The organism is Rossellomorea sp. GCM10028870 (assembly GCF_042666755.1).
Classification (GTDB): Bacteria; Bacillota; Bacilli; order Bacillales; family Bacillaceae_B; genus Rossellomorea.
The window spans coordinates 1628078-1858763 of the sequence record NZ_JBHTGN010000001.1; the positions used below are offsets into that span (position 1 = coordinate 1628078).

The 230686-nt window shown below is 40.0% G+C and carries 236 protein-coding genes, 1 tRNA gene, 5 riboswitches and 1 other annotated feature (2 of these 243 cut by a window edge); of the genes, 71 read left to right on the forward strand and 166 right to left on the reverse strand.

Features of this window, described 5'->3' with window-relative positions; translation table 11 throughout:
- The 3 genes from ACFQWC_RS08385 to glsA form a co-directional block, all read right to left on the reverse strand.
- Positions 1 to 950, reverse strand: partial view of an FtsW/RodA/SpoVE family cell cycle protein gene (locus tag ACFQWC_RS08385; RefSeq protein ID WP_299740588.1) — the 5' portion only. Its footprint begins 268 nt before the window's first position; only the first 950 of its 1218 coding nucleotides appear in the window; the start codon lies at positions 948 to 950; its stop codon lies off the left edge, out of view.
- A gap of 113 nt (positions 951 to 1063) precedes the next feature.
- Positions 1064 to 1345, reverse strand: a complete 282-nt coding sequence (locus ACFQWC_RS08390) for an Fpa/YlaN family protein (RefSeq protein ID WP_113968349.1) — start codon at positions 1343 to 1345, stop codon at positions 1064 to 1066.
- Positions 1346 to 1574: 229 nt separating this feature from the next.
- The gene (gene glsA / locus ACFQWC_RS08395; protein ID WP_377107265.1) at positions 1575 to 2501 is read right to left on the reverse strand and encodes a glutaminase A; all 927 of its coding nucleotides are present in this window, start codon (positions 2499 to 2501) and stop codon (positions 1575 to 1577) included.
- Between the two features lie 136 nt (positions 2502 to 2637).
- On the opposite strand from glsA, the gene ACFQWC_RS08400 reads away from it, so the two are divergent.
- Positions 2638 to 3135, forward strand: a complete 498-nt coding sequence (locus ACFQWC_RS08400; protein ID WP_299740587.1) for a peptidyl-prolyl cis-trans isomerase — start codon at positions 2638 to 2640, stop codon at positions 3133 to 3135.
- A gap of 122 nt (positions 3136 to 3257) precedes the next feature.
- Here ACFQWC_RS08400 and ACFQWC_RS08405 read toward each other — a convergent pair whose 3' ends face one another.
- Positions 3258 to 4586, reverse strand: a complete 1329-nt coding sequence (locus ACFQWC_RS08405) for a PhoH family protein (protein WP_299740586.1) — start codon at positions 4584 to 4586, stop codon at positions 3258 to 3260.
- Between the two features lie 178 nt (positions 4587 to 4764).
- On the opposite strand from ACFQWC_RS08405, the gene ACFQWC_RS08410 reads away from it, so the two are divergent.
- Positions 4765 to 5367 (forward strand): YhcN/YlaJ family sporulation lipoprotein, encoded by a 603-nt coding sequence (locus tag ACFQWC_RS08410; protein ID WP_044337528.1) that lies wholly within the window; start codon positions 4765 to 4767, stop codon positions 5365 to 5367.
- 54 nt (positions 5368 to 5421) lie between these two features.
- Here ACFQWC_RS08410 and ACFQWC_RS08415 read toward each other — a convergent pair whose 3' ends face one another.
- Positions 5422 to 5877, reverse strand: a complete 456-nt coding sequence (locus ACFQWC_RS08415; RefSeq protein WP_299740585.1) for a pyridoxamine 5'-phosphate oxidase family protein — start codon at positions 5875 to 5877, stop codon at positions 5422 to 5424.
- A gap of 186 nt (positions 5878 to 6063) precedes the next feature.
- Between ACFQWC_RS08415 and ACFQWC_RS08420 the strand changes: the two genes are divergently transcribed.
- Positions 6064 to 6264, forward strand: a complete 201-nt coding sequence (locus ACFQWC_RS08420; protein ID WP_299740584.1) for a YlaI family protein — start codon at positions 6064 to 6066, stop codon at positions 6262 to 6264.
- The gene (locus ACFQWC_RS08425; protein ID WP_299740583.1) at positions 6254 to 6697 is read left to right on the forward strand and encodes a hypothetical protein; all 444 of its coding nucleotides are present in this window, start codon (positions 6254 to 6256) and stop codon (positions 6695 to 6697) included. Before ACFQWC_RS08420 ends, ACFQWC_RS08425 begins: the two co-directional genes overlap by 11 nt.
- Positions 6698 to 6754: 57 nt before the next feature.
- Here ACFQWC_RS08425 and ACFQWC_RS08430 read toward each other — a convergent pair whose 3' ends face one another.
- The gene (locus tag ACFQWC_RS08430) at positions 6755 to 7063 is read right to left on the reverse strand and encodes a YlaH-like family protein (RefSeq protein WP_044337532.1); all 309 of its coding nucleotides are present in this window, start codon (positions 7061 to 7063) and stop codon (positions 6755 to 6757) included.
- 23 nt (positions 7064 to 7086) lie between these two features.
- Positions 7087 to 8925, reverse strand: coding sequence for a translational GTPase TypA (typA, locus tag ACFQWC_RS08435; RefSeq protein WP_299740582.1), 1839 nt, complete (start codon positions 8923 to 8925; stop codon positions 7087 to 7089).
- A 290-nt stretch (positions 8926 to 9215) separates the two neighbouring features.
- On the opposite strand from typA, the gene ACFQWC_RS08440 reads away from it, so the two are divergent.
- Positions 9216 to 9401 (forward strand): YlaF family protein, encoded by a 186-nt coding sequence (locus ACFQWC_RS08440; protein ID WP_299741285.1) that lies wholly within the window; start codon positions 9216 to 9218, stop codon positions 9399 to 9401.
- Positions 9402 to 9445: 44 nt separating this feature from the next.
- Here ACFQWC_RS08440 and ACFQWC_RS08445 read toward each other — a convergent pair whose 3' ends face one another.
- Entirely contained in the window at positions 9446 to 10243 is a 798-nt protein-coding gene (locus tag ACFQWC_RS08445; protein WP_299740581.1) for an inositol monophosphatase family protein, read from the reverse strand.
- 310 nt (positions 10244 to 10553) lie between these two features.
- On the reverse strand, positions 10554 to 10748 hold the full coding sequence (locus ACFQWC_RS08450) for a hypothetical protein (RefSeq protein ID WP_299740580.1): 195 nt from the start codon (positions 10746 to 10748) through the stop codon (positions 10554 to 10556).
- A gap of 180 nt (positions 10749 to 10928) precedes the next feature.
- Between ACFQWC_RS08450 and ACFQWC_RS08455 the strand changes: the two genes are divergently transcribed.
- The gene (locus tag ACFQWC_RS08455) at positions 10929 to 11549 is read left to right on the forward strand and encodes a YktB family protein (protein WP_299740579.1); all 621 of its coding nucleotides are present in this window, start codon (positions 10929 to 10931) and stop codon (positions 11547 to 11549) included.
- A gap of 60 nt (positions 11550 to 11609) precedes the next feature.
- On the opposite strand, the gene ACFQWC_RS08460 is transcribed toward ACFQWC_RS08455, so the two are convergent.
- Complete coding sequence (locus tag ACFQWC_RS08460) at positions 11610 to 11882, reverse strand: UPF0223 family protein (RefSeq protein WP_299740578.1); 273 nt, start codon at positions 11880 to 11882, stop codon at positions 11610 to 11612.
- 34 nt (positions 11883 to 11916) lie between these two features.
- Entirely contained in the window at positions 11917 to 12873 is a 957-nt protein-coding gene (locus tag ACFQWC_RS08465; RefSeq protein ID WP_299740577.1) for an NAD(P)H-dependent flavin oxidoreductase, read from the reverse strand.
- A gap of 123 nt (positions 12874 to 12996) precedes the next feature.
- On the opposite strand from ACFQWC_RS08465, the gene ACFQWC_RS08470 reads away from it, so the two are divergent.
- Positions 12997 to 13143 (forward strand): hypothetical protein, encoded by a 147-nt coding sequence (locus tag ACFQWC_RS08470; protein ID WP_299740576.1) that lies wholly within the window; start codon positions 12997 to 12999, stop codon positions 13141 to 13143.
- Positions 13144 to 13370: 227 nt separating this feature from the next.
- Entirely contained in the window at positions 13371 to 14840 is a 1470-nt protein-coding gene (locus ACFQWC_RS08475) for an aminotransferase class I/II-fold pyridoxal phosphate-dependent enzyme (RefSeq protein ID WP_299740575.1), read from the forward strand.
- A gap of 95 nt (positions 14841 to 14935) precedes the next feature.
- On the opposite strand, the gene ACFQWC_RS08480 is transcribed toward ACFQWC_RS08475, so the two are convergent.
- The 3 genes from ACFQWC_RS08480 to ACFQWC_RS08490 form a co-directional block, all read right to left on the reverse strand.
- Entirely contained in the window at positions 14936 to 15055 is a 120-nt protein-coding gene (locus tag ACFQWC_RS08480) for a GapA-binding peptide SR1P (RefSeq protein WP_169216148.1), read from the reverse strand.
- A gap of 275 nt (positions 15056 to 15330) precedes the next feature.
- Complete coding sequence (locus tag ACFQWC_RS08485) at positions 15331 to 16170, reverse strand: polysaccharide deacetylase family protein (RefSeq protein ID WP_299740574.1); 840 nt, start codon at positions 16168 to 16170, stop codon at positions 15331 to 15333.
- A gap of 65 nt (positions 16171 to 16235) precedes the next feature.
- Positions 16236 to 16484, reverse strand: coding sequence for a hypothetical protein (locus ACFQWC_RS08490; protein ID WP_044337541.1), 249 nt, complete (start codon positions 16482 to 16484; stop codon positions 16236 to 16238).
- A 301-nt stretch (positions 16485 to 16785) separates the two neighbouring features.
- Between ACFQWC_RS08490 and ACFQWC_RS08495 the strand changes: the two genes are divergently transcribed.
- Complete coding sequence (locus tag ACFQWC_RS08495) at positions 16786 to 17181, forward strand: hypothetical protein (RefSeq protein ID WP_299740573.1); 396 nt, start codon at positions 16786 to 16788, stop codon at positions 17179 to 17181.
- Between the two features lie 105 nt (positions 17182 to 17286).
- Here the strand turns inward: ACFQWC_RS08495 and lpdA are convergent, their stop codons facing one another.
- The 5 genes from lpdA to ACFQWC_RS08520 form a co-directional block, all read right to left on the reverse strand.
- Positions 17287 to 18696, reverse strand: a complete 1410-nt coding sequence (gene lpdA / locus ACFQWC_RS08500; RefSeq protein ID WP_299740571.1) for a dihydrolipoyl dehydrogenase — start codon at positions 18694 to 18696, stop codon at positions 17287 to 17289.
- Between the two features lie 4 nt (positions 18697 to 18700).
- Positions 18701 to 20047 (reverse strand): dihydrolipoamide acetyltransferase family protein, encoded by a 1347-nt coding sequence (locus ACFQWC_RS08505; RefSeq protein WP_299740569.1) that lies wholly within the window; start codon positions 20045 to 20047, stop codon positions 18701 to 18703.
- A gap of 157 nt (positions 20048 to 20204) precedes the next feature.
- Complete coding sequence (locus ACFQWC_RS08510; RefSeq protein ID WP_044337544.1) at positions 20205 to 21182, reverse strand: alpha-ketoacid dehydrogenase subunit beta; 978 nt, start codon at positions 21180 to 21182, stop codon at positions 20205 to 20207.
- 3 nt (positions 21183 to 21185) lie between these two features.
- Positions 21186 to 22301 (reverse strand): pyruvate dehydrogenase (acetyl-transferring) E1 component subunit alpha, encoded by a 1116-nt coding sequence (gene pdhA / locus ACFQWC_RS08515; protein WP_044337545.1) that lies wholly within the window; start codon positions 22299 to 22301, stop codon positions 21186 to 21188.
- Between the two features lie 515 nt (positions 22302 to 22816).
- Positions 22817 to 23476, reverse strand: coding sequence for a YkyA family protein (locus ACFQWC_RS08520; protein ID WP_299740564.1), 660 nt, complete (start codon positions 23474 to 23476; stop codon positions 22817 to 22819).
- Positions 23477 to 23810: 334 nt separating this feature from the next.
- On the opposite strand from ACFQWC_RS08520, the gene def reads away from it, so the two are divergent.
- A complete protein-coding gene (gene def, locus ACFQWC_RS08525) occupies positions 23811 to 24365 on the forward strand; it encodes a peptide deformylase (protein ID WP_299740562.1) in 555 nt (184 codons plus the stop codon).
- Positions 24366 to 24406: 41 nt separating this feature from the next.
- Here def and ACFQWC_RS08530 read toward each other — a convergent pair whose 3' ends face one another.
- On the reverse strand, positions 24407 to 25177 hold the full coding sequence (locus ACFQWC_RS08530; protein WP_299740560.1) for a Cof-type HAD-IIB family hydrolase: 771 nt from the start codon (positions 25175 to 25177) through the stop codon (positions 24407 to 24409).
- A gap of 954 nt (positions 25178 to 26131) precedes the next feature.
- On the opposite strand from ACFQWC_RS08530, the gene ACFQWC_RS08535 reads away from it, so the two are divergent.
- Together ACFQWC_RS08535 and rnjA are read left to right on the forward strand one after the other, a co-directional pair.
- Positions 26132 to 26338 (forward strand): DNA-dependent RNA polymerase subunit epsilon, encoded by a 207-nt coding sequence (locus ACFQWC_RS08535; protein ID WP_044337548.1) that lies wholly within the window; start codon positions 26132 to 26134, stop codon positions 26336 to 26338.
- 3 nt (positions 26339 to 26341) lie between these two features.
- Complete coding sequence (rnjA, locus tag ACFQWC_RS08540; protein WP_299740557.1) at positions 26342 to 28009, forward strand: ribonuclease J1; 1668 nt, start codon at positions 26342 to 26344, stop codon at positions 28007 to 28009.
- Positions 28010 to 28110: 101 nt separating this feature from the next.
- Here the strand turns inward: rnjA and ACFQWC_RS08545 are convergent, their stop codons facing one another.
- The 7 genes from ACFQWC_RS08545 to ACFQWC_RS08575 all read right to left on the reverse strand — a co-directional run bounded on the left by ACFQWC_RS08545 (position 28111) and on the right by ACFQWC_RS08575 (position 36553).
- Entirely contained in the window at positions 28111 to 28767 is a 657-nt protein-coding gene (locus ACFQWC_RS08545) for a potassium channel family protein (RefSeq protein WP_299741284.1), read from the reverse strand.
- A gap of 123 nt (positions 28768 to 28890) precedes the next feature.
- Positions 28891 to 29904 (reverse strand): cytochrome d ubiquinol oxidase subunit II, encoded by a 1014-nt coding sequence (locus ACFQWC_RS08550; RefSeq protein WP_299740555.1) that lies wholly within the window; start codon positions 29902 to 29904, stop codon positions 28891 to 28893.
- 71 nt (positions 29905 to 29975) lie between these two features.
- On the reverse strand, positions 29976 to 31313 hold the full coding sequence (locus ACFQWC_RS08555; RefSeq protein WP_299740553.1) for a cytochrome ubiquinol oxidase subunit I: 1338 nt from the start codon (positions 31311 to 31313) through the stop codon (positions 29976 to 29978).
- Positions 31314 to 31630: 317 nt separating this feature from the next.
- Entirely contained in the window at positions 31631 to 33391 is a 1761-nt protein-coding gene (locus tag ACFQWC_RS08560) for an ABC transporter ATP-binding protein (RefSeq protein WP_299741283.1), read from the reverse strand.
- 73 nt (positions 33392 to 33464) lie between these two features.
- On the reverse strand, positions 33465 to 35219 hold the full coding sequence (locus tag ACFQWC_RS08565) for an ABC transporter ATP-binding protein (protein WP_299740551.1): 1755 nt from the start codon (positions 35217 to 35219) through the stop codon (positions 33465 to 33467).
- A gap of 205 nt (positions 35220 to 35424) precedes the next feature.
- The gene (locus ACFQWC_RS08570) at positions 35425 to 35880 is read right to left on the reverse strand and encodes a TlpA family protein disulfide reductase (protein WP_299740549.1); all 456 of its coding nucleotides are present in this window, start codon (positions 35878 to 35880) and stop codon (positions 35425 to 35427) included.
- A gap of 130 nt (positions 35881 to 36010) precedes the next feature.
- Positions 36011 to 36553: a peroxiredoxin gene (locus ACFQWC_RS08575; protein ID WP_044337555.1), complete on the reverse strand. Its 543-nt coding sequence runs from the start codon at positions 36551 to 36553 to the stop codon at positions 36011 to 36013.
- Positions 36554 to 36910: 357 nt separating this feature from the next.
- On the opposite strand from ACFQWC_RS08575, the gene ACFQWC_RS08580 reads away from it, so the two are divergent.
- The gene (locus ACFQWC_RS08580; RefSeq protein ID WP_299740546.1) at positions 36911 to 37777 is read left to right on the forward strand and encodes a mechanosensitive ion channel family protein; all 867 of its coding nucleotides are present in this window, start codon (positions 36911 to 36913) and stop codon (positions 37775 to 37777) included.
- Between the two features lie 35 nt (positions 37778 to 37812).
- Here the strand turns inward: ACFQWC_RS08580 and ACFQWC_RS08585 are convergent, their stop codons facing one another.
- The 11 genes from ACFQWC_RS08585 to ACFQWC_RS08635 form a co-directional block, all read right to left on the reverse strand.
- Positions 37813 to 40584 (reverse strand): VWA domain-containing protein, encoded by a 2772-nt coding sequence (locus tag ACFQWC_RS08585; RefSeq protein WP_377106879.1) that lies wholly within the window; start codon positions 40582 to 40584, stop codon positions 37813 to 37815.
- Positions 40568 to 42331: a vWA domain-containing protein gene (locus ACFQWC_RS08590; RefSeq protein WP_377106882.1), complete on the reverse strand. Its 1764-nt coding sequence runs from the start codon at positions 42329 to 42331 to the stop codon at positions 40568 to 40570. The genes ACFQWC_RS08585 and ACFQWC_RS08590 overlap by 17 nt, the downstream gene beginning before the upstream one ends.
- A 6-nt stretch (positions 42332 to 42337) precedes the next feature.
- A complete protein-coding gene (locus tag ACFQWC_RS08595; RefSeq protein ID WP_341357841.1) occupies positions 42338 to 43219 on the reverse strand; it encodes a DUF58 domain-containing protein in 882 nt (293 codons plus the stop codon).
- A complete protein-coding gene (locus tag ACFQWC_RS08600; RefSeq protein WP_299740540.1) occupies positions 43216 to 44217 on the reverse strand; it encodes an AAA family ATPase in 1002 nt (333 codons plus the stop codon). The genes ACFQWC_RS08595 and ACFQWC_RS08600 overlap by 4 nt, the downstream gene beginning before the upstream one ends.
- Positions 44214 to 45707 carry a hypothetical protein gene (locus tag ACFQWC_RS08605; protein ID WP_299740538.1) on the reverse strand — a complete coding sequence of 498 codons (1494 nt, stop codon included), beginning with the start codon at positions 45705 to 45707 and terminating at the stop codon, positions 44214 to 44216. The genes ACFQWC_RS08600 and ACFQWC_RS08605 overlap by 4 nt, the downstream gene beginning before the upstream one ends.
- A gap of 11 nt (positions 45708 to 45718) precedes the next feature.
- Positions 45719 to 46564 (reverse strand): ABC transporter permease, encoded by an 846-nt coding sequence (locus ACFQWC_RS08610; protein ID WP_377106884.1) that lies wholly within the window; start codon positions 46562 to 46564, stop codon positions 45719 to 45721.
- The gene (locus tag ACFQWC_RS08615) at positions 46561 to 47496 is read right to left on the reverse strand and encodes an ABC transporter ATP-binding protein (RefSeq protein WP_299740534.1); all 936 of its coding nucleotides are present in this window, start codon (positions 47494 to 47496) and stop codon (positions 46561 to 46563) included. Before ACFQWC_RS08615 ends, ACFQWC_RS08610 begins: the two co-directional genes overlap by 4 nt.
- Positions 47493 to 49895, reverse strand: a complete 2403-nt coding sequence (locus tag ACFQWC_RS08620; RefSeq protein ID WP_377106886.1) for a hypothetical protein — start codon at positions 49893 to 49895, stop codon at positions 47493 to 47495. Before ACFQWC_RS08620 ends, ACFQWC_RS08615 begins: the two co-directional genes overlap by 4 nt.
- A gap of 225 nt (positions 49896 to 50120) precedes the next feature.
- Positions 50121 to 51239, reverse strand: a complete 1119-nt coding sequence (locus ACFQWC_RS08625) for an N-acetyldiaminopimelate deacetylase (protein WP_299740530.1) — start codon at positions 51237 to 51239, stop codon at positions 50121 to 50123.
- 114 nt (positions 51240 to 51353) lie between these two features.
- Positions 51354 to 52064, reverse strand: a complete 711-nt coding sequence (dapD, locus tag ACFQWC_RS08630; protein ID WP_299740528.1) for a 2,3,4,5-tetrahydropyridine-2,6-dicarboxylate N-acetyltransferase — start codon at positions 52062 to 52064, stop codon at positions 51354 to 51356.
- Positions 52065 to 52160: 96 nt separating this feature from the next.
- Complete coding sequence (locus ACFQWC_RS08635) at positions 52161 to 53039, reverse strand: transcriptional regulator CcpC (RefSeq protein WP_299740526.1); 879 nt, start codon at positions 53037 to 53039, stop codon at positions 52161 to 52163.
- A gap of 109 nt (positions 53040 to 53148) precedes the next feature.
- Between ACFQWC_RS08635 and ACFQWC_RS08640 the strand changes: the two genes are divergently transcribed.
- Complete coding sequence (locus ACFQWC_RS08640) at positions 53149 to 53874, forward strand: sulfite exporter TauE/SafE family protein (protein ID WP_299740525.1); 726 nt, start codon at positions 53149 to 53151, stop codon at positions 53872 to 53874.
- Here ACFQWC_RS08640 and ACFQWC_RS08645 read toward each other — a convergent pair.
- The 3 genes from ACFQWC_RS08645 to ACFQWC_RS08655 form a co-directional block, all read right to left on the reverse strand.
- Complete coding sequence (locus tag ACFQWC_RS08645; protein ID WP_299740524.1) at positions 53863 to 55356, reverse strand: MDR family MFS transporter; 1494 nt, start codon at positions 55354 to 55356, stop codon at positions 53863 to 53865. The two genes, ACFQWC_RS08640 and ACFQWC_RS08645, sit on opposite strands and share 12 nt — an antisense overlap.
- Positions 55357 to 55978: 622 nt before the next feature.
- Positions 55979 to 56419, reverse strand: coding sequence for a cyclic-di-AMP-binding protein CbpB (gene cbpB / locus ACFQWC_RS08650; RefSeq protein WP_299740523.1), 441 nt, complete (start codon positions 56417 to 56419; stop codon positions 55979 to 55981).
- 157 nt (positions 56420 to 56576) lie between these two features.
- The gene (locus ACFQWC_RS08655) at positions 56577 to 56822 is read right to left on the reverse strand and encodes a YkuJ family protein (protein WP_044337569.1); all 246 of its coding nucleotides are present in this window, start codon (positions 56820 to 56822) and stop codon (positions 56577 to 56579) included.
- Between the two features lie 154 nt (positions 56823 to 56976).
- Here ACFQWC_RS08655 and ACFQWC_RS08660 point away from each other — a divergent pair, with 154 nt between their 5' ends.
- Complete coding sequence (locus ACFQWC_RS08660) at positions 56977 to 57933, forward strand: MBL fold metallo-hydrolase (protein WP_377106891.1); 957 nt, start codon at positions 56977 to 56979, stop codon at positions 57931 to 57933.
- Positions 57930 to 58163 carry a glutaredoxin domain-containing protein gene (locus ACFQWC_RS08665; RefSeq protein WP_377106893.1) on the forward strand — a complete coding sequence of 78 codons (234 nt, stop codon included), beginning with the start codon at positions 57930 to 57932 and terminating at the stop codon, positions 58161 to 58163. Before ACFQWC_RS08660 ends, ACFQWC_RS08665 begins: the two co-directional genes overlap by 4 nt.
- Before the next feature lie 60 nt (positions 58164 to 58223).
- Here the strand turns inward: ACFQWC_RS08665 and ACFQWC_RS08670 are convergent, their stop codons facing one another.
- The 6 genes from ACFQWC_RS08670 to ACFQWC_RS08695 form a co-directional block, all read right to left on the reverse strand.
- On the reverse strand, positions 58224 to 58724 hold the full coding sequence (locus ACFQWC_RS08670; protein ID WP_341357839.1) for a DUF3993 domain-containing protein: 501 nt from the start codon (positions 58722 to 58724) through the stop codon (positions 58224 to 58226).
- A 211-nt stretch (positions 58725 to 58935) separates the two neighbouring features.
- Positions 58936 to 59175 (reverse strand): hypothetical protein, encoded by a 240-nt coding sequence (locus ACFQWC_RS08675; protein ID WP_377106895.1) that lies wholly within the window; start codon positions 59173 to 59175, stop codon positions 58936 to 58938.
- Between the two features lie 164 nt (positions 59176 to 59339).
- A complete protein-coding gene (locus ACFQWC_RS08680; RefSeq protein WP_299740512.1) occupies positions 59340 to 60563 on the reverse strand; it encodes an EAL domain-containing protein in 1224 nt (407 codons plus the stop codon).
- A 147-nt stretch (positions 60564 to 60710) separates the two neighbouring features.
- Positions 60711 to 61478 (reverse strand): 2,4-dienoyl-CoA reductase, encoded by a 768-nt coding sequence (fadH, locus tag ACFQWC_RS08685; protein WP_377106897.1) that lies wholly within the window; start codon positions 61476 to 61478, stop codon positions 60711 to 60713.
- A 136-nt stretch (positions 61479 to 61614) separates the two neighbouring features.
- Positions 61615 to 61833 carry a hypothetical protein gene (locus tag ACFQWC_RS08690; RefSeq protein WP_299740509.1) on the reverse strand — a complete coding sequence of 73 codons (219 nt, stop codon included), beginning with the start codon at positions 61831 to 61833 and terminating at the stop codon, positions 61615 to 61617.
- Between the two features lie 209 nt (positions 61834 to 62042).
- Positions 62043 to 64136, reverse strand: a complete 2094-nt coding sequence (locus tag ACFQWC_RS08695; RefSeq protein WP_299740507.1) for a sensor domain-containing protein — start codon at positions 64134 to 64136, stop codon at positions 62043 to 62045.
- Positions 64137 to 64374: 238 nt separating this feature from the next.
- Here ACFQWC_RS08695 and ACFQWC_RS08700 point away from each other — a divergent pair, with 238 nt between their 5' ends.
- Positions 64375 to 64662, forward strand: a complete 288-nt coding sequence (locus tag ACFQWC_RS08700; RefSeq protein ID WP_299740505.1) for a hypothetical protein — start codon at positions 64375 to 64377, stop codon at positions 64660 to 64662.
- Between the two features lie 250 nt (positions 64663 to 64912).
- Positions 64913 to 65380, forward strand: coding sequence for a YkyB family protein (locus ACFQWC_RS08705; protein WP_377106900.1), 468 nt, complete (start codon positions 64913 to 64915; stop codon positions 65378 to 65380).
- 99 nt (positions 65381 to 65479) lie between these two features.
- Here ACFQWC_RS08705 and ACFQWC_RS08710 read toward each other — a convergent pair whose 3' ends face one another.
- Positions 65480 to 66382, reverse strand: a complete 903-nt coding sequence (locus ACFQWC_RS08710; RefSeq protein WP_377106902.1) for a chemotaxis protein — start codon at positions 66380 to 66382, stop codon at positions 65480 to 65482.
- 200 nt (positions 66383 to 66582) lie between these two features.
- On the opposite strand from ACFQWC_RS08710, the gene ACFQWC_RS08715 reads away from it, so the two are divergent.
- Positions 66583 to 66783: a hypothetical protein gene (locus tag ACFQWC_RS08715; RefSeq protein WP_299740501.1), complete on the forward strand. Its 201-nt coding sequence runs from the start codon at positions 66583 to 66585 to the stop codon at positions 66781 to 66783.
- A gap of 44 nt (positions 66784 to 66827) precedes the next feature.
- On the opposite strand, the gene queE is transcribed toward ACFQWC_RS08715, so the two are convergent.
- From queE to corA, 4 genes are all read right to left on the reverse strand, one after another.
- Positions 66828 to 67553 (reverse strand): 7-carboxy-7-deazaguanine synthase QueE, encoded by a 726-nt coding sequence (gene queE / locus ACFQWC_RS08720; protein WP_377107267.1) that lies wholly within the window; start codon positions 67551 to 67553, stop codon positions 66828 to 66830.
- Entirely contained in the window at positions 67547 to 67981 is a 435-nt protein-coding gene (locus ACFQWC_RS08725; protein ID WP_377106905.1) for a 6-carboxytetrahydropterin synthase, read from the reverse strand. The genes queE and ACFQWC_RS08725 overlap by 7 nt, the downstream gene beginning before the upstream one ends.
- Positions 67982 to 67983: 2 nt before the next feature.
- Positions 67984 to 68643 (reverse strand): 7-cyano-7-deazaguanine synthase QueC, encoded by a 660-nt coding sequence (gene queC, locus ACFQWC_RS08730; RefSeq protein ID WP_299740497.1) that lies wholly within the window; start codon positions 68641 to 68643, stop codon positions 67984 to 67986.
- Positions 68644 to 68767: 124 nt separating this feature from the next.
- A riboswitch (PreQ1 riboswitch) is annotated at positions 68768 to 68812 on the reverse strand.
- 187 nt (positions 68813 to 68999) lie between these two features.
- On the reverse strand, positions 69000 to 69995 hold the full coding sequence (gene corA, locus ACFQWC_RS08735) for a magnesium/cobalt transporter CorA (RefSeq protein ID WP_341357837.1): 996 nt from the start codon (positions 69993 to 69995) through the stop codon (positions 69000 to 69002).
- Between the two features lie 137 nt (positions 69996 to 70132).
- On the opposite strand from corA, the gene ACFQWC_RS08740 reads away from it, so the two are divergent.
- On the forward strand, positions 70133 to 71284 hold the full coding sequence (locus ACFQWC_RS08740) for an aminotransferase A (RefSeq protein WP_299740493.1): 1152 nt from the start codon (positions 70133 to 70135) through the stop codon (positions 71282 to 71284).
- Between the two features lie 45 nt (positions 71285 to 71329).
- On the opposite strand, the gene ACFQWC_RS08745 is transcribed toward ACFQWC_RS08740, so the two are convergent.
- Positions 71330 to 71506, reverse strand: a complete 177-nt coding sequence (locus tag ACFQWC_RS08745; protein WP_299740491.1) for a hypothetical protein — start codon at positions 71504 to 71506, stop codon at positions 71330 to 71332.
- A gap of 354 nt (positions 71507 to 71860) precedes the next feature.
- On the opposite strand from ACFQWC_RS08745, the gene ACFQWC_RS08750 reads away from it, so the two are divergent.
- Positions 71861 to 72535: a GNAT family N-acetyltransferase gene (locus ACFQWC_RS08750; RefSeq protein WP_299740489.1), complete on the forward strand. Its 675-nt coding sequence runs from the start codon at positions 71861 to 71863 to the stop codon at positions 72533 to 72535.
- A 165-nt stretch (positions 72536 to 72700) separates the two neighbouring features.
- Here the strand turns inward: ACFQWC_RS08750 and ptsP are convergent, their stop codons facing one another.
- From ptsP to ACFQWC_RS08810, 12 genes are all read right to left on the reverse strand, one after another.
- Positions 72701 to 74422 carry a phosphoenolpyruvate--protein phosphotransferase gene (ptsP, locus tag ACFQWC_RS08755; RefSeq protein WP_377106909.1) on the reverse strand — a complete coding sequence of 574 codons (1722 nt, stop codon included), beginning with the start codon at positions 74420 to 74422 and terminating at the stop codon, positions 72701 to 72703.
- The gene (locus tag ACFQWC_RS08760; protein ID WP_299740485.1) at positions 74422 to 74688 is read right to left on the reverse strand and encodes a phosphocarrier protein HPr; all 267 of its coding nucleotides are present in this window, start codon (positions 74686 to 74688) and stop codon (positions 74422 to 74424) included. Before ACFQWC_RS08760 ends, ptsP begins: the two co-directional genes overlap by 1 nt.
- A 314-nt stretch (positions 74689 to 75002) precedes the next feature.
- Complete coding sequence (locus ACFQWC_RS08765) at positions 75003 to 75266, reverse strand: hypothetical protein (protein WP_299740483.1); 264 nt, start codon at positions 75264 to 75266, stop codon at positions 75003 to 75005.
- 81 nt (positions 75267 to 75347) lie between these two features.
- On the reverse strand, positions 75348 to 76130 hold the full coding sequence (locus ACFQWC_RS08770) for an ABC transporter permease (protein ID WP_299740481.1): 783 nt from the start codon (positions 76128 to 76130) through the stop codon (positions 75348 to 75350).
- Positions 76131 to 76148: 18 nt separating this feature from the next.
- On the reverse strand, positions 76149 to 76763 hold the full coding sequence (locus tag ACFQWC_RS08775; RefSeq protein ID WP_299740479.1) for an ABC transporter ATP-binding protein: 615 nt from the start codon (positions 76761 to 76763) through the stop codon (positions 76149 to 76151).
- A 94-nt stretch (positions 76764 to 76857) separates the two neighbouring features.
- Complete coding sequence (locus ACFQWC_RS08780) at positions 76858 to 78120, reverse strand: hypothetical protein (protein ID WP_377106912.1); 1263 nt, start codon at positions 78118 to 78120, stop codon at positions 76858 to 76860.
- Positions 78090 to 79280, reverse strand: coding sequence for a DUF58 domain-containing protein (locus ACFQWC_RS08785; protein WP_377106914.1), 1191 nt, complete (start codon positions 79278 to 79280; stop codon positions 78090 to 78092). Before ACFQWC_RS08785 ends, ACFQWC_RS08780 begins: the two co-directional genes overlap by 31 nt.
- Complete coding sequence (locus ACFQWC_RS08790; protein ID WP_341357830.1) at positions 79277 to 80218, reverse strand: AAA family ATPase; 942 nt, start codon at positions 80216 to 80218, stop codon at positions 79277 to 79279. The genes ACFQWC_RS08785 and ACFQWC_RS08790 overlap by 4 nt, the downstream gene beginning before the upstream one ends.
- A 411-nt stretch (positions 80219 to 80629) precedes the next feature.
- On the reverse strand, positions 80630 to 81376 hold the full coding sequence (locus ACFQWC_RS08795) for an SDR family NAD(P)-dependent oxidoreductase (protein ID WP_341357829.1): 747 nt from the start codon (positions 81374 to 81376) through the stop codon (positions 80630 to 80632).
- A 153-nt stretch (positions 81377 to 81529) separates the two neighbouring features.
- Complete coding sequence (locus tag ACFQWC_RS08800; protein WP_377106917.1) at positions 81530 to 81715, reverse strand: aspartyl-phosphate phosphatase Spo0E family protein; 186 nt, start codon at positions 81713 to 81715, stop codon at positions 81530 to 81532.
- Positions 81716 to 81816: 101 nt separating this feature from the next.
- On the reverse strand, positions 81817 to 82407 hold the full coding sequence (locus tag ACFQWC_RS08805; RefSeq protein ID WP_299740467.1) for a cell wall hydrolase: 591 nt from the start codon (positions 82405 to 82407) through the stop codon (positions 81817 to 81819).
- Positions 82408 to 82583: 176 nt separating this feature from the next.
- Positions 82584 to 82778 carry a hypothetical protein gene (locus ACFQWC_RS08810; protein ID WP_299740465.1) on the reverse strand — a complete coding sequence of 65 codons (195 nt, stop codon included), beginning with the start codon at positions 82776 to 82778 and terminating at the stop codon, positions 82584 to 82586.
- Between the two features lie 164 nt (positions 82779 to 82942).
- Here ACFQWC_RS08810 and ACFQWC_RS08815 point away from each other — a divergent pair, with 164 nt between their 5' ends.
- Both ACFQWC_RS08815 and ACFQWC_RS08820 read left to right on the forward strand, forming a co-directional pair.
- The gene (locus tag ACFQWC_RS08815) at positions 82943 to 83122 is read left to right on the forward strand and encodes a YkvS family protein (RefSeq protein WP_044337597.1); all 180 of its coding nucleotides are present in this window, start codon (positions 82943 to 82945) and stop codon (positions 83120 to 83122) included.
- Between the two features lie 132 nt (positions 83123 to 83254).
- Positions 83255 to 84640, forward strand: coding sequence for a DUF2254 domain-containing protein (locus ACFQWC_RS08820; protein ID WP_341357828.1), 1386 nt, complete (start codon positions 83255 to 83257; stop codon positions 84638 to 84640).
- Positions 84641 to 84684: 44 nt separating this feature from the next.
- Here ACFQWC_RS08820 and ACFQWC_RS08825 read toward each other — a convergent pair whose 3' ends face one another.
- The 10 genes from ACFQWC_RS08825 to ACFQWC_RS08870 form a co-directional block, all read right to left on the reverse strand.
- On the reverse strand, positions 84685 to 84804 hold the full coding sequence (locus ACFQWC_RS08825; protein WP_220154054.1) for a DUF6254 family protein: 120 nt from the start codon (positions 84802 to 84804) through the stop codon (positions 84685 to 84687).
- A gap of 72 nt (positions 84805 to 84876) precedes the next feature.
- Positions 84877 to 85908 (reverse strand): YkvI family membrane protein, encoded by a 1032-nt coding sequence (locus tag ACFQWC_RS08830; RefSeq protein WP_299740455.1) that lies wholly within the window; start codon positions 85906 to 85908, stop codon positions 84877 to 84879.
- 143 nt (positions 85909 to 86051) lie between these two features.
- Entirely contained in the window at positions 86052 to 87746 is a 1695-nt protein-coding gene (locus tag ACFQWC_RS08835; protein WP_299740453.1) for a M3 family oligoendopeptidase, read from the reverse strand.
- A 180-nt stretch (positions 87747 to 87926) separates the two neighbouring features.
- Positions 87927 to 88385, reverse strand: a complete 459-nt coding sequence (locus ACFQWC_RS08840) for a MarR family winged helix-turn-helix transcriptional regulator (RefSeq protein WP_299741280.1) — start codon at positions 88383 to 88385, stop codon at positions 87927 to 87929.
- 231 nt (positions 88386 to 88616) lie between these two features.
- On the reverse strand, positions 88617 to 88862 hold the full coding sequence (locus ACFQWC_RS08845; RefSeq protein WP_299740451.1) for an aspartyl-phosphate phosphatase Spo0E family protein: 246 nt from the start codon (positions 88860 to 88862) through the stop codon (positions 88617 to 88619).
- Between the two features lie 212 nt (positions 88863 to 89074).
- Complete coding sequence (locus ACFQWC_RS08850; protein WP_377106922.1) at positions 89075 to 89587, reverse strand: 1,2-dihydroxy-3-keto-5-methylthiopentene dioxygenase; 513 nt, start codon at positions 89585 to 89587, stop codon at positions 89075 to 89077.
- Complete coding sequence (locus ACFQWC_RS08855) at positions 89584 to 90231, reverse strand: methylthioribulose 1-phosphate dehydratase (protein ID WP_299740447.1); 648 nt, start codon at positions 90229 to 90231, stop codon at positions 89584 to 89586. The genes ACFQWC_RS08850 and ACFQWC_RS08855 overlap by 4 nt, the downstream gene beginning before the upstream one ends.
- The gene (locus ACFQWC_RS08860) at positions 90228 to 90890 is read right to left on the reverse strand and encodes a 2-hydroxy-3-keto-5-methylthiopentenyl-1-phosphate phosphatase (RefSeq protein WP_377106924.1); all 663 of its coding nucleotides are present in this window, start codon (positions 90888 to 90890) and stop codon (positions 90228 to 90230) included. The genes ACFQWC_RS08855 and ACFQWC_RS08860 overlap by 4 nt, the downstream gene beginning before the upstream one ends.
- Positions 90890 to 92104: a 2,3-diketo-5-methylthiopentyl-1-phosphate enolase gene (locus tag ACFQWC_RS08865; protein WP_377106926.1), complete on the reverse strand. Its 1215-nt coding sequence runs from the start codon at positions 92102 to 92104 to the stop codon at positions 90890 to 90892. The genes ACFQWC_RS08860 and ACFQWC_RS08865 overlap by 1 nt, the downstream gene beginning before the upstream one ends.
- A gap of 113 nt (positions 92105 to 92217) precedes the next feature.
- Positions 92218 to 92320: riboswitch (SAM riboswitch) on the reverse strand.
- A 50-nt stretch (positions 92321 to 92370) separates the two neighbouring features.
- Positions 92371 to 93555 carry a pyridoxal phosphate-dependent aminotransferase gene (locus ACFQWC_RS08870; protein ID WP_299740441.1) on the reverse strand — a complete coding sequence of 395 codons (1185 nt, stop codon included), beginning with the start codon at positions 93553 to 93555 and terminating at the stop codon, positions 92371 to 92373.
- A gap of 121 nt (positions 93556 to 93676) precedes the next feature.
- On the opposite strand from ACFQWC_RS08870, the gene ACFQWC_RS08875 reads away from it, so the two are divergent.
- The 3 genes from ACFQWC_RS08875 (at position 93677) to mtnA (ending at position 97082) form a co-directional block, all read left to right on the forward strand.
- Positions 93677 to 94459 (forward strand): carbon-nitrogen family hydrolase, encoded by a 783-nt coding sequence (locus ACFQWC_RS08875; RefSeq protein WP_299740439.1) that lies wholly within the window; start codon positions 93677 to 93679, stop codon positions 94457 to 94459.
- Positions 94460 to 94562: 103 nt separating this feature from the next.
- Positions 94563 to 94719: riboswitch (SAM riboswitch) on the forward strand.
- Between the two features lie 116 nt (positions 94720 to 94835).
- Entirely contained in the window at positions 94836 to 96017 is a 1182-nt protein-coding gene (gene mtnK, locus ACFQWC_RS08880) for an S-methyl-5-thioribose kinase (protein WP_299740437.1), read from the forward strand.
- Between the two features lie 18 nt (positions 96018 to 96035).
- Positions 96036 to 97082, forward strand: a complete 1047-nt coding sequence (gene mtnA, locus ACFQWC_RS08885; RefSeq protein WP_299740435.1) for an S-methyl-5-thioribose-1-phosphate isomerase — start codon at positions 96036 to 96038, stop codon at positions 97080 to 97082.
- A gap of 50 nt (positions 97083 to 97132) precedes the next feature.
- On the opposite strand, the gene ACFQWC_RS08890 is transcribed toward mtnA, so the two are convergent.
- From ACFQWC_RS08890 to ACFQWC_RS08900, 3 genes are all read right to left on the reverse strand, one after another.
- Positions 97133 to 97729 carry a DUF2087 domain-containing protein gene (locus ACFQWC_RS08890; RefSeq protein WP_341357826.1) on the reverse strand — a complete coding sequence of 199 codons (597 nt, stop codon included), beginning with the start codon at positions 97727 to 97729 and terminating at the stop codon, positions 97133 to 97135.
- Positions 97730 to 98371: 642 nt separating this feature from the next.
- Positions 98372 to 98833: a methylated-DNA--[protein]-cysteine S-methyltransferase gene (locus tag ACFQWC_RS08895; RefSeq protein WP_299740431.1), complete on the reverse strand. Its 462-nt coding sequence runs from the start codon at positions 98831 to 98833 to the stop codon at positions 98372 to 98374.
- A gap of 14 nt (positions 98834 to 98847) precedes the next feature.
- A complete protein-coding gene (locus ACFQWC_RS08900) occupies positions 98848 to 101001 on the reverse strand; it encodes a PAS domain S-box protein (protein ID WP_341357825.1) in 2154 nt (717 codons plus the stop codon).
- A gap of 171 nt (positions 101002 to 101172) precedes the next feature.
- On the opposite strand from ACFQWC_RS08900, the gene ACFQWC_RS08905 reads away from it, so the two are divergent.
- Both ACFQWC_RS08905 and ACFQWC_RS08910 read left to right on the forward strand, forming a co-directional pair.
- The gene (locus ACFQWC_RS08905) at positions 101173 to 102198 is read left to right on the forward strand and encodes an acyltransferase family protein (protein WP_299740427.1); all 1026 of its coding nucleotides are present in this window, start codon (positions 101173 to 101175) and stop codon (positions 102196 to 102198) included.
- Between the two features lie 337 nt (positions 102199 to 102535).
- Complete coding sequence (locus ACFQWC_RS08910) at positions 102536 to 104266, forward strand: B12-binding domain-containing radical SAM protein (protein ID WP_299740425.1); 1731 nt, start codon at positions 102536 to 102538, stop codon at positions 104264 to 104266.
- A gap of 26 nt (positions 104267 to 104292) precedes the next feature.
- Here the strand turns inward: ACFQWC_RS08910 and ACFQWC_RS08915 are convergent, their stop codons facing one another.
- Together ACFQWC_RS08915 and ACFQWC_RS08920 are read right to left on the reverse strand one after the other, a co-directional pair.
- The gene (locus tag ACFQWC_RS08915; RefSeq protein ID WP_258549568.1) at positions 104293 to 104418 is read right to left on the reverse strand and encodes a hypothetical protein; all 126 of its coding nucleotides are present in this window, start codon (positions 104416 to 104418) and stop codon (positions 104293 to 104295) included.
- Positions 104418 to 104576, reverse strand: coding sequence for a hypothetical protein (locus ACFQWC_RS08920; RefSeq protein WP_299740421.1), 159 nt, complete (start codon positions 104574 to 104576; stop codon positions 104418 to 104420). The genes ACFQWC_RS08915 and ACFQWC_RS08920 overlap by 1 nt, the downstream gene beginning before the upstream one ends.
- Positions 104577 to 104731: 155 nt before the next feature.
- Here ACFQWC_RS08920 and ACFQWC_RS08925 point away from each other — a divergent pair, with 155 nt between their 5' ends.
- On the forward strand, positions 104732 to 105256 hold the full coding sequence (locus ACFQWC_RS08925; protein ID WP_299740419.1) for a hypothetical protein: 525 nt from the start codon (positions 104732 to 104734) through the stop codon (positions 105254 to 105256).
- 32 nt (positions 105257 to 105288) lie between these two features.
- On the opposite strand, the gene ACFQWC_RS08930 is transcribed toward ACFQWC_RS08925, so the two are convergent.
- Complete coding sequence (locus ACFQWC_RS08930) at positions 105289 to 106641, reverse strand: TrkH family potassium uptake protein (RefSeq protein WP_299740417.1); 1353 nt, start codon at positions 106639 to 106641, stop codon at positions 105289 to 105291.
- Between the two features lie 264 nt (positions 106642 to 106905).
- Here ACFQWC_RS08930 and ACFQWC_RS08935 point away from each other — a divergent pair, with 264 nt between their 5' ends.
- Positions 106906 to 107106 (forward strand): alpha/beta-type small acid-soluble spore protein, encoded by a 201-nt coding sequence (locus ACFQWC_RS08935; protein WP_044337619.1) that lies wholly within the window; start codon positions 106906 to 106908, stop codon positions 107104 to 107106.
- A gap of 80 nt (positions 107107 to 107186) precedes the next feature.
- Here the strand turns inward: ACFQWC_RS08935 and ACFQWC_RS08940 are convergent, their stop codons facing one another.
- The 7 genes from ACFQWC_RS08940 to ACFQWC_RS08970 all read right to left on the reverse strand — a co-directional run bounded on the left by ACFQWC_RS08940 (position 107187) and on the right by ACFQWC_RS08970 (position 116606).
- Positions 107187 to 108266: an anti-sigma-I factor RsgI family protein gene (locus tag ACFQWC_RS08940; protein WP_299740414.1), complete on the reverse strand. Its 1080-nt coding sequence runs from the start codon at positions 108264 to 108266 to the stop codon at positions 107187 to 107189.
- Entirely contained in the window at positions 108263 to 109018 is a 756-nt protein-coding gene (sigI, locus tag ACFQWC_RS08945) for an RNA polymerase sigma factor SigI (RefSeq protein ID WP_299740413.1), read from the reverse strand. The genes ACFQWC_RS08940 and sigI overlap by 4 nt, the downstream gene beginning before the upstream one ends.
- A 200-nt stretch (positions 109019 to 109218) precedes the next feature.
- Entirely contained in the window at positions 109219 to 110391 is a 1173-nt protein-coding gene (locus ACFQWC_RS08950; RefSeq protein WP_299740411.1) for a hypothetical protein, read from the reverse strand.
- Positions 110392 to 110598: 207 nt separating this feature from the next.
- A complete protein-coding gene (locus ACFQWC_RS08955) occupies positions 110599 to 111390 on the reverse strand; it encodes a TerC family protein (protein WP_341357823.1) in 792 nt (263 codons plus the stop codon).
- A 98-nt stretch (positions 111391 to 111488) separates the two neighbouring features.
- Positions 111489 to 111586: riboswitch (yybP-ykoY riboswitch) on the reverse strand.
- Between the two features lie 63 nt (positions 111587 to 111649).
- On the reverse strand, positions 111650 to 112111 hold the full coding sequence (locus ACFQWC_RS08960) for a hypothetical protein (RefSeq protein WP_299740407.1): 462 nt from the start codon (positions 112109 to 112111) through the stop codon (positions 111650 to 111652).
- 185 nt (positions 112112 to 112296) lie between these two features.
- Positions 112297 to 113385: an SDR family oxidoreductase gene (locus ACFQWC_RS08965; RefSeq protein WP_299740405.1), complete on the reverse strand. Its 1089-nt coding sequence runs from the start codon at positions 113383 to 113385 to the stop codon at positions 112297 to 112299.
- 131 nt (positions 113386 to 113516) lie between these two features.
- Positions 113517 to 116606: an efflux RND transporter permease subunit gene (locus ACFQWC_RS08970; protein ID WP_377106934.1), complete on the reverse strand. Its 3090-nt coding sequence runs from the start codon at positions 116604 to 116606 to the stop codon at positions 113517 to 113519.
- Between the two features lie 193 nt (positions 116607 to 116799).
- On the opposite strand from ACFQWC_RS08970, the gene ACFQWC_RS08975 reads away from it, so the two are divergent.
- Positions 116800 to 117672 carry a hypothetical protein gene (locus ACFQWC_RS08975; RefSeq protein WP_299740401.1) on the forward strand — a complete coding sequence of 291 codons (873 nt, stop codon included), beginning with the start codon at positions 116800 to 116802 and terminating at the stop codon, positions 117670 to 117672.
- Between the two features lie 66 nt (positions 117673 to 117738).
- Here ACFQWC_RS08975 and nhaC read toward each other — a convergent pair whose 3' ends face one another.
- From nhaC to ACFQWC_RS08995, 4 genes are all read right to left on the reverse strand, one after another.
- Positions 117739 to 119145, reverse strand: a complete 1407-nt coding sequence (gene nhaC, locus ACFQWC_RS08980) for a Na+/H+ antiporter NhaC (protein ID WP_299740399.1) — start codon at positions 119143 to 119145, stop codon at positions 117739 to 117741.
- Positions 119146 to 119657: 512 nt separating this feature from the next.
- Positions 119658 to 120686 carry an EAL domain-containing protein gene (locus tag ACFQWC_RS08985; protein ID WP_299740397.1) on the reverse strand — a complete coding sequence of 343 codons (1029 nt, stop codon included), beginning with the start codon at positions 120684 to 120686 and terminating at the stop codon, positions 119658 to 119660.
- Between the two features lie 210 nt (positions 120687 to 120896).
- Complete coding sequence (locus tag ACFQWC_RS08990; RefSeq protein ID WP_299740395.1) at positions 120897 to 122465, reverse strand: peptide chain release factor 3; 1569 nt, start codon at positions 122463 to 122465, stop codon at positions 120897 to 120899.
- A gap of 151 nt (positions 122466 to 122616) precedes the next feature.
- Positions 122617 to 122850 (reverse strand): YueH family protein, encoded by a 234-nt coding sequence (locus ACFQWC_RS08995; RefSeq protein ID WP_299740393.1) that lies wholly within the window; start codon positions 122848 to 122850, stop codon positions 122617 to 122619.
- Between the two features lie 172 nt (positions 122851 to 123022).
- Between ACFQWC_RS08995 and ACFQWC_RS09000 the strand changes: the two genes are divergently transcribed.
- The gene (locus tag ACFQWC_RS09000; protein ID WP_299740391.1) at positions 123023 to 124240 is read left to right on the forward strand and encodes a NupC/NupG family nucleoside CNT transporter; all 1218 of its coding nucleotides are present in this window, start codon (positions 123023 to 123025) and stop codon (positions 124238 to 124240) included.
- Between the two features lie 52 nt (positions 124241 to 124292).
- Here the strand turns inward: ACFQWC_RS09000 and ACFQWC_RS09005 are convergent, their stop codons facing one another.
- The 4 genes from ACFQWC_RS09005 to ACFQWC_RS09020 form a co-directional block, all read right to left on the reverse strand.
- Positions 124293 to 125345: a GGDEF domain-containing protein gene (locus tag ACFQWC_RS09005; RefSeq protein WP_299740389.1), complete on the reverse strand. Its 1053-nt coding sequence runs from the start codon at positions 125343 to 125345 to the stop codon at positions 124293 to 124295.
- Positions 125346 to 125466: 121 nt separating this feature from the next.
- Positions 125467 to 126942, reverse strand: coding sequence for a UDP-N-acetylmuramoyl-L-alanyl-D-glutamate--2,6-diaminopimelate ligase (locus tag ACFQWC_RS09010; protein ID WP_299740388.1), 1476 nt, complete (start codon positions 126940 to 126942; stop codon positions 125467 to 125469).
- Positions 126943 to 127127: 185 nt separating this feature from the next.
- Positions 127128 to 128183, reverse strand: coding sequence for a M42 family metallopeptidase (locus ACFQWC_RS09015; RefSeq protein ID WP_299740386.1), 1056 nt, complete (start codon positions 128181 to 128183; stop codon positions 127128 to 127130).
- A gap of 57 nt (positions 128184 to 128240) precedes the next feature.
- Positions 128241 to 128483, reverse strand: a complete 243-nt coding sequence (locus tag ACFQWC_RS09020; protein WP_299740383.1) for a hypothetical protein — start codon at positions 128481 to 128483, stop codon at positions 128241 to 128243.
- A 128-nt stretch (positions 128484 to 128611) separates the two neighbouring features.
- On the opposite strand from ACFQWC_RS09020, the gene ACFQWC_RS09025 reads away from it, so the two are divergent.
- On the forward strand, positions 128612 to 130006 hold the full coding sequence (locus tag ACFQWC_RS09025) for a peptide MFS transporter (protein ID WP_377107269.1): 1395 nt from the start codon (positions 128612 to 128614) through the stop codon (positions 130004 to 130006).
- Between the two features lie 39 nt (positions 130007 to 130045).
- Here ACFQWC_RS09025 and ACFQWC_RS09030 read toward each other — a convergent pair whose 3' ends face one another.
- Positions 130046 to 130858, reverse strand: a complete 813-nt coding sequence (locus tag ACFQWC_RS09030; RefSeq protein ID WP_299740380.1) for a YihY/virulence factor BrkB family protein — start codon at positions 130856 to 130858, stop codon at positions 130046 to 130048.
- Between the two features lie 169 nt (positions 130859 to 131027).
- The gene (locus tag ACFQWC_RS09035) at positions 131028 to 131582 is read right to left on the reverse strand and encodes a GNAT family N-acetyltransferase (RefSeq protein ID WP_299740378.1); all 555 of its coding nucleotides are present in this window, start codon (positions 131580 to 131582) and stop codon (positions 131028 to 131030) included.
- 249 nt (positions 131583 to 131831) lie between these two features.
- On the opposite strand from ACFQWC_RS09035, the gene kynA reads away from it, so the two are divergent.
- The 3 genes from kynA to ACFQWC_RS09050 all read left to right on the forward strand — a co-directional run bounded on the left by kynA (position 131832) and on the right by ACFQWC_RS09050 (position 133636).
- The gene (gene kynA / locus ACFQWC_RS09040; RefSeq protein WP_377106940.1) at positions 131832 to 132671 is read left to right on the forward strand and encodes a tryptophan 2,3-dioxygenase; all 840 of its coding nucleotides are present in this window, start codon (positions 131832 to 131834) and stop codon (positions 132669 to 132671) included.
- A gap of 215 nt (positions 132672 to 132886) precedes the next feature.
- A complete protein-coding gene (locus tag ACFQWC_RS09045; RefSeq protein WP_034763568.1) occupies positions 132887 to 133087 on the forward strand; it encodes a cold-shock protein in 201 nt (66 codons plus the stop codon).
- A gap of 105 nt (positions 133088 to 133192) precedes the next feature.
- A complete protein-coding gene (locus ACFQWC_RS09050) occupies positions 133193 to 133636 on the forward strand; it encodes an SACOL1771 family peroxiredoxin (RefSeq protein ID WP_377106943.1) in 444 nt (147 codons plus the stop codon).
- A gap of 52 nt (positions 133637 to 133688) precedes the next feature.
- On the opposite strand, the gene ACFQWC_RS09055 is transcribed toward ACFQWC_RS09050, so the two are convergent.
- Positions 133689 to 134018, reverse strand: a complete 330-nt coding sequence (locus ACFQWC_RS09055) for a DUF3243 domain-containing protein (RefSeq protein ID WP_299740369.1) — start codon at positions 134016 to 134018, stop codon at positions 133689 to 133691.
- A 171-nt stretch (positions 134019 to 134189) separates the two neighbouring features.
- Between ACFQWC_RS09055 and ACFQWC_RS09060 the strand changes: the two genes are divergently transcribed.
- Positions 134190 to 135656, forward strand: coding sequence for an aldehyde dehydrogenase family protein (locus ACFQWC_RS09060; protein WP_341357815.1), 1467 nt, complete (start codon positions 134190 to 134192; stop codon positions 135654 to 135656).
- A gap of 37 nt (positions 135657 to 135693) precedes the next feature.
- Here the strand turns inward: ACFQWC_RS09060 and ACFQWC_RS09065 are convergent, their stop codons facing one another.
- Positions 135694 to 136731 (reverse strand): ribonucleotide-diphosphate reductase subunit beta, encoded by a 1038-nt coding sequence (locus ACFQWC_RS09065; protein ID WP_299740365.1) that lies wholly within the window; start codon positions 136729 to 136731, stop codon positions 135694 to 135696.
- Between the two features lie 19 nt (positions 136732 to 136750).
- Positions 136751 to 138997, reverse strand: a complete 2247-nt coding sequence (locus tag ACFQWC_RS09070) for a ribonucleoside-diphosphate reductase subunit alpha (RefSeq protein WP_299740363.1) — start codon at positions 138995 to 138997, stop codon at positions 136751 to 136753.
- 146 nt (positions 138998 to 139143) lie between these two features.
- Positions 139144 to 139324: riboswitch (cobalamin riboswitch) on the reverse strand.
- 668 nt (positions 139325 to 139992) lie between these two features.
- On the opposite strand from ACFQWC_RS09070, the gene ACFQWC_RS09075 reads away from it, so the two are divergent.
- Positions 139993 to 140769: a SurA N-terminal domain-containing protein gene (locus ACFQWC_RS09075; RefSeq protein ID WP_299740361.1), complete on the forward strand. Its 777-nt coding sequence runs from the start codon at positions 139993 to 139995 to the stop codon at positions 140767 to 140769.
- 126 nt (positions 140770 to 140895) lie between these two features.
- Positions 140896 to 141072, forward strand: a complete 177-nt coding sequence (locus ACFQWC_RS09080; RefSeq protein ID WP_181778144.1) for a hypothetical protein — start codon at positions 140896 to 140898, stop codon at positions 141070 to 141072.
- A gap of 44 nt (positions 141073 to 141116) precedes the next feature.
- Here the strand turns inward: ACFQWC_RS09080 and gndA are convergent, their stop codons facing one another.
- Positions 141117 to 142529 carry an NADP-dependent phosphogluconate dehydrogenase gene (gene gndA, locus ACFQWC_RS09085; RefSeq protein WP_299740358.1) on the reverse strand — a complete coding sequence of 471 codons (1413 nt, stop codon included), beginning with the start codon at positions 142527 to 142529 and terminating at the stop codon, positions 141117 to 141119.
- A 162-nt stretch (positions 142530 to 142691) separates the two neighbouring features.
- On the opposite strand from gndA, the gene ACFQWC_RS09090 reads away from it, so the two are divergent.
- Positions 142692 to 143552, forward strand: coding sequence for a MurR/RpiR family transcriptional regulator (locus ACFQWC_RS09090; RefSeq protein WP_299740356.1), 861 nt, complete (start codon positions 142692 to 142694; stop codon positions 143550 to 143552).
- 46 nt (positions 143553 to 143598) lie between these two features.
- On the opposite strand, the gene ACFQWC_RS09095 is transcribed toward ACFQWC_RS09090, so the two are convergent.
- From ACFQWC_RS09095 to ACFQWC_RS09110, 4 genes are all read right to left on the reverse strand, one after another.
- Positions 143599 to 143889, reverse strand: coding sequence for a nucleotide pyrophosphohydrolase (locus ACFQWC_RS09095; protein WP_299740355.1), 291 nt, complete (start codon positions 143887 to 143889; stop codon positions 143599 to 143601).
- A 95-nt stretch (positions 143890 to 143984) separates the two neighbouring features.
- Entirely contained in the window at positions 143985 to 145139 is a 1155-nt protein-coding gene (locus ACFQWC_RS09100) for a thiolase family protein (RefSeq protein ID WP_299740353.1), read from the reverse strand.
- A gap of 14 nt (positions 145140 to 145153) precedes the next feature.
- Complete coding sequence (locus ACFQWC_RS09105; RefSeq protein WP_299740351.1) at positions 145154 to 146299, reverse strand: acyl-CoA dehydrogenase family protein; 1146 nt, start codon at positions 146297 to 146299, stop codon at positions 145154 to 145156.
- A 114-nt stretch (positions 146300 to 146413) separates the two neighbouring features.
- Positions 146414 to 147181: a 3-hydroxyacyl-CoA dehydrogenase gene (locus tag ACFQWC_RS09110; RefSeq protein WP_299740349.1), complete on the reverse strand. Its 768-nt coding sequence runs from the start codon at positions 147179 to 147181 to the stop codon at positions 146414 to 146416.
- Positions 147182 to 147364: 183 nt separating this feature from the next.
- On the opposite strand from ACFQWC_RS09110, the gene ACFQWC_RS09115 reads away from it, so the two are divergent.
- Entirely contained in the window at positions 147365 to 147490 is a 126-nt protein-coding gene (locus ACFQWC_RS09115) for a hypothetical protein (RefSeq protein ID WP_299740347.1), read from the forward strand.
- A 162-nt stretch (positions 147491 to 147652) separates the two neighbouring features.
- Here ACFQWC_RS09115 and ACFQWC_RS09120 read toward each other — a convergent pair whose 3' ends face one another.
- Positions 147653 to 147853 (reverse strand): cold-shock protein, encoded by a 201-nt coding sequence (locus ACFQWC_RS09120; protein ID WP_034763533.1) that lies wholly within the window; start codon positions 147851 to 147853, stop codon positions 147653 to 147655.
- Between the two features lie 341 nt (positions 147854 to 148194).
- Between ACFQWC_RS09120 and ACFQWC_RS09125 the strand changes: the two genes are divergently transcribed.
- Positions 148195 to 148368: a hypothetical protein gene (locus ACFQWC_RS09125; protein WP_187443334.1), complete on the forward strand. Its 174-nt coding sequence runs from the start codon at positions 148195 to 148197 to the stop codon at positions 148366 to 148368.
- A 230-nt stretch (positions 148369 to 148598) separates the two neighbouring features.
- Here ACFQWC_RS09125 and ACFQWC_RS09130 read toward each other — a convergent pair.
- The 5 genes from ACFQWC_RS09130 to ACFQWC_RS09150 all read right to left on the reverse strand — a co-directional run bounded on the left by ACFQWC_RS09130 (position 148599) and on the right by ACFQWC_RS09150 (position 153571).
- Positions 148599 to 148670 (reverse strand) — tRNA-Val (locus ACFQWC_RS09130).
- Between the two features lie 428 nt (positions 148671 to 149098).
- A complete protein-coding gene (locus tag ACFQWC_RS09135; protein ID WP_299740343.1) occupies positions 149099 to 151084 on the reverse strand; it encodes a TRAP transporter permease in 1986 nt (661 codons plus the stop codon).
- On the reverse strand, positions 151071 to 151589 hold the full coding sequence (locus ACFQWC_RS09140) for a DUF1850 domain-containing protein (protein WP_299740341.1): 519 nt from the start codon (positions 151587 to 151589) through the stop codon (positions 151071 to 151073). The genes ACFQWC_RS09135 and ACFQWC_RS09140 overlap by 14 nt, the downstream gene beginning before the upstream one ends.
- A 120-nt stretch (positions 151590 to 151709) precedes the next feature.
- A complete protein-coding gene (locus tag ACFQWC_RS09145) occupies positions 151710 to 152702 on the reverse strand; it encodes a TAXI family TRAP transporter solute-binding subunit (RefSeq protein WP_299740339.1) in 993 nt (330 codons plus the stop codon).
- A 314-nt stretch (positions 152703 to 153016) separates the two neighbouring features.
- Positions 153017 to 153571 carry a phosphatidylglycerophosphatase A family protein gene (locus ACFQWC_RS09150; RefSeq protein ID WP_377106952.1) on the reverse strand — a complete coding sequence of 185 codons (555 nt, stop codon included), beginning with the start codon at positions 153569 to 153571 and terminating at the stop codon, positions 153017 to 153019.
- A 151-nt stretch (positions 153572 to 153722) separates the two neighbouring features.
- Between ACFQWC_RS09150 and ACFQWC_RS09155 the strand changes: the two genes are divergently transcribed.
- The 4 genes from ACFQWC_RS09155 to ACFQWC_RS09170 all read left to right on the forward strand — a co-directional run bounded on the left by ACFQWC_RS09155 (position 153723) and on the right by ACFQWC_RS09170 (position 156370).
- Entirely contained in the window at positions 153723 to 154448 is a 726-nt protein-coding gene (locus ACFQWC_RS09155) for an alpha/beta hydrolase (protein WP_299740335.1), read from the forward strand.
- A gap of 172 nt (positions 154449 to 154620) precedes the next feature.
- Positions 154621 to 155139: a YjcG family protein gene (locus tag ACFQWC_RS09160; RefSeq protein ID WP_299740333.1), complete on the forward strand. Its 519-nt coding sequence runs from the start codon at positions 154621 to 154623 to the stop codon at positions 155137 to 155139.
- Positions 155140 to 155142: 3 nt separating this feature from the next.
- The gene (locus ACFQWC_RS09165) at positions 155143 to 155565 is read left to right on the forward strand and encodes a GNAT family N-acetyltransferase (protein WP_299740331.1); all 423 of its coding nucleotides are present in this window, start codon (positions 155143 to 155145) and stop codon (positions 155563 to 155565) included.
- 130 nt (positions 155566 to 155695) lie between these two features.
- On the forward strand, positions 155696 to 156370 hold the full coding sequence (locus ACFQWC_RS09170; protein ID WP_341357811.1) for a DUF421 domain-containing protein: 675 nt from the start codon (positions 155696 to 155698) through the stop codon (positions 156368 to 156370).
- Here the strand turns inward: ACFQWC_RS09170 and ACFQWC_RS09175 are convergent.
- The 10 genes from ACFQWC_RS09175 to ACFQWC_RS09220 form a co-directional block, all read right to left on the reverse strand.
- Positions 156367 to 157263, reverse strand: coding sequence for an MBL fold metallo-hydrolase (locus ACFQWC_RS09175; protein WP_299740327.1), 897 nt, complete (start codon positions 157261 to 157263; stop codon positions 156367 to 156369). The genes ACFQWC_RS09170 and ACFQWC_RS09175 overlap by 4 nt on opposite strands.
- A gap of 115 nt (positions 157264 to 157378) precedes the next feature.
- Entirely contained in the window at positions 157379 to 157657 is a 279-nt protein-coding gene (locus tag ACFQWC_RS09180; RefSeq protein ID WP_299740325.1) for a hypothetical protein, read from the reverse strand.
- A 217-nt stretch (positions 157658 to 157874) separates the two neighbouring features.
- The gene (gene spoVIF / locus ACFQWC_RS09185) at positions 157875 to 158135 is read right to left on the reverse strand and encodes a sporulation-specific transcription regulator SpoVIF (protein ID WP_113970022.1); all 261 of its coding nucleotides are present in this window, start codon (positions 158133 to 158135) and stop codon (positions 157875 to 157877) included.
- Between the two features lie 403 nt (positions 158136 to 158538).
- Positions 158539 to 158655: a YjcZ family sporulation protein gene (locus ACFQWC_RS09190; protein WP_082051146.1), complete on the reverse strand. Its 117-nt coding sequence runs from the start codon at positions 158653 to 158655 to the stop codon at positions 158539 to 158541.
- Positions 158656 to 158735: 80 nt separating this feature from the next.
- Positions 158736 to 159428, reverse strand: coding sequence for a DUF421 domain-containing protein (locus ACFQWC_RS09195; protein ID WP_299740322.1), 693 nt, complete (start codon positions 159426 to 159428; stop codon positions 158736 to 158738).
- A 15-nt stretch (positions 159429 to 159443) separates the two neighbouring features.
- Complete coding sequence (spoVAE, locus tag ACFQWC_RS09200) at positions 159444 to 159800, reverse strand: stage V sporulation protein AE (RefSeq protein WP_044337663.1); 357 nt, start codon at positions 159798 to 159800, stop codon at positions 159444 to 159446.
- A gap of 18 nt (positions 159801 to 159818) precedes the next feature.
- Positions 159819 to 160835: a stage V sporulation protein AD gene (gene spoVAD / locus ACFQWC_RS09205; RefSeq protein ID WP_299740318.1), complete on the reverse strand. Its 1017-nt coding sequence runs from the start codon at positions 160833 to 160835 to the stop codon at positions 159819 to 159821.
- Positions 160835 to 161305, reverse strand: coding sequence for a stage V sporulation protein AC (spoVAC, locus tag ACFQWC_RS09210; RefSeq protein ID WP_299740316.1), 471 nt, complete (start codon positions 161303 to 161305; stop codon positions 160835 to 160837). The genes spoVAD and spoVAC overlap by 1 nt, the downstream gene beginning before the upstream one ends.
- Before the next feature lie 12 nt (positions 161306 to 161317).
- Complete coding sequence (locus tag ACFQWC_RS09215) at positions 161318 to 161785, reverse strand: sporulation protein (RefSeq protein ID WP_299740314.1); 468 nt, start codon at positions 161783 to 161785, stop codon at positions 161318 to 161320.
- 265 nt (positions 161786 to 162050) lie between these two features.
- Complete coding sequence (locus tag ACFQWC_RS09220; protein ID WP_299740312.1) at positions 162051 to 162401, reverse strand: DUF1360 domain-containing protein; 351 nt, start codon at positions 162399 to 162401, stop codon at positions 162051 to 162053.
- A gap of 128 nt (positions 162402 to 162529) precedes the next feature.
- Between ACFQWC_RS09220 and ACFQWC_RS09225 the strand changes: the two genes are divergently transcribed.
- A complete protein-coding gene (locus ACFQWC_RS09225) occupies positions 162530 to 163015 on the forward strand; it encodes a CotY/CotZ family spore coat protein (protein WP_299740310.1) in 486 nt (161 codons plus the stop codon).
- 47 nt (positions 163016 to 163062) lie between these two features.
- Here ACFQWC_RS09225 and ACFQWC_RS09230 read toward each other — a convergent pair whose 3' ends face one another.
- From ACFQWC_RS09230 to mgtE, 5 genes are all read right to left on the reverse strand, one after another.
- Positions 163063 to 163617, reverse strand: a complete 555-nt coding sequence (locus tag ACFQWC_RS09230; protein WP_299740308.1) for a CotO family spore coat protein — start codon at positions 163615 to 163617, stop codon at positions 163063 to 163065.
- A gap of 148 nt (positions 163618 to 163765) precedes the next feature.
- Complete coding sequence (gene fabI / locus ACFQWC_RS09235) at positions 163766 to 164542, reverse strand: enoyl-ACP reductase FabI (RefSeq protein ID WP_113969974.1); 777 nt, start codon at positions 164540 to 164542, stop codon at positions 163766 to 163768.
- Positions 164543 to 164623: 81 nt separating this feature from the next.
- Entirely contained in the window at positions 164624 to 165109 is a 486-nt protein-coding gene (locus ACFQWC_RS09240; protein ID WP_299740305.1) for a DinB family protein, read from the reverse strand.
- A 112-nt stretch (positions 165110 to 165221) separates the two neighbouring features.
- Complete coding sequence (locus ACFQWC_RS09245; RefSeq protein WP_299740303.1) at positions 165222 to 167084, reverse strand: monovalent cation:proton antiporter family protein; 1863 nt, start codon at positions 167082 to 167084, stop codon at positions 165222 to 165224.
- A 21-nt stretch (positions 167085 to 167105) separates the two neighbouring features.
- Positions 167106 to 168449 carry a magnesium transporter gene (gene mgtE / locus ACFQWC_RS09250; RefSeq protein WP_299741279.1) on the reverse strand — a complete coding sequence of 448 codons (1344 nt, stop codon included), beginning with the start codon at positions 168447 to 168449 and terminating at the stop codon, positions 167106 to 167108.
- A gap of 279 nt (positions 168450 to 168728) precedes the next feature.
- Here mgtE and prpE point away from each other — a divergent pair, with 279 nt between their 5' ends.
- Complete coding sequence (prpE, locus tag ACFQWC_RS09255) at positions 168729 to 169466, forward strand: bis(5'-nucleosyl)-tetraphosphatase PrpE (RefSeq protein WP_299740301.1); 738 nt, start codon at positions 168729 to 168731, stop codon at positions 169464 to 169466.
- Between the two features lie 82 nt (positions 169467 to 169548).
- On the opposite strand, the gene ACFQWC_RS09260 is transcribed toward prpE, so the two are convergent.
- From ACFQWC_RS09260 to ACFQWC_RS09275, 4 genes are read right to left on the reverse strand one after another with little or no spacing between them, the layout of a single operon-like run.
- Positions 169549 to 170442 (reverse strand): RluA family pseudouridine synthase, encoded by an 894-nt coding sequence (locus ACFQWC_RS09260; protein ID WP_299740299.1) that lies wholly within the window; start codon positions 170440 to 170442, stop codon positions 169549 to 169551.
- A gap of 21 nt (positions 170443 to 170463) precedes the next feature.
- On the reverse strand, positions 170464 to 171261 hold the full coding sequence (locus tag ACFQWC_RS09265; RefSeq protein WP_034763479.1) for an NAD kinase: 798 nt from the start codon (positions 171259 to 171261) through the stop codon (positions 170464 to 170466).
- 21 nt (positions 171262 to 171282) lie between these two features.
- Positions 171283 to 171936, reverse strand: a complete 654-nt coding sequence (gene yjbM, locus ACFQWC_RS09270; RefSeq protein WP_299740294.1) for a GTP diphosphokinase — start codon at positions 171934 to 171936, stop codon at positions 171283 to 171285.
- A gap of 19 nt (positions 171937 to 171955) precedes the next feature.
- Positions 171956 to 172330 (reverse strand): UPF0738 family protein, encoded by a 375-nt coding sequence (locus tag ACFQWC_RS09275; RefSeq protein WP_299740291.1) that lies wholly within the window; start codon positions 172328 to 172330, stop codon positions 171956 to 171958.
- Positions 172331 to 172982: 652 nt separating this feature from the next.
- On the opposite strand from ACFQWC_RS09275, the gene ACFQWC_RS09280 reads away from it, so the two are divergent.
- The 5 genes from ACFQWC_RS09280 (at position 172983) to ACFQWC_RS09300 (ending at position 176267) form a co-directional block, all read left to right on the forward strand.
- On the forward strand, positions 172983 to 173564 hold the full coding sequence (locus ACFQWC_RS09280) for a CYTH domain-containing protein (RefSeq protein ID WP_341357809.1): 582 nt from the start codon (positions 172983 to 172985) through the stop codon (positions 173562 to 173564).
- A gap of 53 nt (positions 173565 to 173617) precedes the next feature.
- Positions 173618 to 174259, forward strand: coding sequence for a lytic transglycosylase domain-containing protein (locus tag ACFQWC_RS09285; RefSeq protein ID WP_377106962.1), 642 nt, complete (start codon positions 173618 to 173620; stop codon positions 174257 to 174259).
- A gap of 273 nt (positions 174260 to 174532) precedes the next feature.
- The gene (locus ACFQWC_RS09290; RefSeq protein ID WP_341357807.1) at positions 174533 to 174934 is read left to right on the forward strand and encodes a globin domain-containing protein; all 402 of its coding nucleotides are present in this window, start codon (positions 174533 to 174535) and stop codon (positions 174932 to 174934) included.
- Entirely contained in the window at positions 174927 to 175793 is an 867-nt protein-coding gene (locus ACFQWC_RS09295) for a ClpXP adapter SpxH family protein (protein WP_341357806.1), read from the forward strand. The genes ACFQWC_RS09290 and ACFQWC_RS09295 overlap by 8 nt, the downstream gene beginning before the upstream one ends.
- A gap of 285 nt (positions 175794 to 176078) precedes the next feature.
- Positions 176079 to 176267, forward strand: a complete 189-nt coding sequence (locus ACFQWC_RS09300) for a hypothetical protein (protein ID WP_299740282.1) — start codon at positions 176079 to 176081, stop codon at positions 176265 to 176267.
- A 113-nt stretch (positions 176268 to 176380) separates the two neighbouring features.
- Here ACFQWC_RS09300 and pepF read toward each other — a convergent pair whose 3' ends face one another.
- The 12 genes from pepF to ACFQWC_RS09360 form a co-directional block, all read right to left on the reverse strand.
- Positions 176381 to 178204, reverse strand: coding sequence for an oligoendopeptidase F (pepF, locus tag ACFQWC_RS09305; RefSeq protein WP_377106965.1), 1824 nt, complete (start codon positions 178202 to 178204; stop codon positions 176381 to 176383).
- An 88-nt stretch (positions 178205 to 178292) separates the two neighbouring features.
- A complete protein-coding gene (locus tag ACFQWC_RS09310; RefSeq protein ID WP_299740279.1) occupies positions 178293 to 179480 on the reverse strand; it encodes a competence protein CoiA in 1188 nt (395 codons plus the stop codon).
- An 89-nt stretch (positions 179481 to 179569) separates the two neighbouring features.
- Positions 179570 to 181075: a cardiolipin synthase gene (gene cls, locus ACFQWC_RS09315; protein WP_299740277.1), complete on the reverse strand. Its 1506-nt coding sequence runs from the start codon at positions 181073 to 181075 to the stop codon at positions 179570 to 179572.
- A gap of 78 nt (positions 181076 to 181153) precedes the next feature.
- Positions 181154 to 181825 (reverse strand): adaptor protein MecA, encoded by a 672-nt coding sequence (gene mecA, locus ACFQWC_RS09320; RefSeq protein ID WP_299740275.1) that lies wholly within the window; start codon positions 181823 to 181825, stop codon positions 181154 to 181156.
- A 356-nt stretch (positions 181826 to 182181) separates the two neighbouring features.
- Positions 182182 to 182577 (reverse strand): transcriptional regulator SpxA, encoded by a 396-nt coding sequence (spxA, locus tag ACFQWC_RS09325; protein WP_032089161.1) that lies wholly within the window; start codon positions 182575 to 182577, stop codon positions 182182 to 182184.
- A gap of 302 nt (positions 182578 to 182879) precedes the next feature.
- The gene (locus ACFQWC_RS09330; RefSeq protein ID WP_299740263.1) at positions 182880 to 183452 is read right to left on the reverse strand and encodes a GNAT family N-acetyltransferase; all 573 of its coding nucleotides are present in this window, start codon (positions 183450 to 183452) and stop codon (positions 182880 to 182882) included.
- A 291-nt stretch (positions 183453 to 183743) separates the two neighbouring features.
- Complete coding sequence (locus tag ACFQWC_RS09335) at positions 183744 to 184940, reverse strand: putative glycoside hydrolase (protein WP_377107272.1); 1197 nt, start codon at positions 184938 to 184940, stop codon at positions 183744 to 183746.
- Between the two features lie 226 nt (positions 184941 to 185166).
- Positions 185167 to 186102, reverse strand: coding sequence for an ABC transporter ATP-binding protein (locus ACFQWC_RS09340; protein WP_299740261.1), 936 nt, complete (start codon positions 186100 to 186102; stop codon positions 185167 to 185169).
- Positions 186102 to 187172: an ABC transporter ATP-binding protein gene (locus ACFQWC_RS09345; RefSeq protein WP_377106969.1), complete on the reverse strand. Its 1071-nt coding sequence runs from the start codon at positions 187170 to 187172 to the stop codon at positions 186102 to 186104. The genes ACFQWC_RS09340 and ACFQWC_RS09345 overlap by 1 nt, the downstream gene beginning before the upstream one ends.
- A 19-nt stretch (positions 187173 to 187191) precedes the next feature.
- Positions 187192 to 188217: an oligopeptide ABC transporter permease gene (opp3C, locus tag ACFQWC_RS09350; RefSeq protein ID WP_299740259.1), complete on the reverse strand. Its 1026-nt coding sequence runs from the start codon at positions 188215 to 188217 to the stop codon at positions 187192 to 187194.
- Entirely contained in the window at positions 188217 to 189146 is a 930-nt protein-coding gene (opp3b, locus tag ACFQWC_RS09355) for an oligopeptide ABC transporter permease (protein ID WP_299740257.1), read from the reverse strand. The genes opp3C and opp3b overlap by 1 nt, the downstream gene beginning before the upstream one ends.
- Before the next feature lie 172 nt (positions 189147 to 189318).
- Entirely contained in the window at positions 189319 to 190974 is a 1656-nt protein-coding gene (locus ACFQWC_RS09360; protein WP_299740255.1) for a peptide ABC transporter substrate-binding protein, read from the reverse strand.
- A gap of 509 nt (positions 190975 to 191483) precedes the next feature.
- Between ACFQWC_RS09360 and ACFQWC_RS09365 the strand changes: the two genes are divergently transcribed.
- Both ACFQWC_RS09365 and trpS read left to right on the forward strand, forming a co-directional pair.
- Positions 191484 to 191867: a DUF3899 domain-containing protein gene (locus tag ACFQWC_RS09365; protein WP_299740253.1), complete on the forward strand. Its 384-nt coding sequence runs from the start codon at positions 191484 to 191486 to the stop codon at positions 191865 to 191867.
- A 43-nt stretch (positions 191868 to 191910) separates the two neighbouring features.
- Positions 191911 to 192142 (forward strand) — a binding site (T-box leader).
- Positions 192143 to 192193: 51 nt separating this feature from the next.
- Complete coding sequence (gene trpS / locus ACFQWC_RS09370) at positions 192194 to 193192, forward strand: tryptophan--tRNA ligase (RefSeq protein ID WP_377106973.1); 999 nt, start codon at positions 192194 to 192196, stop codon at positions 193190 to 193192.
- Positions 193193 to 193318: 126 nt separating this feature from the next.
- Here the strand turns inward: trpS and ACFQWC_RS09375 are convergent, their stop codons facing one another.
- The 5 genes from ACFQWC_RS09375 to ACFQWC_RS09395 all read right to left on the reverse strand — a co-directional run bounded on the left by ACFQWC_RS09375 (position 193319) and on the right by ACFQWC_RS09395 (position 197610).
- Positions 193319 to 194068, reverse strand: coding sequence for a YjbA family protein (locus ACFQWC_RS09375; RefSeq protein WP_299740249.1), 750 nt, complete (start codon positions 194066 to 194068; stop codon positions 193319 to 193321).
- Positions 194069 to 194152: 84 nt separating this feature from the next.
- The gene (locus tag ACFQWC_RS09380; protein WP_299740246.1) at positions 194153 to 194374 is read right to left on the reverse strand and encodes a YuzI family membrane protein; all 222 of its coding nucleotides are present in this window, start codon (positions 194372 to 194374) and stop codon (positions 194153 to 194155) included.
- 150 nt (positions 194375 to 194524) lie between these two features.
- Positions 194525 to 195286, reverse strand: a complete 762-nt coding sequence (locus tag ACFQWC_RS09385) for a DUF2268 domain-containing putative Zn-dependent protease (protein WP_377106975.1) — start codon at positions 195284 to 195286, stop codon at positions 194525 to 194527.
- Between the two features lie 102 nt (positions 195287 to 195388).
- Positions 195389 to 196633 carry a beta-ketoacyl-ACP synthase II gene (gene fabF, locus ACFQWC_RS09390; protein WP_299740243.1) on the reverse strand — a complete coding sequence of 415 codons (1245 nt, stop codon included), beginning with the start codon at positions 196631 to 196633 and terminating at the stop codon, positions 195389 to 195391.
- Positions 196634 to 196677: 44 nt separating this feature from the next.
- Entirely contained in the window at positions 196678 to 197610 is a 933-nt protein-coding gene (locus ACFQWC_RS09395) for a beta-ketoacyl-ACP synthase III (protein WP_299740242.1), read from the reverse strand.
- 201 nt (positions 197611 to 197811) lie between these two features.
- On the opposite strand from ACFQWC_RS09395, the gene ACFQWC_RS09400 reads away from it, so the two are divergent.
- Complete coding sequence (locus tag ACFQWC_RS09400) at positions 197812 to 198027, forward strand: hypothetical protein (protein ID WP_341357801.1); 216 nt, start codon at positions 197812 to 197814, stop codon at positions 198025 to 198027.
- A gap of 48 nt (positions 198028 to 198075) precedes the next feature.
- Here the strand turns inward: ACFQWC_RS09400 and ACFQWC_RS09405 are convergent, their stop codons facing one another.
- The 4 genes from ACFQWC_RS09405 to ACFQWC_RS09420 form a co-directional block, all read right to left on the reverse strand.
- Entirely contained in the window at positions 198076 to 198264 is a 189-nt protein-coding gene (locus ACFQWC_RS09405; protein WP_299740238.1) for a ComZ family protein, read from the reverse strand.
- The gene (locus ACFQWC_RS09410; protein ID WP_299740236.1) at positions 198261 to 199229 is read right to left on the reverse strand and encodes a BMP family ABC transporter substrate-binding protein; all 969 of its coding nucleotides are present in this window, start codon (positions 199227 to 199229) and stop codon (positions 198261 to 198263) included. Before ACFQWC_RS09410 ends, ACFQWC_RS09405 begins: the two co-directional genes overlap by 4 nt.
- Before the next feature lie 113 nt (positions 199230 to 199342).
- Complete coding sequence (locus tag ACFQWC_RS09415; RefSeq protein ID WP_377106979.1) at positions 199343 to 200059, reverse strand: hypothetical protein; 717 nt, start codon at positions 200057 to 200059, stop codon at positions 199343 to 199345.
- 22 nt (positions 200060 to 200081) lie between these two features.
- A complete protein-coding gene (locus ACFQWC_RS09420; protein WP_299740232.1) occupies positions 200082 to 200825 on the reverse strand; it encodes a hydrolase in 744 nt (247 codons plus the stop codon).
- A gap of 270 nt (positions 200826 to 201095) precedes the next feature.
- On the opposite strand from ACFQWC_RS09420, the gene ACFQWC_RS09425 reads away from it, so the two are divergent.
- Complete coding sequence (locus ACFQWC_RS09425) at positions 201096 to 201278, forward strand: DUF2929 family protein (RefSeq protein ID WP_299740230.1); 183 nt, start codon at positions 201096 to 201098, stop codon at positions 201276 to 201278.
- 38 nt (positions 201279 to 201316) lie between these two features.
- On the opposite strand, the gene clpB is transcribed toward ACFQWC_RS09425, so the two are convergent.
- Positions 201317 to 203908: an ATP-dependent chaperone ClpB gene (gene clpB, locus ACFQWC_RS09430; RefSeq protein WP_299740228.1), complete on the reverse strand. Its 2592-nt coding sequence runs from the start codon at positions 203906 to 203908 to the stop codon at positions 201317 to 201319.
- Positions 203909 to 204069: 161 nt separating this feature from the next.
- Positions 204070 to 204249, reverse strand: a complete 180-nt coding sequence (locus ACFQWC_RS09435; RefSeq protein ID WP_044337703.1) for a YjzC family protein — start codon at positions 204247 to 204249, stop codon at positions 204070 to 204072.
- Between the two features lie 204 nt (positions 204250 to 204453).
- Here ACFQWC_RS09435 and ACFQWC_RS09440 point away from each other — a divergent pair, with 204 nt between their 5' ends.
- A complete protein-coding gene (locus ACFQWC_RS09440; protein ID WP_299740225.1) occupies positions 204454 to 205263 on the forward strand; it encodes an undecaprenyl-diphosphate phosphatase in 810 nt (269 codons plus the stop codon).
- Positions 205264 to 205335: 72 nt separating this feature from the next.
- The gene (locus ACFQWC_RS09445; protein ID WP_299740223.1) at positions 205336 to 206028 is read left to right on the forward strand and encodes a Crp/Fnr family transcriptional regulator; all 693 of its coding nucleotides are present in this window, start codon (positions 205336 to 205338) and stop codon (positions 206026 to 206028) included.
- Between the two features lie 64 nt (positions 206029 to 206092).
- Here the strand turns inward: ACFQWC_RS09445 and ACFQWC_RS09450 are convergent, their stop codons facing one another.
- Together ACFQWC_RS09450 and ACFQWC_RS09455 are read right to left on the reverse strand one after the other, a co-directional pair.
- The gene (locus tag ACFQWC_RS09450; protein WP_044337705.1) at positions 206093 to 206401 is read right to left on the reverse strand and encodes a metal-sulfur cluster assembly factor; all 309 of its coding nucleotides are present in this window, start codon (positions 206399 to 206401) and stop codon (positions 206093 to 206095) included.
- 85 nt (positions 206402 to 206486) lie between these two features.
- On the reverse strand, positions 206487 to 207260 hold the full coding sequence (locus tag ACFQWC_RS09455) for a prolyl oligopeptidase family serine peptidase (protein ID WP_299740221.1): 774 nt from the start codon (positions 207258 to 207260) through the stop codon (positions 206487 to 206489).
- 189 nt (positions 207261 to 207449) lie between these two features.
- Here ACFQWC_RS09455 and ACFQWC_RS09460 point away from each other — a divergent pair, with 189 nt between their 5' ends.
- From ACFQWC_RS09460 to ACFQWC_RS09470, 3 genes are all read left to right on the forward strand, one after another.
- The gene (locus ACFQWC_RS09460; protein WP_377106983.1) at positions 207450 to 208265 is read left to right on the forward strand and encodes a Cof-type HAD-IIB family hydrolase; all 816 of its coding nucleotides are present in this window, start codon (positions 207450 to 207452) and stop codon (positions 208263 to 208265) included.
- 114 nt (positions 208266 to 208379) lie between these two features.
- Positions 208380 to 208529, forward strand: a complete 150-nt coding sequence (locus tag ACFQWC_RS09465; protein ID WP_181778135.1) for a hypothetical protein — start codon at positions 208380 to 208382, stop codon at positions 208527 to 208529.
- The gene (locus ACFQWC_RS09470) at positions 208529 to 208720 is read left to right on the forward strand and encodes a DUF3813 domain-containing protein (protein ID WP_044337708.1); all 192 of its coding nucleotides are present in this window, start codon (positions 208529 to 208531) and stop codon (positions 208718 to 208720) included. The genes ACFQWC_RS09465 and ACFQWC_RS09470 overlap by 1 nt, the downstream gene beginning before the upstream one ends.
- Positions 208721 to 208763: 43 nt before the next feature.
- Here ACFQWC_RS09470 and ACFQWC_RS09475 read toward each other — a convergent pair whose 3' ends face one another.
- Together ACFQWC_RS09475 and ACFQWC_RS09480 are read right to left on the reverse strand one after the other, a co-directional pair.
- Positions 208764 to 209501, reverse strand: a complete 738-nt coding sequence (locus tag ACFQWC_RS09475) for a BsuPI-related putative proteinase inhibitor (protein ID WP_299740214.1) — start codon at positions 209499 to 209501, stop codon at positions 208764 to 208766.
- Positions 209502 to 209555: 54 nt separating this feature from the next.
- A complete protein-coding gene (locus ACFQWC_RS09480) occupies positions 209556 to 210410 on the reverse strand; it encodes a YitT family protein (RefSeq protein WP_299740212.1) in 855 nt (284 codons plus the stop codon).
- A gap of 187 nt (positions 210411 to 210597) precedes the next feature.
- Here ACFQWC_RS09480 and ACFQWC_RS09485 point away from each other — a divergent pair, with 187 nt between their 5' ends.
- From ACFQWC_RS09485 to ACFQWC_RS09505, 5 genes are all read left to right on the forward strand, one after another.
- Entirely contained in the window at positions 210598 to 211455 is an 858-nt protein-coding gene (locus ACFQWC_RS09485; RefSeq protein ID WP_299740210.1) for a DegV family protein, read from the forward strand.
- 57 nt (positions 211456 to 211512) lie between these two features.
- Positions 211513 to 211644 (forward strand): DUF3941 domain-containing protein, encoded by a 132-nt coding sequence (locus tag ACFQWC_RS09490; RefSeq protein ID WP_098353057.1) that lies wholly within the window; start codon positions 211513 to 211515, stop codon positions 211642 to 211644.
- 234 nt (positions 211645 to 211878) lie between these two features.
- A complete protein-coding gene (locus tag ACFQWC_RS09495) occupies positions 211879 to 212370 on the forward strand; it encodes a YajQ family cyclic di-GMP-binding protein (RefSeq protein WP_044337711.1) in 492 nt (163 codons plus the stop codon).
- Between the two features lie 69 nt (positions 212371 to 212439).
- On the forward strand, positions 212440 to 213792 hold the full coding sequence (locus tag ACFQWC_RS09500) for a CoA-disulfide reductase (RefSeq protein ID WP_299740204.1): 1353 nt from the start codon (positions 212440 to 212442) through the stop codon (positions 213790 to 213792).
- Positions 213793 to 214178: 386 nt separating this feature from the next.
- Entirely contained in the window at positions 214179 to 215048 is an 870-nt protein-coding gene (locus ACFQWC_RS09505) for an SDR family oxidoreductase (protein WP_299740202.1), read from the forward strand.
- 66 nt (positions 215049 to 215114) lie between these two features.
- On the opposite strand, the gene ACFQWC_RS09510 is transcribed toward ACFQWC_RS09505, so the two are convergent.
- The 5 genes from ACFQWC_RS09510 to ACFQWC_RS09530 all read right to left on the reverse strand — a co-directional run bounded on the left by ACFQWC_RS09510 (position 215115) and on the right by ACFQWC_RS09530 (position 221431).
- Positions 215115 to 216146 carry a LacI family DNA-binding transcriptional regulator gene (locus tag ACFQWC_RS09510; protein WP_299740200.1) on the reverse strand — a complete coding sequence of 344 codons (1032 nt, stop codon included), beginning with the start codon at positions 216144 to 216146 and terminating at the stop codon, positions 215115 to 215117.
- A gap of 146 nt (positions 216147 to 216292) precedes the next feature.
- Positions 216293 to 217831, reverse strand: a complete 1539-nt coding sequence (locus tag ACFQWC_RS09515) for an alpha-amylase family glycosyl hydrolase (RefSeq protein WP_299740198.1) — start codon at positions 217829 to 217831, stop codon at positions 216293 to 216295.
- A gap of 38 nt (positions 217832 to 217869) precedes the next feature.
- Positions 217870 to 218712 (reverse strand): sugar ABC transporter permease, encoded by an 843-nt coding sequence (locus ACFQWC_RS09520; protein WP_299740196.1) that lies wholly within the window; start codon positions 218710 to 218712, stop codon positions 217870 to 217872.
- A gap of 1 nt (position 218713) precedes the next feature.
- The gene (locus ACFQWC_RS09525) at positions 218714 to 220000 is read right to left on the reverse strand and encodes a carbohydrate ABC transporter permease (RefSeq protein WP_299740195.1); all 1287 of its coding nucleotides are present in this window, start codon (positions 219998 to 220000) and stop codon (positions 218714 to 218716) included.
- Positions 220001 to 220150: 150 nt separating this feature from the next.
- Entirely contained in the window at positions 220151 to 221431 is a 1281-nt protein-coding gene (locus tag ACFQWC_RS09530) for an extracellular solute-binding protein (protein WP_299740193.1), read from the reverse strand.
- Positions 221432 to 221723: 292 nt separating this feature from the next.
- Between ACFQWC_RS09530 and ACFQWC_RS09535 the strand changes: the two genes are divergently transcribed.
- The 4 genes from ACFQWC_RS09535 (at position 221724) to ACFQWC_RS09550 (ending at position 227140) form a co-directional block, all read left to right on the forward strand.
- Complete coding sequence (locus ACFQWC_RS09535; RefSeq protein ID WP_377106990.1) at positions 221724 to 223484, forward strand: alpha-glycosidase; 1761 nt, start codon at positions 221724 to 221726, stop codon at positions 223482 to 223484.
- Between the two features lie 112 nt (positions 223485 to 223596).
- Positions 223597 to 224952, forward strand: coding sequence for an MATE family efflux transporter (locus ACFQWC_RS09540; protein ID WP_299740189.1), 1356 nt, complete (start codon positions 223597 to 223599; stop codon positions 224950 to 224952).
- 395 nt (positions 224953 to 225347) lie between these two features.
- Complete coding sequence (locus ACFQWC_RS09545) at positions 225348 to 225689, forward strand: P-II family nitrogen regulator (protein WP_060670328.1); 342 nt, start codon at positions 225348 to 225350, stop codon at positions 225687 to 225689.
- Between the two features lie 62 nt (positions 225690 to 225751).
- Positions 225752 to 227140 carry an ammonium transporter gene (locus tag ACFQWC_RS09550; RefSeq protein ID WP_299740180.1) on the forward strand — a complete coding sequence of 463 codons (1389 nt, stop codon included), beginning with the start codon at positions 225752 to 225754 and terminating at the stop codon, positions 227138 to 227140.
- A 97-nt stretch (positions 227141 to 227237) separates the two neighbouring features.
- Here ACFQWC_RS09550 and ACFQWC_RS09555 read toward each other — a convergent pair whose 3' ends face one another.
- The 3 genes in view from ACFQWC_RS09555 to ACFQWC_RS09565 are tightly spaced (each overlapping or abutting the next) and all read right to left on the reverse strand, a layout consistent with a single transcriptional unit that may run on beyond the window.
- Entirely contained in the window at positions 227238 to 228074 is an 837-nt protein-coding gene (locus tag ACFQWC_RS09555) for a phytoene/squalene synthase family protein (protein ID WP_341357795.1), read from the reverse strand.
- Complete coding sequence (locus ACFQWC_RS09560; protein ID WP_377106993.1) at positions 228040 to 229542, reverse strand: phytoene desaturase family protein; 1503 nt, start codon at positions 229540 to 229542, stop codon at positions 228040 to 228042. The genes ACFQWC_RS09555 and ACFQWC_RS09560 overlap by 35 nt, the downstream gene beginning before the upstream one ends.
- Positions 229539 to 230686: the 3' portion of a phytoene desaturase family protein gene (locus ACFQWC_RS09565; protein WP_341357793.1), read on the reverse strand. Its footprint extends 376 nt past the window's final position; only the last 1148 of its 1524 coding nucleotides appear in the window; its start codon lies beyond the right edge, outside the window; the stop codon is at positions 229539 to 229541. The genes ACFQWC_RS09560 and ACFQWC_RS09565 overlap by 4 nt, the downstream gene beginning before the upstream one ends.

Here is a 230686-nt window from a genome sequence, read left to right on the forward strand (position 1 = left end):
ATCGTTCCAAAAGGATCCTGACATTTAACTCCAGTATAGATCCCCCGGAGCACGATATAAGACAAACCTAGAATCACAAAGCTTACACCGAATACACCTAATTCTTCAGCGATGATGGCCATGATAAAATCCGTTTGGGGTTCAGGAAGATACCCCAGTTTCTGAACACTTTGTCCCAAACCAAGCCCTTTTACCCCCCCAGAGCCGATGGCAAGATACGAGTTCACTAAGTGATAGCCTTCCCCCTGGGCATATTTGAACGGTGATAGGTACGCTTCAATCCTGCTAAGTCTTTCTCTTGTAAAAATAAAGCCTCTTGCCAGGTAAATCACGGGTGAAAGTACTATCAACAGCCCTACACCTAAACCAGCGAGTTTAAAGAAGGTCTTATAACTAATCCCTGAACAGGAAATGACGATTGCTCCAATGACGAAAATGATCGCCGCTGTACCAAAGTCAGGCTCTAAAAAAACTAAAAAACAAATAAAGCCTAAAAATAGTAATGGGGGAGCAAGGCCCTTATTAAAATCATCTATGTATGCCTGTTTCTTGGAGTATACGGAGCCAAGATAAATGATGACTGCCAGCTTGGCGAACTCCGATGGCTGAATGGGCATGAAACCTAAATTGATCCAGCTTTTTGCGTTGTTTACTTCATAACCGAAGACATGTACCCCGATTAATAATCCAATAATAATAAACATGAGTCCCTTGATTATTTTCGCAACTTGGAAGGCTTTGTATGGAAACCATGCTGCAATTGTAAAGGCAATGAACCCGATGATGATATTGATCATCTGCCTTTTATAGAAGTGATCACTTTCCCAGCCAAACCGTTCTACAGCCATGACCATACTCGCACTATAAATCATTACCAGACCAAACAAACAAAGAAATACATATACAGCTATTAACGAATAATCATAGGATTTTGCAATTTTTTTAATCATGACATTTCAATCCTTTTTCTCTTATATCATTAAATTAATCCTAACCAATCAGTATTCTTAACAAAAAAACTCAAACAACAGATCCATGTATTGTTTGAGTTGTCATGACTATTTTACTTTTTTGTAGATGCTTCATGAAGGGCAGAAAGTTGTCTTTCCAAAGAATCAATCAGCTCTTTTCCATCTTGATCATCTACTAATCCTAAACGGACTGCAAATTCTATTTCACGAGATAATCCGAACATTTGGGTATCCAATACTTCCTCATAAAGAGGACATTGGGGCATCGTTAAATTATCCATTTGTACTTTAATAAGTTGTAAAATCTTTTCTGCGTCGGCCTTTAATAGCTCATAGGCTTTTTCTCGATGATTAATTGTCATTTCTGACGCCACAGTGATCCCCCCATTCCGAACAAATAGCTTTCCTGTCTTAAAATTTTATCGTTAAATCAGAGAAATTGCAAGAAAAATAAGTGTATTCCCCGGGATTCAATGACAGATTTTCGAATTATTTTTTTGGGGGGATCCCCGTGAAAAATCTTATACAATCTCTTATTCCAGAACTCACTATATTACCAATGCCTATGATTCATACTCGAACGTAATTGACGGGACCATTCGGTTAAAATATACTCCAGGAATATTCATCACTTAGCATTTCAAGGAGCTTTAACCCTGCACTGCTATTCCCGACATTATCCAGTGCAGGACCAAAGATTCCAATTCCACACTTTCCAGGAACAGCCCCCATGATCCCACCTGACACTCCACTTTTGGCCGGGATGCCCACTTTAATGGCAAATTCACCAGAAGTATTATACATTCCGCACGTAACCATGAATGTTTTACAAATCCTCGCAACATCCCTCGTAATAATTTCGCGCCCGCTCTCAGGGTCAACGCCATCATTAGCGAAAACAGCTCCCATCTTAGCAAGATCGACACAACTCATTTCCACCGCACATTGTTTCGTATAAAGAACGAGTAAATCTTCTACATTTCCAGTAATCACACCGTGCTGCTTCATAAAATAACAAAGCGATCTATTCAAATTTGCTGTTTGCAGTTCTGAATAAGCCACATCTTCATTGTATGATACCGTATCCCCAGTCATGTGATTAATGAACTCAATTAATCGTTCCCACTTTTCCATCCCGGTGTTTCCTTTAATCATATTCGTGACTGCGAGTGCACCTGCGTTGATCATCGGGTTAAGGGGTTTAGAAGGCTTATGGGTTTCGAGTTTTGCTATGGAATTAAAAGGATCACCCGTAGGCTCCATACCAACCTTTGAAAAGACATGATCCTCCCCATAGTCCATTAAGACAAGAGCAAGAGTGATGACTTTCGATATACTTTGGAGTGTGAACTTCTTTAAATGATCTCCTGCATAACAAGAGTGATTATCCAAAGTATATATACTTATTGCCAAATCACTGGGATTTTGATCCTTTAATGCCGGTATATAATCTGCTACCATTCCCTCTGAAGCAAAAGGCCTTGCTTTCTCCACTAATTCTTCCAACAGCTCCTGGGTTCTAATCACTATTGTATCAGCTCCTTTAGTCCTACCTTTAGTTTCCCTACTTTCACCGATTGAAAACGTTGAAAATGCTTTCAGCTTTGTGTGACAAACCTTTAAATAACAGATATACTGAAACTATCAGCGAGAGGAGGAATCTTAATTGGAAAGCATAGTCCCAATAAAAGGCAAGGTGAAATTCACGATAACATTGGATTCGGGCGTTTGGATATTTGATGATCGAAAAGTTGATTTAACTACATATTTTGATGAAACGAATGAGACGATTGATGAATTAGAAGAATATACAAAAGCCGTGTCCAAGCATTGGTCCCGGGAAATTCAAGAAGGCGCAACATATCCGCCTACACTTAAGACAGAAAAAAAATATGAAAAGGAAAAGATTTTGAACGGAACATTCGCTATTCCGTTGAATCCGTTTCTTACAAATGCGGAACCTCTTGAGAATGCGACATCTCTTGTGATCGAAACCGACTCGGATGAATATCGCATGGATCTGGCACACGCAGATCAATTACTCATTGGATTCTCAAAAGAAGGAAAGCCTCTAAGGGAAAACGGTCCCGTTCATATCTACTACAAAGACGGTTCGAATAGAGAAAACCCAATAACCGATGTAAGAGCATTCCGGGTAGAATAATATCATTTTAATGATTCGTACCCCAAGAAAGCTCTAAGTCAAATTTTTATAAAAAAACCGGTTCAGGAACCTCTGAACCGGTTTTTTCATACTTTATAATTGTGCTTAAATATACGCTAGTACTAAAGAAGGTCAGCAGCAAGTTGTGCAAGACCGGATCTCTCACCTTTCATGAGTTTAACGTGTCCGGCCAATTTTTGATCCTTAAATTTTTCTACTACGTATGTTAGGCCATTGTTGTACTCATCCAGGTATGGATGATCAATTTGTGCTGGATCTCCCATTAAAACGATTTTACTTCGTTCTCCTACCCTGGTTAGGATCGTTTTCACTTCATGCTTCGTTAAGTTCTGAGCTTCATCAATGATAATATACTGATCCGGAATGCTTCTACCTCTTATATAAGTTAATGCTTCGACTTCAATCGATCCCATACCGGCAAGAATATCATCCAGCTCTCCCGGCTTCTTTGTATTGAACAAATATTCCAGGTTATCATAAATCGGCTGCATCCAAGGTCTGAGCTTTTCTTGTTTTTCTCCTGGAAGATAACCAATATCTTTCCCCACGGGTACTATTGGACGTGCTACGAGCAATTTATTGAATTTATTAAAGTCTTCTGTTTGAAGAAGCCCTGCAGCCAGTGCAAGCAAGGTTTTACCTGTCCCTGCTTTTCCAATCATGGTGACTAAAGAAATATCATCTCTTAGTAACAGTTCCGTCGCCATTGTTTGCTGAACATTTCTGGCCTTGATACCCCACATATGCTCTTGATCATATACCAGCTTCTTCACTTTAAGTCCAGATGCATCTACCATTCCTAATGCAGAAGCAGAGCTTCCAAGTGCATCTTTCATAATGAGGAATTGATGAGAATAAAATCGTTGCTTCGTTATATCAGTAAGGGTTAGTTCCCCTTTATCATAAAATTTGTCAAGTAACTCTCTCTCAGTGTACAGTTCAATAAATCCTGTGTAAATATCATTTACCTCGATAACCCGGTCACTCAGGAAATCCTCAGCCTGTAACCCTAACGCATCAGCCTTTACCCTGACGAGGGTGTCTTTACTAACAAGTATGACCGATTTTCCATCCTTTTTCGCTTCTTCTTCGAGAGATAAGTTTTTTGCTACGGCAATAATTCTGTTATCATTGGTTTTCTCTACAAATATTTCTTGAAGCTGCTGAAATGAGCGGTGATTTAGTTCGATTCTCAATGATCCTCCCGTATAAAGGGGGATTTTTTCATGGAGCTTTCCTTCTTGCCGTAAATTATCTATTAACTTCGATACATGTCTTGCGTTTCTTCCGATTTCATCCATATAACGCTTTTTGGAGTCCACTTCTTCTAAAACGACTGCAGGTATAACCACCTCATTATCTTGAAAAGAAAAGATGGCTTGTGGATCTTGTAATAAGACATTGGTATCTAATACATAAATTTTATTCAAATCGATGCCTCCTGCTCCTGATTTCTTATTACTATTGTATGTAGCCAATGTTGATCCGGTTATTCCCAGCTACTCAAATAGGACGGCCCGTTTCTTAAAATGTATGAATAAACGTATAAAGATAGAAGAAAATTACACAATAAGAAAAGATATTGATTCTAAATCGGGAGGTTTTCACATGTTTAAACTCATCTCTCTGCTTATGGTAACCATCATTCTTGGTGCATGCGCCAACAAGAATGAGGTCGGGTATAATAATGATTCGAACAGTAAAAACAATAAACCGATCACTGTTCAGGATAGCAATATCCAACATGTTGAGCGAAAATCAGGACAGCAAATCTCAAAGCATTTAGTTGACCTGACGACTAGTGTACCTGATGTAAAAGACGCAACCGCAGTAGTCTTTGGAAAGTATGCTTTTGTTGGAATCGATATCGATTCCGATATTGAGCGTTCTCAAGTCGGTTCCATCAAATATTCTGTAGCAGAAGCACTTCAGAAAGATCCATATGGTGCAGAAGCCATTGTCATCGCTGACCCGGACCTTTATGCACGTTTAAATGAAATCAGCAAAGACATCCAAAGGGGCGAACCGGTTCAAGGAATCATGAATGAATTGGCTGACATATCCGGCAGACTCATGCCTGAAATTCCTAGATCGTTAAAGCAAACAGACCCCGAAAATGCGCCGAATGAACCAAATAAGAAAATGAATAACACGAAAGAAAAACAACTTCAGAAAAAACAGGAAAATCAAACTTACGATAAGATTGAATAATACTTCGGTCATTTAAAAAGTGAATGAGAAAAAGCCATGAAAAAGCTTAGGGTTCTAAGCTTTTTTCATGGCTTCTATTACTTGTCGGTCCAAACGGTCTGCTGCCGTTTTATCATATGTCTTCTCATAGGCAGGTTCTGTCGATATTTTCGATCCATAGAACATGACGTCTCTTACTTCATTGATAGCAAGTTTAATAAGCGTCAGCTTTAGAGGGACTCCTTCCAACTTCTCCTCTCGGACCACTCCTTTTCCGCTTATGGAATAGGTTGATTCATTTGCAATTAAATTCACAACCGCGAGCGGATTGTTCTTTATATTCTCTACAATCCTGGAGCGTTGATCAACAGCAAATAACAACGTATGTTCATCCTTCGCCAAGACCCAAGAAATCGCACTTACATTAGGTCCATGCGTTTCAAAATCAATGGTAGCGAGTGTAACAAACCGCTCTGATTGCAGTTCGTCAAATAATGCAGGAATTAAGCTGGGTTCCACTTGATTAGCCATACAATCCCCCCTTATGAGTCCTCATTTTCTCTGTAAGTGTTTCGTTTCATTCGTGATTCAACTTGATTATACTATACCAATTCTGTTGATAAAAGCATACAGGAAAGTTAAATAAAGCGTTTGACTTTACTACATGATATACTAAAAGGACTAGACTTATGATTAGAACAAATAGAGGTGTGATGTATGAGAGTAAAATGTGCTTTATGTGAAGTGATAGAAAATATTGATGATTATTCCTTGCAGGCTAAGAAATTGCGGAACCGCCCCATTCATACGTATATGTGCGAGAAGTGTCATGATCGTATTAAAGAAAAGACGGAAGAACGTGTGTCGAGTGGGAATTTCAGATTTTATCGATCTCCTCAGGTAGACGATGACTTTTAAACAAATCGGTTCAGGAACTATTATTGGTCTTGTGTCAGGTACCCTATTAGGATTATTTCTAAAATGGATGCAAGTAATAACAGGCATCAAGGTTTATACCCTGTTATTGAATGTTGATTTCATCCCTGGATTCGGTGAAAAAGACTTTCCTGAATGGATGGAGTTTTTGTTCCACTTGGTTATTTCATGTGTGATCGGGGTAGTGTTCGTGAACATGATTGAAAGGCTGAACGTTACTGTTAAGGGCTATTGGATTCTTTCCTTTGTGCTAACAGCCCCGACTGTGTTCCTATATTTCCCTCTTTCGCACCTGGCAATTAAAGATGTCCCCGGTTTACTGTATGGTGAGGCAATTATCTTATGGACAGTAGGACATCTTCTCTACGCTCTGTCCTTACCTCCACTATATTATCTATCTTCTGTTCGTGGTTAATCCACATAACGAAAAAAGCTGTAGTCTCATCCATTAGAGACTACAGCTTTTTCATGCTTAAAACGTGCCTTTTTTCTTTTCGTTTGTTAGCCGAACCTTATATATAATCAAGATAAGAGCCGCAACGACTAACCCCTCTGCTACCGGTAAAAAGATTCCAAGAAACGTTAGTACGGTACATCCCAAAATGAGAAAAGTATAAATCAAAATCGATTTCATTACTGGCAGCTTCTTCGCAAAACCTAGCTTATAAACTAAGATTGAGAGCCCAACTATGGTTATATAAAGCAACCACATTCCCATTTCCGCGTTTTGGTCAACACGGTAAAGGGATGCGAAAAAGGACAAACGCTCTGTTACATCCATTTCCTACTCCCCCTTCACTTAGTTTATTGAGAAACCTTACTTTTCTTTTCTGCTCTTTCACGCTCATTCTTATCAAGAATCTTTTTACGAAGACGGATTGACTCAGGTGTTACTTCACAATACTCGTCATCGTTCAGGTATTCAAGAGACTCTTCCAATGTCATGATTCTTGCTTTTTTAATGGTTACGGTTTGATCCTTGTTAGCAGAACGAACGTTTGTCGCTTGTTTAAGTTTTGTGATATTAACGGTAATATCATTTTCTCTTGTATGTTCCCCAACAATCATTCCACCATAAATTTCTGTACCCGATTCAACAAAGATAATACCACGGTCTTCCACTTGCATGATTCCGTATTGAGATGCTTTTCCTGTTTCCATCGAAACAAGTACACCTTGTCGACGTCCGCCAACTCTACCTTTTTGCAAAGGCTGATAGCTGTCGAATGTGTGGTTGATGATACCGTATCCACGTGTAAGAGTCATAAATTCAGTTGAATAACCGATTAATCCACGTGCAGGCACCATAAACATTAAACGGACTTGTCCATTCCCATTGTTCACCATATCCAGCATTTCGCCTTTACGTTGACCAAGGGATTCAATAACTCCACCCATATATTCTTCAGGAATATCAATTTGAACACGTTCTACAGGCTCACTCTTCACGCCATCGACTTCTTTAATGATAACCTGTGGTTTAGATACCTGTAATTCGTAACCTTCACGACGCATGTTTTCAATCAGAATCGAAAGATGAAGCTCTCCACGACCTGAAACCGTCCATGCATCAGGTGAATCTGTTGGTTCAACACGTAAACTTACATCCGTTTGAAGCTGAGCCAGTAAACGTTCTTCGATCTTTCTAGAAGTAACAAATTTACCTTCTCTACCTGCAAATGGACTGTTGTTCACTAGGAATGTCATTTGAAGTGTAGGCTCGTCAATACGAAGAACCGGAAGTTGATCCTGATGTTCAACAGGACAAACCGTTTCACCGACATTGATATCTTCCATTCCGGAAACAGCGATTAAATCACCAGCTTTTGCTTCTTGGATTTCTTCACGTTTTAATCCGAAGAAACCGAAGATTTTTGTTACGCGGAATTGTTTAACAGTACCGTCAAGCTTCATTAATGCTACCTGCTGGCCAACCTTCATTGTCCCTCTGAACACACGTCCGATTCCAATTCGACCAACGTAATCATTGTAATCGAGCAATGCAACTTGGAATTGCAGTGGATCTTCAGAGTTGTCTACTGGTGCAGGAATATGCTCAATGATCGAATCATATAAACACTGCATGTTTTCGTCTTGTTTTTCCGGATCCGGATCTGTACTTGCTGTACCGTTGATAGCTGAAGCATAGACAACCGGGAATTCAAGCTGTTCATCATTTGCATCCAGTTCAATGAATAATTCCAGAACTTCATCGATTACTTCTTCCGGACGTGCTGAAGGCTTGTCAATTTTATTTACAACCACGATAGGTGTAAGGTTTTGCTCAAGTGCTTTCTTAAGAACGAAACGAGTCTGAGGCATACACCCTTCATACGCATCTACTACTAATAAAACACCATCTACCATTTTCATGATACGTTCAACTTCTCCACCAAAGTCAGCATGTCCTGGTGTATCAAGAATGTTGATTCGAGAATCTTTATATTGAATCGCCGTATTTTTCGCTAGGATTGTAATACCGCGTTCTCTTTCTAAATCATTTGAATCCATCGCGCGCTCAGAAACTGTTTCATTTTCGCGGAAGATTCCAGATTGCTTTAAAAGCTCGTCTACTAATGTCGTTTTCCCGTGGTCAACGTGAGCAATAATAGCAATATTTCTAAGATCATTTCTTAATTTCATATTTCCACTCCTGAATATTGGATTTCTTTATAATGTTAAAGATAATATATTTCAGTTCAACTAGACCATTATATCACAGCATCAAGAAAAGCCCTAATAAATATTTCATAAAGCGTTTCCGTCAACTAATAGTTTCCAAAATGACTTCTTTCACATCGTCCTGCCTCTTTGTCTACTCTACCCATTGCACATTACCGATTTGATAGGTAAGATTTAATTGGAAGAGCTATTAAGATTTATGGTTTTAATCAAATGAGGAAAATGATTTTTCATTTTTTGGAGGTTTTATGATGGGTAATATAAAATGGATTTTTGTATTATTTTCTTTATTAGCTGCCGTTTCCCTAATGGGTATCGCGATTTCAATCAGTTTACAAAGCATCCTGCTTGCTACTGTCAGCTTCCTTTTTCTATTTATCGTGATGGGGTTCGGTTTCAAAACAAAGAAAAAATACCGTGAAGAAGGTCGTTTGTAGATCGAAAAAGGGAGATGCGGCAAAGGAATTGCCGTCTCCCTTCTTTAGATCTTCCGTTCAAGATAGTCAGTCAAGATGGTTTGGTGCAGTTTTGGTTTTCCTACAAACACCGAGCTTTTATTCAATGGATTCAGGGGATCCCCATTAAGGTCTGTCACAACTCCCCCAACCTCTTCAATCATAATTTTCCCGGCAGCGAAATCCCAAGGAGCCAAACGCATTGTTAAGTAAGCATCCAATCTACCTGAAGCAACATAAGCCAATTCAATGGCGGCTGATCCATAGGAACGAGTTCCCCTTACATCCTTCACGAGTGGCGAAAGAATTGTTCGGTCAATTCGTTTATTCTCAGTCACCCAAAGTGCATTTAATGCTACAATCGCATCCTGAACCGGTACTGGATCAAGCGCGGGAAGCTTCACATCATTCATATAAGCTCCGTGACCCTTACTTGCAAAATATAGCTCATCATGAACGACATCATATATGTATCCTAATTTACCTACTTCTCCATCATAGATGCCGATAGAGATAGCAAAATTCCGTTGCTGATGAACAAAATTCATCGTTCCATCGATCGGATCGATTATCCACGTTATACCTGATAGTTCCTTAAAGTCATCGCCATAACCTTCTTCACCGAGGATTTGATGATCAGGGTATGTATTTCGGATATTCTCAGTAAAGAAATGCTCTGTTGCTTCATCCATATCTGTTACCAAATCATTTCGGTTCGACTTCGTCTTGATATTTAACTCTGTTTTGAATGATTGACGAATCTTCTCTCCAGCTTCCCGTATCCACGTTCTAACATTTTGATCTAATTCCGTCCAATTTGTCATTGATTATTAGCCTCCAATATGTGTAACAAAAATCTTATTATTATTACTAATATGGTCGTTTTCACTAGATCCGACTCATACTCATTCTCTATACAAGTGCCACTATGCACTTCTACTTCTATAGCTAAATAGCTTAATGGAAAAAAGAGGCTGTTTCAAGTTATTTACCTCATCATACTCCGCAAAATTAGATATGATCAAAATCAGGGTTACTTATGACCACAAAAAAGCGAACTCTTTGCCTATGAGCTCGCCGTTCAAATGTTGAATTAGACAAAATACTTTATACCCACCTGAAAGGATTAAAGCTTTATAAGGCCTTCATTTTCATTAGCTCTTCTCGAATACTCATGAGTTTCTGTTTGGACTTTGTCTGGGTATCTTTATTCTTCGTTTGAATTGCTTCGAATAATACAGCTAATTCATAATCCATTTCAAGTCTTAATACATTCATTCTTTGCTGCTGGACATCACGTTTTTTAGAAGTGTTCATTACTTGTTTCATGGCCATACACCCCTTCCGAGTTTTCGATTTATCTGATTGTTCTGATAATATTTACTACATGTTATGATATATCCTCTCATCTTGTAACTAAAATGTGCAGACACCCATGGATAATTCAATTCGCTACAAGCTTGCACCTCATTATGTTAAGATATTGGTGGTATATAAGGAGGCTACAACATGAAATTCAATGGTTTCAAACAAGAAGATTTTCAAGTTTTCACGATTAATGGGTTAGAAGATCGGATGACTGCCATCCATGAACAGATAAGGCCTAAACTTGATTATTTAGGTGAACATTTCGCACCCACTTTAAGCGCATTAACAGGAGAAGAAATGTTTTACCATGTGGCTAAACATGCACGTCGATCAGTTAACCCTCCTGATGATACATGGGTTGCGTTTGCGAATAACAAACGAGGTTATAAGAAACATCCACATTTCCAGATAGGATTATGGGAAACGCATGTTTTCATCTGGTTTGCAATGATCTATGAAGCTCCAAACAAAGTTCAATTCGGTAAAAAGGCTGCAGAAAATGCGGATAAGATAAGATCTTTGATTCCTGGCCACTTTGTTTGGTCTGGAGATCATACAAAACCAGATGCTACACCTTTTTCTTCCATGTCACAGGATGAATTCATTGCTTTAAGTGAAAGAGTCCAAAATGTGAAAAAAGCCGAACTTCTATGTGGACTTCACCTGGACAAGGATACAGCTATTAAGCTGAATGGTGATGAATTTATTCAAGAAGTTAATAATGCCTTTGAAACACTTTTACCCCTTTATAAAATGAACTAAACCATATAAGTGTTGTCAATAATGCAGAAAGAACGACTGCCAAAAATAGCAGTCGTTCTTTTAGTTCATTGAAATTTTGTCAGCGTCTTGAAGTTCTTTCATTTTCTTTACAACCCGATAAGAAGAATAGCCGCTTGACTCTTCAAACTCATTACATATTCTCTTTTCCTCTGCCTTACCGGGTACGATTTCCTTAAATCGCTTATACCGATTCATTAGATCATCTCTTGAGACCCCTTTTTCATAGGCTTTTTCAATAGCTTCAAAAAAGGCAATAACATCAATTACTTCTTCCGTTGACCAGTCAATATCGAAAGGGTATTGATATTCCATAGTTTCATACAACTCCTTGATGAATGATGATATGTTAATTCCATTTCTCCCGAATGCTCTCAGATTGGCAAATCATTCGTTGAATGAGATCTTTAACCGATGGGACATCATGTATTAAACCCATTACTTGTCCGGCCCACGCAAACCCGGCGTTTACTTCCCCATCGTAAATGTATCGTTTATTGGCTTCCCCGCTTATGTATGATTTTAATCCTTCATAGCCAGTGTCCGACGTTTCAGCATCCAGTATCTGCTTGGTCCATGTGTTGGATATGGCTCTTGCCGGAGCCCCTAAAGATCGTTTGATGACTACTGTACCACTCTCGTCTCCTTCAATCAAGGCACGTTTATAAACTTCAGAAGCATGTACACATTCCTTTGTAGCAATAAACCTTGTACCCATCTCAACTCCTTCAGCTCCGAAGCTGAGAGCAGCCATTAACCCTCTTCCATCTCCAACACCTCCAGAAGCAATGACCGGAATAGAAACAGCATCAACCACGCCGGGAATCAAGACGAATGTACCGACATCATCTTTCCCTAAGTGACCTCCCCCTTCTTGTCCAACAACCATAACGGCATCCGCACCGAGTTCTTCCGCTTTGATAGCCTGTCTTTTTGAGGCGACTAATACAAGCTTAACAATGTTCTTTCCTTGAAGCTGTTGAAACAGGGGCGTCGGGTTTCCTCCTGTAACGGATACAACCGGTACTTTCTCTTCAATGGCAACGTCAACAAACTCGCTAAAGGGGCGTCCATGTTGACCGATGGCAAAGTTCACTCCAAACGGTTTATCTGTTAAAGACCTTACCTTTACGATTTCTTTACGCAACTGTTCAGGATTGTCCAGAGACATGGCAGTAATCTGTCCAAGACCACCCGCATTCGACACGGCTGCAGCCAGTTCTGCATATGCCAGATGAGCCAGACCACCTTGTATTATTGGATATTGAATGTTTAATAACTCTGTTACCCGTGTTTTCCAATTCAATTGAATCCCTCCATTCATTCATCTATTCTCGATGGAGAGGGTGAAATCCTTTTCTTGATGGCAGCATAATAAAAAAGGGATACTGACAGACAGAAATGTATGAACTAGTGGGGATAAATCAGAATGGAAAGTAGTGTAGATTTTTGGCTCATTCGGGTGAAACGGACGTTTCACCCGCCTTTCAGCTTAGCTGAAAGGTCGTCCGATGGTGGAGAATCCCCAGCCCAAGCGAGCTTGGGCTGGGGATTCTCCACCATCGGACGGAAATGAGCCAAAAATCATCGGATTCTGATCTTTAGTTTTGTGCTATGAAAAACAAAATAAACAAAGGTTAGGCATATGCCACTATGCAAAGATTTTCTTAAGTGCTATAATTCATTTGTTTGTTGAAAATATAATAAGAAAAGTTATGAAATCATGAGCAAAATCCTATATAATAATAACTTTAGCATGGCTATATAATTTGCTATTAAGAATATAAAGAGGTGTTGAATGAATTGTCTCAGAATGAAACGCCGTTATTTACCGGCTTAATTGAACATAGTAAAAAAAATCCCGTCCAATTCCATATCCCTGGTCATAAAAAAGGGGCAGGTATGGACCCTGCGTTTAAAGATTTTATCGGAGAGAATGCCCTTTCTATTGATTTGATTAACATCGGTCCTTTAGATGATTTACATCAGCCCAAGGGAATGATTAAAAAAGCTCAGGACCTTGCAGCCGAAGCATTTGGTGCCGACCATACTTTCTTCTCTGTTCAAGGAACAAGTGGCGCCATTATGACAATGGTAATGAGTGTATGTGGCCCTGGCGACAAGATCATTGTTCCTAGAAACGTCCATAAATCCGTTATGTCTGCAATTGTATTCTCAGGAGCTATTCCTGTCTTTATCCACCCGGATATTGATGAGGACTTAGGTATCTCTCATGGGATCACAACAGATGCTGTAGCAAAAGCATTGGATCAAAACCCTGATGCCAAAGGTGTTCTGGTCATTAATCCAACTTATTTTGGGATTTCTGCAGACCTTAAAAAGATTGTAGAAATTTCTCACTCATATAATGTTCCAGTTCTTGTGGATGAAGCTCATGGAGTTCATATACATTTCCATGACGAACTTCCCCTCTCAGCTATGCAAGCAGGCGCTGATTTAGCGGCTACCAGCGTTCATAAACTTGGAGGTTCCATGACTCAGAGCTCTGTCCTTAATATGAAGGAAGGACTTGTATCATCGAAACGAGTGCAAACCATCTTAAGTATGTTAACGACAACTTCGACTTCCTATTTATTATTGGCATCCCTCGATGTGGCAAGATCGCGATTAGCCACTGAAGGCCGAGAGCTCATCTCTAATACGATTGAACTTTCGCAGGATATTAGAAGACAAATCAACGAAATCGAAGGATTATACTGTGTGGGGGAAGAAATCCTTGGAACGAAAGCTACCTATGCTTATGATCCAACCAAGTTAATTGTCTCCGTGAAAGATTTAGGCATCAGTGGATTTGATGCTGAGAAGTGGCTAAGAGAAGCTTATAATATCGAGGTTGAAATGTCTGACCTTTATAATATCCTTTGCATCATCACTCCTGGTGACACTCATGTAGAGGGGGATCAACTGGTCATGGCATTAAAAGAGCTGGTGATAAGCCTTAAAAAACATGGAGATATGACACCAGTTAAGGTTATGCTGCCTGACATACCTGTTCTTTCCATTACACCAAGAGATGCTTTTTACGCAGATACTGAGGTCATTCCAATTGATGAGTCTGTCGGAAGAACAATCGCTGAATTCATTATGGTCTATCCTCCAGGAATTCCGATTTTCATCCCTGGTGAAATCATCACCCAAGAAAACATCAATTATATTAAAACCAATATAGAAGCAGGTCTGCCAGTTCAAGGACCTGAAGATTATGATTTACGCCACTTGAGAGTCATTAAAGAGCATAGAGCGATAAGATAAACAAAAAAGGATGAAGAAGGCCCCACCCTTCTTCATCCTTTTATTTATAAGAACCCCTTTAAGACATTTTCACTCCCTGCTCCCCTTAGCAGGTATCAGTCGTCTAATTCTTTGTCGTCGTTGCAGTCACAGCAGTTAGAGAATAAAACAGAAACCTTCTCATCCTCATAATGATCGATAGTGCCCAAACATGATTGACATACAATTGTTCCCATCTTTTTTCCTCTCCTTCACGATGTTTTTTGTAAACGCTTTATCTTATCTGCTTCTATAATAATATAACACATTTAAAATTTCAAGCCTAAATTGTATAACATATTTAACTTTATACTCTTTTAATTAATCATACTATTAAACATTAAACTATATGTAAGTGTTTTCAATTACATGAACAGTTTTTTACATAAATTGAATGAGATTTTGCCATCTTATTCGTAGGCGAAATGAAAAAAGCTGCATAAAGAAGAGATTCTTCATGCAGCTTTCATAGTTATTCAACTGTCTTTATTCTATTTGGATCGAGAGTTTCATATCCTTTATCCCGCAGGCCCTTCACAATATCGGATAAGCCCTCGCTCGTCCATGTTCGATCATGCATGAGAAGGTTTGCCCCATCATTCAGGTAAGGGCTGTTAACCATAATATCGGTGATTGCATCTTTGTTCTGATATTGCTTTTCCCAATCATATCCGTATGTCCAGTTCATTAGTGACATCTTTTGTTCGGCTGCAATTTGTCGGCTATAGTCAGTATTCTGACCAAATGGAGCCCTGAAGAATTTTGGTCGTTCCCCAATGATGGATTCAATAAGATCATTTAGTGATACAATCTCTTCTTTTTGCTTTTCAGGAGTGATTTCTTTCAGACTGCTATGACTATACGTATGGTTTCCAATCGTAAATCCCATGTCATGAATCTTTTTTAAAGTCTCTTTTTCTTCCGGTGTATCAAGAAAATGACCATTTACAAAGAATATAGCTGGAGCGTTCAGCGATTTAAGATCTTTTGCCATTTGTAAGGCGTGTTGATCTGGTGCATCGTCAATCGTAAGGAGTACTACTTTAGGATTCGCATCACCTATAGGATTAATGCTCCAGTTATTTTCATTAATCCTATAGTCCTTTGTTTGAACTACCTCTTCTGAAGGTTCGCTTGTCTCTTCCTGTTCAGTGTTTTTTTCTGCTGAAGAATCAACTTCAGTTGTCTTCCCGCTCTCTTTTTCCATTTCAGAATGATCAGGCTTCTTGGTTTCTTCGTTGGTGGTTGTTGGTTCACCTGAGCATGCTGTTAAAAGTAGTAGGGTTAAGCCTGTTGCTAAAATCTTTTTCATGTCTCTCACCTTTCCGTGTTCACTTTGAATATTTTAACATATTCTTAAATGATTCTGGGAAAGAATTAAAATATTTCCATTACATTTTCAAATACAACTTTGAAGGCAAAGAAGCACGTTAAACTAAATGATGTAATAAATAAGGTCAGCTTTCTTGATTGAACGATTTTCTTGGCGGCAATAAAGGCTAAGTAAAAGAATATAACAAACATTATCCATTTATATTCTAAATGATCTTTATCAGACATCCATTCAGCTATATAGAAAACACTCCATAAAATCATTTGAACTAAAAAAGCAATATACGATTTCATGTTTATTACATCCTTTAAGTGATTTATTTTAAACTTCCTTCTTTTTTATTTACCCCTATTCATGGATTGAAACCTAATGATTATTTGATAAAGGCGTAGATCAGTATTCAATCATCGTATTTATATAGTATATTCTATTAAGATTACTTTCATTATGTATGTCTTTTCAATTATGTAACATTTCAATGACTTGACCCCTTTATGATTTTTCATATGATAAAATGTGACATAAGATCAGTATAAAAGTTATTTATTTACAATTGTAAAGTTCATAGCATCGTTTAAGAAAAGAGGATGATGTATGAAACATATACTCACTTTATCAATATTAATCATTTCCACGATGTTGCTTTTGACTTCATGTGACTATATTTCTTCGAATAAAGTTGTTTTAGCAGAAGATCAATTTATAGAAAAGCAGGTTATATTCTTCACCGATGAACGAAACGTTTCTAAAGAAATACCCTATTACGATGCAATCATTGAGCTAAAAAAACAATATCCTGATGACCTTAAACGTTTAAAGGTTGTCAGCCTTAATACTGAGGCACCAAATGAAATAGCAGATTCTCCCCCGACCTCGCCTGCAATCGTAGTCGTAGAAAACAATCAGGTCATATGTAAAGTGGAAGGCGATATTTCCAAAGAAGACATTTTAAAACCCGTTTCAACTGCAATTGAAAGTTGGGAACAATAACAAAAAAAGGGATTGAAGCGCATTATTGCTTCAATCCCTTTTATTCTTGATAACAAATAAAAAAGGATGATCCCAGCAAGCCGGGATCATCCTCGATTTGTTACTTTATTTTACGATATGAATTGGGCTACCCATTGCAACTTCTGCTGCTTCCATGGAAATCTCACCTAATGTAGGATGAGCATGAATTGTCATCGCAACGTCTTCAGCAGTCATACCGGATTCAATCGCCAGTCCTAATTCAGCAATCATGTCTGATGCACCGGAACCTACGATTTGTGCTCCGATAATTAAACCGTCTTCTTTACGGGTAACAAGCTTCATGAAACCATCACTCGCATTAAGAGCCAATGCACGGCCATTAGCAGCGAATGGGAATTTAGCAGCGATCACTTCGATGCCTTCTTCTTTCGCTTGCGCTTCAGAATAACCTACTGTCGCTAATTCAGGATCTGTGAAGCACACAGCAGGAATACCGAGGTAATCGATTTCTGCCGGTTCACCTGAGATGACTTCAGCAGCAATTTTACCTTCGTAAGAAGCTTTGTGAGCAAGTGGTGGTCCATCTACGATGTCACCGATTGCGAAGATGTTAGGGATGTTCGTACGGCACTGCTTATCAATTTTGACAACACCGCGGTCTGACATCTCGATGCCAACTTCTTCAAGACCGATTTCATCCGTATTTGGACGACGGCCTACTGTTACAAGCACGTAATCAGCTTCAACCGTCTTCTCTTCACCTTTTACCTCATATTTAACAACTACGCCGCTATCGCTTTCTTCAACGCCTTTAGCCATTGCTTTCGTTACAACCTCGACGCCTTTTTTCTTAAGACCTTTTTTCACGACCGTAGTCATTTGCTTTTCGAAACCGCTAAGGATATCGTCGGCACCTTCTAAAATCGTTACTTGGGATCCAAGGTTTGCGTAAGCAGTACCAAGTTCAGTTCCGATGTAACCTCCACCGATTACCACAAGCTTCTGTGGAATTTCAGTAAGAGCAAGAGCTCCTGTTGAATCGATGACGCGTTTTGAGAACTTGAAGCTAGGGATTTCGATTGGGCGTGAACCAGTTGCAAGAATCAAGTTTTTGAACTTGTATGTTTGAGCAGAGTTGTCATCCATCACACGCAATGTATTAGTATCTACAAGGTAAGCTTCACCGCGTACGATTTCTGCTTTATTTCCTTTAAGAAGGCCTTCTACACCGCCAGTTAATTTCTTAACAACTCCAGCTTTCCACTCTTGAACTTTATCAAAATTCACTTTTACATTTTCAGCTACGATCCCCATGTCATCAGAATGTTGTGCCTGATGAAAACGGTGACCCGCTGTGATTAGAGCTTTAGATGGGATGCAACCAACGTTTAAGCAAACTCCACCCATGTTTTCTTTTTCAATGATTGTCACTTTTTGCCCCAGTTGCGCTGCACGGATTGCAGCTACATATCCTCCGGGACCTGAACCGACTACGATTGTATCTGTTTCGATTGGGAAATCTCCTACTACCATTGTATTACGCCTCCATTAATAATAATTCTGGATCGTTCAACAAACGCTTGATATGGTTAAGTGCATGTTGAGCAGTAGCTCCGTCGATCATGCGGTGATCGAAGCTCAATGATAATGCTAACACAGGTGCGGCTACAATTTCACCATTTTTAACTACAGGTTTTTCTGCAATACGTCCGACTCCAAGGATGGCAACCTCTGGATGGTTGATTACCGGAGTAAACCATTGTCCACCAGCAGAACCAATATTCGTGATTGTACATGAAGCACCTTTCATTTCATCTCCTGAAAGCTTACCATCACGAGCTTTGCCAGCCAGTTCGTTAATTTCATTTGAAATTGAGAACATGGATTTACGATCAGCATTCTTCACAACAGGTACTAATAGTCCTTTGTCAGTATCCGCTGCGATACCAATGTTGTAATAATGCTTTTGTACGATTTCGCTCGTTGAATCATCAATAGATGTGTTTAGCGCCGGATATTCACGTAATGCACTTGTTAATGCTTTAACGATATAAGGTAAGAATGTTAATTTAATACCTTTTTCAGCTGCAACTTCTTTGAACTTCTTGCGGTGAGCCCAAAGTTTTGTCACATCAATTTCATCCATTAATGTTACGTGAGGAGCTGTATGTTTAGAGTTGACCATTGCTTTCGCAATTGCTTTACGCATACCACTCATTTTCTCGCGAGTTTCAGGGTATTCACCCTCTGGAGCTTTAGGCGCAGCTTTTTTAGAATCAGCTTCTGGTGCTTTTTCTTCTGTTTTCGCTTCTTCAGCAGCTTCTGCCGGCTTAGAATCTCCGCTTAAGAAAGCATCGATATCTTCCTTGACAACACGTCCGTTTTTACCAGAACCGGATACTTGGCGAATTTCCACACCGTTTTCTCTAGCGTATTTACGAACAGAAGGCATAGCGATGACACGCTTATTAGGATCAACTCCAGCATCTTGACCTGTTGATTCTTCCTTGGTTTCAGGAGCAGCTTCTTTCTTAACATCCTGACCAGATTCAGCAGATCCTTGAACTTGACCTTCTGTTTTCTCGTCAGCTTTAGGAGCTTCTTTCTTCTCTCCATCATCACCTTTGAACTGAAGATCTTCGTAACCAGGCGCGTCGAACTTAATAAGTGTATCACCTACTACTGCTACAGTACCTTCGTCAACAAGAAGTTCTTCAACTGTCCCTGCTACCGGAGATGGAATTTCTACTACTGCTTTATCATTTTGAACTTCACATAGTACATCGTCTTCTTCAACTTTATCGCCAGGCTTAACAAACCATTTTACGATTTCACCTTCATGAATACCTTCACCAATGTCTGGTAATTTGAATTCGAATGACATGGACTCTACCTCCTGTATTGAATAATGATTAAAAATAGATGAATGTAATATTTATATCTGTCTGATTTTCTTATATCTGCAATTGGAAAAGAGAAGGGTGGGTTACCCTTCTGTTTTCATTTAAATATAAGGGGGAGCTATAAAAGCTCCTTACCCATTAAAAGTTAAGTACTTTTTTCGCTGTTTCAAGAACGTCTTTGTGGTTTGGTAACCAGATTGGCTCTGCTTGAGAGAAAGAGTACACTGTATCTGGTGCCGCTACACGAAGTACTGGTGCTTCAAGGCTAAGAATCGCACGGTCATTGATTTCAGCAACCACGTTCGCTGCGATACCAGCTTGCTTTTGAGCTTCTTGAACAACGATGGCACGGTTTGTTTTTTCAACTGACGCCATAATTGTATCAATGTCCAACGGGCTAACCGTACGTAAATCGATTACTTCGACTGAGTGTCCTTCTTTTTCAAGTTCTTCAGCCGCTTTCAATGATTCGTGTACCATTGCTCCATAAGTGATAATGGATAGGTCTGTACCTTCACGTTTTACATCAGCTTTACCAAGTTCAATTGTGTATTCCTCTTCAGGAACCTCTTGACGGAATGAACGGTATAATTTCATGTGCTCCAGGAAAATGACAGGGTCATTATCACGAATAGATGAAATTAATAAACCTTTAGCGTCATAAGGTGTTGAAGGAATAACGACTTTTAAACCAGGTTGCTGAGCCATTAATCCTTCCAAGCTGTCCGCATGAAGTTCCGGAGTATGTACTCCACCACCAAATGGGGAACGGATTGTGATTGGAGAAGTATACGTTCCACCTGAACGGTAACGCATACGGGCCATTTGTCCACTTACTGAATCCATTACTTCGTATACGAAACCGAAGAATTGGATTTCCGGTACCGGACGGTACCCTTCTAATGCTAAACCGATTGCTAAACCACCGATTCCTGATTCTGCTAGTGGAGTATCGAATACACGGTCTTCACCGAATTCTTTCTGAAGTCCTTCCGTCGCACGGAATACACCACCGTTTAGACCTACGTCCTCACCAAAAACTAAAACGTCTTCGTTGTTGCGTAGTTCTGTGCGCAGTGCATCAGTGATCGCTTGAATCATTGTCATTTGCGCCATGGCTTATTTCGACTCCTTTTCTTTGTAGATTTCTAATTGTTCTTTTAAGTTGTAAGGAAGCTCTTCATACATATTGTTAATGAAATCAGTAACTTTTTGCTTAGGAGTTCCATCTGCTTCTTTAATAGCTTGTTTGATATCTTCTTTCGCTTCTTCGATCACTTCGTTTTCTTTCTCTTCACTCCATAATCCTTTACCTTCTAAGAATTTACGGAAACGCACTAATGGATCTTTCTTCTCCCAGTCAGTATCCATTTCTGAAGTACGGTAACGAGTTGGATCATCACCTGCCATTGTGTGTGGCCCGTAGCGGTAGCAAAGTGTTTCGATTAATGAAGGTCCTTCCCCATTTACAGCGCGATTACGAGCTTCTAAAGTAGCTGAATACACTGCTAATGGATCCATACCATCCACTAATATACCAGGGATACCGGCTGCAACTGCTTTTTGAGCAATTGTACGGCCAGCTGTTTGCTTATCACGTGGTGTTGAGATGGCGAACTGATTGTTTTGAACAACGAAGATCGCTGGAGCTGCGTACGCACCGGCAAAGTTAATTCCTTCGTAGAAATCACCTTGTGAAGACCCACCGTCACCTGTATATGTAACGGCAACAGCTTTCTTACCACGTTTCTTAAGGCCTAATGCCACCCCGGCAGTTTGGATGTATTGTGCACCGATGATGATTTGAGGTGATAATACATTTACACCTTCTGGAGGCTGATTTCCTTTGAAATGTCCACGTGAGAATAAGAATGCTTGAGCTAACGGAAGACCGTGCCAAACGATTTGTGGAACATCGCGATAACCAGGCAGGATCCAATCTTCCTTCTCTAAAGCAAAGTGAGAAGCAATTTGTGATGCCTCCTGTCCAGCTGTTGGTGCATAGAAACCTAAACGTCCTTGACGGTTCAGGGAGATTGATCTTTGATCAAGAATACGAGTATAAACCATACGACGCATTAATTCCTGTAGATCCTCATCAGAGATCTCAGGCATTGCATCTTCGTTTACTACTTCGCCTTCTTCGTTCAAAATTTGGAACATTTCAAACTTGTCTTCAATTTGTTCGAGCGTCTTAACTGCATCGAATTGTGCCTTCTTTGATTTAGAAGCCATCGAAGTCACCTATCCTTTCTTTATACATTTATTTTGGTTTTTTTACATACAAAGTTTAGATTACCCAAATTCAGTATGACCTACCACAATACTTGAGGATACACACACTATTAGTAGTTTTCCACAAATACCAAGAAAGCAAACCCGAAATTACATTCGAGCTTATCTGTATCAGTCGAAATTCAATAGCGACTAATACAATCCATGAATACCTTTACTAGTTTACAATATAGAAATTCAGGAAGTCAACGACAAAGTATTATAAATTCATGATTCCAAACAACCTTTAAATTTTTTTCTGCCATTTCTTTTCAGAACTGTATCAATACTCCCTTACTACCTGTTATATATAAACAATAGAAACAACCTCATCTGTTATAGAGTAAGAATGCCGTTACTCCTCTTTATCCCATTATGACCCTGAGATTGGAAAGGAACTCGGATTATTGTTTAAGTAAAATCAAAAAAGTGATAGAAGAGGGAAGTTTTCCTCTTCTATCACTTTTTATCCATCATTATTCTGAGTCTTTCACATCAAGACCGGCGCTCGAATAAAACTCTTGTTTTAGCTTATTGAATTCTTCTGTCTTTTTATTGTAGTCCTCATTGAACTTCACTATTTTTTCATATTGTTCATTAATAGAAGAGATTTGTTTCTCAAGCTCTTCAATTGTAAGTTCTTTCTTTTTGAACATATTATAAAGCTCTTTATCCAGAGATAGGACATCCAGATAAGAAGATGTTAGCTTTTCATGAAGCTGATAACGTTCTTCCATCGTTTTCCCCAGCTTTTTGGCTTCTTTTTTAAGGTCTTCGTTTTCTAACTTATCAACATAGTCGTCTGCTTTCGCAAACTCTTCCTTCGCTTCACTCATGGACGTACGCTCTTGATCTATGTATTCTTTTCTTTTTTTGATGTTGTCCAGAGCTTCGTCGGAAAGTTTTACAATCTGGTCAAACTCTTTCATCCCAAGATCCATAATCTTAGTATAAATTTCTTTCTCTTTTTCTTCTAACTCTTGAAGAGGCTTTTGAACTTCAACATATTGACCTTCTTTGGATACTGTTTCTTCAAGAACATTGTACATATTCTCCTCGGGTGAAGAACCACCAACACAGCCCATTAATACAAAGATAGCGGCTCCTAAAATGAAAGCAAAACGAAATTTCGACACAACTAGATCCCCCTTAACTATTTACCACCTTCTACTATATCTATGTCTACAACATTTGACAATAGGGATTTACAACTGTGGAAAAAAATGTCGATTAGACTATTCTTCCTATTAAAATGATTATGTCATTTATCTGTTGAGTATTCCACCTTATATCGAATCTCATTCGTTAACTTTTCCGGTGTAAAATGATAGACTATTATCATACATAATAGATTATCTTAATATATAAAGTAGAGAAGTGATTGATCAACTGGCCCCGTCTGCAAGTAATGTGTAATGACATATATCGCCTATCCAATCATATCTCTATTGTACCTGAGGAGGAAAATCAATGATTACGATGAATGACATAATCCGAGAGGGTCACCCTACATTAACGATGGTGGCAAAGGAAGTGGCTATCCCGCCATCAAATGAAGACAAGGAAACATTAAGAAGCTTATTAGAATATGTAGTAAACAGCCAAAATCCTGAAACAGCAAATAAGTATGGCCTTAGACCCGGGATTGGCCTCGCTGCGCCTCAAATAAATATTTCTAAGAGGATGTTAGCTGTCAATGTGACAGACAATCAAGGAAGATTACACAGCTATGCTTTATTCAACCCGAAGATTATTAGCCACTCAATCGAGAAAGCTTATTTAACATCAGGTGAAGGTTGTTTGTCAGTAGATAGAAATGTTCCCGGATTTGTTCCTCGATACGCCAGAGTGACTGTCAAAGGCTGGGATGTGGATGGTAACGAAGTGAAACTGCGTTTAAAGGGGTTACCGTCCATCGTATTCCAGCATGAAATCGATCATTTGAATGGGATCATGTTCTATGACCACATCAACCCGAATAATCCGTTCGAGCCGATTCCGGATGCAATCGCTATTGAACGATAATAAAAAAGACTTCTTCCTATTACCGAAGAAGTCTTTTTTGTTTAGATTAATTCCAGTTCCTTTAAACCATGATATATTCCATTATCATCGACGTGTTTTGTGACCAAATTTGCATGTTTTTGTACTTCTTGCACGGCATTCCCCATGGCAACACCTGTACCAACGGATTGAATCATTTCAATATCATTTAACCCGTCTCCAAACGCGTAAACATCTTCCATTTCAAACCCGAGCTTAGCGATCATTTTTTTAATGCCTTCTGCTTTTGATCCGCCTTTCGGCAGGATATCCATTGAGTACTGATGCCAGCGAATGAATGTGAAGTCATTGTATTTCTCCCGATAAAAGCTTTCTTCTTCTTTTGTACAAAACAACAAGGATTGATAAATATCTCTTCCTTTATAAAATTCCGGAGCATAATCAGGATGTGGAAATTTTAAACTTCTCATACTCTCTTCAATATATTTATGGTGCTTTTGGTTTGACTTCATCGTTTGATGATTTAAGTGAACCACCGGATGTTCCTTAGAATACGTATCCTCCAGTAACTCTTCTAACGTCTCTATTTTTAATGGATTTGTATAGATGACCTCATTTTCAAAAACTACATATTGACCATTAAATGAAACAAAGGATTCGATCCCTAACTCTTCCCGAAGACCCTCATACATAAATGGAGCTCTGCCAGTTGCAATCGCAACATAAGTGCCATTTGATTGTAATGTTTGGATGGCTTCTTTCGTTGCATGAGGAAGCTTCTTATCGTGGTCAAGCAGTGTACCATCTATATCGAAGAAAACTATTTTAGACATATCTGTTCTCCTTTTCACACATAATCTTTATCTCTTTTACCCGTTGTTTAAAGTAATCCTTTGCGGCTTAAATGTCAATGAATGAGCCCATTTACCAAACTTAACCATGTAAGAGATTCAATAAATTCCGTACAATATAAGTAAGACAACAGAGACGACGGTATTATTGTTCCTTTACTTCAAAGGAAAATCTCGGTAAACTATTGATAAGGAGTGATCCACCATGTTAAAAAAGCTCAGAAAAAAGCTTTTAAAACAGTGGAAAGAATTGCTTAGAAAAAAAACGATTGCATAGTATTTTATCTGTCGAACGAACCCAATCAAAGTCACACTACTAAAATACATGTAATTCGGTTATACTGTCATACGTTTACACAAATAATAAGGGACTGATGCCACTAGTGAGCTTTTTCGTCTCCATTGGTTCAGTCCCTCTTCTCTATTTTTGTAATGTTTTAATGAAGGATTCTCGCAAAAACTTTATTTACTCGAAAGAATCCTTTATAATTTATAGCATACATAAACACGGTGATTCATCCCTACTTAAATGATAGGTTATTTTCGAAAGAGTTAGAACAAGGGCTGTAGGCTATGGTGAATTCTCGTGAAAGATAGATTCCACTCGCCTTTCATTCATATTGAAAGGTCGCCCTGTGTTAAGGAAATGATCCTTTTATCAATCGTTTTTTTACCACAGGGCGTAAATGAGCCATATATGAACATAGTAACTGTTCAGACCACAATGGTATATCTATACCTATTAGCAGGGAAGCTAGCCCTCTAATGTCCAGCTCCAGCGTCAAGTCCTATTCGTCATGATACACACCTCCCTCAACCGGAGCCTGGTTTTATGCCTATAGGTGCCTAAGACGCCGCTTATGTTATGTAGTTGATAACTTTTTTATCATAGATGAAAGTTAGATTTTTTGAAAACGGATAAGGAGAGAGAAAAACATGATTTTTAAAGTATTTTATCAAGAAAGTAAAGCAGAAGTGCCTGTTCGCGAATGCACTCAATCTCTTTACATGGAAGCAGATTCAGAACGTGAAGTACGTCTGAAATTAAAAGACAAACCGTATAACATTGAATTCGTACAAAAGCTAGAGGGCGCTTTTTTAGAGTATGAAGAAAACCATCATTCTTTCGAGTTGGAGCAATAATCAATGAAATTTGTCAAGAATGACCAAACCGCAGTATTTGCCCTTGGCGGTTTAGGTGAAATCGGTAAAAACACATACGGCGTACAATTCCAAGACGAAATCATCCTGATCGATGCGGGAATCAAGTTCCCTGAAGACGAACTGCTCGGTATCGATTACGTAATACCGGATTACACATATCTGGTGAAGAATGCAGATAAAATCAAGGGTCTTTTCGTGACACACGGACACGAAGATCATATCGGTGGAATCCCTTATTTACTGCGCGAATTAAACATCCCGATTTACGGCGGGAAGCTCGCACTGGGACTTATTAAAAACAAGCTGGAAGAGCACGGTCTATTAAGAAATGCGAAACTTAATGTCATCAAAGAAGATGACATCATTAAATTCCGCAAGACGTCTGTTACCTTCTTCAGAACGACTCACAGTATTCCGGATTCATACGGGATTGTTGTGAAAACACCACCTGGTAATGTTGTACATACAGGTGACTTTAAATTTGATTTCACGCCGGTTGGTGAACCCGCGAACTTAACCAAAATGGCTGAAATCGGAAAAGAAGGCGTCCTTTGTCTTCTATCTGATAGTACGAACGCTGAAGTTCCAAACTTCACAATGTCCGAACGCAAAGTCGGAGAAAGCATCAATGACATTTTCCGCAAAGTGGACGGTCGTGTTATATTCGCTACTTTTGCTTCTAATATTCACCGTTTACAACAAGTGGTTGAAGCAGCTGTCTTTCATAATAGAAAAGTCGCTGTTTTCGGAAGAAGCATGGAAGCTGCCATTACAATCGGTCAAGAATTAGGGTATATTAACGCCCCTAAAGATACATTCATTGAACATAACCAGATTAATCGTTTACCTGCAAATGAAGTAGCGATATTATGTACAGGTTCTCAAGGTGAACCAATGGCTGCATTATCGAGAATTGCAAACGGTACTCACCGTCAGATTCAGATCCAGCCTGGTGACACAGTTGTATTTTCTTCTTCACCTATCCCTGGAAATACGATCAGTGTAAATCGCACAATCAACCTACTATATCGTGCTGGAGCAGAAGTCATCCATGGACCATTAAGTGATATCCATACATCTGGTCATGGTGGACAACAAGAAATGAAGTTAATGCTCCGCCTGATGAATCCAACCTTCTTTATGCCGATACATGGTGAATTCCGCATGCAGAAAATGCACGCTCAGATCGGGGTAGATTGTGGAGTTCAAGCTGAAAATTGCTTCATTATGGACAACGGTGAAGTTCTCGCATTAAGCAATGACTCAGCACAAGTTGCTGGCAAAATCCCTTCTGGGAACGTCTATATCGACGGAAGCGGTATCGGTGATATCGGTAATATCGTTCTTCGGGATCGCCGAATCCTTTCAGAAGAAGGCTTAGTCATCGTTGTGGTTAGTATCGACATGAAAGATTTCAAAATTGCATCAGGTCCTGACCTGATTTCCAGAGGATTCGTGTACATGCGTGAATCAGGTGACCTTATTAATGAAGCACAAACACTTATTTCTAAACACCTGAACAAAGTTCTAGAAAGAAGGACATCACAATGGTCAGAGATCAAAAATGAAATCACGGATACCCTTGCTCCATTCTTATATGAAAAAACAAAACGACGTCCTATGATTTTACCGATCATTATGGAAGTCTGATAATCTTAAGATCCGGTGGATGGATGACACTTTAATCACAGTGTACCTTTCACCAAATAATAAAGAAGAGGCTGACCGCTTGGGTCAGCCTCTTCTTTATATTATAAGACCTTCTTTTCAAAACGGTTAATATCTGTATCTGCTCCAATTACAATCAGGATATCTCCTTCACGAATCTGTTCATCGGCTTGTGGAGACACAATAATATCCTTTTGTCTTTTAATCGCCACGATATTGATCCCGAATTGAGCACGGATATCCAAATCGATTAACGAGTTCCCACTAAGGTTTTCATTCGCCACAATCTCTACGATGGAGTGTTCATCCGACAGCTCTAAGTAATCCAATACATTATTCGAAACGATATTATGAGCAATCCTTCTCCCCATATCACGTTCTGGATGAACGACTTGGTTCGCACCTATTTTACGTAAAACTTTTTCATGGTAATCATTTTGTGCCTTAACGGTAATTTTTTTCACACCGATTTCCTTCATCATCAAGGTGGTTAAGATACTAGATTGGATATCGTCTCCAATAGCCACAATGACGTGGTCAAAATTCCTGATTCCCAGGCTCTTTAATACGGATTCGTCCGTTGAATCTGCCACTACCGCATGAGAAGCAATGGAAGAGAATTCATTTACTTTATCTTCATCCTGATCAATCGCCATAACCTCCATCCCTTGATCTGATAATGAACGGACAATACTGCCTCCAAATCGCCCTAATCCAACAACCACAAACTCTTTTTTCACCATACATCCCCCCGCACTCTCTATATCCTTTATTTTAGCATAAAAAAAAGGAGAAAATGAAATTTCTCCCTGTTGTTCCCTGTATTAAATATTGAGGGTTTTTAACAATACCCTCTTTTATTATTATTTCTTGCCTTTAACATAATCTGCATCAAATAAAAACAGTCTCATTAACAAGTAAAGAGATGGAATCAATAAAAGCAATCCTGCTATAAAGACGATAACCAGGGCCGTTCCCATCGTTGGATTCGTTACACTCGTTTCTATCGTAATAAACGGTTTTAAAATATAAGGTAAATGGGATGCACCGTAGCCAAAGAAAGCAAAGAAGAATTGCAGCATAACCAAAATAAAGGCAGTTCCAAAATTCTTTCGCAGGTAGATTAAAAATGATGCACCGAAGAAGCATAGAAGGGATAATCCAAACATCCACCAAATATCAATTGCCTTCGTAAAATGCTCTGCATTATGCTCTCTTAAAGACACGAACACTAATAAGCTTGCCAGAATGGTCGGTGGACTCCAAAACAGAGAAAACTTCCTTAATTCTTCCCTGGAATCCATATCTCCTGCACGGTTTGCATAATAGGTTAGAAAAGTTGCACTTATAAATAATACCGACACAATGGAGAGAGCCACCACACTCCACGAATAAGGGCTGGTAAAAAGCTCCTTGGCCAGGAAGATGACCTTATCTCCCTGTTCCTCCAGAAATCCACCTTCTGAAATCGTTAAAGCCGTTGATAAGGAAGCAGGAATTAATAGACCGGTTGCTCCATATAAAAACAGATACACGATATTATCCTTTGAGCCGTAATTTCCGAATGCATAGAAGCTTCCTCTTATAGCCAGCAATATGATGGCGATACTTCCCGGAAGTAATAAAGCCGTTCCATAATAATATGCTGCGTCGGGAAAGAACCCTACAAGCCCCACAAAGAAGAAGACGAAAAAGACGTTGGTTACTTCCCATACCGGTGAAAGGTATCGACTAATCAACACGTTTAACGTATGCTCCTTGCCCTTCATTCTCCCGTAAAAGGCAAAGAAGCCAGCCCCGAAATCAATTGAAGCCACAATAAGGTACCCATAAAGGAATAACCACAATACGGTAATCCCTACTACTTCCAAACTCATACCCATTCCTCCCTTAAAGCTTAAGCCCCTTCTTCACAAAAAATGAAAAGAAGGAGCAATTTTATTTCTAATTAACTCGCTTTCTTAGGAAAACGTTGTTCTAATTCCGCCTCTGCAGGCTTATTTTTAAACATTTTGATTAATACAACCACACATAGCACACCCAGGAGGATATAAAGGCCAACAAACAATGCAAACGTCAAGCCTACTCCATCGGCTTTCGTTGCCGCATCTGCCACTTTCATATACCCTCTCATAATCCATGGCTGTCGACCAACCTCGGCGTAAATCCAGCCAAATTCAATCGCCAGCATCGCAAGTGGTCCACTTGCTACAATTCCCCATAGAAGCGGCTTATTCCATTCATTCCGCTTCTTCCACTTCCAGAACAGAATAAATGCCGCAGAAATAAAGATACTGTAAAACCCAATTGATACCATCAGGTCAAACATATAGTGGACCCATAAAGGCGGCCGCTCATCTTCAGGAAATTCATTCAGACCAATAACCTCTGTTTCAAAAGAACTCCCTGCCAGAAAACTTAAGAATCCAGGTAAGCGGATCTCATTATGGACCTCATTATTTTCATCCAGTGTTCCAAATACGATAAGATCCGCATTCTCTTCCGTTTCAAAGTGCCATTCTGCTGCGGCGAGCTTCTCAGGCTGATACTCGGCTAGGAATTTAGCTGATAAATCCCCTGCCAATGCAGTCGCAAAAGCGAAAATCAAAGCAGAAACCATCGTTAAACGCAGGGCTTTCTTATGATACTCCCCGCCTCTCTTACGAAGAATCGCAAATGCCGTAATCGCCGCCAACACCAAAGCCGATGTTAGATAGGCAGTCGTCAATACGTGAAACACTTTCGTAGGCGTGGCCGGATTCAGCATCGCAGCAATCGGATCGATATTAATGGCTTTCCCATTCTCTAATTCAAATCCTTGAGGAGTGTTCATAAACGCATTCACCGTCGTAATGAAAAGTGCAGAAGCCGAAGAACCAATCATAACCGGAATCGTCAACAGCCAATGGATCCACTTATTCTTAAAACGGTCCCAAGTATAAAGATAGATTCCTAAAAAGATAGCCTCAAAGAAAAACGCAAAAGTTTCCATAAATAATGGCAGTGCAATCACCTGTCCGGCGACCTGCATAAATGAAGGCCACAATAAGGAAAGCTGCAACCCTATCGCTGTACCCGTTACAACCCCCACCGCAACCGTAATCGTAAAACCTCTTGCCCACCTTCTTGCAAGCAAAAGATAATGGGGATCATTTCGTTTGATACCCATAAACTCCGCAATGGCAATCATAATCGGTACCCCTACCCCAATCGTCGCAAAAATAATATGGAATGCAAGGGTTGTCGAAGTGAGCATTCTACTCAAAATCACACCATCTAAAACCATTCTATACTCCCCCTACTGATCTACTTACAATCGTAAACAACTGTTTTCTACTGTTTATCACATATTGTTCATTATAAAACCTGATAATGAGTTTGTGATGTGTTGAACATGAATATTTTGTGACGTTTTTCACAAACATTTATTTATCTTTTATTTTAGGGGTTTTTAGAGTAATTGGCAATGATGTTGCTTGGAGGGATGGGGCTTGTTTTTCGAGAAAGTATTGTACACCGACCCGACCCTATCCCACCACACCCCTCCTTCCATAAACAAAAGAAAAGAACCCCTCACACACCAGTGCAGGGGTCCATCCTTTCTTACATCGCATCCAACATTCTGAACTGTGATTTAACCAGCTCATAATAATCACCCTGTTGCTCCATCAGCTCATCGTGGTTGCCGGATTCTTTGATTCTTCCATTTTCCAGGACAAAGATATTGTCCGATTCACGGATCGTAGATAGGCGGTGAGCGATGATGATTGCGGTACGACCGTTCAGTAGACGTTTCAATGCTTTTTGAATTTTGACTTCTGTTTCTGTATCTATGGATGCTGTCGCTTCATCCAATATGATGATTCGAGGGTTCGCCAATAGTGCTCGGGCGAATGACAGTAATTGTCTTTCACCAACGGATAAAACATTACCCCGTTCTTCCACTTCGGTCTCGTATCCATTGGAAAGCTTCTCGATGAACTCATTGGCTCCGATTGCTTCGGCGGCATTCTTAACCTCTTCGTCCTTTGCATCAGGGCGCCCGAATCGGATGTTATCCATGATGGTTCCCGAGAAGATGAATGTATCCTGCAGGACGATGCTGATTTGACTTCGTAAGCTTGAAACCGATGCATCCCTCAGGTTTACCCCATCAATTTTCACTTCACCATTCGTCGGATCGTAAAAACGGCTGATCAGGTTGGCGATCGTAGTTTTACCAGATCCAGTATGGCCGACTAACGCGACGGTCTGGCCTGCTTTCATTTCAAGGTTGATGTTTTGGAGTGCTTTTCGTTTGTCATCGTAGGAAAATTCTACATTCTCAAACTGTATTCTTCCTTTGATGTCAGTCAGGTTCACTGCATTCGTTTTTTCATTTACAATCGGTTGTTCATCGAGGAATTCGAAGATACGCTCGGATGAAGCCATACCGATCAGTAGTTGATTGTAAACTTGGCCGAGCCTTGAAATGGGTTCCCAGAACATCCCCAGATAGAAGGCGAATGAAACAAATTCTCCCAGTTCCAGTGAGCCGCCTTGAATGAGATGGGCACCGTACCATATGAGGACCGCTGTCCCAATGGCGTTTGTCAGTTCTACTAGCGGGCGGAACATGGCATTTTTCTTTGTGGCTGTTCTCCAGCTATCGAAGTTTTCCGTGTTTACCCCATCGAAGAAGGCCATGTTTTCTTTTTCTTGAGTGAATGATTGAGTAACACGGATCCCTTGAATGCTTTCATTCAGATGGGAATTCAGCTTCGATTGCTTGAGTCGTACCATTTGCCAGGATCTGCGGATGTTTTTTCGTAAGCTGGTTGAGATAAAAAACATGATTGGCAGAATGACCATGACGGCAAGTGTTAACTCAGGACTTAACGTAAAGAGAATGACGATGATTCCAATGAGCAGGATGATATCCATTAAGAGATTAATAACTCCGTTTGTAAATAGTTCCTGAAGGGAGTTAATGTCATTCATGATCCGAACCAGGATGGAACCGGCTGACCTCTGATCAAAGAAGCGATGGGATAGCCATTGAACATGGCTGAATAAGTGCTTTCTTAAATCATAGATAACTCCTTGCCCCAGCTGATTCATCCACCTGATCCTTAGCACATTTGCAACGTAATTCAATACATAGAGTCCTGCGATAATTCCAACCAATGTAAATAGTAAATTGGAATCCTTCTGCCTGATGGCTTTGTCTAATGTGTATACCCCAATCAGAATAGGTACGATCAATCGAACTGCTGTTGTGATCAGAACGGTAATGATGGATAAGGGCAGGAGTTTTTTAGAATAGGGCTTTAAATACGTTAATAACCGGTAGAGTTGCTCCCAGTTAAACGGCTTATCGATCATTTGATCTGTAGAGTAATGGAATCTGCTTAATACGCTTTTGTTCACTTTGTTTTTCTGACTCAAATCCACTCACCTACCCTTCCTGAGTTTGTAATATTTTTTTCTGGTCTTTGTATTGGATATCATAGATTCGTTGATACGGTCCATTATTTTTCAGTAGGAAGTCATGAACTCCCCTCTCGACGACTTTCCCGTTTTCCAGTACGAGTATTTCATCTGCATGCTTGAGGGATGAAATCCGATGGGCAATAATAAAGGTCGTTCGATCCGACATGACTTCTTTTAGCGCTTTTTGAATCCTGAATTCAGTTTCCATGTCTACGGCGCTTGTTGCGTCATCGAGGATCAGGATCGATGGGTCTGTACAAATCGCACGGGCTATGGCAATCCGCTGCTTTTGACCACCTGAAAGACCTAAACCTCTTTCACCGAGCCTTGTGTCGTAGCCATCGGGCAATTCTGAAATAAAATCATGGGCTTGTGCCCGTTTTGCTGCTTCCATGATATCTTCCATTGTTGCTTCCGGTCGTCCATACGATATATTTGCCTTGATGGTCGAAGAGAATAAGAAAGATTCCTGAAGGACGAAACCGATATTTTTTCGAAGTGATTTTAAAGAGTAATCTTTCAGATCCCTTCCATCGATGAGGATTTCTCCCTCTTCGGGTTCATAGAAACGAGTGATAAGCTGGGTGATACTCGTTTTACCAGAGCCGGTACCTCCGATCAGACCGATGACTTTTCCGGGTTCAGCCTTAAAGGTAATATCCTCGAGGGCTGCTTCATCATGAACGGTATAATTCAGTGACACATGCTTAAATTCCACTTCACCATTCATCCGATCAACGTGGAGAACATCTTGATGATCTTTTATCTCTTCGTCCACTTCAAGAATTTCGAGTAAACGTTCCCCTGATGCTTTCGATTGTGAAAACAGGTTAATCGTAAATCCAAGATTCATGATCGGCCAGATAATGTACCACACTAAACTGTAAAACGCGACAAGCTCTCCTGGTTGAAGGTTGCCATTCATCACAAGATAACCACCGTAAGCGAGGAGTGTCACCACACTTACATTCCCCAGAAACTCCATTAAAGGAAAGTACTTTGCCCAAATGTCCGAGGTGAAAAGGTATTTATCTTTGTAATCGCCGTTTGATTGGTTGAATTTGTTGATTTGATGATTTTCTCTCGATAATGATTTTACTGTATTGATTCCTGAAATATTTTCTTGAACATTGGTATTCAGTTTTCCGAATGATTTACGGATACCCCTGAAAGCAGGGTGAACCGCTTTATCAAATTTGTATACGGCTATAGCCAGAAATGGTAACGATAATAGGGTAACGAATGTCAACTGAGGTGAATAATAGAACATAACACCAAAGCTTACCGTTACTAAAAGGAAAAAGCGAAGCAGTTCGGAAAAACCAAAGGATAGAAAGAAACGAAAAGCTTCTACATCTGCCGTCAACCGGGACATCAGATCCCCTGTTTTGGCATTATCGTAGTAACTGAATGGAAGGAATTGAAGCTTTTCATACAGTTCATTTCTCATTCGATAAACCGAGGTTATACCGAATAGATCCCCATGGTATTGCTGAATAAATGTGGCAACGCCTTTCACGATCATAATGCCGATAAATCCAAAAGCTAAGTACGGAATCCACTGATAGTTCCCTTGCAGAATCACATCATCAATCGTGATTTGCAAGATCATTGGATAGACGACAGTGATCAGTGTAACAAAAATCAAGAAAATCATTGAAATGATAAAATGCCTTTTATAGGGCCAATAAAAGGCTTTCAATTTTTTAAAAGTATCCATATTTTCTCCCCCTTCAACGTTGCATATAAAAAGAACGTACTAATAAATATATCGGCTTTCGAAATATTTATCTACCCTTTTTTAGAATTTTTTACTTTTTTATGAATTATCCTCCTAGTCTTATTATTCATATTAATTGTAAAAATGAATCCAAAAAAATAGATCGGTCTTTTGACCGATCTATTCCCGCATATTTCGTTTGAACCTATTCGCTTTTTTCCATTTCATCGAGCACACGATTGACGCGTTTTTCAAGCATTTTCATTCCGCTTCCGCCCGCTTGGAAGTGACGAAGGTTCCCGTCTTTATCAAAGACATAGTAAGCCGGCACATATTGATTTTCGAATGCATCGGTCAATTTATGCTCACTGTCTACGAAGATTGGCTGAGTGATATCGTGCTCAGCTGCTACCTTCTTTATTTCTTCCAGGTTCAGATCATCCTCGGAGCGTGGCATATGGACAGCCATAACATTCAGTTTATCACTGTATTGATCCCGAAATTCATTTACTTGTGGCATCGCTTCTTTACAAAGGTGACATGAGATGGACCAGAAGTGAATAAGTGTCGGCTTTTCTCCTACCAGCTCTCCCTTTGTTACTTCTCCATTTAACCATTCTGTAGCACCGTTTAATTCCGGCATCGGTTCACGAAGCTTCATTAATATGGCCTCCCTTAATTTGTATCGATTTTATTCCTATTGTTCACAGGATAGATTTGTACTACTCCTGAAAAATTTACATGATAAGAAAAAGGCCTAACAAACGGTTAGGCCTTTATTCATTTGAAAATTATAAAGTTTTTTGACCTGGCTTCCAGTTTGCCGGGCAAAGTCCGCCAGTTTGAAGTGCTTGAAGTACACGTAAAGTTTCTTCAACGTCTCGGCCGATATTGTTGTGGAATACTACTTGATATTGCAGTTCCCCTTCTGGGTTTATGATGTATAGCCCGCGAAGAGCAATACCTTCATCTTCAATTAGGACTCCGTATTCGCTGGATACACTGTGGTTTGTATCTGCAGCTAATGGGTATCTTAGCTCACCAAGACCATTTTCTTTACGGTCAGTGTTAATCCAAGCTAAGTGGGTATGAATAGTGTCTGTAGAGACACCGATAACTTCTGCATCTAAATCTTCGAACTCATCGTAGCGGTCTGACATTGCTGTAATTTCAGTTGGACAAACGAAAGTGAAGTCCATTGGGTAGAAGAACAATACTGTCCACTTATCGTTTTTCATATTTTCTTCCAGTGACACTTTACCGAATTCTTTGTTTGGCAATACAGCGTCCATTTCAAAACGTGGAGCCTGTTTGCCTACCATGCGTTCTGCCATGAGTGAATCCCTCCAATGAGTTTTTAATGAAGTATTTTACATGAAAAGGAAGACGTGAAAGCCTGTCCTTTCTGAATCACAAGTTTCATTATATAGGATTAGTTTTTTTAAGTCAATGTTAAATTATAATCAATTTAATATTAAAATGATTATAATTTATTGACAATATCCCTTACTTGGTTTTCCCTATTATATAGAAGTTTACTCACTTTTCTGCTTGAATAAACATCTACATAAAGTTTACCATTTCTCAACTGGGGAATAAAACAATATGCTTTTTTATATACTCTTTGACATGTCCTGTGGTGAATTGTGTATACTAGAATGGTCATTATTTAAAAGGAAGGATGTTTTGGATTGAATTACATACTTGGTCTTAGTGCTATAAGTGACCGACTTTCCAATTTTAATTGGGGCGGTCTATTGGTGACGATTGGAATAGGCGCCTTACAGATAATAGCGATTTGGATCGCTTTCATTATCGTGAAAGGTGCAGCTAACAAAGTGGTTGAGAGAGTCTTTGATAAGTACAGAAAAAGAAATGATGTTTCTGAAGGTCGCGCCCAAACACTACAAAGTCTTTCAAAAAATATAATCGGATACATCCTGATTTTTGTTTTCTTTGTCACGATTTTACAAATCTTCGGTATCCAGGTGACGGCTATTCTCGCCGGAGCAGGAATTGTTGGCCTTGCAGTCGGCTTTGGGGCTCAAGGGTTAGTAAGTGATGTAGTGACTGGATTCTTTATTCTATTGGAAAAGCAAGTAGATGTAGGGGATTACGTGTCCACAGGAAATTTCTCAGGGATTGTAGAAGAGGTTGGTTTACGAACGACACATATTCGTGGGTTTGATGGTACTCTGCATTATGTGCCAAATAGAGAAATTACGAGTGTCAGCAATCATTCCCGTGGAAATATGAGAGCACTTGTTGATATCGGGATCTCATATGATGATGACATTGACAAAGCGATGGTGGTGCTTCAGCAGGTTTGTGATACGATCGCTCAAGAAGATGACAATATTGTAGATGGACCAAATGTGTTAGGGGTTCAGACACTTGGCGCTTCAGATGTAGTACTGAGAGTGCTATGCAAAACGAAAAACATGGAGCAATGGGGAGTGGAACGGAAGCTTCGTAAAGCTCTAAAAGAAGCTCTTGACCAAAATGGAATTGAAATTCCTTACCCTCACCAGGTTTATATTGAGAAGAAAGAAAGCTAATGAAAGTAAAAAGAGAAGGCACCGGCCTTCTCTTTTTATTTGTCTCTTCTCCTTTTGGCATTCAGTAGACGCTGAAGGCGATCATCATCCTTAGTTTCTTGAGGATCCTGTTTAACCTTGGATTTGTTTATCCGCCCCTTTTCCTCAGAAGCTTTAGGCATAGTCTGCTTGCTGCTTGTAGGTTTCTCCAACTCATTCCCCTCGCGGTTCTGTTTCACTTTGCTGCCAAGTTGTTCAAAAGTTGGTCGTTCTTTAGGAACGGTAACGGGTATCTTCCTTTTAAGCTTATCAAAGACTCCCATTATAGGACCTAATCCAAACCTTCTTATTGCAATTTCACTAAAGAATAGTAGAAAGCCTATACTAATAAGGAGTGAACGGATTGATTGCTCTCTGGATGATTGGTTGTTGAACTCTCGAAAGACTTCTTTAGGGGACGAATATCTCTTCCCTCCCGTTGCTTCTACTATCTCTTCCAGTGTTCGGGTTCCCCCCTTGTAGGTGTATTCTTTCGAATATGGAACCGAAAAGCCTGTTTGGTATGAGCTTCCACTCTCTTCACCTGCCTTGGAGATATTCATATGATATAGTCCAGGTGATAACCTGCTCTCAAATTCGACTTCATAGTCCCCCGGATCCTTAATTCTCGTCGTTGCAGGAATCTCTTTTCCACTTTCATCAAGTGCCGTTACCTCAAGTTGAGAGACATCTCCCGCAGATGACGAAAGCTTTAACTGAGTATATCCCCTATCGTCTTCCACATCGATGGTGTAAGGGTTGGATTGAATATCAGGAAACGAACGTGTAACAAGCTGATTGACGAACGTCGGCCATCCTTTCCACCTGACGAAATCCCCTGTCCATTTTCCAGTTGTATCAGACGTAAATGCAAATGTCCTCCCCAGACCATATCTCCAGGTTGCCAAAATAGGATCATTCTTTTCACTTTTCATCTCAACTTGAGAAGTGCCTTTTGGACTAGTGGCAATATAGGCATTCATTTGCGGAATGCCTTCTGTAAATAACGTTTCCCATTTAGACGAAGAAATCGCTGGATAAAATGGATAGTCTTCAATATAGGTCCTGGTAGTAATGACTGTCTCCCTTGTTAAGATACTCGGTATCACACTGGCATCGACAACATCATAAAATCGACCTTTTCCCCATTGTGATAAATCATTTAATAGACCTCGATCTGCTCCTTCACCGATTGAGACGGTGGATAACGTAATTTGTTTACCGTGACCATCCTCTACAAGTGACTGGTAACTGCCTGACGTGGCAGATTGTCCATCCGTTAAAAGAATGATATGTTTTCTTTTTAAAGGTAAATCCTCTAAACTCTTATATGCTTGCTGTAAGGAGGAAAAGATTTCTGTTCCGCCACCAGGTGAAATGGAACGTATTTGCTCTTCTACTTTCTTGCGATCGGAAAGTGGTTTCGTCTCGACGATTTCCCATGGTCGATCGTCAAATGCAATGACTCCCAGCGTATCCTTATCTCTAAGTAAAGAGACGGTTCTTGCAGCAGCTTCTTTTGCAAGGGCAATCTTCTGACCATTCATACTCCCTGAGCGGTCGAGCACAATGACAAGACCAAGGGACGGAAGCTCTTTTTTCCCTTTCACATCCATATTGACGGGCAGTAATTTTTCGATCGGTGTTTTAAAATATCCTCCAAGAGCAAAACTTTCGCTTCCGCCAAACATAATAAATCCTCGTCCAAATTCTTGCACGCTTTTCTCCATAAGGAGCATTTTTTTCTCAGGAATGCTTGTCGCAGATACATTATCAAAAAGAATCGTCTGATATTCCAGATAGGAAGTCAGCTTTCCCGGTAACTGCTCAGGTTTGTATGAATCAACGCTAAACCCTGCTGACTTCAGTAATGGGGTTAACGGGCTTTCTCCAGAAGGGCTTTCCACCAGGAGTACTTTGGCTGGCCCTTCTGAACGGGCAAGATTGTATAAGGTATTATTTTCTTTGCTTCCACCCCCTTCTGTAAACGCCTCTGCCTTATACACCAATAAACCCGATTCACCTACGACATGCTTGAACTGATATTCATTGTTTCCTTCTTGCACTTGTACAATTTCCTTAATGATTGACTGATCATTTAAGGATATGCGCATTTCTACCTCTTTTTTTGTTGTGCTGTACGCGTTAACGGTTATGACTGTTTCTTCTCCTTCATATTGAATGGAGGGCGACGTAACATTAGTTACTGCCACATCATCTTTCGTATCCGGTGAAAGTGGAATCCAATCCACTTCAATCCCTTTACCCTTTAATAATGGTATGACATTTTCCCCAGTCCCAGTCGTTTCCTTACCATCTGTGATAGCAACAATTCTTCCTCCCCGGGTAAGGAGATTCGATGCATATTCCAGTCCTTCTTCGAGGTTCGTTTCTCCCTCGTTAATCTCTCCTGCAAACTGATTGATGTCATTTCTGTCCGGTGAAATTGTTCGTTCAATTTCCGAGTTTTCTCCAAAGGCTACGATTCCGTATCCATCATGTTCTACCTTGGTTCGGGATGCTTGATTGATCAGATTCAGGATGTGATCCTCTTGTTCCGACACAGAGGCAGAACGGTCAGCTAGAATGAGTACCGACCGCCCTTTATCCGGCAACAAAATAAGCGGGTCAGCAAGGGCAATGATCAATAGAACCATCCCACATCCCCTTAATATGAAGACGAGCTTTTCTTCCTTCCTCTTCAATCCCTGTCTGGCAAATAGGAAGAGTACAAATCCAAGGGGAATCATCAACCATAACCAAAGGATTTCTTTAAATTCGATTCCCACGTCTGTACACCTCCCATTCGATAAATAATAGCAGGATTGCCAAGATTAGAAACCACTCAGTAAGGGCTTGGGCAATGCTCTTTGATTCCTCGTTTTTCATTCCTTTAGTGGGTTCAAGGGAAAAGGAAGACCCTCCTGATAATTGTTTTTCCCGATCATCAAGTACGACACTGAAATATTTCATGTCACCATCTCGTATAGCTTGATATACACCAGGTGCTTCGGGTGCCTTGAACATCCCCTCCCCAGTCCATTCTTTTTCAAACTCACCTTCAGTGGAGTATATATCCCATTTATCTCCCGAAAGAGGTAATGTCCTCTCTTCACCCGGTTGATAATAGCCTAAAAACCCATGATTCTCTGATAAAAATTGATAAGAATTATAAAGAAAGATCGGAAATCCCGGATGTAATGGGAAATCTGATTCATTAAGGTGCAAATTTAACAGGACAAGCTTCTGACCATTCACTTCTCCCTTCTGGATGAGAGGAATGGAATCACCTGTTGCAACTGATTGGAGATTCTTTATTTGGATGGAACTCACTTTATCCACATACACTTTTCCCAGTTCAACATGTTTTAATAGGGGATCTTCATTCGTCGCTTCAATCCCATGTGTCAGCGGAGTGGCTTCTTTTGATCGTTCCGGAACGATCATGGCAGGGCTGCCAACAGATGATTGCTGCCACTTCTCCTTAGTTGTCAAGATGATTTCATCCCCAGGCTTCATTTGATCCTCTTCAATGGTTTTCACGTCGACTCCGATGGATTGAAACCCCTTTAATAGGAAAGGGTTAATTTCCCCTATGACATGAATGGCCGGCTTGGCAGCAGCCTGAATACTTGAAAGGCTGTTATCTTCCATGTAATCATCATTAAAATCGATTACCGCCTTATAGATTGGGCTATGGGAAAGGTCAGATAATGGAACAACGGTTTCCCCTCCTGGATCCAATGTCAGTCCCACCGAAGAGATCTCATTCTTTTCATCGTAAATGGTGAGGTGACCCCTTCGTGATACCTCACTTTGATTTTCGATCACAGCGACTCCTTGATAAGAAGATCCTAACCGTTCAACTCCGAAACTTGTAAGAGAAACATTTACAGGATTAGTCAAAAGATTATGTACCTGAATAGGACTTGTAAGTTCTTCTGTAAAATCATCTTTTTTCATTGAGTCTGAGAAGATATGTATGATTGATTCCGACCCGATTGCCAACGCCTCTCCAAGGTGAATCGCTTTTTTCATATCTTCGTTGTCATTAGATAATGGTAGATTCTTTAAACCATTGAGAACAACCCGGTCGTTTGTTTCTTCCGAGACAATGGTGGTTAAAGATTTCCCCACCCCCAATAAGGTTACTTTTCCATCAGTGCCTTCAACCAATGATTGAATGTCTTCCTTTGCTTCTTCAAAGTGAGATCGATTGTTCACCACTGCATTCATGGAGGCAGAGGTGTCCAGTAAAATGACGAGATGATCTTTTTTGGCCATTTCTTTAAATGTATAAGGCTTTACCAGGGCGATCATTAGGAAGAGAAGGATCAGTACTTGTAAAAGAAGTAAGACATTTTTCTGTAATCTATGAAACCATGGAGAAGCTTGCCATTCCTTCATTACCTCTTCCCATAGTAAATTAGAAGGAACAACTTGATCTCTGTATTGTTTTCGAAAGAAATACATTAAAATAACCGCGGCTATAAAAAAAGAAAATAAAAAAAAGATTGGATTCCCTATTCCCATCATATCACCTCAGCGGATCCATCCATTTTCTTTCAAATCCTTAAAGAATATTTCATTTAATGGTGGCAGGCAACTTGTTTGAATATAGCCAAACCCCCATTGATTGCATAATGCTTCAATCTCTTTGTTGTGATTAAGTAATCGCTCCTGATAGAGCTCCACCATCCTCGGACTTATTGATACATTCGTTTCCTGGTGTTTTTCACTATCTAATAATTTGACATCACCTTGATAGGATGGCGTAAGCTCTTCTTCATCGAGAAGTTGGATAAAATAAACCATTTCTCTTCTAATAGAAAGTTTTCTGAGTGCTTCCTCTATCAATGAGAGCGATTCGAGCCCGTCAGAAAGAATAAAGGATACGGCGCTTTTTTTTCGTACCCCTTTTCCTACTTGCTCAAAAAAGGAAATCCCAACTTCCCCTGTACGGTCCAGGGACAGCTCTTGAATGTCATGGAGAATCGCTTTTGCGTCCCGTGCCCCTTTTTTCATAAAGCACTTTTGGTGATGAGCTCCCATGCAATGCAATGTTAGACGATCATCATTTGAAAGAGCTAAAAATGACAGTGCTCCAGCTAATTCTTTCGCTCTCTTCCACTTTCTACTTTCTATTAACATGGAATTCGAGCAATCAAGGTAAATATGAACCTTTAATTCTCTTTCATCCAGATACCTTTTGATATATACCTTTTCCGTTCTGGCATACACATTCCAGTCGATTTGCCTTACATCATCCCCAGGTTCATACATTTGATAATCGGAAAATTCCAGGGAACTCCCATGATGGGTTGCGAGACGGGAACCTTTATGATGACCGCTCTTTAATCGTGTACCAGTGATCCTGTGCCTTTTCAATTGAGCTAGAAACTGGCTTTGCCAAAGCGTTTTCACCGACTATCACCTTTTTGAACGAAGTCGATCATTTCAAGGATGAGCTCATCCGTTCCAACACTCATTGCTTCTCCTTCAAAATTCAGGATCATACGGTGCCGCAATACGAGAGGAGCCACCTTTTTCAGATCTCCAATGGAAACATGGTACCTTCCTTGTGTCAACGCTCTGGCTTTGGCCATAAGAATGACATTTTGAAGCCCCCTTGGTCCACTCCCAAATTCAACATATTGTTTGATCCTTTCCGTTGTTCTTTCACTTTTAGGGTGTGTTGCATCAATAATATCAATGGCAAAGTCAATCATTTCATCTGTGACCATAATTTCTTTCACGAGGTCCTGAATGCTTAATAGTTCAGCTTGATTCAGCCTTTTCTCAAGAACGATGTCTTCGGTTCCTGTTGTACGCTGGATAATTTGTTTCATCTCTGCTTTAGTAGGATAGGAAACCAAGATTTTACACATAAACCGATCAACTTGGGCTTCAGGTAAAGGGTACGTTCCTTCAAGATCAATCGGATTTTGAGTGGCCAAGACAAAGAAGGGCTTATCCAATGTCATCGTTTCACCTACCACCGTGACCGTATTCTCTGCCATTGCCTCAAGAAGGGCACTTTGCGTCTTGGGTGTCGAACGGTTGATTTCATCCGCTAACACTAAGTGATGAAACAAAGGACCTTGATGGAAAACAAATGGATGTTGATCGTCCCTGCTTTGTTTCATGACCATTGTTCCAGTGATGTCTGTAGGCATTAGATCCGGGGTAAACTGAATTCGTGAAAAGCTAAGGTCCATAACATCCGCAAGGGTACGCACCAACATCGTTTTCCCTAACCCGGGTAAACCTTCCAAGAGAGTATGACCTCCCGCAAGGATGGACCAAAGCACACCCTCTACAATTTCCTCCTGCCCTACGATAAAGCGCTGAACCTCTTCCTTCACTTCTGTTATCTTCAAAGATGCATGTTTAAATTGTTGTTCTTTATCCTCTAAATTCACTCTGCCAACTCCCCTGGATCTATTTCACTGAAATAGGATTGCACGATATTCTCTAAATCTTTAGGGATCGTGGAACGATCCGACGACTTCCGGTAAAAAGAATAGTAATCCTGATACACTTCTTCATATGGACGAAGGGTTCCCTTTTGTACCGGCCCATTGCTTTCAAACCGCTCTCCCTGTTGACCCTCGCCTAATTTGCCTGTATCCCGTTCAATATGGTTATGCCCTTTGATTTTTTCCGGGACAGAAAGCATCTCTCTGGATCCTTGCCCGTTGCCGGCTCCGTTTCCTGCTAGAGGGGAGGAACCGTTTCCATTTCCTGCACCGTTGCCATTCCCTCCCTGGCCATGAGAATTTGTAGCACTGGTGCCTGGCTGATTTCCATTTGCAGATGAAGAAGGATCCTTTTTCCCCTGTGACTTACTATTTGCCTGGTTAGACGGCGCTTTACCGGAATTCTGTGCCAATGGTTCTGAACCTGTTGTATTACCCTTTCCGATTGCATTCTTTAAGAGACCGGCTTCATTTTGAAGTTCATCTTGAAGTTTAGCAAATTGATCTAATTGTTCTTCTATGCCATCCGACTCTTTCATTATTTCTGATAATTCTTCCAAGGAGGCAATATCCTTTGATTTTAAAGCCATTAATAGCTGATCTCTTTGTGCTTTTGTCAATTGATTAAAAGCTCGCTGGAGTTTATCGCTATTTTTTTCTTGAAGCGCTTTGTTTACGTTCTCTAGATGAATATCCGCTATCCTTTTCTTCACTTCCTGCAGCTTTTCATTCTGTTTCTCTATTGATTTCTTATGAAACTCGAGCTCTTTCACTTTTTTGGTTATTTCATCATATCGTTTGGCCGCTTCCTTTACTTTCCCGAGCTCTTCATTTTTTTTCAACAGTTTTTCTTTAATAGAAGCATTCTCTTTCTTTTTCGCCTTTTCTTCTATTCTTTTATTTGACTCCGCAATGATCTCTTTTTCTTTCTCAATCCGATTCGCTTCCTGAAAAGAGGTATTCCACTGCGTGAAAATCAGTAAGGATAAAAGCATAAGAGTTCCGCTTGTTATCAGGAATGAAGGCTTAATTCTCTTCTTTCTATATTTCAAGACTTCCGGATGAGCCCTTTTCATCTTATTCAATGCATCATGCACAACCAATGAAGAAAGAGCATGGCCACTATGAAGGCTACTATAAGCGGAACTTACACGATTGTCCTCTACGAACACATCATAGGTTAAGGCACTATCCTTCAAGGTGGCTCTCCTTCGATAAAACAATATCGCAACACCAATGAAAATGGAGTGGCAGCCTACCCATAGGATTCTTTCCCAATATGGGATTACAACTAACGCTGCCATCAAAACGATGCCTAGAACAAAGACACCTGCACAAACAAGCAGGAGCTGAATGTAATAACATAATTGATTGATCCAGAGCTTTTTTCTTATTTGCCGAAGCAATTGAAGAAATTGTTGAGTTTGTTCCATCTTCTCACCCTTTATTTAGCACTCTTCACCTTCATGCTTGGTCGTAGCTTCATGATACTGAGGGACAGGGAAATCAATCCAAGAACAGTGTAAATGATCAGGAATGAAATCCATAATGGAAACGTAATGCCGCTGCGAGTGTATATTTCTTCAATCGCCATTGGTTCAAAATGACCCATCATGACAATCCCCGGATTAAACATGGCGATTAAATACGGAGCAGGATTGGTCTGATTCTGATAAGGGCCGCTCCCGATTGCCATTGAGAGCATGAAGAGGAATAACGTTCCCCCTGCGAGAAACAGAACCGTTGCATAGGTTGTGACCATGGAAACGATTGTCTTTCGGATAATCGTTGAATATAAAACTCCGACGGAACCAAATGCAAAAACGATGAACAAACTGTATCCGAATAAAAAAAGTAAATCCGTTGGGGAAACTCCCCCGAACAAGAACACAAAGCTGTATAGAGGCAAACTTGAGACGACGAGTAATAACAAATAAGAAACGGACGAGACCAGTTTACTCAGTATTATACTCATTGAGCTTTGCTCCGTCGTCAACAACATGCTTAAAGTTTGTTTCTCTCTTTCTCCGCTGATGACACCGCCTGTTAACCCGGGTGTAATGAATAACACGAGAACAAGCTGTAAGAATGAGAGAATCATAAACATCACACGGCTTTCTTCGGGACGAAAATAACCAGTATTTGAAAATCGCGTTTGCATATAGATGAAACCGATCACGACAATTCCTACGGCAATCAAGTAGCATAACATCCCGATAAATGCTTTAAACGAACGAAAGCGAAGTTTAAATTCTTTATTTAACATAGGATTGATGAGTAACTGTTTCATGTAAGTGTCACTCCTTTCGTGATCTCCATAAAGACATCTTCTAAATTCGTTTCAGTCTCTTTGAAACTCACAATCTGGATGTCGTTTAAAACAGCTTTTTTCAATAGCTCTATTTGCTCCGTTTCTTCTCCTTTATAAAGAAATTGAAACGTTCTATTCTCCTCATCCACTTCAACCTTTGAAACAAATGGGTCGTCTTCAAAGAATGCCACAGCACTCTCCACCATTCCCCTTACCTTCACGACAATCAGTTTATCTGCCTGCAGTTGAAATTGAATATCCTGAACAGAACCATGAGCTACGAGTTTCCCATTTTCAATCACGCCAATTTCATCACACATTTCCGCAAGCTCCGGAAGGATATGAGAGGAAATTAAAATCGTTTTCCCCATTTTCTTTAATTCTTTAAGAATTTCCCTCATTTCGATCCTGGCCCTCGGATCAAGCCCTGATGCCGGTTCATCGAGTATCAGCACTTCCGGATCGTGGATGAGGCACCTTGCTAAACAAAGACGCTGTTTCATCCCCCTGGATAAAAGGTCAACATAGGAATCTTTTTTATGAGATAGATTCACCAGTTCCAACAATTGGGGAATGAGTTTCTTTCTTTGCTCTGCAGGAATTTTATAGCTTGCACCATAAAAGTCCAGATACTCGTCAGCTTTTAATTGATCATACACGCCAAAGAAGTCAGGCATATAGCCGATTTGCCTTCTGACCATTTTGGGATCTTTACTTATATTGAATCCGTTCACTGTAGCCGTTCCTTCAGTAGGAGCTAAGAGAGTAGCCAAAATGGAAAATGTCGTAGATTTCCCTGCTCCATTTTGACCAACAAAGCCAAATACGGTTCCCTTTTCAATGGATAAGTTCAGATCATCAAGGGCCAGGAACGACCCATAGCTTTTAGATAAGTTTTGAATCTCGATCATGGTCGGACCTCTCCTTTCAACACAATATCAGGGAGACGAACAAATGGATCCCCTTGAGATCGTTTTTCAAACTCGAAAACGATTTCCCCTTTGTCATTGATATACTTGTTCAATTTTTCTTTTACTTCGATTGAGTTCGTGGATGATTCAGAAATCACCAGCCGTTCATCTGTTTGTGGATCGACCAGAGAAAACTGAAGCACCCCTCCTGTATGAAGAGTCATATTTAAAGAATGAAGCGTAACCTTAGATAATTCAATTTGATTAGGGAGGTGAATGGATAGCTCATATGTCCCATCTTCGAGTCCCATCTCATCTGCACCATTATGTGAGTAATGCTCAATCACCTGTCCCTTAACAGGCAATACATCCAAATCAAGCTGTTCATTCCTAAGTGTAATAGCACCCTTATAATTTCCAAGGGAAGGAAAATGTTGATAAAGTAATGAGAAATTTTCAGACTTGGATTCTTTGTTCTTAATCTTCATATGGAATATCTCCGCATCTGTATATCCAAAAATGACCGGGGAGTTATTTTCATTATCCGCAGAAATCATTTGGGATGCGAAGTTTTCCAACCGTTCTTTCTTTTGCTGCTTAATATTTTGCTGATTCGGTAATGGCGATGAAATATTCGGTGTCACACCAATAGGAGAAGATAAATAATTCGTTGAAAGCTTTTTATCAACTTCGAGGGTATCCCCGGCTTTCATATCCCCCAGACGATACATTCTGGACCCCGACCAAATATATACATCTGTAAAATCATATGGAAAATCATTTTGAATTGTACCGGATAAGGTTTGATCCTCTAACACTAATTCCGGTATAAACCTTCCTACTTCTTCCTTTTCGCTTGTACCGAGTAATGTCCTCGTGGACCAGTATTCTACATCCCGAAATGTAATGGATCGTTTATCCTTCGTCATCTCTTCAACTGCAAACTTATACTGATTTACTCCCCCCGGGCTATTCCTGACTCTTGCAGGTGTGATATCTAAATGATGCTTATCTGAAATAAAATCATAGTCCCCCCCGGAGTTTGATAACGCGCTAAATGCTGAAATTCCGTGTACGCTCTTATCTTCCTCGACTTTTAAGACACTCATTTGATTCAAATGAGGCTTCGAGATTCTATCTTTAGCCCCGGTGATAAAGATCCCTGAGGAAACGAGGACCGAGATGACAGGAATAATCCACCATGCTTGTTCACGCTTATCCACTTTTCTTAATAAGAAATAGAGCAAAGGTACAAGAACAATCAAATAAATGATGAGAATGATGACTAGAGTACTTATTTTAAAATTAGTAGTCGGAAAGAGCTCATTACTGTCAGCTACTTCATAATAAATCCTCTCCAGGAAACTTTGATCTCCGTTGGACTGGCCAAGTAAAAAGTATGGCTCTGTTTTAGAAAGGACATTTGCAAACCATTCGTCATAGCTTTCCCATGCATTTAATACAGGATCACCCAGTGAGAATGCCGTCTGCCACACTTCCCCTAAGCCTTCTGAACTTTTCACGACCAATGGTATCCCGTCTTGCTCAACCAGAACATCCGATTCTGGTTTAACAGTCCCTTTATAGATTGCTAATGAGTTAAAGGAAGCCTCTATATTCTTTTTCACATTAAAGGTTGAAGTGTCGGAGAGTGTTGATTCTTCCCCGAACATAAGAGGAGCCATATCTGCTGCAGAACCAAGAGTATCCTCCAAATGAGGTGCCCCTCCAATAATTAAAACACCACCTGTCTCAACCCAGCTTTTTAACGCACTTTGTTGATCCTGGCTAAGTTCTGAAATATTGAATTGGTCAATGATAAGATAATCAAGCATTTGAAATCCGCTCTTCTCTTCAGGAATGTTTTCCTTTGTGAGCGTTAACGTCTCTACCTGATTTCCTCCCATGTTAGCCCCTTTAATTCCCTTCAAACGGTCAGGATTTTCACTCAATAATCCAATGGCCGTATAATTGCTATAGATGAAATTAGGAGTTAATCGTTTATCTCCGTTAAATTTTATTTCTTTTCCTTTTTCCCAAGATCCTTGGAACAAATGAATGGTTTCCTGATTGGAATTATGCCTGATTTCATCATTGAATCCTGGAATGGATAATGTGTATGTACGTTTTGAGTTTGCTGGCACATCTATGGATAACGCTCTTGATCCTCCGGTCTGAAAGGAAGGAGCATAGTCAAACAATAGATCTCCCTTGAAATCAGAGCCTGTATTTTCTACGGTTACTTTAAGGGGGAAACCACTTCCCTCCTTCACTTTTCCATCGATTCCTTCTTCCACTGAAATTCTAATTTGCGCTTGTGCGAGTGTTGTATCTTCCATGAAAAGAAACATCAAGAACCCTAATGTCATCACAAATATTGCTTTCGTCCATCTTTTCACATGCATTCCCCTCTTTCTTTCTCTCTACAAAAATAGACGTAATCATCATGGGAAAAGTTTCTATTATTTTTATCTTTTTCCTCATTCTCCATCTACCTTAAGTGTAATTTTACACTATTATAAACTCTTAGCAAGACCATTTTAGAAATTTATGTTAATTTTTCTTGTATTGACAAAAAAATCACGGAACGATATCCGTAGATAACGTTCCGTGATTCATACTCATTATTTTATTCCGCCAATATAATCTGAGAGAAGGGAGATGGCAAAGTCTATCGCTTCTTCATCAGGGTTTAATTTAGAATGATGCAGGCCAAATGGGGAATTCACGCCAAGCCAAAACATAAAGCCCGGTATTTCCTCAAGCATATAACCAAAGTCTTCACCCGTCATAGCTTCTTTACAGATTACGAGGTTCCGATTCGTTTTTTGGAGAAAAGAAATGAAATGATTTGTCCACTCCGGATCATTATAGACCTGGCGATACATGCTGCCATAATCCACCCGAATATCACAATCATAACTGATTTTCATACCATCGATTAACGCTTCCAGCCGTTTTTTCACACTTTCCATCGACTCGGCTGAAAGGGTACGGATGGTACCTTCCAATCTGGCTGTTTCAGCAATGATATTTTGCACCGTCCCACTTTCCATTTTTCCGACGGTGATGACCGCACTGTCTAATGGATCGACATTCCTTGACACGATCGACTGCATTTGTGTAACAAAGGAAGAGGCCACGACGATCATGTCCTTGGTATGATGAGGATAGGCAGCATGGCCGCCTTTCCCTTTAAAATCAATAAATAACTCGGACGTATTGGCAAAAAGCAGCCCCTCTTTAACAGCCACCGTCCCCACTTCATATTCCGGTGCAATGTGAAGTGCGAATATACAATCCGGCCTCCATTCCTTCATGATTTCACTTTCAAGCATAGGCTTCGCTCCACCTGGTCCCTCCTCTGCGGGTTGAAATATGAACAGAAGATCATCTTCTATAGGGTGGTTAACGAAATGGGTTAAAACCCCCAGCTCAATCGTCATATGAAAGTCATGGCCGCATGCATGCATCCTCCCTTCATGTGATGAAGGAAAATCCAATCCTGTTTCTTCCGTGATCGGCAGGCCATCAATGTCCCCGCGGTAGCCAATCATTCTTGTAGGATTTGTGCCATGAACCTTAACGAAGAGCCCTGTTCTCCAGGTCTTAATCTCTAATCGGTCAGCAGGCAGGCTACAAACATAATTTAATAGGTATTGCTGTGTTTTAAACTCTTGAAACCCAAGTTCAGGAATTTGATGGAGATCTCTCCTGATCGACTTAAAGTCTAAAGTAGACATGGGTATCCTCCTTACATGAATAATAGATGGGTAGTTAGCGAAAATGAGACCTTATAAGAAAAGAACAGACGCCGACCGTCCGTTCTCTCCTTGATCATGCTATTGTTGAAATGATTACAGTTGACGTAATTCTTGTTTTATTTCGGTCTTGGATTTTGTCTTTTCATCAATGTCTTTCAATTTCTTTGCGGGTGTACCTGCCACAACCGTGTATGGAGCTACATCATCCACAACAATCGCTCCAGCTGCAACGACAGCTCCTTTTCCGACTGTTACACCTTCAAGGACAACGGCATTGGCGCCAATGACTACATCGTCTTCGATGACGACGGGCTTTGCAGATGGCGGCTCAATTACCCCGGCAAGCACCGCACCCGCTCCAATATGACAATTCTTCCCTACGGTAGCACGGCCACCAAGTACAACATTCATATCGATCATCGTTCCTGAACCTACTACAGAACCGATATTGATCATTGCACCCATCATAATAACTGCGTTGTCACCGATTTCCACTTGATCGCGAATGATGGCGCCTGGTTCTATACGCGCTTTAACCCCTTTTAGGTCAAGAAGAGGAATCGCAGAATTTCGACGATCATTTTCTAATACATAGTCTTCGATTTTATCTTTATTTTCTTCAAGAATAGTAGAAAGCTCGCTCCACTCTCCGAATACTACCCCAGCGTTTCCCTGAAGGAAGGTTTGAGAAGATGAACCAAAGTCGATCCCTTCTAAATCACCTTTCACGTAAACTTTCACAGGAGTTGATTTAGTACTATTTTGAATAAAAGAAATAATTTCGTTTGCGTCCATCATTTTCATAAGAATACCCTCCGTAATTATGTATAAATTCAGAATTCGTTTTCTTGAATTACTTTATCAAATTAAAGAGTAGAAGACAAGCCATAAACGCGAATCCTATGAGTTTTCATGAATGAATTCGTTTACAACTTCAACAAACGCCTCCACTTGTCTTAATTGGAATGCGGATTCATACCCGAGTAACCATGTGTCCCTGTGTATCAACGAGTCATGTTCATCGATTAAAGGTACTTTATAAATGTCTTCTTCCATGCCGTCTAAAGTGATGGCTGGCAATATTGCGTAGCCGATTCCATTTAAGGTCATCTGCTTACATGTTTCAATTTGATCTACAACAATCGTTCTTTTCGGAGTTGTCTGGAATTGACGATGCCACCAATCCTGAATTTCCTGATAGTAGTTTGAATCACTCTTAAATTGGATAAACGGTCGATCGGTTTTCATGACCTCTTCAATCGATTGGATTTCTCTATCCACCAAGTACAATGTATCTTGAAAGAGATGGTGTTTTGGACCCTTCCAATCAGGAGTTCCCCTGATAATTCCGATATGCACTTCATTTTCATATATCGCTTTAAGAATTTCAGAGCTCCACCCTGTCATTAAAGAAATCTTGGCATGAGGATAGGTTTCAACAAATCGTTTGAGTACTTTAGGCAGCCAATTCTGACCCACGATGGATGCACAAGCAATCTTTAAGGTTCCATGCACCTCAAACTCCAAAGCTTGAATTCTTTCCTTCACACTCTCTTCCTTCTGCAACATCTCTTCAGCCAATTTCACCACAAGCTCACCGGCAGGGGTCAATGCCAGACCTTTTTGAGAACGAAGGAATAATTTTGTTCCCCATTCCTTTTCAATTGTCTGGAGTCTTTGAGATAATGCCGGCTGTGATACAAATAACCGCTCTGCTGCTTTACGCATGTTCATTTCCTGAGCCAGTACGTTTAGTAATTGATATTCAGAAAACGCCATATTTTCACCTTCATAAGTTTTTCTTATATTATATCTTAATTTATATAAAATTTCATTATTATCCGGAATGGAATACACTGATAGTAGACTCGAAATGAGGTGTTGGATAATGGAAGTGATTCTCTTTTTCACTGGATTGGTTGTAGCACTTATTGGCACTTTGGCAGGGAGCGGCGGATTGATTGGTATGCCGGTGATGCTTTTAATTGGTTTACCTATTCATACAGCCATTGCTACGGCTAAATTTTCAAATATTATGAGTTCTTTTTCAAGCTTTGTTTATTTAATCAGGGACCGGAAAGTTTCATGGAAAGAATGTTTACCCATTCTTCCCATTGCACTGGTCGGGGGGGTGACAGGGGCATTTTTATCGGATAGCATATCTCCCTCTTTGCTCGAATGGATGGCCTTTTTCTTTCTGCTGTTTGCTCTTTTACTAAGTATAATAAAAGGATTCCAGCCAAAGGAAAATAAACAGAAGCACTATCGGACTTATGGATTTTTGTACTTGATCAGTACGTATGACGGTTTATTTGGACCGGGGCAGGCTACCATGCTTATGTACACTCATTTGTTGCACGGTCTTTCGTATCTTAAATCAGTGGCTCTTACCCGTTTTCAAACCTTTGTAAGCTGTTCAGGTGCATTTACAGTCTATTTTCATAATGGCCACGTCGATTGGGGAGTTGCCATCCCCTTTGCTCTAGGCGGCCTTGTAGGTGCTCAGATGGCTGTAAGACTAGCATCTAAGCTTTCTACGAAACATATACAAATCCTACTAAACATCCTCACTTTTATTCTTATATTACAACTCGGAAAAAACCTATTTCTTTAGGGAACGGTCCCTTGGGAGGAATAGGATACCGACAAAGCTAAACAGGGCGAAAAGGAGAACAACAAGGTATACGGATTTCAAGGAACCTGTAAGCGCACCTTGAAACAAGTCAAGTACATCAGAAGATAATTTCTCTCTTTCCACTTTGTTTAAGAGCATATTCACATCATTTATGGAAAAATCTTTATCGCTTTCTTCCAAGTATGTCTGTAGGCGGCTGTTCAGGATTCCACCCAATAATGCAGCCCCTATCGTCGTACCTAAATTCCTCATAAACATATTGGTGGCAGTTGCAATCCCTCGAACCTGCCATTCGACAGTAGACTGAATGGAAACGATAAAGGATGTTGAAGTGAGTCCCATCCCTACACCTACAAAGAATGATCCACACGCAGCCCATAAAGGACCGTAGGTTGGGTCCATCATGACAAAGATGCTTCCACCCAGTATGAGTGATAATCCACCAATCAAGGAGGTTCTAAAATAACCGATCTTTAATAATAAACGTCCCGCGATTGTTGCTGAAATCGGCCATCCAATCGACATCGCCGTTAATGTAAACCCTGCAACCGTTGCGCTTCGCTCCATGACGCCTTGTACGAAGGCAGGGAGGAAGCTTGAAATACCGATTAACATGACGCCTGTTGTTAATGAAACGATATTGGCGACCAAAATGGAACGGACCTTCCATAAATCAAAAGGCATCATCGGCTGTGCCGTTCGTCGCTCTTGATAAATAAACGCTACAAAACCCAAAATAAAAAGAATGATCAGGAACATCGCCTGCCAAGAGTTCCAAGGCAGGTGAACTCCTCCCTCCACCAGTAAAAACATTAATAATGAGAGGGAAACAACCAGTAGAAAAGCTCCCCCATAGTCGATAACCGGTTTTTTCTTTTCAACATTCTCATGTAAGTAAAGCCATAGACCAACAATGGATAACAAGCCTAGCGGGATATTGACCCAAAAGACGTATCTCCAACTTGCATATTCAACCAATAATCCTCCGACAAGTGGTCCGCTAATGGCAGATATCCCCCACACACTTGATAAATACCCTTGTATTTTCGCACGTTCTTCCTTGGAATATATATCGCCAACAATGGTAGTGGCCATAGGAAGTACCGCTCCAGCTCCAAAGCCCTGTATAAATCGGAATAGGATCAATTGTTCCATCGTTTGAGAAAACCCGCATAAGATGGAGCCGATAAGAAAAATAACGATCCCAATCGTGATGATCGGCTTCCTTCCAAATAAATCAGATAGCTTTCCGTAAATCAGGACCGTAATGGCATTCATTAAAAGATAAGCAGAGAACACCCAACTATAAAGAGAAAAACCACCGAGATCCCCTACGATGGCAGGCATGGCAGTAGAGACGATTGTTGCTTCAATGGCCCCCATGAACATAGCCAGCATCACTGCAACCAATACAAGCGGTTTTTTTGTCCTTTTGACTGAATTCATTTCTAAACTGCTCATCTTGTTCTCCTTTAAATCGTGTTCAATATAAAATAACGCTCTTTTCGGAAAGATTGTTGTTTTTAACATGAGTTCTGCAAGGCTCTGTCAATTAGTGTGCGCTGGATGGTGAGGGGAACTGCTCCGCTTGCAGCTAGCGTTCGGCCGAGCCTCCTCAGCTTAGCCGAACGGGGTCTCGGCACGCCCGTACTACCGCAGGAGTCTGCGCAGTTCCCCTCACCATCTTTTATAGGTTTTTTGTGACAGAGCTTCAACTTGTGCTTTTAAAAAAAATACTTGAAAAATACTTCCTTAAGACAATCAATCTCTCCTTACCTTCAATGAGATTGTTTTCTAGAAAGCTTGTTTTAATTGTTTTCGATTAAGAATTCATGCTCAGAAAGTTGGTTGCAGCGGAAGGATGATCGACTCCTGCGGGAATAGCTGGACAGGTGAGACCCCGGAGGCGCAGCCGAGGAGGCTCACCGCCAGCCCCGCGGAAAGCGAGCATCCTGGAGCGGAAATCAACTAGTACTTTCTTATCTATAATAGCCACAAACTTTACGAAAAGAGCGTAAAATAAAGAGGATGACAAATATGCCATCCTATATGATCTTAACATTATGTAACTATCATGAAGGGTTTAATCCCTTTTAAACAGTTGTCGTTGAAGCTGCTTTAACACAACTCTCCTTGTCATGATCCCTTCAAAGTATCCGTCATCAGAAACCACGCATAGGAATGGATGGTCCACTAAAAGCTCAAGTGCTTTCTTAAAATCCGATTGTAAGGATACAATGGGAAATTCAGTTGTCATGACTTCCTCTACCTTCTTTGCTTCAAGTTGTTCAAACTCAAAACGCTCGAGACCAAGAATGGAATCGGTAATTAAACTTGAACTAATCAAGCCCTGAAAGCGAAATGTCGGATCAAGCACAGGGATGGCTGAGTAACCACTCTTAGTGAGTAATAGTAACGCATGCTCCAGGGAATTCCCCACTTGAACATGAGCCACCTTCTCAGAAGGAATAATGAAATCTTTAATATTCGTTTCTAATAACTCCTTGCTACTCAATGAAATCATGTATAACCCCTCATTTTAAAAAATAAGAATTTGCGTGCCCATCTATAAATAAAAGAAGAGGACACTAACCATCTTAACATATCGAAACAAAAAAGTATGTTTTGACGATTGAATTAAAGACTAAAAAAGATAACCAAATGGTTACCTCTTTAGTGCATTAATCTTGTTGAGCTTCTTGTAGAAGTTCAAAAATTTCAATCGCTGTAATGTCTATGTTATCGAAAGGAAAACTGCTTCCTTTTTCATTCATGACTTCAATTTCGAATGTATCTTGCTTCGGTAAATACTTTACCTCACAAATTTTCTTTCCATTGTATTCGAAAAATCGTTGTTGAGTTTCCCCTTGTTCACCTTGTTCTTGTAATGATTTTAATCTTTGTATAATTCCAAGAAGCTGAGACATAATTGGTCTCTCCTTTCCTGTTCTAATTCTTGGTCATAGCTTTTGCATTGTACCAGATTCTATCCTGTTAAATCTAATGTTTTGTCCTTTTTCTACATAAATTCCTTTATAATGAAAGGGTAGAAATATATTCTCCCCGGAAAGGATTGATTGGATGAGTATTTATCGTATAGATTCTCGAATATCCTTAGTTGATCTAATGGATCTGTCATTACAGGAACGTACAGGAAGTTATATAATAAACGAAGAGTCCCTTACCATTATCGAAACGTCTGCCAGTCCTTCTATACCTCACCTAAAAAAAGGTCTCTCTAAGTTAAACATTAATCTTGAAGATATTCAATACATAATTTTAACTCATATCCATCTTGATCATGCGGGAGGTGCAGGTCTTTTTCTGAAAGAATGCCCTAACGCAAAGGTCATCGTTCACCCGAAAGCGAGGCGGCACCTAGTTGACCCGACACGCTTGATCCGAGGAGCAAGAGCAGTATATGGAGAAAAATTCGATGAGCTTTTTCACCCGATTGTGCCAATTCCTGAAGAACGAATAATTGTGATGGGACATGAAGAAAAGCTGGAACTGAGCGAAAGCTGTACATTAACGTTTTTGGACACTCCTGGTCATGCAAATCACCATTTTAGCATCTTTGATTCTGTTTCAAATGGGATGTTCACCGGGGACACATGCGGCATCCAGTATACTGTTGGGTCAAAGCACTTTTACTTCCCTTCCACTTCCCCCAACCAATTTAGTCCTGAACGAATGAAGGATTCCATTCGTTTGTACAAGGAATTACAGCTGGATCGTTTGTATTTTGGCCATTATGGTGTCACTGAAGAAGTATCATTTGCATTAGGGGAAGTAGAAAAATGGCTTGACCTTTTCATGGAAAAAAGTAAGGAACAGTTCTCTTCCGTTGAAACAGTTGAAGAGAACGTAAAAACGATAACTTCTGTACTTTTTGAACTAACGAAGAGTAAAATGATCCAAAGAGGCGTTGATCAGGCCAATCCGATTTTCAAATTATTAAAGCTTGATATGAATGTATCTGCAATGGGAATCGTAGATTTTTTCATAAGGCAAAGCAAAGGAGAAGAAACATCATGAAAATTATCACTTTATACTCTCAACCAGAATGCCCCCCTTGTGAAGTAGTCAAAATGTTTCTGAAAGAACACAATGTTGACTACAAAGAAATCGATATCAAACAAAATGAACAAGCCAGAAATTATCTTGTGAAAGAGCTGAAATCTTATTCCACCCCAACCATCACAGTGGACTCTGAGGTAATAACAGGATTTAATCTTGAAGCCCTGACTGCAGCTTTAAACAAATAGGCATTTAGATTATTCATCAACAAAAAAAGTTGGCCATTCTCTTATGGCCAACTTTTTTATTTATTCGGTTTGAAGCTTTTCCGGTAATACGTATGTAATGGATGAAACCTTCCATGAACCTTCTTCTTCATTAACCACGACAGCCTCTACACCGGAATCCGTTGATACAGGCCCTTCTTCCTCACCTGTTCGTTCTTCCCAGACATACCATTTTCCATCTATGTATTCTACCTTAGTAGAATCATCATACTTAAAAAAAGGAATATAGTGTGGTGCAAAGTCAGATCCAAATGTGATATAACCACCCTCTACTTCATACACATTCTCACGGATGAAGTTTTCTGTAAGATCCTTTGTAAAGTACTGTGACAACTTTTCATTAATCTGTTTCTTAGATTGTGGTTTTTCACTCAATGATACTTGGGTATGAAAGGCATTTTCTACAAGAGATAATGCGTTTTCTTCAGAAAATTCTGAGGCTTGGGTTTGACTGACTTGTCCACATGCCGCTGTAACGAGCCCTAAAATAAGAAATAATAGCCATAATTTTTTCTTTTCCATATGCTTTCCCTCCTTAATATGCTTGTTAAAAATATTGTAGCAATGGAAAATTGTCGATAGGTTATCAATTGTTCGTTAAATCCTAACAAGGATTGACATATATTTTGGTTTGGTTGTAAATTTCCCCCTATATGTGACAATCAAACACAAAAATCAATGGTACATTTAACCAAAAAAGGATGCCGCATGATAACATGCGGCACCCTCTTACTTAAGATAAATAGCGAACGGACCAATATATAATAAACAGTGTAATTAAAATGGTTGCAATCAATATAGACACGAAAATAGGATTCCGAATATAAGGGTGCTCCTTGACAACATCCGGTATATCTGTGTCATATTCACCCTTCAGCCGCTTCTCCTGTCCAGCAAGTTTAAAGGTATACACTAACGAATAACCGGCTATCCCTATAACAATCAGGGAAAGCACAATCATATATATACTCATCATAGCCCCTCCTTACAATATGTCCTTAAGAATAATTTGTCCTATAAAGAGTAGGCTATACAAGAAAAGCGGAAGGGCTTTGTTCAGAGGCTCATCTTATGACCTCGAGCCTCTAAGCCCTGTAGCTGGACATCAAGAAAAGGGAAGACTGAACAAACAGGTAATTAAAAGAGTAAACCATCCTCCTCAAATAAGAATTCATAAGAAAGATCCATAAATAAATACAAGCCATTGCCAAATGGAAAGGAATACGTACGAATGGATTCTCCTGAATCGATATCGCTGTATATATCAGATAATAAACCTTTCTTATTGATCCTCATACGAATGATATTTTCCAGAAAGTACGGGCGCCAGCTCCAGTTCTTCCCTTTGTACCTTGGTTCAATCTTCCATTTATGTTCATCTTTAACAACGTTACTAGTCACTTGGAAGCCATTTTCATCACAAATGTATAGCCTGAAGCATTTATCGGTAAAATTCTTTCCTAACTCAAAGAGTACGTCATCGAATTCTGTGCATTGTTTTTTTATCATAATCAGATTTTGACTGATTTCTTTGTGCAGGACATCTGCGAATTCAAATCCTGCTTCAAGATGCTTCTTCTCATATCGAATATAGTCCTGGCATTTTTCCTTCAGCTTTTCTTTTAGAAGATCGGGTTTCAAAAATGAGGCTGACGGGCGTTGCAGGTAAAATCCTTGATAATAACGGCCGCCATTCAACCAGGCAAACTGCAGTTGAAAGTTGATTTCGATATTCTCGAATAAGAGGGAGGCTCCGATTTTTCTGGCCAGCATTGACAAACTGTACAATATATCTTTGTAGACTTTATTACCAGCATCATTTCGAAGTTGGAATAAATCCACCTTTAATATATCCGGTGAGAATTGCGATAGTCGATCCAACTGACCACTATTACCTCCAACATTATCGATCGCAATTTTAATTCCGTATGTTTTGTAATACAGCAGCAGATGAACAAGCTGATCGAAGTCTCCGACGAACGTTTTTTCAGAAAGCTCAATCACTGTCCTGTTTAAATCCAAACCCTTTTTTTCGTACTCTTGAAGGAGCTCCAGAAAAGATTCCCCGTGATCAAGCATCAATAGTCTTGCATCCCGGTTTAAAAAGATGTATCCCTCCTGTTTCTCATGTACAAACTTACTTAAAGCCAGTCTGGTTACACGTTCATCCACTTCCATTTTATATTCATCCGGTATCTCTTCATCTCCAAAGAACGGTCCGAGACTCTCAATGACCCCTTCATCGACTTCCATTCTACCTAATACTTCGTATCCGATAATTTTATGTTCATCCGCACTGAAAATTGGTTGAAAGTACGGAATCACTTTTTCTATATTGGTTAATACTTCTAATGCGTCCATGCGCACTCCCCCACCATAACTCAAGTTTTTTTGCATAATTATAACACAACTATACAGTGGAATTGAAAAGACATAAACAAAAAAGCTTTCCCTGCCATGTCGTGTTGACATATGGGGGAAAGCTTTAATCCTTTGTTCCTGCTTATATTAGAATGGAAATTGATTAAGCCATTGGCCTCCATCCATTGTAATGCATTCTCCGTTTATATACGCCGCTTGATCTGACGCAATAAAATAAGCAAGGCCGGCAATTTCTTCCGGTGTTCCTAATCGTTTTAATGGGACGCTGTCAATTGTTCTTTTTGCTGCCTCTTCTGAAATCCAAAGCTTCTCGGCTCCACCCGTTCTTTCAATTGGTCCTGGTGCAATGGCATTTGTACGAATACCGTATTTATGGCCCCACTCGACGGCAAGTGTGCGCGTTAACGATAAGACTCCTGCTTTTGCTGCAGCTGAATGAGCCACACCTGCACCCGCGTTCCAAGCGTAAGTGGCAACCATATTAATGATGGATCCCTTTTGTTTGTGCTCAATCCAATAGTTCCCTACAGCATGTGAGCAAAGAAACGTTCCATTTAAAACGATATCAATAACAGATTTCCAACCATTTGGAGTAAGCTTTTCCGCCGGACATATAAAATTTCCTGCTGCATTGTTAATGAGTACATCAATTTTGCCGAATTTCTCTGCCGTAAATTCAACCATCGCCTTTACGTGGTCTTGTTCCCTTACATCCATTTGAAATACTTCAATGTTTCCACTAAGAGACGAAAACTCTTCCTTCACCGATTGAAGTCGTTCTTCATTTCTCCCTGTTACGACGACGCTTGCGCCAGACTCTACAAAGTGCTTCGCCATATATTTCCCCATACCATTTGAACCGCCTGTTACAATCACAACTTGTTGTTCTCCCATATGTAACTCCCCCTTATTAATGAATGAATGTTCACTCACAATTTTATCATATAGAGTTGTGTTGCAACCATTTTAAATGATAAAAAAAGACTGATTTTTAAGAAAATATCCTTTTCTTAAAAATCAGTCTGAAAAATCAACCATCCGGATTGTTAACAATGGTTTCGTGTAATTGCGCCAACGCCTTGATAATGGTTTTATTTCTCTTATATCCTTTTGCTTCAATCGAAACATTATTATATGAAACAACTACCTGGCCTAAAGATCGAGGAGATTTAAAGCCATATACATATACTTTAACCGTTCCTCTATCGGTAGGGAGAAATAGGATTTCCATACTTTTTGTCTTTTTCATAATCCCACTCCTTCATATAGCATTCGGAACTCTGATTCACTTCGGCTGCGATTTTGCTTCAAGTCTATGAATCTTTTACTCTCCTCACTTTAAAATAAGTCATAGGAACTACTCTGTCAAACATTTCATTGCATTTGCCGGGCGAACGTTAAAAAGTATGAACATAAAATGTATCTTCAAGGCTGCTTCAAGTAATTAGGGGAGGAACATTACATAAGAACAAATTGCTGTTCCTCGATTTCCTTCGGGCAAATCGGTTTACTAAAGAAGTAGCCTTGAGCTTTTTGGCAGTTCGCCTCTTTAAGAAATTCGACTTGCCCCTCACTTTCTACACCTTCAGCAATCACTTCAAGCCCCAGGCTATGTGCAAGATGGATGATAGTAGTCGTTATGGCAGAGTCCTTCTGATTCATTCCAATTTCTCTCACAAAGGATTGGTCGATCTTTAATATGTCGATTGGAAATCGTTTCAAATAATGAAGTGAAGAATATCCTGTTCCAAAATCGTCAACAGAAATGTACACACCCAGATTTTTAAGCTTTTTCAGCATTTTCAATGTTTGTTGAGTGTCTTGCATGGCTCCCTCCGTAATTTCAATTTCTATGCATGAAGCAGGAATATTATACGTTGATAAATAGAAATCAATTCTATCCACTAATTGCTCCTGCAGAAATTGCTTAGGCGAAATATTGATGGCCACACGCACTGTCCTGTAACCTTTTTTCCTCCATTTTTGCAATTGTAAACATACTTGCTCCATTACCCATTCGCCAATCTGATCAATCAAACCTGTTTCTTCTGCCAAGGGAATGAACTGTGCCGGTGATACAAACCCAAATTTGCGGTTGTTCCAGCGAATTAACGCTTCGAAGCTATCAATCGCACCGGTCGATAAATTCACCTGTGGTTGATAATGGACGTACAACTCACCCTTTTGAATGGCTTTTCGTAAGTGGGATTCCATAATGATATAATTAGGAAAGCTTGATTTCATATGCGTTTGATAGAAGCGATAATGAGCTCTTCCTTTTTCTTTTACTTCAAAGAGAGCTTGAGCAGCTTTTTGAATGAGTGAATTAGAATCATATCCATCTGCAGGATAACGGCTGATTCCAATCGAAGGAGAGATATAAAACTCCTGCTCATCAATAGTAAAAGGATCTTTGAACAGCGCTAAGATTTCCTTCGCCTTCGTCTTGGTATCTTCAAAATTACTATTCTTCAACAGATAGATAAATTCATCACCGCCTTGCCTGTACAATAAACATTCTTCATTCGTAAGAGTTACCAAACGTTCTGTGATCTTTTGGAGAAACCGGTCGCCCCCCTTTAAACCAAGGGTGTCATTTACAAATTTAAACCGATCTAAGTCCAAGTATAAAAGCGAGAGCTCTATACCTCTTTCTTCCATATTATGAATGATTAAAGGAACATGATCATCCAGTGCTTTCCTGTTCCAAAGACCGGTTAATTGATCATGTAGAGCCATATAATGAATCATTTCATTCTGTTCATGGTGCTTGGTTATATCCTTCACGATAATATAACAACCATCACACTTTTCTTCTACTACGATGGGGATCATTTTTAGCTGAGTGATCTTCTTTTCTCCTGCTTCGTTTAGAAGAAGACAATTAACAATGGAAGAGGGCGTTCCCTTCAAAGCTTGAGTAAGTGACTCGGTTAGGGTGTACTCATTTTGAGAATGAAACAAATCATAGATACTCATGTTTACAAGGGTTTCTTTCAAATAGCCGGTTAATGTGCATCCTGCTCCGTTAGACTCTTTTATGAACCCATGGGAGTCCAGAATAAATATGGCATCCAGATTATGTTCAATAATGGATTTGTATCGTTCTTTCGCTTTTTCTAATTTCTTCTTCTCTGCAATGGACGAAGAAATATCTCTTGTAATGGAAACAACGTACTCTACTTTTTCATATCGATTCTTGATAGGTGTAAGAATCGATTCATTTACAACTTGACTTCCATTCGAAAGGAAAAACGTATCCTGATAGATAATGCTCTCTCCTGATTGCACAAGTTCAATGTATTTCTTCTGTATGTCAGTAGCCGTCTCAAATGAAACTACTTCCTCCAATAAGCGTCCCATATCCTCATGTTGAATGGACGTGTACCTTCTAGCTGATTCATTTATGTATAGGTACCTGAAAGCAGGTCCCTCCTCAACCTTCATAATGAAAATCATATCATGAATATGATCTAAAATTAGTTCTTTCAAAACAGTGTCAAGCACCTCTTGACCTTGTCCAATGGTATTGTTATTGTTAGTCGATTTCATGGATTCGTCATCCTCTTAGGCTTCTGTCATTTTCCGTATTAAGTATCCTGATTATATTTTACTAGTTAAACTAAGAATTTCCTACATTCCTGTAAGAATATACACTATTTTCTTTATATTCCGTTACTTCAGACCCATTCGATCACTTGATTCATCTGCCTATTATATGTGAGACAGGCGCGTTGGTCGATTTTGAACCATACACTAAAGTGAATAGAGAGAGGAGGTTTTTCGTTTAATGTATCGACATGCATATTACCCATATCAGAGTTATCCACAGTATAGAGGAGGAGATCAACGCTTCTTCCCCTTCTTTGGATTACCGTTTTTAGCAGGTGGTTTAGCCGGATTGGCCATTAGCCCGTTCCTTTTCAACAGACCTTGCTACGGTCCTGCTTGTTATCCACCTTACCCGCCATACGGAGGGTATCCTTATCCTGCTTACCCACAACCATACGGAGGGAATAATTTTCAATCATCACCGTACAACTTTACAGAGAATATTAATATATACCCCCAAAGATAATAAAAAGGCTCACCTGAAAATGTATGGAGTACATTCTTTAGGTTGAGCCTTTTGATATTTACTCTCTACAAGTTTCACCTTTAGGACCGGGTACTCCTTTTCCCGCTTAAGTTAATTTATATTTCATCCAATAGAAAGAACGCCGTCCCAAATATACTTATCTTTCAAAAAGAAACTCCCCACCGTACCTTTCCAATACCAGAAAAAGGAGGTATAATGGAGGTTAATACAATGGAAAGGAGCCAATAACTTGAGGAATACTAGTAAATCCACCCCTTCTTCCACATCCGTAATTACCCTCTCTCAAGCTATTTTCACTGTGAATCGTCATGCGAAAACAGCAGGTAACCCAAAATACTTATATTCATTAAAAAAACGAGCTTTAATGAAAATGATCCGGGAAGGTAAAGCGAAGAAAGTTGGACTTCACTTCTCCAACAACCCAAAGAACAGCCAACAACAATCTGACGTATTGATTGATTGCGGAGATTATACCTTTCATATCCCACCATCAAAGGAAGATTTCAAGGAGCTGCCTCACCTGGGGTCGCTTGATCAATCGTTAAGAAATCCTAGATGTAAGATGGGACTTCAGCAGGCAAAAGGAATTTTAGAGCAATATACAGGGATGTCCGAACAGAATGAAAAGCCTCGAAAGCCCGGAAAGAACAATTATCAAAAACCCGTCTTCAAAAAGTTGGGCGATAGCTTCTTTTAATGCTCAACGATTTTAGTACATTAACGCATATTTCTTCTAAAGGGTTCCGGCCAAATGAAATGCTGGGACCCTTTTGTATGTCTTTATTTGCCCTAGCTTCTACAATATATGTTGATCGATTTTCATAATGAGTTCAGCAATATCCGGTTTACTGATTTGATCTTCTGCTCCGACCATTTCACCTTTATGTTTTAAATCTTTTGTAATTAGTGAAGAAAAAATGATTACAGGCAGTTTACTGAGCTTAGAATGACTCTTGATTTTTTTGGTCAAATGATGCCCGTCCATTTGCGGCATTTCAATATCTGTTAACACAAGCTGAACAGTCTCTTCAATATCTTGAGTTCCCCCAACTAGTGACTCCAGATAGTTGAATGCATCGGCTCCATTTTCGAAGAACTCCACTTCGTCATATCCTGCTTCACTCAACGTATCATTCAAAAGCTTACGGAGTAGAGGAGAATCCTCCGCAGCAACAATCTTCTTATTCTTTCTCTCCCTTGGTCCCAACCTCTTCACTTGTTCCACCCGGATCCCTGTGTCAGGATTGATTTCCAGCATAATACTCTCAAAATCCAATAACAATATCATTGATTCGTTTCGCTTGATGACCCCTATTATTCCGGAATGAACCCCTGAATACATTTCTGAAGGCTTATCAATCTGATTCCAGGAAATCCGATGAATTTGAGTTACGTTATGTACGTGAAAAATGACCTTTTGTTGATTAAACTCAGCAACAATATACTTTGATTTGGGTGTTTCCTCCTCTTCCACACCAAGAACCCTTGCCATATCAATAACTGGAAGAACCTCTCCCCTCAATTGAATGAGCCCTTTCACATGATGGTGGGAATGAGGAATGGGAATGACTGGAGTGGGTTGAATAATTTCCTTCACTTTAATCACATTTATACCAAATTTATTGTGTTGAACTTCGAATTCAACTATCTCTAGTTCATTGGTTCCACTTTCAAGAAGAATACCGTTTGTTTGATTCAATTGTATTTCGTCCTTCCATACAAACATGAGTATTTGCCTTACTCTTCTTATATCGTACATTTAAGAAACATCTTTACAGGTAATCATGAAAAAGTCGGCAGTCCGTTCGGGAATCTTTTTCAACTCTCACTTTCTATACCGTGACCTAAAAGGTAATAGAAAATGAATCCCTATACATACTAAGGAGAGGAGGTGTTTATATGACCGATCGTAGGTTTTCAGATAACCAGCCCCTGCCTGATTTTGATGAAATAAGTGACCACATTCTTCCCGCACAAAACAATCTTCCCATTATTGCCTTTGGGAAGAACGTGGATGGAAAGGACGAACCCTTTGAACTTTCTTTCATAGAAGGTCAAAGGAAAATAAATCAGGAGCAGAATGAAAATCCTCGAAAGTAAAAAGGAAAAAGCGATTGAAAGGCTTCCCTTCAATCGCTTTTCTCTTACACTCCACGCTTGTTCCCCCATACCAAGGTATGCAATTGCGGGAGTACCCGCACGTGATTTAATTCTTCCCTATCACAGACCTTTTCAATGAGCGTTTCATAATCCAATAACAAGTTTGATACCAGTTTAGGTGTATCTCCTTCAGAAACAGAAGGATTACCTGTCTGGATGTAGAATGGAACATCAGGATAGCGTTTATGAATTTCTGTGGCATATACTAAATCCTGTTCGTCAAAGACAACTACTTTTAAGCTGAATTGTGAGCGATTTTCATTTAATCGATGAACGATATGATCCAGTTTCTCAAAGTCAGTCCCCATTTTCGAACTTGGTGGCTTTGGAGAAAGAGTCAGATCATCTATATCATAGAACCAATCCTGCCAGCGGCTTCCTTGTGTTTCTAAGGCCGAAGCAATATCATTCTCCTTTAAAATCTCGATAAGCTCCTTCAAATGAGCCAATAGAGCAGGATTCCCGCCTGAAATCGTTACATGGGAGAACTTATTTCCCCCTACTTCTTTTAGTCTGTTCCACACTTCTTCAGCTGTCATAAGCTGAATATCCTCTTTGGCTGAACCATCCCACGTAAATGCAGAGTCACACCATGCACAACTATAATCACATCCGGCAGTTCGGATAAACATCGTCTTTTGACCAATTACCATACCTTCACCCTGAATGGTTGGACCAAATACTTCTAAAACGGGGATTTTCTTCATGATTGTCTCCCCTTTGGTCTGTATATGACGTAACTTGTCGGTGTTTCTCTTAAAAATACTTGAAGGCACTTAGGCTGGTGAGGCAGTGTATCTAAATGACCCTGAATGATTTCCCACATCACTTTCGCTAAAACTTCAGTGGTGGGGAACATATTGCCGTTCTCTGCAGAAAACAATTCATCTTCGTTCATGACCTTATGATCAAATCGCTTATGAATCAGATTTTTGATGTGTTGGAAATTAATAAGAAACCCGGAATCATCAAGCTGATCCCCTCCAATAGTAATATTGGCAAAGTACGTATGACCATGGATATCCTGACAGCTTCCTGCATCTGCATGTGGTATATAATGGGCTGCCGCAAAATGCATATCTTTATTTAATTCAAATTCATACGTGTGGTCAGGAGTCGGGTAGATTTGTTGTATCATCTTCACTCTCCCCCTTTACTTGCACTTTTATATTCTTCCAGCCCTTTTTGTCTAAGCTGACATGCAGGACACTCACCGCACCCGCTGCCTTTTATTCCATTATAGCAAGTGAGTGTATTTTCCTGTACATAACGGAAAGCACCTAAATCATCTGCCATTTCCCACGTTTGTGCTTTATTGATCCACATGAGTGGAGTATGGATCACAAACTGATCATCCATGGATAAATTGAGGGAAACATTCAAGGATTTGACAAAAATATCCCGGCAATCGGGATAGCCGCTGAAATCCGTTTCACATACACCTGTTACAATATGCCGTGCTCCGATTTGCTTCGCTAGTATGCCTGCAAATGACAGGAATAATAGATTTCTTCCTGGAACGAATGTAGACGGTAATTCACCATCCTGATGAGTGATCTCTTCATCTGCCCGTGTTAAAGCACTTGGTGCCAATTGATTTAATAAACTCATATCTAATACATGGTGAGGGACTTTCAGATCTTCTGCAATCTCTTTTGCACAGTCCAGCTCTGTAACATGCCTCTGACCATAGTTAAATGTTACCGCTTCTACTTCTTTAAATTGTTGTTTTGCCCAAAACAAACACGTTGTACTATCTTGACCTCCGCTAAAAACGACTAACGCTTTCTCTGTGTTCATAAAAGGTCTCCTTTCTTTTCTACAGGCTCTTTTGCCATGAAAAGAAGAAAGAGATTCTGTAATACCCTATAACGTTGGCTTTAAAATTGCCATTAACAAAAAATAACGACACCTAAGGATGCCGTTTTCCTTAGTTTTTTATAGAGGGTTGTGCTAGAACCTCTCGGGACTCTTCTTTAGTCCCAATTCTTCTTTTTTTGTCCTCAACCAATATAACGTTTTTTTTCAAAAAAATCTACCGTTTACGGGAATTTCATCGGAAATTTAATCACCATCGTGACCGCCGCTGATCATTTGCATGATACCCAGATAAAAAAGCAGAACTCCCCTTTGGAATCACTGCTTTTTTACCTTAATTATTTTAAACGAAGGAGCCTCCTTCGTTTTCTGCGTTTTTTCGTGCTGAATCTGAGCCAGCCTATTTTCATAAAGAAACCAAACATGATCAGCGCTATGATACCCATAACCCCGAGAACGATAAAGTATCCGCTTCTCTCATCGAGTTCCGGCATATAGACAAAGTTCATCCCATACAGACCCGCAATAAACGTAAGAGGCATAAAAATCGTCGTAATGACGGTTAAGGTCATCATGATATTATTCATTTTATCTGAGTTAATGGATAAATAATTATCCCGGATATCTGATGAAAATTCACGATACGATTCAAGCATCTCGACAAGCTTAATTAAATGATCGTACACGTCATTAAAATAGAGCTGCTCTTCTTTGAGTGCATTCAATCTGCCGGAATTGCTGATTCGATACAATAAATCCCTCATGGGCACAAGGGTTCTTCTTAACTTTGACATATCATGACGAATATCGAATAATTCATCCATCAGATCACTATCCGAATCTTCATTCGTGTTATCTTCTATCTTATTGAGGCGATCTTCAATACGATAAACCAGAGGAAAATAATCGTCCACTAACCGGTCAACAATTCCATGCATGACCTTAAAAGGACTGAGCTGATCCCCTTCTTGCCGAACCTTTTCCCATACATTATTGATTTCCCTGACAGGCTGTTTATGAAAGGTTACGATAAAACTTGCGTTCACAAACATATTAACTTCATGGGAATCCAGTGTCTTCTGATTAATGGCATGCTGAAGGACGAATATGTATTGATCATAAAAATCGAGCTTAGCCCGCTGACTGAAATCGTCCAGGCAATCCTCTATCGCAAGTGGATGGAATCGAAAATACAGCTTAAGTAACCGGACATCCTTGCTGGTCGGCTCTGAAAAATCCACCCAATACCATTTAACACCATTTTCTTTAATTCTGGATAAGGGAACATTCTGTTCAATTTCCCCATTTTCCATAATAATACTCGTGCGAATCATATGGCTCTCCCTAACTGACATTTATTTATTTATTTTTTTATCCTTTCCCTTTTTCTTCACCATTCAAACAAAATCACTACGTAAAAGATGGAATTAATGATAAAATATGAATCAAATTATTAAAGTAGGTGTACGTATTGGAACAGTATATTAACCCTCGGATCAAGGACATCCAGATATCAGGAATTCGAAAGTTTTTTAATATGGTGGCAGACATAGACGACATCATTTCCCTGACAATCGGTCAGCCGGATTTCCCTACCCCACAACATGTCAAAGACGCGGGTAAGGCTGCCATTGATGATGACTTCACTTCCTATACCCATAATGCAGGATTTCTCGAATTACGTGAAGCTGCGGCTTCATATGTAAAAGAAAAATATAATGTACATTATAACCCTGTAAATGAGGTCATAGTCACAAACGGAGCTTCTCAGGGGATCGATGTGATTCTTCGTACCATCCTTTGCGAGGGAGATGACTGCCTTATCCCGGGACCCGTGTATCCAGGCTATGAGCCCATCATTAAACTTTGTGGTGCTAATCCCATACATATTGATATCACACAAAATGATTTTAAGTTGGATGCCGCTCTTATTGAGGGGAGCTTAACCCATTCTACAAAGTGTGTCATATTGCCTTATCCATCCAATCCAACTGGGGTAAGCTTATCCAAAGCAGAATTGAAAGAGATTGCCGACTTGCTTAGAAATAGAAATATATTTGTGTTGGCTGATGAGATTTATAGCGAGCTTACCTTTGATGATTCGCATTATTCCATTGCCGAATATTTAAGAGAACAAACCATCGTCGTCAATGGTCTATCTAAATCACATAGTATGACTGGTTGGAGGATAGGGCTGGTATTCGCTCCAGAATCAATTTCTAAGCATCTAATAAAGGTTCACCAGTACAATGTTTCCTGTGCTTCTTCCGTTTCTCAAAAAGCAGCATATGAAGCTCTTACAGTGGGAAAAGATGATGCGGCAGATATGAAGAAAGAATATAAGAAACGAAGGGACTATGTATACAACCGATTAATTGAGATGGGATTTAAAGGAATCGTCAAACCCGACGGAGCCTTCTACTTTTTCGTCAAAATACCTGACCGGATTCTTCTGAGTTCATTTGATTTCTCGTTGGCACTTGCCCAAGAGAAAAAGGTGGCTGTCGTTCCTGGAGATGCTTTTTCCCAGTTCGGCGAAGGATACTTCCGACTATCCTATGCCTGCTCCATGGACCAGTTGACAGAAGGGCTTGACCGTATCCAATCCTTCATCCAAACCTGACGAGAGGGACGGACCTTGCCTGGCAAGGTCCGTCCCTCTTCATGATTACCCTTTATATTCACCGTTATTTTTAGATGCTTTTTCTTTTTTGGCTTTGTCTTTGTGTATTTTGTTTGTTGCCGCACTTCCGGTTTCGTGGGCAAATTCCGTATTGATCTTAGAGGAATCGAATCCTTTTTTGTTCTTCTGTTGTGGATCATTCTTTTTTGTACGTTTCGCCATTGCTTTTACACCCCTTTTATTGATCATGCCTATCCTTCAATGGATCAGCACAAGATTATTATTTGCTTTCTTCTTTTTCCCTATACGAACCAGCTGCCGGTATAAAAAGAGCAAAAAAAGAACCAACCCAGTCAATGAGTTGGTTCAAAAAAAAGGAAAAGGGGGTGTTAGTGAGAAATTAATCTCCAATTTCATGCTTAATTATAGAATACCCGCTTTCCAGAATGATAAACCGCCCTTCTGAAAAAAATTCAGTTTTTTTTTTAGAAGAAAAGTTATTTCAGTAAAACACTTTAAAAAAGCGCTTTCATAACGTATAATAAACAAGTAAATTCTGAGGAGTGAGGTTCTGACATGTACATGAAAGAACAGTATGTTTTCAGAAACGATCAAATTTATAAAGCTGTTATCAGAAATTATTCCAAGGATGATTTCGACGACTTGATATCCGTTCAAAAAAGAGCATTCCCACCTCCCTTCCCATCAGAATTGTGGTGGAATAAAGACCAACTCGCTCATCATTTGTTTCATTTCCCTCTTGGGTCCATGTGTGTGGAAGTTGACGGGAAGTTAGTGGGGAGTATGACAAGCTTAATCGTCGACTTTGATCCGTTAGAACCTCATCATACGTGGGAAGACATAACCGATGATGGATATATCCGGACTCACAATGAAAATGGAAATACATTATATGTGGTAGATCTATGTATCGACCCTGATTATAGGGGATTTAAACTTGGAAAAGTCTTGATGAATGCCATGTTTGAGATTGTGGTTCATTTAAAATTGGATCGCTTACTTGGCGGCGGTCGGATCCCTACCTATCATAAAGTGGCCAAAGATTTTCCGATTGATGATTATATACAGAAATTAACGAGTGGAGAATTCAAGGATCCCGTCATTACGTTTCTTCTGCAAACAGGACGCACTCCATTAAAAGCGGTTAAAGGGTACCTGAAGGATGAAGAATCTTGTGACTATGGGGTTTTAATGGAATGGAAAAATCCTTTTAAAAGTTCAAAGTTCTAACGCATTTTGCAAAAAATGTACTCCCTGAAAAATAAAAAAGGGATTGAAAGAACAATACGTTCCTTCAATCCACAAGAAAGGGGGAAATGAGAATGAAAAGGCCCAAAGGGTGTGCCTTATTCTACACAAATATAATACCCTCATTTCCACCATCTAAACCTAAATTTATTCCATTGATGTCGCTTTTTTCACAGCAGAAATGACAGCATCATTGGTGTCTAATTGTAGTGCTTGCTCTGCCAGTTCTTTCATTTCAGCACGATTCAACTGACGGATTTGAGAACGTGCACGTAAGATCGATGTCGCACTCATAGAGAATTCATCCAAACCTAATCCCAGAAGGATTGGCACTGCAATCTCATCTCCGGCCATTTCACCACACATACCTGCCCATTTGCCTTCTTTATGAGCCGCATCGATCACCATTTTGACTAGACGTAAAATGGCAGGGTTATACGGTTGATATAAGTAGGAAACCCGCTCATTCATGCGGTCGGCAGCCATTGTGTACTGAATCAGATCATTGGTTCCGATAGAGAAGAAGTCCACTTCCTTGGCAAAAACATCCGCCATTACAGCAGTTGATGGAATTTCTACCATGATTCCCACTTCAATATGATCAGCTACGTTCGTACCATTCTCAAGAAGAGCTTGTTTCTCTTCTTCAAGGATGGCTTTCGCTTCTCTGAACTCTTGAAGATTTGAGATCATCGGGAACATGATTTTCAGATTTCCGAATAGGCTGGCCTTTAATAACGCTCTAAGCTGAGTACGGAAGATATCCTGTTCGTCCAGACAGAGTCGGATTGCACGATACCCTAGGAATGGATTCATTTCTTTTGGCAGATTTAAGTAAGGAAGCTCTTTATCTCCACCGATGTCAAGGGTACGAACCACTACAGGTTTCCCTTCCATACCTTCTAATACTGACTTATAAGCTTCGTATTGCTCGTCTTCAGACGGTAATTCGTCACGACCCATGTATAGGAATTCTGTACGATACAGACCTACACCTTCTCCACCGTGATTCTTTACCCCTTCAAGATCCTTAGGTGTCCCAATGTTGGCAGCAAGTTCTACATGCTCTCCATCCTTGGATACCGTTGGTTCATTGACAAGCTTCGCCCATTCAGCTTTTTGTTCTTCATATCGGGCATGCTCTTTCTTATACTCTTCGATGACTTCAGGAGTCGGATTAATATGTACTTCTCCATTTAATCCGTCAACGATGATCATGTCACCATTTTCAACAGAGGAGGTAATAGATTTCGTTCCCACTACAGCTGGAATCTCCATTGAACGTGCCATAATGGCCGAGTGAGATGTTCTTCCACCGATATCCGTTGTAAATCCTTTAACAAATTCACGGTTTAATTGTGCCGTATCAGAAGGTGTTAGATCCTCTGCGATCACAATCACTTCTTCTGTCACCATGCTTGGGTTCGCAATCTGTACGCCCAATAGGTGTGAAAGGACACGTTTCGTCACGTCACGGATATCCGCGGCACGTTCTTTCATGTATTCATTGTCCATGGATTCAAACATCGATACAAACATATCCGCTGTTTCTTTAAGGGCGAATTCAGCGTTTACATTTTCAGATTTCACTTTGTCTTCGATTGGTGTCAGTAGTTCTGGATCGCTTAGGACAAGAAGATGCGCTTCAAAGATTTGAGCTTTATCCTCACCTAAATCAATTCTTGCTTTATCACGGATCGCTTCAAGCTCTGACTTTGACGTCGCAATGGCTTCCTGAAAGCGTGATACTTCCCGTTCAGCATTGTCTACGTTTTTCTTTTCAAAGCTTAGGTCGGGTTCAACTAAGCGATACGCTTTCGCTATGGCAATACCATTTGATGCTGCAATTCCTTTTAAAAGACTGGACATTACTCAGCTAAACCTTCTTTGTTCAATGTTTCTTGTAAGCTGCTTAACGCTTCTTCTTCGTCGCTACCTTCAGTAATGATTGTGATATCTGCACCTTTACCAACACCTAAAGACATAACACCCATGATTGATTTCAAGTTTACTTTCTTTTCTTTGTATTCTAGATGTACATCGCTGTCGAATTTGCTTGCCGTTTGAACTAGTAGAGTTGCCGGACGAGCGTGAATTCCTGTTTCAGCTGTAACTGTAAATGTTTTTTGTGCCATGTGAATCGACTCCTTAATTTATCTTGTTTTTGGTTGCTTCATTAAAGTAATGGATTATGTAGAATTCGTCAACTATTTCTAGTAAATAATCCATTCCTACTATAAAGCTGTTCAATAAAAAAGAATAGCATGCAATGAAGATATACACAATTGTAAAGCTTGATTTTTTTAGTATTTCATAAATTTGCCACTGTTATGAACCTATTTATGTAAAAATCAAGATGTTTTTTACAAAATAAAAACTGACTCTCCCATCACCCCATTCCGATTAGGAGATGGAATCTTTAGTATGAGTCAGTTGTGTCATTGCGATACTATTCTTTTTCTATGATTTCTGATTTAGCTTTCATGATATTGTAGCCGATTTTCGCTTTTATGATCGTGCCTTTCAGTGTCATTTCATGATCTTCAGACGTGTTTGTATATACGTTCACTAAGTCACATATGCAGCGAGAGAATAATTCTGAGAGCTGTTTTAATTCCTGCACCCCATGTTGACCATCCTCTTTCATGAGTTCTTCCATGACATCAATGGCTAAACTTTTCACTCTTAGAGCCTGCTCTGTTTGGTAATTCATATAGAACTCTCCCCTTTCCTACCATTCTTTCACTATCATATGCAAGAAAAACTAGATTAGAACGGGAGAGCTATAGAATATCTAAACATTCAATTGGGCATCTTTCGTAAATAATTGCTTATATCCTAATAAAATAAAGATGATGACTGTTAAGGCTACGCTCCCCACAATGCCTAAAAGTATGGCAATCTGATACTCGATGGCCACTAATGGACTTATCCCCGAAAGGATCTGCCCTGTCATCATTCCAGGTAAAAAGATGATTCCCATCCCTAACATATTATTAAGAGTGGGAAGAATCGCTGCATCAAAGGCATTGTCTACATAGGTCTTGGAAGCTGCTTTAGGGGTTGCTCCAAGCATGAGGGCACCTTCTACCTTTTCTCTTTGATCCTTTAATCCCCCTAATAGAGTATTAATCCCCAATGTGATGCCCGTCATGGAATTACCCACGATCATCCCGGCAATGGGTATGAAATATCTCGGTTCATACCAAGGGGAGAAGTGAATCACCACCATATTAAAGTAGAATAAGCTAATAAGTGTTCCGATAAGTAAAGATAAAGCAGCAATCCCTTTCAGTTTCTTATCCATCTCATATTTAACTTGTTTAAAGATATTCCTGATGGCGAAGGCTTCCATGATCAAAATGATACTTAATGTAAGCCACGGACTCGGATTGTCAAAAATATAGGTCAGTATGTATCCTGCGACGATCAGTTGGAGGGTCATTCTAAAAGATGCAAGGATAATCTGTTTCTCTCTCGAAATCCCCCGCCACTTCACAATAAATAACAATAGAAGAACAAAGACATATGCAGCTAAAAATCTCCACAGCTCTATATCAATAATTCCATTTTCCACTAGTATTCTCTCCTTCACTTATTTTGAAAGGCTAATCGTCTCTTCACCATATTGCTCGGCAACATTCATCGAATGAGTCACCATAATTACGGTCCCGTCATGCCCTTTTGTACACTTAATAAAGCTTTTCATCACTTCGATCTCGGTTTCTTCATCAAGGGCCGAGGTTGGCTCGTCCAATAAATAGACAGTTGGCTTCATCAATAGTACCCGGCCAAGGGACAGGCGTTGTCTTTCCCCTCCGGATAACCTTTCAGCAAGCCCATCCAAAGGTTTATCCAGCTTTACAATTTCCAGGGTTTTCATGAGCTCCTCACGACTTGCAGGGGGCTTCTCTGAAAACATAAGACCCTTCTGCAAATTCTCTTCTACCGTTTCCCCGAATAATAAGGGGGTTTGTGAAATCATCACTACTTCTCTTCGAAGTTTTACAGGGTCAATTTCTTGTAAGGGAGTCTCATTATAATAAACCTTTCCTTCATCTGGTATATTCATTTTATTTAATAACTTCAGGAGGGTGGACTTACCTGCACCGCTTTCACCGATGAGGCAGGTTGTTTTGTGTGAGGATATCTCCATGCGATCGATGTTTATTATTTTTTTAAATATTACTTTTTCTAATTGAAACAGCACTATCTTCACCTCTCATATATTCACATTTATCATACCCTAAAGAATCATGAATTAAAGAAGCTGATGCTCGAAAGGAGAACTTCGAGCACCAGCTTCATTCATGTCGCGCATTCAAGTATTCGATGTGTTGCTGGATTCGTCTTGTGAAAAAGTCGACTTCATCCTTTTCCGGAACTCCACGTCCATATCTCACGCGTTCGTAAATAAAGTAAAATCGGGCATTTTCCTCCAACTCAATTCTAGTGAACCAAGCTTGGACGTTTTCATTCGGAAATCTGCCCACTTTATTCTTGTAAGCTTCTTCTTCTAACATTTCCATCGATTTCCTGATTGCGTCCCTTGCTTTAGAATATTCGACCTGCTCTCTTTGATTTGGAGTATCATCCACTCCTGCTACCCGGGTCGTCATGACAGGTGTTGTTCCCCCACTCGGTGAGAAGCGGATGGACGTTTTTCTTTTCTTAACCAAATAAATGAAAGCAAAGCAAACCAATAGTGCTAGCAATGCCTCATCCAACCATGAAAATGAAAGTCCATCCCCCAGGGTAGTCAGCTGTGATTCATCATAAACCTGTTGTACAACCTCATTTCCGTCTCCTTTTTCCGAATCCCCCCCAAAAAATCCCATGATCAAATCCCTTAATTTAATCAATAAACTAAAGATCGGGTTAACCAAAAAGGAGAAGAGCCAAAACACCTTTTCAAGCAGCCAATAGAATCCCCGGCTGACCACCGAACTAAAAGCTGCAAGTATCCCCCCGCTTAAAAACACCATAAGAAGGAGGGCAAAAGGTTTATATATACTCTTCTTTACTCCTTTGCTTTCACTGGCCAACATCCTTTGAATCGAGGTGAAGGTCCCAACAAACGTGAATAATAAAAACAGCAGACTGTATACCAGATAAGTGTTTTCCAACTGTCTGAGGGATCCCGAGAATAAAGAAACAGCGGAGATAAAAAGAAAAATCAATACGTTGCCACTGCTGATTTCAATTGATGGGTCCTTGATCTGAAGATGAGAGCTGATCTTCAAGTGCAGAAAGATCGTAGCGGGAAGTAAAACCCACCAGGATGCCGAGAAAAATAAGGTTCCGGATCCAATCCCGAAGGCAAACACTGCATATAACAGAAGATGATTAAAGCTCTGCACTTTAAGGGATATGGCCATGTAAGCCAGTACCAACACCAACATCATCGCAAAAGCAGGCACGTATTGATTCAACACGACGTCACCTGTAAATAGGAACGTAATGGCCAACAGGACAAACAGCAGTTCGATTCCTGCATACAGCCCCATTTTAATAAAAAGCATTTGTTTATGTTTCTTTAGGAAGGAAGTTTCAACGAACGATTCCATAATGTGACGACTCCTTCTTCTTCTAAGCTCAGCTTAAAGATATGTGGATGGCCTTTGCGAATATTTTGCAATAACTCCTCTTCTCTTGACCCAAGCGAACCGGCAACAATAAAAACGGAAGGTACCAGTCTGCGCAGATACAAATGCTGGAGGACAATGTGGAAAGGCATGGTGAATTCATCGGTTGATAATGTAGCTAAAAGCTCAAGCCCTTTCTGCCGGTGCTTCCGTCCAGTCCCTGGCGGCAGATAATAGTAAGGCGTAACTCCCGGTGTTCTCACATTTAAGACCAGGGAAAAAGAGATGTTTTGTTCCACGGCAAGTTGCATAAGGTAAGCTGTATGCTTGATGATCCCCTCCAACTTGCTTGTAATGGCAAAACGATCAGAGATATTGATGGCAATCATCCACTCTTTTTGAGTAGATGGCGCGAAGATTTTCGTTTGCAGCTCGCCTGTTCGTGCAGAAGCCTTCCAATGAACGTCCTGAAATCGATCTCCTTGTACGTATCCCCTTGTTCCTACAGGATGGAACACATCATGGAACAAAGAATGGGGAGTAGAAACATCCCCCTGCCTTAAAGTAAGCTGATGTTCCGCCATCCTGATAGGGGATGAAGAGGGGAACACCATAATGGTGGTTGGAACTGAATCGAGTAGATTCAGGATAACCTTACCACTTCCGAAAAGATGAGGAATCTCAAGGTGCATATTGGTTATACGGCATAAACCTCTTCTCTTGCCTTTGATCGGCAACAAAATTTGCCCCTCTTCATTTTTTCGGATGGAGAATGGGATGGATACCTCGATCTCGTTCGCAATGCCTAATGAATATGGATGTTCTGTAGGCTCCACAATATCTTTAAATGTCATTTTCAACGTTGCTCCCCAAATGGGAAGCCCTTTGTTTTCAAGCTTAAACACCCAATTATCTTCCTCGTCACAATGAAGCCTTAATCTTCGTTGTGATCTTTCAATCATGACTCCCTCCCCAACATTAAGCAGATACCATTGATGAACGCGAAAATAAAGAATGATCAACAGGAAAATCCCCAATCCGACATACGATTGTACATAGAAGCTTACTGCCCCGACAATGACAAGGAGCACTAAACTCATGGAAATATAAGGGTCCTCGACTACTTCGCGCTTCCAGTTCACTGCGCCTGCCTCGCTTCCACAGGCAGCATGGTCATCTCTATGATTCTGTCAATCAATTCTTCAGGTGTTTTAGTAAGGGATGCCTCAATGGTTAATTGAACTCTATGATGAAGGACAAATGGTGCTACACTAACGACATCCTGTGGTTTGACAAAGTCCCTCCCCGCTATGAATGCCTGAGCCTGGGATGCTTTTAATAGAGCCAGACTTGCACGTGGACTAGCCCCTACTTCAACCCATTCATGCTCCCTTGTCGCCCTTGTGATCTGGAGAATATAAGATTCGATATCCTCAGATATATGTACCTCTTTAACGAGACTTGTTAGAGATTGAATTTCAGCAAGGCTCATCACCTTTTCTACTGTATTTAAAGGCTGTGCAGATTTAAATCGATTAAGGATACTGCGCTCCTCTTCGAAACTTGGATATGTAAATGGAATCTTCAACAGAAAACGATCCAACTGGGCTGCGGGTAGAGGGAATGTCCCCTGCTGTGATTCAATCGGGTTTTGCGTCGCTACAACAATGAACGGAGGCTGTAATGACACTGTTTCTCCATCGATGGTGATCTGTTTCTCTTCCATCACTTCAAGTAAACTTGCCTGCGTTCTTGGAGTAGCCCTATTAATTTCATCTGCTAATAACACATTCGTGACAACAGGTCCGGTTCTTAATTCAAATTCTTGAGTCTTAGGATTAAAAAACTGAATGCCTGTTACATCACTTGGCAATACATCGGGTGTGAATTGTATCCTCTTAAAATCCCCTTCAATACAATGTGAAAAAGTTTTAGCCAATAATGTTTTACCGGTTCCTGGTACGCTCTCGAGCAAGACGTGCCCTTCCTGAAGCAAGGCAATCAATAGAAGGTCGATTTCTTTCTCCCTTCCAATCAGAACTTTGCTCATTTCTTTTTTTATGTCTTTTATAGTTGACATCTTTGCTCCCCCTTTATGTTGAACTCTATTTATCAATTAATTTTAAAATAATAGTAAATATTTAGCAAATATTCTAAAAATAGACCCTTACTCATCATACCATAGTGTGTTGTTAATATATTCCTTTATGTATTTGGACAGTAAAAAGCCGGTCACCATCCGTGTCTTGGATTCGTAACCGGCAGTTCTTCTATGTTCATTCAAACTTTACAAACACTTATCCTATTCCCCGTACAGTGTTAATACTCTCTCCTTACTCTAGTTAAAAAAGAGAAGCGGAGAGTGTTAAAAGATGGTTGTCAGCTTAATTTTTGTTTTATTAATTGGTGTAATAAATATTGCCTTTTTGAGAAATGGGTAGTATCATCTGTCAAAAACAAGAGAAAGGCCATTACTCTTGTTTCATCTTTATTAATGTTCATAGATCATCTTCCTTGTCATACCACCATCCACCACTAAGTTTTCCCCGGTAATGAAATCATTATCAGGGTGAGCAAGAAATAAGCATGCCCTTGCTATGTCTTCGGGTTTCCCCACTCTGCCCGAAGGATGCTGGTCATGATCCTTGTCCCGTAATGAATCATAATCAGAGGTTTGAATCCAACCGGGACTTATTGAATTCACTCGGATCCCCACGTCACTCAATGTGATTGCCATTGAATGAGTCAAACTCACAATGCCCCCTTTTGTTGCAGAGTAGGCTTCCGTATCCGGTTCAGACATTGAAGCTCTGGTAGAGGCCATATTTATAATGCAACCACCCCGGTTCTTCATTAAAGCGGCCCCCTCTCTACTGCAATAGAAGACACTACTTAAGTTTGAAGATAGAATGCTGTCCCATTCCCCGGGATCCATCTGCCAAAAGGACATGAACTTCGAAACTCCTGCATTGTTAATAAGTACGTCCACCACTCCATGATCTTCCCTAATCTTTGAAAAAACATCTTTTACCTGTTGATAGACCCCTACATTCACTTTATGAAACCGTGTTGAATAGCCTTTTGAATTGAGCTGCAGGGATAATTCCTCCCCTTTATCCCCATCCATGTCCATGAATTCAACAACTGCACCTTGCTTCGCAAATTCTTCAACCAGCGTTTTCCCGATCCCATTCGCTCCACCTGTTATGCAAACAATTTTATCATTCAATCTTGCCATCTCCCTTTATCTTTAATTATTTTCATTTGCGATTTACTGTTTATTCTTCCTAAAGAGGATACCCTTTTCCTATGGCCCTCAACCTTCTCAAAGACATATAGAAAAGGATTAACCTGTGAAAATGCCGAGACATTCCAAGGTTAATCCTTTTATTTATTGTACTATCTTATTTTGGGTAGTTTGATTTATAACATTACGCTGATGAATATTGATTAAGGCGTCCAACTCTTTACTGAGTTGAATGGTGACTGGACTGCTCAGCCCAAAACGAATACCTGATTGTATCATCTTCCATCGCACCGTTTCAATTCGAGCCACAATGGTCCCATTCATCAACATCACCTCTTCTTCTTTACTCTATTTTACTATTAATTCCACGTAGAGAAAAGAAAAAAGTATCCGAACGCTATTTTGATAGTGAGAGAAATTCTGCGTAATGATTATTTTGCGAAGCGGTGTTTTCCAATGGTAAGCAATGTTTCTCTATTGGTAATCCATTCGCTCGTGGATGTTACAGGATTATAGAAGAAGAGAGAACCTTGTCCCTGACCTCTGAAAGCCAATGCCTCTTGAACAGCGTCTCTCGCTTCCTGAGAAGGCGCTTGGTTGATTTGACCGTTTTGAACCGGAGAAAAGGCATAATGACCGTTTGCTACCTCGTAGATTACTTCTTTAATAGAGTCAGGGAATTCAGAGGAATCCACTCGGTTTAAAACAACCGTTGCGACAGCCACTTTACCTGCATATGGTTCTCCTTTAGCTTCTGCATGAACCAGTTTTGCCAGTAACTCACGATCTTCGGCTGTTACTTCATTTCCTGGTATTGCTAACGTTTGACCTGGATGAATTTCATTCGATTTCAAATCGTTCTCTTTTTTTAGTTGAAGGACAGATACAGATTTCTCTTTACCTATATCCCAAAGAGACTCACCATTTTCAACAGTGTGTACTCCTTTAGCTGCAATAGTTTGAGTAGAGAATGAAACAATGGAAAGTACTGCAATCCCTACTAGTAAGCTTTTCTTAATCATATTTCTACCTCCTAATTAGCGCTCCCCACTAAGATAACAACGAATGAACAGAATTTCATCAGGTAATGGTTACCACCGTCCGTTCTTTGTAGTCTGGAAAGAACATTCTAAAAAACCATAGTGCTTCATATATTAGATATGAACAAAAAAAACGGAGGATCTCATCCCCCGCTTTTCTAACTTCTTGGTGTATCTAAATAGTGATAAAGAATATTCCCGCCATGCTGAGCCACTCCACGAAACTGTTTAAAATCCTCTTGTTTAACGAGTAAAGATCGAAAGGTAAGAAAGTCTTCTTTCATCACTCTTATTTCTTCAATTTCTCTTGTACGCAATAAATGTAGTTGTTCAAGAATTTCTGTTTCACTCATATCCAAACCTCCATCCTGAATGTCTCTATTGTAGTTTTAAAAGGTTGTAAAGCTCAAGACTAATTTTTTAATTAAATTTTTAGAAAACTCTTTACCTTTTATTGAGTTTACGTCAAAATATTAGTAATTGTTTGTAGAATTTTGGCAAAAAGGAGCGACCTCAGATGAAAAAAGCAGAAATTGGAAATGTGATTGAATTTAGAGAAGGATTAAAAGGAATTGTAGAGAAAGTTAATGAAAACTCAGTCATCGTTGATCTGACGTATATGAAAAACTACCGCGACCTTGAACTGGAAGAAAAAACGGTTGTTAATCATAAAAACTATAAAATAGTGGAAGCATAATACGATTTTCTAAAAGGTGGAGAACGTTACTCCACCTTTTTATAATGGGATTCGACAAACAGAGAAAAGGTTTACAGAAACGGCTTTGAGGATATTCTTATAGCATACTGTTTTGTAAGGTGGAACCAAGTCATGAATTTAAATATACATATTGTTAACAAAGCAAGAAAAAGCTTTTGGTTTGTACCATTTTTATTTTCACTCGTCTCTTTAGTGCTTTCCCTACTCACCTTTTATTTTGATTGGTGGTTAAGTCAGCATGATTATCCTTTGTTTCCAAAGGTTTTGTTCTCGAATTTTGATTTATCCATGACCATCATCAGTACGATTGCGTCATCGATCATGACGATGACGACGATTACCTTTTCAACGATTATGGTCGTGTTAACCACTTTTTTATCCCAATATTCACCAAGGACCCTACAGAATTTCATTAATGACCGTCCTACTCAGCGGGTTCTCGCCATTTTTGTATCGGGTGTGGTCTACTGCATCACTTTATTAGTTCTCCTTCAAGATGAATCCGGACAAAAATTATATATTTCTTCGGCCTTTGCCGGTATAGTGGCGATTATTTGTTTATTTGTTTTCGTCTACTTTGTTCACCATGTTTCCAATTGGGTGAAAGTAAGTAATTTAATACATAATATAACAATCAAAACGAATAAAAAAATTGATAATAGCTATTTATATAGCAAGAATGCCATTAAAGACGAGCCTTCAACCTTGAATGAGTCACTTTTTAACGATACGGAACCCATTTATGTGTATAGTGAGCGATCGGGGTATTTACAGCAGATCGATATAGAAGGAATGATCAATAAAGCTGCTAAAGATAAAGCGATTATCCGAATGGTGAAAACACCGGGTGAATACTTACTTGAAGGTACTCCTGTCATGACGGCATGGACTGCGAATAAAGAAATAGATGTAGAAGATTACTTGGAATACCTCGTACTTGGGCCAGACAAAGAGCCCATGGAAGACATTGAACTCGGGATAAGAAAGCTGGTTGAAATTGCCTTGAGAGCCATTTCCCCCGCCATCAATGACCCGAATACCGCAAAAAACTGCATAGAAGAAATCGGGATCATTTTATCGAAACTTGCTAAACACAAGCTTCCAAGCTCATATTTATCAGATGAAGAAAACAATGTGCGAATCATATTGGAACAGCCGACCTTTGTAGATTATTTATACCGAAGCTTTTACCAGTTAAGGCATTACGGGAAGCAGGATATATCCATAATTGCCGAAATTCTGCGTTCACTGAGAATGATAGGGGAAAATAATAGCGAAGAAACGAAGCGCATGGTGTGGACGTTTAAAGACTATATTCTGGAAGGAATCGACTATGTCAGCCTCCAAAACCTCGACATGCAGTACATCATGAGACATCTGGATGAACTGGCTGCAGCCTGCAGACAAACAGATTGGGATAAGGATGAAGTGAGGAATAAATATTTCCCTGAAAAATATAAGACAAGTGACTCTTACCATCACCATAGAGAAGAGTAATGGGACCCAAGAAAAAACGGATGCCCGAAGCATCCGTTTTTTTCTTATTCTTTTCCCTTTTTCCCTTCAGAAAGCTCCTTGAAGGAAGATACTTTACCATGAGGATGCTGTTCCTGTTTTCTTACATTCCACTGTCTTTCTTTTTCGTGTTTAGATTGTGTCATATTCGCCACTCCTTTTTCATTAGTCTTTATTAACATGAACTCTAGACCCGCTTTTTACTCTCCTCCAGACAATTATTTATTGGGTTTCATCCAGAGAAGGATGATAAATAATAAGCTCATGTAGCCAAAGAGTGGATATAAATACGACAATAGTTCGCTATATTCAAAAAAACTTAAAGAATAGATCACGAGGAAGATACCTGCAAAGGTCATTATAGATGTGCCCTTCCAGTAATTCGATAATTGTTTCTCCAGGCCAAATACTCCCCCGATGACGGAAGTGAATATTTCACCATAAATGATGACAATATAAATTAAGTAAAAACCGGCAACAAAGGATTTCATAACCACGGCCATTGGAATTTGGTATTGTGTCACATCCGGGATCATGACTAAAGTAATATGGCTGGAAATTAGAATCAGCGTAAGGAAAAAGCCGCCAAGGTAACCTCCATACTTAATGGTTTCCCGATCTTTCACTTCACCGGCAACAGGAACGAGAACAGCCTGTGCCATGGCAAGATTAAAGGCTACGTATGAAAAAGGGGCAACCACAGATTTCCACCCATCCTCAGCATGCGGGATCATAAGAAATGCGTCTAAAAATCCAGCGTCGCGAACAGAATGAATCATCAAAAAAAGATTAAAGACGATCATAAGAGGAACGACGAATGTATTCACAGCAAAAAGTCCCTTAATCCCCACCATCATCGTGATGAATCCCAATCCAATAGTCAGCAGAATCCCTAATTGTTTTGGTAGCAAAAGCTGCTCTTGAAAAACAGCCCCTGCTCCTGAAAGCATTACCGCGGAAACCCCGATCAGCATAATCATCATGACGATATTCATAAACTTTGAAAACCATTTTCCAAATAGATATTCATTAAATTCTTCAAAGGACTTTGCTTTAATATCATGGGACTTAAGCATAATCTTCGTTCCCATTGTAATAAATAAGTACCCGCTTAATAAAATCGCAATAAACCCGACAAAGCCAAACCGGGTGAAAAACTCTACAATTTCCCTTCCCGTTGCAAATCCGGCTCCTATAACGGTACCAACATATACAGCAGCGATTTGAAACGACCCAGCTAATTTTTTCATACCCATCACCTCTGACAACCTTCTACTTCACCTTATGTACAAGCAGAGAAAATCAGAAGCAAAAGAACATAATTCTTCCGGAATTGTAGAAGAACCCAAACAAAATAGGCAGCCATAAAATGCGGCTGCCCTATTACTTTATTTTATAAAGATTGATCACCTATTCCATTTAACCATTGTCTTATCGGTTCAATGACCTTCTCAACTGTCCCCTCCTGGAACGGAGAATCGAGCTTGGCTGCTTCTACAAGCCCTGTGAATGAAAGGCTTCCCCCAAGTTTACAAAGGGCAACATAGTCATTCCACGCTTCCTCACGATTAAGATTCATTTTCTTCCAGAATTGGAACGCGCAAATTTGAGCCAATGTGTAATCGATATAATAGAATGGAGAATTATATATATGGGATTGACGCTGCCAGAACCCCCCATTTTCTAAATACGGAATATGATCGTAGTCCTTATGGGGAAGGTATTCCCTTTCAATTTTTCTCCATGCGGCGTTCCGTTCAGACGGGGAAGCTTCAGGGTTCTCATACACAAAATGCTGGAACTCATCAACTGCCACACCGTAAGGAAGAAATTGCACCGCTTCACTTAAATGTGCAAATTGATACTTATCAGTATCCTCTTTGAAGAAATAATCCATCCATGGCCATGTGAAGAATTCCATACTCATAGAATGAATTTCACATGCTTCATACGTTGGCCAAATATATTCAGGAATATCAAATCCCCTGCTTGAGTACACCTGGAACGCATGACCTGCTTCATGGGTCAATACGTCAATATCTCCTGAGGTACCATTGAAATTCGAGAAGATGTAAGGAGACTCATGGTTCGCAATATACGTGCAGTAGCCACCTCCAGCTTTTCCTTTCTTCGCTTCTAAATCCATGAGGTCATGTTCGATCATAAAACCAAAGAATTCCTTTGTTTCCGGTGATAATTCTTCGTACATCTTTTTGCCATTATCAATGATCCACTGAGGACTTCCCTTAGGAACCGCATTTCCGGAAGTGAACTTAAAACCTTCGTCATAAAACTTCATCGAATCAATCCCTATGCGCTTTCCTTGTCTTTCTTTAAGTTCTGTAGCAAGAGGAACGATATGCTCCTTTACTTGATCGCGGAAAACCCTTACCATATCAGGTGTATAATCCGTTCTCGTCATACGATAGTAACCTAATTCAACAAAGTTCTTATACCCTAAAGTAGTAGCAATTGTGTGACGCAGCTTCACTAACTCATCAAATAGACGATCCAACTCTTCTTGATTCTCTTCAAAGAAAGCAACGGTCGCTTGAGCGGCTTCTCTTCTTGTTTCCCGATTGACAGATTGTGTGAAAGGGCCCATCTGAGCCAATGTTCTTTCCTCTCCCTCAAATGGAATCTTTGCAGACGCCATGAGCTTTGTATATTGGGAAGATAACTTATTTTCCTTCTGCAGAAGATTGACGATCTCAGGAGAAAAAGTCTTCATTTCACTTTCTGCCAGGTCGAATAGCTGCTTTCCCCACTTCTCTTCTAACTCTTTACGATATGGAGAATTTACAAGTTCCCGATAATATTCCGTTACCATCCCGTGAACCTCAGGCATCATATCATCAATATAATCTTGTTCTTCTTTGTAAAACTCATCATTGGTATCGATAGAGTGCCGAATATAGCATATATTTTGCATTGTATCGATGCTGAGACGTATTTCATTCAGTTTCTTCATCGCATCCATCTGTTCTTGTACATTGGGCGCGGCCTTAAATTTTCCGAGTAACTGTTGGAAAACAGGTTTAATCTCTTCTAAGTTGGGCCTTTCATATGTAAATTGTTCAAACTTCATAATGTTGCCTCCTCATAAAATATTCCCGATTATAGTTATTCGACTAGTAATAGATAATATCCTTTTATCACAAGAATTGAATTGCAGATACAAATACCGGATGGTGGCGAAGTCAAAGCAAAGAAATTTTAAGACAATATAAAACCCCGTCTAATAATAGACGGGGCACAAGAGTCGAACTTAATACGACAAGTCTTTAATCGATAAGCCTAATTTCTTCAACATTTCAATCGTTTCTTCCTTCTCAACAGGAGATAGAGCTGACATGAGTTCATGAATTCGATTTTCGTGATTAGGAAAAATCTCTTCAATTAACTGTCTGCCGTTCTCTGTTATTTGAGCATAGGTAACTCGACGGTCCTTTGGACAAGCATTACGCTTAAGATAGCCCTTTTGTTCAAGCTTATCCACTACATACGTAATGCTGCCGGAGGCTAATAGAATCTTCCCGCCAATTTGCTGCAGGGGCTGATCTCCTTTATGATAAAGAAGCTCTAGAACAGCGAATTCGGTAGGGTTTAAGCCGTTCTCCTGGATGTTTTTATTTATCTCTTCATTTAAGGCTTTGAAAGCTCTTGAAAGGACAATGAAAAGCTTTAATGATTGTTTTGTATCTTGAGTTTTACTCATGGCATTCATTCCTTTAAAAATTAAATATCTCAGTTTCAAAACATTATACAAATAAACCCTGTTATTGTCAAATAGACCGGTCACTAGTTAAAAAGCAAAGGACGGTACGCTTGTAGCGTACCGTCCTTTGCTTTTAGAAATTACGACAAATTAGATTGATTGTCTAGTTTAAATGTGGAGATTGTTGGAGATTCGTTTCTTTTGTAAACCTTGAATGTTGAGGAAAATCATGTTGTGTAGTCACGAAGCAGTTCGCTTTAATAAGCTCTTAATGTAATGCCCAAATTCACTTGATGATTCCTGGAGGGTAAATGGTACAACTTTATTTGTGCACTTTTCATAGTCGTTCAATAGCTGATCTAATTGCTGGCTGCACCGAACGGTTTCATCTGCACATAGGCCTAAATTCTCTCCAAGGCAAATCATTTCTGAACGTTTCTGATTGATTCTCATTAATAACCATTTCTTTTTTAATAGACGACCCATTTCTTGTAAACTCCTTTTTTAGCTCCTAGTCTTTATTAAGTAAAATCATTACTTGAGCATTATCCCAAGTATTATCAGAAAAGTAAATAGATTCGCAAAACAAGACAAAATTACTAGTAATGTTTCTAAATTAGACATTTTTCGTCAAAAATTCCTCGCCAATAAAATTAGAGGATAGACTAAAGATTCTACTCTTTGTCTATCCTCATATATTAATAGATTGGGACCCAGCCTTCCTTAGTGACGAAAATACGAACAGCCACTACTTTCTTATCTTCACTTAATGTAAAATAATGGCGAATGTTTTCAGGAACTGAAATTAAGTCACCAGGATTTAGATGTACTTCAAAGAAATCACCATCGCTACCTTGTATGACAAATACACCATGGCCGTTTACTATAAAACGGACTTCATCATCTGTGTGATGATGCTCTTGTTGAAAATTCTTTAAAAGCTCTTCAAGATTTGGTGTACTCTCTGAAAGGGAAATTACATCCCAGGACCGATACCCTCTTCGTTCTGAGATATCTTCAATCTCTTCTTTAAAAACAGACAGGATTTCCGATTTATCATCCTCAGTTAAAGCGAATTGGTCCCTTAATCCTTCGTCCAGTTTTTCGATATTCCAATGCTCATAAATGACTCCTTGTTCACTTAAATACTTCACTACCTCTTCCTGATTATCAATGATTTGGTTCTTCCCTTGGATTTTGATTGTCGTCATAATCTGACTCCTCCTTTAGTAATTGATCTCGTGTTCGTTAAAGATAAAAGAGTGAGTTGATATTGAAATAAAAACTCACAAGCTTCTAATAGTTTCTTAGCTTCAAAACCGGTTCGTCCCCATACTGTGATACCGTGGTTCCGAATGAGCACCGCCCCTTTGTCTGCTTTAATAAAGGACTGAAACTCCTCGGCAAGCGTCGGTATATGAGCATGATTACGAATGATGGGAATGGATAAAGAATCATCTTCCTCCCACTTATCCCACGCTTTAATTAATTCTTGGTTTCTAAATGTGACGATACCTTCATCCCCATACAGTTCACTGATTACATTATTCGCCACAGTATGGACATGTAAGCTGCAACCTGCTGAGCTTTCTTTGAAGATATGACTGTGCAGCAGTGTTTCGGCTGATGGTTTTAAGTGAGTATCCTCAATGGCCTCACCATGAGCATTCACTAGGAGGAAATCTTCTTTTGTGTGCTTTCGTTTATCCTTTCCACTTGCCGTGACCAGGAAGGTAGCAGGGGAAGAACTCACTCGTATCGCAAGGTTTCCACTCGTCCCCATGAACCAGTCCCTGTCTGCCAGTTCTCTTTTGATATCAGCGAGTTCTTCCCACTCCGATTGATAGGGATTCATATTTTCACTCCTTTTTCAATGACGTCCATGCAATCATGAAAGGATTCAAACGGATGATAGGGGATACCTATTTCTGCGCATGTATAGGCCAAATAGTCTCTGGCGATCACAGTATCTCCAAGCTTTGCCATTTCGATATCTGTGACTGAGTCCCCTATCACAATGACCTTCGTGTCTTCTGTTAATGACAATGTTCTCAAAATAGAAGGCTTACAGCATCCACATCCTTTACTTTCACAGTGATCGTCACATGGATGTGGCCAATGAATCGTTATGGCCGAATCGTTAAAGCTTGCTTCATTACAAAAAACTCCATTAAAAGGCCCGTATTCTTTTAGTAATGGTTGAACAAAGAAGTCAATTCCTCCACTAACGATATACAAAGGAATCTCATGGTCTTTTGTGTAGTCTACAAATTCCTTAAACCCTTCACGTATGACAGCAGTATCTAATAGATACTGAACCATTTCGTCTTTTTGGGATGAAGGAATAAGTGAAAACAACTTGCCTACACCTTCTTTAATGGAAATCGACTGATTTAAGATGTCATCTTTGATAGGTTCCCATGCTGGGGGAGCAAAGGTTTTCATCAATGAGATGATATTATCTGTTTCTGTAATCGTTCCATCAAAATCACAGAAAATGATTGGATGACCCACTACACCTTTACCTCCTCTCCCCATAGGGATAGGGCTTTGCGAAGTTCACCATGAGTTTCAGCCGCCTCATTGAGAGACGTTCCTTTTAAAACAGCATCGATAGCTTGAACGAATGCTTTTCCTCCTCCACTTGCTCCGTCAGGGTGACCATGAATGCCCCCTCCTGCATTAATGACACAGTCTATACCGAAATCTTTCACCAAAAGCGGAACAAGTGCGGGATGAATGCCGGCTGAAGGTACTGGCAATGCCCTTTTCAAGTGGGCATCTTCCTTCGTTAACTCATGGCTTACGGATAGAACTTTGCTCTTCTCTAATGCGACACTTCCGTATGGTGATGGAAATAGTGAAAAATCGGCTCCGGCCATTCGTAATAATTTACCTAACCATAAAGAGTAGCTCACACCATATGCAGGAGATGCTGCAGCAGCCCCGGCAAAGGCAGGGTGGGCCATGATCGGCAATGCGATCTCATTGTCCTCTCTCAATTCCTGGAGAACATCGAGGCCGTAAGAAAATACATTGAATAATAGAGCCTGTGCTCCAAGCTCTTTTGCTTTTCTTGCTTTATCCCGTAATTGTGATGTTCTGCCTGTCAGATTAACTGCATACAACGTTCTCTTCCCTGTTTCCTCAAACACTTCGTGCAGCACTTTTTTCCCTAAGCTGACTCTCTCAGAAAAGGGTGTCAGTGGATTATCAAATAAAATTTCATCGTCTTTTACTGCATCGACTCCGCCTAGAGCCTGGGCTCTTAATTGATTTTCCAGGTAGGTGAGATCTCTGCCGATCACTCCTTTAAAGATGCTCATTAACAACGGTCTTTTATGTACCCCTGTTAACTCCCTGATCCCTTCAATTCCAAATCGTGGACCAGGATAGGTTTTTTTTAAGTCTTTCGAAAACTCTAAATCTACTAATTTCACTTCGCCATCCAGGGAAAGCTTACCGAATACCGTTGTAAGAATGGCTGGGATATCATTTGAATAGTTATACCCGGGATATCCAATCTGCACCTCACCCCGGGGACCATCTTCGCCTTCCCACTCCTTCACGGAAACGACTCTCCCCTTGTACTTGCTCAATTGTTCCTGTTCCAGAAGCGGCAAGTCCGTCCATGAACCGACCGTCAATCCCAAGGCAATCCCCTCTGCCTTTTTCTCGAATGAACCGCTCTTTCCCTTTAGTTGATAGGTTGCTATCACTTCACTCATTGTCGTATTGCCTCCTTATGAAAAAAAAGCTACTCTTAGCCGCATGTTGATTTCATCAGCTCTGCAAACAAAAAACCTCTTCCAGATAAGAAGAGGTTTGAATTCGTCACTCTTTCTTATCTGTCAGCCATATAGCTGCAAGAATTAGCACCGTGCTAAAATAAGTCGGTTGCCGGGCTTCATCGGGCTGGTCCCTCCGCCTGCTCTTGATAAGAATTTCATTATTCATTATTTCAGTTGGATTATTGCACCATTTTCAGCTTATGTCAATCCCTTTTGTGGAATAATTCTAAACTTTCTATACGTGAAATCGCTTCTTTTATCCGATCGTTTGTGGATAAAAGACCTACACGTACATACCCTTCTCCGAATTCTCCAAAGCCAACACCCGGAGCAACAGCGACTTTGATTTTTTCAAGTAGATAGGTTGAGAACTCTACGGATGTAAATCCTTCAGGCACCTTTAACCAGGCGAAGAAGGAACCTTGTGGAGCTTTTACATCCCACCCTATTTCCTGAAGACCAGAGATTAATAGTTTTCTTCTTTCTTCATATGTTGAAACTAATGCATTCACGCATTCCTGCGAGCTTAAAAGGGCGGTGGTAGCCGCTTCTTGAATGGCGCCGAACAGACTCACATATAGGTGGTCTTGAAGGACGTTAATCGCTTCAATGACACTCTTATTCCCCACTGCAAACCCCACTCTCCAGCCAGCCATATTATACGTTTTCGATAATGTATAAATTTCTATGCCAACATCCTTGGCTCCTTCTGTTTCCAAGAAGCTAATAGGCTTCCGTCCATCAAACCCAATCGCTCCATAGGCAAAGTCATGTACAACACAAATATCATGCTGATCGGCAAGTTTCACTGTTTCTTCAAAAAATGAGGTTGTAGCGATCGCACCAGTAGGATTATTAGGATAGTTAAGAAACATTAACTTTGCACTTTCTAACTCTTCACGAGACTGTTCTCGATAATCAGGTAGAAATCCATTTTCCTCACGGAGAGGCATTTTGATCATGCGGGCTTCTGCTAATGCTACCCCGGATAAATAATCCGGGTAACCAGGATCAGGCACTAATACACCATCACCAGGGTTCAATAAACATTGAGGAATTTCAACTAAACCTGCCTTTCCTCCGAACAGCACAGCTACCTCTGTTTCCGAATCTACTTTTACACCGTATTCACGGAGGTAGAAGGCGGCAATCGCCTCTTTAAATGACGATAAGCCACGGAATGGAGGATATTTATGATTCGATGGTGAAGCAGCTGCTTCTGTCAGTTTTTCCACAATATGTGGAGGAGTCGGCTGATCCGGATTTCCCTGCCCTAAATTAATGACATCATGTCCCTCTTCCACAACCGCATTCACTGTACTTGCAAGGGATGCGAAAAATTGTTCAGGTAATAAATCTAAACGTTTTGCCTTACTAAAGGTTTTCATATACTCACCCACTACATTTTTTTGAAAATTAATTACTTTCAAATTCTAGTCACAAATGATATAACGGAAAATAAAGAATGTAAAGGAATAAATTCCAAAAGTCTATAATGAGGTGAAGCAAATGATTCAAAAGATAGGTCTCGCACAAATGGATATTGTGTTCGGAAACCCTGAAGAAAACAAGAAAAAAGTAGAACAATGGGTTAAAAAAGCGAAGAATGACGGCTGTGATACAGTTGTGCTGCCTGAGCTTTGGACGACTGGATATGACCTTACAAGAATGGATGACATCGCTGATAACGGAGCGAAAGATTCATCTTCTTTCCTGACTTCTCTATCAAAGAAATATTCCATTCACATTGTAGGTGGTTCTGTGGCAAACAAAACACAGAATGGGGTGAGCAATACACTTTTAGTTGCGAATTCCGATGGCAGGTTGGTGAAACAGTATTCAAAGCTTCACCTTTTCAAGCTAATGAATGAACATCATTATTTACTTCCTGGACAAGAAGATGGCATGTTCACCCTTCAAGAAACAGAGATGGCAGGATTGATTTGTTACGACATTCGTTTTCCGGAATGGTTCAGAAAACATGTACTATTGGGAGCCAAGATTGTTTTTGTCGTAGCAGAGTGGCCAGCAGCACGAATTGATCACTGGCAGACCCTCTTAAGGGCACGAGCGATTGAAAATCAGTGCTTTGTAATCGCCTGCAACCGTGTGGGCAGTGACCCGAACAATGAATTCGGCGGTTGTTCCCTCATCATTGATCCCTGGGGAGAAATTCTTTCAAAGGGATCTCAAACGGAAGAATTGGTTTCAGCTGAAATCAATTTACATGAAGTAGAAAGAGTCCGAAAACAGATTCCGATATTTCAGGATCGAAGACCTGATTTTTATTAGAAAGGTTATTTCTTTAAAAAAACCGTTGACATGGAAAATACTTCAATGGTACCATTCAATTCATATGGAACATTCTGAAAGTTTAATTAAATAGCGTACGCAACTCTTATCAAGAGCTGGCTGAGGGATTTGGCCCTATGAAGCCCAGCAACCGACCATAATACCGTATTAAAACGGGGCGCAGTAAGCGCCGGATTGACTAATCCAGTAAGGCACGGTGCTAATTCCAACAGAAAGATTATCTTTCTGAGAGATAAGAGGCGACGAAGATACCTTCTTCAAGCCTCTTTCGAACATGGAAAGAGGCTTTTCTAATGCCACGGAAAAGCCTCCATAACACTGTACTCATAAGGGTGTACTAAAAGGAGGAACGAAAATGGCAATTACTAAACTCAATACGTATCAACCACTAACTGAACAGTCGGCAATTGTGCTGGCCATTCGTTTAAGAATTTTTGAAGATGGAACTCTCTTGACATGTAAAGAAATAGGAGACGGCAACTTAAACTTGGTATTTCATGTAGTAGAGAGTGAAACAGGTAAAGGAATCATTATTAAGCAAGCACTTCCCTATGCAAAGGTTGTAGGGGAAAGTTGGCCATTGACAATCGAACGGGCAAGAATCGAAGCCGGTGCTCTAAAGCTTCAACGATCATTTGTAGGGGATCTGGTTCCTGAAGTGTACTACTCAGATCCTGCACTTGCGATTACGGTAATGGAGGATTTGAGTGCACTGACGATTGCCCGGGCAGGCCTTATCAAAGGGGAAAAGTATCCACAGCTCTCCCAAGACATCGGAACTTTTTTAGCCAATACACTGTATTTCACATCTGATTATGCCCTTCATCCTTTCAAGAAAAAGGAATACGTGAAAGAATTTTCAAATCCTGAGCTATGCAAAATTACTGAAGATCTCGTATTTACTGATCCTTTTTTCAATAGTGAAACCAATGAATTTGAGGAAGAGTTATCTCAAGATGTTCAAAAATTATGGGAAGATTTCACTGTAAAGCTTGAGGTGGCAAAATTGAAAAAGAGCTTTCTGACTGAAGGGGAAGCGCTGCTGCATGGAGACCTTCATACTGGTAGCATCTTTGTAGATCAGAACCAAACAAAAGTGATCGATCCCGAGTTCGCCTTTTATGGACCGATTGGCTTTGACATTGGACAATTCATTGCAAACCTCATCTTCCAGGCGGTTTCAAAACCTGAAGAGAAGGATACGATTCTCCATCACATCCAGAATACCTGGAACGTCTTCTCTACGACGTTCTCCAAACATTGGATGGAAAGCCGAGATGCCTACACGAAAGTAAATGGCTACCTTGAATATGTATTGGAGAAAAGCTTTCAGGACAGCATCGGCTTTGCAGGATGTGAATGTATCAGAAGAACCATTGGCCTTGCTCATGTTGAAGATTTGGAGAGCATCGCTGATCAGGAACAAAGAATAAAAGCTAAACGTACTTGCATAGCTCTTGGAAAAGAACTGATCGTGAAACGCAAACAGATCCAGTCCATTGAGGGACTCATATCCTTAATACAGTCACATTCTTAATGAATAAAGGAGATTGACATGACACAAACACTTACAATTCCAACTTCACTAGAGTGGCATGAAGATTATTTACTGATTCTAAATCAACAAAAACTGCCTAACATAGTGGAATACAATAAACTCTCGACCATTGAAGATTATTATGATGCGATTATCACCCTAAAAGTGAGAGGGGCTCCTGCTATTGGCATCACGGCGGCTTACGGATTAGCCCAAGCAGCCTGTCAGTATGAAGCGAATACCCTAGCAGAATTCATGGACCTCTTTCATCGGGACAAGAAATACCTCATTGAATCACGGCCTACTGCAGTCAACTTGGTTTGGGCTTTAAATCGCCTGGAAAAGGTATTAGAGCATATATCTTCGGTTAATGAAGCCAAAACCAATTTACTCCATGCTGCAATCCAACTTCATGCAGAAGACGAGGCAGTATGTCGTTTAATAGGAGAATATGGATTAAGTATATTGAAGGACAAACATAAGGTGATGACCATTTGTAACGCAGGTTCCATTGCAACGAGTAAATATGGGACGGCATTAGCCCCATTTCATTTAGGAAGAGAAAAAGGAAAAGCTTTTCAGGTTTACGCATGTGAAACGCGGCCCGTTCTGCAAGGGGCACGACTGACTGCTTGGGAATTACAACAATCCGGAGTTGACGTCACCCTCATCACCGATAGCATGGCGGCTCATACAATGAAAGAAAAAGGTATAGAAGCAGTCATCGTTGGTGCTGATCGCATCTCTGCCAATGGGGATACCGCAAATAAAATCGGAACGTCCATGCTTGCCATTCTGTGTAAACACTTCAATATTCCTTTTTATGTTTCTGCTCCATCCTCCACATTCGATCTTTCAATCCGAAACGGTAATGAGATTCCGATTGAAGAAAGAACCCGGGAAGAGATCACAACAGTAGGTGGAACATTGATTGCACCAGAAAACGTTCCTGTTTATAATCCCGCCTTCGATGTTACTTCTCATGAGTTGATTACAGGCATTATAACGGAAAAAGGTGTTCTCTACCCTAGCTTTGAAGAAAGTATTCAACAAACCATCGGTTAAATCCAAAGGAAGAGCAGGAGATCCCTCCTGCTCTTCCTTTTACTTCCTTGCTATTTCTCATACAGTTTTGACGATGCCCACATCTCCCTCGGGTTCACTTCGTATATGCCATTTTCCCGATACATAAACTGATGAATAATAAATTCTCTTCTCAGGGTTGCAAAGTCCTCATGAAATTGTTGAATATATTCATTCAAATCTTTTTCCTTATATTTTTCTCCCACCTTTAATCCTTCCACCATATGTTCCAATATAAATAATTTCTTTTTTTGTTGAGAAGGAATATTTTTGATTCGTCCATTTTTCTCAAGGAAATTATTCTTTACCTTCTGTTTTTCTTTCAATAACTTCTCTGACATCACATTTTCCCCTTCCTCTTCCTGAGCAAACTGATGAAGAACATTTCCATGATGACTCAAAACCTTTTTATTCAAATAGTAGTAAACCGTGTTCTTCTCTCTTCGTGAATAAACAAGATTGCACTCTTTCAGTTTCGTTAGATGATGGGATATTGTCGGGGCAGTGAGTCCCAGTTTTCCCGCAATGGCTCCCACATGTAAGCTTTCAGATGCCAGTAAATAGACAATCTTGATTCGGGTAGCATCACCCATCGTTTTATGAAAAGCTACCTGTTTACTTAATTGCAAAAGGTCTCCTCCTCACTATTTAGATTACCATCTAATTAGATGGTAATCTAAATAGGGTTGTAATTCAATCACTAATTATAAAAGGTTCTTTTCTTAAACTTTGTTGCTTTTGAAAAAGCGAGTAGTGGGTTGATTTCCGCTCCAGGTGCTCGCTTTCCGCGGGGCGTGAGTTGAGCCTCCTCGGGCTTTGCCCTGCGGGGTCTCAACTTTCCCGTTATTCCCGCAGGAGTCGAGCACCTTCCGCTCCAATCAACTTTCTAAGTGTGAGTTTCTTACTCTAGACTAATATAAATATCATAATTGTTTAGAATACAGCATTTTTCAAAATGTACAGTAGATTTTAGCTGGTATAGGACAAACTGTTTCATTCAATTGTTTATTAGCATAAATAAGCTGTGTCACGAAAACTCTTATACATGGTGAGGGCTGCGTAGACTCCATTTTGGTCGTTCTGAGACCCCGTTCGGCTAAGCTGAGGAGGCTCGGCCGAATGCTAGCTGCAAGTGGAGCAGTTCCCTCACCACCTAGTACACGCTAATTGACAGAGCCCTGAAGAGCTTATGTTAAAAAGCAACAATCTTTGAGAAAAGAGCGGTATAAAAAAACAGGCAACCTCCATTTGGAGGATGCCTGTTTTTCATTCTATTGTTCTAACAACAATAAGGTTTCTTTCTTATCCACCTGCTTACCGGCATAGCCTGTAAGTGTTTTATTCTTTCCAATGACCCGGTGACATGGGATGATGATGGGGAAACGATTGGCTTTATTCGCTTGTCCTACTGCCCTTACAGCTTTAGGTCTTTGAATCGCTTGGGCTACATCCTGATAAGACCAGGTTTCACCAAATGGAATCTGCTGCAGGATTTTCCATACTTCTTTCTGAAAAGCTGTTCCTTCTATCTTTAAAGGAAGATCAAATTCCCTTCTCTCTCCTTTAAAAAATTGTCTGATTTGTTCTTGTGCAATTTTTAATATCGGATGATCCGTATCAGAATCCGCTTTCCCCTCATCTTCTATAAACTGTACTGAAATAAGATAGCTCTGATCTGCTTGAAGCTCTAGTTTCCCAATTGGGCTCTCCATCACAATTGCATGAAATGACATTATACTGGACTCCTTTAAGATTTAGGTAGATAAATGTGGAAGATGGTTCCTTCTCCGACGATACTCTCAACCCGAACGCTTCCTTTATGCTCTTTAATAATTTTAAAGCTTACCATTAGGCCAAGTCCAGTCCCCCGTTCCTTCGTAGTATAGAACGGTTCGCCAAGCTTTTTAATTTTATCCTTTGAAATCCCGCCTCCCTGGTCTTTTATTCTAATATGAATCATTTCATCCTCTGTCTCTTGAATCTCGATGGAAATAACCCCACCGTCCGTCATTACTTCAATCGCATTCTTGATCACATTAATGAATACCTGCTTTAACTGATTTGGTTCTGCAATGATGGTAGAGAGATTCTTTTGGTAATTCTCCTCGTACTGCACATTGTGCATAACTGCCTGAGCACTTAATAGTTCAACCGTATCTTTCATGATCCTTATTAAATTCGTTTCTTGATATTGAATGGCCTGCGGCTTTGCTAATACTAAAAACTCAGTAATGATCGATTCAATTCTCTGAAATTCAGAAGTTATTACATTAAAGTACATTTCATGATCTTTACCTACACTATTTTCCAGCAGTTGAATAAAGCCTTTAAGGGCGGTCATCGGATTCCTGATTTCATGGGCAATCCCTGCAGCCAGCTCCCCAACTACACTCAATGTATCTGATTTCCTTAACTGCTCCTGCATTTCAATTTGTTCGGTAATGTCACGAATGATCGTTAGATTTAAATTAGAGAGCAAATTATACTTGGATGACAACTCAACGTATTGAACCTTATCTCTGTGGGAAGTTAACGTTTTTAAAAACGTTGCCTGTCCGTCTTCTTTTAATTGTTTTAAGTACTCATCATATGACTCGTCACCAGGTTCAATATTCAATATCTCGCGTACATCTCTACCGATTAAGTGATCTTTCTCGAGTGTAATGATTTTACTCACTTCAGGATTTGCATCTACAACAACATAATTGTGATTGGTAAGGAGCAGACCATCCAGTGACCCTTCGAAAATCTTCCGGAACCTCTCCTCACTCTCTCGTAATTCCTTCTCCATTTGATATCTTTCACTAACATTCCGAAAGATCGTCATGTTATAGCCATCAACGGAATGAAGCTTTGAAGTGAATTCCAAATGCTTCAACTGATTGTTAGGCATGAGAAACAATACTTCATCCCTTACAGCACCGCTCCTGTTTAACTGTTCCATGACTAAATCAAACTTTTGGCTTTCTAAAGGGTAAACAAAGTCCCTGATTCTCTTCGAAAGAAGTTCTGAAAGTGAGCATTCAAAGATCTTCATGGCAGAAGAATTGGCTTTTAATACCCTACCATCCTGATCCCATAGCACAATGGCATCAATCGCTTCTTCAAATAAACCTTTAAATAACTCTTCGTTTCGCTTTAATTGAATCTCCATCTGTCTCTTCTCGGTTACATCTCTAAGGATGGCCATATGAAGTTTATGATGCACAAAGGGACTTGTCGTAAATTCCACAATCGAAATGCTGTGTGCTTTTTTTATCGGAATTTCTCCACGTGCTTTTTTATTTTGAGAAATTAGCTCTTTTATCTTTTCAATCTTATAATGGGCATTTTTAGGGATAAAGGAGCTTATGTTCCTGTTTGTGATTTCTTCCTTGTCCAATCCCACTTGTGAACTGAACGCCTGATTCACGTCATTGATATTTCCTTCAATATCAAAGAGAACGATTCCTTCTGATGCATTCTGGAAAATATTCGATAACAAATGAACATTCATATGATCTTTTCGCTCTTTTTCCTTTAGTTCTGTTACATCCTTGAAGTAGAGATAAGCATTAGGAGAAATGGTCGATTTTTTGAGCAAGAGCTCAATATGAATGATTTTCTTATCGGTAATATTCATTAAGGTTTCATCTTCAAGGGTTTTCCCTGTTTCCATCACTTCCTTGTAATGAGCTACAATCGGTGCAGGAACAGAAGAGAAAAAGCCGCTGAACAGCTTCCCTACAATCGATTCACAAGTTGTCTCGAGCGTTTCACATGCTTCTCCATTGGCAAAGACAATTTTCAACTCTTTATTGATCACGAACATCGGCATGGGTGATGCTAAGCAAATTTCCCTATCGACGGGATGACATTCTTCCTTATTCAACTCTTTCTGCAATTTACTACTATTAGTCATTTCCTCATCCCCCTACTATTTTAAAAAGACGACTATTGGCTCAAATCATTATAGAGTTCGCATAGCTCACCATACTTTTGGTGATAATTAACAGTGAAATTCATGTTTTACTCATTGTATCCTAGGGTAAGAATGAATTAGGATAAATCTATTCTAAGAGATGGTGAAGATATGAAACAGCGTGACTATTACTTCGACAATGCCAAATTCATTTTGATCTTCCTGGTTGTATTTGGACATTTGATCCGGTCCTATATAGAAAGCGATCCATTTATCCTTTCTCTGTACAAAACGATTTACACCTTCCACATGCCAGCCTTTATTCTAGTGGCAGGGTTTTTCGCAAAAGGATTTTATAAAAAGGGATATATTCAAAAACTGGCCAAAAAATTAATTCTTCCTTACATTGTGTTTCAATTGATCTACACGGTGTATTATTATTTTCTTTATCAAAAATCAACATTTGAAGTCGATCCCCTTAATCCACACTGGTCATTATGGTTCCTCATCAGTTTATTCTGTTGGAACGCACTATTGTATGTTTTCATCAAGTGGTTTAAGTTCAAGCCCGGCATTGGATTGACAATCGCTTTTTCCATTGGGCTGCTTGTAGGTTTTGCTGATGTGATTTCAAACTATCTTAGCCTGTCCAGAACATTTGTTTTCTTTCCGATTTTCCTGATGGGCTATTATTTGGAGAAGGAGCACTTCGAATATTTTAAAACGAGTAAAGCACGTATAGTGGCAGGTACATTATTTATTCTCGTATTTTTGGGAATGTATTTCATCCCTGAATTCTCCGATAAATGGTTACTTGGCTCTAAGCCTTATGGAGACTTCGAAGGGAACAACGCCATTAGTTTAGCTGTCAGGGCGTTTGTTTACTTGCTGAACGTTGTGATGATCTTTAGCTTCTTTACCTTTGTCCCTACTAAGAGAAGGTTTTTCACAAAATGGGGCAAAAATACGCTATATGTATACTTGCTGCACGGCTTTCTTATCCGCTTATTCCGCGAAAGCCAGCTGAAGGATACAATTGATCCCACTACGAGTTTATTAATCTTGCTCGGTGTATCATTGGTTCTGACAATGATTTTCTCGACAAAGTTTTTCACAAGCATAACGCAACCGATAGTGGAGTTTAAATCAACCAAACTCCAGAAACTTCTTTCAAAAAGAGAAATGAAAACAAGATAAACCTCACTAGAAAGGGCTGACCCAATATCAGACACGGGTCAGTCCCTTTTCATGAGTATCTATTCTCTTAAGGTATATATTGATCATCTTCTACACATTTTTCAAAAAACTATTTATTTTATTATACTATTCGTAACTTTTCCTTAAATTCCTTCTAATACTTACAATAAATTTAAATACATTCTAGACAAACATTGAGCTTTCTCTCTTCCTTAGATAAAATGATAATCAGTACGGTTTGGATTAGATGTACGAACAACACGTATATGTTGGAAAATATGGTTTACAAGGGTTCACATGGTCCATCAAGTGAGCTTAGTATAAAAGGAGCTTATTTATGAAGAAAGTCGTTTTAAGTACGTTAAATGCAAAATATATTCACACCAATTTGGCCATTCGTTGCCTGAAGGCATTTGCAGAGCCTGAACATGAGATAGAATTGGCTGAATACACCATTAAGGATCCCACCCTTAACATCGCCACTGACTTATTCTCGAAAAAACCTGATATCATTGGATTCAGCTGTTACATTTGGAATATCGAAGAGACGATCAAAGTGATCAAAATCCTTCGCAAAATCCTGCCCGAAGTAACCATCGTCCTGGGAGGACCAGAAGTCACATATGATGTTCCCTACTGGCTGGATCGGCTGCAAGACGTTGACTTTATCGTTATCGGTGAAGGGGAAGAATCCTTTAAGCAGTTATTGGATGAACTGAATGGGGATAGGGACTTTTCAAAGGTCCATGGAGTGGCTTACTTAGCAGATGGTAAGCCGGTCATCAAGCCTCAGCAGAATAAAATAGATTTAAGAGAAGTACCCTCACCGTTCCGTTTTCAAGAAGACCTGCCTCAATTGGGTAAAAGGGTTACGTATATTGAGACAAGCAGAGGTTGTCCTTTCCGCTGTCAGTTCTGCCTTTCTTCGATTGAAGTAGGTGTACGCTACTTTGACAGAGAAAAGGTAAAAGATGATATCCGTTTCTTAATGAAAAATGGTGCGAAAACCATTAAATTTGTTGATCGTACATTCAACATTAGCCGAAGCTATGCCATGGAAATGTTTCAATTTCTAATTGACGAACATTTACCAGGTACTGTCTTTCAATTTGAAATCACCGCTGACATTATGAGACCGGAAGTAATTGAATTTCTGAACGAAAATGCCCCTGCAGGGTTATTCCGCTTTGAAATCGGAATTCAATCAACGAATGATGAAACGAATGATCTCGTAATGAGAAAACAAAATTACACGAAACTGACCAGAACCGTTACGATGGTGAAAGATGGAGGAAAGATTGATCAGCATCTGGATTTAATTGCAGGATTACCTGAAGAGGATTACAACTCTTTCCGTAAAACTTTTAATGATGTATTTGAATTGCGACCAGAGGAGCTACAATTAGGATTTCTGAAGATGCTTCGTGGTACAGGCTTAAGAATTCGTGCAAACGATCATCAGTACACGTATATGGACCATTCACCTTATGAAATCCTAGGCAACAATGTATTGACCTTTGATGATATCGTTAGAATTAAACAGGTTGAAGATGTATTAGAAAAGTATTGGAATGATCATCGTATGGATCGTACGATTGAATATTTAGTGACAGAATGCTTTGAAACTCCCTTTGATTTCTTCCAACAATTCGGCTCCTACTGGGAAAACCGTGGTTGGTCAAGAATCGGACATCAACTGGAAGATTTGTTTAAAAGGCTGCAAGAGTTTTTATCTACAGAGACCAGCTATAACATTTCGATGATTGAAGGTCTAATGAAACTGGATTATTTAGAGAATCAGAAGTATAAACCACGTAAACCTTGGTGGACTCATGAACTTACGAAAGCAGATCGATCTGCTATTTATCAATCCTTGCTGGCACAACCATCTATCGCAGGAGAATCTTTCGCTCTCCTAAACTTAAATGAAAAGGAATTGTATAAGCATACACTCCTGGAAACCATTCAATCCCAGGATGGACTAGATCAGTATGTATTAGCTTACTTTGAACCAGCAACCGGTCAATCTACCGTATTTGAGATTGATCGACAATCTGTTTCCCCATAAACAAGAAAAAATGTTAAGCGAATCGCTTAACATTTTTTCTTGTTTTCTTTTGCTTTTGGCTGTTTTTGAGTTACTTCCAGGATCTTGGCTGCATTAACATCTCCAAATTCCTGACCAAATTCTTCGCGAAAAGATTGTTTTTTGTCCTTCATCAGCTTCTACCCTTCATCCCTTTAGAAGAGTTTCTATTCTTCCCCTTAGCTGTATCTTCTCCTTGAGAAAATTCAGCTGAGAATTCTGACTCTTGTTTATTCTTTAATGGCGTTTGGTTGTTTTTTTCAGCAGCATTATACTGTGCTTTTCGTTTCATGTAACTCATCTCCTTTGTTACCCTTACTTTCTCCATTCGTTTCTCTTTCCATTCCCAAAGAGTCCGCGTAAGGTATTCCAATACTAGAAGAAAAAGTCTGAATAAATGAAGCATTTAACCAAAAACTAAGCTAAAATGCTAAATGAGGATATACGATGATACTTGTCTTCTTACTTTGTTATGCACTACTTGGATGGAAATTCGGAAATTGGAAAGATTTTTACAGCTATTATCCAACTTTACTGTTTTTTATTATCGGGGATTTACTATCCCAATTCCTTTTGTATGACTATTCCATGTGGAAATTTCAAACGGTTACAGTATTAGGAGACCACATCAACCTGAATCATACGATCATATCTCTTTGTAAAATGGCTGTTCAATACACCGCCACCATTGCCATCTTTATCGGGAAACTGCCTTCGTCTTTCCGTGGAAAAGTCGCCTGGATTATGTTGTGGACGGGAATTTACGGAATGACAGAAGGCCTTTCTCATATCTTTGGAATGATGACCTATCATAATGGCTGGCATTTTGGCTGGGATATTCTATTTAATATCATGATGTTCACCGTACTCATCATCCATCATAAAAATCCAATTAAAGGATGGATAGTATCCCTTCCCATCATTCTCATCCTTTGGATTTATTTCGATGTTCCCTATTCTGTACTCAAATAAAAAACGATGCTGATTTGGCATCGTTTTTTAATCTATCCAATGATAACTCTTTCCTTGGGATAATGATATTTAGTTGTTTTCTCTTTTCCTCCTATCATAAACAGGAAGGATAGAATGCCGACTCGACCGATAAACATGAGGGCTATAATCACACACTTTCCAATTGATGAAAGGTCAGAGGTGATCCCCAATGATAAACCCGTTGTTCCAAAGGCAGAAGCAACTTCGAAGATTATTTCAATAAGACTGTGATCTTCTGTAATTGTTAAAATAACGACTGATACAAAACATATAAGGACGGCTACCATCGTAACGACCAGCGATTTAATGATGTCCTGTTCGTGTACTTCTCTTCTAAAGATTTTAATCGTTTTATTGCCTCTGGCGAAGTGGAATAAGAACAAAATATTCAGGGCAAAGGTTGTTGTCCTAATTCCCCCACCCACTGAGCTTGGAGATGCCCCAATGAACATTAACGCACTCAAAACAAGTAATGTAGGAGTTGAAAACTCTGCTACATTCATGGTAGCAAGACCGCCACTCCTCGTCGATGAAGATTGAAATAGGGAGTAAAAGAATGATTCATGCCAAGACATACCTGAAAAAAATCGATCATATTCAAACAACCATATAACCAACGTACCGAAAATTAATAATATACCAAATGTAATGGTCGTAATTTTAGTGAATAATGAGAAATGATGTTTGCTTCTCTTCTTGTTCATTAAATAGTCTTTTGTCTCGATTAATACTGGAAATCCAATTGCCCCTAATGTGAGTAAGATGATTGTAATAAATTGGACAAAATAGTCATCTTTAAAAGGGATGAGTGATTGACCGGTTATATCAAAACCAGCGTTAGTCGTAGCACTCACTGAGGCAAAAAGTCCGTGGATGAATGCTTCCTGAAAGCTTTGATAGTAACTCAGGAAATAAACCCCTAAAATAAACGCACCCACTAATTCAATAACAATGATAAGCAATAATATTTGCTTTAATAGATGAACAAGGCCGGATAGATTGGTTTGATTTTGATCCGTCATAATCAATCGACGTTCTTTCAGCCCTATTTTCTTACCTACCAAAAGCCAGAAAAAAGTTCCAAGAGTCATGATCCCAATTCCACCGAATTGTAAGACAAATACCAATAAGAAAATCCCTGTTGTATTGAACGTATCGGCGGTACTTACAACCGTCAAGCCCGTCACACTCACCGCACTGACGGAAGTGAAAATAGCATCAATAAAACTCCACTCTGCGCCGGGTTTATGGGCGAATGGTAAGCTCAATAGAATCGTTGCCACAGTAACGGCAATTAGATAAAAGGTTACAATGACTTGAGCAGGAGTTAATTTATTCAAATTTAATCTTAATTTATACCACATATATGTATTTCCCTTTCAAGGTTATTTCCTTTTCTATCTTAATGAATATGAACGAAGAATGAAAGGAAAAATGGATAATTTCCTATATGTTTATTCTTTCTATAACGACAGCGGCTTAACCATCAAGAAACAGTTACTCATTTTGCACCATACAAACTATACAATTTCGGCGAAATATTACCAGTCATGTTCAAAGAATTAAGACAAATAATAGTACTACAGAAACATCATTGTTTCAAGTCTACTAATAAGGAGGAAACAACAATGGCTAGAAGCAGCAATAAATTACTAGTTCCAGGTGTTGAACAATACCTTGATCAAGTGAAATATGAAATTGCTCAAGAATTTGGTGTAACACTTGGATCAGATACAGTAGCTCGCTCTAACGGATCCGTTGGAGGAGAAATTACAAAACGTCTGGTTAAACAAGCTCAATCACAACTATCTGGACAACAAACTAAATAATAATGGCATGGGGTAGCCGGTTTCCACCAGCTACCCCTTATAAATGAGAACGACCCATTTCATAAATGGGCCGCTGTTTATTAGTCATTATCTTTTTTATTCTGTTTTCTATCTTGGTGTTCATTTTTCTTTTCTTGGTTATCCTTTTCGCGATCTCCACGGTCTTCATTGCCTCTGGATTGATCTATATCACCTTGATTAGAAGAACCATTGTGTTTCCCATTGGACTCATTCCAATTGTGATGGTCAGAGGAATTGCCTTTGCCTTGAGATTGTGCAGGTTTTTCTTGAGGCTTATTTTCATTTGGAAGAGGTTTATCATTTTTTGGATGGTTTTCAGATTTCACAGGTTTCTGCTTCTTCTCTTCAGATGGTAATTCCACCTTTTGATTCTCAACCTTTGAATTCTCCTCTTTCTTCATTCCCTCTTTGAGAACATCTTGGTCATGACTCTCTTCTTCAGGATTTCCTGCTGGTTCCGGTGTTTCAGCTTTTTCACTTTCACGTAATAAAGACCCTGCAGTCATTCCTTTATCAGATGCTTCTTCTCTCATTTCCTGCGATGTTTCTTTCACCGTAATGTTCATGTTGTGGTCTGTGCTATATTCTAGAACAAGCTTGTTTATCTCAGCAACCAAATCATCTTCACGCTGCTCATTTGAATCCTCACTAAATGAAGAGGTGATGAGAACATTTTGATTCTCTTTTAAATATCCCATTTCTTCACATAACAGGAAGATTTCCTTTGTCACTTCACTTACATCCATATCTTCCCAGTCACCCAACTCTTTTAGAAGCACTTTGGCATCTTGATTGTAAGGGATAATCTTTATCACCTGTTGTTTTTTATTCAGGGTCAATTCCATACTTGGGTTGATATCGACAGACACATAAGCATATGCCTGGTTACTCTGTAAGAAAGCACTTGAAAACAGGGTGAGGATGACGATTATAGCAGTTAATAATGCAGTCGATACTTTCCAATTCCATTTAAAAGTTGGTTTGATCTTAACAGGCTCATGATGCAAAGGAAAGAAAGGAATTTCTTCTCCAATTGTATAATGTTGATTGGGCTGTCTTCTTCCCGTCAGAAATTCCCCTTCTGACGTCATCATAACGAGGATATCACGTTTGATTTCCATAATGATCCCTTTTTTCATATCTCTAACCGCCCTTTTAAGTAATCCCGTAAGTACACATAATCTCCAATAAGAATAAGAGTAATGGCAATAATATATTTTCTATTTCTCTCAATTGTTTTTCTACTAACGTTTACCTGCTTCTCTAATTTTTTTATGGGTAACCGTTTCTTTTCAAGGAGGTAATCCAGTAATTCTTTGGAATTCACTACCGTTTTAGCAATGTCAATGGCATTCAGTCTGGCGTCTTCATGCTTAGGTGACTGTTCGACTAGCTCATGAAAGGATAATTTGTAGTGAGAAAGATGTTCTTGGAAAGAGATAATCTCTTCCTGCCTCTTCTTTCCTTCTTGTTGCTTCCCATATTCTTCAACAGAGACAATTTGCTCGATTGTTAAATTCGGGTTCTCTTCATCATCCTCCACCAGACTCATGTCGATGCTCACATCTTGAAACTTCCCGTTTTTTCTGATATAATCAATCACTTTCCGTTTGATGATTACTTCAGAAAAACTAATGATGGAAGACCCTCGCTGATGATTATATTTTAAGATAGCGTCATGAAAGGCAATAAGACCGATGCTAAATTCATCATCACTTTCATAGATATATCGTTTGCAGACTGAAGATACCGTTTTTTTTATAAATGGCTTATAGTCTTCCAAGACTATGTTCAGTAATTGTTCATCACCATTTTGTATTCGTATCGCCATGTCTTCAAGCGTTTGTTTCTTCTTTTGTTTGGCTAGTAAAAATAGTAATACATTTAGCATCAGTCTCACTCCATCCTGCACACTATTATACTCATATGATGTTGATTTTAAAAGGATAATAGAGAGGAAGGGGTACTGCTTAAGTAATCTTTACAGATGCACTCGACTCAGCAAATGTGAAATCACTTTAAGTCCAGTATCCCCTTCGTGACTGACGGGTCATTAGAATACCAGCCTATCCTGAAGCTATTGCTCTTTACTTAGTCTTTATTGTGACCCTTGCCGTTTTCTTTACCGTTTTCACTGTTCTGACCGTGTTGTTCCTGCTGTTTTACAGCTGGCTGTTGTTGTTTCTTTTCTTCTTTAACATCATGACGAGCTTGTTTCTCCTCGTTTTTCACTTGTTTCCGCACTTCTTTTGCTTCTTTTTTCTCTTGCTTTTTTTGTTGCTTTAATACTTTTTCCGCTTCTTTTTCCACGTGCTGAACTTTTACTGGTGCGGTTTTTTCTGTTTCTTCTTTCACAGTTGGACTTGTCTCAGTTTTATTTCCATCTGTATTTTCATCAGACGATGTTTCGGTTGATTCTTCAACCCGAGTTACAGAGTCTTCCTTCATCGATTCATCGGATTCTGTTTCTTCTTTAGCATTTGCTTTTTTCGTCCATTTTTCTTCCAGCTTTGCAAGCTTTTCGGCTAATTTCTTATAGCTTTTTTCAATGTTATTATGAAGAGCTTCTTTCGCTTTAGGGTTCTTCACTTTTTCCATATTCGCTTTAAGTGAAATGATATTTTGTGACATTAATTCTTCCATTTCAGTCATTTCATCCGATTTTTCTTCGGAATCTGCTTCTTCTGGGGTGCCTTCTTCATTACTTTCTTTGGTTTGTTCAGTTTCACTGTTTTTCTCTTCAGTATTCGATTCTTCTGCTGTTTCGCCCTCTAACTCTCCCATTGAATCATCGTTAGAAGCTTCTTCATTCTCACTGTGTGGTAATTCATCTGAAGAGCGTTGAATCATTTCAATGGCATGGTTGATTGCTTCGATAGCTTCTTCTTCTTTTCCTTCTTCAAATAAAGTTTCTACTTCAGCAAGTCTTTCTGCTGCATACTCTGCAAGTAATTTCGCTTCTTTCGCATCATCCATCGTAAAGGCAAGCTTCACTTTCTCTAGAGCAAGCTTAGCAAAATAGAAGAAATCACCAGGAAGTAATGATGGGGTTTCTGTCTCTTCTAGTTTTTCAATTTCTGTTTTAGCAGAATCAATCATGGCTTCATCATTCACTGTAACTCCTGTACTACCCTTTTGCTCAATCGTAACCGTGTCAAACGTTTTTTCATCGTTATTCGCATAAGCCAATGAACCTGAAAAGCTAATAGATCCTGCTACTAATACAGCTAAAGATGATTTCATTAATTTGGAATGTTTTGTCATATGTACACCTCGGAAGTTGAATTTTTATTAGTCGATCGATCGCCTTACTAAAGGAGTTACGTTATGAGAATTTTTTTTGAGGGGGTTTATACAAATAAAAATTGAAAGTTCTTAAAAAGGACGTAATGATAAGGGGATGGTAGACATATGAATCCTCATGTAAAAAAGCTAACGTGAATATTTCTCACGTTAGCTTTCCATTTTTCTTTATTCCGCTTTGGCTTCTTTCTTGGCTTCTGCGTGTGCTTCTTCCTGCTTTGCTTTCTTTCGTGATAATAAATATCCTCCAACTGATAAGAGGATTAAAACGGTCCAGAAGACGAGCTTCCATGGTTTTGATTCAGGGAAATGATGATCCAGGATCGCAACATCAGGATGAGCAAGTGTAAATACAGCAAGCTTTACACCAACCCAACCGACGATTAAAAACGCTGCTGATTCTAAAGTAGGGTATTTCTCCAATAATTTAACAAACCAAGTTGCAGCAAATCGCATAATCACCAAGCCGATTATTCCTCCAAGGAACATGACGATAAACTGACCACCATCGATTCCACCTACATCAAACCATCCTGTTGGCTGCAATGTTACAGCTAGAGCAACGGCAGCTAACATGGAGTCAACTGCAAAGGCGATGTCTGCAAGTTCCACTTTCAATACGGTAGTCCAGAAACCTGAGCCCTTGTTTGACTCAGACTCTACAATTCCAGTGTCTTTCCTCTTTTTAACGAAATGGTGAATCGATACATAGAATAAATAGATTGCCCCGATGGCTTGAACTTGCCAAACATTCACTAAGAACGAGATGAGAAATAGTGCAGCAAATCTAAATACAAATGCTCCTAACAGACCATAAAAGAGTGCTTTCTTTCTTTGTTCTACAGGCAGATGTTTAACCATGACTGCCATAACAACTGCATTATCAGCAGCTAGAATTCCTTCAAGACCAACAAGGATGAGCAATACCCATCCATATTCCAGTAACATTGAAGCATCCATAAATGTAAGTCCCTCCTATTTACACAGTTAGTTTTCCAATAGGCAAGGATTTTTATAAAATAAAAAGACCCTTGCCTAAATAAGGCAAAGGTCTTGCTGAGCATAATCATTATGCCAACAAAGCCGATGGAATAATCCATGAACTGACGACTTTGTTTAGGTATGACACCTATAGCTACTCCCCTTTGACAGGTAGAAAACGTTTAAGTTGTATACCCATATCTTACCTCATGAATGAGGTTTCGTAAAGAGATAAAACTTAATGGATTCGGATGAGGATTGATCGAATAATTAGACCAAGTACCACTCCGGGGATCACAAACAACATCGGCAAAAAGATTGGCCCGACAAATTTACCGAATAAATATACCTTGGGAGAGTACATCAAGCCAACGGTCACCATATAAGCAGACATGACAAAAGGTAAGAATATATACGGTTCTTCCTTGGTTTGAGCAAGTTTATAAGCATCCCACATGGCAAACATATAGAGACATGGATAAAACATCAGCCATTGATAATCAATCACAGAAGCTGATTTATGGGTTTCACCTAAAAAGCTATACATAATTCCTTGATTGAAGTTACTTTGGACATTGATGATAATTTCAAGAAGTACAAATAACGTTCCCTTAAACCACAGTCCAACCAGTAATTGTGGAAAACCTGGGAGTGCAATACTCCATAGAACTCCCTCTAATTTTGTAATAGAAGTTTTCATGGGCATCCCAGCAATTGGCGATGAAGTGTATGAACGATAGGATATATGTACTGGGTCGGATTTTGCGTAAGGGAAAATGACATCTCGAGAATCCTCCTATTGATGCTTTCCCATTATTTTTACCATTTTCCTCCCAATTATTACGACGTTTAACACTCAATCCGACAATCATCGTGAAAACATCCTTAATTAATCTTCACATGGAATTTTTCGTTAGAGGAATGTTCTAGATAAAATTCAACCATTTTTCCAATTTGGCTTGACAGGGATGGGCATTGAATGTCAGATCCCTTCAGGTCTTCTTGAGCTTGGTGACAATGAAACCTTCCTTCAAGTGTAAAATAATCAAGCGCTTCGCGTTCAACCTTCAAATATTTTCGAATAAATCGAAAACCCAATGCCCAATTGGAAAGGAACAAGGGAACCTTTCCCCGCGGATGTTTATTGTACATATGCCATAAAATCTGTTCGTACACTTCCCTTACCGTTACTGGTTGTGGATCGGTAAGATGATAGGTTTTTCCTGTTCCGATCCCTTCATGGCCGAGGTGTATAGAAGCTCGAACGACATATTCGACGGGAACGATATTTATGAGGGAATTACCTTCTCCAAGAAAAGGTATCCAAGGTAAAAAGGATAATCGCTTAAACATATTCATAATAAAATACGGTCCATCAAACTTAACCGTCTCACCCGTCTCTGAATTTCCTTTTACGATACCGGGACGGATGATCGTAATCGGCATGATGCCCTTCAGTTCATCAACTAATACCTCAGCTTCATACTTTGTCCGTTCATAGAAGTTATTAAAGCTAGTTGGATACTCCAACTCATACTCATAAATCTCTCCTTTACGTGTTCCCGCCACAAAGGCAGTAGAGAAATAAACATATCTCTTTAATCGGTGAAGAGTTTTACAGAAAGAATTAACGTTTCGTGTGCCCTCTACGTTTACTTTATGAGCAAGACCTTGAGGTACTGCGAGATCATAGATGGCAGCTAAATGCCAGACATACTCCACTTTTTCGCGTATTTCGCCAATTCTAACTTCCGTCATTCCAAGGTTGGGTTGTGTAATGTCTCCTTCTACTAAAATGAGGTCAGCTTTTGTATTCACTGTCAGCTTACCTACTATTTCCTCTGCTTCTGCAGCCATGGTACCTAAATGGAGTAAGTAGATTGCTGAAGCCTTGTCTTGAATAATTAATTCTTCCACAATGTTAAGACTTAAAAAACCTGGAAAACCAGTGATTAAATATATCCCTTTCTTCATACCGCTTCCCACCCCCGCCTAGGATTCCTTTCAAAAATGGGTATTAAAAAAAGCTAACCTACAAGCTAAGGTACCCGTTTGATACAAAGAGGTGACTACTTAGCTGTAAGGTTAGCTCCGTTCGATATTGGCTATTCTCTATTTCCGTATGCTTGGCGATTTCTCTTCATTCTTCTCGTTTCTTTATCAAAGAAACTGTACACAATCGGAATGACATAAATCGTTAACAGTGTACTGCTTATCAAACCACCGATTACGGCTATACCCATCGGCTGATTGATTTCTGTACCTTCCCCGAGTCCCAGAGCCAGAGGTAATAGGCCAAGTATAGTAGTCAAAGCTGTCATTAAGATCGGTCTTGCCCGGTCTTGAACCGCTTCAACAATGCTATCAAAGCTATTGATTCCTGCTTCTTTACGCTGGTTAATGTAATCGACAATCACAATCGCATTGTTTACAACAATACCTGCCAGGACAATGACGCCAATGATCGCAGAAATGCTTATCGGTGTTTGAGTGACTGCCAGCGCTATCGCGACACCAATGACCATGAGTGGGACAGTAAACATGATGACAAATGGATATTTAAAAGATTCAAACTGTGCTGCCATCACCATATATACAAGAACAATGGCCAGTCCAAGTGCCAGTGCCATATCGTCAATGGAATCTTCCAGTAACTCTCTGTCACCACTGAATGAGACTAATGTCTCATTAGGGAGATCCAATGATTCTATCTTTTCATCCACAGCTTTCGAGATTGCTCCGAGATTGGTGGAAGATGAATACTTCAAGTTGAATTGAACTGCGTGCTGCTGATCGATTCTTTGTATACTGACAGGACCATCTTCTATGGAAAAATCAACGACGGAATTCAATTGAATGTACTTTCCTTGTCCATTAGGGATTAGAAGTTTTTTTAGTGAGTCCAAATTCTCAGTAATATTACGGTCATATTGTACGAACACATTTATGACATCAGACGTCTCTGTAACCATTTGGGTCGTCAATACACCCCGTGTTACATCCTGCACAAGCGTACCTATCTGAGCTGGTGCCAGCCCCTGTTCGAGAGCTTTGTCACGATTCACTTTCATTTGGATTTCTTTCACCGTTTCCATCTGATCGGTAGTCACTTCTGATACGTCATTCATATCCTTAAGAGAATTGAATAGTTTATCCACAGATTGATTCAACCTATTTGGGTCTGTATCTCTTAAATTGAATGTCAGGGTTTGAGGACTCGAACCTGATGTTGACTGAAGGTTAAAGGAAATTTCAGCAGAATCATTCACCTTTTCCGCAACTTTCTCGACCTCAGGTTTTACGTCATCTGCAAAAGTGAATATTGATCTCTCCCGATCCTCCAAAGGTTTCATCTTAACATAAACCTCGGCAATGTTCCCTTTCGAACTTCCTCTAAAGGACTCTTCCTGAGTTGTACCGACCAGGCTTACAAAAACATCAACTTCCTTTTCCTTTTCCAGCCTCTCTTCGATTGCATTCACGACTTTGTTCGTTTCTTCTACGGATGCTCCATTTTCTAATTCGACCCTCATGTTGAAAAATCCTTCATCCGTCGGAGGTAAAAACTGTGTCCCTACTGTTGTTAAACCGAGACCACCTGCAACTAAAGTAAGAGCAGTAATAAATAGGACGATGAATCGATGACGAAGGGCCCACTTGACAGAGCGGGTAAATGTTTTCCTGCCTTTTGAACGCCTGCGCTTCGCTTCGATATTTCCTTTAGGCTTCTTCAACAATCTGCTTGCTAACATCGGGATGACCGTTAAAGCTACAACGAGAGATGCTAATAAGCTAAAGGAAATGGTCAGGGCAAATTCGGTAAATAACTCACCAAGCAACCCTGAAATAAAAACAACTGGTAAAAACACTGCAACCGTTGTTAAAGTAGATGCCGTAATGGCTCCACCCACTTCTTTGGAGCCGATACTCGCAGCTTCTCTCGGTGTTTTTCCAAGTGAAAGATGCCGATAAATATTTTCAATTACAACAATGGCATTATCCACAAGCATTCCGATTCCAAGGGCAAGTGCTCCAAGAGTCATGATATTTAAGGTGAAATCAGCAAAGAACATTAAGACGAATGTAACGATGACAGAGTATGGAATCGCCACACCGATAATTAACGGACTCTTTACATTCTTCAGGAATAGAAATAGAACAAGCATGGCAAAAGCTCCACCAATTATCAGGGAGTTTGCAATATTCCCAATGGCTTGCGTAATATAGTCCCCTTGATCAAAGAGAATATCAGCTTTGATTGATTTGTATTGATCCTGTTGGAGTAAACGGTCAAGTTCCTCTTGAAATGCTTTGGAGACAGAAGCCGTGTTTGCGTCGGATTGCTGTAACACACTAAAAAGGATGGCTGATTCTTGATTAGCACGGGTGATCGTATTTGTATCCTCCTGCTTCTTCTCAACGTTCGCGACTTCTCCAAGAGTAATTTTCTTTCCAGTTTGAGGATTTACTTGAAGAACTAATTTTTTTAATTCATCGACGGACTGTAATTCACTCATAACGCGAGTGGTTAAGGTTTGGCCATCGGTTTCGATGGTATCTCCCGGTGAGGTTACATTATTTGCTCTAATGGTGTTAATAACGTCAGATTGACTCAGACGATTTTCTTTCAGCGTTTGCTGATTCAATTCAATGACCACTTCATCCTTGAGTGAACCAGAAACGTTTACATTTGCCACTCCCTCAACACGGGTTAATTCCAATTTCAAGTTTTCGGATAAAGTTTTTAAATTACTTTCCTTTCCTTCTTCACGCAACGAAAATTGAATGATCGGAAACTGGGCAGGATCGAATTTAAGAAACCTTGGGTTATCCGCACCATCCGGGAGTGGAGTCTGACCCATTCTTTGAAGCACATCGTTCTCAATGTCATCAATGGAGGTTGCCCATGAAAATTCAAGGAGAATAAAGTTTGAGCCTTCCCTTGAAGTAGATTGGATGTTTTTCATCCCTGGTAAAGTGGACAAGCTTTCTTCCAGTGGCTTTGTCACCTTCTCCACCACTTCTTCAGGACTCGCACCAGGATAATTGGTGACGACGACCCCCACAGGAGGATTTAAATCTGGAATGAGCTTTAACGGGATTCTCGAGAGGGAAACCCCTCCAAGAATAAGGATGAGTAGCATGGTGACAATGGTGAATACAGGGCGGCGTATGGAAAAATCACTAATTTTCAAACGGGCGCTCCCCTTTCATTATGTATGTTCACTACCGATCGGAAGCAGTTAATGTTAACTATAGTCTCTTCAGGAAGATCCTTCAATATTAAAGCTTCTACAATAGAAAATGTTCACAATTTATTCATCTTGATAAATAAATAAACCTATTCTGTAAACACTATTTTTATACTGAAACGTAAGGAGCATAAGCATGGCGAATTGGGTTCCATTTGTATCCCTTAGTCTTATCAGCATCTTCCTGTTAACCTTCATAGTGATTAAGAACCGTCATATTTCTGCTCAGATTTTATTGTTTTGGCTTTTCATTTCCGGATTAGCCTATGTATTCGAATATATCATCTTTGTTTTACTTAACAGCTATACGTATCATCCCCATATTTTATCGAATAATTACAATGATAGTGTATTGGGGTCGATTAGTTCACAGGCTTTTTCCGTTCCGATCGCCCTTACTTACATTGTTGTCTATCATTTGAAAATAACCCGGATTGCCTTGATCATTGGTTTATTCTTTCTCATTGAAATATGGTTCACCTATTCAAATTTGTACGAACACCATTGGTGGCAATCGTATTACACATCATTTTTCCTAATCCTTTCTGTCATACTGTCTAAGGTGTGGTGGAAGCTGCTCGAAAATGATCCTAATCACTATGTACTATTCATTACCTTGTTTTTTGCTCTGTCGACCGTCTCCCTTTCATTTGCCTGGATTCTTTCTTCCCTGTTGGAACTTTATATCCTCCCAATGAATCATTTCTCTAATCCTACACGGGACTTGATTGCGGGAAATGCGATATACATTTGGTTTACCACCTACTTTTATACACTGGTTATCTTCTTTAGAAATAAGGATAAGCCATATGCTCTGTTGACCATCCTTTTCCTGTTAACCATAGAAGTATTCATGGTCCAAGAAGGTGTGTTGCTATTAAAGAATCCAATCATGATGATGGTTCTTCCCCTTTTTCATTTTTCAATGATTACACTAGGCGGATATTATTACAATCATCATTTCCCAAATTATGTTGAAATCACACGAAAAGGACTGCCCTCTGGATAATTCATCTTTTAGAAAAAATTCGATGAATGACCAGGACAGTCCTTTTTATTTCCTCTTAATAATATGTTAGTTTGATGCAATTGGCTTCGGTTCAGTTTGTTCTTTTTCTATGGTCCAGCCGGTAAATCCATAAAGAATAGTTATAACTGGAGAAATGAGACAAAAGATTGCAAACGGTAAATATTCAAGCGTGGAGACACCTAATACATCGGTTAGGAAGATGCCGCATACACTCCATGGTACTAACGGGTTAATGACTGTTCCAGCATCTTCTAACGTACGTGATAAGTTTTTAGGATGTAACCCAAGTTTCTTATATTGTGATTGAAAGGCTTCTCCCGTCAATAGGATGGACAAATACTGCTCCCCGACAACCAGGTTGATACCAATGGCTGATAAAGCCGTTGAAAGGATCGTTCTTCTTCCTGATTGAATGATCGTTGAGACTTTATCAAGTAACACAGGAATAATGCCAAGCTTAAATAGTATTCCACCCAGGCTTAAAGAAAGGATAACAAGGGAAATCGTGAACATCATGCTGTTGACCCCTCCTCTAGTTAAAAGCGAGTCGATGGATTCCACACCCGTTTTTGACTCATACCCTGCAAATAACACCTGGAACAGTTCGTTCAGCTTCAAGGATCCATGTAAGAATGATATTCCGATCGAGACCGCTATATTGATTGCCAGTGTTAATAAGGCAGGGGTTTTAAATACGATTAAAACAATCAGCAATAATACAGGTATGAGACTATACCAATGAATGAGGCCGGTTTGACTTAAGCCTTCCTGTAGGGATTTCAGCTGTGATAAGTTGACATCACTTGTTTCCGGTGATAAGAATCCGAATACGATGAGCGTAATGATAAAAGCAGGAACGGTTGTCCAAGCCATATTGCGAATATGGGTAAATAAATCTACCTTTACAATAGAAGAAGCAAGATTCGTTGTGTCTGATAATGGGGACATCTTATCTCCAAAAAAGGCTCCTGAAACAATCGCTCCTGCCGTAATGCTCATGGATAATCCCATCGCTTCACCAATTCCGATAAGTGCTACACCTATGGTTGCCGCCGTCGTCAATGAACTTCCAATCACGATGCCGCTTAAGGAAGTAAGCAAAAAGGCAATCGCATAAAAATAGTTGGGAGTAACAAATTCAAATCCATAGAACATCAAGGTAGGAATGGTTCCACTGAGTAACCAGCTGCTCACAAGAAGACCAATGAAGAAAAAGAGTAAAATAGCCCCTAAGCCACCTTGTGCCCCAACAATCATTCCTTGTTCAATCTCTTTGAATTTAACTTTTCGAATAAGTCCATATATCATGAGAAAAAAGAGTGAAAAAATGATCGGAATATGAGGGACTGATTCGAGTACGATAATACTGACACTAATCATCCCCAGTATAGCGAGTAATACCGCTGATGCTTCTTTAACGGTTGGTTTGTTTACGCTTTGAATGTTTAACATAGTAACACTTCCTTCTCTAAGTTGAAATTGATGAATTGGAATAGAAAGAACAACAAAAAGAACCCTCCATCCCGAATAGGGACGAAGAGTTCTCCGCGTTACCACCCTAATTGGAATAAACCTATTGTCATACATTCCCTCAGCCCATTCATGACTATTCATGAATGTATGACAATCTATTATTCCCACTTCATAAAGGTTTGTCTCTGGATAAAGCCTCATTAACTTTGAGGGTTTATAAGCAATGTAATTCAGAAATAATGGACCTAAGCTTTCACCTGCCGCCTAGTCTCTGATTGCTGTCTACCTATTTCCTACTGCGTTGCTCAAGACAAAGATATGTGATTAAGCGCTAAGAATTAGAAAGGGCATCAAGTTCTTTCACTCTTAAACGCTTTTAAGCTTTTATGCACTAAAGTAATTATACTAGTATTTTATCATCGTCTAAAAATATGTCAACTACCTTTTTATAAAAAAAATGCCTCTCTTCGTAGAAGTGAGGTCATCTTTCCTTATACAAATAGAGAATCGGCAAATGGTTCTACTGCTTGTTGGGCCGGCTTTCCTATAAAATAACCTTGTGCATAATGAACACCGATTTCTTTACAAAATAGCAATTCTTCTTCCCTCTCTATTCCTTCTGCTAATACAAGGATATTTAACTCCTTAGCAATCTTCATGACTTTCCGTAAAAACTCCTGATTTTCAGCAAGTCTATCACAATGATTGATAAAGGATCGATCAATTTTCACATAGTCCGGTTTTAGGAGAGTCAGCATTTCAACTGTGGCAAAACCGGATCCAACATCATCAAGCGCCACTTTCATTCCTTCACGCTTATATACATCAAGGACGGATTTTAGATGCTCCACATCCTCAATCTTTTCTGTTTCAACCACTTCGAATACAAGATCCTCGGGATTCACACCAATTTCGTTCACAATCTGAAAGGTATGGCGTAAACAAAATTCAGGATTATAGATCGTGGAAGGAAGGAAATTAATAAAACTTTTAATACCTCGATTCACCTGACCTACACGGCATTCGATAGCCGATTTCCTTGCTTTCTGGTCTAACATGGAATGAAAGCCTGTGATGGCGGCAACTTCAAATAATTGTCCGGGATTAATTTTTTTTGACTGGTCCCCTGCCCGCAAAAGAGATTCATAACCCAAGAGACTGTAATCGCTTAAATCAATGATTGGCTGAAGATGACTTGTGAAATTTCCACCCTGAATCATCTCTATCATCTCTCTATGTTTCATTAACAGCATGAATTTGCCTACTGCCATGAATGGTCTGGGCTGATCTATATCATTTATGCTGCACTTCCATCCTTCCTCTTCCAGTAAATCCTCTACCCTCACAAGCTTTTCGTATAGTACATTCAGATTTTCATATAGAAAAACATATGTACCATCTTCTAATCGCGTCGAATATCCATTCAATGGCACGGAATGATTTTGATCATTATGTAAAAAAAAGCACCCTGCATCGAGATACTTCATGGTTACAGTGCAATTTGCACAAGCGATTTTCACTATCAACTCTCTCCCTTATATGAAATTATATCCTATATTTATATAATAAGGCTTTTTACCCAAAAAACACCACTAATCAACCTTTATATCAGGAGAAATTCACTAGATAATGGTACTAGCTCAAATGAATCCAGGCTTTACACGGAATTCCGAGAACCTAAAAACTAAAAGCACCCCTCCAGATCAAATTCTAGGGGGTGCTTACATAATTTACATTAAACTGTATAATCGTATATCAGGATTTTTATCATTGAACCATCTCATAGCAAAATCATTTTCAAACAAGAAGACCAGGTTGCCATGACGATCTTTCACCAGCATGCTTCGAGAGCTCGACATTGTTTCCTTAACATCTTCTTCATTTTCAATCCATCTTGCAATTTTTGATCCAATCGGTTCCATTTTGACATCAACGTTGTACTCATTTTTCATTCTGTGCTCGAATACTTCAAACTGAAGCTGCCCGACTGCACCAAGAATGATATCTTCCGTGCGAGTCTTATAATATTGAATGGCTCCTTCTTGTACCAGTTGAAGAATTCCTTTTTGAAAGTGTTTCTGTTTCATTACGTTCTTAGCTGTAACACGAACAAAAAGTTCTGGAGTAAATTGAGGGAGCTTTTCATACTGGAATCCTTGTTTTCCTTGCACTAGTGTATCACCGATTTGATACGTACCCGTGTCATATACCCCAATGATATCTCCACTCACAGCTTCATTTACAGTACTTCGATCATCTGCAAGAAATTGTGTAGACTGAGCAAGCTTAATGGATTTACCTGTGCGAGAAAGGTTAACAGTCATCCCTCTTTCAAATTGACCTGAACAAATGCGGACAAATGCAATCCGGTCACGGTGAGCAGGATTCATATTGGCTTGAATCTTAAATACGAATCCAGAGAATTCCTCTGCCGTCGGTTCAATCTCGCCTGCGTCAGAATTCCTTGGCTGTGGAGACGGTGCAAACTGTAAATATGTTTCAAGAAACGTTTGAACGCCAAAATTGGTTAATGCACTGCCGAAGAAGACAGGAGAAAGCTCTCCATTCGCTATCCGTTCACGGGAAAATTGGTTTCCTGCTTCGTTCAGAAGCAAAACATCTTCAAGCGTTTGGTCGTATAGATTGCTATCCTTAAGAGGATGCTGGCCTTCAATTTCACCTTCATCGTTTAAAGGTATAAAGCGATCTTCATCGTCTACACGGAATTGCTCAATTCGATTATGGAATCGATCATAGATTCCTAAAAATTCTTTCCCCATCCCTATCGGCCAATTCATCGGGTAGGATTGAATTCCCAATACTTCTTCAAGCTCTTCCAATAATTCTAAAGGCTCACGTCCTTGACGGTCGAGCTTATTAATGAAGGTGAAGATCGGTATCCCTCTCATGCGGCAAACTTTGAAAAGCTTTAAGGTTTGCGCCTCGATCCCTTTGGCTGAATCAATGATCATAACCGCGCTATCAACAGCCATCAAGGTTCTATACGTATCTTCAGAAAAGTCTTGGTGACCTGGTGTATCAAGGATATTCACCCGATAATCATCATAGTCGAATGCCATCACAGAAGAAGTGACCGAAATCCCTCTCTGCTTCTCAATTTCCATCCAGTCAGATGTTGCAAACTTTCCTGATTTCTTTCCTTTTACAGTTCCAGCTGCTCGAATTGCTCCTCCAAAAAGAAGAAGTTGCTCTGTTAATGTTGTTTTCCCAGCATCCGGGTGGGAAATAATAGCGAAAGTTCGTCTTGACTGAACTTCCTGTATAAAGTCTATTTTCATTCATAAAACCCTTTCTCGTCATTATCACTTTCTCATCATATTCGTTCTAAAGTGACAATGCAACAAAGAATCAAAACCCTGGTAAATTCGGTAGCTTTACTGATCATCTTCTATCAGTGTGAATGGGACCGTATTCGCCTTACATTATCTCTTACATCTCACGTGTCCACTGAACAATCCGGGAACTTAAGGTGGTTGCTGTCTCTCCTGAAACCCTCTCCTGTAATGAATGGAATAATTTTGTGTGTATATCTTCCTCTTCATAGGTAAAAGAATAAGACCATTGAATACACGGCACCGCAATTAATATGAGCTCTTCTTTCTTGTTTTCATATATATATACTTTTTGTTCCAAGCCTTCCAAAAAATTTTTTCTGATCTTCATAATTTGTATCCCCTTTCATGAAAACGCTTTATTGGCGCATACTAAAGACGATGTTGTCCGTACAACTTCACTAAATTCGTGTAATTGTAGGTTGTCAGACGTCTGAAAGAATTGTAAAATAAAAAACCGAAAGCATCAAGTTACAAACTTAAATTTTGAAGAGGTGAAAGAAGTGCAATATTTATGGGGTATCATGGGTATCATTGTCGTTCTGGGAATTGCTTTTGCATTTTCTACGAACAAAAAGCGTATTAATTTCAGAACCGTCCTTGGAGGACTAGCTATACAGTTATTTTTCGCTTTTGTCGTGTTAGAAACTTCTTGGGGTCAAAGTTCTCTTAAATGGTTGACTCAAGGTGTCAACGCTATAATCAATTATTCAAACGAAGGTATCACCTTCCTTTTCGGTGGTCTTTATACGGAAGAATCCAATATTGCGTTTATTTTTGCGTTTAATGTCCTTCCAGTCGTTATTTTCTTTTCTGCGTTAATTTCAGTCCTTTACTATCTTAAAATCATGCAGTTTTTCATCAAAATTTTAGGTGGCGGATTGGCAAAGCTTTTAGGAACAAGAAAGGCCGAGTCACTGTCTGCAGCAGCGAATATTTTTGTCGGACAAACTGAAGCCCCGTTAGTAGTAAGGCCTTATCTATCTAAAATGACTGAATCGGAACTTTTCGCAGTCATGACAGGTGGACTTGCTTCCGTTGCCGGTTCCGTATTAGTCGGGTATTCCTTACTGGGCGTTCCTTTGGAATATTTATTGGCAGCAAGCTTCATGGCAGCTCCTGCAGGACTCGTATTGGCAAAGTTATTTGTACCTGAGACAGATAATACACCTGAACCAAAAGAGCTTGATATGGAAGCGGATTCTGATTCGGCAAATGTCATCGATGCAGCGGCTAAAGGTGCCAGCGTCGGGCTTCAATTAGCTTTAAATATCGGTGCAATGCTACTTGCATTTATTGCACTCGTTGCCCTTATTAATGGTTTACTCGGATTTGTAGGTGGTTGGTTCGGTTTTGACAGCCTTTCACTTGAACTCTTACTTGGATATGCTTTTGCTCCACTTGCATTTGCGATTGGAGTACCTTGGAGTGAAGCAGTCATCGCCGGAAACTTCATTGGACAAAAGCTTGTCATCAACGAATTCGTTGCTTATTCCGCGTTTGCTCCTGAAATCGGGAACTTATCGGATAAAGCGGTAGCCATCATCTCCTTCGCTCTTTGTGGATTTGCGAACCTTTCTTCATTGGGTATTTTACTTGGTGGACTTGGTAACCTTGCCCCTGACCGCAGAGGGGATATTGCCCGATTAGGATTAAAAGCCGTCATTGCCGGTGCACTCGCTTCATTACTAAGCGCTGCAATAGCTGGTATGTTTGTATAATCGATTTGATTATTAAAGAAGCTGTCCTCTAGGTGGACAGCTTCTTTTCATTCTAGACTGCTGATGGAGTGAACAACTCATCATTTGACAGACAGGTTCTTCTTTTCCCTGATTTCTTTGCTGCATAAAGTCTTTGATCGGCGAGTGCGATAAGCTCTTCCGGGTCATTCGCTTCAGTCGTTTCAGCTTGACCGAAACTCATGGAAATCGGCAGAGGCTGTAAGGACTCCAACCGGCTGTATAACTCTTTTAAAAACTGATGGATAACATGGTCATCCATATGAGGCAATAGGATGACAAATTCTTCTCCTCCATATCGAAATGCCTGTCCCTTATATATCTCAGAGAGGGTACGAAAAACTTCCCCTACCTTTCGAATGACTTCATCCCCTGTTAAATGTCCTAATTCATCATTCACTTTTTTGAAATCATCGATGTCTCCAAGGAGTATGGTGAAGGATTCATTCTCATCCAGTTTCTTTCTAAACTTTTCCTGAAATGATAGCTGATTGAATAAGCCAGACAAATAATCTCTATGGGCGAGATGATGATAGGCTTCCTTTTGCGCATAATGAGCACGCTCCCGTAGCATGATCAACGCCCCAAAAAGACCGATGATCCAAAGGAAAAACAAATTAATAGAAAGAGTGAAATAATGTTGGAATTCGCTTAAGTTGACGGTCACGGTCCCCATCAAAAGATATGCCAGGCTAAATACAGCAAGGGAAATGAGGGCTCCTTTGGTTCTCCAATAAATCGTTGCATGCATGACAAACAATATTGAAATCGGGTAAAGCGGACTATGTATCCCTTCTGATAAAAACATCAGCCAGATTAATGCCAGGAAATCGAACATTATCCCCGCCTTTAAGATGAATTGGAGACTTCTTTTATCATCCCTGGCCCGAATAAGTGCAATTTGAGTCACAAGCATATAGATGACCCCGGATACTAATAAAAAGGGAAAGACCTCTTTATTGGTAGTGATATTATCAGAAAAGGGAGGTACGTAAAATATAAGAGTAGCGATCACAACAAACAGCCACCTCAAAGTAGAAAACAACTTCTCTGTTTCATAATCATTCAAGTACAACGAAAATCTCATTAGCTTCATTCTCTCATCATTTAATATATAGTTAAATTTACCAAAGTTTAAGAAAGTCGTCTATGTACATATAAAAAAGCAGACCAACATCTGTCATATTGGTCTGCTACTCCGTTTAAGATTATTCAGTTATACCGTACTTCAACTTGCTTTCTTCTATCGCAATATCCTTGTCACTATGAGGATATTTCGTATTTTCGATGATTTGATAATCCTCATGACCCTTACCGGCAAAGATGATAATATCCCCCGGTTCACTAACCTCCACTGCATGCTTAACCGCTTCGGCACGATCCCCGATTAAAGCGTACTGGTCATGCTGCATTCCTTTTTCAAGATCTTTTAGTATGCTATCGTACTCTTCATATCGCGGGTCATCTGTCGTTAAGATGACATAGTCTGCAAGTGATGCTTTTTCTGCCATGGTAGGACGTTTTGTCTTATCACGATTTCCTCCTGTTCCGACGAGGAAAATGATTTTGTTTTCCTTGAACGGCAGGACTGATTGAATGGCGTTTTCGATTGCATCCGGTGTATGTGCATAATCAATGTAAACGGAGAGGGGGGCATCCATTTCAACCTTCTCCATTCTCCCACTTACAGGTGGAAGGTCGCGAACAATTTCCACCAGTCTGGATACTTCCATCCCCCTCGCATACAGACAAGCCATAGCTGTAAGGACATTGTATACATTGAACTTTCCTAATAGCTTCATTTCCACCTTAAAGTTTCCTTCAGGAGAAGCCAGCGTGAACTTCGTTAAATCATTATAATACTCTACATCTTCTGCCTTAAAGTCAGCGTGCCCTTCTAGCCCATAGCTGATCACTTCATGAGGAGTCATATAGCTGTAGCGCTCATACCATTCGTCATCTGCATTAAGAACAACGTACTTTGGATCTTGTAAGTCTTGACCTAATTGTGAGAACAATAACCCTTTCGCATATCCATAATGTTCCATCGTCCCATGATAATCCAAATGGTCATGACTTAAATTGGTGAAAGCCACCACATCAAAGTCGATACCCCATAATCTCCCCAACGCGAGTCCGTGTGAGGATACTTCAAGGGTGAAATTCTGGATATCGCGATTGATTGCTCTTTGAAGCATCTGTTGGTTCGTTAAGTTGTCACAGGTTGTGTTTTCACTCGGTAGCAGTTCTCCATCTAGATTAAAGCCGATTGTGCCGGATAATGCGGAGCTCCGGCTGTCTTTTTTCAGGATGGAATGGATCAGGTTACTCACTGTGGTCTTCCCGTTTGTACCGGTTATACCGAAAACCGTTAACTTTTGTGAAGGGTAATCATAATACTTATTGGATAATTGAGCCAAGGCTTTGAATGAGTCTTTAACTACGACTAATGCCGCATGATTTAAATCAATATCTAATTGTTTTTCTGCAACAATCAGGGTGGCTCCTTTTTCAACGGCCATCTGTGCATAATCATGTCCATCCACTGTGTAGCCTCTTATACATACAAACAAGCTTCCTTCTGTCACTTTTCTGGAATCGACATGAATTTCGTTTATTTCTGAAGGCAATTCACCGTAAATGGTTTTTAATTTAATGCTGTCTAACAGGTTATATGTAATCATTTGCTTACCTCTTTTGTATTAATATTGTATCTATTTTATCTTATCATCTTCGCTTTGATAAGAGAAATACCTCCTATAATCAAAACAAACTTTTCTCACACAATTGTCACCATACCCCCATTCACGATGCCTAAACAAAAAAGCCTTTGATCACACCCATAATAAGGGTGATCAAAGGCTTCACTTTACTCCTCAACCATCTTTGATTGAACATATTGCCAAAGTAATTTTTCCGTATTGAGAATCGAGGATTCATGCGTTCGCTCATATGCATGAGAAGCATCGATCCCCGCACCGATCAGTCCATGAACGATGTCAAAGCCTGCACGGATCGCGGCTGAAGCATCGGAACCATAGTAAGGATAAATATCGACTTTATATTCGATCCCGTTTTCTTCAGCTAATGAGACCAAGTGTTTACGCAATTCGTAATGATAGGGTCCACTTGAGTCCTTTGCACAAATAGATACGGTGTATTCATCCGTTGATTGACCATCACCGATTGCTCCCATATCCACTGCCAGATATTCAACGGTTTCGTCAGGAATATTAGAATTCCCGCCGTATCCTATTTCTTCATTATTGGATATTAAGAAGTGGGTCGTATAAGGAAGAGCGATTCCTTCTGATTTGATTTGGCGAATCAAGCAGAGAAGCATACCCACACTCGCCTTATCATCTAAATGGCGAGATTTAATAAACCCGCTTTCTGTAATTTCAGCACGAGGATCGAAAGAAACAAAGTCCCCCACTTCTATACCAAGCTCTCTTACTTCCTTGGCATTTCCGACCTTTTCATCAATACGAACTTCTATATTCGTTTCATCCCGTTTTGCTTCACCTGCATTTTTGTATACGTGAACGGATGTTTGATGCATAAGGATGGTTCCAGTGTAGGTTCTGCCTGAAGAGGTTTCAATCTGACAATTCTCCCCTTCGACTGCATTCCATCTGAATCCACCAATCATGGATAAACGCAAACGTCCATCACTCTTGATTTCCTTGACCATGGCGCCAAGAGCGTCCACATGTGCCGTCAGCATGCGATGTCTTTCTGTGTCTTCGCCAGGTAGCGTAATGATCAGTGCACCTTTTCGGTTTCTTTTCATTTCTACATTTAGGTCTGAAAGATATTCCTCAACAAAATTCATAATTTTATTCGTGTTTCCTGAAGGACTTGGAATTTCTACAAGCTCCTTAATTAATTGAAGAGTTTTCTTCGTATCTGGATATGTATTCATTTGACTCCCTCCCTTCCCGTATTATACCGTCATTTGCCAGATTACTACAAATCATGTTTACCGAATATTCCATCTAATACGATTGGATTTTTTAATCGCTTCTCTTTCAAATTTCTTTCTTATCTCTTTTTGAAACGGATGAAGATACCCACAGTTCTCACAGAAGTAAAAGCCAATATTCCCCCTGATCTTTTGTCCATGAGGCAGAATCGTAAACCCATCACCATATTCTTCCCTTAAGAATATTTCACTTTCCGTCAAATCAGGGTGACCACAATATAAACAACCATTAAACTCCATTTTTCCCACCGCCCCTTTTTGTACATGCCTATGAAGGGAACGGGAATACTATGAATGGATTCGTAGGAAGTTTACTGTAGCCCCTTAATCATTAACACAATAAAAAACATCAAAGAAACAGGAGTGATATAGTGAACTCATCAACACTGGACAATTTACCTCAAGGTAAGAAACATCCGAAAGGGTTATATCTCTTGTTCTTCACAGAATTATGGGAACGGTACAGTTACTATGGCATGAGGGCTCTTCTCGTCCTCTATCTAACAACTGCATTTGTAAGCGGGGGATTGGGTGTGGATCCTGCCAAGGCATTATCCATCTATGGAATTTATACCGGAAGTGTATATTTCACACCAATATTCGGAGGGTGGATGACAGACCGCTATATAGGATTGAGAAGAGCGATTACCATTGGGGGCATCACAATGGCATGCGGGGATTTTTTAATCTTCCTTACCCACTCCCAAACTGGGCTATATGCAGGATTAGCCCTTCTAGTAATCGGAAATGGATTCTTCAAACCGAATATCTCAACCCTGGTTGGTGAGCTCTATCCACGAAATGATAAACGAAAGGATGCAGCATTTACGATCTTTTATATGGGAATTAATCTGGGAGCATTATTCGCACCGCTTATTGCAGGGTTTCTCGCAGAGGATTTATTTCTCAAAACACTTGCGGATGGTACGATGCACTATGGATTTAAATGGGCTTTCCTTGCATCCTCCATCGGAATGGTTACTGGACAAATCATCTTTAGCACATTAAATAATAAGTATCTTGGAAACGTTGGATTAAGGCCCAATAAAGCACTGGCAGAAGAAGCGAACGAGAACCAGAATGTTCCTCTGTCGATGAAAGAAAAGCAGCGGACAAGAGCCATTCTAATCCTAGCCTGCTTTGTCGTTTTCTTCTGGGCTGGCTTTGAACAGGCAGGAAGCTCGTTCACTCTGTATACGAAAAATTTCATCGATCGAGAAGTGTTCGGCTATACTATTCCTGTCGCCTGGTTCCAATCTGTTAACCCCTTGTTCATTGTGATTCTGGCACCGATTCTTTCAAGTGTCTGGTTAAAGCTTTCAAGGTCAAATAGAGGCGACCTGAACATGACGACAAAAATGGGAATCGGAATGATTCTCCTCGGACTCGGATTTATGATCCTCATTCCCGCAGTCATGCAAACGGGTTCGGATGAACAGAATATTACCATGAAGGCAAACTTACTGTTTATCGTCTTTACTTACCTTCTGCACACCCTTGGAGAACTCTTTTTATCACCTGTCGGTTTGTCGCTCGTCAGTAAAGTAGCACCTGTTAAAATCGCATCCTTGCTGATGGGGGTTTGGATGGCTGCCATAGGGGTGGCGAGTCTTCTGGCCGGACAGTTAGCCTCCCTGACAGCCACACTGGGATATTTGGAAATCTTCGCTGTCATCGGTGCCACCGCCATTATCCTGGGCTTAGTCTTACTTGCCATTTCGAAAAAGCTTGTATTGATGATGAGAGAAGAAAACCAAACGTAATAGAAATAGGAAAGCCGCTGGACAATTCCAGTGGTTTTCCTATTTCACCTTTTTCTCAGCTGCACTCCCATTCAGTAATCCACCAATCAATAATATCGTGGAGGAAATGTAAAACCATACAACTAACGTAATGACGCTGCCCAGCTGGCCATAGAACTGGGAATAGTCATTCAGTTTAACATAGGTACCATATAACCAGGAAACCCCTTGCCAGCCAAAGGTTGCGAATAGTGCACCGGGAATGACATGTAGGAAGGAAATTCGTTTACTTGGAACAACCATATAAAGAAACAGGAAGAGTATGAACATAAAGATCGAGCTTAAACCCCATTTTCCAATGACCCACGCTTGACTCCATTCTCCGTTAATCTTCCCTTCTGCGAACCTTGCATGACGGATATATTCCTCAACTACAGGTACGATAAGGGAAAATGAAATAAGGAACATAAAGCCGACTGTCAATAATAAATCATATAATAACGCGATTAAAAAGGGTTTCTTCCTCTCGATTCTATACGCTTGATTCATTGATCTTACCATGGATTGGACGGCCATAGAGGAAAGCCAAAAGGTAAAGAAGATGGAAATGGACAATACATCTCCCCGTTGGTCATACAAAATACGATCAATATTATTTTGAATGATAGCGTATGATTTATCAGGTGCAAAAGGCTTAATCAGAAGCAATACATTGGTTTCCGTTATGGGCAGATAACTAATCAGCGAAAAGACAAAAATTAAAAACGGAAAGATGGATAATAATAAATAATACGCCAACTGTGCAGAATGATCGAAGAAGCGTTCCTTAAAAAATCGAACTGTCACATTCTTAGTATGATGTAAGATATTCATGGTTTTAAACTCCTAAATAGGAAAAGATATTCTTATTTTCCCCTTTCATGCAAAATTCAATCATTTTTGAACAGCTTTGCATTATCATTAGACCTTTCTCCATTTTCCCTGTCAAATGATAAGCGTGAGGAATTACTAAGAGGATATGGAATAGTCCCCGATCCTCACCTCATTCTGCATCCCCTTTTTTCCACTCATCCTCTAATAAACCAAATAGCAGAGAGTCTCTCCACCCATTTTTCATTTTCAGGTCTTGACGGATTCTTCCTTCTAACGTCATTCCGATTTTTGTTAACACTTTATGAGAGGCTATGTTTTGGGACCCACATTTCGCTGAGATTTTATGCAAATTCAACTCAGAGAACCCTCGCTCCACTAACGCTCTTCCAAGGAGAGTTCCGATTCCATTCCCCCAGTAATCAGGATGTAGTATATACCCGATCTCACCTGATTGATGAACGAAGCTCTTGATGATAATTTCTCCTGCACCAATCACACGACCGATTCTCTCATCGACCAAGGCATGAACATACCTTGTTTGTGGAACCACCTTTTCAGCTTTCAACACTTCCTCCACATACGCTAGAGTTTCCACCTCTGAATTCGGGCCCCATGGCTGATACTGAGACACAGTTTCTTGAGACGCATAGAGATGAACGTCCTTCCAATCTTCTTTCTTTAACCTGCGTATATATAAATGAGAAGAAAGATAAATCTTTTCCATGTCATTCACCCCACATGCATAATAAATTGAACTAATATTAACACAACTTTCTGTATTAGGATTAAATTTTTCTGAATGAATGTCACTATTGAACAAATAGACAAGATAAATAAAAAACCAACAATCAAAATTCACGAAAATACCCGTAACTAATAAAGGATTTCCCCCTCTCATTCAAGAAATCAATATATAGAAAGAAAATTTCTTGCATCACTGTTCGAAGCAGACGAAAGGAAAGGGAGAATTGATATGGTAAACAACAAGGAAACAATGGGGAATGAAGATGTATTCACAGACTTTATTAATAAAATGACCTATGGTGAGTATCTTGGTCTGGATACGTTACTCCATAGTCAGAAACGATTATCCGGTCATCATGATGAAATGTTATTCATTATCATTCATCAAGTAAGCGAGTTATGGATGAAATTGATTCTGCATGAAATCAAAGCTAGTATCACTTCCATTCAAAAAGGAGAACTTTCTCCTGCATTTAAAATGTTGGCACGTGTTTCAAAGATTCAATCACAAATCATTCATGCATGGGATGTCCTATCCACACTTACTCCTTCAGAGTATGTACAATTCAGGGACAGCCTTGGACAAGCCTCAGGATTTCAATCCTATCAATATAGAATGATCGAATTTGCTCTTGGGTACAAAACGAAACATGTACTGGAGATTTATAAGAAAGATCCTGAGTTATTAGCCCAACTAAAAGAGGCATACGAGGTCCCTTCCCTATATGATGTTTCCATCCATGCCCTATCAAAAGCGGGCTTACCCATTCATGAAGATGTACTTCTTCGGGACTACAAGAAGCCTTACGAGGAAGATCAGACTGTATTGGATGCATGGACAGAAGTCTATAAGCATCCCGATCAATATTGGGATTTATACGAATTAGCCGAAAAATTGATCGATATTGAGGATTGGCTTCAACAATGGCGTTTCAGACATATGAAAACCGTGGAACGGATCATCGGGCATAAAATGGGCACGGGAGGATCAAGCGGAGTAGGCTATCTAAAAAAGGTTCTGGACCACCGGTTCTTCCCTGAGCTGTGGAATGTGCGTACGAATCTTTAAAAATAAATGACGTAATATTCACACATTCTATCAGCGTATTTTTATTTCCATCATTCGTTAGGGTTGCCTTTTATATGGTTACCTGATATTATGTAAGAGAATTATTTTTGTTCGGAATGGAAGGATAGACAAAGTTTTTAAAGCTTTTCGCCTTGAAGTTACATGAGCAAGAATAGTAATACAATTGTGTGGAGAACACACGAGGAGGTAACATTATGTTAGAAGGTACAGTTAAATGGTTTAACGCAGAAAAAGGTTTCGGATTCATCGAGCGCGAAGGTGGAGACGACGTGTTCGTACACTTCTCAGCTATTCAAGGCGAAGGATTCAAAACTTTAGAAGAAGGTCAAAAAGTTTCTTTCGAAATCGTTCAAGGAAACCGTGGCGACCAAGCTGCTAACGTTACTAAAGCATAATTTATGCTACCCAGGAAGACCCTACTCTGTAGGGTCTTTTTTCTTTGCCCTTATCTATTAAGGCGTTTACAATAGTCTTATCTTTAAAAATAGGAGGCTATAATTTTGACTCGACACTCTTTTCATATCACGACTGATTGGCCAGGTTTACGAAACGATGTAGGAACCTTGAGCTCAGAAAATTTACATATAAACATATCCATCCCTCCAGAAATGGACGGCCCTGGGATTGGAACAAATCCTGATGAAATGCTTCTGGGTGCTGCAGCTACATGTTATATCATTACACTAGCCGCAATGCTTGAACGAAGCCACATCGGGAAAACTGACTTAACGATGACATCTGAAGGAATTGTAGAAGTGGAAAAAGGCGTTATTACGTACAAAGAAATCATTCATCGTCCTGTCTTGACATTAATCCCCTCCCATACAGAAAAAGACATCTCCCTCGCTAAAAAACTGATGATGAAAGCCGAGCAGTCTTGTATGATCACCCGTGCAATCAAGGGAAATGTCATTGTTAGTGTTGATCCCACCCTTCTTCTATAAAAGTCAGAAAAAAGGGCACCCAAGCGGATGCCCTTACTTATATTCAATTCGATTATGATTCAGCGTGAACAAGCTTCACTAACATATGGGAAAGCATATGCTGCTCTTCCTCGTTACCCGCTTTCCATAATTCATATAATAACTTCTCTTCCCTATTCTTTGGCTCTTCATGTGCAGCAAGATAGTCTCCCACTTTTTGGGCTGCCTTAGCTTGCTGCTCTTCATTCATCCCTAACTTATCCGCTAAGGAAACTTTATTACCTAAGTATTGTTTGAAATGATCAAAGTTTGAAAGGATATCCTCTTTTTTGTCCTGAGACATATTGTCTAACGTACTGTCAACTTTCGACTCCATTTTTTCTTCTGTAGAATGATTTGCCATGTAAAACCTCTCCTCTCATTCAATCTAGTATGTATATTCCCACTACCGGGAGAGTTAAACATTTATTTTCATATTTTTGGTAATGGAAGCTCCAACTCTCTGCTTCTTGTTTAAGCAATTTCTCCAGAGTGTATACAATAAAGTGGAACTGAATAATGAGGAGGACGAATCATGAATACACAATTTGATAAACTATTCATTAATGGAGAATGGGTAAAAGGAAGCAGTGAGAATATGATTCCCAATAAAAACCCATTCGATGATACAGAGCTTGTTTCCATTAAAGCTGCCAGTAAAGAAGATCTCGACACCGCATATAAATCAGCACAAAAAGCACAAGAAAGCTGGGCGAGGGAACTTCCTCAAGTAAAAAGAGAAGTGATGGAAAAAGCTGTTCGAGTCGTCGAAAACAATCAGGAGTTGATCATCGATTGGCTCATTAAAGAGTCTGGCAGCACATACATGAAAGCGGCAGGAGAAGTGAAGGTTTCCATTAATAGTATGAAGGAAGCGGCAACCTATCCTTACAGAATGGAAGGGAAAATCCTGCCTTCTCAGGTGCCCGGGAAAGAAAACCGTGTCTATAGAGAACCGCTGGGGGTTGCGGGAGTAATCAGCCCATGGAACTTCCCTTTCCATTTAGCTGTACGCTCAATTGCAACGGCTTTAGCAACCGGAAATGGTGTTGTGGTTAAACCAGCTACCCACACTCCTGTGACAGGCGGACTATTATTTGCGAGCATCTTTGAAGAAGCGGGACTGCCAAAGGGATTACTTAATGTAGTCGTCGGAAAGGGATCAGAAATTGGGGATGATATCGTCACTCATCCGATTCCACGTTTAATCTCCTTTACAGGTTCCACTGAGGTGGGACGTCGGATAGGTGAGCTCGCAGGAAAGAACCTCAAGAAGACTTCTCTTGAGTTAGGTGGGAATAACGTCTTTATCGTCTTGGATGATGCAAATCTTGATCAGGCTGTTGAATCTGCCCTATTCGGTAAGTTCTATCATCAAGGACAAATTTGCATGTCCATAAATCGGATCATGGTTCAAAGAGGCATTTACGATAAATTTATCGAAGCTTTTGTATCTCGTGTAAAAGAACTAAATGCAGGAGATCCTTCACATAAAACAACCCATATCGGTCCTTTAATCGATCAAGATCAAGTAGACCGCATTCTGAAGGATATTGAAAGCAGCAAGGAACAAGGAGCGGAAGTTGTATTAGGAGGCAACGCTGATAAAAACTTATTGCAGCCTACCGTATTAACCCACGTCACAAACTCGATGCCGATCTCGAAGAACGAAATCTTCGGACCTGTGGCCGCAATCATACCTTTTGAAGATGAAGAAGAAGCGATTGTACTTGCCAATGAACATCCTTATGGGTTGAGCGGGGCTGTACATTCATCCTCCATTGAGAGGGCGACGAATCTTGCACACCAAGTACAGACCGGGATGATTCATATAAATGATGAACCTGTGAATGATGAGCCTCATATGCCATTTGGCGGAGAAAAGGATTCTGGTCTTGGCCGCTTTAACGGAGTATGGGCCCTCGAAGAGTTCACAACCGTCAAATGGGTTGCCGTTCAGCACAAGAGAAGAGACTACGGGCCATTTATTGAAGAGAGATAATAAGAAAAGCGAGTCTTGATGACTCGCTTTCTTGTCTTTATAGTTCATCGAACCCATTAGCATCTGATGTCTTGGTATATTGCCTTGATTTTTGTTCAAAGAAATCGGTCTTCCCTCTATCCACTTCCTGATAAGCAATGATCCATTTTAGAGGATTCGATTTATACCCTTGGAATGGTTCTTCAAAGCCTAACTGTTTGGCTCTTTTATTCGCCATGAACTTAATATAATCTTCAAGGTCGCTCATTAACAGCCCATCAACGTGAGATCCGATGATTTCCCTTCCCCACTCTATTTCCAGGATAGCTGCCTGTTTGAAAGCATCATGTCCAAAGTCGCGCAGCTCTTCCGTATGATAAGAGGGGTTCTCGTTCAGTACTTCTTTAAATATTTTTTCAAATAAGCCAACATGCAGCTGTTCATCCCGATTGATGTAATTAATCATCGTAGAGGTCGCCACCATTTTTTGATTTCTGGCCAAATTATAGAAAAAGGCAAATCCGGAGTAAAAGAACAAACCTTCTAGAATCACATCATAAATGATCGATTTTAATAGATTCGCAATGGTAGGAGATTCTACGAAGCCCTTATACCCATTCGTAATAAATTCATTCCGCTTCTTTAAGATTGGATCGTTCTTCCAGAAATCAAACACTTCATCCTGTTTCTTTTTTGACACGATACTCGATAATACATAGCTATAGGAATGATTGTGTACAACCTCTTGCTGTGCAAGAATGATCATCAGCGCATTTAAGCTGGAATCCGTCAGATAGTCTGCCACTTTACCGGCGTAATCTGTCTGCACACTATCAAGTAGAGCCAGTAAACCGATGATTTTTAAAAAGGACTCCTGCTCTCTCGATGAAAGATTCGGAAATTGTTTAATATCCTTTGCCATATTGATTTCAAAAGGTGTCCAGAAATTCCCGAGCATTCTCTTATATTTCGGATATGCCCATGAGAACCTGACATCATCCCAGTTCAATATATTCGAACTTTTCCCATTTACGATACCTGTTGATTTATTTGGTGCCTCTGAATCTATTAAGATTCGCTTCTTCAATCCATTCACGTTATCATCTTCCTCCCGGTTAGCTATGGCAGCTTTCACATTCTTCAAAATTCGAAACAGATGTTGATCTCACATAATAGGTCGTTTTCAACCCTGACTTCCATGCATCTAAATGAAGAGATAATAACTCTATCGCCTTGATATCATTTCGCACATACAAGTTAAACGATATTCCCTGATCTATATGACGCTGTCTCTTCTCATTTTGTTTAATACTCCAGTGCTGATCTACGTTATAGGCCGTTTTGTAATACCAGGTTGTCTTAGGTGATAAATCAGGGGCTGTAACAGGAATCTTATAATCTTTCTTTTCTTCTGAGTACTCTAATCTGAACAAAGGATCTATACTTGCTGTGGATCCGGCTATGATCGAGGTGGATGAATTAGGGGCGACGGCCATTAAATATCCGTTTCGTATCCCTTTAGTAGAAACTTCCTCCCTGAGTACATTCCACCTTGGTCCTGAATATCCTTTTTTGGAAAAATACTCTCCGGTGGACCAATCTGAACCGCTGAAATATGGATAAGATCCTTTTTCTATTGCTAATTCATGACTGGCTTTAATCGTGTAATAGGCAACATCCTCGTATAAGGAATCACAATAATCAACGGCTTCATCGCTCTCCCATTTCAACCCTTTTAAAGCAAGAAGGTGATGCCACCCAAAGGTTCCTAATCCAATCCCTCTATAGCGCCTGTTTGTCAGTTGGGCTTGCAGGACTGGAAGTTTATTTATATCAATGACATTATCCAGTAATCTTACTCCTATGGACACCACTCTTTCCAGCTCATCATCCATTACCGTTTTAGCTAAAGAAACAGATGCCAGATTACAGACGACATAATCTCCCGGAGATTTATAGGTAATGATTTTCCCGTCCTTTATGACCTCTTCTTCCATAATGGTCGCACTCATATTCTGGGCGATTTCCGTACATAAATTACTGCAGTAAATCATCCCCTTATGCTGATTGGCATTTAGCCGATTGACTGTATCTCGGTAAAACATATAGGGTGTTCCCGTTTCAAGCTGGGAAATCATGATCCGCTTGAAAATTTCAATCGCTGGGACCACTTCCCTTGAAAGGTCAGGGTTTTCTACACACTCCCAGTACTTATCCCTGAACGAGCCTTCTCCATCCTTTTCGTCATAGTAATCTTCCAGTGAAAAACCCATGCCTATTTTCACTTCATGAGGATCAAATAAATACCATTCCCCTCTTTTCTCCACTTGCTCCATAAATAAATCAGGTAAGCTGACACCTGTGAAGAGGTCATGAGTACGCTGCCTTTCATCTCCATTATTTAATCGCGTATCAAGAAAAGGAAAAATATCCTTATGCCATACATCTAAATATACAGCGATTGCTCCTTGACGCTGGCCTAATTGATCAACCGATACGGCCGTGTTATTTAATTGCTTCATCCATGGAATAACACCTGAACTTACACCCTTGAAGCCTTTAATATCACTTCCTCTGCTTCGGACTTTCCCTAAATAGATACCCAGGCCTCCACCGTTTTTACTTAATGTGGAAACATCTGTATTGCTGTCATAAATGCTCCTTAAATCATCTGCCACCGTATCAATAAAACAACTTGATAACTGACCATGACTTTTCCCCGCATTGGCGAATGTAGGGGTGGCTACCGTCATATACAAATTGGATAGTGCCCAATACGCTTCCTGAATGAGCGCCATCCGCTTATCACGCGGTTCGTTCATAAAGAGAGTCATGGCAATGATCAATAATCGCTCTTGTGGTAATTCAAGAATCTTTCCATCATGGGATTTTGTTAAATACCGCTCTGTTAATGTGACGATCCCTATGTAAGTAAACAATTGATCTTTAGATGAATCCATGATCGTTGCCAGGAAGTCTATATCTTCTTTTGTATAAGATTCGAGCAGGGCTGACGTATATAATTTCCGATCAGTCAACTCGTGAATTGATTTATTAAAGGAACTGTATAACTTGTCTTTTTCAATTCCCCTGGAATTAGCAACTGTACGATAAAGGTTTTTTAAATAAAGTGTTGCAGCCACATAGGTCCAATCGGGTTCATGGGCAGAAATACGTTCAACTGCAGTGAGAATCATGAAATGATAAAGCTTTTCTTTACTCAGTACAGACTGTCCGTTAGCATACATAAAAATCTTTTCATCGAATTCTTTAAAATGGAGCTGTGGAAAACGACTGTGGAGACTTGTTATAATCTCCTCTGCTTCCACTATTAGTCGCTGCTCTTGTGATACGATTGACATAAATATTCCTCCCAATTTATACAGTGTGGATAGGATTCAAAAAAGCCCATCCTTCAGAAGGATGGGCCTAATATATACGGAGATATGTACATAGACTTAAAGCCTATTACAATCCTCGCTTTATCCTCCCAATTCCCGAAGAAGATAACACGTGAATAAATAAGGCAGGTCTCCTGACTCATGCTTCACCCTACTCTAAGGCCTTCCCATCGTATAAGACAGTGGCAGTTCCTTATTTCGTCAGCACTTACAGTTGCGGGGACAGCTCCGGATTCACACCGGATTCCCTTTTAAGTCCATTCAGACACCCTATTCACAGGTTATAATCAATATATTGTTAAAATCATCAAACATAACACTAAATGTTGTGTTCTGTATCATCATAAACGATTAAAAATGAATTTACAAGTGGAACTATTCACTTTGTTTAGAAGTTGAAATCTTTTAATAGTATCACTCTATTACACTCGTAAAGTCAAGAGTTGTAATAAGTTGAACAGAAGGAAGGATAAATCCTTCCTATGAAATATGCTTATAATTATTATTTTCCATGAAAAGAATAGGAGAAGATTGAATACAACCTTCAAATGGACACTAGTCAGCCGACACCTTCCTACATGTTAGTTGAAGAAAATGTTCCCACTCTCTATAATTCAAATAGAAGGTTGTTTGACAGTATTCTTTGGTCCCCAATATTTTTTATTGGCTGTTTAAATGGAGAATGAACTCGATTTAAACAGCCTCTTTTTTTTAGTTCGGCTTTAATGTATGTGAAAATCCTCTTACAATTTCATTTCTACCCGGGAGCTTTCAGTTCAAATGTAACCGCATACACAATAGTGAAAGAGGGACCATATAAGCAATTTAATGTATTTCAACCTTATTACAATCAATACTTTTCAGCTTAAATACTTTCTTTTTACGGTTTTTTCATTTAAAATGCGCATTAAGTGATTTTTTTCGAAATCACACCTTAGTTCTGAAAGGAGTCTATTATGAAAAAATTATTAACGACTTTACTATTAGCATTACTAACGATTGGACTAGCCGCTTGCGGTTCGAACGAGGAGAGCCAAAAACAAGCTGAAGATAAAGCGAAGACAGAAGAAAAAAGCGATGGACAGGCTCAAGAGGAGCAAGCTAAGCAGATGGAAGAAATGCAGAAGAAAATGGATGAACAAAAGGTTGAAAAAGATAAGATCGTTGCCATTGTAAACGATGAAAAAATTAAAGGTGAAGATTTCAACAACGTATTGACTCAATCACAAATGCAGTATCAACAAATGGGTCAAGACCCGACAAGTAAAGAGGCAGCAAAGAAGATAAAAGAACAAACTATTGATAGTCTGGTTGGACAAACACTCCTTATGCAGCAAGCCGATGAAAAAGGATATAAGGCATCAGAAGATGAAATCAATAAACAACTGGAAGAAGTTAAAAAGCAGTACGGTGATGAAAAGAAGTTTGAAGATGCAATGAAAAAAGCCGGATTCACGATGGATGAGTTAAAAACTCAAATCGCTGAAAACATCAAATACACAAACTACGTTGAGAAAGAAATCAAAGTAGAAGAAGTCTCTGAAGAGGAAATGAAGAAGTTTTACGATCAGTACGCAAGTCAGCAAGGTCAGGGTGAATCAAAGGATGCACCAAAATTTGAAGAAGTTAAACCTCAGATCAAGACTCAGTTAGAACAACAGAAAAAACAAGAAAAGCTTGTTCAACACGTAGAAGATTTAAAGAAAAATGCTAAAGTCGATGTAAAAATCTAAAGCACCATTGTAGAAAGCCACCTGTATAGATAGGTGGCTTTCTTATGTTCTATTCCTCCCCGATGTTTTCCTCTCATCAAGAAGGGTATTGTACAACAACGACTCATTAAGGGAGGATGAAAGATAATGACAAAGAGAGCCAATGACAATCCAGAACAAATCAATAAAGATCATGACGGCATTCTTGATCAGCATGAAAGTGAGCAGAATGTGGACCCAATTCCCCTCGATGACTTAAAAAAAGAGCAGCGGGACGAGAAAAATAAACATCATACGAAAGATGACTCATCAAGCAAAGAATAATACGTTAATCAAAAGCCCTGTGGGATTCCCACAGGGCACTCTTCTTATTTAGATAACCAATCCGTATGGAATGTTCCTTCCTTATCCACTCGCTGATACGTATGGGCTCCAAAATAATCACGTTGGGCTTGAAGGAGGTTGGCAGGGAGTGACTCTGAGCGATAGCTGTCATAATATGCTAAAGCACTCGCTAGACCTGGTACAGGGATACCTAATTTAATGGCTGTAGCCACCACTTCTCTCGCTTCCTCCTGATAGTTTTCTACGATTTCCTTGAAATATGGATCAAGAAGTAAATTCGTTAATCCCGGTTCACGATCATAGGCTTTCTTGATTTCTTCCAGGAAGCCTGCACGAATGATGCATCCACCTCTGAAAATCATGGAAATCTCGCCGGGCTTCAGGTTCCAGTTATACTCATCCGAAGCAGATTGAAGCTGGGCGAAACCTTGTGCATAGGAACAAATTTTGCTTAAATAGAGAGCTTTACGAATCATTTCGATAAACTCTTCTTTGTTACCGGAGAACGTTTTATTCTTCGGCCCTTTTAAAATCTTGCTTGCTTTCACACGTTCTTCCTTCATGGCAGAGATGAAACGGGCAAACACAGACTCAGTAATGATTGATAATGGTACACCTAATTCCAGTGCAGAAATACTCGTCCATTTCCCAGTACCTTTTTGTCCTGCTGTATCCAGGATCACTTCAACAAGGGGCTTTCCTGTTTCTTCATCCACCTTGGTAAAGATATCCGCCGTGATTTCAATCAGGTAGCTGTCCAGCTCCCCCGCGTTCCATTCTTTGAATATCTCATGCAGCTCTGTTGCATTTAAACCTAAGACATTTTTCATGAGATAATACGCTTCACAAATAAGCTGCATATCACTGTACTCAATTCCATTATGGACCATTTTCACATAATGGCCAGATCCGTCAGGACCGATATATGTACTGCACGCGTCGCCTTTAACCTTTGCAGCAATCGCTGTTAAGAAAGGCTCGATTAAGTCATAAGCTTCCTTCTGACCGCTAGGCATAATAGCAGGACCGTATAAAGCCCCCTCTTCACCGCCGGAAACTCCTGCTCCAATGAAGTTGATCCCTTTCTCACCCAGCTCCTTATTTCGGCGAATCGTGTCTTCAAAGTATGTATTTCCTCCATCAATCAGTATATCCCCTTCATCTAAGTGAGGAAGTAAAGATTCAATGGCTTTATCGGTGATGTTACCGGCCGGAACCATGATTAATATTTTTCTTGGTGTTTCTAATGACTGGACGAATTCTTTTACATCGTGAGTTCCGACCATTTTCTTCCCTGTATGCTCTTCAAGGACTTCTCTAACCTTCTCATCAGATACATCATATATAGAAACTGAATAGCCTCTGCTTTCGAAGTTTAAGGCCAAACTCTTTCCCATCACTCCAACACCGGCAACCCCTATTTGTTGTTTTGTCATCTATTGATCATTCCTTTCAAATCGAGTAAATATATTTTCACCGTATATATTATAATACGAAATAAATTTCCCGTGGTGGATTTTTATGAAATAATATTTTTTCATTTTGTTATTTAGGTTAAAATTATTTTCATCAGTATCTAATGTATAAGGAGGTTATTCATGAATACCGATGATAATGTACAGCATTGCTTGCCACGAATCCGTTCCCATTACTCACAATTCAGTGAAAAAGAAAAGATGATTGCAGATTTTATTATTGCTAATCCTGAAAAAATTATCCACTCTACCATTAGTGGTGTAGCAGAGGACCTGGGGGTTGCAGACGCTACAGTCTTCCGATTCTGTAAGCGATTAGGCTTTAAGGGCTACCAGGCTATGAAAATTTCCCTGGCTTCTGACCTTGTAACGCCAATTAAAGATATTCATGAAACGATCAATGAGGAGGACTCTGAAGGAGTTATTGCCCAAAAAGTGTTCCGTTCTAATATTAGGACCCTTGAGGATTCTTCCCGTATGCTGGACGAGGGAATGTTCACGAAAGCCGTTCAAGGGATGCTGAGTGCCAGAAGAATTGAATTTTACGGAACGGGTGGATCTGGCTTTGTTGCCATGGATGCTCATCATAAGTTCCTTAGAACCGGGATGACCACTACGGCTTACAATGATTCTCATATGCAGCTTATCTCAGCTTCTCAATTAACAGAAGAAGATGTGATTGTATTTATCTCTCATTCTGGATCGAACAAAGATCTATTGGAAGTGTTGGACGTAGCGAAGAAGAATCGGGTAACGACCATTGCCATTACTCACTTGGCCAAATCCCCTTTGAGCAACGGGGTCGACATTCCTCTTTTTACAGTATCTCAAGAAACCGAATATCGATCTGAAGCACTTGCTTCAAGAATCAGTCAGCTCAGTATTGTGGATGCCCTCTACGTCAACACCATGATGAAAAGAAAAGAACTGTCGAAAGACTCTTTGCTAAAAATGCGTGACGCGATTTCCATTAAGAAAATATAGTAAGAAGTAAAGGGACGTACCTTTACTTAAGGTCCGTCCCTCATCATTACTTCGGATACTTCAGGGCATTCTTTTCAAGCTTTTTATACACCTCTTCTTCTAAGTCGATATCCATTTTATCAGCCAGTTGGACTAAATAAATCAGGACATCAGCCATTTCTTCTTTAATATTTTGATGTGTCGTTTCCACTGCTTCCCGGCTTGTTTTCCATTGGAAATTCTCCAGGAGTTCATTTGCCTCTAGTGAAATGGAAATGGCCAAATCCTTTTCGTTGTGATTGGCATCCCAGTTTCGTTCATCCCTGAATTCAATGATTTTTTCATACAGTTGTTTCATCTTGTCTCTCCCATTTGCCTATGATCTTTTACCACTTCTTAACTATAACACGGGTGGCACAAAGATTGTGACAGGGAAAACCGACTTTCTTGAGCTTAAACTTCCAGTCTTTCAATGATTGTTGCATTTGCCATCCCATGGCCTTCACACATCGTTTGAAGGCCGTATCTTCCTCCAGAACGCTCCAGCTCATACATCATGCTTACCATGATGCGTGCCCCGCTGGCGCCTAATGGATGCCCCAGGGCGATCGCCCCCCCGTTTGGATTCAGTTTGGAAGGGTCGGCTCCTATCTCTTTTAACCAGGCAAGGGCAACAGGTGCGAATGCTTCATTCACTTCGAATATATCTATTTCCGCCAATGACAATCCTGCTTTCTCCAGGGCTTTCTTCGTTGCAGGTATAGGTCCGGTTAACATGAGGGTAGGATCAGACCCGACCACCACGCGGGTATGAACCTTAAATCTTGCCTTCAACCCTAATTCTTCAGCTTTCTCACGAGTCATTAAAAGAAGTGCGGCAGCCCCATCACTAATTTGGCTTGCATTACCTGCATGAATGATACCATCTTCTTTAAATGCAGGTTTTAAATTTGAAAGCACATCCATCGACGTTTCCTTTCTTGGTCCTTCGTCTTTAGAAAACGGAATTACAGTTCCATCCGGAAGGTTAACCGTCAACTCATATATTTCCCGGTCGAAATAACCAGCCTCTTGAGCTTTTAACGCCTTTTGATGACTTAAAAATGCGAACTGATCAAGCTCTTCACGACTGAATCCGTACTCTTCAGCAATCCGTTCTGCAGATAAACCCTGGTGGATGATTTCGTGTTGACCTCTAAGTTTTTCACTAAAGGGAGCACCCTGATAGTTTGAACCGATTGGCGTTCTTGACATATTCTCCACCCCGCCAGCGATCACGATATCCATGTCGCCGGAAAGAATGGCTTGTGACGCAAAATGGACAGCCTGCTGGCTCGAGCCGCATTGTCGGTCGATTGTCGTACCAGGCACTTCGATTGGAAAACCGGCAATCAATGCAGCCACCCTGGCAATATCACCAGCCTGCTCACCTGATTGAGTAACACAGCCTAATATGACATCATCGATAAGCCCAGGGTCAATCCCGGCTCTCTTCACTAACCCATTCAGCACTTCCCCAGCTAAATCATCGGGCCTCATATCTTTCAACGAACCCTTTCGTCTGCCAACCGCAGATCGTATTCCTTCTACGATAACAACCTCTCTCATCCTGCTCTTCCTTTCTATAATCCAAGATTCTTCGCTATGATCACTTTCATGATCTCATTTGTCCCTGCATAAATACTGGCAACAGGAATATCCCTGTATCTTCTCGCAATTTGATACTCTTCCATGTAGCCGTATCCACCATGAAGCTGCATGCATTCAGTGGCGATTTGCCTTGCCATTTCAGTCAATTTATATTTGGCCATGGAAACCTTCGTCACGACATCTTTCCCATCCATATGTTCGGCGATCAAACCATCGAGGAATACCCTGCCCATCTCAATATCCGTCGCCATTTCCGCTATCTTAAATTGTGTATTCTGAAATTCACCAATTGCCCTTCCGAACGCTTGACGGCTTTTCACATAATCCATCGTAAGAGAGAACATTTCTTCTGAAGCAGTCTGAGCAGCAATCGCTACGATAAGACGTTCTTGCTGGAGCTTATTCATCAGATATTGAAATCCTTTGCCCTCTTCCCCAATCAAATTATCTTTCGGCACCTTGCAATCCTCAAAGATCAGCTCGGCTGTATCTTGACAGTGCAAACCAACTTTCTCAAGCTTCCTTCCCCTGGAGAATCCGGGTGCATCCCTTTCGATAGCCAACAAACTAATACCCTTGTGAGGCGGACTGATAGTGGTATCTGTTTTACATGCCACAATCACTAAATCCCCCTGTATACCATTTGTGATGAAGGTCTTTTGACCATTCACAATATAGTGGTCCCCCTCAAGCTTAGCCGTCGTTTTAATCCCGGCTAAATCAGATCCTGTACCAGGTTCTGTCATGGCAATGGCGGTTATCATGTTTCCACTCGTGCATTCAGGAAGCCACTTTTTTTTCTGTTCCTCACTTCCATATTCAGATATATACGGGACTACAATGTCACTGTGCAATCCTATCCCGATCAGACCAGAACCCACCCGTTCCAATTCTTCATTGATAATGACGGAAAATCCCCAATCCACTCCGCTTCCACCGTACTCTTCGTCAACGTCGGGACAAAGAAACCCTTTTTCTCCCATTTTCACCCAAAACGACCTGGGCACCATTCTGTTTTTCTCCCAATCATCATAAAAAGGATAAGCTTCTTTAAGTAAAAATTTTCGAAGTGCCTGCCTGAATATGCTATGATCCTCCGTTAAATAAGGATGTTTCATACTTACTCGACCTCTTTTCATACGGGATGCCCTTTATTAAGCGTTTTCATTTACATGAAAATGAATGAACATGCATTCACTTAGTGGTTTACATTTCCCCATAGTTTCAAATGGTTACTTAGGCTGCATTCTAATCGCCCCGTCCAATCGGATCGTTTCACCGTTCAGCATTGGATTTTCGAGTATACTCTTCACTAATTGAGCATATTCAGAAGGGTAACCGAGCCTTGGGGGAAAGGGCACCATTTTCCCAAGCGAATTTCTTGCTTCATCCGGCAGAGTGTCAAACATCGGGGTATGAAATAACCCTGGCGCAATCGTCATGACTCTGATACCATCCCTTGCAAGCTCCCTGGCAATCGGAAGTGTCATCCCGACCACTCCCCCCTTTGATGCACTATAAGCAGCCTGACCGATTTGCCCGTCAAATGCCGCAACTGAAGCTGTATTGACGATAACTCCTCTTTCCCCATGCTCGTTTGGAGTATTTCCCATCATCCTCTCTGCAGCCAAACGAATCACATTGAACGTACCAATTAAGTTAATCTCAATTACCTTGGAAAAGCGATCAAGAGAGTGAATCCCTTTTCTTCCAACCACTTTCCCTGGTGGAGCAATCCCTGCACAATTCACTACTGTATTAAAACCGCCAAAAGCCTTTATCGACCCTTTCAAGGCTTTTAACACCTGATCTTCCTTTGTAACGTCTGTTTTATAAAATCCAATGGATTCTCCATACTCCTCTTTCAAGGCAGTTGCTCTCTCTTCATTGAGATCCAGTATATACGCCTTACCACCTTCCTCAATGATCCTTCTTACTGTAGCTTCCCCCAGTCCGGATGCACCACCTGTCACTAAGGCGACTATTTCTTTCATTTCCACTATCAATCCCTCCACTCATGTAAAGCATATATTATAATTTTAGCGTTGTATGGAGAAAAAAGATATAATGTTTTTAAAATTCTGTCTACTCAAAACCCCTTCCCTTACTTACCAAGGATAACGAAATATCACTTGTAAAGAATAAGAATGAAACAACCATTAACAATTTAGGAGGAAACAACGATGACTAATAAAAATGATAATCGTGAACGAAAAAATAAATACCCAAACAACAAAAAAAGCGATACTGAATTCTCGAAAGAACTCAATATTCGCAGTGAAATGACAAAGAAAGATTTAGGAAAATAAATAGCAGGAAATGTGAAGGAAGCTGTTTTTACAAGTGTCCGGTTTCATTGGGGCATACCCGACTGACGTGCATCGGTTCTTTTATTTAGCCCGGGTCATTTAAATATCTCCATAAAAAAACAGACTCACGAATGAGTCTGTTTTTGGAGTTGTAAAGTTAGATTATGCTTTACGTACGTTAGCTGCTTGTGGTCCACGAGCACCTTGTTCTACGTCGAAAGATACTTCTTGACCTTCGTCAAGAGATTTGAAACCTTCACCTTGGATCGCTGAGAAGTGTACGAATACGTCGTCTCCACCTTCTACTTCGATGAATCCGAAACCTTTTTCTGCGTTAAACCATTTTACTTTACCATTTTCCATGTTTGTTGCCTCCTAAAGTGCGTTACACACAATGTATTACTATTCTTGCGATATCAGGTGAAAACCAAATCTTGTTCTTCCCTCGTATACCGGACAAAAATAATTCTTCTATAGAATAACAGTAATGAAACAAATAAGCAAGTTCTTCAAGGAGAAGTTTTGAAAGTCAGACCTCTTGAGACAAACTTCCCCCATCAAAGGGTTTCTTGGTATGACTAATGAATACTGCCCTTATGCCCTTTAAAGCGCTAACAATATTTTTATCAAGATTTATCACTAATGGGAGTCTAAAATGAAGGGTAACCTGTGGTATAATAAGAGAATATGAAAGGGAGTGCCCAATGAAATCCACAAAAAATCGGTTTAGTAATGGCGCAATGGTTACGATAAAGGAAACTGGCGAAACAGTGACAATATTGAAATGGCAATACGTTAAAAACATGAAGCGATACTCATATATCGTAAAAGAACATCCCGGCACGTTTTATTTTGAGGAAGAATTAGAAGTCAATTAAAAGAATTGATCATATCATAATATGATTTTGGCAAGGACTCTTACGTGAATTCCAACAGAGTCCTTTTTACTTGCCTCTTTTCACAATATGTGTGGTAGTTGATTTCCGCTGCAGGAAGCTCGCTTTCCTCGGCGCTGACCTTTAACTCTGAGAGTTCTTTATAAAAGACTGATCTACATATAAAAGAAGAAAGCCTGCACCTTAAATAAGGTGCAGGCTTTCTTTATGTATGACCTGTGAGGGATTCGAACCCACGACCCCTTCCCTGTCAAGGAAGTGCTCTCCCACTGAGCTAACAAGTCGCAATGGAAGGTATATATTAAATTATAGTCATAATGGGAAAAATGTCAATCATTTTTTTGTTCTATACATTTTTCTTCTGGGAATCCATGTATAGAAGAACATTCGTTCGTATATACTATGAGTATACTTCCAGGAGAGGAGTTCAAAAATGTATACGGTATTACATCGCTCATTCATGGACCAACGCCCCATTGAAATAATCTATATGAATCCTGAGTCCATTTGTACGAAAAGAAAAATCATAGTAAAAAAAATCGATGGGGACATTATTCTGGCCTATTGCTTTTTACGAGAAGCGTTTCGCCGATTCAGACTACATGATATTTTGGCCGCTTATCCCCTTCTTTGTTATGAGAAACGAACTATATCCTAGTTGGTAACTAAAATACAAGAGGCTGACCCTATAAAGGGCCAGCCTCACGTTTGTTTATGCTGTTGCTTTCGTTGGTGTTTTGTCTTCCCTTTTAATGAAGAATTGTAAAGCCAACATTACACCGAACAGGATTAATCCTAAGATATCTGTCATGCCCTCTGGATAGATCAGCATTAATCCAGCTGCTACACAAAGAAAACGTTCTATAATATACACTCTTCGGTACCAATATCCAATCATACCTGCACCAATGGCCATCATTCCCGTAATGGCGGTAAATACAACCCATAATAATTCAGGGATTGTTGTATCAATCATAAGCAACTCAGGAGACAGTACGAACATATACGGAATGATAAAGGCGGCAATCGCTAATTTGGCAGAATTGACCCCGGTCCGTATCGGCTCCCCTCCTGATACCCCTGCGGCGGCAAATGCTGCAAGAGCCACTGGTGGCGTGATATCTGCGATGATACCAAAGTAAAAGACAAATAAATGAGCCGCTAACTCAGGTGCACCTAACAGGATGATCGCAGGTGCCGCGATTGTGGACGTGATTACATAGTTGGCCGTTGTTGGTGATCCCATTCCCAACACAATCGATGCAATCATCGTAAACACCAATGTCAGGATTAATTTACCTTCTGTTGAATTTGTTAAGTCTGCAGCAAGGTCAACCAAACCATTCGCAAGTGTAAGGCCTAATCCGGTTTTCGTCACTACCCCGACAATCATCCCTGCAGCAGCAGTCGCTACAGCTACGGAAAGAGCAGTCCGAGCACCATCTACTAGTGCGTCGACTGCATCTTTAAAGCCAATCCTTGTCTCTTTTCGAATCGCACTAATCACGATTGTAGCAACAATTGACCAAAGTGCTGCACGCATAACACTCATACCACTGACTAATAAAATAATGACCGTAAGAATCGGCATTAATAAGTAGATTTTCTTTAAAACTTCTTTACGATTCGGCATTTCTTCGTCTGAAAGTCCCCGAAGACCGATGCGCTTCGCTTCAAAATGAGTCATAATCCAAATTCCTGTGAAATACAAAAGAGCAGGAATGGTGGCAGCCTTTGCAATATCCCAGTAAGAGATACCACCGATGAATTCAACCATTAGGAATGCTGCAGCTCCCATGATTGGGGGCATTAACTGGCCACCCGTTGATGCTGCTGCCTCTACTCCACCTGCAAACTCTTTACGATAGCCAAGCTTTTTCATCATTGGAATCGTAAAGGAACCAGATGTTACAACGTTCGCAACGGAACTTCCGCTGATCGTTCCTTGCAATGCACTCGAGAATATGGCAACCTTTGCAGGACCACCAGTGCGTTTACCGGCGATCGCAACAGCCAGATCATTAAAGTATTGACCCACGCCGGTTTTAACGAGGAAGGCACCGAATAACAAGAACAGGAAGATGAAGGTTGCTGAAACATATAATGGCGTTCCAAGAATCCCTTCACTTGTGAAGAACATCGTTTTAACGATATCGTCCCAATCATAGCCTCTATGTGCCAGGAATCCAGGCATCAATCTTCCATAATACATATAGAGAATGAATGAAGAGGCAATAATGGTGATGGGCAAGCCGACAGCACGACGGGTTGCTTCTAATACTAAGATCATCGCAGCAAAACCAACATAAAAATCAAGCGATGTCATTAATCCCACTCTGCTGACAATGTCGTCCTGCATAATCGGCCAATACGCTCCAATTCCGACAGATATGATAGAGAGAACGACATCATACCAAGCCACTTTATCTTTACGTAAATTTTTCTTTCTTGCCGGGAATAACAGAAAGACAAGTGATAAAGCGAACCCTAGATGTATGGATAATAATAATTGTCTAGGGATGAATTGAAAGATTGATGCTACTAATTGAAATAATGAAAATGCTAATAAACCAAAGAATATAACCCATTTGAACAGTCCATGATGCAGCTTTCTCGTTGATGATTCAGGATCATATTTTTCTAGTAGTTCTTGTTGTTGTTCGGAGGTTAATGATTCGAATTCTTTATCTTTTTCCAACAACAGTCACTCCTTTCCACTGATCATAAAGTGATTGTTTCTTTAATTGTACCCGAACAACAGACCCTTTATCGAAATAGTCGGCTAAAGGATAGGCCTTACCATCAACCACGAGTCGATGATTGGCAACTACTTGCCCGATTCGGATATCAATGTACGGAAACACTTTATTCATATTTGAAATTAAGTATTTTCCTTCCTTTGTTACTTCAAAGTGTTCATTTCCTTCTGCATTTGCAGGCATGCCAATGGCAGTATCCTCATAAAGTAGCTTTGTTTGTTGAATTTGATCTGTAGATTGGCGATAAAACTCTTCTACTTCTGAGAGATGGATAGAATGAGTGTAACGAACCGAAAATGTATGATCATCAGGTAGTCTGAAATTGACAGGATCACCCTCCGTACTCCTCGGTTCGATTACCAGATATGTTTGAAAGGGAATAAAAGTGATGAATAAAAGAGCAAGAATAATGAGAATTGTTCCTATGAATGTAATTTTCTTCATAACAAAGTCCCCACCATTCCATTTACTACTGCTTTACTTACCATATTTTTAGCCTATACCAAAACAAAAGAATAGACCGTTTTACGCGGCCTATCCCTTCGTCTATCTGCTGGTGTGGATCTATTCCATTGAAACGCCTTTTTCATCAAAGTATTTCTTCGCACCAGGATGTAATTCAATTCCCATACCCTTCAGTCCATCTTCAGCCTTGATTAACTTACCTTTGGCATGAGTGATTGCATCTGTATTTTCAAAAATGGCTTTTGTAACATCATAGATTACATCTTCGGAAATATCAGCATTTGTTACTAACATTGCACGAACAGCAACTGTTGTAACTGCCTCATCGACTTTACTGTACGTCCCAGAAGGAATTTCGTCCTCGGAGTAGTACGGATATTTTTCGATCAGCTCACTGATTTTGCCGGATTCAACTGGTACGATTGCGATGTCTTCCGTTGCTGCTAACCCTTCAACCGCTCCTGTTGGCGTACCTGAAGTGATGAACGCTGCATCGATTGTACCATCTTGGATACCTGTTGTTGAATCATCAAATGATAAGTTACGAGCCTCTAAATCTTCTAAAGTGATTCCGTGAACTTCCAGGATTTGTTTCGCATTAAGTAAAGTTCCTGATCCTGCTTCACCGACTGAAACGACTTTACCCTTTAAATCTTCAACTGACTGGATACCTGAATCCTTTGTTGTAACGATTTGAATCGTTTCAGGATAAAGAGTAGCAATTCCACGTGCATTTTCTACCTTGTTATCGCTGAACATTTCTGTTCCTTCAGATGCATAAGAAGCGATATCTGTTTGTGTAAAAGCGATTTCAGTTTTTCCATCTTTAATAGATGCCATATTTTCCGCAGATGCACCAGATGTTGAAGCAGATGCTTTAATTCCTGTTTCATCTTGAATGATTTTAGCAAATGTTCCGCCTAACGGGTAATATGTACCCCCTGTTCCACCTGTAGCAATTCCAATGAAGTCAACCTCTTTGTTACCTTCACCCTCAGATGATCCTCCACCTGATCCGCCGCCACATGCAGCAAGAATGACAGATAGAACTAGAAGTAGTGCAGTGCTTAGAAATAAACTGCGTTTTTTCATATTCTAATTCCCCCTATTAAATTTTATACGTTAACGAAATAATTGTAACACAGTCTGTAACAATCTTGTCAAATCAAATACATAAACCTTTAACATTTTTCATAAAAAAACTATCTTCACACCCAATTTTGCGATCGGGACCTGTAATGTGGCTTGTTCCAATCTTGTCAGTCATTTCACAAATGTATAGAGAATGTATAAAGCGGTTACATTTCCCGACCCTTTTTTCATCCATCACAGATATTTGTCCATATAAAAAAGACTGAAAAAGAATCACTCCTCTTCAGTCCATCTGTTATATATCAAAGTACATTCTAACCTATTAACTCTTCATCCTCAAACTTCATCTTATCTTCTTCCGAGATATTTTCTTCACGATCCCTCAAGCTATGTGCAATTCTTGAAGATGCATTCGCCGCAATACTTGCCACGATATCATCTAAAAAGGTATGTATACCCTTCCCGTTCTTCGTATCCAAGTCGCGGATGATGCCAATCTTATTTTTGTCAAGATGACCAAAAGTGGTAACAGCGATGCTTCCATAACCAAGTGCTGCACCCAATGCAATGGTCTCGTCTACTCCAAATAAGCCCTCATCTGATTCCACAATCGATTGAAGGGGCTCGGAAAGCTTCTTCTCCTCAGCAAGTTGATCTAATTCCACCCCTACGAGGATCGCATGCTGAATCTCCCTTTTCAACAACACTTTCTTCACACTGTCGATACAATCTTCCATATTTAATCCATTATTATATGGATACTGCATTTCATAGACGATTTCAGCAATATCCTCTATTAATACGCCCCTATCTTTCAGCCTTTGTAAGGCAGCTTTGGTTACATCTCTTGAATGTACAGGTTTGCTCATTCTGATACCCCTTTCTAAACAGTCCATCAACTTACTTAAATTATAGCATTGTTTTGAATTTTCGTATTGCAATCCGCTTTAGGGAATTATCCTAGAGAATATGATACAATCTTTCTGTAAACGTTAACACTGATTATAGGAGGCTATCGTCATGACAACCGCAAGAGGAACTGTAACCGAATTAAACCTCTTTAGTAAAGAATTGAATGAAGAGATCAAGATGCTCGTATACCTTCCAGCTACTTTTTCTCCCCTCTATAAATATTCACTCCTGATTACCCAGGATGGTAAAGACTACTTCCAACTTGGAAGAATACCTAGATTAGTCGATGAACTTCTCGGGAATAGGGAAATTGAAAACATGATCATCGTCGGGGTTCCTTATAAAAATGTTGAGGATCGCAGAAGAAAATATCACCCGCACGGTGAAGAAAATGATGCTTACATCCGCTTTTTAGCACATGAATTGGTCCCGTATCTGGATGAGCATTATCCTACCTATCATATGGGGATGGGACGTGCCCTGGTTGGTGATTCATTAGGAGCGACCGTTTCACTAATGACCGCATTGAAATATCCAAATACATTTGGCAAGGTTCTTCTTCAGTCACCTTTCGTCAACGAGAAAGTGTTAGAAGCAGTGGAAAACTTCTCACAACCTCACCTATTAAGCATTTACCATATCATTGGTCAGCAAGAAACAGAGGTGAAAACGACGGACGGGAAAGTCAAAGACTTCTTAAATCCAAACCGTCAGCTTCACGAAACATTCGATCATAATGGATTCTCTTCCTTTTATGATGAATTTGACGGGGACCACACCTGGAAACACTGGCAGCCTGATCTAAGACGTGCCTTAAAGATGATGTTCAGCTAAACAATTGTTCGTTCACCTCTTTCAAGCATACTCATCAAATGAACGGAGGGAAGCTATTTTCTGCATATTGAAAAGTACCTTCCCTCTTTCGTTCGCCCTATATTAAATTTTTGAAAAATTTGCTATACTATACATATTACAAAGATAGTTAAATAGAGGAGGATTGAAGAAAATGAATTATGGTATAGTCATTTTCCCATCGAAAAAGCTACAAGATATCGCAAACTCTTATAGGAAACGTTATGATCCTCATTATGCTTTAGTTCCACCACATTTGACATTAAAAAATGTCTTTAGTGCAGATGATGATCAAATCAAAGATATCGCTAATAAATTAGCTGCTATTTCAAAGAAATATGATCCATTCAATCTTAAAGTGTATAAAGTAAGTTCTTTTCAGCCTGTGAACAATGTAATCTATTTCAAGGTGAACTCCACTCCTGAACTGCAAGGGTTACACGATGACATGCATAGTCAAAACTTCATGGGTGACGAGCCGGAATTCGCTTTCGTTCCTCACATAACTGTCGCACAAAAGCTTTCAAATGATGAACACTCCGATATTTTCGGATCATTGCGTATGCTTGGAATCGATCATGAAGAAACCATTGACCGATTTCACTTGTTGTATCAATTAGAAAACGGGTCTTGGACAGTATACGAAACCTTCCGTTTAGGAAAGGAAGAGTAAGAGTTGAAAGTCGAAGTTGCCAAAACAGAAGATCAAATCCAAGAGGTATTCAACATAAGAAAGACAGTGTTTGTGGAAGAACAAAAGGTTCCCCTTGAAGAAGAAATCGATGAATTCGAAAATGATTCCACACACTTTGTCCTCTACGATCAAAACCACGCAGTAGGTGCCGGTCGATTCCGTATTCTCGACGGAATCGGGAAAGTGGAAAGAATATGCGTTTTAGAGTCTGCCAGAGGAAAAGGAGCAGGTCGTGAAATCATGCTCGCCATCGAAGAATACGCTAAGCAACAGCCCTTATCTCAATTAAAATTAAATGCTCAAACATATGCAATCCCTTTTTATGAGAGCTTAGACTACAAAGTTACGTCTGATGAATTTCTGGACGCAGGGATCCCTCATAAAGCGATGAAAAAGGATATCTAAAAGGAACAAGCAATTAAGCAGATCAGCTTAATTGCTTGTTCCTTTTTTGCTTTATCAATTCCCATATAAAGAAGTATATTACATTATCAACTCGTCGATAATGAGATAGTGTATGGGAAGGGGGATCCTTATGGAATTCATGTCGATTGCCGTCGAGTTAATCGTAGGATATTTTGCCTTATTGATTCTTACAAAAATCCTTGGTAAGACTCAAATCACACAAATATCTGCTTTTGATTTCATTTCAGCACTAATATTAGGTGAACTTGTAGGTAACTCCCTTTATGATGGCAAAGTCAGTGTGCTTCCGATCCTTACAGCCATTTTCATTTGGGGCAGCTTGATCTTTTTCACGGAGTATTTCACTCAGAAATCGAGACGATTCCGCCATATGCTGGAAGGAACACCTGCATTGATCATTAATAAAGGGAAGATTAACTTTGATGAACTCAAGAAGAATCACTTAGATCTTAATCAGCTTCAGCATTTACTTCGTGCTAAAGATATTTTCTCAGTCAGGGAATGTGAATATGCCCTATTAGAGTCTGACGGTACACTAAGTGTCATTAGAAAGCCCCTTTATGAAATCGTTCAGCGCCAAGACCTGAATATCCCTGCGAAAACAGCTACTCTCCCACTATCTTTAATCGTGGACGGAGAAATCGTTTATGATAATTTAAAGCTAGCCGAGCAAAAAGAGGATTGGCTGTTGAATGAAATAAAAAAACAAGGCTTCCTCTCTTCCGAAGACGTTTTATATGCCGAATGGGAAGAAGGAGAAAGCCTGTTAGTCCAAGGGTATTAATGGGGCATAACGATGAGTTCATTCTCTCTTATCGTGAAGGATAGGAGTTTCTTTCTTTCAAGACTGGTAAGATAAGCCGTCACCGACGTTCTGAACAAGAGCCATTGCCCCACATTCGATACAGTTATTTTATGTAACTGCAAATACTCTTTTACTACTTTTTCAAAGGAACAACCTTCTGAACTCTCATTCACAAGTGTGAGAAGTGAGTTCATTCGTTCTTCATGAAGATCGATATTCTCTTGGACCGTTTCAACATAGCTCTCTTCATAGTTTCCGTGACCTGGAATTGCTCCTTTGCATGTAATGTGAAGGAGTTTTTTTAATGAATCCAGGGTTTGATCCGCATCCACAATAAACGGAACAACATGTTTTTCCAACGTCTCCCTGCCAAAATAACTGTCCGCCGCATATAAAATACCATCCATAAGGAGTCCCACCTGACCATATGAATGTCCCGGTAAGTCAATTGCTTCGAAAATGAAAGGGCCAATGCTATTTTCACCAACATTCAATTCATCATCAACGGCCACTGATTGTCCTTCTAGAAATTTATTTCTCAAATCTTTTATGGGATTTGCTCCATTAAACAGATAAATGGGCTCCAATATCGAATTCTCTATAATCGCTTTTTCTATTTTAGGAGCAAATAATTGGATCTCGTATTTTTTTTTCAGGTAGTGAGCTCCGCCAAAATGATCTGCGTGGGCATGAGTGATCACACAATAATTCAGGGGCAGGCCTTCATTTTTTATTATTTTGATCACTTTCTTCATCGATGCATCATCCAGTCCGCAGTCTATGAGGAGACCCTTTCCTTCTTTCACGCAGTAACCTATCGTAACGCTTCCTGTAAATGCATAGCAATGCTCAGTAAGGCTTTGTAGTTTCAAGTTATTACCTCCAGATATGTCAGGAGCTCAAGATCAGTTAAATAAAAAAACCCTAAGGAAGGCTGCACCTTTTGGGATTTTTCAATTTGCCTATAAGTGACCCCCTTAAACTTCTTTATACATATTCGTTAAAATGGTTTCCTTTTCCTGTTAACTGGGCTAATAATTTTGACGGGATGGACGGTTTAGTGAATGCTTGGTATGAAGTTTTGCGTTGTTTTGATCGATATACATGATTGGATGTTCCTGTCTCTTCAGGATGTGCTTGAGATTTATTTTTCATGGGCTTCACTGATTGGACGGGGAGATAGGTGAACGGATGTTTTTCAACTTTTAATTCGCGCTCTTGATACTGTTTATACTGATGGTGAGGAATTGGTGCGATGTATCCCACTTTCATTACCTCCTTGGTAGTAGTTACCCATTTAAGGTTGTGCAATAAACTTTCTGGTGGCTTCCCGTTCGTATGCTGAGACTTTGCAGACCTATGTATAACGAACAACCTGGTGGCTTTGATTGTACTCTCCCAAGGCAAAAAAGAAAGGAGAATTAACATAAAATACGTGCCGGCACACATCTTTATGTCCATTCTCCTTTATTTATATATACCTTTATTTCTTCCCCTTATTTAACATATTGGAAATGGTTCCAAAGTCTAATTGCTTTCCATCATTCACAATCGACTGCACGATCTTATTTTCCATTTCCTTGTTTACAGGTTTATTGGCAATTTTGGATACGCGTTTAATGACGCTTCTGACCGTTGCTTCATCTTTGAAGTTTGCATTTTGTAATGAGTTCGCAAGCTCTAACACTTCGTTCATGTTAACGCCTGTCTTCTTCTCTAAATTCTTAAAAAAGTTATTATTCATTTCCTTAACGCCTCCTTTTAACTATAAGCATCATATGTAAAAAACCCAGGAGCGTGATTATGAATTGGTTTTTTTGAAGATTGAGGATGTTTTTATTTATTTTAGATCGTCTTTACACGATTTTTTTAGAGGACTCGTTGAAGGTTGAAAATCTCTTTGGTATTGTAATTGAATTTAGTGGCCATAAGAATGTTTATTATCGACTTTTCTGATTTATTATCGACTTCGGCCCTTTTATTATCGACTTCCTACCGGTACAACTTCACCACGTTTATTTTCATCTCACTTTCCATCACCTTTCCTGGCACTTCAAACGTATCCATAATCCTCAAAGTGACGCTTCCCCCAATAAAACAAAAAGACAAAATCCCTCCTGTGAGGATTCTGCCTTTTGTACCCCTTTCTAACAGAAGCTAGCTCCAACGATAATTAAAAGAATGAAAAGCACAACGATTAATACAAAAGTTGAACCATATCCGCCTCCGCCATAACCGCAGCCACCGTAACCATATCCATACATTTTAGTATCACCTCTCTTTTACCTTTAGTCTCTTATAACATATGTAAACAGAGAGGAATACGTATGGGCTTTTCAAGATATTATTGTGTGTTTGTCCAATTGTACAGGTCGAAGGTCAGATTTCCTTCACGGTCCAGCTGGGCAAGGAAAATGGATTCAACCTGTAATTGTCTTTTGGTTAGTTCTTTTTGTAACCAGGGCAGGGGAAACCCGACTTCTTGTAGAGCCGCTTCATCTATTTTCCCGTCTGAAATGACAGCCTGTGGAGGAGTGGTTTTTTGTGAGATTTTATATATATCTTCTCGAACAAGTGGCCTCTTTTCTTTTTTGAGCAAAACACTTAGATCACCATTGGTGTCCAGTGAAGCGAACTCGACATCTGCAGCACGGAAAACATCTTTTTTTCTTAATTGTTCCAACAGTTCGTCAACGGAATACTGTTCTTTCTTTAAAGCCTTCTCATCGATATTTCCATCTTTTATAAATACGGTTGGTTTTCCTTCAGCAAATCGTCTAAACCTAATGCTTTTAAGTGACAAATAGGAGAACAGGAGTGGGAACGTAAACCATAAGAGGATGCTCATAAGGCCTTCACTTAATGGCAGGCCCAGATCCATCGAGAGAGTCCCTGCAATGCTTCCAACCGTGATTCCTGTAATGTACTCAAAAAAGGAGAGTTTAGAAAGCTGTTTTTTCCCTAATAATTTTGTAATGGCGAATAGGGAAAGTAAAATGAATATACTGCGTAATGCCACCTCTAAGTACTCAGGCATCAATCTTCACCTCTATTATCCTTTTGGCTTAAAAAGGAGAGCTCCAATGAAACCGAATATGATTGCGGAGGAGATCCCGGAGCTTGTCACTTCAAACATGCCTGTAAGGACTCCCACTATCCCATGTTCCTGTGATTCCTGCATAGCACCATTGACCAGTGCGTTACCAAAGCTCGTTATTGGGATTGTCGCCCCTGCTCCGGCAAAATCTATGAGAGGCTCATATAACCCAAAACCTGAAAAAACCGCTCCTGCCACAACCAGTAAGCTGAGTGTATGGGCTGGGGTTAATTTAGCAACATCAAACAGCAATTGACCAATCACACAAATGATCCCGCCTATTGTAAAGGCCCAAAAAAACATTGCTAACACTTCGCTTCCTCCTTTCCTTTACATATATTCGATGGAAACCGCATGAGCAATACAGGGGATCGTTTCCCCTTGTTGAAATGTCAGAGGTGATAACAAAGCTCCCGTCGCAATAACTAAAATGCGTTTATATGTTCCTTTTTTCATTTCATTTAATAGGTGTCCATAAAGGACTGTAGCTGAACACCCTGGGCCACTGGCTCCAGATTGGACTGGCTGATCATTTCCATATATCAGCATTCCACAATCTTGAAACTGATGTTCTGAAAAGTTATATCCCTTTTCCCTTAACAGTTCAATAGCCGTCTTCCGACCGATTTTGGCGAGATCTCCCGTGATGATCAGGTCGTAGTATGAAGGATCTCTGTCCAGATCTTGAAAGTGCCCCGCAATCGTATCCACTGCAGCTGGTGCCATGGCACCTCCCATATTAAAGGGATCTTTCAATCCCATATCCATCACCTTGCCGATGGTTGCAGATGTAACTCTCGGTGCAGGGGTCGTGACTGATGCTCCTTCTCCGATTACCGCATACCCCGCACCTGTTACTGTCCACTGTGCAGTCGGAGGCTTTTGACCTCCATATTCAGTCGGGTAGCGGAACTGTTTCTCTGTTGCGGAATTGTGGCTTGATGCCCCAGTCACAATATGATGAGCACCATGATAGTTAACCAGGAATGCAGATAATGCCAAACCCTCCATGGACGTTGAGCATGCTCCGAATAAACCGAAGTAAGGGATTCCGTTGGTTCTGGCAGCAAAACTTGATGGGGTAATTTGATTAATAAGATCCCCCGTTAAGAAAAACTGTACATCGCTTTTTTGGAGAGACTGTTTTTCCAGGGCTATTTGAACGGCATCTTCAATGAGTGTTCGATTGGCTTTTTCATACGTATTCTGGCCCATCCAGAGGTCATCATAAAACTGATCGAAGTCGGCAGCTAAGTTCCCTTTCTTTTCAAAGGGGCCGCCAACGACACCGGTAGACAGGATGACAGGATGTGAAGGAAATACCCATGACCTTGAACCTTGAAGCATTAAATCACCCCCAATTGAATTAAGATCGTCTTGATTAATGCAACGACAAAAGCAGAAAATACTCCGAAAACAATAACAGAACCCGCCAATTTAAATATGTTACCGCCTACCCCTAAAACATATCCTTCCGTTTTATGTTCAATGGCTGCTGCAATAACAGAATTTCCGAACCCTGTTACCGGAACCGCACTACCAGCTCCGGCAAATTGGCCAATATGATCATAGACTCCAAATCCGGTCAGTAGCATCGCTATGAATACCATCGTTGCAACGGTTGGATTTCCTGCCGTCTGCTCAGTAAAGTTGAAGAAATAAATGTACATATACGTAATGGCCTGCCCAATTAAACAGATGAAGCCCCCAACAAAGAATGCCTTGATGATATTTTTCAGGAGGGGGCGCTTTGTTTCATATTTTTTTTCTAATTGCTCATACTTTTTCTGTTCGGGTGTTTTTGGTACTTTCCCCACAAAACATTCCTCCTACGTCTTTTCCTTTTGAAGCTTTACAATCTCCTGAAACTTTTTTTCCGCATCCTTCTTTGAAATTGAACCTCTCTTTAGTTTTTCCTTTAGGCGGATCGTTTCAAGGAATATCTTGTAATCACTGGATAAAATAAAGTCTTCACCTGAGTACTTATCTTCTAGATATTGATCCATCTTTTTTTCGATTTTCTTCATATGGAATCTTTGTAAGTGCTTTACCTTATATACAACGAGCGTTTCTTCTTTTCCTTGAATAACCGCTACGTCATAAAGCTCTTTCATTTTCGATATTTCTCGCTTTATGGCGTGACCGTAGCTATCTGTTTCAGGATTATCCACTAATTCAATGGGTGGTGGATCGGTTTTCTTCATAAGCGCAATCTTGCTATCGTTTCCATCTTCCTTATTGGCGCATCCTATTAAGACCAGTAAAGTAATTGGAACGATGATTCGTTTTTTGTTCATGACATATCCCTCTTTTGTTTGTACTCACCTTTTATTTTTTTCTTAAAGTCAGATTTTATGAAAAAAAAAAAGACTGCCCAATATGAGCAGCTTTATCTTTTCTTCGCTTTTCCACAACCGCATCCTTTTTTCTTAATGGGAGTGTTGGTTGGTTTCTTGGTATTTACAGAAGTATTCTTCATCATAATCGACCTCCTTTACCATCCCCCTTACATTCATTGTATGTGAAATAGGGTAAGCTTGTTTCCACTAATTACCTAATTATTTATTCCCTTATCCAACTTTGGACAGCCGCCTCTATTATGGAAGCAACACCAGCAACTGCCAATACTGTTATAAACGGGTTAAAAAACACAGGAATGAAAATATTTCCTACATATAGAATTACAGCAACCCACATACCTGTACACCAATAACACGATATTAGTTCCCCTACAAACCCTTTTACTCCACCCTTTTTGGGTAAAAGGAAAATTTCTTCCACCCCATCTTTTGACATTTCGGGTACTTCATCGAAAAATGGAGATCTCAAAAATTCAGTTATTTTGTCAAAAACGATGAGGTGAGTCATTCTAAACACAGCAAGCCCCAAGATAATGATGTCAAGTATTCCCATACTTCCACTCCTTTTTTAAACTAATATCCAGCCCAATTTAGTCAAAAGGGGCATTTGTCCGTTACCCAAATTCCTCTTCTACAATATGTTATTAATGTAGTGAAAATTATTTAAGGAGGAAAATTCTTATGGGTTGCGGAAATTACAGAAAAGATGACATTGCAGGTGCAAGAGACCGCGGTTGTGTATGCCTTGCTGTTCGTGCTATTAAAGATGTTCAAGATGCAGCAGATCAAGACTGTTTTGATTGTAAAAATGATTGTTTTCTTGAGCCATTAGGATCTTTAGTAAGTCCAGTTGGAAATGCACCAAATACTCGTGTTTTCAAACTCTATAATAAAAAAGGAGACCTATTTAAGGTACACCCTAAACATTATTGCTGGAAAACACCTTACTTCCGTGTGAAGAACGTATTTGACGACTGCTGTGCAACACTTCAAGTATTGAAGAAAGTTCACGTTACAGGTGCAGACGTAGAATCAGAAGACGAATTAATGGGGTTAAACAATAACTTCGTCTACGAATTGACTGGAGATTGTATTACAGTTGATCTGGATTGCTTCTGTGCTATCCAATGTATCGATGATGTTAGAGTAGAAGGCGTTTGTGACTAATCAGTAACGAGAATAAAAAGCCAGTCGGATATTCCGGCTGGCTTCTTTCATTTCAAACCTATGATTTTAATCGCCTTTATAGAATTTCTTTTCAAAGTGATTTCTTCACCTTGAAACGTTTTTATATCAATGGATGCGCTATCTGCACTGGTTAATACACCACGATACACCCCTTCTTCTGTTTGAAACGCACATGGAAATGGGGCTCTCCCCATTATGCTCTGCTGCATATATTCTATTTTCCCATCCAGATCCAGGTCCTTAAAAGGAGTAAGTGGTTTAAAGTAACTGTCATGTGAAAGCTCTTGCCCTAATTCACTGTGAATGGTTTTTGGTTCTTCACTCTTAGGTGACTCTTTTTTTATGGGTTCAGTTTCTCTTTTTACAATAGTGTGATATTCAGGCTGTTTTAACTTCCCTAAAGGGGCAGCTTCAAATAACTCAGTGCTTTTCCTTTCAACGGGCCGGACATTTCTTTCTACTTGTTTAGGTTGAACGTTTCTTGACGATGATCCTCTATATACTTCTTGCATGCTGCTGCTGTTCACATCATTTAACCTGGGCTGATGTATATATAATAGTGGCTTTTTCTGTCTATTCAATCCTATCCCTCCATTCATTCTACATTTATATGTATGCAGGATGCGCCTATGAGTTTCTTCTTAGATTCTTGAAAATACTATCAAAACATAACAAAAAGAACCCAGGCTACAAGAAAGTTCTGCAACCTGGGTTCTGTCATTTTTATTTTTAGCCTAATACATGATAACCGGAGTCTACATGCAGGTTCTCACCTGTGATGCCTCTTGAATAATCACTAAAAAGGAATACAGCCGTATCACCGACTTCTTCTTGTGTGGTATTGCGGCGAAGTGGAGCACGTTCTTCGATTTCTTTCAGGATGCTGTTGAAGTCACCTACACCTTTAGCAGATAAGGTACGGATTGGTCCTGCAGAAATGGCATTCACTCGAATACCATGCTTACCAAGATCACTGGCAAGATACTTCACACTTGCTTCAAGAGATGCTTTCGCTACACCCATCACGTTGTAGTTTTGCATCACTCTCTCCCCGCCAAGGTACGTCATGGAAACGATACTTCCACCCTCAGTCATAAGATCCTTTGCCACTTTAGCAACCGCAGTCAATGAATAAGAGCTGATGTTGTGAGCCAGAAGGAAACCGTCTCTTGTTGTGTTCATATAATCTCCAGCCAGCTCTTCTTTATTGGCAAATGCAATACAATGAGCCAGTCCGTGGATCACGCCGACTTCTTCTTTGATGGTTGCAAAGCATTTTTCAATGTCTTCATCACTTGTTACATCACAAGGCAGAACAAGTGAATCTTCGCCGCCTTCTAATGTCCCGGCGAGATCTCTAACTCCTTTTTCAAAACGCTCCCCTGCATATGTAAAAATCAACCGTGCACCGGATTGATGTAATGATCGGGCAATTCCCCATGCTATACTGCGTTTATTTGCAACTCCCATAACGACATATGTTTTACCTTTTAATGAAAGAGTCATTATAATCCTCCTAATTTATACATGTTATTAGTACCTACTACTAATTCTACAGTAATCCATCACAAAAGAAAAGAAGAATTCCTACAGGATTCGCCTTTTAACTTCTTCGATTTGAACTAAATGCCTCTGTTCATGTTTACCGAGAAGCTCTAACACTTGCCATATGGGCATATTTCCAAATCGATGATGATTCATGGATCGACTTTTCAAGCCCTCTTTCGTGTATAACTCCAGGAAGCGTGTAGTGAGTGACCGGGATTCATCTAAGGCTAAAATCAATGCTTCTTTTTTTTGAGGCTCAGAAGTTGGTTCGATTGGTGCCTTCAATTTTTTAGATGGATCATCAAACACGGATAAGTCAGCTCGATTTTCACTTGATCCTGATTGACTCTCCGCTGAATCGAGAGCCAATGTTAAAAATCTTTTTTCAGCTCCAGCCAGATGGAGAACAATTTGAGCTATGCTCCATTCCTCTGGCGAAGGCTGTTCGTTCAACTTCTCTACAGGTACATCCATGAAACTCCCTTTCACCTTTTCCCTGATTTCAATTACTTTTGTTTCCCACATATACTTACCTCCATTTAGTATATCTCTCTTATTAGATATTAGTGGTAAGAGAGTAAACTCCTCTAAAAAATAAAACTTCCCAAGAAAAAATTCTTGGGAAGTTGGTTATTTCTTAGCAATACTCACAGAATTCAAGCTCGCGTTTAAGTTCATCTACATATTCTTTAGAACCGGTCACAATCAAGCGGTCGTTCATGTGCAGTTCTGTATCTCCGTGAGGAACAATGGAGTCTTTCCCTCTAAAGATCCGAACAAAGATAACGTCTCCCGTGAATGGAAATTTCCTGAGTGTCATACCTTCGAACTGACTGTTTAACATCCGGATTTCATATAGGGATGTTTCTTGGTTAGTAAGGATATTCATCACAGAAGGTGACTCGATCAGCGCACGTAATAAGGCTTTCGTTGACAGAAACACGGAATATACTTCAATGTCCTGTTCACGCAGAGTCTCATGTAAGTCTGGACTCTCAACCCTTACAATGACACGATTGACACCATATTCCTTAGCAGTGACGGCAAGTGTTGCATTTATTTCTTCATCACCTGTTGAAATCACTATGATATCAGAGTCAAAGATGTTGTTCTCTTCAAGCGTGTCTATTTCGTAATTATCGATTTCGTTGATGGTAAATAAAGAATCGGCGATATTACGATCAGACTTATCTTGTTTTGTATGATATAAGACCGGCTCATAAAGGGAGGAATGAAGTTCCCTGGAAACCGGCATTGTAAGCTGATTCGCTCCCAAGAATGTAATCTTAAGCTTTTTCTCTTTTGCACTTTCCCTTGGGAAGAGCTTCTTAAAGAATATAGGTGTAATAATACATGTAATCACCGCTACTAAAATGAGCGTACCACTCATTTGTGGTGTGATAATTTCTATTCTCTCCGCGATTTTCGCAGCAGCAATAACGAGTGACAGTGTCGATGTTAATAAGAATGCTGAAGCAATCGTTGTTTTCGTATCATACCAGTACTTCAGCAAGTAAACAGGAATGACTTTCGAAACCAGGAATGCAAGAAGCAGTAATGGAATTAACAGCAGCATCTTTTTATCGCTGAGCAGCGATCCAAGATCCAACTCAACCCCGACCATCACGAAGAATATGGGGATCAGGAATCCATATCCAAAGGAATCAAGCTTATGGACCATTTCCTGATTCGGTGCTAATAATGATACAAGTACACCGGCAAGGAAAGCTCCCAGAATGTTTTCGGCTCCAACCGTCTCAGACACTGCAACCAATAAGATGATTAATGTAAAAACGGCACGTGTACCGATTTGAACGGTTCCTGTTGATAAACTCTTGATGAAGGAGTTGTTCTTTAATCTCTTCGCCAGGAAATATAAGAGGACCCCAACACCAAATAGGATCAGAAGAAGCCACATGTTTCCATGACCTTCACCGTAAAGGGACACAAATACAGCCAGTAATATCATTGTCACAAGGTCGGCAATAACCGCTACAAGCAAAATGATTTGACCAATGGCCGATTTCATTATATGTGCTTCTTTTAGAGTAGGAACGACTACTCCCAGTGAAATCGTTGAAATGATCAAGGTCATTAAGAATGCATTATTAATAAGTCCGAATAAGACGAATAGATAAGACAGTCCAAGTGAAACAAAGAAAATCCCAATAAATATAATGGTGGCTACCTTAAGACGATTCGGTTCTTCTTTTCCATTAGGTAACCGTTCTTTTTTCTTTTTCCCTCCTGAAAAAGCAGTGAAATCAATTTCCAGTCCGCTTAAAAACATAAGAAAAATAAATCCTAAAGTAGACAGTGTTTCTAACCACATGTCCTGGTGAACGATATTAAATCCGCTCTTACCTATTATTAAACCCATAATAATTTCAGCGATTACAACAGGGATAAAATTCAGTTTAAATCGATGTAGCAATATGGGAGTTAAAAATGCTACTAGAATAACAATGACAAGTGATGTAACAGATGCATGTTGTTCCATCTATTCCTCCCCCTCTTCTCTCTATATTAGGTATTTCATAAACAAAGTGGCTAATCCAAAATAAATCAGGATACTGATAATATCATTTATCGTCGTAATGAAAGGACCAGAAGCGACGGCTGGATCCACTTTTAGTTTGTGCATAAGTAAGGGTACTAATGTACCTGCCAATGTCGCAACAAATAATGAGACTAAAACGGAGACTCCCACAAGTACGCCTAAGAAGAATTCACCTTTCCATACATAGACAACGATGCTGACGACTATCCCGCATGTGGTTCCTGTAATAAGTCCGGTTCCCGCTTCACGGATGACAAGGGACATCTTGTTTTCCTTCTCCAGATCACCTGTTGCAATCCCTCTTACGGCTACGGCAAGGGCCTGGGTTCCCGTATTACCAGCCATCCCTGCAATCAACGGGATAAATACAGCAAGAATTGCTACTTTATCTAACGTATCTTCAAATCTCCCGATGAGGCTTGCCGTGAACATTCCAAGAAATAGTAATGCAATTAACCACGGAAGACGCTTTTTCGCTGCATTAAATGGACTTCGGTCGATGGAATCCAAATCGGCGATACCAGCTAACTTTGAGTAGTCATCAGATGCCTCTTCTTCCATGACGTCCATAATATCATCCACCGTGATGATCCCAAGTAAGTGATGCTGAAAATCGACAACTGGCAAGGCAAGGAAATCATAATCCTTCATTTGTCTCGCGACAGCCTCCTGATCTTCGCTGACGCCTACAGCCATAACACGATCACTCATGATTTCCCCGATCATTACCTCATCATGGCTGATGATGAGGTCCCTTAAAGAGATGACCCCGACCAGTTTTTTATCATCATCCACTACATATATGTAGTAAATCGTTTCAGCATTCGGGGCTTCATTTTTCAAAATATACATGGCCGACCGGACGGTCTGATTCTTTGATATGGCGACAAACTCAGTGGTCATGATACTACCGGCTGTATACTCTTCATAGTGCAGTAATTCTTTAATTTCTTTGGCTGATTCATCATCCATTATGGTTAAATAACTAACAACCTGATCTTTATCCAACTCATTCAATACATCTACCGCGTCATCGGCATACATATTGGATAGCATTTCAGCAGCATATGTAGGATTCATCTCGGCTAATATATCCTGATAATCCTCTTCATCTATATCCAGACTTTCAAACAGCTCTGCCATCTCTTCCGGAGAAAGATAATGGTACAGGCGGCTTCGTAAATCTTCTTCTATTTTAGAGAAAAATTTCGCTTGGTCATAAGAGTGTAAATGTACAAACTCTGAACGAAATAAATCCAGATCTTCTTCTTGAAGGGCTCTAATGAGTAGGTCTTCATCATACATTACTTTTTCCTGCTTATCTCTTTCCTTTTCTTGATCTTGAGTTACTTCAGACATCATATACACCCTCCTTCTTATCTTAAATTGTATATAGTCGTAATAATACTAGCAAATCTTAAGACGATTGTCTCTCATGAAATGAATTGGATACGGATTGGTTTAGAAACAAAATCGTTTGGTACAATATGAATAAACATCCGCTCGATATGAAAGACTGAAACATTAATATGGCATAAAATACGTGAAAAGAAAAGAAAAATGCCACAGGAAAGCGGGGATCCGATGAAATTAGATATAATTGGAGACATTCATGGGTGTTTTAATGAATTCAAAGAATTAACGATAAAGTTAGGCTACGATTGGTCAACCGGTCTCCCCGTGCATCCACAAGGAAGGTTGATTGGGTGTGTCGGGGATTTGACCGACCGTGGCCATCACTCACTTCAGACTATTTCAACGGTCTATGATCTATTTGAAAAAGGATCAATATACTATGTTCCTGGAAACCATTGTAATAAACTCTACCGATACTTCCTGGGTAACAATGTAAAGATCCTCCATGGACTCGAAACAACAGTAGGGGAACTAAGTGCCCTTCCACAAAGTGAAAGAGAACACTATAGAGATATGTTTATCTCCTTGTATGAACGATCCCCCTTGTATCAGGTGTTGGATGACGGCAAACTGATCATTGCTCATGCAGGTATCAAGGAAGAGCTGATTGGAATGCAGAATAACAGGGTGAAAACATTTGTCTTGTACGGTGACATCACAGGTGAGAAGAACGAAGACGGTACGCCGGTCAGAAAAGATTGGGCATTGGACTATAAAGGTGACGCCTGGATTGTATATGGCCACACCCCGGTAAAAGAAGCGCGGATCGTTAATAAGACTGCGAATATTGATACAGGGGCGGTCTTTGGCGGGAAGCTGACTGCCTTGAGATATCCTGAAATCGAAGTGGTTAGTGTTGAATCTTGTATGCCTTTTGTAGAGGAGAAATTTCGGAGGTTTGAATAAGTGAGCTGGTAGGTGTGTTTGTTCCCTCTCTACACACCAAAAAGAGATTCTCTTCAGTTTAACTGAAAAGAATCTCTTTTTTTCATTTTCTTTCAAGCAACATCCGCATATCCCGAGGCATCACTGTCTCCAAATGCACCCATACTTTTTTAACGGGATGAAAAAAAGACAGCTTTTTACAATGTAGTGCCTGCCTCCCTATCAATGCCACACTGCCTCCATACAAATCATCCCCTGCCAGCGGGTGTCCTATAAATGACATGTGCACCCTGATCTGGTGGGTTCTCCCCGTTTCCAATCTCAATTCAATATGAGCGAAATCCTGAAACTGCTTTTTCAATCTATAGTGAGTCAGGGCATATTGGCCATCCTGGCGCACTTCTCTTTCAATGATACTATCCGGTTTCCGGCCGATGGGCTCTTCGATCGTACCAGTGTCCGAGTCCAGCCGGCCTTCTGCAAATGCTTCATACGTTCTCTTTATTTCCCGCCCCTTCTGCTGAAGACTGAATAAATGATGAACGTGGCGGTGTTTTGCTATTAGAACCAGCCCGGATGTATCCTTATCCAATCGAGTAACGATATGAACCGTTGAACAAATACCGACCCTGTCATAATATCCGGCTATGGCATTGGCGAGACTTCCAGTCGGCTCTTTCTTAGTCGGTATGGATTTCATACCCCATGGCTTATTTACTACGAGAACATCATCATCCTCATAAATGATTGACAATGGGACCTCTTCCGGAACTAATGACTCACTCCCTTTTTCTTCAGGGAACCTCATCTCAAGAATATCCCCTTCTATAAGGTGATATCGGACACTTTCTTCCTTTCCATTAACGGTTATTGTTCCTCCATCAAACTTCACAGCAGTCAGAGTACGCTTTGAAATCTGCTGATCGATTAGAAACTCTCTCATCAGCTTCCCGTCATAAGAAGCAGGGATAATCCATTTCAATGTATAGAAATTCATCGTAAACTTCCCAGCCTTAAGTCATTCATCCGCAACAAAGGAATCATGCACCCTTTTCCAGAACGGAAACGGTCGGAAGCGGGCAAAGCGAATTTTCTCATCAGCGACACGATATTGAATGCTCTTTACATCTTTATGAAGAAGAGATAGATGGTCGATGGTAACCAGAAAATCAGGCCCATTCACCGGTTTAAGCATACATGTATGATGAGCAGGTAATATCAAAGGTGATCCGATCGTACGAAAAACACGATTATTGATGGATGCCATTTCAGCGAATTGAATAGCAGGAAGAGACGGATGAATAATTGCTCCACCTAATGCCTTGTTATACGCCGTACTGCCCGAAGGTGTGGATAAACACAGTCCATCTCCTCTAAAGCGTTCAAAGTGCTGCCCCCTGATTTCCACATCCATGACAAGGGTCCCTTCTACGCTTTTGACCGTCGATTCATTCAATGCTAAGTAACGGGTTTCTTTCCCCCCATGCTGGTAGCGGATAATCGTTTCTAATAATGGGTATTCGATAATTTGATAAGGTGTTTTCGCAATGGCGATCACAAGCTTCTCAATCTCTTCCGGCACCCAATCGGCATAGAAGCCGAGATGTCCTGTATGTACACCAACAAATGCGGTCTTATCTAACCGGGATCTGTAGCGGTGAAATGCATAAAGCAGCGTCCCATCTCCTCCAACCGATATGACGATATCCGGTTGGTCATCATCATAAGTCAAATTAAAATCCTGGAGATAGGTTCTCATTTTGTGCATCAATGTATTTGATTTCGAATCACCTTTTGATGTAATCGCGAACTTCATTCGTTTACCCCCTTCAAGTCACTACTGATTTGGTTTAGAGCTTTTACCCCGTTGGTCTTTTTCCTTTTTGTTTGTAAAAATGACTTGGGCTTCCTGAATTTCTTCACGAATCAAGCTCATTTCTTCATCCAGTCTGAATGCTGCTTCAGCAGCGCCTGCAAGACGAAGACGGACTTGTTCCGGGATTTGTCCACTGTACTTATAATTCAAAGAGTGCTCAATCGTCGCCCAAAAATTCATTGAAAGAGTTCGGATTTGAATTTCTACCAAAATGTTTTTTTCCCCGTGAATCGTTTGAACAGGATATTCAATGACAATATGATAGGATCGGTATCCACTTTGTTTCTTGTGGGTCACGTAATCTCTTTCTTCTATAATAGTAAAGTCATTTCGCCCTCGAAGCTTTTCCACAACGACATGAATATCCTCCACGAATTGACACATCATCCGCAGTCCGGCTATGTCTTGCATTTCTATTTCAATATTTGATAGCTTAATCCCTTTTTGATTTGCTTTATCAAGAATACTCGCAATTGGCTTGACTCTTCCAGTCACGAATTCAATGGGAGAATGAGTGTTATGAAGTTCATATTCTCCCCTCATCCCTTTAAGCTTAATCTTTAATTCGTCAACCGCTTGCTTGTAGGGAGCTAAAAATTGTTCCCAGTGATTCATTCTCCTCACCTCTACACGCCTACTTTTCAAGAAATGCGTTCTCTACCTTTGTAACCATTTCTTCACCGTAGTTCCCATTTCCTTCAATGTTGCTTACAAGATAGTCCAGCTCTTCGTTGAATCGATCCAATTCAAGTGAGTAATCACCGCTTTTCGCAATGACTGCAGCCTTATCTTGCAGTGCCTTTTTCAACTCAGCCCAGATTGACTCTTCCAGGTATAAGTAAACATATTCCTCTTCGTTTTCTGCTAAGTATACGAATGCATATCGATCAGAGTCTGCAATGATTTGGCCGGCTGCAGTCGTTCCTTGCAACAGGTCCGCTTGGTCCGTATGTAAGTATAATGTACCGTTTTCAAATGTTGTTTGTTTAAATTGAACAATTTTCCTCATGCTTTTCTTCATCCTTCCATAAAACAATCAGTATCATTTTAACATAAGAAAACCATTTCATCTAAATATTGAAGTTGTGTTTTATTAAAGGACTTTTCGTAAACTTTGTTCCTTTTGAAAAAGCGAGTAGTGGTTGATTTCCGCTCCAGGTGCTCGCTTTCCGCGGGGCGTGAGTTGAGCCTCCTCGGGCTATCCCCTGTGGGGTCTCAACTTCCCCGCTATTCCCGCAGGGGTCGAGCACCTTCCGCTTCAATCAATTTACTAAGTTTCCGTTTCTTACTATAGACAAATATAAAAATCATAAACGTTTAGAATACAACATTTTTCAAAGTGTATAGTCGGCTTTAGCTTGTATAATAGAAATACTATTTCTTTCAATTGTTTTTTGCATAAGATCTGTCACTAAAAACTCTTATATATGGTGAGGGGAACTGTGTAGACTCCTGCGGAAGAACGGTCGTGCCGAGACCCCGTTCGGCTAATCTGAGGAGGCTCCGCCAAACGCTAGCTGCAAGCGAAGCAGTTACCCTCACCATCAAGCACACACTGATTGACAGAGCCAGAGCAGCCCCCATGATATAAAACAATCTTTGCGAAAAAATCCTATAAAAGAGATAATAGAGGGACAGTATGCAAGGAAAGGATGCTTTTCATGGCACAGGAAATTGAAATTGAATTCAAGAATCTAGTAACTCAAAATGAATTTACGCGATTAACCTCACATTTTCATATAAAAGATGAGGATTTCATTTCTCAAGACAATCACTATTTTGATACGCCGTACTATCAATTAAAGGATAATCATTCTGCCTTAAGAATTCGGGAGAAGAACAGGACTTATACGTTAACCTTAAAAACACCTTTAAATGACGATCTCTTAGAAACGAACCAGAAGTTAACGAAAGAGGAGTCGGTATCTCTTTTACACCAAGGGGTATTTCCTGATGGAGAAGTCAAAGATGTTCTGGATTCCCTTCAAATCCCCATTCAATCCCTTCAGCATTTCGGTACGCTTTCGACCAGCCGTGCTGAAATCGACTATAAAGACGGACTTCTTGTCTTTGACAAAAGCTCTTACTTACAAAAAGAAGACTATGAGCTGGAGTATGAAGTAAAGGAGCGTAAATCAGGAGAATCTATATTTCTTGACTTACTGAAGGAACTAAACATTCCGCTTCGAAAAACCGATAATAAAATCAAGCGATTCTACATGGAAAAATTAAAACAGGACTGACATGAACCGATATAGTATATGAATAAATGTTTTCCAGAAGAGGAGTTATACTCATGAATGTTCAACTGTTGAAAACGATGATGGATTTACAAGCTCTAAACAGTTTGGGATCAGTATCTTCTGTTCAACAAAACACTCGCCGATCCAGTGAGTTATTTCATCAACTATTAAATCAAGCACTACACACTGAGCAGAACAACTTAAATATGAATCAAACATTAGGTTCCGTTAAAGAGGCGCTTGGAACCAAAACAACCTTCTCGGTTTCATCACCTCTTCGTGAACTTTCAGCTGTGAACAAACCGAACTGGAATGCTCCCCAAGAGATTGATGCAATGATATCTCGTGCAGCCGATCACTTTGGCCTGCCTAAAAAACTGATTCAAGCAGTAATAAAACAAGAATCCAACTTCAACCCTAATGCAGTCAGCCCTGCAGGTGCATCAGGTTTAATGCAGCTCATGCCGATTACAGCACGAGGGCTCGGTGTGAAGAACATCTTTGACCCGGAAGAAAACGTTTTTGCCGGAACGAAATACTTGAAGCAAATGCTCGATAAATACAATGGGGACATCCCCCTGGCTCTTGCAGCTTACAATGCAGGTCCCGGAAATGTCGACAAATATAACGGCATCCCACCGTTTAAAGAAACCACTGCTTATGTAAAGAAAGTGACCGATCGATATTTCACCTAAATCCCAAAAGATGGCTGACCTTTATCTCCTGGTCAGCCTTTTCTTCTGTATTTTCGTATTCAGACGTAAGACAAAGACCTATAGTCTGATAGCCCTAGCTCCTCTTAAATTCACCTGAACCATTCCTGCAAATCTCTAATAAATCAGGATATACACCAGAAAGAAGGCTACACTAATTTAGGAATAATAAGTTGATGTAAGGCGATTTGTTTGAGATATAAATGAATGCTTGCTAGAATAAACATACAATCTAAGTAAAAAGGAGTCATTCTTATGGTCGAGAAACCACAAATGCCTTATAATCTTATCGGCGAAAAGAAACTCTCCATGCTCGTTGAAGCTTTTTATAATAAAGTAGCGAATCATCCCAAGTTGGCACCCATCTTTCCGGATGATTTAACCGAGACAGCTCGCAAACAAAAACAATTTCTAACTCAATATTTAGGTGGTCCTGCGATTTACACAGAGGAGCATGGTCACCCTATGCTGCGTGCAAGACATCTTCCGTTTCCCATCACAGAGGAACGGGCAAAGGCTTGGTTAAGCTGTATGCATGAGGCAATGGATGAGGTCAATCTAGAGGGTCCAGTAAGGGATGACTTTTTTCACAGGCTGGTATTAACCGCCCATCATATGGTAAATACAGAAACACCAAAGGGCTCTGCCATTGACTAGAACAAATAGCTGGCATCACCTTAAAGGATGTGGACGTAACAAGAAACCTCTAGAAATATATATGTTTGTTGACCCTCTTTGCCCGGAATGCTGGGCGCTTGAACCAATCCTAAAGAAATTACACATTGAATACGGACAATACTTTCGTATCCGCTATATCTTAAGCGGACAGCTCGCCTCCTTAAACCTTGCAACTAAACGAAAGCAGGAAGATTTAGCTCAGCAATGGGATAAAACAGCGAGTCGCTCCGGAATGTCGTGTGACGGAAGCTTATGGATTGATAATCCGATTGATTCTCCTTACCTGGCTTCATTCGCCATTAAAGCAGCAGAGCTTCAAGGAAAGCATTCGGGAATTCGCTTTTTAAGATTTTTACAAGAACGATTATTCCTGCAGAAACAAGACATCTCGAACATTGAGGTACTAAAGGAATGTGCACAGGCAGCAAAGCTTGATCTAAATGAATTTATGAACGATATTAACTCCTCTTCTGCATCCAAAGCGTTTCAATGCGATGTCAAGATCACGTCAGAGATGGAAGTGGAAGAAATTCCGACGCTAGTCTTCTTTAATGAGAATATTGAAGATGAAGGTTTAAAGATCACGGGATTGTATTCTTATGAGGTCTATGTTCATATTATTGAAGAGATGCTTGCGTCAAAACCTGAAAAGCAGCCCTTGCCTCCACTGGAAGTATTCATGAAATATTATCGTGTTGTCGCATCGAAGGAAATAGCCGTTGTCTATGATTTATCTATAGAAGAGGTAGAAAAGCAAATGAAGAAATGGACACTTCAGCAAAAAGTAAAAAGGCTCCCTGCAAAACATGGGACCTTCTGGAAATATATAAGCGATTAATTATTTCAGTATAATTAAAATAAGCCTATAAACAAGAAAAGCCGATGTTGTTTCCAACATCGGTTTTTCAATACGAACAAAGGGGATGGGAGAAATTTTTCACGGTCAAACAAAGGGGTATATGTTTGCTTGTGATCAACTTCACACTGATAATATATCACGCATCCACTTGTATTGGCAAGTTGTTTGTATGGTATTTCACAATATTGTCAAAATCCATACATGTTCCCCTCTACTCTTTCATATACATAGATACAAGACAACTTATCACCGGAGGGAAATGATATGGCTTTAAAAATGAAATACGCAGTCCTCCTGCTGTTGATCCTGATCAGCTTCTTCATAAACATACTCGGACTCATGCGTCTGGTTCCAATCTATATAACATCCCCCATTCTCTTTCTCTCACTCCTACTCTTCTTCCACTCCCTTGGAAACCGCAACCGCTTCAGGGGATTCAAATCATTGAAATGAGGGACGGACCTTCAACTTGCAAATATTTTTTACTATAAAAAACCCCCAGAGGATAAGGAATTCCTTATGCTCTGGGGGTTTTCATTTGGAACTGTATACTTACACCAATCTAATTATTGAAGTTTCTCCAGCAGTTCTTCCATTTCATTCAACTTTTCTTCAAAGACCTTGCACGCGTCTTCAACCGGCTTGGAGGTTGTCATGTCCACCCCTGCTTTTTTCAGGACTTCAATCGGGTAGTCAGAGCTTCCAGCTTTGAGGAAGTCGATGTAGCGTTTCACCGCCGGCTCTCCTTCTTCAAGAATTTGCTGACTGAGAGCTGTCGCTGCAGAGAATCCAGTCGCATATTGATAAACATAGTAATTGTAGTAGAAGTGAGGTATTCGAGCCCATTCCAATCCGATCTCTTCATCGATCGAAATGTCTTCTCCGAAATATTTCTTATTCAATTCATAATATTCTTTCGTCAAGAATTCAGATGTAAGAGCTTCTCCTTCTTGGGCTTTCTTATGAATGAGGTGTTCAAACTCTGCAAACATGGTTTGACGGAAAACGGTTCCCCTGAATCCTTCTAAATAATGATTTAGGAGGTACAGTCGCTTTTTCTCATCATCAATTGTGTTTAATAGATAATCATTCAATAGTGCTTCATTACACGTAGAGGCCACTTCAGCAACAAAGATGGAGTAATGACCATAGGTGTAAGGCTGGGCTTTCCGCGTATAATAGCTGTGCACACTATGACCGAACTCATGAGCAAGTGTAAATAGATTATTCACATTATCCTGCCAGTTCATAAGGATATACGGATTTGTTCCGTATGCTCCTGAAGAATATGCCCCGCTTCTCTTTCCTTTGTTCTCGACTACGTCCACCCAACGATTGTCAAAGCCTTCTTTCAGGACATTGGCATATTCATCACCCAAAGGCTTTAAGCCGTCAAGAATCATATCCTGTGCTTCATCATAGCTGATGTCCATCTTGACTTCTTTCACAAGAGGCGTATATAAGTCATACATATGAACTTCATCCAAACCTAATACTTTTTTACGAAGCTTCACATACCGCTGCAGCAAATGAAGGTTTTTATTGACAGTATCAACAAGATTATCATACACCTGTTCAGGAATATTGTTATTTGATAATGCTGCATGTCTTGCTGAATCATAATGTCTTACGTTTGCCACAAAGTTATCTTTCTTCACTGCTCCACTTAATGTAGAGGCAAAGGTATTTTCGAATTTCCCGTATGTTTCATATACTTTCTTGAACGCTTCTTCCCGGACACGCCGATCACTGCTTTCCAGGAAACGGATGAAACGGCCATGTGTGATGTCAACTTCTTCTCCGTTTTCATCTTTAATGCTTGGAAACTCCAGGTCTGCATTGTTCAACATACCAAACGTATTGCTCGCAGCACTGAACACCTCAGAAGCCTGAGCAAGCAGTGCTTCTTCCTCTGCTGATAGAACATGTGGGCGCTGTAGATTAATTTCCTCTAAAGCATGCTTGTATTTCTTCAGATCTTCTTTTTCGTCAAGAAACCCTTGCAGCTTACTTTCCTCAATCGATAGCACTTCGGGTACTAAATAGGCAAATTTACTTCCTAATTGTGTATAAAGACTTTTGGCGCGGTCATCGAGACCCTGATAGTAAGAATTCGTTGTATCCTGATCATAGCGCATATGAGAATATGTATAAACCTTACCCATACGTTCCATAATTTCATCCTGAAAGGCAAATGCTTTATATAGCTGATCTGCACTATCCCTTAATGTTCCTTTAAACTCGTCTGCTTTGCCGGTCAATTCTTTTATCTCTTTATATTCTTTTTCCCACGCTTCATCACTTTCAAATATATCTTCCAATCTCCACGTTAACTTCTCCTCTACCTCTTTTCTACCAGGCAGACTTTTCGTAGCTGTATCTTTTGACATATACATCCTCCATTCTGAAATCTACAGAAAATTCCTTATAGTTACATTCTCTCTTATCTAAGATTTTCCTGCAACAAAACAATCTTTGTTAGACCTTTTTTAATATATGCTTCCATTTAGGAAAAAAATCATGCTGATGCCGTTCGAAACCTGGGAAATTGTCTGGACACATCCATGGCGCCGATAGCTGAAGATCACCATTCTCCAACGTTCTAACAACCTTCATGTCTTCTAGCAGGGTCAAATAGCTTTTCACTATTTCCTCGAGCAGCCCCCCCACCCCTACTAAAGGAAGCGAACGAAACTCTAAATATCCTCTATCTATTCTCTTCTTTATCACCTCAACCACTCTTTCCTCTGAAAAAAAGAGTTCCTTCTTCATACAATCCTTCCATATATAATATTGCCATTCGACCGAATGATTCTTGAATTGTAGTCCATGAGGTAAGACCGGTATACCAACGAACAAAGGCAAATATAAAAAAGTATCCCCTTCTCGATAAACTTCCCGTAAAAATAAATCATCTTTTGCGTTACCATAATGAAGTTTATTATAGATCCACTTCATTCGGAATTGATTCCAATTTTTTAAAAGGTGTGGGCGATTGACTGTAGGATGTGGAATGGATAATGGAAGAGTGAATTCCTCAATGGGTATCCTGACTGGAGCGGCACTAATAAACGCTGATGCTGAAACAGGAATGAGATGAGTAAATAATTGGAATCTTCTTTCTTCAGGAGAAAAATGGAGGAGAAAGTAGTGTAATTGGGGCGAGTATCGGATAAATGCTTGCTGAAATGAAGGTAAATGCAAGTTTCCTTTTTTCTTAACTGGCTGGGTGAGAATCCATAGGGGAGTGATCTCTTCTCTTTGATAACCCTGTGTTCTGGAGAAGATATCGGAAATGGGAATAGAGGAACATTGGATTTCAACGGCTATTTTTTTCGATTCTGTTTTTACATATACATCAGCGATTTGCTGAAGATTTTTAATATAATGCTCAACCTTTACTTCTTTAAAATGCAATTTTAACCTGTCATATAAAAGTTGCTTACTGAGTAGATGTCGGGGAGACTCATGCTGCTTTCCTATCTTACAATGAGACTGTGGGTGATGAGCAAAATGTGGAACTTTCTGTTTTCCAATCCGCAGGTTCAATGGGGATAAGCAGTGGGGACAGCGGAATGGAAGACTCTTTTTTCGCAGACTTATCAATTCCTCTCTTGAATAATGAATGGTTGACAACACCTTCTCTTGAAATACAGCTGTTAACATAGAACACCTCCTCCTACAATCATTCGCCAAAAAAAGTGAAATTCCTGCAAAAAAACCTTCAAGTTAATAAATCACTTGAAGGCTTCTTCTTATAAAAGAGGTGACATTAAGCGGGAAGTGGATTCTAATAAGCGATAGCCAAGATGTCTTTTTTGAAACTCTTCCAACTGTAGTTCTTCTGCATCCTCTAGATCATGTAAATATTCTTTCACAAGTGAATTCGTGCTTTCTGTTTTATAAAGAAATGCATTGACTTCAAAATTCAAATGAAAACTTCTCATATCCATATTTGAAGTACCAATCGAAGCCATTTCTTCATCTACAATCACAATTTTGCTGTGCATAAAGCCCTTTTGATATTCGAAAATTCGGGCTCCTGCTTCAAGAAGATCGGGAAAATAAGACCTTGAAGCGTGAAACACAATTCGTTTATCAGGTTTATGCGGCACCAAAAGTCTTACATCCACACCACTTAAGGCTGCAATTTTCAGAGCTGAGAAAATATCTTCATCCGGTATGAAATAAGGTGATGCTACCCATACACTTTTTCTTGCAGAAGTGATCATTGAGAAGAAAATATTTTTCAGAACGCTCAATTCATTATCCGGTCCTCCTGCAATCATTTGAACTCCACCATCGTTCGTATTTTCCATTGGATCCGGGCTTAAATACCCTGGAGTTAAGAAATCATCATTCGTCATATAATACCAATCTTGAAGAAAGATAAGCTGCAGCGTCCGTACGGCTTCACCCCTTACAAATAGATGGGTATCCCTCCAAAAGCCAAACTGAGGATTCTTGCCTAAATACTCATCGCCAATATTAAGGCCCCCAACAAATCCAATACTTCCATCAATAACGATAATCTTACGGTGATTTCTAAAGTTGAACTTATTATTAAGTACTGGGATTTTTACGGGGCCAAACGGAACCACTTCTATCCCTGCATCTTTTAATTCAGCAATATAGTCCTTTGATAATTGCCAAGCCCCGACCGCATCATAAAGGAAGCGAATTTTCACACCATTATTCGCCCGTTCAATAAGAATATCCTTAATCTGATTTCCTATATCATCATGCCGGACAATATAATACTCCATATGAATATGATGCTTCGCAGTCTTTAACCACTTAAGGATTTCCCCGAATGTCTCAGTACCATTGGTTAAAAGTTTGGTTTCACTAGAAAAAGAAATGGCACTGTTCCCTATTCGCTGAGCAAGCTGAAAGTGCTTTTCCTGAAACATGCCAAACATATCAGCGTTCATTTCCTTAGGACCAGGCTCATATTTATTATAAGTTTCCTTGTCCAATATGTACTTCTTCTGATACATTTTCTCTTTCCTGTAGTTACGGCCAAACAATAGATAAAAGATAAAACCAAGTATGGGAAAAGCACCTAATACGACTAACCATGTTAATGTTTGAGTAGGATGACGATTCTCAAAGAAGATAAGGAATCCGATAACAATTACGGAGAATGTAAAAACCAAACTAATATACTTCACCATACCTGATAGGTATTGATCAAAATAAAGTATATAGCTTAACACCAGAACAGCAATAAATAGGAGGACTCTCACAGTATTTTTCATACCTCTAACACCTTCCACTGGCTTAATGATACAAATAAATAAAAAAATACCGATTTCTAAATGAAACCGGTATTGTCCTTACGAAAAGTGTCCACTTAATGTCTCAAACACATGTTCATTAATGACTACTTTTCCATACTCTTCAAGGCGATGAACGGTCATTCGTGACTCATCCGCATATTCAAGCAGTATACTTAACATATTGTCGATATTTTCTTCCGAGAAGTGCTCTTCTGAAAATTTGACGTAAATAAAATATTTATTTTCGAATGCAAGCAGCTTTGTTTCCAGATGATCTAATGGCATATCCTTCATCCGATGGGACAGAGAAATCGCATCTTCAAAATCATTAAATTTCAACGTGAAATCCAGTGCTACTTCTGCTTCTCCATCTTGATCTTGTTTGATTTGGAAATGCTGATCCAAAAGTTCTTCAATGCGTTCATCTACAGGAAGTTCCTTGAGTTTATCCTCTGGAATAGGTAACTCAAATCGCTGACCATCCTTTGAAACCTGAGCTCTTGTAACGAGTACTTCAAGCCCTTTATCTAACGCTTGAACTTGAATCCATAGCGGTCCTTCTATACCGAAATCTTCTTCTTGATGAACCTCATCCATCATTTCCCAGAAGAGTTCTTCACTTCTTTCGCGATTATACCAGATTTCCTCACGATCAAAGCCGCGATCTTCTATATCCCCATAGGAAATATAGAACTTGACGGTATTTTCATTAATGCGTTCGATTTCCATTTAACACCTCTCCCTTCTTGCATGATGTTAGTGAAGGGACTACACCCTCTGAGCTTTAAGCCCGATTGCTGGTGAAGATAGAAGATACATTTAGGTTAGTTTGTACCTTGTACTTCTATTTTATGATATAAACACTGAAAATGGAATAAAAATAACACCCATTTTTTTCTTCACAAATCACACTATTTAACGCGTTTTTGACATTTTAGCGAATATTTGCAGAAAATTCAAGTGTTAATACTTAATCTAATATAAAAGGGGTTGACCCCAAAGGATACGCAACGTTCCTTAAAGGGTCAGCCCCTTTTACTTATATATTCTCATACATAAAGAATGCGTGAGAAAGAAAGGATCCTTTAGTTTACCATTCTTTGAGCTTCTAGAAGTTGGAACGTACGAACCTTCCTTGGAAGGAATCGTCTGATTTCATCTTCATTATATCCTACCTGAAGACGTTTTTCATCCAATATGATTGGTCGTCTTAAAAGCCCAGGGTTTTTCTGGATAAGCTCGAACAGTTCTTGAAGTGGTAAAGTTTCTAAATCTACATTAAGCTTTTGGAATGTCTTAGAACGGGTTGAGATAATTTCGTCTGTTCCATCCTCAGTCATACGAAGGATCTCCTTGATTTCATCAATGCTTAATGGCTCAGAAAATACGTTTCGCTCTGTATATGGAATTTCATGCTCTTCTAACCAAGCTTTTGCCTTACGACAAGATGTACAACTAGGTGAAGTGAATAATGTAACCACGAATCATTCACACTCCCTTAAGGATTTTTTATTATATAGAGTATTTTATTTAAACAAAAGCTGTTAATTAAAATTAGTTTAAATAAGAAATCTCTATTATGTATTATACATGAATTACTGTCCCTTGAACATAGTTTTAACTAATTTGTCAAATTTCCTATACATAGGTTTAACATACGTCATATGATCTCTTTCTAATAACGCTTTACCCGGTTCAAAAAGAGAATAAACATGATATAGAACATTTCCATATTTTCATTTAGAAAACCTTATTGCGAATGAACAATAAGGTTCTTTTACATTTAGAGGTTTTTCAGTACATCCCCATCACGATCTTCATCTTGCTTCAAGACTTCTTCAACCGGCTGGTATGACGCTCCATAAAACTTCTTGTCATTATAAGTATGGATTAATTCATATGTTTTCTTCATAGAGTTGAAGATCAGGTCTTCTGACTCTTGATTCGGAACCCAATAAAGGATTTCCATTTCATTGATTTCGTTTGTAGCGAGAGAACGACGTGCATATCCTATACTAACAGCATGCTCGAAGCCTTCACGCTTGTAAAACTTCAAGCGCTTCTCCGTATCGCTGTCATCATAGTCCACGGGCTCTACCTCTAAAATGATGGCTTTGTTCTTTTCTTTTAACTTCTCAAGTAATTTATGACCTAAGCCTTGTCCCCGGGCATCCTTTGAGACAAAAAGATAATCAATAAAGATAAAGTCATCAAGTTCCGCATACATAAGTACGTGGTGTGGCCCCTCATCTTTATGATAGATGTCACTTCTTTCTTTGAGTAATGACTCAAGATGTTCTTTTGATTTCATTTCCTCTACCGGGAAATACTGATTTAACTTTTCATACCAATGCATGGATCTACTCCTTTAAAAGAATTTTGGATGACATTGACTAACGGGATACAATTATTTTTCTCAGAAAAAAAATGTTTATGTTAGATGTTAGTCTTATCCGTGGGATAAAAGTACGGAATCACAGGCTTGAACGCCTATGAAGAGGGTAATGTGGTTGAAAGCGGTTAATCTTACCAATATATTAATCATAACAATAGATGAGCATTTTTTCAAATCGAAAAGCTTAAATCATACATAGTACCAATGAAAACAGAAAAGCCTGCCCTGTAAATGACAGGGCAGGCTTGCGGCTTATGGTGTGTAGTCAACACCTTCTGTATACGTATTCCCCGCATCCCATAAAAGGAACTCTTTGATTCCTTGATCATTTAATGCTTTAATTTGCGCCTCAACCTCTGCCTTCCCGTAGGCTTTATAGTTTCCACTGCCTAACCAGGAAGCGGTAAAGTCCTGCAGCCACGGTCTTGATATAGGCGGGTTTTCCAATTCCGCTAATTTAGATTTTTCAAGCTTCGCATACTCAGAAACCAATTCATAAGGTTGTAAATCAGGTTTTGCGATTCCGAAATATGGCGTCCAATGACTCGGATAAATCATCGAAGAAATCACATCAACATTATCAGATATTTTCGAAAAATTCTGCCCGATACCCGGTGCCTCTGGAAGAGTTGCTGTATACCCGAAGATATCGACAGAAACCTTTACGCCATAAGGCTTCAGCTTTTCACGGGCATACTCTACAAAATCCGTAACAGCATTCACACGTTTTTGTACGTTATCGGTATCATTACTTGCATACTCGCCTCCGTCGTACTTCAGCTCACCATCACGCTTCTCGAAACCTTCAGGGAAACGAACATAATCAAATTGGATTTCCTGGAATCCCATCTTCGCGGCTTCAATCGCTATCCCTACATTATAGTCCCATACTTCTTTCAGAAATGGGTTCACAAAGGATTCTCCCCTGCCGTTTTTCCATACCTGACTTCCATCTTTAAAGGATAATTCCGGTTTTTCGTTCGCCAAAATCGTATCTTTAAATACAACGACCCTGGCAATCGGGTAAATCTGTTTTTCTTCAAGTACCTTTAAGATTGCTTTGGGATCTTTGATATAGGGTTGCCCTACTTTAGCGTATGGTGAAGATTCTTCAGGTTCGTATGTAACATAACCGTGATCATCTTTAATATCAATAACCATGGCATTCAGATCCGTATCATCCATTAGTTTCGTTAAACTTTCAAATCTCGCTCCACCAGCAGAGTGACCTGTAACATAAACCCCTCTCACCGCATCAGGATATTCAAATGTAAAGCCGGAATCATATGCAAACCTTGGGGCGGGACTTGCTATCTCTTTCTTACTTAAAGAAAGACTTCTCTTCTCGTGGGCTGCCGCCCCGTCTCCTTCAGCACTCGCTGTTTGGAACGGCAATGCGCACATTGTGATTAAACATAAGGATGTCGCTACCTTACTCCATTTCAAAATAAACCTCTCCTCTATTAAATAAGCTATCTAGTAAAATATGTAACACCTTATACTATTCTAACAAGGAAATAACTTGAAAGAAAAGGGGTATTACTCCTAATCTGTCGAAATTTCCAAGGAAATTAAATATCTTCATTATATTGTATTATTTTCATGTACAAATAGAATACATCAAACATTCAATAAAAAAAGCTCCCCTCATTAAAGGGAGCTTTTAAAAAGAATTTTAGTTTTTGTACTGAGCTTTATATTGCGCAAATTCTTTGTCTGAGCAATATACGAAGTGTCCAGGTGCCACTTCACGCATTTCAAGATTATCTTCCTCTGTATAGTTGTGAACAGAAGGATTATACTCTTTTCTTCTGCGTGTGCGCTCATACTCAGGATCCGGTAATGGAATCGCTGATAATAGTGACTGAGTATAAGGGTGAAGAGGGTTTTTGTAAAGCGCATCACTTGGAGCCAATTCGACTAATTTACCATAGTACATCACTCCGATACGGTCGCTGATGTATTTTACCATGGATAGATCATGGGCGATAAATAAGTACGTTAAGCCCTTCTCTTTTTGTAATTCCTGCATCAGGTTAACAACCTGTGCCTGGATCGAGACGTCAAGAGCGGAAATCGGCTCATCGGCAATAATGAAGTCTGGATCCACCGCAAGGGCACGGGCAATCCCGATACGCTGTCTTTGACCACCTGAGAATTCATGGGGGTAGCGACCAGCGTGCTCTTTATTTAAACCAACTGTTTCAAGTAAATCATGAACCTTTTTCAAACGTTCTTCTTTAGAAGAAGCCAATCCATGAATGTCGATACCTTCTGCAATGATATCAGCTACCTTCATACGAGGATTCAAGCTTGCATAGGGATCCTGGAAGATCATTTGCATTTTACGGTTGAATTTCTTTAATTGTGAACGTGACTTTTTACCGTGAACGTCCTCACCATTAAATAGAACTTGACCGTCTGTGGCATTATACAAACGAATAATCGTACGACCAGTCGTAGATTTACCACATCCGGATTCCCCTACCAGACCAAGGGTCTCACCTTTATATATATCAAAGCTGATATCATCAACAGCTTTAACCATATTCGGCTTACCAGGGTTAAAGTACTGCTTTAAATTCTTAATTTCTAATAACTTTTCTGCCATTATGAACGAACCCCCTCAACAAGTACCGGCTCTTTGTAATTAGAAGGCATTTGTCTTTGTCTTAATTTAACGATTTCAGGTGGCTCAACTTTTGGAGCACTAGGGTGCAATAACCACGACTTCACATAGTGAGTATCAGAAACCTGATAATATGGCGGCTCTTGTTCAAAATCCACTTTTAAAGCATATTCACTGCGGAGGGCAAAAGCATCTCCTTTAGGTGGATTTAAAAGATCCGGCGGTGTACCGGGGATAGCAACTAATTCTTGTTCACCTTCAGTTTCTGTTGTAGGCATCGAACCGATCAATCCCCACGTGTAAGGGTGACGTGGATCGTAGAAGATTTCATCCACAGTACCTGTTTCTACGATTTGACCACCATACATAACCGCCACACGGTCAGCCACATTTGCTACAACACCAAGATCATGTGTGATGAAAATGATTGATGTATCAATTTTATTTTGCAGATCTTTCATCAGCTCAAGAATTTGTGCCTGAATCGTTACGTCCAATGCTGTTGTAGGCTCATCTGCAATCAGGATCTTTGGATTACATGCCAAAGCAATCGCGATGACGACACGCTGACGCTGACCACCGGAAAACTGGTGGGGATATTGCTTGAAACGTGTTTCCGGACTAGGAAGACCTACTAATTTAAGTAACTCGATGGCGCGTTTTTTCGCATCATTTTTACTCATATTTTGGTGTTTCACAAGCGGTTCCATGATTTGCTTACCAATCGTCATCGTTGGGTTCAGAGACGTCATTGGATCTTGGAAAATCATAGAAATGTCTTTACCGCGAATTTTCTGCATATCCTTTTCAGGTAACTTTGCTAAATCTTTACCCTCAAATAACATTTCCCCCCCTTTAATAAAGCCTGGAGGATTTGGAATTAATCTCATTAGAGCTTTCGTAGTAACTGATTTCCCTGAACCAGATTCACCAACGATCGCTAGTGTTTCACCTTTATCTAAATGAAAATCTACACCACGGACAGCCTGAACTTCTCCTCCATGCGTATTGAAGGAGACGTGTAGATTATTGACTTCTAAAATTTTTGACATATTCATAATCTCCCTTCCATTACTTACGCATTTTCGGATCTAGTGCATCACGCAATCCATCGGCCATTAAGTTAAAACTTAAGATGACTAATGAGATGACGGCTGATGGAACCAGCATCATATGCGGAAATGACTGGATTGATTTGTACCCATCATTAACCAATGATCCCAGTGATGCTCTTGGTGGAGCAATCCCCAATCCGATAAAGCTTAAGAATGCTTCTGTGTAAATCGCAGCAGGCACTGTGAACATCGTGGTAATGATAACAGGTCCCATTACGTTTGGAAGTAGGTGTTTAAAGATCAAACGGTTGCTCGTAGCACCAAGTGTACGTGAAGCTAGAACAAATTCCTGATTCTTCAACTGTAATACTTGACCACGAACGATCCGGGCCATACCGGTCCAACCGGTTATAACCATGGCCATGGTTATGGAGAATATACCAGGCTCGAATATCAAGATAAAGAGGATAACCACAATTAAGTTTGGAATCCCGACAAGAATTTCAATAATACGCTGCATGACATCGTCGACTTTCCCACCGTAATAGGCAGAAATCCCACCATATGAAATACCAATGATAAAATCGATGATCGCTGCAAGAATACCAATATAAAGTGAAATACGGGTACCGTTCCAAGTACGTGTCCATAGGTCACGTCCTAAATCATCTGTACCAAACCAATAGTTTTCTTTAACTTGTCTTGCTTCATATACATCAAAACCATCTGCATCTTTTCCGTCAAATGGTAACCAACTAATTCCTGAAAGCGCTTCAATTTTTGGTGGCAGCTTTGCATGCCGAATATTTTGATCGCTAAATTTATACTCGTTCATCATTGGTCCAAAAGCGGCAAAGAAGAAAATAATTGCCGTGATAATGATTCCAGCAATTGCTCCTTTGTTCTTCCGTAAACGAATCCATGAGTCCTGCCAGAAATTTAAGCTCGGACGCGAAATTTTCTCTGACTCGTCTTCCCTAGCCTTTTGAGGTTGGAAGAGGTCTGGACTAAGTTGATCTAGTTTCTTTTTGTTTGCTTCCATTATTTCTTCCCTCCAGCTAAGCGAATACGCGGGTCAATGATACCGTAAAGAATATCTACTAAGAATATTACACCGATGAATAATGCACTAAAGAAGAGGGTAATCCCCATAATAACGGTGTAATCATTTGTATTGATCGATAGAACGAATTGTTCCCCTAAACCAGGGACTGCGAAAATTCGTTCAACTACAAGGGATCCTGTCATAACCCCAACTGTCATTGGTCCAAGAATCGTTACAATAGGGATTAAAGCATTTCTAACAGCATGCTTTACAACAGTTGCCGTTTTAGAAATTCCTTTTGCTTTTGCTAGTAAAATATAATCGGAGTTTAATATTTCCAGCATTTCAGTACGCATAAAACGAGCAATGGTCGCTACTACGAATACTGTAAGTGCTAAGGTTGGAAGAATCGTATGTTTATATTCTCCCCATAGTGCCACGGGCAGCCATTCAAGTTTAACCCCGACGTAGTATTGCAGGAGTCCGGCAAATACGAATGAAGGAATCGATATTCCAATTACGGCTAGGAACGTCGAACCATAATCGAGCCATGTGTTATGTTTGATTGCTGCAATAATTCCAATAAGTAGCCCTAAGAAAGTACCTAATACCATAGCTTGGAATCCAAGAAGTGCGGAAGGACCAATACGATCTCCAACAATTTGTGTAACAGGACGATTATCGTATTGGAAGGACAACCCCAAATCTCCTTTCGCTAACCCGACCATATAGTTCACATATTGTTCTGGCAGCGGATCATTAAGACCGTATTTATCCATTATGATTTGTTGTTGTTCCGGAGTCAGCCTTTCTGCGTTTTGTAGTGGAGATCCAGGTAGGAGCTTCATCAGAAAGAAAGTGGCGGTTGCAATGATAAGCAAAGTGATGATCATATAAACGATACGTTGAATTGTATATCTGACCATTCTTTAGCCCCCCTTTTTTGTCTATTTTTTTCTACATTTTTAATTATATCGATTATCGACAAATTTTCAATGTATTTTTACTTTTTTGATAATTTTCGACATTCACTGGAAAAGGAGAGCATATGCTCATGCATACGCTCTCCCTTTTAAGGTTTTTCAATCGAGCCGATTATTACTCAATGTACGCCCATTTGTATGATGCATCTGCACCAAATGAGTGACGTAATAGACCTTTAACATATGGACGCTCTAGGAAAGCAGTTCCACGTTGGTACATCGGGCTGATCGCTTGATCTTCGAAAAGAATCTTTTCTGCGTCAACCATTGCTTGCCAACGAGCTTCAGGATCATCAAGAAGTTCACCTTTAGCTTGTTCAATTAACTTGTCATACTCTGGGTTAGAGTAAGCCATTTGGTTGTGTGCACCATCAGTTACGAACATGTCAACAAATGTCATCGGATCTGGATAGTCAGGACCCCATCCGGCGAATGAAACATCATAATCACCTTTAGATTCTAACTCAAGCTTTTGCTTGAATGGTTGTGCTTTGATTGAAACAGTTAAACCTTCTAAGTTTTGCTCTAATTGTTCTTTTAAGAATTCACCGATTTTCTTAGAGCTGTCAGAGTCATAGTTTAGTAGTTCTAATTCAATAGAATCTTTACCTAACTCTTCTTTCGCTTTAGCCCAATGTTCTGCAGCTTTTTCTGGATCGAAACCACCGAAATCACCTACAGCTTCACGGTACTCAGCACCGTCTGGGCCAGAAACGAAATCTTTTGGTACTAAGAAATATGCAGGAATTGAACCATTGTTAAGAAGAACGTCAACCATACCTTGCTTGTCATAAGCTGCATCAAATGCTTTACGAGCATTTACATTAGCCATAACTTCATTCTTTTGGTTTAAACGAAGGAAGAATACCGCAGTATCAGCCTTTGTTTTGAAGTTTTCATCTGATTTGTATTTATCTACGAATTCAGCTGAAAGACCAGCTACATCCGCTTTGTTTGTTTCATAAAGGTTTACACCAGTAGCAGTATCTTTAACGATGTTGAAGTTAACTTCTTTAAGCTTAACAGTTTCTGCATCCCAGTAACCGTCGTTCTTAGTTAATTTGAAGCTTTGCTCATGCTTCCACTCAGATAGTGTGAATGGACCATTGTAAACTGCAGTGTCAGCTTCAAGACCGAATTTATCGCCTTTTTCTTCAACAAACTTTTGGTTTTGAGGATAGAATGTTGCGAAAGAAAGTAAAGCTTTGAAATATGGAACAGCTGTTTCAAGCTGAACTTCTAGAGTTTTCTCATCAACCGCTTTAACACCTAATTCTTCAACTGGAACTTCACCAGCGTTAACTTTTGCAGCGTTTTTGATATCGTACATGATGTACGCATACTCTGCACCAGTATCAGGGTTTAAAGCTTTTTGCCAAGCGTAAACGAAGTCGTTAGCAGTAACTGCATCTCCGTTAGACCATTTAGCATCACGAAGTTTGAACGTGTAAGTTTTACCATCTTCACTGATTTGAGGTTCTTCAGCAGCCATACCAAGTACAGCCTCATCATTTTCACCTAAACGGTAAAGACCTTCAAATACGTTGTTCATTACTTTAAATGAAACAGCGTCAGTTGCTAGAGTAGAGTCCATTGATGGGATCTCAGAACTCTCTAGTAAGTTAAGTACCTGTTCTTTCTTTTCAGCAGACTCGCCGCCTTCACCAGATGCTCCTTCGTTGCCCTCAGTTTTCTTGTCGCCGCCACATGCAGCTAAGAAAGTACTTAGAGCCAGAAGAAGAACTAGCAAGAATGAAAACTTTTTCTTCATCTTGAAATTGACCTCCTCGTAAATCTCATATTTATTTATCTTCTAATTTTCAGAAGATTTGTTACTTATTATACATGATAGAGAAATTATTGCAATATGAATTTAACAGTTTTTTTGCAAAATTATCAGATTAATAGGTATATTGTTGTTAAAACCTTGATGTATAAGGGTTTTAACTGTTCATTTTAGAGAGTTTGTCCCATTACAATTGTTACAAACGTAAATTTTAATTACGGCAATTTCAATTGTATTGTGGAGGATCATTCCCCAACGCCCCCTCTACTTCTATTATAATTATAAGATTTACAGACTAAATATAAAAAATAGAATTTATACTCTATTCTCTTCAAGGATTTATGTGGAGTTAGGAGTTTCAAATGGATACGCACTATAAGGATTTCTGTCTCTTTTACCACACATTGCATGCTGAACTGAATATATATGAACGATGATTGAATTCTTCTTTACCCTTCATGTATACTTTTATAAAAAACAAATTAAGGAGTACTATGAAACGAATAAATTTTTTCTACATACCTACACTGCTGTTTTTCATCATCGTCTTTGCGACTGCTATTCTACAGGGGAAAAACCTCCTTCTTTCTATAATAGACAGTTTGTTCATTATCGGAATTACGTATGTTGCCATAGGAGCCCTCCTTTATATTTTTCAAAAAGGTTTTTTCAACGGAATCTTGTATGCTCTTAAGAGATTCAGAAACAGTACGAAACAAGGAAAATACATCTCCCAGTTTGATACACTGGATGAAACGAAGGATGCTCATGAAGAATACGGAATGCAGCGCTCTTATTCCATTACGCGATCATTTCTTATAGTCGGTACTATTTCGCTCGTACTTTCGATCACTTTGTCCTATCTCGTGTACACTTGAATTACGAACATTTATTTTATATAATAAATGTATATGAATGAGAGTATAAGCGTTGATGAAGAGTAGTACCTTTCATTATTGAATTATAGAGAGCTTGTGGTTGGTGAAAACAAGTATTCATGGAGAGGGAATGGACTTCTGAGCTTTATTTGTGAAATAGAGTAGCATATAACGGATCAACCTCACGTTAAAGAGGTTCCATGTTCACATGGACTAAGCTGACTCATTTGAGTACTTAGGGTGGCACCGCGGAAATGATCCCATTCGTCCCTATCTTCTATAGGACGGATGGGTTTTTATTTTGTTTATTTTGAGGAGGAAGTTAGATGAAGACAATCTTTAGTGGTATTCAACCGAGTGGTACGATTACGCTTGGGAATTACATCGGGGCAATGAAGCAGTTCACTGAGCTGCAGGAGGAATACAATTGTTATTTCTGTGTAGTGGATCAGCATGCAATCACGGTAGCACAGGATAAAATGGAGCTTCGCAAGAATATCCGCAGTCTCGCTGCACTCTATATTGCTTGTGGCATCGACCCGGATAAATCAACACTATTCATTCAATCGGAAGTTCCGGCCCACGCACAGGCAGGATGGATCCTGCAATGTGTGACGTATATTGGTGAACTTGAAAGAATGACACAATTCAAAGATAAATCACATGGTAAAGAAGCAGTTTCTGCAGGATTATTAACCTATCCCCCATTAATGGCAGCTGATATTCTTCTGTATGGAACAGACTTAGTCCCAGTTGGAGACGATCAGAAGCAGCATCTGGAATTAACGAGAAATCTTGCTGAGCGTTTCAATAATAAATACAACAACATCTTTACGGTTCCGGAAGTCCGGATTCCTAAAGTTGGGGCTCGTGTCATGTCCCTACAGGACCCATTGAAGAAGATGAGTAAGTCCGATGCAAATCAGAAATCATTTATCACGCTCCTCGACGATCCGAAGATGATTGAAAAGAAAATCAAAAGTGCTGTAACGGATTCAGATGGAATCGTGAAATACGATAAAGAAAACAAACCAGGAGTATCAAACCTCCTTTCTATCTATTCGATTCTTGAAGGCAGTTCAATAGAAGAACTTGAACAAAAGTATGAAGGTAAGGGCTATGGAGACTTCAAAGCTGACCTGGCTCAAGTCGTAATCAAGGCCATTAAGCCGGTACAGGACCGCTACTATGAATTGATTGATTCTGACGAGCTTGATGATATCCTTGATCGCGGGGCAGAAAAGGCTAACTTCGCTGCAAACAAAATGCTGAAGAAGATAGAAAAGGCCATGGGACTCGGGCGTAAAGAGAGAAAAAGAAAATAGTGATGGTGCCAAGAGCCTGCAAATTAGGCTCTTGGCTTTTTTATGGACATTCACATAACCACCTTTTCCCCCTACCCAAACAAAAAACCCCAAGCCCATCACGGACTCAAGGTTTTCGTTCACCAATTAATTTACCTTAGGACGATTCTCCACTTCCCATAGTTTTTCAAAAAAAGGTTGTCCTTTTATTAAGTTCTCGCAGAGAGTCAGATGCTTGTCCGACCAGCCATACTGTGTTTCTTCGTATAACATTTGCCAAATTTCTTCAAAGTCCATCTCTTGAATGGACCGATATCGCTGTGGAGCCCATTCCGTGTACCAGTATCGTATTTCTGCCGTGTTATTTGAGCTGTGAAGCTGATCCAGCGCCATAAATAATAATTGCTTCAACTGTCTTTCTTTTCTTGTCAGACCACTCATCATATAGGGACTCGGCGAGAGAATGTGGTATGAATCCTCTCTCTTTCCTTCAGGCTGAATGACGTACTGCATCGTTTCATGATTTTCTACCATTTCATAGACGAGTTGTTCCTGCCTTGGAATGAGCCTGCTTTTTCTGATTGGAACGGTATACCCGATTGTATCCACGGCAAGTATCCCTGTTCCATCTGTGACAATGAAGCAATAATCCAATTGAATTCGTTCATGGTTTTTTCGCAAGTATGCTTTTTGATAGACATTATTGAGCAGTTGTTGAGGTAACTCTGATAAATCATTCTCGATGTAATGAAACAGAACAGTGTCCACTTTAATGAGCGGAACTTGATCTAATAATTCAATAACGTCCTCTTTTCTCCACTCGTGAAAATGACAGACATTGTAGCCATTTTCTTCGCCTTCGAACCAATTTACCCATACATCATGAAGATATAACATGATTGACCCCTCGCTTTGCTACAATCTTATTTGTCAATCAGTATAGGCAAATCGGTGTAAATTTATTCCTGTTAAGCAAGTGTTTTATAGATAGTGATTATTTTTCCTTCGTGGAATATAGATTGAGATCGTGATGATGAGAATCCCTAAGAGAAATAAGTAGCATTCGACTCGGGTGGATACGAAGAGAATATAGTCTGTAAAGGTCATTCCAGTAGTGAGAAGGTTTAAATAGATGATTAAACTTACACCACCTGAAACAGCCAGTCCAAACCCTATAAATAATACAAACATTCGAAACACCATACCTTCCGCCTCTATCCTCGCATTAGAGATTTAGCTCGTCCATTCTTACTATAGTCTATGGAGTTCAAATGGAAGATATGACGATATAAAGAGCTTAATTTAATATCACCAGCACAGGAATCAGAATATGAATGGCTGATCCCCATTCTACTAAGATAAGAAGATCGATGAAGGTTTTCCTAATAGAGCTGTGGTAGACCTATCCTTTTGCTTAACATAATTTTGTACCAGGTAATAGCCGGCAGCATACCCCAGCATATTAGGGTAAGATTTCTGACCAAGAAGTAAGTAGTCGTGAAGGGGACTGCTTCGTTTCACATCCAAATTAGGCTTAATCCACTTCTCGAAATAAAGTGACATTTGTTTTTCCTGATAAGCCTTTGTCCAGGAAGCTACATACTTCTCCCCACAATACTCTCTGACAGCAAACTCTGCCAGCCCTTCAAAAATGATGGAATCTAATAGGGTGTATTGGCTATCTTTTTTGTTTAAGAGTTTCATTCTGACACAGTGATGGTATTCGTGAACAAATAGAGCTTCGTATTCTTTGGCATCTTCTTGATCTGCTACAAAGAAGAAAATTTCGTCTTTAAAGCATACACCTGATTTTTTCATTGAGGCTTGGAACATGCCTCTCTTTTCCTGAACGGGGAATAAATAGATTGGAACGTTCGGGCCATTCCATTTTCGTTTATACTTTTTTTCATAAAGGGAAAAACGCTCCCATATCTTACGTTCTTTCATTTTTGCATAAATATCCTCTGCGTGATGTGATGATTTAAACATGCCATGCTTCATGAGGTATTGATAAAACGACTTTTGATCTTCTTTCCCGTTTATCGTTTTCTTTAGAAGCTCTAAAGGTTTATGAATCGAATCTACAAGCCATTCATCAGTAGGAGCAACAGTCACCTTCATCCCTCTTTCCCAACTTTTTATCATGTATATGTAATAAAAAGAGGGTTCACAACAAAAAAACGAGCCTGCTAGCATATTAGCAGACCCGTTCTCATTTTAATTGTTATACTTTTTAAAGACGATCGTAGCATTATGACCACCGAAACCTAATGAGTTACTCATCGCTACATTCACTTCCTGTTTTCTTGCTTCGTTCGCTACATAATCAAGATCACAGTCCGGATCTGGTGTTTCGATATTGATTGTTGGAGGCAGTACATTGTCTTTCATAGCTAATACTGTAAAAATTGCTTCAACCCCTCCAGCTGCACCAAGAAGGTGACCTGTCATTGATTTCGTTGAACTCATGGCTAATTTATAGGCATGCTCTCCGAATACTTCTTTTACAGCCATCGTTTCGTACTTGTCATTGTATGGAGTACTTGTTCCGTGAGCATTAATGTAATCCATTTGCTCGGGTAGGATTCCACCGTCTTCTAAAGCCATTTTCATTGCTCTCGCTCCACCTTCTCCAGCTGGTGCCGGAGCTGTGATATGATACGCATCACCTGTACAACCATAGCCTACGATTTCAGCATAGATCGGCGCTCCGCGTTTCAGTGCATGCTCAAGCTCTTCCAGAACAACGACACCCGCTCCTTCTCCCATGACAAATCCGTCACGATTTGCATCAAATGGTCTTGAAGCTTTCTCAGGATCTGTATTGGTTGAGAGGGCTGTATTTGCACAGAAGCCGGCTACAGACATCTTCGTGATTGGTGCCTCTGCTCCACCTGACACCATGACATCCGCGTCTCCACGCTGGATGACTTTAAACGCATCTCCAATGGAGTTAGTTCCTGTCGCACAGGCTGTTACTGTACAAGAGTTAAAGCCTTTAGCTCCTAGCATGATGGAGACTTGTCCAGCCGCCATATCAGGAATGATCATTGGGACGAAGAATGGACTTACTCTGCGATATCCACGTTTTTGGAAGGTTTCATACTGCTGTTCGAACGTTTCCATTCCACCAATTCCTGAACCGATCCATACGCCGACACGGTGAGCATTTTCGTCTGTAATGTCGAGCTTCGAGTCTTTGACAGCCATTAACGAAGCTGCAATCGCATAATGAGTGAAGCGATCCATTTTTCTTGCTTCTTTTCTCTCAACACCGAAATCCTCGATATTGAAATCTTTCAATTCTGCTGCCACTTTGGCTGGATAATCGTCTGCATTTAAGCGCGTTAAGGGACCTACACCCGTTTTCCCTGCTAAAATATTCGTCCACGTTGATTCGACATCATTACCTAACGGGGTAACACTTCCCAATCCTGTTACAACTACACGTTTCTTGTTCATTTATTCCATCTCCTTTGTCTGCAAGTTATAGAAGAGAGTTCTATTTATTTACCCCAGCGCATGATAATGGCGCCCCAGGTTAAACCGCCGCCGAATCCTACCATGACGACTACATCGTTTTCTTTCACTCTTCCTGCTTCTAAATCTTCAACTAAAGAAACAGGGATAGAAGCTGCTGAAGTATTACCGTATTTATTTACCGTTTTAGACATCTTTTCAATCGGCAATTCCAATCGTTGTCTTGCTGCTTCCATGATACGAATATTGGCTTGATGGGGAATTAAAAAGTCAACATCTTCCTTCTTTAATCCCGCTTTTTCAATTACATTTACGCTCGATTCGCCCATTTGACGAACCGCAAATTTAAATACTTCGCGACCGTTCATGATGATATTTTCTTCCTGGTACAGATGTTTTGCACCCGATCCGTCTGCACCTAATTCAAAGGCAAGTATTCCTTTGCCATCTGGAACAGGCCCAAGTACTGCTGCACCTGCTGCGTCTCCAAAGAGAACAGCTGTATTACGGTCATCCCAATCTGTAATTTTTGATAACTTTTCAACTCCTACAACGAGCACATGCTTATACGCGCCATTGTCGATAAACTGCTTTGCCGTAATCATACCATACATAAATCCGGCACATGCTGCACTTAAATCCATTGCTGCGGCTTTCTTTGCTCCTAATCTTTCTTGAAGCAAGCAAGCTACAGATGGGAATGGCTGGTCAGGTGTGACCGTAGCCACAAGGATCAGATCAATTTCTTCTGCAGAGATAGCTGCATCTGCGATGGCCGTTTTTGCTGCTTCATAAGCCATGTCTGATGTGTCTGTTTCATTATCTGCTATTCTTCTCTCTTCAATGCCTGTTCTCGTACGAATCCATTCGTCTGATGTTTCCACCATTTTCTCAAGATCTGCATTGGTTACGACTTTCTCGGGAAGGTAACGCCCAATTCCAATAATCCCTGTATTCATACTGGCATTCCCTACTTTCTTTTTTTATGTTTTTTCTCTTATACTTTAGTTTATTATCAATTATTATGACTTGGTACTAATTTTATCGAAGATTTCTACTTTCTGCAATTATTTTTTCTTTTCCATTTCTTCTACGCGTTTGACCATACTCGTACAACCCTTCTCCTCATAGGTTATGTAGTAGGCAGAGGGGGTGAGAATATGTCTGAAGAAAAAAAGCTGCATCCATTTGATCAGATGATGTACGGAGGAAGGATCCCTAAAAAAGAAGCGCATCCTTCTCAGGAGAAGCGTGCAGGCAAAAATGAAGAAGGATCATTACTTGATGGCGTTCATTCCATTATGAATTCCATCGATGAATTGAAACCACTCTATAAGAAAATCAGTCCACTATTAAAGCAATGGACTATAAAGTAATAAAAAAACGGTTCATTGATATCGTCAATGAACCGTTTTCCTCTACACTTACTTGTTATGTAAGGCTTCCTGTTTGCCTAATTCATAGGCTTCACTCATGACTTGTGTAAACAGTGTCATAAATGGTTGCAGCATCTCAGGAGAGAACTCAACACCCGCTTGATCAAGTTGCTCTTTTGCTTGCGGGAAGTACTTCATGGCAATTTGCATAAATTCCATCGTTTTGTCTTGATTCATTGCTTCGATTCCTTTCCATTCGGCAATTTGCCTGTTTCGATATAGGCTTGAACATGTTGCTTCATCTCAGCTTGAAAGTCTTTTGGAATGACAGGACTATATTTCCCCATGGAAATGACTCCGTCTTCAAAATCAAATTCAAGGTTTCCTGAATCGAGCTCGTCATTTGCGAACCTTTCTGCAACTACACCATACAGCTTATCTGCATGCTGCACCGTACTCGTTAAAACCGTGGATTCCCCTAAATCAGATTGATCAGATACATAACCAATGGCATAGAGTCCCTTTTCCTTCAGCTTTTCGATTACAGATACATTATAGCCGTCACCTGCCGGATAAACAACATCGACTCGCTGATTCAATAAACCCTCCAGCTTTTCAAAAGCAATGTCTTGATCGTCCCAGTGATTGGTATACTCGATAATGAGCTCAGATTCACTTTTTTGGAATTTCGCTCCATCAATAAACCCTTGAACTTCGGGCTGCCATTCAAAAGCAGCAATCACTCCGACTTTATTCGTTTTAGATTGATAGGCTGCTGTCATGCCTCCGAAGAAGCCCATTGCATAGCCTTTAAATTGTAGACTGGTTGTATTCTCCTCTGTGGCATTTCCATTAAAGCTTACAAAATGCATATTGGGATACTCACCGGAAAGGGTGTTAAATATCTTGGAATATTCACTTCCGTGACCAAACACTAAAGTAACTTCATCATCATTATATGCTTTTACCGCTTGTTTAATTGATGTATCATTCTTTATACTCTCTTTATAGAAGACGTCAGCATCATAATCGGATTGAATCTTTAATAATCCTTTGTATCCTTTTGTTCCCCAAACCCCATCGTCTACGGTTTCCGGAACCAGTAAACCAACTTTTTCTATTTCAGCACTGTTTCCTGCTGAACAACCACTTATTCCAATGAGGAATACAATCAAGAAAATGGTGTAAAATTTCTTACTCATTTGCAGCAACTCCTTTAAAGCACGTGCAGCATCTATAAAAAGAATCAATAGAAAATGTTTACATCATACTTATTTTACCCTCATCCCTATCTACATGGAAAGAAAAAATTTTCTTATTCCTGAATTTCATGCAAAGTGATCCCTCTTAATTGTTCCTTCAATATCCTTTCATGAGACTTAGAAGGCTTGACAATAAGCTCTTTACCATTTGGTACGGCATTCATGCGCGGGGGTGAAAAAGATCTCTTCGTCACATAAGATAAGGCTTCATTCCAGCTTTTGCTTGAGAGTGCTTTCACCGTATAGACTTCTGTATTGGATGAATGATTTACAATGGAACGGGCAGCGTCCTTCACATAGATCGCTCCACTTGGATCATCAATGTAATTGGAGTCAACATCTTCTCCAATCAAAAGTCGAGCAAACAGAAAGTCATTCGGCTGGTGAATTCCGTATAAAGTTGGAAGGTAAAATACGGTTCCTTCTTCCTTATGGTTATGATTTATCGCACTATTGGGATAAATTCGAATGATCGTGAGAGGTTGTTCATTTTTTGAAATCAGCCCTTCTACTTCTGACAAGTAACTCACTTTATTCTCTCTTACCTGATCATAATATGGAAGGAACACACGGCATCCAGATTGTATTTCCTTATCCCAGTCTTCATAAGGAACATATTGAATGTTTGAGTTCCTTCCAATTTCTAACCACTTATCCTTCACTTCTTTGTTTTCATCAATTGCGGTCACGGTCCATCCATTCTCAAGAAGGGCATCACATAGTTCAAATCCCAAGAACTGCTGAGCAGCAAAAACGAATGCATGATTCAAGTCAATCACTCCAATGTGTTTGTTATAACTCTTTCTCATGTAAAGAAAAGTATGAGGCAAATTTCCCTCCGAGAGAAGCACGCTTTTCAGGAAGTACAAAGAATAAATCCGTTGATGTTCCTTTTTCTAAACGCTCTGTATATATATCTTTTATGAGAGTGAATTGATTTTTATAACGATTAAGAGTCGTTGACTGAACAATATAAAGTGGAATCGAGATGTTTTTAAATACTTCGTAGTCCTTTGATTGTTGACTGATGAATGCTTCGCAGTCCTCCTCTTTCAATCGAAACGTGTGCGCTAGTTCTTTTATTATCTTTTTATAAAAGAATTTCTGTTCCTTCTCTTGTTCTAAATGATCATATAGTGACACACAGGGTGAGAGCATAACGGCACTTCTAATATCTAGTTCCATTTTTGGGTAGAGGTTTTTCAACACCAACGCTCCCATTCCTTCGGCCAATATATGAATCTTTCCATTAATGATTTCAGATCGTTTTACATGTTGATAAAGTCGCTTGGCTAACTGCACGGCTTGATCGCTACCCCAATTCGCTCCATAAAGATTACTATAATAAACAATATATCCTTTGGCGGTCAGCTCTTGAATCCACTTGTAGCGTGCCTCATGTTGTACCCAAAAGCTGCTCTTATCATCTACATAGTGATGGGAATCTCCTATAACCATTACAGCGAATCCATTTGGGCGTTCAGGATAATGAATCATGCACCACTCTTGCTCTAATTGAAACAATCGCTGATACATTAGAATTTCTCCTTTTACATAGTAAGTCATTATAGTTTATGTAAGGAGAAAACATTGGTCAGGGAGATAGCCCATAGAACCCCATATATTTGCAAATTTAGTCGGTTACCTCCATCGATTATGCATGAGTGGTATGGAAAGATGATAAGGGTTACATTTCACAGATTAGTCATTTATTATTTCCTGAAGCTGTGGTAAGATAAAAAAGATTGAAATTGGTTACAAATTGCTAATAAATTAGTTGATTACATAGGAATGAGGTGACTTGGCGTGAGATTTTTCTGGATGTTTTTCTGGGCATTTGCTCTTACTGAAATGTTAACTTACGTTGTAAGTTCAATGAATGGAACTGCTTTTCACTTTGAAACAGGATTAATTTTATCGGTTTGTGTAACGGTATTAGTATTCATTATCACGCTTGTTATTCCAAACGAGCCAGTCGAAAAGCACTAAAAAAAGCAGCCAGATCCGGCTGCTTTTTTTATTTGGTCCTAACTGATCAATAAGCCATTTTCCCCTGCCTCAATGGTGATGGTATCATTCGTTTTAATATTTCCAGCAATCAATTCTCTTGCCAGTTTGGTTTCGACTTCTCTCTGCAAATACCTTTTCAGAGGGCGCGCACCATAAACCGGATCATAAGCCGACTGTGCTATAAATTCTTTTGCACTCTCAGTCAATGACAGTGAAATATGCTGTTCTTCCACTCGTTTTTGTAAATCTTCCACCAGCTTATCGATGATCCCTTTTATATTCTCAATGCTCAATGGTTTAAAGAGAATAATGTCGTCGACCCTGTTAAGGAACTCCGGTCTGAAAGAGGAACGAAGCTGACTCATGACCAGGTTCTTCGTTTCTATATCCATTTCCTCTTCCCCCTTATTTCGTTCGAGGAGATGAGAAGATCCGATGTTAGAAGTCATAATGATCACCGTGTTCTTACAATCAACCGTCCTTCCTTGAGAATCGGTTATCCTCCCATCATCGAGCATTTGCAGAAGAATATTGAATACTTCTGGATGAGCTTTTTCAATTTCATCAAGAAGAATGACCGAATAGGGTTTTCGTCTAATTGCTTCTGTCAGCTGACCGCCTTCTTCATATCCTACATATCCCGGAGGTGCACCGATCAAACGTGAAACGGCATGCTTCTCCATATATTCAGACATATCAATTCGGATCATCTGTTCCTCACTATCAAACAACGTATGAGCAAGTGTCTTCGCAAGCTCTGTCTTCCCTACTCCCGTAGGACCTAAGAAAATGAATGAACCAATCGGACGATTCGGATCTTTAATCCCTGCTCTCGCACGTATAACGGCGTCACTCACCAATTGAACAGCCTCATCCTGCCCGATCACCCGTTCATGCAGAATACGATCAAGCTTCAACAGCTTCTCTCGTTCACCTTCTACAAGTTTAGTGACTGGTATCCCTGTCCATCTCGATACAATATTGGCTACTTCTTCCTCCGTTACTTCTTCTCGCAGCAGGCGTCCATCCTGCTCTTTCATCATCTCTTGCTCAACTGTATCAAGCTCTTTTTCCATTGCAGGAATCCTGCCATGACGAAGCTCTGCAGCTTTGTTGAGATCATAATCACTTTCTGCTTCTTCCAGCATGCGCCTGAGCTTCTCCAGTTCTTCCCGCTTCTCCTGAACAATCCCAATGCTCTCTTTCTCTTGCTCCCATTTTAACTTCATCGCGGTCGCTTTTTCCTTCAGATTACTTAAATCTTCACGGATTCTATCGAGTCGTTCAAGGCTTGCCGGATCCTTTTCCTTATTTAGAGCTGCTTCTTCAATTTCAAGCTGCATCACTTTACGTGTGACTTCATCCAATTCTGACGGCATAGAGTCAATTTCGGTACGGATCATCGCACATGCCTCGTCGATTAAATCAATGGCTTTGTCCGGCAGGAATCGGTCAGAAATGTAGCGGTCAGAAAGTTTAGAAGCTGCCACAATGGCCCGGTCATGAATATTGACTCCATGATGAATTTCAAAACGTTCCTTCAAGCCTCTTAAAATTGATATCGTATCTTCTACATTGGGCTCCTGAACGAGAACTTGTTGAAATCGCCTTTCCAAAGCGGGATCCTTTTCGATGTACTTACGGTATTCATTGAGAGTCGTCGCACCTATACAATGCAGCTCTCCCCTCGCAAGCATCGGCTTCAAGATATTACCCGCATCCATTGCTCCTTCCGTCTTCCCTGCGCCGACAATCGTATGAAGTTCATCGATAAACAGAAGAATGCGACCCTCACTCTTTTTCACTTCCTGCAATACTGCCTTTAGCCGTTCTTCAAACTCTCCCCTGAACTTGGCACCAGCAACCAAAGAGCTCATATCCAATTCGAAGATGGTTTTATCCTTCAAGCCCTCCGGGACATCTTTTCTGACAATCCGCTGTGCGAGTCCTTCAACGATCGCAGTCTTCCCGACTCCAGGCTCCCCTATAAGAACAGGATTATTTTTCGTCTTACGGGAAAGGATACGTATCACATGGCGGATTTCACTGTCCCTGCCTATGACTGGATCTATCCTCCCCGACTTTACATCGGCAACAAGATCCCTCCCATACTTTTTCAACGCTTCATATTTTACTTCAGGGTTCTGTGTGTTCACCTTGCTCCCTCCTCTGATCGTTTCAATAATCTCCTTTAATTCTTTTTCTGTCAGATGATGTTTGGTTAAGTATGTCGTAATCGGGTGGTTCCTTTGGATGAATAACCCAAGGGCAAGATGTTCGACCGATACATAGTCATCTTCCCATTTAGTCTTTAAGGCCTCACTATCTTGCATAAGCTGATGAATATCTCTTGCGAAAAACTGTCCATACTGCAGCCCTTCTCCCTCCACAGCAGGGATATCGTTTAATCTGTCATCAATCCATTCTCTTAGGCCATCTACTTTTACCCCTCCACGGGCATATATCGTTCGAAGAAAACTGTTTTCTGAACCAAGGAGAGATTTCCACAAATGAAGCAGGGTGATATCTGTATGTAATTTTTCTTTAGCTGCCTCTCCTGCAGAAACCAATCCTTCTTGAATGCTGTGAGTCATATTATCAAATTTCATCGTGCTTCACCTCGGATTTTGACCTTTATTGACCTTTACATCTATTATATCCCTTTCGATGAAAAAAGGAAAAGAAAAAGGAACAAGGAGTGCCTCCGATAGACGTCACCATTCATGCTAAATAGTGAACAGTCGCCACGACATCCTTGTTCCTTATGGGGTTAAGGTTTTCTCATATACGTCCAAAGACGATTATGGTTGGAGTTTTCAGGAAATCGGTCTCCCGCTTTCAACCGTAGTTTTTGCGGATTTTTCACCATGCTTCCAGTTTCACCAATTTCTATATACTCTCCATTATTAGGTGCTTTTTCTCCAGCTTTAAATTGTCGTGACTGTCCCATTCTTACCCCTCCTTTTCGAAGCGATGCTTCCTTACTATTTTTCTACAAGGCCGAACATTCATGCATGCCAGATGAAGGATATCAGAATGCTTTATATGATAAACAAGTTACGGTTCGGTTAACATTTGGAAAAAGGCTTTACAGTCTTTCCCTTTATGGTGTTAAATTAAAAACTGTGGAGAAAAAAAGCTTGGAGGATACACAATGGATTTTTATCTGATTATGAAATACTTGTTTTTAGGGATTTTTCAAGGGTTTACTGAACCAATCCCTATTTCATCCAGCGGGCACTTATTGTTAGCCCAGCATTTCCTTGGTATAAAGGATGCCACCTTGACATTTGAAATCCTGGTTAATACAGCTTCATTAGTGGCTGTACTCATTATTTACCGTGAAGATATCATGCGTCTGATCGTGAATGGCTTAGGCTATTTCAAACATAAAACACCTGAAACGAAACGTGATTTTCATTTCATTGTTTACTTATTGATTGGTACGATCCCAGCCGGGGTGATTGGTGTATTATTCGGAGACGTAATTGAGGAACATTTAACATCTGTTATCACAGTAGGAATTACACTTATTATTACAGGTATTGCCTTATGGTTAATCCGTAACCTTCGAGGAAGAAAAAATGACGGTGACTTAAATGTCAAAGACGCCATCATCATAGGTCTTGCTCAGGCTGTGGCCCTTATTCCTGGAATCAGTCGTTCCGGTGCAACCATCGTAGCTGCAATGGCTAGTGGAATGAAGGCTGAAACGGCATTGCGTTTCTCTTTCCTCCTCTATATTCCAGTAAGTGTAGGGGTTATGGTATTCGGAATAAGTGATCTTATAGAGGATCCGAATCTTGCTTCAATGGCCATTCCATACTTAGTTGCGTTCATTGCATCACTTATTGCTTCATACTTCTCATTAAAGTGGTTCATGAATATTATGGCTAAAGGAAACTTGAAATATTTTGCCGTTTATTGTGCCGTTGTCGGAGCTGCTGTATTAATTTTCGCTTAATTCCCTTCTATCTGTCTGTTTCCTTTGGTAAGCTTTGAGTATAAGACATTATGATGGAAATGATGTGATCTCATGAGTGAAAATCTAGAAGTTCCTTCCGAGATTAAGCAACTATTTTTCGAGAAAAAAACGGTGAAAAATTTCAAAAAAGGATCCTTCCTGTTTCAAGAGGGAAGGCCTGCTCACGAGTTATATTTGATTAAAAGCGGTCGTGTCCAAATCAGCAAAGTGATTCCTGACGGACGGGAATTGTCTTTACGGATCTGTTCAAGTCATGATGTGATTGGTGAATTAACGTTATTCAGTAAAGATGCATACTACATGCTCAGTGCAAAAATGCTTGAGAATACGGAGATTTATGCATTACCAAAAGAGGTCTTCGAAGAAAAACTATCCAATAACAGTAACTTGACCATCCAATGGCTAAAATGGATCCAAATTCAGAATCAACAAAACCAAACGAAGTTTCGCGATCTTATTCTTCACGGGAAAAAAGGTGCACTTTACTCAACGCTGATCCGTATGTCCAACAGTTACGGAAAAACAGTTGAAAAGGGCATTCTAATTGATTTTCCGTTAACCAACCAGGAACTCGCCAATTTCTGTGGTTCCTCCAGAGAAGTCGTGAATCGGCTGCTGAGTGAATTAAAGAAAGAAAACGTCCTTGTGTCGGAAAAAGGATATATCACGATTCTTGATTTGAACTACCTTAAAGATGAAATCGATTGTGAGAATTGTCCGGTTTCGATTTGTCGGATTGATTAAACGTTTCAACAAAAAATCCCCCTGAAGCAACCCTTGCCTCAGGGGGATTTTTTACATATCGGTATTATCTGATTCCCAATGCAATTTTCGCATAGCGGGACATGTTGTCTTTGCTCCATGGTGGATTCCAGACGATGTCTACTTCTGTTTCTTTTACTTCCGGAATGTCACTTAGAGCTGTTTTCACTTGATCGACAATGGTACCAGCGAGTGGGCAGCCCATTGACGTAAGGGTCATAGTGACCGTTGCTTTACCTTCTTCATCTAGATCCACGTCATATACCAGACCTAAATTAACAATGTCTATTCCTAATTCAGGGTCAACAACCTGTTCAAGTGCACCCATCAAATTATCTTTAAGATCCTGATCCATGCTAACTCTCCTTCCTCTATCCATGCTTGATGCTTATCTATTTTCACTACTCATCTTAACAAATTAACGTGCATAAAACAAAAGGTTAGGCTGATAAATGCTTCTCAAACCACTCTACCAGCTTTAACACGCCTTCTCTTGATACTTTATGATCTGCTTTATCGTCTTCAATAAATAACAGGTTGTCTTCCTGTGATTCATAATAAGGCAGGATGCTCTGGTAGAACTCTTGTGTAAGGTTAAACGGTACAACCTTGTCCCGTTTTCCGTGCCAGAACATAAGAGGTCTGCCCCCAAGTTTCTCAGGCTGAAGACTTAAGTCGTAGTGAGCGAGTTCATTTAACATATTTCCTATTTCTTCTTCACTGAATGGCAATTCATAACCTAACGATTCGACTTGAGCTAACTGGGCTTGAGCAAATTTCACATATGTAGGATTTCCCATTAACGAGACAGCAGATGAAATCCACTCATATTGAGTTAACGCTCCAAGTGTGACAATCCCACCCATAGAGGTCCCTGCAACCCCGATTCCATTTGGTACGAGCAATCCTTTTTCTTCGAAATGCCCTTTAAGAGTCGATAATTCATGAATCGTATGTAAGACGATCTTCCAGAAGACTTCTCCTAATTGATGCTCTGATTTGCCAGTAGATCGTTCTCCGTGCTCTAAACAATCGGGAAGGATGACTCTGAATCCCTTTTCAGCCAAATAATAGGCATAATGTAAATTATGCTCTTTCGCACTCGTAAATCCGTGAATGAAAAAGCAAACGGGTATTGGCTTATCTACATCCTCTTCCTTCACAAGATGAAGAAATGGAATGGTTTGAATGGTCGATTTATCAACTAAAATCATGTGTATTCTCTCCTTCCTGACTGCATTTCACTTTACTATGATATCCTAGATTTGGTAGTATGTATAATATTTAAATCGAAAGTGTTTGTAAACATTTATTAAATTAGTTGAAGCGGCAGTGGACAACTTTCATTGTCTAACGCTACACTAGAATTGCCTTAATACCAATTAGATTGGGGATTTGTATTCATGAGTTCACAAGAAAAACACTTGATCGTTCTGGATTTAGACGGAACACTTTTAACAGATGAGAAGAAGATTTCAACAAAAACCCGCGAAATACTAAAAAAAGCACGCCATAAAGGGCATGAAGTTATGATTGCAACAGGCAGACCTTATCGTGCCAGTGAATTGTATTATCAACAATTAAAGCTGACAACTCCCATCGTAAACTTCAACGGCGCATTTGTGCATCATCCCACTGATGATTCATGGGGGATGTTTCATGAGCCGATGGATTTAAAGGTGGCCAAACAAATTATTAATGCATGTGACGATTTTAAATTCCGTAACATTGTTGCCGAAGTGATGGATGATGTGTATCTGCATTATCATGATGAAAAGATTATAGACGTATTCATGATGGGCAATCCCTCCATTTCAACAGGGGATATCCGCAGTGTACTATCTGATCATCCCACTTCCATGCTCATTCACGCTGAAGAAGAAGATGTACCAGAGATACGTGCACATTTAGATGATGTTCATGCAGAATTGATTGACCATCGCCGTTGGGCTGCACCGTGGCACATCATCGAAATCGTTAAATCAGGATTGAATAAAGCTGTTGGAATTGAACGAGTTGCTTTATCTTTAAATATTCCGCAAGAACGCATTATTGCATTCGGAGATGAAGATAACGATCTTGAAATGCTTGAATATGCAGGCACTGGAGTTGCCATGGGGAATGCCATTGATCCCCTTAAAGATATTGCAAATGAAGTGACATTTTCGAATGAAGACGACGGGATCGGACGCTACCTGCAAAAACGTTTTAATCTTTAACCCAGAACGTATTTGGAAACTGTGGGTATATCTTCTTAATCTAATCCACCACCACTTTAGCCATACTAAATAGGAGCGCATCATGCGTTCCAACTTGAAAAAGGGGTGGTAGTGATGGGTAGAAATAAATCGAAACGATTTGTACAACAAGGTAAAATCGCAGTAACAAAACATGATGAACGTATTCCGTACCATCTGACGTATGCTGAAGCAGAAGCTAAAAAGCTTGCTTCACATGGCGAAGGGCCAGGGGGAATGGAATAATGAGTAATCCATTATTCCAACAGGCCCGTAACGCGGTTCATTCTGCCCAACAAGCATGCAGTACGGGAGAAAACGCTCAAATGTCCATTGATAAAGCGAAAAACGCGTTGTCATCTGCTTACGCTAACTCAAATGTCGAAGAACAAAAGCAGCTTCACGCTCTTCAAGATGAGTTAAACCGCCTGTCATAAAGATAAAAACAGGGTTTGCCCTTTACGGGCAAACCCTGTTTTCTTATGGAAGGGATACGACATATCGGTGAAGAATCTTCCCATCTTCATTATCCCGTTCATAAAGACTTAAGAAGAACTTGTCTTTACCCCCTGTCATCTGGGGGAGTATGATGGTAAATTCGGTCCAGTTAGGCGCTTCTTTATTAACCTTGAATAAGGTTTCTTTAAGAAGTACTCTATGTCCATCCTCCACATAGTAATAAAAACTCCCATCAGACACCCGCGCTTGTCCCTGGATGGTAAACCGCCCTTTCACCTCTCGTACCTTCACTCCCCTGAAAGATGGGTTTTCTTCAGGAACTTTGAATGAATACTCAGCCCGCAGGGGATGATCAAAACCACTTATATCCTCCCCCATCAGCCATGCTACAATCGTATATTTCCCTTCTGGGACACGTTTTCCTTCCTGCTTGTAATCCCAAATTTCTTTCCAGATCTTCGTTTCACCCTTCTTCAAAGAAATGGTTTGAAGCGCTTGAAGGAATGATTTACCCCGGCTGTACTGATAGACCACTTTTCCCGCATTATTTTTGATTGTAAAGTCAAATATTTGACTCGTGTTAAAGGTGATGTTCTTATCCCCTTCACTATTATTATAAAGAAGGAGCTGGATCTGAGCTCCTTCTTCTCCCGGAACAGCTGTTACAGTAAAGATCAGCGGTACCTTCTCAGCTTTCATGGTAGAAGGGAAACAAAAGAGCATGAAAGAACTTATAAGTATATAAACAACTGCCTTCAAGGTGATACCCCTTTCTATCTAGGTTCACCTGTAGTATTTGTTATTTTAAAGAATCTAATCTTTTCTAAAGAAACCGAATATCCCTGTCGTTTGCACGATATTGGTAAATGCATTAGGATCTACATCTTTAATGGTATGTTCAAGCTCATACAGTTCATAGCGTGAAATGACGATTATCAGCATTTCCTTGTCTTCACCGGAAAATGCCCCTTTTGCAGGCAGGGTCGTAATTCCCCTGACAAGCTTCGAATGGATGGCTTCTCTTAATTCATTGGATTTCTTTGTCACAATCATCGCTGTCAATTTCTCATGTCGTGTATGGATGGCATCAATGACACGCGTTGAAGCATACAACGTGACCAACGTGTATAACGCTTTCTCCCATCCATAAAGAAATCCTGCAGAAGTTATAATAACCGCATTCATAAGAAAGAAATAGGTTCCTACGGGCTTATCTTTCATTCTGGAAAGAATCATGGCGATAATGTCCATACCTCCAGTGGATGCACCCCATTTCAACGTGATTCCAACTCCCACCGCGGCAATGACCCCTCCAAAGACGGCGTTTAGCAGGATATCGGGCGATAATTTAATTACAGGGATCACTTCCAGGAATAAGGACGTCAGAAATACAGAAATGAAGCTATATACGGTAAAGGAACGGCCAACCTTAAGCCACCCCAGAATCGTTACAGGAATATTTAAGATAAATAATAAAATACCTGTTGAAATATTGAATGGCGCAAATTCTTTTAACACACTTGATAATAACTGAGCCAATCCTGTAAAACCACTTGCATAAACATTTGCCGGTATCAGGAAAAAATTCATGGCAATGGCCCCCAGCACTGCCCCTACTAACACTACGAAAAACTTCTTCGCTTCTAACTGAACATGATTTCTCGACATTGACAGACCTCCCACATCTAGTTGTTATTTTCTATGTTCCACAATTCATCTTAACTAAACTCCCCCTGATATTCACCCTTTAAGAGAACAATGATACTTTTTACCTTGAATTCATGCTCTATAGATTGTCATTTTCATGAAAAATAGCTAGACTAAAGCTATATAGAATAGTCAAAGGATGATTAGGATGACAGTAAAATTATTTGCTGATAGTGCAAGCGACCTTCCTGCTTCATATTTCAACCAACACAACATAGAGCTTTTGCCACTGAAAGTACATATTGATGGTCAAGATTATGAAGACTTGGTCACCATCGAGCCGAAAACCGTATTCAATAAAATCAGAGAAGGACATATGCCTAAAACGTCGCAAGTATCACCTGATCTTTTCCTGAAGAAGTTCACAGAGCTTGCAGAAGCCAATCAACCCGGTGTTTACATTGCCTTTTCCTCACAATTGTCAGGGACGTATCAAACCGCTGTCATGATTCGTGATCAGGTGAAAGAAGAGCACCCTTCTCTTGATTTGACCATCATCGATTCAAAATGCGCTTCCCTTGGCTACGGCTTGGTCGTAATGAAAGCCGCTTTACTTCTTCAGGAGGGAAGAAGTAAAGAAGAGATTATCAAAGCCTCCCGATTCCATTCAGAGCATATGGAACACCTATTTACCGTAGAAGATCTTGAATACCTTGCCAAAGGCGGAAGAGTTTCAAAGGCATCAGCTTTTCTTGGGGGACTGTTAAACATTAAGCCTCTTCTACATGTTGAAGACGGAAAGCTCGTCCCGATTGAAAAATTGCGTGGAAAGAAGAAACTTCTTAAACGAATTCTTGACTTAATGGAAGAACGCGGTGAAGATCTCTCAAACCAGGTCATCGCCATCAGTCATGGTGACGACGAAGAGCTTGCCCTTGAAATGAAAAAGCTCATTCAAGAAAAATTTTCACCAAAAGATGTATATATCAGTATTATTGGATGTGCCATAGGTTCTCATACAGGCACAGGCACCCTAGCCATATTTTTCTTAAACGAACACTCATAAACTCCCTTCCTCTTCCTCATACTATGAGAGAAGATGATACTCGAAGGGAGAATGACTATGCCACATACATCTGATAACGAAAAAAAGGCCAAGGATAACAACGCCCTGCGCCAGGAGAAGAATAAAATCAAAGAAGTGAACCGTAAAGCCGGGAAGAATCAGTATTCTAAGAAAACGGATCATTTGTAAGGGATTGCCGCGGGCAGTCCTGCGCTTTGATAGGAGAAAGTGCTAGTTCTTAATTGAGCTAGTGCTTTTTTTGTAGAGTAGACTGGAAAATAAGAAATGATCAGCAATAAATGTCTGATTATTGGTCAATGGTCGATATTTTTAAAAAAACTCTCCCATTCGTTTCGTAGAAGTTGTATGCACCTTCAAAGCTTGTCTATAATGAAAAGAGATAATACTATGGAGGGGTTACATATGGCGAAGGAAAGTTCATTTGATATCGTATCGAAAGTGGATATGTCTGAAGTGAGTAATGCGATTCAAATTGCGTTGAAGGAAGTTCAAACACGTTATGACTTTAAAGGAAGTAAGAGTGATATTAAATTAGATGGAGAGGAAATCGTCCTCGTTTCTGATGATGAATTCAAAATGAATCAGTTGAAGGATGTTCTTCTCAGCAAACTCATCAAGCGTAATGTTCCTGTTAAGAATCTTGACTACAGCAAGCTTGAAGGGGCTTCAGGCGGGACCGTTCGTCAGCGTGCGAAACTCGTTCAAGGAATCGATAAAGAAAATGCGAAAAAAATCAACACCATTATCAAGAACTCCGGCGTAAAGGTGAAGAGTCAGGTTCAGGATGATCAAGTACGCGTCACTGGAAAAAGTAAGGATGATCTTCAAAAAATCATCGCTGCGATCCGTGAAGCAGACCTTTCTATTGATGTGCAGTACGTAAACTTCCGTTAATCCGGTTTTTCAAAGAAGTCTAATGGGTACAATATATCCATTAGACTTCTTTCATTTAGGAGGAAAAACATGAAGAAAAAAGTCATCATCATAGGGGCGGTCGGCGGCGGTGCCACCACTGCATCACAAATTAGAAAACTGGATAGTGAAATAGAGATCATTCTCCTTGAAAAGACATCCTATCTTTCATACGGGGCATGTGGAATGCCTTATTACCTGGGTGACGTCATTAAAGACCGAGAAAGTCTTTTTGCAGCCACCCCTGAAAAATTACATACGAAAAAAAACATCGATGTCCGCATGCATCATGAGGCGATGAAAATTGATCGGGATAAAAAATCTTTACTGGTGAGGGATCATGACAAAAACCAGGATTACGAAGAAGCATATGATTACCTCGTGATCGCAACAGGGGCTTCCCCCTTTATCCCTGACATACCGGGACTTGATAAAATCCCGGCTTTCCATCTCAGAACCGTTGAAGACATGGACAGGATCAAACAATTCGTTGAAACCTCAAAGCCAAAAGTCTGTACCATTATCGGCGGGGGTTACATAGGAGTTGAAATGTCCGAGAACTTCACTCATTTAGGGATGAAAGTCAACCTGGTTGAAAGATCGGAACATGTGATCAGTGTAATCGATGAAGAAACCGCCATCAAACTGCAAGAGCATATCACAGATCAAGGTGTGAATTTGTACACGAAGGATGGACTGAAAGAGGTACTGCCGGAGTGTACCCTGAAACTGGATAGCGGAGAGACGTTTCAGTCTGACTTCATTCTTCTTTCGGTAGGCGTAAAGCCTAATAACCTTCTTGCTAAAGAAGCCGGTTTATCTACAGGAGAGTCAGGTGGTGTCGTCAGTAATGAGTTTATGCAAACAGACGACCCTTCCATTTATGCAGTCGGGGATGTGGTAGAGTCCATCGATTTTATTGACGGGTCCCCTAAGCAGGTTCCCCTTGCATGGCCTGCCCATCGACAAGCTTACATTATCGCAAGACACCTATCAGGAAACCCTGTACCTTTCAAGGGCATGCTTGGTACTGCTATTGCGAAGGTATTCGACCTTTCCATTGCCTCCACAGGATTAGGCGAGAAAGAATTAAATGAAAAGGGCTATTCGTATAAAACATCCGTGCATAAAGGAAAGTCACATGCAGGCTACTACCCCGGTGCTCATGATGTGTATGTGAGAGTCCATTTTTGTCCTGACACCGGAAAGATCTTTGGAGGAAATGTTGTGGGCGGCGAAGGGATAGACAAGCAAATCGACGTTCTTGCTACTGCCATTTATGGAGGCCTGACCATTACCGATCTCCAGGAACTTGAAACATGCTATGCCCCTCCCTTTTCTTCTCCAAAAGGGTTGTTGAATATGATTGGGTATAAGGGTGCCGGGTTAATGGAAAAGAAATAATTGTAGGCAGGCTTCTCTTGGAGGGCCTGTTTTTTGTATGAGTATGCACTTTTATGATGTATTTCTGTTAAACGGCTGGATTTTTTGTGGAAATGGCCGGATTTTTTCCGATTCCGGCTGGATTTTTTCCGATTTCGGCCGGATTCTCTTCAAAAACGGCTGGATTTTCCGGGAAAGCGGCCGGATTCCGCTAAAAATTGACTGAATTTCCTTCAATCACGGCTCAATCACATATCAAATGCCTTCGTCCCAAATCCACATAACTGCAGCACACGTCAAATCGACCGATAAATTTGATTAACCTCCCAAAAGAAACATGTTAATAATTATTTTTTCCGGGTAAACACTATCCTAAGATAACCCAAATCATCAAAGGAGTGTTTTCATTGTCACAACAACAAAACCAGAAGCAAACGTTTCCCCCACAGCATCAGGATCATCAGCCGGGTACTGTGGATGAGATGAACCCCCAACCGATTCATACGGATCAAAATTATAAAGGCAGTGGGAAGTTAGACGGGAAGGTCGCTCTCATTACCGGAGGAGACAGCGGGATCGGACGATCGGTCGCCTGGTATTTTGCCAGGGAAGGCGCCCATGTTGCCATTTCGTATTTAGATGAACATGAAGATGCGAATAAAACGAAGGAATTAGTGGAAGCTGAAGGCGTAAGATGTATCCTGCTGTCAGGTGATATCGGAAGCTCGACATTTTGTAAAGACATCGTGAACAAAACGATTTCAGAGTTCGGGAAGCTTGATATCCTTGTGAATAATGCAGCTGAACAGCATCCTCAACAAGGACTGACGGATATAAGTGACGAGCAGTTGGAGCGTACCTTTAAAACGAATGTGTTCTCTATGTTCTACTTAACAAGAGCAGCATTGCCTCATCTAAAAAAGGGGGCTTCCATCATTAACACGGCTTCCATCACAGCTTATAAAGGGAATAAGGATTTGATTGATTACTCTTCTACAAAGGGTGCCATTGTAAGTTTCACGAGATCCCTTGCAGAAAACATTGCATCTGATGGAATCAGGGTAAACGGCGTGGCACCTGGCCCGATTTGGACTCCGCTGATTCCGTCCACCTTCAGCTCTCAAAAGGTATCCCAATTTGGAGCGAATACTCCACTCGGACGTGCTGGACAGCCTTATGAATTAGGACCTGCATACGTATACTTAGCAAGCGAAGATTCAAGTTACGTATCAGGACAGATGATTCATATTAATGGCGGGACGGTTATTAACGGATAAAATGAAAGCGACTGAAACATATGATTCCCCATTAAGTGGAGATTCCAACGTTTCAGTCGCTTTTTATTATGATTTCACTTTTCGCTCACTGCAAGAGTATCTTGTAACGAGCTGATGTGGAACGATGATTCTCTTGATCGGCTCTTTCGGGTTTTCAATCTTTTGAATAAGACTTTTAGCCGCTTCGTTACCAAGATTAAATATATTGATATCCACTGATGTAAGCGGTGGACGGGACATTTCGGCCAGCAGTACATTGTTGAAGCTGACAATGGAGATATCTTCAGGCACACGGATGCCCATTTCATCCAGTGTGTTCAGTACGCCTAATGCCATTAAGTCATCGGCCACTACCAGAGCCGTTGGAGGATCGTTTAATTGCATCAGCTCATTAATGGCTTCACGCCCTCCTTCACGGAGAAATTCTTCATGAATGATATACTCGTCCTTCATTTCAATTCCAGCATCCCGCAAAGCCTTCTCATAACCTAATAGACGCTCAACGGTTACAACAAGATTGAGGTCCCCCCCGATAAACCCGATACATTCATGACCCAGCTTCAGGAGATAATCGGTCACTTCCTTCGTTGCTCTGTAATTATCATTGTCTACATGGGTGATTTCTTCACAATACTTGTAAGGCTTACCTACAACAACAAAGGGAAAGTCGCGATCCTTTAAGTAGTTCATCACCTTATCTTCAACTTTCGAGTATAGAAGGATGATACCGTCTACTCTTCCCCCTTGAACCATTTGGACGACACCTTCGTAAATTTCTTCTTCAGATTGACCTGTGGACATTTGAAGTGCGTATTGTTTTTCCTGTGCCCCTTCACTTAGTCCTCTTAAAACTGTTGGAAAGAATGGGTTTTGTGAAAAAGTACTAGCTGAACCCGGTAATACAAGACCCAATACTTGAGTTGATTGATTCGCCAAGCTCCTTGCAATGAAGTTAGGATGATATCCTAATTGCTCCATCGCTTCTCTTACTTTTTGCTTTGTTTTCTCGCTGATTCTTGGATTATTTGCAATAACACGTGAAACCGTAGATGGAGCTACGTTTGCAAGCTTTGCAACATCCTTTATGGTGACCGCCATTCATTCCACCCCCCTCTTTAAAAAGCTTACCCTCTTACGTGTCGAGGGCTGCTTTATTCTATTTTATTAGAGAATTAAAACGCTTCCATTTTATTATTCTTAAAAATGTGAAAAAACAGGGCTCATAGAAAGAGCCCTCGATGAAATTATGACTGCTTTTTCTTTCTTCCACGCTTCCATACAAGATAAATAAAGAGTAAGAAAAGGACATACACCGTGCCGAGTGCTAATAGATAAGGATAGTTCAATCCACTCTTCTGTTTAAGGGAATAAACCTCTGCTTCTTCACGATCAAGTACGACTGTATAATTTCCATCTTTATCACTACGAACCAGGTCTGCGGTTAGTAACCCTTTCAGCTCACTATTTTCCGCTAATTCTTCTTCACTCAATTGAACTTTTTTAGATTCACTAGTGTTGTTAATCGCGATTATGAGTGTTTGGTCACCGTAAGCACGCTTAAATATTCCCATCCCGTCTTTTTCATAGATGGGGTCAATGGTCCCTCTGGTCAGGGCAGGATAATCTTGACGGATCTTTCCTAATTGAGTGATATAATCGATTAATTCTTCATCTGCCCTGAAATTCATAAAGCGGCGATTATCCGGGTCATTTCCACCATCGACAGCGATTTCCGAACCATAATAAACGATTGGAACTCCGGGAGTTGTGTACATATACGTTAGAGCGAGCTTCCATCTGGTACCCGGGAAGATCTTCTCTTGAACGAGCAGTCTCGTAAAACGTTCCATATCATGGTTATCGATAAAAGTTCCCATTAAATAGGGATCGTCATAGTACGTTTCGTTGTATTTCCAAAAGTTAAATAAGCGATCCATCGAAGTATCCGGTTTTTGGAATACAGAACGCATTTCTTCTGCTTGAGGAAAGTTAACGAATCCATCAATGCCTACATCATTGTATTTCGCTATCTTCTGGGGATCACGATCGAACACTTCACCAAGAAGATAGAAATCTTCCTTGACTGACTTAACCTCATCGCTGAATTCAGTCCAGAATTCCTTGGGTACGTGACGAACAGTATCCAATCGATAGCCGTCAATATCCGTTTCTTCGATCCACCATTTCGCGGCGTCAAATAAGTAGTTTTTCACTTCGGGATTTTCTGTATTTAAATCGGGAAGATCATATAACCACGCATTTTGAACGCTTTCTTCATTATCAAAGTTCATCGGCTGATTTTCGTGAAACCAGTCCGCTTTCTCAGGGTCATTCACCCAAGGGTGTTCGGCTCCGACATGGTTTACAACAAAGTCCAACATCACTTTCATATCGCGCTTATGGGCTTCATCCACCAGCTTTTTGAACGTTTCCATTGATCCGAAATGTTCTTCTGTCTTATAGAAATCTGTAATCCAATACCCATGATAACCCAGCGGTTGATTATCAAAGACCGGAGTCAGCCATATGGCGGTGAATCCCATATCCTTAATATAATCCAGCTTATCGATCACACCTTGAAAATCCCCGCCCTGATAGGCTTTAGGGTCCTTCGTATCCACTTGTACATCATTGCTCGTATCCCCGTTATTAAAGCGATCGACCATTAGAAAATAAATGGTCTCATCCTGCCATCTTCGTTCTTCTTTTTCAACTGCACCTACCGGAAGGGCGTAAAAAAGAAGAAACGGGACTAAAATGAGAGATAATACTCTTCTTTTCATCTCCGCTCCTCCTAAAACTGTTAGTAACGCCTATAAGATTATCCTTTTGTACCCCCTGCCGTCAATCCTGAAACGAAGTATTTCTGGAAGAACAGGAATAATAGAGCAATTGGTACGGCAATTAAAACAGATCCAGCAGCGAATGTTGTAAATTCTGCTCCAAATTGTTTTGCTACCATATCATAAAGGGCAACCGGTAATGTATACATTGTTTCTGAACGCAACAAGATACTTGCAATGATAAAGTCCGCGAATGGTGCAATGAATGAAAACAGTGCAACTACCGCAATGATCGGTTTCGCAAGGGGCATGACGATTTGGAAGAAGATACGCAAATGTCCCGCTCCGTCCATTTTCGCTGACTCATCAAGCTCTTTCGGAATCGTATCCAGATACCCTTTCATTAACCATGTATTCATTGGGATCTGTCCACCAACGTATACAAGAATCAATCCAATATGAGTATCCAATAGATCTGTTAATAGTGCTAAAACGAAAATCGCAATCAATGCAGCAAAGTTAGGAATCATTTGTAGGATAAGGAATGTCATTAATCCATTCTTACGTCCGGCGAAACGGTAACGTGAGAATGAGTAAGCCGTTAAACTTACCAGTAAAACAGTAAGTGCCATTGTTGATAAACTTACTTTTAATGAGTTCCAGTACCAAAGCATATAATTACTTTGCTCCAGATCGAATAGTTCCTTATAATGTGCCAGTGTTGCATTCTTAGGAATAATGGATGAACCGGATAAACTTTGACCTGGGTTAAAGGAAGAACCGATGATCCATGCAACCGGGTATAGAATGATGGCAAACATTATTCCGATGGCCAGGTACGAAAATGTTAAGCGTATGAGTTTCTGTCTTTTCATATTCATATTACATCATATCCTCTTCTTGGAATGATTTCGTTCTCTTGAACTGCCAGATCGCTACTGTAATAACGATGATGGATAATAATAATGTGATGGCAGCGGCTTTCGAATACTGCGCGGATGTCATAGTCAAACTGTAGATCCAGGAAATCAGAATGTCAGTTCCACCTGCATTTTGTCCTGTCAGGGCAGGTCCTCCGCCATTGAATAAGTAAATAACGTTAAAGTTATTAAAGTTAAATGTGTATTGCGTAATGATGATTGGTGCTGTTGCAAAAAGCACAAGCGGCAGAGTTATGTTCTTGAACTTCTGGAAGGCTGATGCCCCGTCAACCGTTGCTGCTTCATAAAGCTCATCAGGAATCGATTGAAGAACTCCCGTTGTCATTGCAAAGATGAATGGGAAGCCTAACCAGGCTTGAATACCAATCAGGGCAATTCGTGTATACATCGGTTCAGTCATCCATGGTAAACCTTCAATGCCAAAGAATCCTAAGATGTCTCGGTTAATCGTTCCGAAAGATTCATTGAACATACCAGCGAAGACCAGTATGGAAACGAAAGCCGGGATGGCCCAAGGTAAGATGAACACGGTACGAATGATTGCTTTTCCTTTTAAATCCTTTTGATTGACCAGGATGGCAAGGAATACACCCAAGGCAACTTGAAGCGTTGTGGCACCAAATGTCCAAACAAGTGTCCAAGCTAATACGGTAATGAATGTTTCTCTCCAAATATCAATCTTGAAAATATCAACAAAGTTTTGAATTCCTACCCAGTCGACTAATTTAGCCGGTGGTGAGTGATACAAATCATAGTTTGTAAACGCCAGTAAGATAACAAAGATAATCGGGAAGATGACTACGAATACGAGTAATAAAAATCCAGGAGACATAATGAGATATGGAAAGCCATTGTCCACTAAATTTCTGTACTGTTCCCGAATCGTACTTAGCTTCTCTCCTCTGTCTCTCTTTTCTCCGTTTTTATATGCGTCCCGAAGATTAAATAAGTAGAATCCGATTCCGAAGATTAATACGATGATTGCAAGGATGCCGTATACCATTAAGAAAATGGAATGATCTCCGTATGAGATGTCTGTCCCAAGCGTTGTAATCCCCCATAATCCGTAGCCGATCAAATCTCTAAAGACAAGGATAAAAGCGGCTGTCATGATCAGGAAGAATCCGCCTTTTAGAAACTGTCTATGATACATCTGACCTAATCCAGGGATTAGGGAAAGGGCCAGTGCTGTTTTTCTATGTTTTGTTTGATAGGATTTTTGCTCCATCCTATATTCCCCTTTCTACGTTCACAATTTTGATAAGCTTCAAGAGCTTTTTAAGAAAAGAAGTGGTTATTTCCTTAAAAAGCCCTTGAATAGGTCTTTAAAAGGATAGCAGTACCTCTCAGGTTGAGAAGGTACCGCTATATTTATTCATTAGTTTGAATGATTTGCATCTATGTTTTCTTGAATTTGCTTTACAGCTGCATCAAGAGCCGCTTTAGGTTCTTGTTTGCCTGTCACAACGGTTTGAAGTGAGTCAGCCATTGGTCCCCAAACTTCTCCCATTTCAGGGATGTTTGGCATTGGAACCGCATATTGAGATTGCTCAGCAACTGCTTTAGCTCCTGGATTTTCTGCAATCGCAGGGTCGTCGATCAACCCTTGGTTTGTTGGAACTTCTTGAGTTTGTTCAAAACGTAATTTTGCATACTCATCTTGAGTAATGAATTCGATGAATTTTTGAGCCCACTCTTTATTTTCAGAGTATCCTGATACGTGCCAGCCTTTAACACCCATGAACGTTTTCATTGGCTCTCCGTTTGGAAGCTTAGGCATAGCTGAAATACCGATATCGATTCCTGCATCTTTATAACCTTGGAAAGACCATGGACCATTCATGACAGAAGCAACTTTCCCTTCGCCAAACAGACCGTCCATTGCAGATCCACCATTTTCACCAACGATACCTTTAGGGAATAACCCTTCTGAGTACCATTTTTGAATATATTCAGTACCTTCTACAGCACCTTCATTGTTTAAACCAAGATCTTTCGCATCTAATGCTCCATCCTTTTCAGCAAATACATATCCGCCGAATCCACCGATCGGTGCATGAGCGAAATAGAAGTTATCCCAAAGAGCTAAGAAACCGTAGTTCCCTTCTTTAGTGAAGTCTTTAGAGAACGTGTATACTTCATCCATTGTTTTTGGAGCTTCTTCCATTAATTCTTTGTTATAAACGAATACTGGAGTTTCAGAAGACTTTGGAAGACCATAAAGTTTTCCATCATAGCTCTCCGCTGTCATGGAAGACTCAGTGAAACGCTCTTCAACGTCTCCTTCAACTTCTAAAGCAGCGATATGACCGGCAAGAGCAAGCTCACCGATTTGGTCATGTGGTAATGTTAAAACGTCTGGACCAGTTCCAGCAGGACCGTCTAAACGTAATTGTTCTTTCATCTTAGTAGCCATTTCGACTTCTTTCACTTCAACTTTGATGCCAGTTTCTTCTTCGAACTTAGCACCTACTTCATCCAGCCATCCAGTTTTCTCTTGATCTTCCCAGACAACCAGTTTTTCAGGTTTGTTTGCATCGTCAGCTTTTTTCTCTCCGCTGTCGTTGTTTCCTGACCCTTCTTCACGATTAGGACCACAAGCAGCCAACGCCCCTAGTACAAGCATGATTACCATCAATAATGATAACGCTTTCTTCATCTCGACCCCTCCTAAGTATGGTAAAAAATATTGAGCTTTCCGTTAGACTGAACAAACGCTTGCACATACTATGACTTAATCTCTAAAGATATCGCTTACATTCTTTGTGAAAACGATTGCACAACCTACTTCTTATTATACAAACTAAATCTACTTTGACAATACTTTTTTGAAAATTTTTTATGTTAGCCCGAGAGGAAAGAAAACGCTTTACTAGATTATAGACCTATTATTGACAACATTGTTGGTTTAGAATACTCTTTAAATGGAATGAAAAAGAGGAGGATATACGATGCTACTGGAAGCCATCTATCATAGACCGAAAGATAATTATGCATACGCTTGCACAAAGGATGAATTACACATACGGATTCGTACGAAGAAGAATGATGTAGAAAACGTCACACTCCTGCACGGAGATCCTTATCAATGGGAAGACGGAAAATGGCAATTTGATCGTAAGGAGATGATTTTAACCGGAACTGATCACCTGTTTGACTATTGGTTCGCTCCCATCTCACCTCCTTTCAGACGTCTTCGTTATGGTTTCCTTCTGCATGACGAAACGGAAGAAGTCTTTTATGGAGAAAAAGGATTTAATGTGGCCCCTTCTACTGATATCGGGGATTACTTCTGCTTCCCGTTCTTGAATACCATCGATGTTTTTCAAGCACCAGCTTGGGTGAAGGATACAGTATGGTATCAAATCTTCCCTGAGCGATTCGCAAATGGGAATACTGAGAATGATCCTGAAGGAACACTGGCTTGGAATAGCACAGAGCCCACTCCAACCAATTTCTTCGGAGGGGATTTAGAAGGTGTGATCCAGAACATTCCTTATCTAAAAGAGCTTGGGATCTCTGGAATCTACTTTACCCCAATCTTTAAAGCGCATTCCAATCATAAATACGACACGATTGATTATTTCGAAATCGACCCACAGTTTGGGACGAAAGAAACATTGAAGGAATTAATAAAAGTCTGTCATGAGAATGATATTAAAGTCATGCTGGATGCTGTCTTTAATCATAGCGGCTTCTATTTTGACCAGTTCCAGGATGTACTTGAAAACGGTGAGGACTCTCCTTATAAAGAATGGTTTCATGTAAACGAATTTCCCTTGGATATAGAAAGTAATCCGCCTAATTATGATACCTTTGCATTCGAACCTTCCATGCCGAAGTTAAATACTGAAAATGAAGAGGTTCGCAATTATCTATTAGAAATTGGCCGATACTGGATAAAGGAATTTGATATCGATGGATGGCGCCTGGATGTTGCTAATGAAGTTGATCATCAGTTCTGGCGTGAATTCCGAAAAGAAGTGAAGGGGTTAAAACCGGATCTATATATCTTAGGAGAAATTTGGCACGATTCAATGCCTTGGTTACGGGGAGATCAATTCGATGCTGTCATGAACTACCCTTTCACGACAAACCTATTGAATCTGTTCGCTCACCAAACAATCTCTGCTTCTCAATTTGTTGAAAACATGACTTCGGTTGTTCATATGTATCCTAAGAACGTAAACGAAGTGAATTTCAACCTTGTTGGAAGTCATGATACACCGCGTGCATTAACAGAGTGTGGCGATGATATCCGGCGAGCTAAACAAATCTACACTTTCATGCTCACCTTTACAGGCACACCTTGTATCTATTATGGAGATGAAATCGGCTTGACCGGTGACCAGGATCCTGGCTGCCGAAAGTGCTTCCCATGGGAACAAGATCAACATAATGAAGAGCTCTTCGGGCATATACAAAAACATATCTCTCTTCGTAAGGAATATCCACTGTTAAGTAACGAAGGAAATCTGACGTTTTTACCAGGTGACCTTCATGAACATTGCCTTTCCTTCACCAAATCAAACGGAGAGGAAACAATATTTGTTCTATTAAACTGCAGTGAAGAATCGACCACCTTCTCTCTTCCTTTCGAATTAAGAGGAAAGAAAATCACGAATCTGTGGAGTGGAGAAGATTTTGCCGCTGAAGCAGTGTCCATCGAAGTGGCACTCGAAGGGTATGGATTTGCCATCCTGAAATTTTAAAAAAACTTTGTTCGTGAAAAGTGGGACTACACCTTAACGGTTAGTCCCCTTATCTATTTAAATTGTAAAGAATGCCCAGGTGCATATCCCTGGCCAGCTAAAGGAGAAATCTATGAGCAAGAATCAAAAAAACATGACCCTCTTTGCCTTGACTTGGCCGATTTTCATTGAAATCTTTCTTCATATGCTGATGGGAAATGCCGATACATTAATGCTAAGTCAGTACTCAGATGATTCTGTTGCAGCCGTCGGGGTTTCCAATCAAATCCTTTCTCTCATTATTGTCATGTTTGGATTTGTCGCTACAGGTACTGCCATTCTTGTTGCTCAGCATCTGGGAGCCCGGGAAGACCGATTGGCTGGAGAAGTATCCATCATTTCCATTGCCGTTAACTTAGGATTCGGTCTCTTCCTTAGTATCGCCCTTGTGTTTTTCAGTGAACCGATTTTGCTTTCAATGGATCTTCCCCGATCACTGATGGATGAAGCATCTTCTTATTTGAAAATCGTTGGAGGATTCGCCTTTATCCAGGCCTTGATCATGACAGCCGGTTCCATCATGAGGAGCTATGGCTACACGAAAGACGCCATGTACATCACGATCGGAATGAATATCATCAATGTGATCGGGAACTATTTATTTATCTTTGGTCCATTTGGTGTTCCTGTTTTAGGAGTGGAAGGGGTAGCAATTTCCACGATTGCTTCGAGACTCATCGGATTCATAGTGAGCATCATCGTGATCACCAAACGAATCCCCAATGCTCTTCCAATCAAGAGTCTTTTTCGTTTACCCATTTCTCATGTGAAAAATTTATTGCGCATCGGGATTCCCTCTGCAGGAGAACATTTATCTTATAACGGCTCACAAATGGTCATTACGTATTTCATTGCAAGTATCGGGACGAACGCATTGACCACCAAGGTGTATGCACAAAACCTGATGATGTTTATCTTTTTATTCAGCGTAGCAATCAGTCAGGGAACTCAAATTATCATTGGTCATATGATCGGAGCAAAACAATTTGACAGTGCCTATGAACGGTGTTTGAAAAGTTTAAAGATTGCTATTTTCATCTCTCTTATTATGGCCGGAATTTTCTCTATCGCAGCGGAACCGCTGCTGCGAATATTTACAAACAATGAAGAAATTATTTCTCTTGGTAAAACATTGATCTACCTGACCATCATTCTCGAACCAGGCAGAAGCTTCAATTTAGTTGTCATTAACGCACTAAGAGCAACAGGTGACGTACGCTTCCCGGTCTATATGGGGATCTTATCCATGTGGGGAGTAAGCGTTACACTCTCCTATATACTCGGAATCTGGTTTGGGCTCGGACTTATCGGCATCTGGATCTCCTTCATTGCCGATGAATGGCTCCGGGGCATCATCATGCTCAAACGCTGGCGATCCAAAGTATGGATCCATAAACGATTTGTCCAAAGTGATAATAGCACAGTTTAGAGGGACGGACCTTCAAGTGGTTGTGAACCTTGGAGCAAGTCCATATGACCGCTGCTACCCTCCCTCTTTTAATAAAAAGGATGGGACAAAAGTGTTTTAGTCTAAGTAAAACCCGAACAAATCTGCTTTAGGCAGATTTGTTCGGGTTTTTTATTTATTTATTTGGTTTTTTAGTTTTGTCCCCCCTCCCTCCTTTTCACTCCAAATGAAAACGCATCCATCAATTCATGTTAAGTTTTTTTACATAAAAACGCTTACATTATAAATTAACACTTGAACTTTTGTTATTTTCTGAATATGATAAATAATATAACTTATTCATGTCATAAAAACTAACATCAGAGAATCGATTTATCCAAGAATGAATGAACATAAAACTAAAGGAGGAAAAAACAATGAAAAAAGTAGAAGCGATTATACGTGCAGAAGCATTCTTGTCCCTGCGAGAAGCGTTATGCCTTCGTGGCTTCAGCGGACTAACCGTATCGGAAGCAGCTGGCTGTGGAAAACAAAAAGGGAAGCAAGGGATTTTCAGAGGTAATAAATTTGAACTGCAGTTAGTCCCCCGTGTAAAGGTGGAAATGATCGTCGACGATGGTCAGGTTGAAGACATCATTGATCTCATCGTTGAACATTGCAGTACTGACACCGTAGGAGACGGAAAGATTTTCATCTATCCGGTTGAGGATGTCATTCGCATCCGTACAGGTGAACGAGGAAAAAAAGCTGTTTTATAGATTATTTCATTCCTAACTCAATCACTAAGCCGCTTTACCAAACCAAATTTGGAGGGATACCATTGATTAAAAAAATTTCTGCTCTGTTGTTTCTGTCACTGTTTGTGAGCACTACTGCTTTTGCTGCGGCCCCTACCGCAGAATCTGTTCAAGCATCCGTTGACTCCTTGTGGGTCATGATTGCTGCAGTCCTTGTGTTCTTCATGCACGCTGGATTCGCCATGGTCGAGACTGGATTTACCCGAGCCAAGAACTCCCTTAATATCCTGATGAAAAACTTCTTAACTGTAGCCATTGCTTCTGTTCTGTTTTTCATTGTAGGGTTTGGGTTTATGTTTGGGGGAACATCCGGTGGAATCATTGGTGCTGACAGCTTTTTCCTTTCAGGACGTGAAGATATCGGTTTCTTCCTATTCCAATCTGTATTTGCCGCTACATGTGCAACGATCATTTCAGGGGCTGTAGCTGAACGAATGAAGCTTAAGAGTTATATTCTATTGACCATTGCCATGACCGGAATCATTTATCCGATTGTCGGACATTGGATTTGGGGTGGCGGATGGCTTTCAGAGCTTGGATTCGTTGATTTTGCCGGATCTACTGTCGTTCATTTAACAGGTGCTGTCGGAGCCTTTATTACGGTGCTTTTCCTTGGAGCACGTATCGGCAAATACAATAAAGGGAAAGTGAATGTTATTCCTGGTCATAATATCCCGATCGGTGCCCTTGGGGTATTCATCCTTTGGTTCGGCTGGTTTGGATTTAATGGAGGCAGCAGCCTAGCCGCTGATCCGACGCTTGTACCTCACGTCATTACAACAACTTTATTCTCAGCATCTGCTGCCATTCTTTCATCCGCTTTCTATACACTAGTAAGATTTAAACGAATCGATCCTTCTCTGACATTAAACGGAGCACTGGGAGGACTTGTCGGAATCACTGCCGGCTGTGCCAATGTATCACTCGTCGGCTCTCTCTTTATAGGGCTTATTGCAGGAGTGATCCTGGTTGAAGCCGTAACGTTCATCGATACGAAACTTAAAGTCGATGATCCTGTTGGAGCCATTGCAGTCCATGGAATTTGTGGGATCTGGGGTACGGTAGCAGTTGGATTGTTTGATGTTTCAAACGGTTTATTATATGGCGGTGGCGTCTCTTTAGTAGCCACACAAGTCCTAGGCGTGTTGGCAGTTATTGCCTGGACGTCCGTAACGGTCGGAGGTTTCCTGTTCATCGTCACGAGAGTATCAAGTATCCGCGTTTCACGTGAAGAAGAACTTTCAGGACTGGATTTTACAGAGCATGGATCGAACGCCTATGAATTAAAAGATACTGTATTAGAATCAAACATTTCTTCCTCTTCTCCTTTTGGATCTGATCTTGTCGAAAGATTAAATTCCATCGGAACAGGTAAAGTGAGTGAAACCATGAATCAACGAAACACAATCTAATCAAATCGGGAGCTGCAGAAAGCGGCTCTCTTTTTTTGTCTATACCAAAAATAATCCCGTATGGAAGTTTACAACCTAAGCTTCCATACGGGATTATTTACGAAATCGTTGAAATGATTTTTTCTTTTACATCCTTCGACACGAAATGCTTCTTGGAAAAAACATTATAGTGATTCTTTCTTACTTCATTCAGGATGGCCCTATACAATAATGCGGCACCCTTCACTGGTGTTCTTGAATACACAGGATAAAGATTCATTGTACGGAATGCTCTATCATAATAGTCTTCTGCAACCCTGGCCATTTCTTCCCATACGGACCGGAAAGCATCATTATTTTGATAATCCATTAATTCTGTTACGGTATATTCATATTTAACAAATAAATCCTGCGGGATATATAATCTTCCTCTTTCCAAATCCTCACCAATATCTCTTAAAATATTGGTAAGCTGCATGGCATACCCTAAGTAAATCCCATCTTCTCTTAATTGATGTTCTTTCCCGGGAGCAAGAATTGGAAGGAGCATTAACCCTACAGTGCTTGCAACGTGATAAGAATAGTCCAGTACATCATCCATCGTCACGTAAATTCTCCCGTTCAAATCCATCCGCTGTCCCTTCATCATATCCCGAAAGGCTCCGATGTCCATGTTGAAATGTTTAAACACATCGTTCAATGCTACCCACATAGGCTCTTCTTCATTATAATAACCCCTAAGAAATGATTCGAATTCTTTTTCGAACCGGAGCAATTCATCGGATGGCCAGATCCCCTCGTCTACGATATCATCTACTTTTCGACAAAATGCATAGACAGCCCATACGGCTTTCTTTTGGTCTTTCGGTAAAAGGGAAAATGCTCTGTAAAAGGTCTTTGAGTGAAGTTTAATGATATTCTCACAATGATCGTATGCTTCCAAGATCTTGTTCATGTAAGGTCACATCCTTCCTTTCCGACTCGGATTTATAAAGTTCTTTAAAGGATTCAGCAACAAGCTTTGCCCCCTGCATGACAATCGGTACACCACCACCCGGATGGATGGACGCTCCTACAGCAAAGATATTCTTTTCTGCAAACGGTTGTACCTGAGGTCTGAACGGACCTGATTGCTTTAAACTGGGTGCAATACCGAAGCTTCCTCCAGAATATAACCCCTCTTGTTTTGCCTCTTCAGGTGTCCTTACTTTCATCCACTTAATTCGTTTTCTTAACTCTTTAAAGCCCCTTTTTTCCATTGTATCCAATACAGAATTGGAAAGAAATTCTGAAGCCTTCTTCCAGTCCAATTTCTCGGAAACCGGAACAGGGATTAGGACGTATAGGACACTGTTCCCTTTAGGCGCAAGGGATGAATCAACCTTAGACGGGTTAAATACGTAAAATGAAGGTTCTTTAGGAATTCTCTTATTCTTGAAAATATCCTCCATATTATTAGAGAAATGTTCATTTAAATAAAATTGATGCATTTCCTTTTCTTTAAAACCCCCCTCTATTCCCATATACAACAAGACGCAACCGGATGAGGGCTTGTAAGGTTTAGGGGCCTTTTTCTTTAATAATTTTGATGCCGTAGGAAAATCTCCATTGATGATCACTGCATCTATTTCTTCTCTACGGTTTCCAAGCACGATGTGAGTCGCTTTATCACCTGTAGTCTCGATTTCTGTGACAGGTGAGGAGGTCTTGATGGAGACACCATTCCGTTCACAAGCCTCTAGTACATGCTCCAATAGTGATGCATAACCACCATTTATATAATAGATACCATGTTTATGCTCACTAAAGGATACCAAACTATAAATTGCAGGAGTCGTATAGGGGTTCCCGCCGATGTATAAGGTTTGAAGCCCGTATGCGGTTTGGAGTTTTTCATGATCAAAATAATGCTTTAAATTCCCCATCACGTTCCTGTATGCTTTTAACTTAAGCAGTGAGCCAATCGTTTCCCGATTCAGATAGTCTTTTGTCTTTAAAAAAGAGGATTCAAGAAATTGAGGCTTACCGATTGTAAACCGTTCATCCATGTCATTCATAAATCGCAGGAATCCGTCTTCATCTCCAGGAAACTGCTGTTTTATTTCTTCATATTGCTTATCTACATCAGCATATTTTGTATATGTTTGACCGTCTGCAAAATGAACGTTATACAAAGGATCACATCGGACGAATTCAATTGCGTCTGTATTTATACCTGCTTCTGAAAGAATGGAAAGCAGCATTTCGGGCAGAAGCACGATGGTCGGTCCTTTATCAATTTTGTAATCACCTTCTTGAACAAAGGCAAGACGCCCACCGATGATTGACTCTTTTTCATACACCGTAACCTCATGGCCCTCTTTCGACAGTAACAGTCCCGATATCAATCCGCCGATGCCTGATCCAACAATCGCCGTTTTCATAATGCTTCCCCCATTGTTTGATCTTTGGTAAATGAGAAGGAGGGATCTTCGTTCATCAGCATATTCGTTGTAATACGGGCTGATTCTAATATCGTAGGCAACCCGCTTCCAGGATGAGTTCCTCCGCCGACCAGCCAGCAGTTTTCAAGCTCTTCAAATTTGTTGTGAGGTCTGAGTGCCATCATCTGAGTTAATTGGTGACCGAGATTGAAGGTCGCACCTTCGTATATATTGAAGTCCGTTTCCCAGTGATGAGGCGAGATGATTTTTTCAACTTGGATATGTTCCCGAATGTTCTTTAAACCTGTTTTGCTTTCAACTGCATCCAGAACAAGATCCCGGAACGTTCGTTCATTCTCTGTCCAATCAATTCCGCTTACATTATTGGGAACGGGAGCAAGGATATATAAAGTGGAATGTCCTGGAGGAGCAAGCGTCTTATCTGTCACAGAAGCATTTTGAATATAAATGGAGGGATCTTCAGGAAGTGTAAACGTCTCCGTTATTTCCTCCACATTTCTCTTATAGTCCTCTGCGAAAAGGATGCTGTGATGAGGAAGATCATACTGTTTATCGATTCCAAGATAAATCATGAAGGTGGAGCAGGAATACTTCTTCTTCTTCAGTTTTTCTTTACTGTACTTCTTGAGAACTCCGTCTTCTACAAGGTTACTCATCACATGAGCAAAATCTCCATTGATGATGACTTCATCTGCGGAAACCTTCACTCCATCCTCTGTAATGATTCCCTTCACCACATTACGATCTTCAATCCACAATTTCTTGACCCCCCGGCCCAAATGGATGGAACCTCCATGCTCCGTTACTACTTTGGCCATGGCTTTCGACAGCTGATTTACCCCGCCGATCGGGTGAAAAATGCCATATTCATGCTCCATGAAGGACAAAATCGAGAATGCTCCCGGACACTCCCACGGTGACATCCCTAAATATTTCGATTGAAAGGTAAAGGCTAACCGCAATTCATGATCAGTGAAATAATCGCTTAACACACTATAAAGTGATTTCCCTAATGACAATTGGGGAAGTGCCCTCAAAACCTTCCAGCTGATATATTGATAATATCGATCCATGGGACTTTGGAGAATCGGCTTTAAACGCTCCATTTTCTTACGTGTATCAT

Bases quoted from the DNA above. Each gene is read 5' to 3' on its own strand.
- ACFQWC_RS09380 (WP_299740246.1), bottom strand. From the start codon at position 194,374: ATGGTGTTTCGAATGTTTGTATTATTTATAGGGTTTGGACTGGCTGTT.
- ACFQWC_RS09260 (WP_299740299.1), bottom strand. From the start codon at position 170,442: ATGAATTTCTATACATTGAAATGGATTATCCCTGCTTCTTATGACGGG.
- ACFQWC_RS08995 (WP_299740393.1), bottom strand. From the start codon at position 122,850: ATGAAGATCAGAAAAAATTTTTTGGAAGGCTTGGAACAAAAAGTATAT.
- opp3b (WP_299740257.1), bottom strand. From the start codon at position 189,146: ATGGTCAGATATACAATTCAACGTATCGTTTATATGATCATCACTTTG.
- ACFQWC_RS09300 (WP_299740282.1), top strand. From the start codon at position 176,079: ATGGCTTTAAAAATGAAATACGCAGTCCTCCTGCTGTTGATCCTGATC.
- ACFQWC_RS09405 (WP_299740238.1), bottom strand. From the start codon at position 198,264: ATGAATCAAGACAAAACGATGGAATTTATGCAAATTGCCATGAAGTAC.
- ACFQWC_RS09245 (WP_299740303.1), bottom strand. From the start codon at position 167,084: ATGGAACAACATGCATCTGTTACATCACTTGTCATTGTTATTCTAGTA.
- ACFQWC_RS09275 (WP_299740291.1), bottom strand. From the start codon at position 172,330: ATGAGGAAAATTGTTCAATTTAAACAAACAACATTTGAAAACGGTACA.
- ACFQWC_RS08750 (WP_299740489.1), top strand. From the start codon at position 71,861: ATGTACATGAAAGAACAGTATGTTTTCAGAAACGATCAAATTTATAAA.
- ACFQWC_RS09195 (WP_299740322.1), bottom strand. From the start codon at position 159,428: ATGCCTGAGTACTTAGAGGTGGCATTACGCAGTATATTCATTTTACTT.
- ACFQWC_RS08485 (WP_299740574.1), bottom strand. From the start codon at position 16,170: ATGAAAAAGATTTTAGCAACAGGCTTAACCCTACTACTTTTAACAGCA.
- ACFQWC_RS09055 (WP_299740369.1), bottom strand. From the start codon at position 134,018: ATGGCAAATCATTCTACAGAAGAAAAAATGGAGTCGAAAGTTGACAGT.
- ACFQWC_RS09170 (WP_341357811.1), top strand. From the start codon at position 155,696: ATGGAATTCATGTCGATTGCCGTCGAGTTAATCGTAGGATATTTTGCC.
- sigI (WP_299740413.1), bottom strand. From the start codon at position 109,018: ATGCTAAATGTATTACTATTTTTACTAGCCAAACAAAAGAAGAAACAA.
- ACFQWC_RS08925 (WP_299740419.1), top strand. From the start codon at position 104,732: ATGATACTTGTCTTCTTACTTTGTTATGCACTACTTGGATGGAAATTC.
- ACFQWC_RS09225 (WP_299740310.1), top strand. From the start codon at position 162,530: ATGGGTTGCGGAAATTACAGAAAAGATGACATTGCAGGTGCAAGAGAC.
- ACFQWC_RS09035 (WP_299740378.1), bottom strand. From the start codon at position 131,582: ATGGAAAAGATTTATCTTTCTTCTCATTTATATATACGCAGGTTAAAG.
- ACFQWC_RS09520 (WP_299740196.1), bottom strand. From the start codon at position 218,712: ATGAATATGAAAAGACAGAAACTCATACGCTTAACATTTTCGTACCTG.
- ACFQWC_RS08825 (WP_220154054.1), bottom strand. From the start codon at position 84,804: ATGACACAATCTAAACACGAAAAAGAAAGACAGTGGAATGTAAGAAAA.
- ACFQWC_RS08455 (WP_299740579.1), top strand. From the start codon at position 10,929: ATGAAATTCAATGGTTTCAAACAAGAAGATTTTCAAGTTTTCACGATT.
- ACFQWC_RS09020 (WP_299740383.1), bottom strand. From the start codon at position 128,483: ATGGAGTTTAATGGTTGTTTATATTGTGGTCACCCTGATTTGACGGAA.
- corA (WP_341357837.1), bottom strand. From the start codon at position 69,995: ATGATTCGCACGAGTATTATTATGGAAAATGGGGAAATTGAACAGAAT.
- spoVAD (WP_299740318.1), bottom strand. From the start codon at position 160,835: ATGCTTCAAGGTTCAAGGTCATGGGTATTTCCTTCACATCCTGTCATC.
- ACFQWC_RS09560 (WP_377106993.1), bottom strand. From the start codon at position 229,542: ATGAAAACGGCGATTGTTGGATCAGGCATCGGCGGATTGATATCGGGA.
- ACFQWC_RS08855 (WP_299740447.1), bottom strand. From the start codon at position 90,231: ATGAATCCCTATCAATCGGAGTGGGAAGAACTCGCTGATATCAAAAGA.
- ACFQWC_RS09470 (WP_044337708.1), top strand. From the start codon at position 208,529: ATGAGTAATCCATTATTCCAACAGGCCCGTAACGCGGTTCATTCTGCC.
- ACFQWC_RS08950 (WP_299740411.1), bottom strand. From the start codon at position 110,391: ATGACAAAACATTCCAAATTAATGAAATCATCTTTAGCTGTATTAGTA.
- queC (WP_299740497.1), bottom strand. From the start codon at position 68,643: ATGAACACAGAGAAAGCGTTAGTCGTTTTTAGCGGAGGTCAAGATAGT.
- ACFQWC_RS08820 (WP_341357828.1), top strand. From the start codon at position 83,255: ATGAATTTAAATATACATATTGTTAACAAAGCAAGAAAAAGCTTTTGG.
- ACFQWC_RS08900 (WP_341357825.1), bottom strand. From the start codon at position 101,001: ATGACTAATAGTAGTAAATTGCAGAAAGAGTTGAATAAGGAAGAATGT.
- ACFQWC_RS08460 (WP_299740578.1), bottom strand. From the start codon at position 11,882: ATGGAATATCAATACCCTTTCGATATTGACTGGTCAACGGAAGAAGTA.
- ACFQWC_RS09530 (WP_299740193.1), bottom strand. From the start codon at position 221,431: ATGAAGAAAGCGTTATCATTATTGATGGTAATCATGCTTGTACTAGGG.
- ACFQWC_RS09555 (WP_341357795.1), bottom strand. From the start codon at position 228,074: ATGAACAAGATCTTGGAAGCATACGATCATTGTGAGAATATCATTAAA.
- ACFQWC_RS08975 (WP_299740401.1), top strand. From the start codon at position 116,800: ATGGCGAATTGGGTTCCATTTGTATCCCTTAGTCTTATCAGCATCTTC.
- ACFQWC_RS08840 (WP_299741280.1), bottom strand. From the start codon at position 88,385: ATGAATGCCATGAGTAAAACTCAAGATACAAAACAATCATTAAAGCTT.
- ACFQWC_RS08450 (WP_299740580.1), bottom strand. From the start codon at position 10,748: ATGAAACAAGTAATGAACACTTCTAAAAAACGTGATGTCCAGCAGCAA.
- ACFQWC_RS09265 (WP_034763479.1), bottom strand. From the start codon at position 171,261: ATGAAGTTCGCGATTACATCAAAAGGTGATTCGAAATCAAATACATTG.
- ACFQWC_RS08615 (WP_299740534.1), bottom strand. From the start codon at position 47,496: ATGATCGAGATTCAAAACTTATCTAAAAGCTATGGGTCGTTCCTGGCC.
- ACFQWC_RS09455 (WP_299740221.1), bottom strand. From the start codon at position 207,260: ATGATTTTAGTTGATAAATCGACCATTCAAACCATTCCATTTCTTCAT.
- gndA (WP_299740358.1), bottom strand. From the start codon at position 142,529: ATGACAAAACAACAAATAGGGGTTGCCGGTGTTGGAGTGATGGGAAAG.
- ACFQWC_RS09075 (WP_299740361.1), top strand. From the start codon at position 139,993: ATGAAAAAATTATTAACGACTTTACTATTAGCATTACTAACGATTGGA.
- opp3C (WP_299740259.1), bottom strand. From the start codon at position 188,217: ATGGAAGCAAACAAAAAGAAACTAGATCAACTTAGTCCAGACCTCTTC.
- cbpB (WP_299740523.1), bottom strand. From the start codon at position 56,419: ATGATTTCATTGAGTAGCAAGGAGTTATTAGAAACGAATATTAAAGAT.
- ACFQWC_RS09105 (WP_299740351.1), bottom strand. From the start codon at position 146,299: ATGAAACATCCTTATTTAACGGAGGATCATAGCATATTCAGGCAGGCA.
- ACFQWC_RS09095 (WP_299740355.1), bottom strand. From the start codon at position 143,889: ATGAAACAACTGTATGAAAAAATCATTGAATTCAGGGATGAACGAAAC.
- lpdA (WP_299740571.1), bottom strand. From the start codon at position 18,696: ATGGTAGTAGGAGATTTCCCAATCGAAACAGATACAATCGTAGTCGGT.
- ACFQWC_RS08590 (WP_377106882.1), bottom strand. From the start codon at position 42,331: ATGATGGGAATAGGGAATCCAATCTTTTTTTTATTTTCTTTTTTTATA.
- ACFQWC_RS08810 (WP_299740465.1), bottom strand. From the start codon at position 82,778: ATGAGTGAAACAGAAATTCTTGAACAACTACATTTATTGCGTACAAGA.
- ACFQWC_RS08555 (WP_299740553.1), bottom strand. From the start codon at position 31,313: ATGGTTTTAGATGGTGTGATTTTGAGTAGAATGCTCACTTCGACAACC.
- ACFQWC_RS08830 (WP_299740455.1), bottom strand. From the start codon at position 85,908: ATGAAAAAATTAGCTGGGTCGTTTCAAATCGCTGCTGTATATGTTGGT.
- ACFQWC_RS09515 (WP_299740198.1), bottom strand. From the start codon at position 217,831: ATGAAAAGAAGAGTATTATCTCTCATTTTAGTCCCGTTTCTTCTTTTT.
- ACFQWC_RS08935 (WP_044337619.1), top strand. From the start codon at position 106,906: ATGGCTAGAAGCAGCAATAAATTACTAGTTCCAGGTGTTGAACAATAC.
- ACFQWC_RS08875 (WP_299740439.1), top strand. From the start codon at position 93,677: ATGATTCAAAAGATAGGTCTCGCACAAATGGATATTGTGTTCGGAAAC.
- rnjA (WP_299740557.1), top strand. From the start codon at position 26,342: ATGAAATTTGTCAAGAATGACCAAACCGCAGTATTTGCCCTTGGCGGT.
- ACFQWC_RS08610 (WP_377106884.1), bottom strand. From the start codon at position 46,564: ATGAAACAGTTACTCATCAATCCTATGTTAAATAAAGAATTTAAACTT.
- ACFQWC_RS08920 (WP_299740421.1), bottom strand. From the start codon at position 104,576: ATGAAACGAAAAGCACAGTATAATGCTGCTGAAAAAAACAACCAAACG.
- ACFQWC_RS08560 (WP_299741283.1), bottom strand. From the start codon at position 33,391: ATGATCGATAAGCCGTTTAACTGGGAGCAACTCTACCGGTTATTAACG.
- ACFQWC_RS09485 (WP_299740210.1), top strand. From the start codon at position 210,598: ATGACAGTAAAATTATTTGCTGATAGTGCAAGCGACCTTCCTGCTTCA.
- ACFQWC_RS09220 (WP_299740312.1), bottom strand. From the start codon at position 162,401: ATGGGAATACTTGACATCATTATCTTGGGGCTTGCTGTGTTTAGAATG.
- ACFQWC_RS08700 (WP_299740505.1), top strand. From the start codon at position 64,375: ATGTATCGACATGCATATTACCCATATCAGAGTTATCCACAGTATAGA.
- ACFQWC_RS09545 (WP_060670328.1), top strand. From the start codon at position 225,348: ATGAAAAAAGTAGAAGCGATTATACGTGCAGAAGCATTCTTGTCCCTG.
- fabI (WP_113969974.1), bottom strand. From the start codon at position 164,542: ATGACTCTTTCATTAAAAGGTAAAACATATGTCGTTATGGGAGTTGCA.
- ACFQWC_RS08695 (WP_299740507.1), bottom strand. From the start codon at position 64,136: ATGAAATCGACTAACAATAACAATACCATTGGACAAGGTCAAGAGGTG.
- cls (WP_299740277.1), bottom strand. From the start codon at position 181,075: ATGAAAAATACTGTGAGAGTCCTCCTATTTATTGCTGTTCTGGTGTTA.
- ACFQWC_RS08960 (WP_299740407.1), bottom strand. From the start codon at position 112,111: ATGAAAACTTCTATTACAAAATTAGAGGGAGTTCTATGGAGTATTGCA.
- ACFQWC_RS08565 (WP_299740551.1), bottom strand. From the start codon at position 35,219: ATGGATACTTTTAAAAAATTGAAAGCCTTTTATTGGCCCTATAAAAGG.
- ACFQWC_RS08430 (WP_044337532.1), bottom strand. From the start codon at position 7,063: ATGGATGTAACAGAGCGTTTGTCCTTTTTCGCATCCCTTTACCGTGTT.
- ACFQWC_RS08815 (WP_044337597.1), top strand. From the start codon at position 82,943: ATGAAAAAAGCAGAAATTGGAAATGTGATTGAATTTAGAGAAGGATTA.
- ACFQWC_RS09045 (WP_034763568.1), top strand. From the start codon at position 132,887: ATGTTAGAAGGTACAGTTAAATGGTTTAACGCAGAAAAAGGTTTCGGA.
- ACFQWC_RS08850 (WP_377106922.1), bottom strand. From the start codon at position 89,587: ATGACGACAATCAAAATCCAAGGGAAGAACCAAATCATTGATAATCAG.
- ACFQWC_RS08835 (WP_299740453.1), bottom strand. From the start codon at position 87,746: ATGAAGTTTGAACAATTTACATATGAAAGGCCCAACTTAGAAGAGATT.
- mgtE (WP_299741279.1), bottom strand. From the start codon at position 168,449: ATGTATGATGAAGACCTACTCATTAGAGCCCTTCAAGAAGAAGATCTG.
- ACFQWC_RS09450 (WP_044337705.1), bottom strand. From the start codon at position 206,401: ATGGATCAGGATCTTAAAGATAATTTGATGGGTGCACTTGAACAGGTT.
- ACFQWC_RS08990 (WP_299740395.1), bottom strand. From the start codon at position 122,465: ATGAAAATAGACTTTATACAGGAAGTTCAGTCAAGACGAACTTTCGCT.
- ACFQWC_RS09465 (WP_181778135.1), top strand. From the start codon at position 208,380: ATGGGTAGAAATAAATCGAAACGATTTGTACAACAAGGTAAAATCGCA.
- trpS (WP_377106973.1), top strand. From the start codon at position 192,194: ATGAAGACAATCTTTAGTGGTATTCAACCGAGTGGTACGATTACGCTT.
- ACFQWC_RS09285 (WP_377106962.1), top strand. From the start codon at position 173,618: ATGAATGTTCAACTGTTGAAAACGATGATGGATTTACAAGCTCTAAAC.
- ACFQWC_RS08575 (WP_044337555.1), bottom strand. From the start codon at position 36,553: ATGGCAGAACGCATGGTAGGCAAACAGGCTCCACGTTTTGAAATGGAC.
- ACFQWC_RS09395 (WP_299740242.1), bottom strand. From the start codon at position 197,610: ATGAATACAGGGATTATTGGAATTGGGCGTTACCTTCCCGAGAAAGTC.
- ACFQWC_RS08495 (WP_299740573.1), top strand. From the start codon at position 16,786: ATGAAACATATACTCACTTTATCAATATTAATCATTTCCACGATGTTG.
- ACFQWC_RS08965 (WP_299740405.1), bottom strand. From the start codon at position 113,385: ATGAAGAAAGGGATATATTTAATCACTGGTTTTCCAGGTTTTTTAAGT.
- ACFQWC_RS09540 (WP_299740189.1), top strand. From the start codon at position 223,597: ATGAGCAAGAATCAAAAAAACATGACCCTCTTTGCCTTGACTTGGCCG.
- ACFQWC_RS09360 (WP_299740255.1), bottom strand. From the start codon at position 190,974: ATGAAGAAAAAGTTTTCATTCTTGCTAGTTCTTCTTCTGGCTCTAAGT.
- ACFQWC_RS08490 (WP_044337541.1), bottom strand. From the start codon at position 16,484: ATGAAATCGTATATTGCTTTTTTAGTTCAAATGATTTTATGGAGTGTT.
- ACFQWC_RS09290 (WP_341357807.1), top strand. From the start codon at position 174,533: ATGGTCGAGAAACCACAAATGCCTTATAATCTTATCGGCGAAAAGAAA.
- dapD (WP_299740528.1), bottom strand. From the start codon at position 52,064: ATGAAAATGATGGACGCAAACGAAATTATTTCTTTTATTCAAAATAGT.
- pepF (WP_377106965.1), bottom strand. From the start codon at position 178,204: ATGTCAAAAGATACAGCTACGAAAAGTCTGCCTGGTAGAAAAGAGGTA.
- mtnK (WP_299740437.1), top strand. From the start codon at position 94,836: ATGGCAATTACTAAACTCAATACGTATCAACCACTAACTGAACAGTCG.
- ACFQWC_RS08605 (WP_299740538.1), bottom strand. From the start codon at position 45,707: ATGGAACAAACTCAACAATTTCTTCAATTGCTTCGGCAAATAAGAAAA.
- ACFQWC_RS09500 (WP_299740204.1), top strand. From the start codon at position 212,440: ATGAAGAAAAAAGTCATCATCATAGGGGCGGTCGGCGGCGGTGCCACC.
- ACFQWC_RS09070 (WP_299740363.1), bottom strand. From the start codon at position 138,997: ATGTCAATCGTATCACAAGAGCAGCGACTAATAGTGGAAGCAGAGGAG.
- ACFQWC_RS08640 (WP_299740525.1), top strand. From the start codon at position 53,149: ATGGAAGTGATTCTCTTTTTCACTGGATTGGTTGTAGCACTTATTGGC.
- mtnA (WP_299740435.1), top strand. From the start codon at position 96,036: ATGACACAAACACTTACAATTCCAACTTCACTAGAGTGGCATGAAGAT.
- ACFQWC_RS08790 (WP_341357830.1), bottom strand. From the start codon at position 80,218: ATGTCAACTATAAAAGACATAAAAAAAGAAATGAGCAAAGTTCTGATT.
- ACFQWC_RS09375 (WP_299740249.1), bottom strand. From the start codon at position 194,068: ATGTTATATCTTCATGATGTATGGGTAAATTGGTTCGAAGGCGAAGAA.
- ACFQWC_RS09160 (WP_299740333.1), top strand. From the start codon at position 154,621: ATGAATTATGGTATAGTCATTTTCCCATCGAAAAAGCTACAAGATATC.
- ACFQWC_RS09150 (WP_377106952.1), bottom strand. From the start codon at position 153,571: ATGAGCAAACCTGTACATTCAAGAGATGTAACCAAAGCTGCCTTACAA.
- ACFQWC_RS08420 (WP_299740584.1), top strand. From the start codon at position 6,064: ATGAGAGTAAAATGTGCTTTATGTGAAGTGATAGAAAATATTGATGAT.
- ACFQWC_RS08660 (WP_377106891.1), top strand. From the start codon at position 56,977: ATGAGTATTTATCGTATAGATTCTCGAATATCCTTAGTTGATCTAATG.
- ACFQWC_RS09445 (WP_299740223.1), top strand. From the start codon at position 205,336: ATGAGTGAAAATCTAGAAGTTCCTTCCGAGATTAAGCAACTATTTTTC.
- ACFQWC_RS08635 (WP_299740526.1), bottom strand. From the start codon at position 53,039: ATGGCGTTTTCTGAATATCAATTACTAAACGTACTGGCTCAGGAAATG.
- ACFQWC_RS09345 (WP_377106969.1), bottom strand. From the start codon at position 187,172: ATGTCAAAAATTTTAGAAGTCAATAATCTACACGTCTCCTTCAATACG.
- ACFQWC_RS08845 (WP_299740451.1), bottom strand. From the start codon at position 88,862: ATGGGTCGTCTATTAAAAAAGAAATGGTTATTAATGAGAATCAATCAG.
- mecA (WP_299740275.1), bottom strand. From the start codon at position 181,825: ATGGAAATCGAACGCATTAATGAAAATACCGTCAAGTTCTATATTTCC.
- ACFQWC_RS09435 (WP_044337703.1), bottom strand. From the start codon at position 204,249: ATGGGACAGTCACGACAATTTAAAGCTGGAGAAAAAGCACCTAATAAT.
- ACFQWC_RS08440 (WP_299741285.1), top strand. From the start codon at position 9,216: ATGGGTAATATAAAATGGATTTTTGTATTATTTTCTTTATTAGCTGCC.
- ACFQWC_RS08570 (WP_299740549.1), bottom strand. From the start codon at position 35,880: ATGAAGCTTCGTGAACCGATGCCGGAATTAAACGGTGCTACAGAATGG.
- ACFQWC_RS08725 (WP_377106905.1), bottom strand. From the start codon at position 67,981: ATGATACAACAAATCTACCCGACTCCTGACCACACGTATGAATTTGAA.
- ACFQWC_RS08470 (WP_299740576.1), top strand. From the start codon at position 12,997: ATGGAAAGTAGTGTAGATTTTTGGCTCATTCGGGTGAAACGGACGTTT.
- fabF (WP_299740243.1), bottom strand. From the start codon at position 196,633: ATGAACAAGAAACGTGTAGTTGTAACAGGATTGGGAAGTGTTACCCCG.
- ACFQWC_RS09340 (WP_299740261.1), bottom strand. From the start codon at position 186,102: ATGGCAGAAAAGTTATTAGAAATTAAGAATTTAAAGCAGTACTTTAAC.
- ACFQWC_RS08625 (WP_299740530.1), bottom strand. From the start codon at position 51,239: ATGTCTACTTTAGACTTTAAGTCGATCAGGAGAGATCTCCATCAAATT.
- ACFQWC_RS08645 (WP_299740524.1), bottom strand. From the start codon at position 55,356: ATGAGCAGTTTAGAAATGAATTCAGTCAAAAGGACAAAAAAACCGCTT.
- ACFQWC_RS09145 (WP_299740339.1), bottom strand. From the start codon at position 152,702: ATGAAAAAACGCAGTTTATTTCTAAGCACTGCACTACTTCTAGTTCTA.
- ACFQWC_RS09090 (WP_299740356.1), top strand. From the start codon at position 142,692: ATGAATACCGATGATAATGTACAGCATTGCTTGCCACGAATCCGTTCC.
- ACFQWC_RS08690 (WP_299740509.1), bottom strand. From the start codon at position 61,833: ATGAAAAAGACAAAAAGTATGGAAATCCTATTTCTCCCTACCGATAGA.
- ACFQWC_RS08670 (WP_341357839.1), bottom strand. From the start codon at position 58,724: ATGGAAAAGAAAAAATTATGGCTATTATTTCTTATTTTAGGGCTCGTT.
- ACFQWC_RS09480 (WP_299740212.1), bottom strand. From the start codon at position 210,410: ATGTCGAGAAATCATGTTCAGTTAGAAGCGAAGAAGTTTTTCGTAGTG.
- ACFQWC_RS09125 (WP_187443334.1), top strand. From the start codon at position 148,195: ATGAAATCCACAAAAAATCGGTTTAGTAATGGCGCAATGGTTACGATA.
- ACFQWC_RS09115 (WP_299740347.1), top strand. From the start codon at position 147,365: ATGACTAATAAAAATGATAATCGTGAACGAAAAAATAAATACCCAAAC.
- ACFQWC_RS08415 (WP_299740585.1), bottom strand. From the start codon at position 5,877: ATGGCTAATCAAGTGGAACCCAGCTTAATTCCTGCATTATTTGACGAA.
- ACFQWC_RS09535 (WP_377106990.1), top strand. From the start codon at position 221,724: ATGCTACTGGAAGCCATCTATCATAGACCGAAAGATAATTATGCATAC.
- ACFQWC_RS08795 (WP_341357829.1), bottom strand. From the start codon at position 81,376: ATGGCAAGATTGAATGATAAAATTGTTTGCATAACAGGTGGAGCGAAT.
- ACFQWC_RS08550 (WP_299740555.1), bottom strand. From the start codon at position 29,904: ATGAGTTTGGAAGTAGTAGGGATTACCGTATTGTGGTTATTCCTTTAT.
- ACFQWC_RS08410 (WP_044337528.1), top strand. From the start codon at position 4,765: ATGTTTAAACTCATCTCTCTGCTTATGGTAACCATCATTCTTGGTGCA.
- ACFQWC_RS09010 (WP_299740388.1), bottom strand. From the start codon at position 126,942: ATGATTACATATAACCTGTTAGACAGCATTAAATTAAAAACCATTTAC.
- ACFQWC_RS08510 (WP_044337544.1), bottom strand. From the start codon at position 21,182: ATGGCGCAAATGACAATGATTCAAGCGATCACTGATGCACTGCGCACA.
- ACFQWC_RS08780 (WP_377106912.1), bottom strand. From the start codon at position 78,120: ATGGAATCGTTCGTTGAAACTTCCTTCCTAAAGAAACATAAACAAATG.
- ACFQWC_RS08760 (WP_299740485.1), bottom strand. From the start codon at position 74,688: ATGGCACAAAAAACATTTACAGTTACAGCTGAAACAGGAATTCACGCT.
- ACFQWC_RS08905 (WP_299740427.1), top strand. From the start codon at position 101,173: ATGAAACAGCGTGACTATTACTTCGACAATGCCAAATTCATTTTGATC.
- ACFQWC_RS09140 (WP_299740341.1), bottom strand. From the start codon at position 151,589: ATGAAGAAAATTACATTCATAGGAACAATTCTCATTATTCTTGCTCTT.
- ACFQWC_RS08865 (WP_377106926.1), bottom strand. From the start codon at position 92,104: ATGAGTGAAGTGATAGCAACCTATCAACTAAAGGGAAAGAGCGGTTCA.
- ACFQWC_RS09155 (WP_299740335.1), top strand. From the start codon at position 153,723: ATGACAACCGCAAGAGGAACTGTAACCGAATTAAACCTCTTTAGTAAA.
- ACFQWC_RS08445 (WP_299740581.1), bottom strand. From the start codon at position 10,243: ATGACAAATTGGACGGAATTAGATCAAAATGTTAGAACGTGGATACGG.
- ACFQWC_RS08505 (WP_299740569.1), bottom strand. From the start codon at position 20,047: ATGTCATTCGAATTCAAATTACCAGACATTGGTGAAGGTATTCATGAA.
- ACFQWC_RS09510 (WP_299740200.1), bottom strand. From the start codon at position 216,146: ATGGCGGTCACCATAAAGGATGTTGCAAAGCTTGCAAACGTAGCTCCA.
- ACFQWC_RS09460 (WP_377106983.1), top strand. From the start codon at position 207,450: ATGAGTTCACAAGAAAAACACTTGATCGTTCTGGATTTAGACGGAACA.
- ACFQWC_RS09495 (WP_044337711.1), top strand. From the start codon at position 211,879: ATGGCGAAGGAAAGTTCATTTGATATCGTATCGAAAGTGGATATGTCT.
- ACFQWC_RS09420 (WP_299740232.1), bottom strand. From the start codon at position 200,825: ATGTATCAGCGATTGTTTCAATTAGAGCAAGAGTGGTGCATGATTCAT.
- prpE (WP_299740301.1), top strand. From the start codon at position 168,729: ATGAAATTAGATATAATTGGAGACATTCATGGGTGTTTTAATGAATTC.
- ACFQWC_RS09015 (WP_299740386.1), bottom strand. From the start codon at position 128,183: ATGAATACATATCCAGATACGAAGAAAACTCTTCAATTAATTAAGGAG.
- ACFQWC_RS08940 (WP_299740414.1), bottom strand. From the start codon at position 108,266: ATGAAAAAAGGGATCATTATGGAAATCAAACGTGATATCCTCGTTATG.
- ACFQWC_RS08765 (WP_299740483.1), bottom strand. From the start codon at position 75,266: ATGAATTACCAAACAGAGCAGGCTCTAAGAGTGAAAAGTTTAGCCATT.
- ACFQWC_RS08895 (WP_299740431.1), bottom strand. From the start codon at position 98,833: ATGTCATTTCATGCAATTGTGATGGAGAGCCCAATTGGGAAACTAGAG.
- spoVIF (WP_113970022.1), bottom strand. From the start codon at position 158,135: ATGAATAATAACTTTTTTAAGAATTTAGAGAAGAAGACAGGCGTTAAC.
- ACFQWC_RS08480 (WP_169216148.1), bottom strand. From the start codon at position 15,055: ATGGGAACAATTGTATGTCAATCATGTTTGGGCACTATCGATCATTAT.
- ACFQWC_RS08535 (WP_044337548.1), top strand. From the start codon at position 26,132: ATGATTTTTAAAGTATTTTATCAAGAAAGTAAAGCAGAAGTGCCTGTT.
- ACFQWC_RS08955 (WP_341357823.1), bottom strand. From the start codon at position 111,390: ATGGATGCTTCAATGTTACTGGAATATGGATGGGTATTGCTCATCCTT.
- ptsP (WP_377106909.1), bottom strand. From the start codon at position 74,422: ATGTCCAGTCTTTTAAAAGGAATTGCAGCATCAAATGGTATTGCCATA.
- ACFQWC_RS09400 (WP_341357801.1), top strand. From the start codon at position 197,812: ATGTCTGAAGAAAAAAAGCTGCATCCATTTGATCAGATGATGTACGGA.
- pdhA (WP_044337545.1), bottom strand. From the start codon at position 22,301: ATGGCTTCTAAATCAAAGAAGGCACAATTCGATGCAGTTAAGACGCTC.
- ACFQWC_RS09080 (WP_181778144.1), top strand. From the start codon at position 140,896: ATGACAAAGAGAGCCAATGACAATCCAGAACAAATCAATAAAGATCAT.
- ACFQWC_RS09440 (WP_299740225.1), top strand. From the start codon at position 204,454: ATGGATTTTTATCTGATTATGAAATACTTGTTTTTAGGGATTTTTCAA.
- fadH (WP_377106897.1), bottom strand. From the start codon at position 61,478: ATGGGAGAACAACAAGTTGTGATTGTAACAGGCGGTTCAAATGGTATG.
- ACFQWC_RS09525 (WP_299740195.1), bottom strand. From the start codon at position 220,000: ATGGAGCAAAAATCCTATCAAACAAAACATAGAAAAACAGCACTGGCC.
- ACFQWC_RS09120 (WP_034763533.1), bottom strand. From the start codon at position 147,853: ATGGAAAATGGTAAAGTAAAATGGTTTAACGCAGAAAAAGGTTTCGGA.
- yjbM (WP_299740294.1), bottom strand. From the start codon at position 171,936: ATGAATCACTGGGAACAATTTTTAGCTCCCTACAAGCAAGCGGTTGAC.
- typA (WP_299740582.1), bottom strand. From the start codon at position 8,925: ATGAAATTAAGAAATGATCTTAGAAATATTGCTATTATTGCTCACGTT.
- ACFQWC_RS08715 (WP_299740501.1), top strand. From the start codon at position 66,583: ATGACCGATCGTAGGTTTTCAGATAACCAGCCCCTGCCTGATTTTGAT.
- ACFQWC_RS08910 (WP_299740425.1), top strand. From the start codon at position 102,536: ATGAAGAAAGTCGTTTTAAGTACGTTAAATGCAAAATATATTCACACC.
- clpB (WP_299740228.1), bottom strand. From the start codon at position 203,908: ATGAAATTTGATAATATGACTCACAGCATTCAAGAAGGATTGGTTTCT.
- ACFQWC_RS08425 (WP_299740583.1), top strand. From the start codon at position 6,254: ATGACTTTTAAACAAATCGGTTCAGGAACTATTATTGGTCTTGTGTCA.
- ACFQWC_RS09005 (WP_299740389.1), bottom strand. From the start codon at position 125,345: ATGAGATTTTCGTTGTACTTGAATGATTATGAAACAGAGAAGTTGTTT.
- ACFQWC_RS08675 (WP_377106895.1), bottom strand. From the start codon at position 59,175: ATGAGTATATATATGATTGTGCTTTCCCTGATTGTTATAGGGATAGCC.
- ACFQWC_RS09190 (WP_082051146.1), bottom strand. From the start codon at position 158,655: ATGTATGGATATGGTTACGGTGGCTGCGGTTATGGCGGAGGCGGATAT.
- ACFQWC_RS09060 (WP_341357815.1), top strand. From the start codon at position 134,190: ATGAATACACAATTTGATAAACTATTCATTAATGGAGAATGGGTAAAA.
- ACFQWC_RS08800 (WP_377106917.1), bottom strand. From the start codon at position 81,715: ATGTTGATGAATGGGACCATTGTGGCTCGAATTGAAACGGTGCGATGG.
- ACFQWC_RS09030 (WP_299740380.1), bottom strand. From the start codon at position 130,858: ATGAATATCTTACATCATACTAAGAATGTGACAGTTCGATTTTTTAAG.
- ACFQWC_RS09365 (WP_299740253.1), top strand. From the start codon at position 191,484: ATGAAACGAATAAATTTTTTCTACATACCTACACTGCTGTTTTTCATC.
- ACFQWC_RS09490 (WP_098353057.1), top strand. From the start codon at position 211,513: ATGCCACATACATCTGATAACGAAAAAAAGGCCAAGGATAACAACGCC.
- ACFQWC_RS08805 (WP_299740467.1), bottom strand. From the start codon at position 82,407: ATGATTAAGAAAAGCTTACTAGTAGGGATTGCAGTACTTTCCATTGTT.
- ACFQWC_RS08655 (WP_044337569.1), bottom strand. From the start codon at position 56,822: ATGTCTCAGCTTCTTGGAATTATACAAAGATTAAAATCATTACAAGAA.
- ACFQWC_RS08680 (WP_299740512.1), bottom strand. From the start codon at position 60,563: ATGGACGCATTAGAAGTATTAACCAATATAGAAAAAGTGATTCCGTAC.
- ACFQWC_RS08930 (WP_299740417.1), bottom strand. From the start codon at position 106,641: ATGTGGTATAAATTAAGATTAAATTTGAATAAATTAACTCCTGCTCAA.
- def (WP_299740562.1), top strand. From the start codon at position 23,811: ATGATTACGATGAATGACATAATCCGAGAGGGTCACCCTACATTAACG.
- ACFQWC_RS09330 (WP_299740263.1), bottom strand. From the start codon at position 183,452: ATGCATTGGTATGAAAAGTTAAATCAGTATTTCCCGGTAGAGGAAATG.
- ACFQWC_RS08665 (WP_377106893.1), top strand. From the start codon at position 57,930: ATGAAAATTATCACTTTATACTCTCAACCAGAATGCCCCCCTTGTGAA.
- ACFQWC_RS08745 (WP_299740491.1), bottom strand. From the start codon at position 71,506: ATGGCGAAACGTACAAAAAAGAATGATCCACAACAGAAGAACAAAAAA.
- kynA (WP_377106940.1), top strand. From the start codon at position 131,832: ATGGTAAACAACAAGGAAACAATGGGGAATGAAGATGTATTCACAGAC.
- ACFQWC_RS09215 (WP_299740314.1), bottom strand. From the start codon at position 161,785: ATGAACAAAAAACGAATCATCGTTCCAATTACTTTACTGGTCTTAATA.
- nhaC (WP_299740399.1), bottom strand. From the start codon at position 119,145: ATGTTAAACATTCAAAGCGTAAACAAACCAACCGTTAAAGAAGCATCA.
- ACFQWC_RS09310 (WP_299740279.1), bottom strand. From the start codon at position 179,480: ATGTTAACAGCTGTATTTCAAGAGAAGGTGTTGTCAACCATTCATTAT.
- ACFQWC_RS08530 (WP_299740560.1), bottom strand. From the start codon at position 25,177: ATGTCTAAAATAGTTTTCTTCGATATAGATGGTACACTGCTTGACCAC.
- ACFQWC_RS08915 (WP_258549568.1), bottom strand. From the start codon at position 104,418: ATGAAGGACAAAAAACAATCTTTTCGCGAAGAATTTGGTCAGGAATTT.
- ACFQWC_RS09280 (WP_341357809.1), top strand. From the start codon at position 172,983: ATGGCACAGGAAATTGAAATTGAATTCAAGAATCTAGTAACTCAAAAT.
- ACFQWC_RS08870 (WP_299740441.1), bottom strand. From the start codon at position 93,555: ATGAAAACCTTTAGTAAGGCAAAACGTTTAGATTTATTACCTGAACAA.
- ACFQWC_RS09100 (WP_299740353.1), bottom strand. From the start codon at position 145,139: ATGAGAGAGGTTGTTATCGTAGAAGGAATACGATCTGCGGTTGGCAGA.
- ACFQWC_RS09410 (WP_299740236.1), bottom strand. From the start codon at position 199,229: ATGAGTAAGAAATTTTACACCATTTTCTTGATTGTATTCCTCATTGGA.
- ACFQWC_RS09240 (WP_299740305.1), bottom strand. From the start codon at position 165,109: ATGTGGGAAACAAAAGTAATTGAAATCAGGGAAAAGGTGAAAGGGAGT.